Annotated in this window: 153 protein-coding genes, 4 tRNA genes and 2 pseudogenes; 48 read left to right on the forward strand and 111 right to left on the reverse strand. The window is 53.8% G+C overall.

The features are described from left to right. Positions 1-207: 207 nt before the first annotated feature. The 7 genes from ppiA to QWJ20_RS19625 all read right to left on the reverse strand — a co-directional run bounded on the left by ppiA (position 208) and on the right by QWJ20_RS19625 (position 7,654). Entirely contained in the window at positions 208-780 is a 573-nt protein-coding gene (gene ppiA, locus QWJ20_RS19595; RefSeq protein ID WP_039484588.1) for a peptidylprolyl isomerase A, read from the reverse strand. Between the two features lie 236 nt (positions 781-1,016). After that, positions 1,017-1,793, reverse strand: coding sequence for an ABC transporter ATP-binding protein (locus tag QWJ20_RS19600; RefSeq protein ID WP_170310727.1), 777 nt, complete (start codon positions 1,791-1,793; stop codon positions 1,017-1,019). Between the two features lie 44 nt (positions 1,794-1,837). Next, the gene (locus QWJ20_RS19605; protein WP_080728066.1) at positions 1,838-2,725 is read right to left on the reverse strand and encodes an ABC transporter ATP-binding protein; all 888 of its coding nucleotides are present in this window, start codon (positions 2,723-2,725) and stop codon (positions 1,838-1,840) included. After that, positions 2,697-3,578 (reverse strand): ABC transporter permease, encoded by an 882-nt coding sequence (locus tag QWJ20_RS19610; protein ID WP_095701977.1) that lies wholly within the window; start codon positions 3,576-3,578, stop codon positions 2,697-2,699. Before QWJ20_RS19610 ends, QWJ20_RS19605 begins: the two co-directional genes overlap by 29 nt. A 38-nt stretch (positions 3,579-3,616) precedes the next feature. Next, positions 3,617-4,657 (reverse strand): ABC transporter permease, encoded by a 1,041-nt coding sequence (locus QWJ20_RS19615; protein WP_039484597.1) that lies wholly within the window; start codon positions 4,655-4,657, stop codon positions 3,617-3,619. Positions 4,658-4,789: 132 nt separating this feature from the next. After that, the gene (locus QWJ20_RS19620; RefSeq protein ID WP_039484600.1) at positions 4,790-6,400 is read right to left on the reverse strand and encodes an ABC transporter substrate-binding protein; all 1,611 of its coding nucleotides are present in this window, start codon (positions 6,398-6,400) and stop codon (positions 4,790-4,792) included. Positions 6,401-6,499: 99 nt separating this feature from the next. Continuing rightward, complete coding sequence (locus QWJ20_RS19625; protein ID WP_095701978.1) at positions 6,500-7,654, reverse strand: mandelate racemase family protein; 1,155 nt, start codon at positions 7,652-7,654, stop codon at positions 6,500-6,502. Positions 7,655-8,290: 636 nt separating this feature from the next. Between QWJ20_RS19625 and nirB the strand changes: the two genes are divergently transcribed. The 8 genes from nirB (at position 8,291) to QWJ20_RS19665 (ending at position 17,842) form a co-directional block, all read left to right on the forward strand. Beyond that, positions 8,291-10,843, forward strand: coding sequence for a nitrite reductase large subunit NirB (gene nirB / locus QWJ20_RS19630; protein ID WP_224073020.1), 2,553 nt, complete (start codon positions 8,291-8,293; stop codon positions 10,841-10,843). Further along, on the forward strand, positions 10,840-11,208 hold the full coding sequence (gene nirD, locus QWJ20_RS19635) for a nitrite reductase small subunit NirD (RefSeq protein WP_039484605.1): 369 nt from the start codon (positions 10,840-10,842) through the stop codon (positions 11,206-11,208). The genes nirB and nirD overlap by 4 nt, the downstream gene beginning before the upstream one ends. A gap of 26 nt (positions 11,209-11,234) precedes the next feature. Then, complete coding sequence (cysG, locus tag QWJ20_RS19640) at positions 11,235-12,614, forward strand: siroheme synthase CysG (protein ID WP_433993284.1); 1,380 nt, start codon at positions 11,235-11,237, stop codon at positions 12,612-12,614. 518 nt (positions 12,615-13,132) lie between these two features. Then, positions 13,133-13,849 carry an ABC transporter permease gene (locus QWJ20_RS19645; protein ID WP_039484611.1) on the forward strand — a complete coding sequence of 239 codons (717 nt, stop codon included), beginning with the start codon at positions 13,133-13,135 and terminating at the stop codon, positions 13,847-13,849. Further along, a complete protein-coding gene (locus QWJ20_RS19650; RefSeq protein ID WP_224073018.1) occupies positions 13,849-14,583 on the forward strand; it encodes an ABC transporter permease in 735 nt (244 codons plus the stop codon). The genes QWJ20_RS19645 and QWJ20_RS19650 overlap by 1 nt, the downstream gene beginning before the upstream one ends. Continuing rightward, positions 14,580-15,344, forward strand: coding sequence for an ABC transporter ATP-binding protein (locus QWJ20_RS19655; RefSeq protein WP_095993023.1), 765 nt, complete (start codon positions 14,580-14,582; stop codon positions 15,342-15,344). The genes QWJ20_RS19650 and QWJ20_RS19655 overlap by 4 nt, the downstream gene beginning before the upstream one ends. A 76-nt stretch (positions 15,345-15,420) precedes the next feature. Beyond that, positions 15,421-16,290, forward strand: coding sequence for a transporter substrate-binding domain-containing protein (locus QWJ20_RS19660; protein WP_014701663.1), 870 nt, complete (start codon positions 15,421-15,423; stop codon positions 16,288-16,290). Between the two features lie 94 nt (positions 16,291-16,384). Then, positions 16,385-17,842 (forward strand): M20 family metallopeptidase, encoded by a 1,458-nt coding sequence (locus QWJ20_RS19665; RefSeq protein WP_433993285.1) that lies wholly within the window; start codon positions 16,385-16,387, stop codon positions 17,840-17,842. Positions 17,843-17,917: 75 nt separating this feature from the next. On the opposite strand, the gene trpS is transcribed toward QWJ20_RS19665, so the two are convergent. The 12 genes from trpS to pilM form a co-directional block, all read right to left on the reverse strand. After that, positions 17,918-18,922 (reverse strand): tryptophan--tRNA ligase, encoded by a 1,005-nt coding sequence (gene trpS, locus QWJ20_RS19670; protein ID WP_095993025.1) that lies wholly within the window; start codon positions 18,920-18,922, stop codon positions 17,918-17,920. Beyond that, complete coding sequence (locus QWJ20_RS19675; protein WP_039484623.1) at positions 18,919-19,623, reverse strand: phosphoglycolate phosphatase; 705 nt, start codon at positions 19,621-19,623, stop codon at positions 18,919-18,921. The genes trpS and QWJ20_RS19675 overlap by 4 nt, the downstream gene beginning before the upstream one ends. After that, positions 19,616-20,293 carry a ribulose-phosphate 3-epimerase gene (gene rpe, locus QWJ20_RS19680; RefSeq protein WP_010297113.1) on the reverse strand — a complete coding sequence of 226 codons (678 nt, stop codon included), beginning with the start codon at positions 20,291-20,293 and terminating at the stop codon, positions 19,616-19,618. The genes QWJ20_RS19675 and rpe overlap by 8 nt, the downstream gene beginning before the upstream one ends. Before the next feature lie 112 nt (positions 20,294-20,405). Then, positions 20,406-21,218 (reverse strand): adenine-specific DNA-methyltransferase, encoded by an 813-nt coding sequence (gene dam, locus QWJ20_RS19685; RefSeq protein ID WP_039484628.1) that lies wholly within the window; start codon positions 21,216-21,218, stop codon positions 20,406-20,408. 79 nt (positions 21,219-21,297) lie between these two features. Then, positions 21,298-22,314 carry an SPOR domain-containing protein gene (locus tag QWJ20_RS19690; RefSeq protein WP_433993286.1) on the reverse strand — a complete coding sequence of 339 codons (1,017 nt, stop codon included), beginning with the start codon at positions 22,312-22,314 and terminating at the stop codon, positions 21,298-21,300. A 183-nt stretch (positions 22,315-22,497) separates the two neighbouring features. Beyond that, positions 22,498-23,583, reverse strand: a complete 1,086-nt coding sequence (aroB, locus tag QWJ20_RS19695; protein ID WP_109412358.1) for a 3-dehydroquinate synthase — start codon at positions 23,581-23,583, stop codon at positions 22,498-22,500. Between the two features lie 51 nt (positions 23,584-23,634). Continuing rightward, positions 23,635-24,156 (reverse strand): shikimate kinase AroK, encoded by a 522-nt coding sequence (gene aroK, locus QWJ20_RS19700; protein WP_005969451.1) that lies wholly within the window; start codon positions 24,154-24,156, stop codon positions 23,635-23,637. Positions 24,157-24,507: 351 nt separating this feature from the next. Then, complete coding sequence (hofQ, locus tag QWJ20_RS19705) at positions 24,508-25,782, reverse strand: DNA uptake porin HofQ (RefSeq protein WP_433993287.1); 1,275 nt, start codon at positions 25,780-25,782, stop codon at positions 24,508-24,510. 100 nt (positions 25,783-25,882) lie between these two features. After that, entirely contained in the window at positions 25,883-26,260 is a 378-nt protein-coding gene (locus QWJ20_RS19710; RefSeq protein ID WP_433993288.1) for a HofP DNA utilization family protein, read from the reverse strand. Further along, complete coding sequence (locus tag QWJ20_RS19715; RefSeq protein WP_205555851.1) at positions 26,257-26,844, reverse strand: hypothetical protein; 588 nt, start codon at positions 26,842-26,844, stop codon at positions 26,257-26,259. Before QWJ20_RS19715 ends, QWJ20_RS19710 begins: the two co-directional genes overlap by 4 nt. Further along, positions 26,837-27,406: a PilN domain-containing protein gene (locus QWJ20_RS19720; protein ID WP_433993289.1), complete on the reverse strand. Its 570-nt coding sequence runs from the start codon at positions 27,404-27,406 to the stop codon at positions 26,837-26,839. Before QWJ20_RS19720 ends, QWJ20_RS19715 begins: the two co-directional genes overlap by 8 nt. Before the next feature lie 2 nt (positions 27,407-27,408). Beyond that, the gene (pilM, locus tag QWJ20_RS19725; protein ID WP_433993290.1) at positions 27,409-28,260 is read right to left on the reverse strand and encodes a type IV pilus biogenesis protein PilM; all 852 of its coding nucleotides are present in this window, start codon (positions 28,258-28,260) and stop codon (positions 27,409-27,411) included. 115 nt (positions 28,261-28,375) lie between these two features. Between pilM and mrcA the strand changes: the two genes are divergently transcribed. Further along, positions 28,376-30,931 carry a peptidoglycan glycosyltransferase/peptidoglycan DD-transpeptidase MrcA gene (gene mrcA, locus QWJ20_RS19730; protein WP_433993291.1) on the forward strand — a complete coding sequence of 852 codons (2,556 nt, stop codon included), beginning with the start codon at positions 28,376-28,378 and terminating at the stop codon, positions 30,929-30,931. A 101-nt stretch (positions 30,932-31,032) separates the two neighbouring features. Here the strand turns inward: mrcA and nudE are convergent, their stop codons facing one another. After that, on the reverse strand, positions 31,033-31,590 hold the full coding sequence (gene nudE / locus QWJ20_RS19735; protein WP_014916864.1) for an ADP compounds hydrolase NudE: 558 nt from the start codon (positions 31,588-31,590) through the stop codon (positions 31,033-31,035). A 437-nt stretch (positions 31,591-32,027) separates the two neighbouring features. Between nudE and QWJ20_RS19740 the strand changes: the two genes are divergently transcribed. The 5 genes from QWJ20_RS19740 (at position 32,028) to pckA (ending at position 38,214) form a co-directional block, all read left to right on the forward strand. Further along, complete coding sequence (locus tag QWJ20_RS19740; protein ID WP_433993292.1) at positions 32,028-34,175, forward strand: intracellular growth attenuator family protein; 2,148 nt, start codon at positions 32,028-32,030, stop codon at positions 34,173-34,175. A gap of 127 nt (positions 34,176-34,302) precedes the next feature. After that, positions 34,303-34,989: a GMP/IMP nucleotidase gene (gene yrfG, locus QWJ20_RS19745; RefSeq protein WP_433993293.1), complete on the forward strand. Its 687-nt coding sequence runs from the start codon at positions 34,303-34,305 to the stop codon at positions 34,987-34,989. A gap of 12 nt (positions 34,990-35,001) precedes the next feature. Then, positions 35,002-35,412 (forward strand): ribosome-associated heat shock protein Hsp15, encoded by a 411-nt coding sequence (gene hslR / locus QWJ20_RS19750; RefSeq protein ID WP_095993036.1) that lies wholly within the window; start codon positions 35,002-35,004, stop codon positions 35,410-35,412. Positions 35,413-35,527: 115 nt separating this feature from the next. Continuing rightward, positions 35,528-36,397: an Hsp33 family molecular chaperone HslO gene (gene hslO / locus QWJ20_RS19755; RefSeq protein WP_039484663.1), complete on the forward strand. Its 870-nt coding sequence runs from the start codon at positions 35,528-35,530 to the stop codon at positions 36,395-36,397. A 197-nt stretch (positions 36,398-36,594) separates the two neighbouring features. Continuing rightward, positions 36,595-38,214, forward strand: a complete 1,620-nt coding sequence (gene pckA, locus QWJ20_RS19760) for a phosphoenolpyruvate carboxykinase (ATP) (protein WP_095700797.1) — start codon at positions 36,595-36,597, stop codon at positions 38,212-38,214. A gap of 76 nt (positions 38,215-38,290) precedes the next feature. Here pckA and envZ read toward each other — a convergent pair whose 3' ends face one another. From envZ to QWJ20_RS19805, 9 genes are all read right to left on the reverse strand, one after another. After that, positions 38,291-39,652 (reverse strand): two-component system sensor histidine kinase EnvZ, encoded by a 1,362-nt coding sequence (envZ, locus tag QWJ20_RS19765; protein ID WP_249683880.1) that lies wholly within the window; start codon positions 39,650-39,652, stop codon positions 38,291-38,293. After that, positions 39,649-40,368 (reverse strand): osmolarity response regulator transcription factor OmpR, encoded by a 720-nt coding sequence (ompR, locus tag QWJ20_RS19770; protein WP_433993294.1) that lies wholly within the window; start codon positions 40,366-40,368, stop codon positions 39,649-39,651. Before ompR ends, envZ begins: the two co-directional genes overlap by 4 nt. A gap of 439 nt (positions 40,369-40,807) precedes the next feature. Beyond that, on the reverse strand, positions 40,808-41,968 hold the full coding sequence (locus QWJ20_RS19775; RefSeq protein ID WP_433993295.1) for an ABC transporter substrate-binding protein: 1,161 nt from the start codon (positions 41,966-41,968) through the stop codon (positions 40,808-40,810). After that, positions 41,961-43,211 carry an MFS transporter gene (locus QWJ20_RS19780; RefSeq protein WP_433993296.1) on the reverse strand — a complete coding sequence of 417 codons (1,251 nt, stop codon included), beginning with the start codon at positions 43,209-43,211 and terminating at the stop codon, positions 41,961-41,963. Before QWJ20_RS19780 ends, QWJ20_RS19775 begins: the two co-directional genes overlap by 8 nt. A 60-nt stretch (positions 43,212-43,271) precedes the next feature. Next, positions 43,272-44,441, reverse strand: coding sequence for an NAD/NADP octopine/nopaline dehydrogenase family protein (locus QWJ20_RS19785; protein WP_433993297.1), 1,170 nt, complete (start codon positions 44,439-44,441; stop codon positions 43,272-43,274). A 10-nt stretch (positions 44,442-44,451) separates the two neighbouring features. Further along, complete coding sequence (locus QWJ20_RS19790; protein ID WP_433993298.1) at positions 44,452-45,468, reverse strand: PLP-dependent cysteine synthase family protein; 1,017 nt, start codon at positions 45,466-45,468, stop codon at positions 44,452-44,454. A 13-nt stretch (positions 45,469-45,481) separates the two neighbouring features. Next, the gene (locus QWJ20_RS19795) at positions 45,482-46,885 is read right to left on the reverse strand and encodes a Y4yA family PLP-dependent enzyme (protein ID WP_433993299.1); all 1,404 of its coding nucleotides are present in this window, start codon (positions 46,883-46,885) and stop codon (positions 45,482-45,484) included. Between the two features lie 41 nt (positions 46,886-46,926). Continuing rightward, positions 46,927-49,122 carry a TonB-dependent receptor gene (locus QWJ20_RS19800; RefSeq protein WP_433993300.1) on the reverse strand — a complete coding sequence of 732 codons (2,196 nt, stop codon included), beginning with the start codon at positions 49,120-49,122 and terminating at the stop codon, positions 46,927-46,929. Positions 49,123-49,203: 81 nt separating this feature from the next. Then, positions 49,204-51,105, reverse strand: coding sequence for an IucA/IucC family protein (locus QWJ20_RS19805; protein ID WP_433993301.1), 1,902 nt, complete (start codon positions 51,103-51,105; stop codon positions 49,204-49,206). Positions 51,106-51,579: 474 nt separating this feature from the next. Here QWJ20_RS19805 and QWJ20_RS19810 point away from each other — a divergent pair, with 474 nt between their 5' ends. After that, positions 51,580-51,912 carry a hypothetical protein gene (locus tag QWJ20_RS19810; RefSeq protein ID WP_237027670.1) on the forward strand — a complete coding sequence of 111 codons (333 nt, stop codon included), beginning with the start codon at positions 51,580-51,582 and terminating at the stop codon, positions 51,910-51,912. A gap of 60 nt (positions 51,913-51,972) precedes the next feature. Here the strand turns inward: QWJ20_RS19810 and greB are convergent, their stop codons facing one another. Next, a complete protein-coding gene (gene greB / locus QWJ20_RS19815) occupies positions 51,973-52,449 on the reverse strand; it encodes a transcription elongation factor GreB (RefSeq protein WP_233968460.1) in 477 nt (158 codons plus the stop codon). A gap of 174 nt (positions 52,450-52,623) precedes the next feature. Between greB and QWJ20_RS19820 the strand changes: the two genes are divergently transcribed. Together QWJ20_RS19820 and QWJ20_RS19825 are read left to right on the forward strand one after the other, a co-directional pair. Next, entirely contained in the window at positions 52,624-54,339 is a 1,716-nt protein-coding gene (locus QWJ20_RS19820) for a lysophospholipid acyltransferase family protein (protein ID WP_127157752.1), read from the forward strand. Between the two features lie 335 nt (positions 54,340-54,674). Next, positions 54,675-56,342 carry a methyl-accepting chemotaxis protein gene (locus QWJ20_RS19825; protein WP_433993302.1) on the forward strand — a complete coding sequence of 556 codons (1,668 nt, stop codon included), beginning with the start codon at positions 54,675-54,677 and terminating at the stop codon, positions 56,340-56,342. Between the two features lie 65 nt (positions 56,343-56,407). Here the strand turns inward: QWJ20_RS19825 and QWJ20_RS19830 are convergent, their stop codons facing one another. Continuing rightward, the gene (locus tag QWJ20_RS19830; RefSeq protein ID WP_119889162.1) at positions 56,408-57,694 is read right to left on the reverse strand and encodes a citrate synthase; all 1,287 of its coding nucleotides are present in this window, start codon (positions 57,692-57,694) and stop codon (positions 56,408-56,410) included. 344 nt (positions 57,695-58,038) lie between these two features. On the opposite strand from QWJ20_RS19830, the gene QWJ20_RS19835 reads away from it, so the two are divergent. The 4 genes from QWJ20_RS19835 to kduI all read left to right on the forward strand — a co-directional run bounded on the left by QWJ20_RS19835 (position 58,039) and on the right by kduI (position 63,541). Next, positions 58,039-60,372, forward strand: a complete 2,334-nt coding sequence (locus QWJ20_RS19835; protein ID WP_433993303.1) for a Tex family protein — start codon at positions 58,039-58,041, stop codon at positions 60,370-60,372. A 223-nt stretch (positions 60,373-60,595) separates the two neighbouring features. Beyond that, the gene (locus QWJ20_RS19840; protein ID WP_039484681.1) at positions 60,596-61,384 is read left to right on the forward strand and encodes an IclR family transcriptional regulator; all 789 of its coding nucleotides are present in this window, start codon (positions 60,596-60,598) and stop codon (positions 61,382-61,384) included. 351 nt (positions 61,385-61,735) lie between these two features. Next, positions 61,736-62,692, forward strand: coding sequence for a 2-keto-3-deoxygluconate transporter (kdgT, locus tag QWJ20_RS19845; RefSeq protein WP_039484683.1), 957 nt, complete (start codon positions 61,736-61,738; stop codon positions 62,690-62,692). 12 nt (positions 62,693-62,704) lie between these two features. Beyond that, entirely contained in the window at positions 62,705-63,541 is an 837-nt protein-coding gene (gene kduI, locus QWJ20_RS19850; RefSeq protein ID WP_249716296.1) for a 5-dehydro-4-deoxy-D-glucuronate isomerase, read from the forward strand. A 173-nt stretch (positions 63,542-63,714) separates the two neighbouring features. On the opposite strand, the gene QWJ20_RS19855 is transcribed toward kduI, so the two are convergent. The 6 genes from QWJ20_RS19855 to bioH all read right to left on the reverse strand — a co-directional run bounded on the left by QWJ20_RS19855 (position 63,715) and on the right by bioH (position 72,215). Then, entirely contained in the window at positions 63,715-65,112 is a 1,398-nt protein-coding gene (locus QWJ20_RS19855) for an FtsX-like permease family protein (protein ID WP_433993304.1), read from the reverse strand. Next, positions 65,109-65,801: an ABC transporter ATP-binding protein gene (locus QWJ20_RS19860; protein ID WP_433993305.1), complete on the reverse strand. Its 693-nt coding sequence runs from the start codon at positions 65,799-65,801 to the stop codon at positions 65,109-65,111. The genes QWJ20_RS19855 and QWJ20_RS19860 overlap by 4 nt, the downstream gene beginning before the upstream one ends. An 8-nt stretch (positions 65,802-65,809) precedes the next feature. Further along, positions 65,810-66,289, reverse strand: coding sequence for a hypothetical protein (locus QWJ20_RS19865; protein WP_127157758.1), 480 nt, complete (start codon positions 66,287-66,289; stop codon positions 65,810-65,812). Between the two features lie 12 nt (positions 66,290-66,301). Continuing rightward, positions 66,302-68,047 carry an alkaline phosphatase gene (locus tag QWJ20_RS19870; RefSeq protein ID WP_127157759.1) on the reverse strand — a complete coding sequence of 582 codons (1,746 nt, stop codon included), beginning with the start codon at positions 68,045-68,047 and terminating at the stop codon, positions 66,302-66,304. 94 nt (positions 68,048-68,141) lie between these two features. After that, entirely contained in the window at positions 68,142-71,264 is a 3,123-nt protein-coding gene (acrD, locus tag QWJ20_RS19875) for a multidrug efflux RND transporter permease AcrD (RefSeq protein ID WP_433993306.1), read from the reverse strand. A gap of 183 nt (positions 71,265-71,447) precedes the next feature. Continuing rightward, positions 71,448-72,215 (reverse strand): pimeloyl-ACP methyl ester esterase BioH, encoded by a 768-nt coding sequence (gene bioH / locus QWJ20_RS19880; protein ID WP_262253980.1) that lies wholly within the window; start codon positions 72,213-72,215, stop codon positions 71,448-71,450. 100 nt (positions 72,216-72,315) lie between these two features. Here bioH and gntX point away from each other — a divergent pair, with 100 nt between their 5' ends. After that, positions 72,316-73,017 carry a DNA utilization protein GntX gene (gntX, locus tag QWJ20_RS19885; RefSeq protein ID WP_433993307.1) on the forward strand — a complete coding sequence of 234 codons (702 nt, stop codon included), beginning with the start codon at positions 72,316-72,318 and terminating at the stop codon, positions 73,015-73,017. 60 nt (positions 73,018-73,077) lie between these two features. Continuing rightward, complete coding sequence (nfuA, locus tag QWJ20_RS19890; protein WP_433993308.1) at positions 73,078-73,653, forward strand: Fe-S biogenesis protein NfuA; 576 nt, start codon at positions 73,078-73,080, stop codon at positions 73,651-73,653. Between the two features lie 69 nt (positions 73,654-73,722). On the opposite strand, the gene malQ is transcribed toward nfuA, so the two are convergent. The 5 genes from malQ to glpE all read right to left on the reverse strand — a co-directional run bounded on the left by malQ (position 73,723) and on the right by glpE (position 80,399). Beyond that, entirely contained in the window at positions 73,723-75,807 is a 2,085-nt protein-coding gene (gene malQ, locus QWJ20_RS19895; RefSeq protein ID WP_433993309.1) for a 4-alpha-glucanotransferase, read from the reverse strand. Between the two features lie 12 nt (positions 75,808-75,819). Further along, complete coding sequence (malP, locus tag QWJ20_RS19900; protein ID WP_433993310.1) at positions 75,820-78,348, reverse strand: maltodextrin phosphorylase; 2,529 nt, start codon at positions 78,346-78,348, stop codon at positions 75,820-75,822. 42 nt (positions 78,349-78,390) lie between these two features. Further along, on the reverse strand, positions 78,391-79,149 hold the full coding sequence (locus QWJ20_RS19905) for a DeoR/GlpR family transcriptional regulator (RefSeq protein ID WP_010299419.1): 759 nt from the start codon (positions 79,147-79,149) through the stop codon (positions 78,391-78,393). A gap of 24 nt (positions 79,150-79,173) precedes the next feature. Continuing rightward, positions 79,174-80,007: a rhomboid family intramembrane serine protease GlpG gene (glpG, locus tag QWJ20_RS19910; protein WP_174872062.1), complete on the reverse strand. Its 834-nt coding sequence runs from the start codon at positions 80,005-80,007 to the stop codon at positions 79,174-79,176. Positions 80,008-80,075: 68 nt separating this feature from the next. After that, positions 80,076-80,399 (reverse strand): thiosulfate sulfurtransferase GlpE, encoded by a 324-nt coding sequence (glpE, locus tag QWJ20_RS19915; RefSeq protein WP_249716306.1) that lies wholly within the window; start codon positions 80,397-80,399, stop codon positions 80,076-80,078. A gap of 338 nt (positions 80,400-80,737) precedes the next feature. Between glpE and glpD the strand changes: the two genes are divergently transcribed. After that, complete coding sequence (gene glpD, locus QWJ20_RS19920) at positions 80,738-82,237, forward strand: glycerol-3-phosphate dehydrogenase (RefSeq protein WP_010277863.1); 1,500 nt, start codon at positions 80,738-80,740, stop codon at positions 82,235-82,237. Positions 82,238-82,326: 89 nt separating this feature from the next. Here glpD and QWJ20_RS19925 read toward each other — a convergent pair. The 6 genes and pseudogenes from QWJ20_RS19925 to glgB all read right to left on the reverse strand — a co-directional run. After that, positions 82,327-82,410, reverse strand: a pseudogene (locus QWJ20_RS19925) (glycogen/starch/alpha-glucan phosphorylase); the annotation flags it as partial. 614 nt (positions 82,411-83,024) lie between these two features. Then, positions 83,025-85,472 carry a glycogen phosphorylase gene (gene glgP / locus QWJ20_RS19930; protein WP_119889206.1) on the reverse strand — a complete coding sequence of 816 codons (2,448 nt, stop codon included), beginning with the start codon at positions 85,470-85,472 and terminating at the stop codon, positions 83,025-83,027. Between the two features lie 75 nt (positions 85,473-85,547). After that, a complete protein-coding gene (gene glgA / locus QWJ20_RS19935; RefSeq protein ID WP_433993311.1) occupies positions 85,548-86,987 on the reverse strand; it encodes a glycogen synthase GlgA in 1,440 nt (479 codons plus the stop codon). A gap of 28 nt (positions 86,988-87,015) precedes the next feature. Continuing rightward, positions 87,016-88,293 carry a glucose-1-phosphate adenylyltransferase gene (gene glgC, locus QWJ20_RS19940; protein WP_014916899.1) on the reverse strand — a complete coding sequence of 426 codons (1,278 nt, stop codon included), beginning with the start codon at positions 88,291-88,293 and terminating at the stop codon, positions 87,016-87,018. A gap of 35 nt (positions 88,294-88,328) precedes the next feature. Further along, positions 88,329-90,305: a glycogen debranching protein GlgX gene (gene glgX, locus QWJ20_RS19945; protein ID WP_433993312.1), complete on the reverse strand. Its 1,977-nt coding sequence runs from the start codon at positions 90,303-90,305 to the stop codon at positions 88,329-88,331. Continuing rightward, on the reverse strand, positions 90,306-92,483 hold the full coding sequence (gene glgB, locus QWJ20_RS19950; protein ID WP_433993313.1) for a 1,4-alpha-glucan branching enzyme: 2,178 nt from the start codon (positions 92,481-92,483) through the stop codon (positions 90,306-90,308). Positions 92,484-92,870: 387 nt separating this feature from the next. Here glgB and QWJ20_RS19955 point away from each other — a divergent pair, with 387 nt between their 5' ends. Continuing rightward, the gene (locus QWJ20_RS19955; RefSeq protein WP_433993314.1) at positions 92,871-94,589 is read left to right on the forward strand and encodes a LytS/YhcK type 5TM receptor domain-containing protein; all 1,719 of its coding nucleotides are present in this window, start codon (positions 92,871-92,873) and stop codon (positions 94,587-94,589) included. Positions 94,590-94,673: 84 nt separating this feature from the next. Further along, the gene (locus tag QWJ20_RS19960; protein ID WP_433993315.1) at positions 94,674-95,165 is read left to right on the forward strand and encodes a hypothetical protein; all 492 of its coding nucleotides are present in this window, start codon (positions 94,674-94,676) and stop codon (positions 95,163-95,165) included. 173 nt (positions 95,166-95,338) lie between these two features. Here the strand turns inward: QWJ20_RS19960 and asd are convergent, their stop codons facing one another. Continuing rightward, entirely contained in the window at positions 95,339-96,442 is a 1,104-nt protein-coding gene (asd, locus tag QWJ20_RS19965) for an aspartate-semialdehyde dehydrogenase (protein ID WP_095700835.1), read from the reverse strand. Between the two features lie 299 nt (positions 96,443-96,741). On the opposite strand from asd, the gene QWJ20_RS19970 reads away from it, so the two are divergent. Next, entirely contained in the window at positions 96,742-97,335 is a 594-nt protein-coding gene (locus QWJ20_RS19970; protein ID WP_039484765.1) for a YhgN family NAAT transporter, read from the forward strand. A gap of 374 nt (positions 97,336-97,709) precedes the next feature. On the opposite strand, the gene QWJ20_RS19975 is transcribed toward QWJ20_RS19970, so the two are convergent. Further along, on the reverse strand, positions 97,710-99,086 hold the full coding sequence (locus QWJ20_RS19975; protein WP_039484767.1) for a GntP family permease: 1,377 nt from the start codon (positions 99,084-99,086) through the stop codon (positions 97,710-97,712). Between the two features lie 157 nt (positions 99,087-99,243). Between QWJ20_RS19975 and QWJ20_RS19980 the strand changes: the two genes are divergently transcribed. Further along, positions 99,244-99,756: a gluconokinase gene (locus QWJ20_RS19980; RefSeq protein ID WP_433993316.1), complete on the forward strand. Its 513-nt coding sequence runs from the start codon at positions 99,244-99,246 to the stop codon at positions 99,754-99,756. Between the two features lie 9 nt (positions 99,757-99,765). On the opposite strand, the gene gntR is transcribed toward QWJ20_RS19980, so the two are convergent. Both gntR and QWJ20_RS19990 read right to left on the reverse strand, forming a co-directional pair. Beyond that, positions 99,766-100,761 carry a gluconate operon transcriptional repressor GntR gene (gene gntR / locus QWJ20_RS19985; protein WP_174877456.1) on the reverse strand — a complete coding sequence of 332 codons (996 nt, stop codon included), beginning with the start codon at positions 100,759-100,761 and terminating at the stop codon, positions 99,766-99,768. A gap of 161 nt (positions 100,762-100,922) precedes the next feature. Continuing rightward, positions 100,923-101,618, reverse strand: coding sequence for a pirin family protein (locus QWJ20_RS19990; protein WP_433993317.1), 696 nt, complete (start codon positions 101,616-101,618; stop codon positions 100,923-100,925). A 336-nt stretch (positions 101,619-101,954) separates the two neighbouring features. Between QWJ20_RS19990 and bla the strand changes: the two genes are divergently transcribed. Continuing rightward, on the forward strand, positions 101,955-102,809 hold the full coding sequence (gene bla, locus QWJ20_RS19995) for a class A beta-lactamase (RefSeq protein ID WP_240346492.1): 855 nt from the start codon (positions 101,955-101,957) through the stop codon (positions 102,807-102,809). A 403-nt stretch (positions 102,810-103,212) separates the two neighbouring features. Here the strand turns inward: bla and glpC are convergent, their stop codons facing one another. Genes glpC through glpA form a run of 3 tightly spaced genes read right to left on the reverse strand, consistent with a single transcriptional unit; the run spans position 103,213 to position 107,343 of the window. After that, positions 103,213-104,424 (reverse strand): anaerobic glycerol-3-phosphate dehydrogenase subunit GlpC, encoded by a 1,212-nt coding sequence (gene glpC / locus QWJ20_RS20000; protein WP_040033204.1) that lies wholly within the window; start codon positions 104,422-104,424, stop codon positions 103,213-103,215. After that, positions 104,421-105,683 (reverse strand): glycerol-3-phosphate dehydrogenase subunit GlpB, encoded by a 1,263-nt coding sequence (glpB, locus tag QWJ20_RS20005; protein WP_433993318.1) that lies wholly within the window; start codon positions 105,681-105,683, stop codon positions 104,421-104,423. Before glpB ends, glpC begins: the two co-directional genes overlap by 4 nt. After that, positions 105,673-107,343 (reverse strand): anaerobic glycerol-3-phosphate dehydrogenase subunit A, encoded by a 1,671-nt coding sequence (glpA, locus tag QWJ20_RS20010; protein ID WP_433993319.1) that lies wholly within the window; start codon positions 107,341-107,343, stop codon positions 105,673-105,675. Before glpA ends, glpB begins: the two co-directional genes overlap by 11 nt. 311 nt (positions 107,344-107,654) lie before the next feature. Between glpA and glpT the strand changes: the two genes are divergently transcribed. Both glpT and glpQ read left to right on the forward strand, forming a co-directional pair. Further along, positions 107,655-109,004 carry a glycerol-3-phosphate transporter gene (glpT, locus tag QWJ20_RS20015; RefSeq protein WP_226301636.1) on the forward strand — a complete coding sequence of 450 codons (1,350 nt, stop codon included), beginning with the start codon at positions 107,655-107,657 and terminating at the stop codon, positions 109,002-109,004. A gap of 75 nt (positions 109,005-109,079) precedes the next feature. After that, positions 109,080-110,147, forward strand: coding sequence for a glycerophosphodiester phosphodiesterase (gene glpQ / locus QWJ20_RS20020; RefSeq protein ID WP_433993320.1), 1,068 nt, complete (start codon positions 109,080-109,082; stop codon positions 110,145-110,147). Between the two features lie 59 nt (positions 110,148-110,206). Here glpQ and yigL read toward each other — a convergent pair whose 3' ends face one another. Both yigL and pldB read right to left on the reverse strand, forming a co-directional pair. Beyond that, entirely contained in the window at positions 110,207-111,007 is an 801-nt protein-coding gene (gene yigL / locus QWJ20_RS20025; RefSeq protein WP_433993321.1) for a sugar/pyridoxal phosphate phosphatase YigL, read from the reverse strand. 102 nt (positions 111,008-111,109) lie between these two features. Then, positions 111,110-112,147 carry a lysophospholipase L2 gene (pldB, locus tag QWJ20_RS20030; protein ID WP_433993322.1) on the reverse strand — a complete coding sequence of 346 codons (1,038 nt, stop codon included), beginning with the start codon at positions 112,145-112,147 and terminating at the stop codon, positions 111,110-111,112. 89 nt (positions 112,148-112,236) lie between these two features. Between pldB and rhtB the strand changes: the two genes are divergently transcribed. Next, positions 112,237-112,857 (forward strand): homoserine/homoserine lactone efflux protein, encoded by a 621-nt coding sequence (gene rhtB / locus QWJ20_RS20035; RefSeq protein WP_039486731.1) that lies wholly within the window; start codon positions 112,237-112,239, stop codon positions 112,855-112,857. A gap of 90 nt (positions 112,858-112,947) precedes the next feature. On the opposite strand, the gene rhtC is transcribed toward rhtB, so the two are convergent. The 3 genes from rhtC to pldA form a co-directional block, all read right to left on the reverse strand. Then, entirely contained in the window at positions 112,948-113,571 is a 624-nt protein-coding gene (gene rhtC / locus QWJ20_RS20040; protein ID WP_095993082.1) for a threonine export protein RhtC, read from the reverse strand. Positions 113,572-113,614: 43 nt separating this feature from the next. Further along, positions 113,615-115,444, reverse strand: coding sequence for an ATP-dependent DNA helicase RecQ (gene recQ, locus QWJ20_RS20045; protein WP_174877465.1), 1,830 nt, complete (start codon positions 115,442-115,444; stop codon positions 113,615-113,617). A gap of 133 nt (positions 115,445-115,577) precedes the next feature. Then, positions 115,578-116,444: a phospholipase A gene (gene pldA / locus QWJ20_RS20050; protein ID WP_095700854.1), complete on the reverse strand. Its 867-nt coding sequence runs from the start codon at positions 116,442-116,444 to the stop codon at positions 115,578-115,580. A 251-nt stretch (positions 116,445-116,695) separates the two neighbouring features. On the opposite strand from pldA, the gene QWJ20_RS20055 reads away from it, so the two are divergent. Together QWJ20_RS20055 and rarD are read left to right on the forward strand one after the other, a co-directional pair. Continuing rightward, on the forward strand, positions 116,696-117,184 hold the full coding sequence (locus QWJ20_RS20055; protein ID WP_323636423.1) for a thioesterase family protein: 489 nt from the start codon (positions 116,696-116,698) through the stop codon (positions 117,182-117,184). A 98-nt stretch (positions 117,185-117,282) separates the two neighbouring features. Continuing rightward, entirely contained in the window at positions 117,283-118,212 is a 930-nt protein-coding gene (gene rarD / locus QWJ20_RS20060) for an EamA family transporter RarD (RefSeq protein ID WP_127157846.1), read from the forward strand. Here rarD and QWJ20_RS20065 read toward each other — a convergent pair. The 10 genes from QWJ20_RS20065 to lptM form a co-directional block, all read right to left on the reverse strand. Next, positions 118,178-119,236, reverse strand: coding sequence for an AbrB family transcriptional regulator (locus tag QWJ20_RS20065; protein WP_095700857.1), 1,059 nt, complete (start codon positions 119,234-119,236; stop codon positions 118,178-118,180). The genes rarD and QWJ20_RS20065 overlap by 35 nt on opposite strands. A gap of 209 nt (positions 119,237-119,445) precedes the next feature. Beyond that, positions 119,446-120,396 carry a magnesium/cobalt transporter CorA gene (gene corA / locus QWJ20_RS20070; RefSeq protein ID WP_095700858.1) on the reverse strand — a complete coding sequence of 317 codons (951 nt, stop codon included), beginning with the start codon at positions 120,394-120,396 and terminating at the stop codon, positions 119,446-119,448. Between the two features lie 166 nt (positions 120,397-120,562). Continuing rightward, a complete protein-coding gene (gene ysgD / locus QWJ20_RS20075) occupies positions 120,563-120,619 on the reverse strand; it encodes a YsgD/CorL family protein (RefSeq protein WP_349814568.1) in 57 nt (18 codons plus the stop codon). A 186-nt stretch (positions 120,620-120,805) separates the two neighbouring features. After that, entirely contained in the window at positions 120,806-121,552 is a 747-nt protein-coding gene (locus tag QWJ20_RS20080; protein WP_095700859.1) for a cyclase family protein, read from the reverse strand. 144 nt (positions 121,553-121,696) lie between these two features. After that, a complete protein-coding gene (gene uvrD / locus QWJ20_RS20085; protein WP_433993323.1) occupies positions 121,697-123,859 on the reverse strand; it encodes a DNA helicase II in 2,163 nt (720 codons plus the stop codon). Positions 123,860-123,939: 80 nt separating this feature from the next. After that, positions 123,940-124,656 carry a 5-amino-6-(5-phospho-D-ribitylamino)uracil phosphatase YigB gene (yigB, locus tag QWJ20_RS20090; RefSeq protein ID WP_433993324.1) on the reverse strand — a complete coding sequence of 239 codons (717 nt, stop codon included), beginning with the start codon at positions 124,654-124,656 and terminating at the stop codon, positions 123,940-123,942. Then, positions 124,656-125,591: a tyrosine recombinase XerC gene (xerC, locus tag QWJ20_RS20095; protein WP_433993325.1), complete on the reverse strand. Its 936-nt coding sequence runs from the start codon at positions 125,589-125,591 to the stop codon at positions 124,656-124,658. Before xerC ends, yigB begins: the two co-directional genes overlap by 1 nt. Next, complete coding sequence (locus tag QWJ20_RS20100) at positions 125,588-126,292, reverse strand: DUF484 domain-containing protein (protein ID WP_095993091.1); 705 nt, start codon at positions 126,290-126,292, stop codon at positions 125,588-125,590. Before QWJ20_RS20100 ends, xerC begins: the two co-directional genes overlap by 4 nt. Continuing rightward, the gene (dapF, locus tag QWJ20_RS20105) at positions 126,289-127,113 is read right to left on the reverse strand and encodes a diaminopimelate epimerase (RefSeq protein ID WP_433993326.1); all 825 of its coding nucleotides are present in this window, start codon (positions 127,111-127,113) and stop codon (positions 126,289-126,291) included. The genes QWJ20_RS20100 and dapF overlap by 4 nt, the downstream gene beginning before the upstream one ends. 64 nt (positions 127,114-127,177) lie before the next feature. Then, on the reverse strand, positions 127,178-127,363 hold the full coding sequence (gene lptM / locus QWJ20_RS20110; RefSeq protein ID WP_039486713.1) for an LPS translocon maturation chaperone LptM: 186 nt from the start codon (positions 127,361-127,363) through the stop codon (positions 127,178-127,180). A 59-nt stretch (positions 127,364-127,422) separates the two neighbouring features. Between lptM and cyaY the strand changes: the two genes are divergently transcribed. Beyond that, positions 127,423-127,743 carry an iron donor protein CyaY gene (gene cyaY, locus QWJ20_RS20115; protein WP_433993327.1) on the forward strand — a complete coding sequence of 107 codons (321 nt, stop codon included), beginning with the start codon at positions 127,423-127,425 and terminating at the stop codon, positions 127,741-127,743. Positions 127,744-127,777: 34 nt separating this feature from the next. On the opposite strand, the gene QWJ20_RS20120 is transcribed toward cyaY, so the two are convergent. Together QWJ20_RS20120 and QWJ20_RS20125 are read right to left on the reverse strand one after the other, a co-directional pair. Next, complete coding sequence (locus QWJ20_RS20120; protein ID WP_433993328.1) at positions 127,778-128,950, reverse strand: MFS transporter; 1,173 nt, start codon at positions 128,948-128,950, stop codon at positions 127,778-127,780. A gap of 161 nt (positions 128,951-129,111) precedes the next feature. Then, positions 129,112-131,670: a class I adenylate cyclase gene (locus QWJ20_RS20125; protein WP_109412288.1), complete on the reverse strand. Its 2,559-nt coding sequence runs from the start codon at positions 131,668-131,670 to the stop codon at positions 129,112-129,114. Between the two features lie 332 nt (positions 131,671-132,002). On the opposite strand from QWJ20_RS20125, the gene hemC reads away from it, so the two are divergent. From hemC to hemY, 4 genes are read left to right on the forward strand one after another with little or no spacing between them, the layout of a single operon-like run. Beyond that, complete coding sequence (hemC, locus tag QWJ20_RS20130) at positions 132,003-132,944, forward strand: hydroxymethylbilane synthase (protein WP_174868053.1); 942 nt, start codon at positions 132,003-132,005, stop codon at positions 132,942-132,944. Next, positions 132,941-133,681, forward strand: a complete 741-nt coding sequence (gene hemD, locus QWJ20_RS20135; protein WP_174867060.1) for a uroporphyrinogen-III synthase — start codon at positions 132,941-132,943, stop codon at positions 133,679-133,681. The genes hemC and hemD overlap by 4 nt, the downstream gene beginning before the upstream one ends. Positions 133,682-133,704: 23 nt before the next feature. Then, the gene (hemX, locus tag QWJ20_RS20140; protein WP_262253960.1) at positions 133,705-134,829 is read left to right on the forward strand and encodes a uroporphyrinogen-III C-methyltransferase; all 1,125 of its coding nucleotides are present in this window, start codon (positions 133,705-133,707) and stop codon (positions 134,827-134,829) included. A gap of 2 nt (positions 134,830-134,831) precedes the next feature. Next, positions 134,832-136,025 carry a protoheme IX biogenesis protein HemY gene (gene hemY / locus QWJ20_RS20145; RefSeq protein ID WP_039486704.1) on the forward strand — a complete coding sequence of 398 codons (1,194 nt, stop codon included), beginning with the start codon at positions 134,832-134,834 and terminating at the stop codon, positions 136,023-136,025. A gap of 683 nt (positions 136,026-136,708) precedes the next feature. Here the strand turns inward: hemY and QWJ20_RS20150 are convergent. The 6 genes from QWJ20_RS20150 to purB form a co-directional block, all read right to left on the reverse strand. Continuing rightward, positions 136,709-137,866, reverse strand: coding sequence for a M20 peptidase aminoacylase family protein (locus tag QWJ20_RS20150; protein ID WP_039325746.1), 1,158 nt, complete (start codon positions 137,864-137,866; stop codon positions 136,709-136,711). A 77-nt stretch (positions 137,867-137,943) separates the two neighbouring features. Next, entirely contained in the window at positions 137,944-138,705 is a 762-nt protein-coding gene (locus QWJ20_RS20155) for an amino acid ABC transporter ATP-binding protein (RefSeq protein ID WP_095700869.1), read from the reverse strand. 9 nt (positions 138,706-138,714) lie between these two features. Then, positions 138,715-139,386 carry an amino acid ABC transporter permease gene (locus QWJ20_RS20160; RefSeq protein WP_039486752.1) on the reverse strand — a complete coding sequence of 224 codons (672 nt, stop codon included), beginning with the start codon at positions 139,384-139,386 and terminating at the stop codon, positions 138,715-138,717. A 137-nt stretch (positions 139,387-139,523) separates the two neighbouring features. Beyond that, positions 139,524-140,315 carry an amino acid ABC transporter substrate-binding protein gene (locus QWJ20_RS20165; RefSeq protein WP_039486699.1) on the reverse strand — a complete coding sequence of 264 codons (792 nt, stop codon included), beginning with the start codon at positions 140,313-140,315 and terminating at the stop codon, positions 139,524-139,526. Next, positions 140,312-140,854 (reverse strand): GNAT family N-acetyltransferase, encoded by a 543-nt coding sequence (locus QWJ20_RS20170; RefSeq protein WP_433993329.1) that lies wholly within the window; start codon positions 140,852-140,854, stop codon positions 140,312-140,314. The genes QWJ20_RS20165 and QWJ20_RS20170 overlap by 4 nt, the downstream gene beginning before the upstream one ends. A gap of 9 nt (positions 140,855-140,863) precedes the next feature. After that, positions 140,864-142,228, reverse strand: coding sequence for an adenylosuccinate lyase (gene purB / locus QWJ20_RS20175; RefSeq protein WP_010294611.1), 1,365 nt, complete (start codon positions 142,226-142,228; stop codon positions 140,864-140,866). A gap of 247 nt (positions 142,229-142,475) precedes the next feature. Here purB and QWJ20_RS20180 point away from each other — a divergent pair, with 247 nt between their 5' ends. Further along, a complete protein-coding gene (locus tag QWJ20_RS20180; RefSeq protein WP_433993330.1) occupies positions 142,476-143,783 on the forward strand; it encodes a histidine-type phosphatase in 1,308 nt (435 codons plus the stop codon). Between the two features lie 124 nt (positions 143,784-143,907). Here QWJ20_RS20180 and QWJ20_RS20185 read toward each other — a convergent pair. The 18 genes from QWJ20_RS20185 to trxA form a co-directional block, all read right to left on the reverse strand. Further along, positions 143,908-143,984: transfer RNA gene (locus QWJ20_RS20185), tRNA-Pro, on the reverse strand. Between the two features lie 43 nt (positions 143,985-144,027). Beyond that, a tRNA-Leu gene (locus QWJ20_RS20190) sits at positions 144,028-144,114 on the reverse strand. Positions 144,115-144,156: 42 nt separating this feature from the next. Next, positions 144,157-144,232, reverse strand: a tRNA-His gene (locus QWJ20_RS20195). Positions 144,233-144,354: 122 nt separating this feature from the next. Beyond that, a tRNA-Arg gene (locus QWJ20_RS20200) sits at positions 144,355-144,431 on the reverse strand. 139 nt (positions 144,432-144,570) lie between these two features. Further along, positions 144,571-145,962, reverse strand: coding sequence for a bifunctional threonine/serine APC transporter ThrP (thrP, locus tag QWJ20_RS20205; protein ID WP_095700874.1), 1,392 nt, complete (start codon positions 145,960-145,962; stop codon positions 144,571-144,573). 306 nt (positions 145,963-146,268) lie between these two features. Continuing rightward, a complete protein-coding gene (gene wecG / locus QWJ20_RS20210; protein ID WP_275244117.1) occupies positions 146,269-147,018 on the reverse strand; it encodes a lipopolysaccharide N-acetylmannosaminouronosyltransferase in 750 nt (249 codons plus the stop codon). Further along, positions 147,015-148,403: an ECA oligosaccharide polymerase gene (gene wzyE, locus QWJ20_RS20215; RefSeq protein WP_039486694.1), complete on the reverse strand. Its 1,389-nt coding sequence runs from the start codon at positions 148,401-148,403 to the stop codon at positions 147,015-147,017. Before wzyE ends, wecG begins: the two co-directional genes overlap by 4 nt. Beyond that, entirely contained in the window at positions 148,400-149,485 is a 1,086-nt protein-coding gene (locus QWJ20_RS20220; RefSeq protein ID WP_433993331.1) for a TDP-N-acetylfucosamine:lipid II N-acetylfucosaminyltransferase, read from the reverse strand. The genes wzyE and QWJ20_RS20220 overlap by 4 nt, the downstream gene beginning before the upstream one ends. Next, positions 149,482-150,732 (reverse strand): lipid III flippase WzxE, encoded by a 1,251-nt coding sequence (gene wzxE / locus QWJ20_RS20225; RefSeq protein ID WP_433993332.1) that lies wholly within the window; start codon positions 150,730-150,732, stop codon positions 149,482-149,484. The genes QWJ20_RS20220 and wzxE overlap by 4 nt, the downstream gene beginning before the upstream one ends. A gap of 1 nt (position 150,733) precedes the next feature. After that, entirely contained in the window at positions 150,734-151,864 is a 1,131-nt protein-coding gene (gene rffA / locus QWJ20_RS20230; protein WP_039492900.1) for a dTDP-4-amino-4,6-dideoxygalactose transaminase, read from the reverse strand. A gap of 4 nt (positions 151,865-151,868) precedes the next feature. Then, positions 151,869-152,600, reverse strand: a complete 732-nt coding sequence (gene wecD, locus QWJ20_RS20235) for a dTDP-4-amino-4,6-dideoxy-D-galactose acyltransferase (protein WP_433993333.1) — start codon at positions 152,598-152,600, stop codon at positions 151,869-151,871. A gap of 67 nt (positions 152,601-152,667) precedes the next feature. Continuing rightward, the gene (gene rffG / locus QWJ20_RS20240) at positions 152,668-153,741 is read right to left on the reverse strand and encodes a dTDP-glucose 4,6-dehydratase (RefSeq protein WP_193438348.1); all 1,074 of its coding nucleotides are present in this window, start codon (positions 153,739-153,741) and stop codon (positions 152,668-152,670) included. Beyond that, positions 153,732-154,994, reverse strand: coding sequence for a UDP-N-acetyl-D-mannosamine dehydrogenase (gene wecC / locus QWJ20_RS20245; RefSeq protein WP_095993105.1), 1,263 nt, complete (start codon positions 154,992-154,994; stop codon positions 153,732-153,734). The genes rffG and wecC overlap by 10 nt, the downstream gene beginning before the upstream one ends. A 186-nt stretch (positions 154,995-155,180) precedes the next feature. Further along, entirely contained in the window at positions 155,181-156,311 is a 1,131-nt protein-coding gene (wecB, locus tag QWJ20_RS20250; protein WP_109412298.1) for a non-hydrolyzing UDP-N-acetylglucosamine 2-epimerase, read from the reverse strand. A gap of 56 nt (positions 156,312-156,367) precedes the next feature. Continuing rightward, entirely contained in the window at positions 156,368-157,414 is a 1,047-nt protein-coding gene (gene wzzE, locus QWJ20_RS20255; protein ID WP_433993334.1) for an ECA polysaccharide chain length modulation protein, read from the reverse strand. Between the two features lie 21 nt (positions 157,415-157,435). Then, positions 157,436-158,533 (reverse strand): UDP-N-acetylglucosamine--undecaprenyl-phosphate N-acetylglucosaminephosphotransferase, encoded by a 1,098-nt coding sequence (wecA, locus tag QWJ20_RS20260; protein ID WP_095700882.1) that lies wholly within the window; start codon positions 158,531-158,533, stop codon positions 157,436-157,438. A gap of 207 nt (positions 158,534-158,740) precedes the next feature. Continuing rightward, positions 158,741-160,000 (reverse strand): transcription termination factor Rho, encoded by a 1,260-nt coding sequence (gene rho / locus QWJ20_RS20265; protein ID WP_010283881.1) that lies wholly within the window; start codon positions 159,998-160,000, stop codon positions 158,741-158,743. A 494-nt stretch (positions 160,001-160,494) separates the two neighbouring features. Further along, positions 160,495-160,821 carry a thioredoxin TrxA gene (trxA, locus tag QWJ20_RS20270; protein WP_010283883.1) on the reverse strand — a complete coding sequence of 109 codons (327 nt, stop codon included), beginning with the start codon at positions 160,819-160,821 and terminating at the stop codon, positions 160,495-160,497. Positions 160,822-160,939: 118 nt separating this feature from the next. Here trxA and rhlB point away from each other — a divergent pair, with 118 nt between their 5' ends. Both rhlB and ppx read left to right on the forward strand, forming a co-directional pair. Further along, the gene (gene rhlB, locus QWJ20_RS20275; protein WP_095700883.1) at positions 160,940-162,229 is read left to right on the forward strand and encodes an ATP-dependent RNA helicase RhlB; all 1,290 of its coding nucleotides are present in this window, start codon (positions 160,940-160,942) and stop codon (positions 162,227-162,229) included. A gap of 6 nt (positions 162,230-162,235) precedes the next feature. Continuing rightward, the gene (gene ppx / locus QWJ20_RS20280) at positions 162,236-163,732 is read left to right on the forward strand and encodes an exopolyphosphatase (protein ID WP_433993335.1); all 1,497 of its coding nucleotides are present in this window, start codon (positions 162,236-162,238) and stop codon (positions 163,730-163,732) included. A gap of 22 nt (positions 163,733-163,754) precedes the next feature. Here ppx and rep read toward each other — a convergent pair whose 3' ends face one another. After that, positions 163,755-165,776, reverse strand: a complete 2,022-nt coding sequence (gene rep / locus QWJ20_RS20285; RefSeq protein WP_095993109.1) for a DNA helicase Rep — start codon at positions 165,774-165,776, stop codon at positions 163,755-163,757. A 160-nt stretch (positions 165,777-165,936) separates the two neighbouring features. Between rep and ppiC the strand changes: the two genes are divergently transcribed. Beyond that, the gene (gene ppiC / locus QWJ20_RS20290; protein WP_039486678.1) at positions 165,937-166,218 is read left to right on the forward strand and encodes a peptidylprolyl isomerase PpiC; all 282 of its coding nucleotides are present in this window, start codon (positions 165,937-165,939) and stop codon (positions 166,216-166,218) included. A gap of 109 nt (positions 166,219-166,327) precedes the next feature. On the opposite strand, the gene putA is transcribed toward ppiC, so the two are convergent. Both putA and QWJ20_RS20300 read right to left on the reverse strand, forming a co-directional pair. Beyond that, positions 166,328-170,299 (reverse strand): trifunctional transcriptional regulator/proline dehydrogenase/L-glutamate gamma-semialdehyde dehydrogenase, encoded by a 3,972-nt coding sequence (gene putA / locus QWJ20_RS20295; protein WP_433993336.1) that lies wholly within the window; start codon positions 170,297-170,299, stop codon positions 166,328-166,330. 376 nt (positions 170,300-170,675) lie between these two features. Next, positions 170,676-171,563 (reverse strand): LysR family transcriptional regulator, encoded by an 888-nt coding sequence (locus QWJ20_RS20300; RefSeq protein ID WP_226301654.1) that lies wholly within the window; start codon positions 171,561-171,563, stop codon positions 170,676-170,678. Between the two features lie 103 nt (positions 171,564-171,666). On the opposite strand from QWJ20_RS20300, the gene QWJ20_RS20305 reads away from it, so the two are divergent. Next, positions 171,667-172,329 (forward strand): NADPH-dependent F420 reductase, encoded by a 663-nt coding sequence (locus QWJ20_RS20305; RefSeq protein WP_249716466.1) that lies wholly within the window; start codon positions 171,667-171,669, stop codon positions 172,327-172,329. Between the two features lie 82 nt (positions 172,330-172,411). Here QWJ20_RS20305 and ilvC read toward each other — a convergent pair whose 3' ends face one another. Beyond that, on the reverse strand, positions 172,412-173,890 hold the full coding sequence (gene ilvC / locus QWJ20_RS20310) for a ketol-acid reductoisomerase (protein WP_039487964.1): 1,479 nt from the start codon (positions 173,888-173,890) through the stop codon (positions 172,412-172,414). Positions 173,891-174,057: 167 nt separating this feature from the next. On the opposite strand from ilvC, the gene ilvY reads away from it, so the two are divergent. Then, positions 174,058-174,948 (forward strand): HTH-type transcriptional activator IlvY, encoded by an 891-nt coding sequence (gene ilvY, locus QWJ20_RS20315; protein ID WP_240584015.1) that lies wholly within the window; start codon positions 174,058-174,060, stop codon positions 174,946-174,948. Further along, on the forward strand, positions 174,945-175,745 hold the full coding sequence (locus QWJ20_RS20320; protein ID WP_433993337.1) for a lysozyme inhibitor LprI family protein: 801 nt from the start codon (positions 174,945-174,947) through the stop codon (positions 175,743-175,745). The genes ilvY and QWJ20_RS20320 overlap by 4 nt, the downstream gene beginning before the upstream one ends. 18 nt (positions 175,746-175,763) lie before the next feature. On the opposite strand, the gene QWJ20_RS20325 is transcribed toward QWJ20_RS20320, so the two are convergent. The 11 genes from QWJ20_RS20325 to ilvL all read right to left on the reverse strand — a co-directional run bounded on the left by QWJ20_RS20325 (position 175,764) and on the right by ilvL (position 185,421). Further along, complete coding sequence (locus tag QWJ20_RS20325) at positions 175,764-176,507, reverse strand: DUF2461 domain-containing protein (RefSeq protein ID WP_433993338.1); 744 nt, start codon at positions 176,505-176,507, stop codon at positions 175,764-175,766. Positions 176,508-176,608: 101 nt separating this feature from the next. Further along, complete coding sequence (locus QWJ20_RS20330; protein ID WP_433993339.1) at positions 176,609-177,049, reverse strand: lysozyme inhibitor LprI family protein; 441 nt, start codon at positions 177,047-177,049, stop codon at positions 176,609-176,611. After that, positions 177,046-177,636, reverse strand: coding sequence for a calcium-binding protein (locus QWJ20_RS20335; protein WP_433993340.1), 591 nt, complete (start codon positions 177,634-177,636; stop codon positions 177,046-177,048). Before QWJ20_RS20335 ends, QWJ20_RS20330 begins: the two co-directional genes overlap by 4 nt. Positions 177,637-177,773: 137 nt before the next feature. Next, positions 177,774-178,253 carry an Hcp family type VI secretion system effector gene (locus QWJ20_RS20340; RefSeq protein WP_095700892.1) on the reverse strand — a complete coding sequence of 160 codons (480 nt, stop codon included), beginning with the start codon at positions 178,251-178,253 and terminating at the stop codon, positions 177,774-177,776. Between the two features lie 28 nt (positions 178,254-178,281). Further along, positions 178,282-178,491: a hypothetical protein gene (locus QWJ20_RS20345; RefSeq protein WP_433993341.1), complete on the reverse strand. Its 210-nt coding sequence runs from the start codon at positions 178,489-178,491 to the stop codon at positions 178,282-178,284. A 299-nt stretch (positions 178,492-178,790) separates the two neighbouring features. Further along, positions 178,791-180,335: a threonine ammonia-lyase, biosynthetic gene (ilvA, locus tag QWJ20_RS20350; RefSeq protein ID WP_095995315.1), complete on the reverse strand. Its 1,545-nt coding sequence runs from the start codon at positions 180,333-180,335 to the stop codon at positions 178,791-178,793. 5 nt (positions 180,336-180,340) lie between these two features. Beyond that, positions 180,341-182,191 carry a dihydroxy-acid dehydratase gene (gene ilvD / locus QWJ20_RS20355; RefSeq protein ID WP_039487959.1) on the reverse strand — a complete coding sequence of 617 codons (1,851 nt, stop codon included), beginning with the start codon at positions 182,189-182,191 and terminating at the stop codon, positions 180,341-180,343. A gap of 73 nt (positions 182,192-182,264) precedes the next feature. Continuing rightward, positions 182,265-183,191 carry a branched-chain amino acid transaminase gene (locus QWJ20_RS20360; RefSeq protein ID WP_095700894.1) on the reverse strand — a complete coding sequence of 309 codons (927 nt, stop codon included), beginning with the start codon at positions 183,189-183,191 and terminating at the stop codon, positions 182,265-182,267. A gap of 25 nt (positions 183,192-183,216) precedes the next feature. Beyond that, on the reverse strand, positions 183,217-183,477 hold the full coding sequence (gene ilvM / locus QWJ20_RS20365) for an acetolactate synthase 2 small subunit (protein WP_095700895.1): 261 nt from the start codon (positions 183,475-183,477) through the stop codon (positions 183,217-183,219). Between the two features lie 58 nt (positions 183,478-183,535). Next, positions 183,536-185,182, reverse strand: a complete 1,647-nt coding sequence (gene ilvG / locus QWJ20_RS20370) for an acetolactate synthase 2 catalytic subunit (protein WP_433993342.1) — start codon at positions 185,180-185,182, stop codon at positions 183,536-183,538. A 140-nt stretch (positions 185,183-185,322) separates the two neighbouring features. Beyond that, positions 185,323-185,421, reverse strand: coding sequence for an ilv operon leader peptide (ilvL, locus tag QWJ20_RS20375; RefSeq protein WP_071531109.1), 99 nt, complete (start codon positions 185,419-185,421; stop codon positions 185,323-185,325). Between the two features lie 407 nt (positions 185,422-185,828). Between ilvL and QWJ20_RS20380 the strand changes: the two genes are divergently transcribed. Continuing rightward, the gene (locus QWJ20_RS20380; RefSeq protein ID WP_233968503.1) at positions 185,829-187,355 is read left to right on the forward strand and encodes a YifB family Mg chelatase-like AAA ATPase; all 1,527 of its coding nucleotides are present in this window, start codon (positions 185,829-185,831) and stop codon (positions 187,353-187,355) included. 129 nt (positions 187,356-187,484) lie between these two features. Continuing rightward, a pseudogene (locus QWJ20_RS20385) lies at positions 187,485-187,989 on the forward strand (IS4 family transposase); the annotation flags it as partial.

The following is a 187,989-nucleotide window of genomic DNA, read 5'->3' on the forward strand; positions in this document are numbered from 1 at the left end:
TACGGTACGGTACTGATGAAGTGAGTTCAGGGACTGGCTAAAAAATTTATGGCAAACTTGTGAAGCAGGCATAGAGGCGTGACCTTACTTTTTGGTGGAACACTAAGTAGATCACAACCTTCTATGCCTGTCTTTATTTATGGGGAACCGTCAGCACATCAGTGGCCTTTTTCGTATTCTCGGTTCTTTACTTATCTATCTCGTCAATCAGGGCAGCACTTTCGCAGACTGAATCACGATGGGTGCGGTCGGCACATTCTGGTAAGGCCCGACATTCTTCGTTGGCACCTGAGAGATCTTATCCACGACGTCCATGCCCTTCACGACTTTACCGAACACGGCGTAGCCAAAATCACGCTGGCCGTGATCGAGGAACGCATTGTCCGCGATGTTGATAAAGAACTGGCTGGTTGCACTGTCTTTATCAGACGTGCGCGCCATCGCGATCGTGCCGCGCTGGTTACGTAAACCATTATCGGCTTCATTCTTAATCGGTGCGTTCGTCGCTTTTTGGCTCATTTCGCCAGAAAAGCCGCCGCCCTGCACCATAAAGCCAGGGATCACACGGTGAAATGTCGTCCCGTTATAAAAACCGTTGTTAACGTACTCGACGAAATTTTTTACCGAAACCGGTGCCTTTTGATTATCTAAAGACAGTTCGATATTGCCCGCAGACGTCGTCAACAGCACACGCGTAGTGGCGTCGGAAGCCGCAAAAGCGGGAGAAAATGCCGTCAGTGAAATAAGGGCTGCCGCAGCAACCAGAGTACGTTTGAACATGAGAATTCCTTTTTGAAGAGGCCGACTACAGAAAGCGTAATGATTGTAAGTATCCGCACTCTTCAACGCTACCCATTTACCTTTTTTTACGTATAAAAGTCTGTTCGTAACCAACTGTGAGCGAAAACCTGTGCGTAAGATAAAAAAAGGGCCGATTGCTCGGCCCTCATAATAATTATCGCGCAACGCACCTAGTCCATATTTACTTAGTCCATACGTACTTAGTCTATAAATAGCTAGCCCATGCGCTCCGAACGCACCGCCAGATCGCGGCTGTACTGACGGCTGGCGTCCACCAGCATGGAGGTATAAGCGTCCTTCGGCATATCGCTGGTCAGGTCATCGGTTTCCAACGTTTCCAGTATTTTACCGTATTGCATCACCGCCACTTTATGACACAGGTGGGAAATCACGCCCAAGTCATGCGTCACCATCAGGTAAGTCAGCTTTTCCTGCTGCTGCAACTCCGTTAGCAGATTGAGAATTTCCGCCTGCACCGACACATCCAGCGCCGACGTCGGCTCATCCAGCAGCAGAACTCTCGGCTCCAGAATCAGCGCTCGGGCAATCGCCACACGCTGACGCTGCCCCCCCGAAAGCTGGTGCGGATAACGGCGGCGGAAGTGCGTTCCCAGCCCCACTTTCTCCAGCAAGGTATCGATACGATCGTCACGATCGTCAAAGCGGTGGATCGACAGCGGCTCTTCCAGAATCGACTCCACGGTATGACGAGGATGCAGCGATCCGTACGGATCCTGAAACACCATCTGCACCCGACGACAGCGCGCCTGATCGATTCGGTGTGCCAGTTTCTTCCCATCAATATGCAGCGTGCCTTCCCAGTGATTAAACAGCCCGGCCAGACACTTCAGCACGGTGGTTTTACCGGAACCCGATTCCCCTACCAGACCAAAGATATCGCCATCGTTAACAGTGAGGTTCACATCGTACAATACCTGATTCGCCGTGCTGCCCTGCCCAAAAGAGAGATTCAGGTTATTCACTTCGATCATCGGCTTACGCTGACTCATTGCTTCAGTTGCCATGATTATCCCCTTTATCCATTGATCCAGGCTGGATCGCGATTCATCACCGGCAAACGCGGGCGTCGATGGTCGATATCCGGCAGCGAATTCAGCAACCCACGCGTGTACGGATGCTGCGCGTTGTCCAGATCGGCGGCGGCAATGGATTCCACGACGCGTCCGGCATACATCACCAACACCCGATCGCAGAAGCTGCGTACCAGATTGATGTCGTGGCTGATGAAAATCAGCCCCAGACCGCGCTCGCTGACCAGATCGTCCAGCATTGCCAGCACCTGCAGACGTACGGACACATCCAGCGCGGAGGTCGGTTCATCGGCAATCACGATTTCGGGTTCAGTAATCAGCATCATCGCAATCATGATGCGCTGCCCCTGCCCGCCCGAGATCTCATGAGGGTACAGATTGTATACGCGCTCTGGCTGACGAATACGCACCACGTCCAGCATCGCCATGACCTTTGCCTTTGCCTCGCGGTGCGACACCCGGTGGTGTGCCAGATAGGCTTCGGCAATCTGATCGCCAACGCATACCACTGGGTTCAGCGAATATTTAGGGTCCTGCATAATCATGGAAATGCGCTTGCCACGGATCTGACGCATCCGCGCCTCATCCGCTTTCAGCAGGTCGGTATCGCCGAAGCGCAGTTTGTCTGCCGTAATCCGCGCGCTGTGCGGATGTAGTTGCAGCAGCGCACGGCCGACCGTCGATTTACCGGAGCCGGATTCGCCGACAATGGCCAGCTTTTCACAGCCCAGCGTGAAGGAGACGCCGCGCACGGCATCCGTCACAGCACCACGATTCACGAAGCTTACCCGCAGATTTTCCACTTCCATCAGGGGCGAGCTTCCCGGCGCAGGTTGAGAAGACTTATTCAGTTCTGGGATCGAGGATGTCACGTAGGCCGTCTCCAAGGAAGTTGAACGCCAGGCTGTTAATCAAAATCGCCAGCCCCGGAATAGTTACTAACCACCAGCACTCCATCATGTAACGACGACCCGCAGAGATCATCGCGCCCCATTCAGGATCGGGCGGCTGTGCCCCCAACCCCAGAAAGCCCAGACCCGCCGCTGTCAGAATGATGCCCGCCATATTCATGGTGATACGAATAATCACCGACGGCAGACACAGCGGCACAATGTGGTGCAGCAGGATGCGGATAGAGGATGCGCCTTGCAGCTTCACGGCAGACACAAAGTCCGCGTGACGCAGCGACAGCGTCTCCGCCCTTGCCAGACGGGCAATCGGCGGCCAGGCCGTCAGCGTAATCGCAATCACCACATGCTCCAGACCCGGACCAAGCGCCGCAACGAACGCCAGCGCCAACACCAGACTAGGGAACGAAATGAAGATATCGGTGATACGCATCAGGATGGTATCGACGATACCGCCGTAATACCCGGCCACCACGCCCAGCGCCAGCCCGATGGGCCCCACGGTTACCGACACCAGCGCAACGATATACAGCGTGATGCGTGAACCATAGACCAGACGACTAAACACATCGCGCCCAAACTCATCGGTGCCAAAGTAATGCGCCGCACTCGGGGCCTGTAGCGCGTTAGCCAAATCCTGTACCAGCGGATCGTGCGTGGCGATCCACGGGGCGAAAATAGCGACCAGAATCAAAACCAGCACAATCGCAGAACCAATCGCGGTCAGCGGATTGCGCATCATCGTCAAGAGAAACCCGCCGATTCGCGCACCGCGTAGCCGCAGGCGGCTCACACGTTTTTCCGGCGGTGTCCGCATTACCGATTCACGGCTGACCGGCGGCTCAGAGGAAATATTCATGCGTTCGTCCTCGGATCAAAGATTTGATACAACATGTCCGACAGCAGGTTAAGCGTCACGAAGATCAACCCGACTAGCAGCACACATCCCATAACCGCGTTCATATCCCCCAGCAGCAGGCTGCCTGTCAGATAAGAGCCAAAGCCAGGCCATGAGAAGACCGTTTCGATCAGTACCGCCCCTTCCAGCAGCGAGCCATACGCCAGCGCCACCACCGTCAGAAGCTGAACCAGAATATTGCGAAACGCGTGCGCCCAGACAACGCGGAACTCAGACAGCCCTTTCACTCGCGCGGTAATGATGTATTCCTGCGAAAGCTGCGCCAGCATGAAGCTACGCGTCATACGGCTGATATAAGCCAGCGAGTGGAAACCAAGAATCGTGGCTGGCAACACCAGATGGTTCAGCGCGCTGCGGAATACATCCCACTCGCCTGCCAGTAGTGAATCCACCAGCAGCAGACCGGTACGGTTCTCCACCAGGCCGTCGTAGGCCATATCAACCCGTCCGGCACCGCCAACCCAGTTCAGCCAGGCATAGAACACCAGCAGCCCCATCATCCCGACCCAGAATATTGGCGTGGAATAACCGGCCAGACTGATAAAACGCACCACATAATCCGCCCACTTGCCGCGTCGCGCCGCAGCCAGCACGCCGAGTGGTATGCCCAGACCCGCACCGACAATAATCGCCATGGTGGCAAGTTCGATGGTGGCAGGGAAAACGCGGATAATGTCATCCATTACCGGTCGCCCGGTCAGGAGGGCATTGCCCAAATCCCCATGCATCAGAGAATTGAAGTAAATAAAGAACTGCACATACAGCGGCTTATCCAACCCCAGCTGTTGGTAAACCTGTTGATAGGTACTTTGGTCGGCGTCCTGTCCGACAATAGCCAGGACTGGATCGATTGGCATCACGCGGCCGATCACGAAGGTCAGGATTAATAACCCGAACAGCGTAACGACGACCTGAAACAGACGTTTTGCCAAACGACGCAGTACTCCACCCGGCTTGATCCAATCAGAGAAAACCATGTTCTTTCTCCTGATATCCCGGTGAGCGGCGACAGCAAACCACCACTCACGCGGTCATCTCTTTTTAACGTATCTGATCGGGATGATTAGCCGGGAACGTATCGGCTAATCATCCGGTTTAACGTGTGGACACTAGCGCTGCTTATACACCTCACGCAGATGCGTCGTAGAAGACGGATGCGGCACATAGCCTTTCACGTCCTTACGCAACACCACAGAATCGATCATCTGCGACACCGGAATGATGGCCGGGAACAGTTCTTCATAGCGATTCTGTACGTTGATATACATCTGCTTCTGTTTCTGAGGGTCTTTCTCCAACAGCGCCTGATCGATCATGTCGTTCAGAGGCTTGTCGTAGAAAGACGTGCGCCAGCCCTGGAAGTTGGTCAGTTTGGCTTCGTCGCTGTTATCCGGGTTATAGACAACAGAACGCAGGCTGGAGTGAGGATGCGGATCGACGCCGCCACCGCCGCGGCCAACCAGCATATCGAAGTTACGATCGCGCATTGCGCCGTAAACCTGATTACCGGTGCCGGAGATGATTTTGGCTTTGATGCCCGCCTGTGCCAGCGTGGACTGTACCGACGTCGCCAGATTCAGGAACGGCTGATCGGACAAGACACGCAGCGTGGTTTCAAATCCATTCGGGTAGCCCGCTTCAGCCAGCAGTGCCTTGGCGCGTGGCACGTCCAGCTTGTAGCCAGGATCCGGCAACGTCGCATCCATCCCTTTCTGGATAGGGCGCTGATGATAGAAACCATAGCCAGGCATTACCGTCTTATTGACGCCATCGTAATCAATCAGGTAACGAACCGCTTCGCGCACTTTCGGTTTAGCGAAGTATTCGTTTTTCAGGCTCATTGCAACGTAGTACAGCGTGCCTTTTTTCACCTCATCAACTACAACGTCTTTATCTTGTTTTAATGCATTGATATCCGGCACCGACATGCCAGAGGCAACGTCAATATCGCCTTTTTCAATCATCAGGCGCAGCGCCTGTGATTCAGTCATGTGACGGAAAATCACGCGGCGCATTTTCGCATCGCCCTGCCAGTTGTTCTCAACCTTGCTGATACGCAGCACGTCTTTCGCCTGCCACACGTCCAGCTTGAACGGGCCGGAACCGGCTTCGTTCGTGGTCAGCCAACCGTTACCCCAGTCGCCGTTTTTCTCATGCTGCATCACCGTTTTACTGTCCAGCACCGAGCCACTACCCAGCGTTGCCAGCGAGTAGAGCACCAGTTTTGGATCGTTCGGTTTTGGCAGTTCGATTTCAACGGTGTGAGCATCTTTGGCGCGGATCATTTTCTCCACGTTTTCCGCGGTGAAGCCGTAGGATTTCCACGTCGTGGCCTGTGCCATGTTGAGGTTAAGCAGACGCTTCATCGACCAGGCGAAGTCTTGCGCCGTTACGGGGTTACCGGAATGGAATTTGGCGTTATCCACCAGATTGAAGGTAATGACGTTCCCATCATCACTGACGCTCCAGCTTTTCGCCAGAGAAGGCTGGATGTTACTCAGGTTGGCGGGATCCAGCACCACCAGCGAGTCATAGAGGTTGACGATAATGCCCACCACTTCGTTACCGGTCATGGCGGCCGGATCGAGTGAGAGCATGTTGTTCATGTTCATCCCCACGATCAGCTGATCGTCAGGGGTTTTTGCCGATAGAATGGCCGGCGTGGCGGCCATGCAGAGTGAACCTAACAGCAGGGTACGGAGTATTGCTCGTGCTTTCATCATTATTCTCCAAGGTGTGGGAGCATGGAAGACGACAACTTTTTATTTTTTAGGTAAGGCTATCTTTCAGGTAGAACAAAAAACCATTAGAACAAAACGTTATTCTTTACTTAGGGTATGCTCCTCAATCCAGTCAAAATTAATATCTTCTCCCAGCCCTGGACGTTGCGGCAGATGCACAAAGCCCTCGTCGTCCATTGGATCGACAATCGAATTCAGATAAGCAGCAGGTTCGTCGTAATCGAGGAAAGGATGCAGCAGCCCGCGCTCATACCAGCGGCAGTTTTTGATAGCACCCACGACGTTGAGGTTTGGTGCACCGTTACCGTGAATTTCGCAGTCCATACCGAAGGATTCCGCCAGGCTCGCGACTTTCATACACGGCCAGAGACCGCCCACGCCTTGCACGCCCGCACGTAAAATGTCGCATGCACCTTCTTTAACCCAGTCAGCACGGCTGAAGTATTTGCCTGACAGACTTTCCGGCCCGATAACATCGATATCCAGGCTCTTGGTCAGCCAGCTGTAGGACGCCATGCTCTGTTCTTCCATCGGCTCTTCAAACCAGGTGAAATCGAGCTTTTGCAGTTCACGGCCGATGTACAGCGCATCGCTACGGCTGTACCAGTGGTAACCATCCAGCATCAGACAGATGTCTGGGCCGACTGCTTCACGTACTGCCGCACAGGCTTGTACGTCAATCTTCGGGCTAGGCGCGAATGACACCGGCGGCATCCAGGTATGCAACTTGATGGCTTTATAGCCGCGCTGCACCAGTTTTTCTGCAAACTGACCAAACTCATCCGGTGTAGATAAACCGCCTTCCAGCTCATCACCACACATGGTGCTGCCGTAAGCAGGGACTTTTTCACGATAGCCGCCGAGCAGTTTATGCACCGGCATATTCAGCACGCGACCTTGCAGATCCCACAGTGCGGATTCCACAATCGACAGCGCGCGGTCGGTCAGCTGGTTAGCGCTACCGCGTTGCCAGTGCACCAGATCCTGCCACAGGCGCTCACGGTCAAACGGGTTTTGCCCGATCAGCACTTTGCGGAAGAAAGCATTAACGATATGAGGACGAATCACTTCCGGCGGAGCGAAAGCGTAGCCTTTTTGCCCATCATCTGCCGTGATGGTTAACAGCGCCATCTTAGCCTGATTTTCAGGTCCCGGGTGTGAATGACCCGCACTGTCGGAAACCCGGCGTGTGGGATAAGTGAAGACGGTGACATCAATTGATTCTATTTTCACGTTGTTACCTGCCTTGATGTTTAACACAACTCATGTACACGATGACGAATGTAAGCCACATAAATAATTAAAGAATAACTTCACTAACTGTGTTGGTCCTGTCGATAAAAAACATCGCTATTTTTCTGGTACAGCCTCATAAGTCGATCAACGTCACAGAAAAAGAAATAGCGTGCTAATTAAAAAAAAATGCTGTTTTATTTTCAATTATTAAGGTTGCGACGCCGTTAGTCATTAGGCAATTTCTTCCATATGACGAAATTATGTCGCCGATAACTGTGCAATTGCACACAACCTTGTGAGCATTATCACCAGAACATTTCATATCCTTATTAAACAAATGGATAATCCCTTAGTTTTATTTTTAAGCGCTCAGGAACGTGAATGATTGACGAGGGGAACGATTACTCTGATAGCGGATTGGCCGCTAATCAGTCGGCTTCTGACCAAAAGCGTGCTATAGGTCTCATTTTTGCTAATCGCTAAAACCCCAACAAAAACCAAGGCTTAAGAAAAAATAAGTAAAATCATCAACATACTCATAAAGTAGTATATAAAAGACTATTTGATGTACATCAATAAGCGCCCAGTGTGGAGCGATAAGGTAACCTCAGAAGAAGCAATTTTGAGGCAAAAATGAACAAAGTCAGACTCGCTGTTATCGGTAACGGGATGGTTGGCCACCGTTTTATCGAAGAGTTGCTGGATAAGGCCCCGACATCCACCTACGATATTACCGTTTTTTGTGAAGAACCCCGCGTCGCCTACGATCGTGTCCACCTCTCTTCTTACTTCGCGCACCACACGGTAGAAGAGCTCTCTTTAGTACGCGAAGGCTACTACGAAAAAAATGGCGTTAAAGTCCTGCTCGGTGAACGCGCCATCACCATCAACCGCAGTGAAAAAGCCATTCACTCCAATTCCGGCCGTACCGTGTATTACGACAAGTTAATCATGGCAACCGGCTCCTATCCGTGGATCCCGTCAATCAAAGGATCAAACGGGCAAGACTGTTTCGTCTACCGCACCATTGAAGATCTGAACGCCATCGAAAACTGCGCACGCCGTAGCAAACGCGGCGCGGTGATCGGCGGGGGTCTATTAGGTCTGGAAGCGGCTGGCGCGCTGAAACACCTTGGCGTGGAAACGCACGTCATTGAGTTCGCCCCGGTGCTCATGGCCGAACAGCTGGATGCACAGGGCGGCGCCCTGCTGCAACGCAAGATTGAAAACATGGGTGTGCGTGTGCACACCAGCAAGAATACGCAGGCCATTCAGCATTCCGGTCTGGAAAACCGCAAGACGATGGTGTTTGCCGACGGCAGCACGCTGGAAGTCGACTTCATCGTGTTCTCGACCGGTATCCGCGCACAGGACAAACTGGCGCGTCAGTGTGCGCTGGAAATCGGCCCACGCGGCGGTATCGCGATTAACGACTGGTGCCAGACCTCCGACCCGGACGTCTACGCTATCGGCGAATGTGCCGCCTGGCATGGCCGACCATTTGGTCTGGTCGCACCCGGCTACAAGATGGCACAGGTTGCCGTCGATCACCTGTTAGGACATGAAAACCGCTTCCAAGGTGCCGACATGAGCGCCAAGCTCAAGCTGATGGGCGTCGATGTCGGCGGGATTGGCGACGCACACGGCCATACGCCGGGCTCTCGCAGCTACATGTGGCTGGATGAAAATAAAGAAACCTACAAACGTCTGATCGTCAGCGCCGATAATAAAACGCTGCTCGGTGCCGTACTGGTCGGCGACACGCGGGATTACGGCAACCTGCTGCAATTCATGCTGAACAAAATCCCGCTGCCGGATTCTCCTGAAGCGCTGATTCTTCCTGCGTCCGCTGGCAGTGCGAAACCGACGCTGGGTGTCGATGCTCTGCCGGAAAGTGCGCAAATCTGCTCCTGCTTCGATGTGTCCAAAGGCGACATCATCAAAGCGATTAACGGCGGCTGTCACACTGTCGCGGCGCTTAAGGAAACCACCAAAGCCGGTACGGGCTGCGGCGGCTGTATCCCGCTGCTTACGCAGGTGTTAAATTCAGAACTCAGCAAGCAGGGGATCGAAGTCAATAATCACCTGTGTGAGCACTTCGCCTATTCGCGTCAGGAGCTGTACCACCTGATCCAAATCGAAAAAATTAAAACGTTCGATCAACTGCTGGAGAAACACGGTTCAGGCTACGGCTGTGAGGTCTGTAAACCAACCGCCGCGTCCCTGCTGGCGTCCTGCTGGAACGAGTACGTGCTCAAACCGCAGCACACGCCATTGCAGGATTCCAACGATAACTTCCTCGGCAATATCCAGAAAGACGGCACTTACTCCGTGATCCCACGTTCCGCAGGCGGGGAAATCACGCCGGATGGCCTGATCGCCATTGGTCGCATCGCGAAGCAATATAACCTGTACACCAAAATGACCGGCTCTCAGCGCATGGCGCTATTCGGTGTACAGAAAGGCGACCTGCCTGACGTATGGGCTCAGCTCATCGAAGCCGGATTTGAAACCGGCCACGCTTATGCCAAGGCGTTACGTATGGCAAAAACCTGCGTCGGCAGCACCTGGTGCCGCTTTGGCGTCGGCGACAGCGTGGGCTTTGGCGTCGAGCTGGAAAACCGCTACAAAGGCATCCGCACACCGCACAAAATGAAATTTGGCGTCTCCGGCTGTACGCGGGAATGTGCAGAAGCACAGGGTAAAGACGTTGGGATTATCGCCACCGAAAAAGGCTGGAACCTCTATGTATGCGGCAACGGTGGGATGAAGCCGCGCCACGCCGACCTGCTGGCAGCCGACTTAGACCGCGAAACGGTAGTCCGCTATCTGGACCGCTTCATGATGTTCTACATCCGCACGGCCGATAAGCTCCAGCGTACGTCAGTCTGGCTGGATAATCTCGAAGGCGGTATCGACTATCTGCGTAATGTGATTGTGAAAGACAAACTGAGCATTAACGATCAGCTTGAAGCCGATATTGCACGGCTGCGGGAAGGTTACCTCTGCGAATGGCAGGCGACGCTGGAAGATCCAGACGCACAGAAACGCTTTGCCCACTTCATTAACAGCCCAGAGCGTGACCCTAATGTGCAGATGGTGGGTGAACGTCAACAACACCGTCCGGCGCGCCCTGCCGAGCGCATTCCGGTGAAACAGATTGAGTTAGAGGAGGAAAACGCATGAGCCAGTGGACGACCGTATGTAAGTTAGACGACATCCTGCCCGGCACTGGCGTTTGCGCCCTCGTCGAGCAGCAACAGGTTGCCGTGTTCCGCCCACGTAACGATGAGCAGGTTTACGCCATCAGTAATATCGACCCATTCGCGCAGGCTAGCGTATTAAGTCGCGGGATAGTGGGCGAGCATCAGGACGATCTTTGGGTCGCAAGCCCATTGAAAAAACAGCATTTCCGCCTTTATGATGGCTTCTGTCTGGAGGATGGAGCCTATTCTGTTGCAGCTTATGATACTCAGGTAACAAACGGTAATGTGCAAATATCCATCGCAGACCGTGACATCGCGGTTGATAATAGCCAACCATTACCCTAATAACCTGAGTTTTTAAGAGGCGTTACATGGATTACCTACCAATATTCTGTCAGTTGCACGATAAACCTTGTCTATTGGTAGGAGGAGGTGAAATAGCCGAGCGCAAAGCCCGGCTATTGCTGGATGCTGGCGCAGTGATTACCGTCAATGCGCTCGATTTTAACGATCAATTTCGGGCGTGGGAGCAGGATGCTCAATTAACGCTGGTACACGGCACTTTCGATCCCACGTTACTGGACGCGGTGTGGCTGGTGATTGCCGCTACCGACGATCAGGACGTCAATAACCATGTCTATGCCAGCGCCAGCGAGCGCCGGATTTTCTGTAACGTGGTGGATTCACCAGAACGCGCCAGCTTCATTATGCCGTCGATCATCGACCGTTCACCGCTGATGGTCGCGGTGTCTTCTGGCGGCGCTGCACCGGTATTGGCTCGGCTACTGCGGGAAAAACTGGAAAGTATTCTGCCGCAAAATCTCGGTAAGCTGGCGACATATGCAGGTGAATTGCGCAGTCGGGTCAAAAGCCGATTCCGCAATATGAGCGCGCGTCGTCGCTTCTGGGAAAAGCTCTTCGTACACGATCGGCTAGCGCAGGCGCTGGCAAACGACAATAGCCAGAGCGTTAACCAACTGACCGAACTGCTTTTCTCCGCGCCGCTTGATGACCGGGGCGAAGTGACACTGGTCGGCGCTGGGCCGGGCGACGCAGGGTTACTGACGTTAAAAGGCCTACAGCATCTCCAGCAGGCCGACATCGTCGTTTACGATCGACTGGTATCGAAAGAGATCCTCAACCTGTCACGCCGCGACGCCGAGCGAATCTTCGTCGGTAAAGAGTCTGGCTATCACAGCGTTCCTCAGGATCAAATCAATCAGTTGCTGGAAGAAAAGGCACGCGCCGGTCATCGGGTTGTCAGGCTGAAAGGCGGTGATCCCTTTATCTTCGGCCGTGGTGCCGAAGAGCTGGAGCACCTGCAACAGGCGGGCATACCGTTCTCCGTCGTCCCCGGTATTACGGCCGCGTCGGGCTGTTCAGCCTACAGCGGCATCCCGCTCACCCATCGCGACCACTCACAGGGCGTCAGGCTGATCACCGGACACGTCAAGCACGACACCAATCTGGATTGGTCCAGCCTCGCTGCGGAAAAACAAACGCTGGTGTTTTACATGGGTCTTCAGCAAGCTGAGCACATTCAAAGTAAGCTCATCGAGCAGCGGTTACCGGAAACCGTGCCTGTCGCGATTATCGAAAACGGCACCTCAACCAAACAGCGCGTGCTGAGTGGACAGCTCTCCCAGTTGGGCGAATTAGCACAGAAGGCCAGCAGCCCGAGTTTGATCATCATCGGCAACGTTGTCGGGCTGCGGGAAAAATTGAGCTGGTTCTCTGACCAGACAGCATAATCCTCTCCCTACTGCCCTACTCACCCGCTATCCGTTCTGCCGGATAGCGGTTATTGCACCATCATAATGCAACGCCCCGCCAAATAGCATAATAATGCACTATTTTGAACATACTCCCTTACAAAATGTCACTTTAATGCTTTACCGCAGGCCACATCTGCCTTATTTTGACTAAAACAAAACCCATTAATAAGCAGACTATATGAATAAATAATCAATAATCGTTTACGTAAAACGTGGCCCGACTATTGCTTAGCTTTCTAATAGATTCGCGGCACGACCTCTGAATCGTTCCTATCGAACCGATTTCATCGTCAAGCCATCGTGGTTTATCGAAACATGGTTTATCGAAACGCGGGTTATCGAAATTAGTGCCTCATAGAATGAGTCCATATCGAAAGGTGATACATCGCGTCATGACGTATTTCTACTCTCGTTCCTGAACGGAGTATGTAGTCCTCTCATCACAAAAACAGTTCTGTTCAGCAGAACAATAAGCAAGCAGTTTGGAGTCACTTGTGGAAGACGTTACTTTCTGGCAGCTCATCAGTTTTGGTGAACAGGGCTGGGGGAAATTATTACTCATCGGGGCAGGAATGACGCTCGCACTGGCGATCGGCGGCTTCCTGCTGGGGGCGGTTATCGGCACGATCGGTGCCTGGTCCAAAATTTGCGGCAATCGCCCCGTGCGCTATCTGGCCGATGGCTACACGACGCTTATCCGTGGCGTCCCCGATCTACTCATCATCTACCTGCTGTATTTCGGCGGCAGCTCTGCCTTAACTCTGCTCGCCAAACTGTTTGGCAGCAATGAGTTCTTTGGCTTTCCCGGCTTCCTCGCCGGGGTAATCGCCGTCGGCATTTCCTCCGGCGCGCAGCAGACGGAAGTCTACCGCGGAGCCTTCTACGCCGTGTCCAAAGGGGAAATTGAAGCTGCTAAAGCCTGCGGTATGCCAACGCTACTGCGCCTGCGCCGCATCATCATACCGCTCCTGCTGCGCCACGCGATCCCGCCACTCGGCAACGTGTGGCAGCTGGTGTTGAAAACCTCCGCGCTGGTTTCCGTTACTGGCGTCGCTGAACTATTGACGCAGGCGCAAACTGGCGCAGGCTCTACCGGCAAACCGTTTGATTTCTTCATGGCGGCCGCGCTGCTGTATCTGGTTATCTCAATCTGTTCCGGCTGGATTATGCGCCGTGCTGAGTCTCATTATTCCCGGGGTGTGAAACGCTGATGGATTTTCCTTTTCTGTACGAAACGTTTCTGGAGATTATTCCCGGTATCCCGTTAACCCTGCAACTGGCGGTCAGCTCGGTCTTTCTGGGCTTCTTTCTGGCGCTGGGCTTGGCATTGATGCAGTTATCATCCTTTGCTGTAATACGCGCCATTGCCCGGACCTACGTACTGTTTTTCCGCGGTACGCCGCTGCTGGTTCAGCTGTTCCTGATTTACTACGGGCTGGGGCAATTCACCTGGGTTCGGGAAAGTATACTTTGGCCATTCCTGCGGGAACCACACTGGTGCGCCCTGCTGTCGCTCAGCCTGTGTACCGGTGCCTATGCCAGTGAAATTATCCGTGGCGGATTGCAGTCCGTTCCGGTTGGTCAGATTGAATCGGCACGCGCCTGCGGCATGCCGTCATTCATGATTTTCAAGCGTATCGTTTTTCCACTGGCAATCCGTCAGGCACTCCCCGCGTACGGCAACGAGCTAATCTCGATGGTCAAATCGACCTCGCTGGCTTCCATCATCACGCTGATGGAAATCACCGGAATCGCAGCACGCCTCATCGCGGAAACCTACCGGGCGCTCGAAGTGTTCCTGGTCGCCGGTGCTATTTATCTGTTTATTAACCTTATTCTGACACGTTTACTGATGTGGACAGAATTTACGCTTACCCCTCATCTCCGTGCGCCGGGTGCGCAACCGGCAGCGAAAAAAATTAAGAAATTGGGAGATTTGCAATGACGACACCCGCCATTAGCCTGCGCAACATCCATAAAAGCTTCGGCTCTCTGGACGTCCTGAAAGGGATTTCGATTGAGGCCAATCAGGGGGAAGTCATCTCCATTCTGGGATCGTCCGGTTCCGGTAAATCGACGCTGCTGCGCTGTAGCAACCTGCTTGAGCTTCCCGATCAGGGCGAGATTATCGTCGGCGGAGAAGCGATTGAAATGAAGCCGAACCGCAAAGGGCAGAACCGCCCGTCGAACCTCAAACAGATCGACAGAATTCGTACTCAGTTGGGCATGGTGTTCCAGAATTTTAACCTCTGGTCACACAAGACCGTGCTGGAAAACATCATCGAAGCGCCCGTGCACGTCTTAAAGCGTCCACAGGCGGAGTGCGTGGAGCACGCCGAGCAGCTGTTAGAGAAAGTCGGTCTGGCGGATAAGCGTCACTACTATCCCGCGCATTTGTCCGGTGGACAGCAGCAGCGTGCCGCAATTGCCCGTGCGCTCGCGATGGAACCGAAAGTGATGCTGTTTGATGAGCCGACTTCCGCGCTCGACCCAGAGCTGGTCGGCGAAGTGCTGCGCGTCATGCGCACGCTGGCGGACGAAGGGATGACCATGCTGGTCGTGACCCACGAAATGGATTTTGCCCGCGAAGTCTCCAACCGCATTGTCTTCCTCCATCAGGGGGAAATTGAAGAACAGGGAACGCCGGAGCAAGTTTTCACTGCCAGCCAGTCAGCTCGCTTCCGGCAATTTATTGCCAGTTGGTAAACACAATCTCACCACTCTCGTTACAGTGGTGGGAAATAAACAAAATATAACGATATAACACGCCGGGAGAACACCAATGATCAAATCAAAACTCACTCTGCTCGCTTGCTCGCTGTGTATGGCAGGCACGCTGGCCGCCTCATTCACCGCCTCAGCGGAAGAGAAAAAATGGACGACCGTCCGCATCGCGACCGAAGGCGCTTACCACCCGTATAACTTCACCAAACCAGACGGTACTCTGGATGGTATGGAGATCGAGCTGTACAAAGTGCTGTGTAACAACATGCAGGTGAAATGCGAGATCATGGTTCAACCCTTCGCCAGCGCGATTCCTGCGCTGAACGCGGGTAAATATGATGCGATCATCGCAGGTATGTCCGCCACGGCAAAACGTCGTGAAGTGATCGATTTCAGCCAGCCGTACACGCAGGCAGGGCAGACTTTCGCCGTGCTGAAATCCAGCTCACTCGCCAAAGATTTCCCAGACGCTGGCGTGCGTTTCTCCATTGAACCCGCCGATGAAGCGAAAGCACTGGCAGAAGTTGAGAAGCTGAAACCGCTGCTGGAAGGCAAAACCATCGGCGTGCAGTCCGCCTCTATCGCCAGCGCCTTTTTGGATAAATACATGAAAGGCGTGATGAAAGTACGCGAATATAAAACCACGCAGGAACACGATCTGGATCTGAAAGCAGGCCGTGTGGATCTGGTCATCGCTTCCGCGCCTTATCTGAAAAGCACGACGGACAAACCGGGCAATGACAACATCGTGATGCCAGGACCACAGTTCATCGGCGGCATTCTGGGCAGCGGTTCTTCCGTTGGCCTGCGTAAAAGCGATCCTGAGCTGAAAGCCATGTTCGACAAGGCAATCGATCAGGCTAAACAAGACGGTACCATCAGAAAGCTGAGCGAAAAATGGTTCGGCATGGACACCACGCCGCTCTAAGCGTTACCCAATCGCTGAATCGCGTGTCATGGCTGACTGGTTGTGACACGCTCCTCGCCAATGCCATCAAAGAAATCAAACGAGCACACCACGCATGAATGCAACACACAATGAAGGAACGCTGCCGACCGTCAATCGCCAGACCGTGGAAGAGATCTGCGATCTGATTGCCGCCAAGCGGCAGCAGTTCTGTACGCTGAGCGACGGCATCTGGGATACGCCAGAGCTGAACTACGAAGAGCATCGTTCGGCGGCACAGCACGAAGCCATCCTGAAAGCAGAAGGCTTCCGTCTGACGAAAGGCATCGCCAGCATGCCGACCGCGCTGCTGGGAGAATTCGGCGAAGGTCTGCCGATTATCGCCATTCTGGGTGAATACGATGCGCTGCCGGGTCTGAGCCAGCAGGCGAACGTCGCTGAACCGAAGCCGCTGGAAAACGGTGGCAACGGCCACGGCTGCGGACATAACCTGCTCGGTACCGCAGCGCTACAGGCAGCGACGGCAGTGAAAGATTATCTGCAAAAGCACGCACTGGCTGGAACCGTCCGCTTTTACGGCTGCCCTGCGGAAGAAGGCGGATCGTCCAAAGGCTTTATGGTCAAGGAAGGCGTTTTTGACGACGTTGATATCGCCCTCTGCTGGCACCCGGCGACTTTCACCGGCGTTAACAGCCCAGTATCGCTGGCCTGTAACGAACTGAATTTTCACTTTAAAGGTCGTGCGGCTCATGCCGCCAGCAGCCCACATCTGGGACGCAGCGCGCTGGATGCCGTGGAGCTCATGAACGTTGGCGTGAACTACATGCGTGAGCACATGCCGTCCTCTGCCCGTATCCACTATGCGATTACCGACAGCGGCGGCCACGCCCCGAACGTCGTTCAGGCCAACGCCACCGTGCGTTACCTCGTACGGGCACGTCAGTTGCCGGAACTGCACCAGTTGGTCAAACGCGTGAAGAAAATTGCCGAAGGCGCGGCGCTGATGACGGAAACCGAAGTCAGCAGCGAAGTGATCAGCGGTGATGCCAATCTGTTGGCAAACCCGCCGCTGGAAGCGCGTATGCACGAACATCTGCTGGCGCTCGGCCCGATACCGTTCGATGACGAAGACCGCAAAATGGCTGCGATGTTCCAGACCGCGCTGAGCGCCGAAGACATCGCCGAATCCTACGCGCGTTTCGGCGTTAAACCGCAGCCAGGTTTAACGCTGCACGACGGAATTTATCCGCTGTATAGCCCGAATGACGCCTTCATCGGCTCTACCGACGTGGGAACGGTCAGTTGGGTTGTGCCAACCGTGCAGATTCGCAGCGCCACTTACGCCATCGGCACGCCAGCGCATTCATGGCAGTTGGTCGCACAGGGGAAAACCGGGGCCGCACACAAAGGCACGGAATACGCGGCGAAAGCAATGGCCTCACTGGCTATCGATCTGCTGGCCACGCCCGAACTGATTGCACAGGCGAAAGCCGACCATCAGGAAAGATTGCAGCAGACACCGTTTGAGAACCCGATTCCAGACGACGTGTTTGCACCTATCCCACAGGGATAAGAGGCCGATTCGAAGGGATTAGGTAAGCAGTAGCAGGACACCGTCAGGAGAGAGCCTCCTGACGGTAATTAAGCCTTACGGGCGGGTAACAAAACCGATAGCGTCGTAGACTTTCTTCAGCGTTTCCTGTGCGCGAGCACTCGCTTTATCAGCCCCTTCACGCATGATCTGTTGCAGGAAAGCCTCATCGTTACGGTAGCGATGATAACGTTCTTGCAGCTCAGACAGCATACCGGATACGGCATCCGCCACCGCGCCTTTCAGGTGACCATACATCTGGCCGTTAAATTCCTGCTCCAGCTCAGGGATGGGTTTTCCCGTGACGCCAGACAGAATATCCAACAGGTTGGATACCCCGGCTTTATTCGCCACGTCATAGCGAATGACGGGCGGCTCATCGGAATCCGTCATCGCGCGTTTGATCTTCTTCACCACCGCTTTCGGATCTTCCAGCAGCCCGATAACGTTATTGCGGTTATCGTCAGACTTGGACATCTTCTTGGTCGGTTCCAGCAGCGACATCACGCGGGCACCCGATTTCGGAATGAACGGTTCTGGCACTTTGAAAATGTCGCCATACAGGCTGTTGAAGCGCTGCCCGACGTCACGGCTCAATTCCAAATGCTGTTTCTGATCTTCACCCACGGGAACCTGATTCGTTTGGTACAACAGGATATCCGCCGCCATCAGCACCGGATAACTAAACAGACCGGCGTTGATGTTCTCTTCATAACGTGCGGATTTATCCTTGAACTGCGTCATGCGGCTCAGTTCGCCGAAATACGCGTAGCAGTTCAGTATCCAGCTCAGTTGGCTGTGCTCAGGCACGTGCGACTGAACAAAAATGGTGCTCTTCTTCGGATCGATGCCACAGGCCAGATACAGCGCCAGCGTATCCAGCGTCGCTTTTCTCAGCGCCTGCGGATCCTGACGTACCGTGATGGCATGCAAATCCACAATGCAATAGATGCAGTCGTAATCGTCCTGCATGTTGACCCACTGACGTAACGCCCCCATGTAGTTACCAATGGTCAATTCACCAGACGGCTGCGCACCGCTAAATACAATGGGCTTGCTCATACTAAGGGTTCCTGATTGTGTGAAGAAGAATGCCCGATCAGGGGCAAAATATCGGCAAAACGATCCAGAACGACATCCGGCTGACTCAGCTCGATCGCTTCACCATAGTTATAACCATACGTCATGCCGACACTGCGGCAGCTCGCCGCCTGTGCCGCCTGAATATCATTGCGGGAATCGCCGACGAACAGGAGTTCGCTGGCACGCAGCCCCAGCTTACCGAGCACCAGATAGAGCGGCGCAGGATGCGGCTTTTTCACAATGACGTCATCGCCACCGATGATCAGCGAAAAATAGTCGCCAATCCCTAATCCTGCCAGCAGCGGCGCAACGAACGGCGTTGGTTTATTGGTCACCACCGCCATCGGAACGCCCTGCTGCGCCAACTGCGCCAGCGTCTCTTTTACCTGTGGAAACAGCGTACTGCCGCTATCCACGGTCTGCGCATAATAGCTATCGAACCGCTCACGGGTTTCCTGCAAGCGTGCGGCAGTTGGCTCAACGCCAGCCCAGCGCAGCGCCCGTTCAACCATCACGTCCGCACCGTTACCGATCCAGGTTGCGACGCGAGCTTCGCCCGCAGCAGGCAACGACTGCGCCACTAAGGCCTGATCGATAGCCGCCGCCAGACCCGGAGCACTGTGAATCAATGTCCCGTCCAAATCAAAAGCTAATCCGCGAACTGCGGTTAATTCAGTCATGTGTCGTCCTTGAAATTTCACTACGCATTTGATCAATGACGGCACGGTAATCTGGATGACCAAAAATAGCCGATCCCGCCACAAACATATCTGCGCCCGCTTCAGCAATTGCGCCGATATTTTCTACTTTTACGCCGCCATCGACTTCCAGTCGAATGTCATAACCGCTGTCGTCGATCAAGCGACGAACCTGACGCAGTTTATCCAGCGTGCTGGGAATAAAGGACTGGCCGCCAAATCCAGGGTTAACCGACATCAGCAGAATGATGTCCAGCTTATCCATGACGTAATCGAGATAGCTCAGCGGTGTCGCCGGGTTAAACACCAGCCCGGCTTTGCAGCCGTGATCTTTGATCAGTTGCAGTGAACGATCGAGATGATCCGTAGCTTCGGGATGAAAGGTAATGAAACTGGCTCCCGCATTGGCGAAATCCGGGATGATACGATCGACCGGTTTCACCATCAGGTGAACGTCAATCGGCGCGGTAATGCCGTAATCGCGCAGGGATTTCAGGACCAGCGGACCAATCGTCAAATTTGGCACATAGTGGTTATCCATGACATCAAAATGGACCACATCAGCCCCGGCAGCCAATACGTTAGCGGTATCTTCACCAAGACGGGCAAAATCAGCCGACAGAATGGACGGCGCGATTAAAAACGGTTTCATTCATTTCTCCAAACGATAAAGTCTGAATGCCTGCGGGTAACCTATTCCCGGCTAATGACGCTTCTCAGACGGCATTAACCGATTCACCGCGCTCTGTGTACCCCAAACGGTATTACCGATATAGGGCTAATAACTCGTTTACTTTACTACGCCCTAAAATATTACGGCTAATCGTTCTGCGCGCTTTAACAACATACAGCACAGCTTCCTGATACCACTCACGAGTCAGTAACGTGTCATGATTGGAGATCAGTACCGGAATCTGGCTTTCTGCTGACAAACGGCGTGCCAATTGCGCCAAACTCTGCTGGTCGGCACGACTGAAATTATTGGTGTGATAGGCCGTAAAATTCGCGGTCGCAGACAGCGGCGCATAAGGCGGATCGCAATAAATGACCGATCCCTTCTCTGCTTTTTCCAGCGTGTCCTGATAATGCTCACAGACGAAAGTGGCATTTTTCGCTTTGAAAGCGAACCAGCGAATTTCTTCTTCAGGAAAATAGGGCTTCTTGTAGCGCCCGAAAGGAACATTGAATTCACCGCGCATGTTGTAACGGCACAGGCCGTTATAGCAGTGGCGATTCAAATAGAGAAACAGCAGCGCGCGCCGATAGGCATCGCTGCAAAGGTTAAATTCTTCACGCAGCAGATAAAACGTCTCTGACGTGTTGACCTCATCCGTAAAAAGTTTACGGGCGTCGGCAACAAACTCATCTGTATTCGATTTAACGATATTGTAGAGATTAATCAGGTCGCTATTAATATCAGCCAGTATGTAGCGATCGTATTCCGTATTCAGAAATACGGAACCCGCGCCAACAAAGGGCTCAATGAGACAGTCTCCTGCGGGTAAATAGCGACGAATTTCTTCTACCAGCGGATATTTACCACCAGCCCATTTTAAAAAAGCGCGGTTCTTCTTCATGCCGTCGTTAGTTACTCATACGTTTCAGAGCCGCGGATTGTACTCTGTGTCAGACAGCACATCAGGGCTAAAATTGGTGTTACTTATTCAAGTCCTGCTTCACCTGGCGGATCGGCTTAACCCATGGTTTTTTCGCTTGTACCTCTGCGGGCAACGCGGCAATCGCCTGTTTCGCTTCCGCAGAAGAAGCATAGACTCCGGTCACTAACACATACCAGGATTTTCCGTCTCGTTTCGTTTCATACACCCACGAATGGGCGAGATTATGTTGTTTTGCGTAGGCTTTCAGCGTATCCGAGCGTGACGCGCTGCTCAATTGCAACGTAAAACTGCTGGCAGGCGCATTCTGTACGGAGACGTTCTGTCCGGCCGCCGCAGGCGCTGCTTTGGCGTTAGCCGCAGGTTTACTTGCTACTGGCGCTTTTGGCGCGCTGTTCGCAGCAGGCTTAGCGTTGCTAGCGTGTGCAGGCGTCGTATTGTGCGTATTTTTAGCGGATGTCGCCGCAGGCGTTTTCCCCGTTGGGGCGACCGTCGCAGGCGCCGTTGGCAGCGTCGAGTTTCCTGCCGCACCCTGAGAGAATTCGCTAACGCGCCCTTGCTGTTGCGACAGCGCATCGGTGATATTGCCCGGCAGCTCAATACGCTGCTGGCCTGCCACTGGCGGTTGAATCTGTGCATCCGTCGGCGTACCAGAAATCGGTGGAGCACTTAATGTCTGAGGCGACGTCGGCGTTTGAGAAGACGCCTGCCCTGGCATTTGACCATGACTGGCCTCGCCGGAAACGGCCGCAGGGTTTTCACTCGGTGAGGAAGGCTGCGCGCTCTGGGTCATTGCAGACGAGGAAGAGAGATCGATATTTCGCTCACCACCCGCTTGATTCTGCGTCTGTGATGTCTGTGGCTGAGAAGGTGCCTGCAAAGCCGATCCAATACCCACGATCAGCAACACCAGCACCACGATCCCGATGCCAATCATCAGGTGCTGTCTGGAAAGCGCGATCTTAGGTACCGCGAAATTGCTGCTTTTCTGCTGACGAGTAGGTCGACGGTCACTGGTATCAGGCTTCAGTTCATCTTCCGGCTTGAACTCATCCATTTAACATCTCCCCACTAAAAAGCTCGAATTCGCCACGCGGTCGCCAAGGCGAATCATTGAATCGTAACGCATTGTATTTTATTAACCATAACCCATCAGGGCTTGTCTGTCGTTAATACTTATCTTTCATAACGGATAGTCTTTCATAGCGGATTGTCTTTCATAACCCGATAGCATTACGCATCAGGCAAGACAATCAGCTATCGAAGCCAACACCATGTCATGCGCGACGCCGCCACGAACTTCTGATTGACCAATCGCCGTTGGCAGCACCAAGCGTAACTCACCCGCCAGCACTTTCTTATCGCGCATCATATGAGGAAGATAGGATTCAGGTGTCATTTGCGTCGGGCCGTTCACCGGCAGGCCAGCGCGAATCAGCAGAGACTTGACTCGCTCGACATCCTCAGCGGAGAACTGCCCAAGGCGACGTGCCGTATGCGCAGCCATCACCATGCCTGCTGCAACCGCTTCGCCGTGAAGCCAGTTACCGTAGCCCATTTCTGCTTCAATGGCATGCCCGTAAGTATGGCCCAAGTTGAGCAGCGCACGCATACCACTTTCACGTTCATCTGCTGCAACCACCGCCGCTTTAATCTCACAGCAGCGACGAATGCAGTAAGCCAGCGCGTCATGCTCTAGCGCACGCACGGCTTCAATGTTTTCTTCGAGCCAAATAAAGAAATCGCGATCCAGAATAATGCCGTACTTGATCACTTCCGCCAGCCCGGATGACAATTCCCGTGCAGGTAAAGATTTCAGGCAGTCCAGATCGATCACGACCGATACGGGCTGGTAGAACGCCCCGATCATGTTTTTACCCAACGGGTGGTTGACGGCGGTTTTACCACCGACGGAGGAATCTACTTGCGATAACAGCGTTGTCGGCACCTGAATAAACCGGACGCCACGCTGATAACTGGCCGCGGCAAAACCGGCTAAATCGCCGATGACACCGCCACCCAAGGCAACAATCGTCGTATCACGACCATGCGGTTTCGCCAACAGCGCGGTAAAAACCTGATCCAATACGGTCAACGATTTGTGCTGCTCGCCGTCAGGTAAGATAACCTGATCGACATGCACGCCACTGTTTTCCAACACACCACGAACGCGGTCAAGGTACAGAGGAGCCAACGTCTGGTTCGTCACCAGCATGGCCTGCTCCCCCGCTTTCAACGGCATAAAAGAAGCCGAATCATCAAATAATCCAGCGGCTATCGTAATGGGGTAACTACGTTCCCCTAGTGTTACGGTAATTCTTTCCATGCGCGTTAAACAACCCGTTCAGGATCCGCTCAATGCGGATAAGGTATGCTCTTAGTTACTTTCCAGCATATTGATAATCTGGTTAGCAACAACCTTGGCACTTTGCTCGTCAGTCCGAATGGTAACGTCAGCGATTTCTTCATAAAGCGGGTTCCGCTCTTTCGCCAGCGCTTCCAATACTTCACGTGGAGGGGTTTCAACCTGAAGTAACGGACGCTTCTTATCACGCTGCGTGCGGGCCAGCTGTTTCTCGATTGTCGTTTCCAAATAAACGACAACGCCGCGCGCGGAAAGACGATTGCGCGTCTCACGTGATTTGACTGAGCCACCGCCTGTCGCCAGTACGATGCCTTGCTTTTCCGTCAATTCATTAATGACTTTCTCTTCACGATCGCGGAAGCCTTCTTCGCCTTCCACATCGAATACCCAGCCCACATCAGCCCCAGTGCGTCGCTCAATTTCTTGATCGGAGTCGAAAAACTCCATATTGAGTTGCTGAGCTAACTGACGGCCAATAGTGCTTTTGCCGGCACCCATAGGCCCAACCAGAAAGATATTGCGTTTCTCTGCCATGTTTTTTGGTATTACTAAGACAATTCGTTAATGATAACCCGCCCCGCCAATCAACCCAGCGGCGGGACCTAAACTGAAACCTCATGAGCGATAGTGCGAGAATCAGACAAAAAATTATCTCAAGACTCAGGGTAGTTTGGCAACCGAATAAAATGTCACACCGACCACAGGTGGTCAATGTAGTATGTTTTATCGACATTTTCGGTGGAACAACACTTCAGTGCTCAATTCGCTAACCCTTGTAAGCTAAATCCGCCGCAGCGTCAAACTCATAAGCGCCGAACGTGACAAAATATTGCACCCGATCCGAAAAAAAAATACCGTACGACATCAGAGCCCGCCTGGGTTTACTCACGATGACGCGGGTATCAGCGTCGGCGTAATGAAAATGACCAATTCTCGTCGCGTATGCTGCTGAGTATGGTTTCTGAACAGATGACCAAATACGGGAACCTCACCTAATATTGGTACCTGTCTGTCACTATTCTTTTTTTGCTGCTGGAAAATGCCGCCTAAAACGATGGTTTCTCCATCAGCGACTGTCACTTGGGTTTGGATTTCCTGTTTATCGATCGCTAATGCTTCGCCATTATCGCCCTGCTTAATCGTCTGCCCCGGCATGTTTTGGCTGATTTTCAGGTTCAGCGTAATCCGTCCGGCTCGCAGAATGTCCGGCGTGACTTCCATCCCTAATACCGCCTCCTTGAACTCGATAGACGTCGATCCACTGGCGCCGCTGGAGACCTGATACGGAATTTCCGTACCTTGTTTAATACTGGCGGTCTGCTGGTGAGCGGTAAACAAACGAGGGCTGGCGATAATTTCGACCTGGCTTTCCTGTTCCAGCGCCATTAACTCCAGATCCAGCAAGCGACCATTCAAGCGCGCCAAATGGAATCCGGCATTGATCGCGGGCGTATCGACTGGCAGGCCAACGTTAAAATTATTCAGCCTGAGCGCCTTGTTCGCCGCGTCCCCTTCTCCCAGTCCCCAGTTCACGCCCAGCGCCTGCAAGTGCTCGCTGCTGATGGTGACGATATGCGCCGCCAGCTGTACCTGCGCTAACGGCAGATCAAGTTCTTTCACCCACGGTTCGAGCTGTGCCAGAGCTTCTTCCGTATCGCGAATCAGTAAGGTGTTCGTCCGTTTATCCACGGTTACGCTGCCACGCGTAGACAGCAACGTTCCACGCTGAACCTGAACGCTGGCCGCCACTTCCGTCGCGTCAGCATATTGCAATGCAACAGAGATATTATGCAGCGGCAATTTCTGCGCCTGTTCCGCTGCATGTTCGTCCCGTTCTTTCTGCAAGGACTCAAGGTGCCCGGCAGGGAAAACCATCAGCACGTTGCCGTTACGCTCGACGCTAAGCTTCCCCATGCGTAGAACGATATCCAGTGCCTGCTGCCAGGGAATATCTGCCAGCCTCAGGCTAAGATTTCCCGTCACACCCGGTGCGATCACCACATTGAGCTGTTGGTGATCGGCTAACGCCTGTAGCACCCGAGGTATCGGTGAATCTTCAAACGCCATCGATACCGAACTTTCCGCACTGGCCTGAAACGGCGCGGCGAGAAGAAGCAACCCACTCCACGCCACGACCCGACATAACATCCTCATATTCATAACCTTCCTTGTTATCGAGATACGCTGTTGCCAACGTTGTTTTCAAAGAACAATTGTCTAACGACTGCGTTCAAAATACCTGTCGTCAGGCAGACTTCACCTATTCCACTGGCTTAGTGATAAACGGAGAAGCCAGCAGCAGGTTCTCTGGCAGGCCGTCACAGCCTGCCTCATGCGCTGTCGGGACAAGTTTGGCCCCTGATTTATCCAGTTGACTGACTAGCCAATTCCCTGGGGGAATCGTTTCGCCGCGTGTCAGCCTGATCCAGCCAACCTCCGGCTGCGCGAGCCAACCAGTCCAACGGTCACCAGAGCCAATCACGCCTTTTAGCTGCCACGCTGGCAATGTCGCTGAAGGCAGACAACGCGCCGCAGCCAGAGGCTGAAAAGGGTCGATACGTTCTGCGAGTTTTTCTGCCTGCACGCTATGGGGTACGAAGAACAGCATCAATGCGATACAACGTGTTATGTGGCTCATGGCACCGCCTCTGGCCTGATTAGCGATAGCTCAACCTGTAATCGTGGTATTTCTGATGACTGCTCCGTTGGAGCAGCGTCAGGCTTTATGGTCAGTTGCGTTATTCGCAGCACATAAGGTAGCGCCGTCAGCTCATGAAGCACCTGCAACACGCCCGTATAATTCGCGCTAAATGCCAGTTGCCAACGTTCCTGATGGGGTGCTCCCACGTGAGGCGGAGCGGGCTGCCAGGATAGAAGCGAAGCCCCCGCCAGCGACAGAGGCTCAGCGATAAGCTGTGCCAGTCTGTCGGGCTGAAAGGGCTCGTCTTGCGCGGTTTTCTCCGCTAATTGCGTGCGTAGCATCGACAGTAACGGCATCGCATCGAGTTTTTGCTGGAGTTCCCCTACATCCAGACGCACCTGAACGGTTTGCTCTTCTATGCCAATCACCGCCTGCCGTACTTCACCGATGAGGAACCAGCCTGCTAGCAGCCCAGCAGCGGCGACAAACGCCAATTGAAGCGCTAGCTGCTGCCAGAGCGGTTTATTCACTAGCCCAGGCCGATTCAGTACAACGTGAGTCACGATAGCTTGATTAATCATGGTCTTCCCCCGGTGAGGAAATACCCGTATCACGCCAGTTGGCCTGAAAGGAAAAGCGCAGCCGGGTATTCACACTGCGCTCTCGGGACGTATGCAGTAGCTGTACACGCTCAACGGAAACATGGCGTGATAACGCGTGCTGTAGCGTAATGATATCGTGATAGTTTTCACTCACGCCGGACAGCAGCAGATGCGAGCCACGGTCGGCGATTTCCGTCAGCCATAGACGTGTGGGCATCATGCCAGCAAGTTGATCTAACAGATGGAGATTACGACGATTGTCATGCTCGACTATCGCCTCAGCGCGTTCCTGTTCCAGATAGCGACGCAGCGCTTCTCGCGCCTGATGCGTTTGTTGATACCGTGCCGTCAGTTGCTGCTGTTGGGCCAGCACCGCATTGAGTTCATCCTGCGCACATTGCTGTCTGTGTTGCCAAAACAGATAGCTCGCGGCGATAAGGCATAGCATCAACCCCATCTGTAGCCACAGCAGCCCTAACCAACGACGAGCCCGCTGGCGCATCTGGGTTTTGCGCCAGGGTAAAAGATTAATCAGCAGCATAGTCAGGCATCCTCAGGACGCAATGCCAACCCACCCGCAATCGCAAAAGCCGAGGGGAAACTCGGCAACGGCGGCTGCATGTGGTTAAACACCGTTAACGGCGACCACGGCTGTAATACGTCGGTCTGCTGGCTGGGTAAATCGGGCGATACGCTAGAGTAATAAGCTATGCCATACACATCATGCTGATAGCGAGTGCTTACAACCGATAAGATATCAGCCTCGTCATTCAGCTCATCAAGATGTATCACGCCCGAGTGAAAAGCGTGGTTCAACGGGGCAACCCACAGCCAGCCATCCAACAGCCGATGCAAAAGCAGACGGTTAGCTTCAAGCCCAGCCCGCTGCGCCATCGCCCGAAGCGCACAGGTTGAAACCTCAAGCACATCGGGATGTAGCCCCGCGCTATTCAGACATGCCAGCCATTTATCGACCTCCTGTCGGCGCGCGGCTGTCACCAGCAGCGAACCCTGCCTCTGCGGGTCTTCCCGATAGTCTATCGCCAGCGATTCGCTGCTGATAGGCAGCTTACGAGCCGCCATAGTTTCGATGTAGAGGCTACGCTCTGGCTCATGTAAACGCTGGTCAGGCATCGGTAAATGCTGCTGTAAAATCAACTGAGCAGGAAACCCCACCCGTAGCGAAATGTGTCCAGGCAGTAAACGTCGCCATGTTCGCAAGGTCTCACAAAGCGCGTCAGTATGGTGTAGACTACCCGTGCGCAAGGTGTCGTCTGGTAGCGGATATTGCCACCAGTGACGAAGCTGCCAGCCATCGCGGCGGCGCTGAACCGCCAGCGCACGCATGAAGCCGTTTTGTATATCTACTCCAACCCGCCAGATGTGATAAGCCATGTTCAACCCGATTTCCTTATCCCTTAAAAGAACGTATCCACAGTGCTGGCTTACCTTTATACTAGCGCCCGATTGTTTATAAACTGTCCAAACGCTACTGAATGGAAAATCCCAGGTGAAGTTCGTAAAGTATCTATTCATCCTTGCAGTCTCTTGCATTCTGCTGGGAGCTGCCTCGATATACGGTTTGTACCGTTATATCGAACCCCAACTGCCCGATGTCGCCGCACTGAAAGATGTTCGGCTGCAAACGCCGATGCAGGTCTACAGCGCCGATGGCGAACTGATCGCTCAGTTTGGTGAAAAGCGCCGTATCCCGGTCAAGCTGGACCAGGTTCCCCCTGAGTTGGTACACGCTTTTATCGCGACCGAAGACAGCCGCTTCTATGATCACCACGGTGTCGATCCCGTCGGGATCATCCGCGCCGCGTCTATCGCGCTCACATCGGGTCACGCCTCTCAAGGGGCGAGTACCATTACGCAACAGCTCGCCAGGAACTTCTTCCTGAGCCCGGAACGCACCCTGATTCGTAAGATCAAGGAAGTGTTTTTGGCTATCCGTATTGAGCAGTTGCTGACCAAGGATGAAATCCTTGAGCTCTATATGAACAAGATTTACCTCGGCTATCGCGCTTATGGCGTTGGCGCGGCGGCACAGGTTTACTTTGGCCGCCCTGTTGACCAGTTGACGCTGAGCGAAATGGCGATGATCGCCGGTCTGCCGAAGGCACCATCGACGTTCAACCCGCTCTATTCCTACGACCGTGCCGTTGCCCGTCGCAACGTCGTCCTTGCACGTATGAAGGATGAAAACTACATCACGCAGTCGCAATACGATGCCGCGCGTAACGAAAAGCTGGTCGCGAATTACCACGCACCGGATATTTCGTTCTCCGCCCCGTATGTCGCAGAAATGGCGCGACAGGAGATGTTCAAACGCTACGGCGAAGATGCTTATAACGACGGTTATAAGGTCTACACGACGGTGACCAAAAAATTGCAAACCGCCGCACAGGATGCGCTGCGTAATAACATCCTCGCCTATGACATGCGCCACGGTTACCGCGGCCCGAGCAAAGTGCTGTGGAAAGTCGGCGAAGGCGTCTGGGATCAGGCGAAGATGATTGCCGCTCTGAAAGCGTTGCCGGTCTACGGCCCGCTGTCTCCGGCCATCGTTACCAGCACCACGGCTGACAACGCGATTGCGCTCATGTCTGACGGCAGCAACATTGCTCTACCAATGGCGGGCATGCGCTGGGCACGTGCATACCGTTCCGATACGCAGCAAGGGCCAACACCGAAGCGCGTCACGGACGTGGTACAGGCAGGCCAGCAGATCTGGGTGCGTAAAGTGAACGATGACTGGTGGCTGGCACAGGTGCCGGACGTCAACTCTGCCATCGTCTCGCTTAACCCGAAAAACGGGGCGATAGAAGCGCTGGTTGGCGGTTTTGACTTTAACCAAAGCAAATTCAACCGTGCGACGCAGGCACTGCGTCAGATTGGTTCCAACATCAAACCGTTCCTGTATACCGCTGCGATGGACAAAGGTTTAACGCTGGCAACGATTCTGAACGACGTACCGATCACCCGTTGGGATGCTGGTGCAGGATCTGACTGGCGGCCGAAAAACTCACCGGCAACCTACGATGGTCCGATCCGTTTGCGTCAGGGGCTGGGTCAATCCAAAAACGTGGTAATGGTGCGTGCCATGCGTGCGATGGGCGTGGACTATGCGGCGGATTACCTGCAACGCTTCGGTTTCCCGGCGCAGAATATCGTCCATACCGAATCGCTGGCGCTGGGTGCCGCCTCGTTTACGCCGCTACAGGTCGTACGTGGCTATGCCGTCATGGCAAACGGCGGCTATCTGGTCGATCCTTATCTGATTAGCAAGATAGAGAGCGAGGCGGGTGGTACGGTGTTTACCGCGACGCCAAAAGTGGTCTGCGATACCTGCAATCTCCCGCTGGTCTACGGTGAAACGCCACGTTCTCCAGTGTTAGCGACCACTAACGTTGAAGACGTTGCCACATCAAACGAAGCACCGCCGGTAGGCCTGCCGCAGCCAGAACTGGAACCTGTTACGCCAGAGGCCGCACAGCAAAACACCGCTCAGCCTTACGCACCGCATGTGATCAACACGCCGTTGGCGTTCCTGATTAAAGACGCGCTAAACAGCAACGTCTTTGGCGAGCCGGGCTGGATGGGAACAGGCTGGCGCGCGGGTCGTGATTTGAAACGTCGTGATATCGGCGGTAAAACCGGTACAACGAACAGTTCCAAAGACGCTTGGTTCTCCGGCTATGGCCCGAATCTGGTGACTTCAGTCTGGATCGGCTTCGACGATCACCGTCGCGATCTGGGTGCCAGCAGCGCATCGGGTGCTATCAAAGATCAGATCTCTGGTTATGAAGGCGGTGCGAAATCAGCACAGCCTGCGTGGGATGATTTCATGAAAGCCGCGCTGGATGGCGTACCGGAACAACCGCTGACGCCGCCAGCAGGCATCGTCAGTGTGGTGATTGACCGCAGCAGCGGCAAGCTATCCAACGGTGGTGGGAACAGCCGTTCCGAATACTTCATTGACGGAACGCAGCCGAAAGAATACGAAGTGCATGAAGTCGGAACCACGCTGATGGATAACGGACAAAGCGAAGAATTATTCTAGCCAGCGTTCGATAGCATCAGACAAGGCAAAGAAGGCGCAGGAAACTGCGCCTTCTTTTTTTGCTATGTTGGCTTATGAAAAACAGGTTGGTTTATTAAAAATTAGCGGGGTGTACGACGCAGCCAGTCGTGGGCCAGAAACAGCGCGCTGACATTACGCGCTTCGCGGAAATCAGGCTCTTGCAGCAGCGACATCATGTTATCTATCGGCCAGCGGACTTGCGGCATCGGCTCCGGCTCATCGCCTTCCAGACTCTGCGGATACAACCCACGCGCCACCACGATATTCATTTGGCTGGAAAAATAGGAGGGCGCCATCGTTAACGTCGCCAGCAATTCCAGCTTTTCCGCCCCAAAACCGACTTCTTCCATCAGCTCGCGGTTAGCGGCTTCAAAGACCGTTTCGCCGGGATCGATCAGCCCTTTGGGAAACCCCAGTTCGTATTCCTCAATGCCGACGGCGTATTCGCGGATCAACAGCAATTCATCATCAATGATCGGGACAATCATCACCGCTTGTCGGCCGCTTGGGCGCATCCGTTCATAAACCCGCCGTACCCCATTGCTAAATTCAAGATCGACGGATTCCACATTGAACAGGCGCGAATGCGCTACCGTTTCTACCTTGAGGATTTTAGGTTTTTTCAGGTTATGACTCATTGATGCCCCCCAGAGAGTTACGACCAGAACGGCACCTTAGCCCAACGTGCATGAAAGACGGCGTTTATCGCAACCTGAACATGGCATGCTGTTGAATAAGAAGAGATCGTAAATATTCTTTTTTGATTCTGTTCACATTGTGCGTTAACAGCCGCCTCCGCTGCAACTATCGTGACGATGAATTTACGTGTGGGCAACATGAAGGATACATCCTGTATGAGAAACCACCAGAAAAAGTCAATAACTTAAAAAAAATAGGAATATCCTCATTCAAGCGGCATTTTTTGCTTGTTACTATCATCACCTTATGCGATTAATTCCATTCACAATTACGTTATTAATCTAAGAAAACAATGCCATACGGGTTATCATCGATTGTATAATTTTGTTAAACTCCGACGAGAACAAGGAGCATCGAGTTTTGGAATGGAGATGACATGAGCACAATATTTACCCTATTGGCGATATTGCTTGCCTGTCTGATCGTTGTCGGAGGTCTTGTTGCCTACCGTATGCGTCACCGCTTCTTATCCGCTCCGCCGTTACCCGTTTCGCAATCGCTTCCGCGACGGTTGACTGAAGATGAACGGATCGCCATTGAGCGTTATCTGGCTCAGGAAAACAGTCAACAAACCACGCCGCTTGATACCCCCAATGAGCAGCCCAAACTGCCGCGTTCCCTGGAAAGTAATCGGGTTTACCCCATCACCCATACGATTACACGCTACGGTCTGAGCACTGATGCTCAGAATAAGTGGCGCTACTATATCGATACGCAAGAAGTTCATTTGCCGCCCAGTTGGGAACCGTTCATTACCGAAAATAACACCGTCGAACTGATTAAGACGCGCTCAATCCCGCTGGTCATTTCCCTGAATGGACACTCGCTAACCGAGTGTCTCGACGATCGTCCACTCGCTCCACTGCCGAGCGAAGTCCCTGTCCCGAACGCCTCCATCCGTCAGGAAGGCAGTGAGCATGCCGAGCTGGTCACCATCCGTAAGGAAACACGTGAAGAGCACGCCATGCATCACTCTAGGGGCTTGAAGGAAACGGCCGTCCTCTGCGTGTCTTTTCTGCTTTTGTTCATCAGCCTGAATAGCCCTATCGCCCTGCTCCCCTGGCTGATCGGGACTGCATCATTATTAGCAGGCTGGAGTCTATGGCAGCTTTTCCGCTCGCCGTCCGCTCAGGAACTGCGGGATGTGCACTGCCTTCACGGTACGCCGCAAGGGCTGGGGCTGTTTGGCGAATCCAATCAGGGGCCGCTTGGCAATATCTCGCTCGGTAATATCGATCTGATTTACCCACCGCACTGGCAGCCCTATATCACGCAGGATCTCGGGCGAAAAACGGATGTCGATATCTATCTCAACCGACAGGTGATCCGTCAGGGAGAGCACCTGTCGCTGCATGATGAAGTGAAATATTTCCCGCTACAGCGCTGGGGAAGGAATCTACTGCTGGCCGCGGGTTCACTACTCAGCCTGATTTTGCTCGTCACTAACGTGCCGCTTGAACTGCCGCTAAAACTCAGTCTGGCCTGGCTTCAGGGCGCGCAGCGCATTCAGGTCACGCAGGTCAGCGATCTGGAAACCGCTCAGCTCCGTATTGGCGATTCGCTGGCTGTCCGTGGCAACGGTATGTGCTACGTGCCCGCAGGCATTCATCCCGTCTCCGCACCGTCGTCGTATGCGTTCAGCCCTTTTGACTGTTCCGCCATTTACTGGAATAAAGCCGCGCCGCTGCCATTACCGGAATCCGAGACGATTGAAAAAGCCTCTGCCCTGCTGAAATCCGTCAACAGCCAACTTCATCCGCAAGCAGACAAAGAAGGTCAAGTTAACTCTCAGTTAGCGTCGACGATCCAGAAATCAGGGCTGATTCTGATGAAAAACTTCGCTGAAGTTGTCCTGAGAACACAAGATTTGTGTCGGCAGGAAAACGATTGCTCCCGTCTGAAAAATGCGCTGGTGAATCTAAGCGACGTCAAGAACTGGAATACGCTGGTAAAAGACGCCAATTCCGGCACGCTGAAAGGCATGAATGTGGTGCTGCCTGCCGTCAGCGCAGAAACGCTGGAATCCTTGGTCAACAGTTCTACCGATCAATTCTTCTATCAGGAAATCAATAACGCGGCAGATTCGCTGAACAGCCCGCCGCCCGGTGGATTCCTGATTCGCAGCGACGAAGGCCGACAGTTCGTTAACCACCCGCTTCCTCCGATGCCGCTGAATGAATATCGTCCATCAGATCAGTGGCAGGAACTCCAACGGCTTTCCGCGATGCTATTGCATACGCCGTTTAATGCCACGGGCGTTATCACGCAGCTCAATAAGGATGCCAACGGAACCCAGCACATCAGCCTGCACAGCGAGCCTGACGTCATTACCGTCTGGCGCTATCTCGGCAGTTGTCTGCTGCTGCTGCTCTTTTCCGCAACGTTTATCGTTAATGCGGTTTTGACCGGGATTAAGATGCGTAAAAGCCAGAAGCGAGTGACCGATATTCAGCGCTATTACGCCTCACGGTTCAATATGATGACGAATTTGTTCCCGGACAATCGCCCACAGCTCCCCCGCTAACGGCATCGTGCCCGCTCTGCGGTTATGCTAACCTAGCGGCATCAGTTTCCCGTCACTACTGTCACAATTGCATTGCGCGCCTTCTGCTGCATCATCCCTATAGCACGGCGCGACATCTGGAGTCGTTATGAATCCCCACGTTAACTGGCACGACATTGACACCGTGATACTGGATATGGATGGCACGCTGCTCGATCTGGCGTTTGACAGCTATTTCTGGCTTCAACTGGTGCCGCAGTCGCTCAGTGAAAAACGTCGCATCAGCCTTGAACAGGCGCAGCAGCTTATCGAACAGGAGTACCAGGCCGTTCAGCACACGCTCAACTGGTACTGTTTCGATTACTGGTCAGAACGTCTCGATCTGGATATCTATCAAATGACGACGGATATCGGTACGCGAGCCCGATTGCGCGATGACACAACGCCGTTTTTAGCGGCGCTGCGCGAATGCGGTAAAGAGACGATTCTGCTGACCAACGCCCATCCACACAGTCTGGCGGTAAAAATCGAACACACCGGGCTGGATCAGCACCTTGATTTATTACTTTCCACCCATACTTATGGGTATCCGAAAGAGAATCAGCGCTTGTGGCAGGCCGTACAGCAGCAGACTGGCTTCAACCCCGCCAGAACGTTATTTGTGGATGACAGCGAACCGATTCTGGATGCCGCGAAAACATTCGGTATCCATTACTGTCTGGGCGTGCGTAATCCCGATTCCAGCCAGCAGGAAAAGGCATTCCTGCAACATCCGTCAATGAACGACTACCTTGCGCTGCTACCGGCTCTGCGTCACTCCATTAACGCAGGGTAATCAGGGGGATTTATGGTGAAAGCTACCGAGCAGGCCGACGATGCCGTTCGTCTGGACAAATGGCTTTGGGCCGCCCGTTTCTATAAAACCCGGGCGATGGCTCGCGAGATGATCGACGGCGGCAAAGTGCACTATAACGGGCAACGCGGCAAACCGAGCAAACAGGTCGAACTGAATGCCGAGATCAAACTGCGTCAGGGCAATGATGAACGCACCGTTATAATTTTGGCCGTCAGCGGCCAGCGCAGAAGCGCAACAGAGGCGCAGGCGCTGTATCAGGAAACGGCCGCAAGCATTGAGAAACGAGAAAAGCTGTCGCAGGCGCGGAAAATGAATGCGCTGACGATGCCACACCCCGATCGCCGCCCTGACAAAAAAGAGCGACGCGATCTGATTAAATTTAAATACAGCGATCAGGAATAACGCTCCGCCCTTCATTTGTTGGTCATCAAACTGCTGACAATAGAGAGAAGGCTCAGCGATTGCCGCACCACTCATCGCAACACAACTCATCTCTGCACAACGACGAGAAAATATTATGGCTCACGACCAACTACATCGTTATCTGTTTGAAAATTATGCCGTTCGTGGCGAGTTGGTGACAGTTAACGAAACGTATCAACGTATTTTGACCAACCACGACTACCCAGCGGCGGTACAAACGCTGCTGGGTGAAATGCTGGTTGCCACCAGCCTGTTGACGGCCACGCTGAAATTCAGCGGCGATATCACCGTTCAGCTTCAGGGAGATGGCCCACTGAAACTGGCGGTGATTAACGGTAATCACCAGCAGCAGATGCGCGGCGTTGCCCGTCTGCAAGGGGATATCGCACCGGGGAGTTCGCTGAAAGAGATGGTTGGTAATGGCTATCTGGTCATTACCATTACACCGACTGACGGCGAGCGTTATCAGGGCGTCGTCGGCTTAGAAGGTGAAACCGTTGCCGAATGTCTGGAGAGCTATTTCCAGCAGTCCGAACAGTTGCCGACGCGGTTGTTTATCCGTACGGGTCAACACGACGGGAAACAGGCAGCCGCTGGTATGCTGCTCCAGGTATTGCCCGCACAGGACGCCGATCGTAATGATTTTGATCATCTGGCACAGCTCACCACGACGGTCAAAGCCGACGAGCTGTTTACCCTGCCTGCCACCGAGGTGCTGTACCGCCTTTACCATCAGGAAGAGGTAACCGTGTATGAGCCGCAGGATGTCGAATTCCGCTGTCACTGTTCGCGCGATCGTTGCGCAGATGCATTAATGACGCTGTCCGATCAGGAAGTGAATGAGATGATCGAGCAGGACGGTGAAATCGATATGCACTGTGATTATTGTGGTACACACTACCTGTTTAATTCGCTGGACATTCGCGCCATACGGCACGATTCATCAGGAAATCTGTTGCATTAATCTTTCTAACGGGTACGACAGTACCCGTTTTCTTTTGCTTATTTTCCCACTTATAAACCGCCGTGATTATTTTTCACACACCCTAAATAAGCAAAGTTATTAATGAATTTATTTAATTTTATGATTGCTATCGCGGTTAAAATAAGCTCACTCCCTACAATGTTTAGTAGTACGACTATAACTTGAGGAGTAGCAACATGCAGATCAACGGTATTACCCCGCAAGCCCTGACGGCTTATGGAATCCATGATGTCCGCGATATTGTCTACAATCCCAGCTATGAACTGCTTTTTGAAGAAGAACGCTCCCCTACCCTACAAGGCTATGAACGCGGCATCGAAACCCAACTGGGTGCGGTAGCCGTCGATACCGGCATCTTTACTGGCCGTTCCCCGAAAGATAAATACATCGTGCGCGATGACGTGACCCGCGACACCGTGTGGTGGTCCGATCAAGGTAAAGGTAAGAACGATAACCAACCCTTGAGTCAGGAAACCTGGACGCACCTGAAGCAGCTCGTTACCACACAGCTGTCCGGCAAGCGGTTGTTCATCATCGATGCCTTCTGCGGTGCTAACCCAGACAGCCGTCTCAGCGTGCGTTTCGTGACGGAAGTGGCCTGGCAGGCGCATTTCGTCAAAAACATGTTTATCCGCCCGAGCGATGAAGAACTGGAAGGCTTTGAGCCAGATTTCATCGTGATGAACGGCGCAAAATGTACCAATCCAAACTGGCAGGAACAGGGGCTGAACTCCGAGAACTTTGTCGCGTTCAACCTGACGGAGCGCATCCAACTGATTGGCGGCACCTGGTACGGCGGCGAGATGAAGAAAGGCATGTTCTCCATCATGAACTACCTGCTGCCGCTGAAAGGCATCGCGTCCATGCACTGCTCGGCAAACGTCGGCGAAAAAGGTGATGTGGCGGTCTTCTTTGGCCTGTCCGGCACGGGAAAAACCACGCTGTCCACCGATCCGAAACGCCAGCTAATTGGCGATGACGAGCACGGCTGGGACGACGACGGCGTCTTCAACTTTGAAGGCGGCTGCTATGCCAAAACCATCAAGCTGTCTAAGGAAGCAGAACCGGATATCTACGGTGCTATCAAACGCGATGCGCTGCTGGAGAATGTCACCGTGCTGGCAGACGGCACCGTGGACTTCAACGACGGTTCCAAAACTGAGAACACCCGCGTCTCTTATCCGATCTACCACATTCAGAATATCGTTAAGCCAGTCTCTAAAGCGGGCCATGCAACGAAAGTGATCTTCCTGACGGCGGACGCGTTCGGCGTGTTGCCACCGGTTTCTCGCCTGACGTCCGATCAGACCCAGTATCACTTCCTGTCCGGCTTTACCGCCAAACTGGCGGGAACCGAGCGCGGCGTGACGGAACCGACGCCGACCTTCTCCGCTTGCTTCGGCGCGGCATTCCTGATGCTGCACCCGACGCAGTACGCTGAAGTGCTGGTGAAACGCATGAAGGCGGCTGGCGCACAGGCCTATCTGGTGAACACCGGCTGGAACGGCAGCGGCAAACGTATCTCCATTAAGGATACGCGCGGGATTATTGACGCCATTCTGAACGGCAGTATTGATGATGCAGAAATGCAGACGCTGCCTGTCTTCGATTTGGCGATTCCGACCTCGCTGCCCGGCGTCAATCCTGACATTCTCGACCCGCGTGATACCTATGCGAGCGTCGAACAATGGCAGGAAAAAGCAGACGATTTGGCACAGCGCTTTATCACCAATTTCGATAAATACACCGATGCTCCGGCAGGCGCAGCACTGGTGAAAGCAGGACCAAAGCGGTAAACGCTGAAGAGAATCCATCACGAAAAAGGCGCGGAATCCGCGCCTTTCTTATTCATGCCAGTACTGCCCAAAATACTTATGACTCTTTCGCGATGCCCGCATCCGCTACCGCGATGTCCGAGAGCAGCGGCAGATACGCGCGGACGCAGAGCCCACCGCGTTCGCTGCTGCCGACATCCAGCACACCATTGTGCGCATCGATAATACGCTGCACAATCGCCAGTCCCAGCCCTGTACCACTCGTGGTTCGCGCACTATCGCCACGCACAAACGGCTGGAACAGGTGCTGTAACTGATCGGGCGCGATGCCTTCTCCGTCATCTTCTACCTGAAACCAGACGCGCTGTAGCTCACGCCCGGTACTGACTTTTATCCAACCGTTCCCGTAACGCGCCGCATTCACAACCAAATTCAGCGCCGCACGTTTGATCGAAAGGGAGCTAATGCGCACCAGCAGTTCGCCAGTAGCAAAATCGCTGTCGATCTGGCGTTCATAACCGCTTTCCGATGCCACCACTTCGCCCATAATCGCGTTCAGGTCGGCCACTTCCGTCTGCATTTCCTGACCGGTACGCAGGTAGTCAAGGAACTGCTCAATAATCGCATTACACTCTTCAATGTCCTTATTGATCGACTCCGCCAGATAGTCATCTTCCTTGCCCATCATTTCGGTCGCAAGACGAATTCGCGTCAGCGGCGTACGCAGATCGTGGCTGACGCCCGCCATCAGCAGCGTGCGGTCATCGGCCAGCAGCTTCACGCCGGAAGCCATCTGGTTAAAGGCGCGCGTCACGGAACGCACTTCGGAAGCACCGTACTCACGCAGCGGCGGCGGAATAATGCCCTTCCCGACCTGCAAAGCCGCATGCTCCAGCTCAACCAAGGGTCGGTTCTGCACCCGAATAAATAGCCACGCACCGCCAATCACCAGCAACATAATCGCCAGCGTATAGCGGAAGAGCGGCGAAAAATCGCCCTGATGAATTTCGGTGAGGGGAACGCGCACCCAGATATCCGGTGACAGCCAGGTTTTCAGCCACACCACTGGCGTGTTTTTACTGACTTCAACCCGTACATCCGTCGGGCCGCCCAGCTGTTGCGCCATCTGGTCACTCAAAAACTTGTAGTGCTGGGCCCAACGCAGGCCGCTTTCCTCCGCCGCTGCATTGGTGTACAGCGATATACCCAATTCGCGGTAAATCTCACGTCGGAACGCAGGCGGCACCTCAAGCGTGGAGCCATCTTCCAGTTGCAGACTGTCCGTCATCAGCATTCTTACTTCGTATGCCAGCACTTTATTGAACTGCTGCAAACTCGGCAGAATAGCGAAGTTGAGCACCACCAGATAGGTGGTGACCAAACTGACAAACAATAACGTGACAATCAGTAGCAACGTCCGTGCAAATGAGCTGCGCGGAGAAAAGCGCCATTGCATCATGCCTTATTGCCGTCCGGGACAAACACGTAGCCAAGACCCCACACGGTCTGGATATAGCGCGGGTGCGCCGGATCCTCTTCCACCATGCGGCGCAGACGAGAAATTTGTACGTCGATGGAACGCTCCATCGCGCTGTATTCACGACCACGGGCCAGGTTCATCAGCTTATCGCGAGACAGCGGTTCACGCGGGTGGCTCACCAGCGCCTTAAGCACGGCAAACTCGCCGCTGGTTAACGGCATCGGTTCATCATCACGGAACATTTCGCGCGTGCCCAGATTCAGCTTGAATTTGCCAAACGCGATAATGGCTTCTTCCTGCGATGGCGCGCCCGGCAGTTCATTCGCCTGACGACGCAGCACCGCACGGATGCGAGCCAGCAGTTCACGCGGGTTGAAAGGTTTAGGAATATAATCGTCCGCGCCGATTTCCAGCCCGACGATACGATCAACTTCTTCCCCTTTTGCCGTCACCATAATGATCGGCATCGGATTGCTCTGGCTGCGCAAGCGACGGCAGATGGACAGCCCATCTTCGCCAGGCAGCATCAGATCCAGCACCATAAGGTGAAAGGATTCACGGGTCAGTAAACGGTCCATCTGTTCAGCATTGGCTACGCTACGTACCTGAAAACCCTGCTCAGTCAGATAACGTTCTAACAGCGCACGTAAGCGCATGTCGTCATCTACAACCAGAATTTTATAGTTTTCTTGCATTCTCTTTCTCCAAAGGCGTAATAGCGCCGACGATGCTATTGTTCAGAAACATACGAATTACTGACAGTCGTTTCTGGTATACATTCTAGGCAAAATTGTTACAAAGCATATTAAAATTCGTGTAATCAATCATTTCCTGTGCTCTCAGGCATGAAATGATCGGCGATTAATGACGATTGCGGTTAGCGAGAATTGTCGTTTACGAAGATTATAGTAACGCCGCCGCCAATAAAAAGGCGCGGTGGCAGCAAAAGCGGGAGAAAAACGAGCAGAGAAGACGTTGCCGCCGGCATTCCACGTTCGACATATCGACATTTTCAGAGGGAAGCAGGAAAGGCGTAAGAGCAATCTGGTAGGTCACACTTCAAACACGCTCTACCTCCTGACGTAACGGTCTCGTGTCGCTCCGGCATAAGTACCGGAGCCGACGGTGAGTGACTTACTGCGCAAGACTGACGAAATAGCCCGACTGGTAATCAACCGGCAGGAACTGCTGGTGAAGCTGGCGGAAGGTGTCATCCGCGTTGAGATCGCGGAATAAGTCCGGGTGGAACCACTCGGCCAGTTGCTGAATGGCGATAAAGTCATACGGGCCGTTGTAAAACTGATGCCAGATGGCATGAAACGCACGCTGCTGCTTGGCGATGCTGTTGGTGTAGGCGGGACGACCCAGAAACCATTCGAGACGCTTACGCCCTTCCGTCATATCCTGCCCCGGCCCCAGACCAATCCAGCGTCCGCCGGGTACGAAGGCCTCAAAGTTGCCGCTGGTGATCACCACAATTTCCGGATTTTCCACAATCACCTGTTCAGGGTGCATCTGCATAAAAGTGCTCGGCGCATTCTTCGCCGCGACGTTATCGCCACCGGCCAGTTGCACGAATTTCCCAAAGTTATCTGGGCCGAACGTCAGGCAGCATTCATCGGTATAGCCACCCAGTCGCTCAATAAAAACGCGCGGTGAACGCGGTTTTTTCGCCGCCAGCACGTCGGAAACGCGCTTTAGCTGCGCCTCACGGAATGCGAGAAATGCTTCGGCACGCGCTTCCTGATTAAACAGCTTGCCGAACAGACGCATGGTCGGCGCGGTGTTTTCCAGCGGGTGATAGCGAAAATCGACATACACAATCGGAATGCCGACGCTGTCCAGTATCCGGTCATAACCCGCATCGACAATCGACCGCTGCGCCTCAATGTTCATAATGATGACGTCCGGCCTCAGCGACACCGCCTGCTCCACGTCAAACGTGCCCTTTTCCGTGCCGTCAAACGTTGGGATTTTCGTCAGTTGAGGAAAACGATCGCGATACTGGTGCCATGTTGCCGGATCGGACTGAATCAGATCGCGCTTCCAGGCAACAATCCTTTTCGCCGGATCTTCGCGATCGAGCATCGCGACCAGATACAGCTGACGCCCCTCTCCCAACATGACGCGCTGCACCGGCGTGTTGACTCTCACCTCGCGCCCCAACACGTCCTTGATGACAGTGGAAGTTTGCGCGATTTGCTCAGCCTGCCCCACCAGCGGCGACAGGCCGACCATCAACAGCGCACTCAGCAATAACCGACGGCAATGTTGCCGCGTCCAACGATTACACATTTTCAATATTTCCCTTCGTCGAGAGAGAGTCATGTTTTTCCGCCTGTATCCGCAGGCGTCGTAGCAGCATCAGCGAGACCAGAAAGGTCACCAGATACGCAGCACCAACGCAGAAGAACAGCGAACGTAGTCCGGGGGAATAGAGAACCAATCCCCCCAAAGAAATGCCCAGAATCGAGGCAAACTGGCTGACGCTTTGCGCCACGCCGAGTATGTAACCCTGCTGCCCAGCCCCCGCAGCACGGGAAATCAGCGCCATCAGAACGGGCGTTGTCGCCCCCAGCAGCACGCCCCACAGGAAATACAGCGGGATGAAAATCGCAATATTCAGAATCGTGGCGGCCGTCAATGTCACGATGGCGCAGGCCAGCATGACCACACACAGGCGGCTCAGCGTTTGCGACAGCGAGAGGTTTTCAAAATAGCGCGCCCACAGCGACGCGGAAACAATCACGCCGGTCGCCTGCAAGCCATAGCACAGTCCGATAACCCACTTATCCACCTGAAAGACGCCGTCCAGATAGAGGGAAAACGGCGTTTGCGGGATCATACGGCTGGTCAGCAGCAGGCCGGAAATCAGCAGTAAACCGGGGATCGGCGACAACGCCCAGAGCCGCCTGCGGGGAAGTGCTTTCGCCTGCGCGTCCGCTGGCGGAGCAGCAGGAGCCTCGGGGGCAACATGCGGCAGGAACAGCGCCACGGTAATGCCACACAGCGCGCACAGGATCGCCGCACTCAGGTTGATCCAAAAGAAGTTCAGGTAATCGAGGATCAGCCCGCCGACAATCGCTCCCAGCAGCGATCCTACGTTGGTGGATACCTGAAGCCAGGCGAACAGACGTGTGCGCTGTAGCGGACTGACCACCGCGACGCCATACGCCTGCGCGGGCGCAATATAGCCCGCACAGGCACCCTGAATAAAACGTAGGGCGACTATCGTCCAGATGTCGTTTGCCCACGCCAGCCCGAGCTGGGTTAACGCCAGCCCAAACAGCGCGCGGATCATCATGGCTTTGTTGCCCAGCCGGTCGCCCATCCGTCCCCAGAAGGCGCTGGTCAGCATAATGCCCAGCATCGGCCCGACGTACACGGCAATCCCCGCGATACTCAGTTCCGCGCCGGATGACATACTTTCCAGATGCAGCGGCCAAAACGGTCCGCTCATCTCCATCGCTCCCATCGCGACCAACTGTACGACAAACATAAAGTGGATGATGAACGCAACCTGTCCGCTCAATCGCATGCGTCAGCTCCTTCTGATTCCACGGCGTCACCCGGCCTCATTCCCGCTACGGTCATCACGTCAATTCATCTCATCCGTCAGCCAGTGCGGCGGGAAATAGTCGGGACGATCCTGCGTGGAGGTTCCCATGTAATCGCTGCACCACCGGTAGACTTCCTCAATGTACGGCACGCTAACGGCCAGATTCTCCGCAATCGTCACCAGCAGGCTCAGGCCGTAGGCGATATCCTCCTGAAACACCCGATGCTGCGTATCAAACACATACCCGCCAGCGCCATACTTTTGCAACGGCAGACCGATGCCGTGATAAGCCTGATTGGTGCGTAGCACGGAGAGCATCGTGTGCGCATCAGCAATCTGATTGCCATAGGCATCGATAATCTCCTGCTTGAGCGGCAGCACGGAATCCAGCCGCACGCCAAGCCGCGTCTCCAGCGCGGCGCACAGTTGCTGGTTCTCTTCATCCATGCGTTCCAAATAATAGGCGCCGAGTTCCGGGCAATCATTCCACCAGCATAGCGGCTGCGAGAGCGGTCGGGCGTGCCACTGCCCGTAGGGGCCGATCAGGCCATAAATCACCGCACTGTGCATAATCGGGTTACCCGGCGTCAGCGTGATTTCCAGATAATCCGGCAATAGCACCACGGGCGCAGAATAGAGCCGTTGCAGCAGCACCATCAGCGCCTGCTGGCTCGCAGCGGTTTCGCGCCGGTGTGTGGCGACATACAGCGTGGCCTTTTCGCCGCCCATTTTGATCGACTGACCCGGCAGCAAATCAAACGCAATGTGCGCGACGTCCTTCATTCCCCAAATCACCGCGTTTGGACGCGCGGCCAGCTCACGTTCGGCCAGCCAGTCAAAGCCGCAAAAACCGGGGATCGCCCCAACGTACACTGGCTTGTTGGCAGGCAGATGGGGAACGATCCGCGCCAGAAGGTCGGCGCGGAAGTTGGCGGGAACGGTGATGATAACGACATCCGCATCGCGGCAGGCTTCCGCCGGGTCGCAGGTGACACAGTCCGGCGTGGCCGTCAGCGTCTCGCCATTCGGCAGCAGCGCGTGTAGCCGTTTACCGTGCTGCTGATAGGCTTCCGGCAGACGAGGATGGCTGCCCAGCAGTGTCACCTTGACGTCCGGCAGTTGTTTAAACAGCACCGTGGTGAGATGGCCGGTCTTGCCGGCCCCGCAAATCACCACGTTAAGCGGCTGCCCGCTTAGCGTTTCGATCATCCTTGACTCCTTAGCTTGCCTGCTCCAGAGAGATCGCGTTGCCCAGCCAGCGATCCAGATCGTGCCACACGCCGCTATCAATCAGGTTACGCGCCGCCAGCCACTCTTCGTTAAACACCGTGTGCAGGTATTTCTCACCGCCGTCGGCAATGGCCAGCACGACGTTGCCGCCGATGCGATCCTGATAGATCAGCTCCAGCGCTTTATAGATCACCCCGCCCGTCGAGCCGCCGACCAGCAGACCGTAGTGCCGTGCGATATAGCGTGCCGTTTCAAATGCCTGCGTATCCGAAACCTGCTCGCCGCAGTCGATGCAGCTGTAATCCAGCACCAGTCCTACGGTATCCCCCGCGGGTGTCCCAGTGCCGGATTGATAGTAAGGCTTGCCGGGGTGGCCGAAGACGATAGAGCCCACCGGTTCAACGGCAATGGTCGTGATATCCGGGTTATGGACTTTCAGGCCGTGCGAAATGCCAGTCATCGATCCGCCGGTGCCCACGCAGCCGACAAACGCGTCAATCTTGCCAATCTGGCTGAACAGCTCGCGGACAAAATCGGCATAGCCGCCCGCATTCGCCGCGTTGTCCGACTGGTTCATAAACACCGCGCCGGGTATTTCCTGCGCCAGCTGTGCCGCCATGCGCTGGCGCTCCACCACCGCGACTTCATCTTCGCCGTAGTCGCCGGAGACGTAGCGAATTTCCGCGCCGAGTGCGCGCATGATGGCAATTTTGTCCTGTGCCGCGTGATGATCGACCACGGCGACAAAGCGCAGGCCGTATTCAATCGACGCCAGCGCCAGCCCGATACCGGTATTCCCCGATGACGACTCGACAATGGTGCCGCCGGGGCGGATTTTGCCTGACTTCAGTCCGGCGACAATCATGTTTCGCGCCATGCGATCTTTCATGCTGCCGCCGGGATTGTTCTTCTCTACTTTTAAAAATAAACGCGTATCCCCATAGGGAACCGGAATTTGTATAACGGGCGTATTACCAATCAAATCAGTTACTTTATTCAGGATCATGGTTCTGCTCCATTCAGTTATCACTGGAAAAAATCAGCTCACCTTTCTTACCTTTAAACGCACACAGGCGCGCAGGCAGCGGATGCCGATGAAACGCGTTTTCCAGCAGGTCCATCTGGTATCCCGCCGTATTCGCGTAAATCAGTAAGTCGCCAGGCTGCGGCACGGTTCGAAAATGAATCAATCGGTTCGTAATGACATCGTCGTCCAAACAGCTGTGTCCGGCGATCCAGGCTTTGCCCGGCACCAGAGGCGTGTCTTTTTTGACGGAAAAAACATGCAGAGGATCAATCAAAAACTCAGAGTTAAACCAGGTTTCGCATGCGCTAAAACTGCTACCTTCCACAAACACGACGTGATTGCCATCCGGCTGGCGGCGCGTGCGCGTGACACGAAACACCGTAATCGCACTTTGGTCAGCGAGGCTGCGTCCCGGCTCTATCGCCAGAATCAGGCCGTGCTGCTTGAGCACATCCAACACGCGATCCTGTCCGATTGAGGCGGAAAGGAATGCCTCAAGATAGTCGACTGCCGAACGCTCGCCGCCATATGGGTAAAACGAGGTCGGCACCTGACCGTGGCGGTAATTCGCCCCATTCTGCTGCGCTAAATAATCCTGATAGCGTGAAGCTGGAAGATATTGAATCGGCAATCCCCCGCCGATATCCATAATCGCGGGCTGTAATCCCTTTGACCGCGCCCGTTCCAACAACGGCAGTACCTCAGCGAATGCCGCCACGCGAGTATCGGGCTCATAGCCGCCGAGATGGAAATGGAAGCCTTCCAGATGAAGCGCATCCTGTCTGGTGCTCAACGCCTCCAGACAGATAGCGACCTCATCGGTCAGCATGCCAAACCGGCTGGTCTGAGCGAACGACGGGCGATAGCGCAGCAGAACCCGCACGGGATCCGTCACGCGCAGCAAATCCGCCAGCGCGAGCACCTCGTCAAACTCTTCCGGCGAATCCAGCACGATAAGGGCGCGATGATGAACCAGCGCCGTCAGGAACTCGCGCGTTTTGGCCGGGCCAGTGGCGCACAGCCGCGCGCCGTCACAGCCTGCCCGCAGCGCATCTTTCAGCTCCTGTAAGCTGGAAACATCCACGCCGACGCCCGCGTTAACCGCCGCCTGAACCAAACCCGGCGACTTGTTCACCTTCGCGCCGTAGTACAGGCGGCAGTCCACGTCGTGACGCTGCAACACTGTCCGCAATGCCGCGATATTGTTGGCCACGGTGTGCGGCCAGACAATATTCAGCGGCGACCCATACTGCTCAACCAACCATGACAACCTTTGCGGCGAGTTGAAAAGAAACTGCTCAATCTCACCGTCCAGATAAGGCGTCAGTCTCTCAGGCCAGTGGGCCTGCGCGACAGGGAGGGAAGACACTGCGGCAAAGCTAAACAGGTTGCTCATCGCTATCTCCTTAACGTTCGGTTCCTGAAAAACGCATATCCTTAGAAATCAACCGCGACGGACAGCATCAGCGTCCGCGGCGTTCCTTGCGATACCGTGCTGAACGACGTCACGCCAGACCAGTAATTGCGGTCAAAGGCATTAAGCACATCGGCACGGAACGTGGTGGGCGCGTTATAAATTCGTGTCTTGTAACGCGCGCCGAAATCAACGGTGGTCCAGGAAGGAATCGACTGGGTATTGATGGTGTTGACGTTCTGCTTCCCGTTATGAGTAACGTTGGCGTTGAGCGTCAGATCGCGCAGGAACGGCAGATCATATTCCACTCCGGCGTTCGCCTGAAAACGCGACGTGCCCGGCGCGCGCTTGCCTTGTGCCCCCGGCGTCACACTTTTAGTCAACTCGGCATCCAGCAGCATCACGCCGCCGGTCAGGCGCAGATCTTCCAGCGGTGAACCAACGACATCCAGCTCGATACCCCGATTGCGCTGTTCGTTAGCGGTAACGAACTCACTCCCCGTACCGTTAACCAGCGCGCCACTCGGCTTGGTGATCTGGAAAACGCTCAGCGTGGAGATCGTCCCCAGTGCGTCCACTTTCACCCCAGCTTCGTACTGCTTGCTCTTATACGGCGCAAGCACCTGACCCGGATTGCTCGCTGTGTCTGGCGCGATATCGCCTTTGCTCAGCCCCTCAATGTAGTTGGCATAGAGCGAGACGTGCTGCCAGGGTTTAACAATCACTCCGAGCATCGGGGTGATTGCGCTCTTGTCATAAGAAGAGCGCGCCCCGCCATCCGGCGCAGCGAAGTTATCCGAGTTGATCTGCTGATAACGCAGCCCGCCCGTCACTTGCAGCGCATCGTTCCAGAAGCCGAGCGTATCCGCCAGTGCTATACCTGACAGCGCGGTGGAAGAGCGTTTATACACGCTTGGTGGAGCGGCGATATTCTGGGCAGGTGAAGAAACCGGATTATAAATATTCGAATTAATGGTCGCTCCCGGCACATTAGCGCTAGCCTGACGATCGCGATAGTAGCTGGTCTGTGCCGACAGCTTGTGCGTCACCGAACCCGTTTCCACATCCGCGCGAACACCGGTCGCGAAATTGTAACGGCTGGTAGTAAAGCGATAATTCCTCACGGCGGAACTCACATCGCCATTATTATTCGTCACCTGCGGCACCTGCTCCGACAGTCGGCTTACGTGTGCGCTGGAGCCGCCCAAATCGGTAAACCAGGTGACGTTATCCGCCAAATCGTATTCGGTATGCAGCAGCACCGACTGGTCTTTGGAATGCCAGAAGCCCCACGGCTGGGAAATGTTAGTATTGCCATCCGGTGCGTCAGGCACGGTCACGCCGGGCGCAAACGAGTAGGGCCGCGACGGCGCACGCGTTTTCAGGTGCTGACTGATGAGATCTAACGTGGCGCGGAAGCGTTCTGACGAGAAATCCAGCCCAAGTGCACCGACCTGCGTACGTTTGTCGCTGCCGTCCCACACCGTATCGCCGTAGCCGTAATTGCCGTTAAAACGCACGCCGAGCAGATTGTTATTATCCAGCGCATAGACGCGGGAAATATCCGCATGCTGTGTGAGTTGAGAATCAGACTGCCAGCTGGTGGTTAGGCGGGTCAGATTGCCGACGGTGGTCGGACGTTTGGTGACGGCGTTAATCACGCCCCCCACACTGCTGTTCGGCGACAGCCCATACAGCAGCGCCGACGGCCCTTTCAGCACTTCCACTCGCTCGATGTAGTCAGTCATCAGCTGATAGTTGGGCGCAACACCGTAGACGCCGTTCATGGCAATGTCGCTCAGGTTCCCTTCGTTGAGTGGAAAACCGCGGATGTAGTAGGAATCCAGCAGACCGCCCTGAGAACTGCTCACCCGCACCGATGCGTCATGCGCGACCACCTGCCCCAGCGTCTGTGCCTGTTTATTTTCAATAAACGATGAGGTCATGTTGCTGACGTTAAACGGCGTATCCATCACGTCTTTTTTGCCCAGCAGCCCGGTGCTGGACGACCGCGCCGACATGCCGCCCGCGACCAGCCCCTGTACGGCTTCCGCGTCTTTAGCTTCCACCACGATCGTGGAATCATCGCGCTCGCCCGTTGCAGCCTGCGCGGGTATCGCGATGCCGCTTAGCACAGCCGTGACGGCGACGGCCAACACGGAGGGAATAGGAAAACGAGTCTTCCCGGTAGGTGGAGTGAAGTTCTTCCTGGCGTTCATCAACAAAGTTATCCATCTCAAAATGAGGAGTGAAAAAGATGCTCCCGTTTTCAGCCTGTGAGTCGGGAGCATCGCCATACATCACGATCCGATGCGGGTTTCTCCCCCTTCCGTGAGGAAGGGATTGCTCAGACCGTGCTGAATCCGGTAGTCGCGATATTCCTGGATGTGCATGCGCAGCAGCGAACGCGTATACCAGGGCTGGGTCAAAAACATGTCGCGTTCGGTCTGCCACAGCTCGCCATCAACGCGCGACTTCACCGCGTCAAACGCCGCGGCAGTTTCTTCTTTCATCACCTGCCACAGCCGGGCATCGGCAAAGCCGTATTCAGCGCTGAGCGCCAGAGCTAGCTCGTGCAAGTGGCTGACAAAGCAGGCATCGACGACAAACATCCGCACTGGCTCGATGTCGTCTTCAAATACCGTGGGCAGAATGCCGGGCCAGACGTAGGGTTGCAGATGATGGCCGCGCTGACGCAGCAGCGGCGCGTAGGTGCGCCCGTCGCCGAAATCACGGATTAATAATCCCTGCGCGACACCTTCCGGAGAAAAGAGGATCTGGCTGTTCTGCTGATGCGCTTCCAGCCCAATGCCGTACAGCAGATAGATAGCGATAACAGGTCGGGTTACGGCGCGGACGTATTGGCGGAACCACGCTTCGGGGCCAAGCCCGGACAGCGTCACCAGCTCGGTGAACAGCGGCTGGTCGCGGTGAGGCAGCGCCGTAAACAGCGTCGCGACGGTCACGGGCAGCGCGCCATCGGTGCGTTCATAAATTCGAGCATCGCGGAACACGACGGAGAGGTGTTTTCCCGGCGCGTCATCCTGATGAATCGCGTGCTTGTAGTGGAACGCCGTCTCTTCGCGGAAAAACTCCAGCCGCTGTTCGAACCCGCCTTCTTGCGCCAGAATCGCTGCGATAATGGTGCTGATACGTGGCCCCATGTGGATGGATTTCGCCTGTAGGCTGCGCATTTCGCTGGTCATCCAGATGGCGACGGGCAGTTTGATGAAAGGGGAAGCTGGCGGTTCAACGGGCAAAACGGTACGGAACGACATACCCGGCAGCGTGATGAGATCGGGGCCGTCGGTAAGCAGAATCCCTTCGGCAATTTCATCCGCATAGTGGGATTTCACCCAGTTTTCCAGATGCCAGCTGTGGATGGGCAGCGGGAGCCACTGCGTCTCATCCAGCCCTTGCTGATTCAGGCGCTGCTTCCAGTCCTGCCAGAGCGCAGGGAATGCCTGAGCAAACCACGCATGAAAATCATCGACGTGCAGCATGGATTCTACATACGCCATATCGCGGCGCAGTGCGGTGATACGCAGCGGCACGCGGGCGTTAAATTCGGGTGACAGCTGCTGGACGTCTTGGTCACTCAGGCCGGGGCGGGATTTCCAGGTCGGATAGTAAGGATGCCCTTCCAGCGATCCCCACTGATCGAGAAACATGGCGGCATCGCGAATACTTAACTGCCGACGCAGCCACGACGTGAAAGCGTTCTGCCCATCTTGCTGCATGGCATCAGCCACTTCAGCACGCCACTGGCACCGATAGCGCCGGGCGTTGGTATCATTACGAATGCTGTTACCGACATCTTTTTTCAGGCCACTGATGCCGCTCTCGTCAGGCTGAAAATCGAAATTGTCGCGAAGTAAATCAATCAATCGCTCGTGGCTGGTGACGGGAAAAGACGTCCCATCGGAATGAATGAGATAAATATTTCCATTATTAATATAGGTGTTTGCTGGTGCGGGAGAAATATCATCAAATTTCAATATACCTTTGCCACCCTGCAAAATTAGCGTTGCTTCTCTGGAATTACCCTTAATAAACCTCAGGTCATTTTTATTCAAAATCCCTTCAGCGAAAAAGCAGCGAACCAATCGCCTTAGCGCATTTTTATTTGAATAATCAGAGAGAAAATCATCTACATCCTGATGTATATCCCTGTGTTTAACATCGTCAGCCTTGATATTCATAACCACTCCTCATACCGATAAAACAAGTAAAAACCGATTGCAGTAACGTATAAAAGGGTGTCATTAGGTCTCGGGTTAACACGTCCCGAGACTTAATAAAAATGTCGTGATAGATGGATTTAAAAATAATGAACGGAAAACTAGCATATCAACCATAGAAATGTAAATAGATATCATTCCTATTTGCAACCAATTAGTTACATTTTAATAAAATCTCAATTAATCAATTAACTAACAGAAAAAAAGCAGCATGGGACACGCTAAAACCTATCTCTTTATGCCTGGTAATGCGCCCCACCGCTTTCAACAAGCCGTCTGCTGGGGTGCCGATGCCGTGATAGTTGATTGAGAAGATGCTGTTCATCCTGATGAAAAAACCAGGCCAGAGAGAATATTATCCAGTGGAATAAAAATGACACGCCCGTCTCTGAAATAAATTGCAAAATATATATACATTTAAACAAACTTGGTTAAATGGAATTCAGTGAAGATATTGAGTTTCTGAATAGACTCAATAATAAAGATAAATTAAGAAATAGCGAAAAATACAAACATAAAATAGTCACATGGGGAATTGTATTACCTAAAATAGAATCCAAAGAAATGCTGAATGACACGCGGGAGATGATAAATCGTAATAGATTAGAAAACGTGAACATTATTGCGATTATTGAAACCGCGCGGGGTTGCATCATGCGGAAGAGATTTGTGCAGCAGGCATTCGCGACGGACCGTAGCAAAATAGAAATAACTAAGCCCGTTTATCTTGATAGACGCGAGACGGAGATGCTTCCCAAAAAAAGATGAGGTGGCCCGGTATGTCGCACACATGCAAATTCCCTCTACATGCCACTACCGGGCCGCTTATTACTTAACGTACTCAATCGAATTAACAAACCACTCACGCGGGCCGTCTGGCGTGTTCACGATGAACTCCTCATCAACCGCTTTTTTCAGCATGGCGCGCGCCATCGGGGAATCGATCGAGATATAGTCTTTATTGTCGCCGTAGATCTCGTCCGGGCCGACAATCCGCAAACGCTTCGTCTCCCCTTGTTCATTCTCGATCTCAACCCAGGCGCCAAAGAATACGCTGCCATCCTGCTGCGGCGAGTAATCAACGATTTTCAATTCCGTCAGGCATTTTCTCAGGTAGCGTACACGACGATCGATCTGGCGCAATAAACGCTTGTTATAGGTGTAGTCCGCATTTTCTGAGCGATCCCCCAGACTGGCTGCCCAGGAGACAATTTTCGTAATTTCCGGGCGCTTTACATTCCAGAGATGCTCATGCTCTGCCCTCAGTTTTTCATACCCCTCGCGGGTAATCAGATTGGTTTTCAAGTCAGTAACCCCGTTAGGCTCTTAGTGCGTACAACACGCTTCGATATCCCTCGCCCGAAAAAATCGCGCGTTCATTACACAGATTTACAGTTTTGGCTAATAATCTATCAACAGACATAAATATGTCATTTCTATCCCGTACTTTTAGCCACGGAGAGCTACGGAGAACGATTTATGTTTAGCTTAGACGCCATTCTGCAAGATCTTGTCCCGCATCGCCATACGCCACCCTGGCAGAAAACGGTTTTGCGTTCTCTGCTATTTGAAAATGAAATGCAGCAATTTGCGCGGCGTTACCCGCATTTGAAGGGATTGGATCTGGTCGAACAGATTCTTGACTACTTCAACTTTAATTGTGAAATGGTCGAAGGGGATTTAGAAAATATCCCCAGTCAGGGACCGGTGGTGTTGGTTGCCAACCACCCCATAGGTTCACTGGACGGTCTGGCGCTATTGCGCACCGTCGCCAGCGTCAGGCCCGACGTCCGCATCGTCGCCAGCCAGCTACTCTCTTATGTCGCCCCGCTCAAAAATCTGTTTTTTTCCGTCGATAACTTCAATAACCGTACCAAACGCCAGCAAATCAGTGCCATCCAGCAGCATCTGGAAGGCGACGGCGCGATCATCGTTTTCCCGGCGGGCGAGGTTTCACGCGCCAGCCTGCAAGGTATTCGCGACGGTCACTGGCACAATGGATTTATCCGCATGGCGAGCAAAGCCCGCGCGCCCGTGGTTCCAATTCATATCGGCGGACGCAACAGTGCGCTGTTCTATCTCTCTTCCATGGTTTATCGCCCGCTCTCCACCCTCTTGCTGGTGAGAGAAATGTTTGGTCAGCGCGACCAAACCCTCAAGCTGCGTATCGGTGCCAGAATTCCCTATGCGTCCTGGAGTCAGGGCGAATGGAACGCCAACGATCTGGCGGCTCGTTTCCGGCGTCACGTTTATCGACTGGGACAAGGAAAGCCCGGCTGTTTTACCGGTGAAAAACCCATTGCGCTGGCCGAAGATCGCGTGCTGCTGAAGCGCGCGCTGTCAGAGTGTGAAACGCTGGGCACCACGCCGGATGGCAAGATTGTCTATCTGTATCGTCGCGGTGAAGAAGATTACGTGCCGCTGTTGCGCGAACTCGGACGCCTGCGCGAAATCGCCTTCCGGGCCGTGGGCGAAGGATCCGGCCAACGTCGCGATCTGGACAGCTATGACGATGACTATCTGCACCTGATCCTGTGGGATGACCGCGAACTGGAGATTGTCGGTGCCTATCGCTTTGTCTCGACGGCCAGTTTGATCGCCGAAAAAGGGAAAAGCGGCCTCTACAGCCACAGTTTGTTCCAGTACGGCGACGAAATGGATCCGATACTGGCATCCGGCATTGAGCTGGGACGCAGTTTCATTCAGCCTAAATACTGGGGTAAACGCGGATTGGATTATCTCTGGCTGGGCATTGGTGCCTATCTGGCGCGCTATCCAGAACACCGCTACCTGTTCGGTCCGGTGTCGCTTTCCGGCACCTTGCCGCCGCATGCACGTGATTTGCTGGTTGCGTTTTATCGTCTGCATTTCACGCCCGATCAGCCGCTGGCTACGTCGCGTCGCCCTTATCCGGCCTCGCTGCCTGACGTGCTGAAACAGTTTGAAGGAACGGACTACCAGCAAGATCTCACGCGGTTGAAAAGCATGCTCAGCAACATGGGTTGTGCGATCCCCACGCTCTACAAGCAGTATTCGGAGTTGTGTGAGCCGGGAGGCGTGCGGTTTATCGACTTCGGTATCGATCCCGATTTCAACAACTGCATCGACGGTCTGGTGCTGGTCGACCTGCAACAGCTGAAAGAGTCACGCTATCAGCGCTATATCGCCCCTTTTGTCGGCGATAAAGCGTCTTGATTGATCGGTGCGTTAGCCTCTAAAGGGGTTAACGCACCACTCTCCCATGTTTTTCTCATTATTCCCATTAGCCAACGCCATACCCGCACGCATTTTGTCTCTCAGATCACACATTTCATACGAAATCCCATTCGCCGTAATTTACGTGATCAACTGAACGCTTTTCTTGCCGATATTAAAGATATTCTTATCTATATGCTTTTGAACGCGGGAGTTACCGATGTATCCCGAAAATGCGAAATATAGCTATAATGCCTCGTCATTACTTGCATCGATTACGATAGCAAGCCCCCTCCGCTGTGCCTTCATAGCATGTCAAAAAATTAAGGATGTTTATGAATATGCTGAACAGAATCAAACTCGGCAAGATGCTGGGTATGGGATTTTCTCTGGTTATTATCATCAGCCTGATGGTGGCATTCTTCGGACGACTCCAACTGGTTGGATTGGGTAACGACATCAACCGGCTTTCCGGCACCACGTTGGCGAATATGTTATTGATTCAGGAAGTTAAAGCCGGCTTTGACGCCAATGCTCGCCTGATCCGTAACATGGCACTCAGCACCGACCCTGCACAAATCAAGCAGGAAAAGCAGTTCGTCGACGAGCAAATCGCCCGCAATACCGCCAACCTGAAAAAGCTGGGACAACAGCTGGATACCGAAGGCACCAGCGCGCTGCTGAAACAGTTTCAGGACACCCGTCCGCCCTACCTTGCCGCCTTTTTGAAAGCGATGGAATTGGTGCAATCCACCGATCCACAGCAGCGTCTACAGGGTAACGCCATTATTCTCAATGAGATGCAGACGGCACAAAACGCGCTGTTCAAGGTGCTGGACGCGATGATGGCCTCGCAGCAGCAGGATACCAACGAGATTGTCAGCGGGGCGCAGCAGGATGCGCAGTCCGGCAGCGTTATCATGCTGATTATCGCGCTTGTCGCCGCCGTCATGGCCGCTGCCGTGGCCTGGCTGATTACCCGCACGCTGAAAAACCAGCTAGGTGGCGAACCGCTCTACGCCACCCACGTTGCCCGTCAGGTGGCCGATGGCGATCTGGCCGTCGATATCAACATCAAGCCGAACGACCACAGCAGCCTGTTAGCCACCATGCGTCATATGAGCCATAACCTGGGTGATATCGTCGAACAGGTGCGGCAGAGCAGCGAAGCCATCGCTTCCGGCTCCAGCCAAATCGCCGCAGGCAGTGAAAACCTGAGCCAGCGTACGGAAGAACAGGCCGCCAGCCTGCAACAAACGGCCGCCTCAATGGAGCAGATGAGTCAGGCGATTCGTCAGAATGCACATACCGTGCGTAGCGCCACTCAACTTGCCAGCCAGGCCAGCGAAACGGCAACCAAGGGCGGCGATGCCATCAGCGATATGGTCATTACGATGAAAGAGATCTCCACCAGTTCACACAAAATCCGCGACATTATCAGCGTCATTGATGGCATCGCTTTCCAGACCAATATTCTGGCGCTGAATGCGGCGGTCGAAGCCGCACGCGCGGGTGAACAAGGTCGTGGTTTCGCCGTGGTGGCTGGGGAAGTACGCTCGCTGGCACAGCGCTCCGCCTCCGCCGCGAAAGAAATCGCAGTCCTGATCAACACCAGCGTCGAAAAAGTGGAAGCGGGGAATCGTCTGGTGGAAGACACCGGTAGCACCATTGATGAGCTGGTGCGTCAGGCGCGCAGCGTGGCAGATTTAATCAGTGAGATCGGGACAACAACGCAGGAGCAGGAATCCGGTATTTCGCAAATTCATGATGCCGTGAACCAGCTCGATCAGGTTACTCAACAGAACGCGACACTGGTGGAAGAATCCGCCAATGCGGCAACCAGCCTGCGCGAACAGTCCTCTCATCTGGTTACGCTCATGAACCATTTCCATCTGCGCGGCACGCCAGCAGTCCGCGCAGCGCCGATGGCGAAGAAAGCCCAACCGACTCGTTTAGCGCTCGCGCCAGTCGGCAACGCACAGGATAACTGGGAAAAATTCTAGGCTTATCCTGCCCGCTATCGCCATGATGCCTATGCCGCGACATAGGCATCATGGTGACAATCACCTCAGTCTTTCAGCGCGGAAACATAGTCCCGACGCGGCTGCCCGGTATAAATCTGGCGCGGACGGTAGATGCTGATTTCATCCTGCTTATGCATCTCATCCCAATGCGCAATCCAGCCGATCGTTCTGCCGACGGTGGAAATAACCGTAAACATTGACGGCGGCAGCCCCATCGCTTTGAGAATGACCGAGGTATAGAAATCGACGCTTGGGTAGAGTTTATTCTCCAGAAAATAGGCGTCGGTCATGGCGATGTGTTCCAGCTCCATCGCCACCTGCAACAGGCTGTCTTCCGTGCCAAGTTCATTGAGCACTTCGTAACAGGTTTTACGCAGAATCGCCGCGCGTGGGTCAAAATGCTGGTAGACCGAGTTACCGAATCCCATCAGGCGGAATGAATCGCAGCGGTCTTTCGCGCGTCGTACAAATTCAGGGACGCGATCGACCGTTTTAATCTCTTCCAGCATGCGCATACAGGCTTCGTTCGCCCCGCCGTGCAGCGGCCCCCACATCGATGCCAGCCCAGCCGCAATGCAGGCAAACGGGTTCGCACCGGAGGAACCTGATGCTCTGACCGCCATCGTAGACGGGCACTGACCATGATCGGCATGCAGAATCAGGATGCGGTTCATCGCTCGTTCCAGCACCGGATTCACTTCATATTTCTCCGCTGGAATCGAAAACAGCATGTGCAGGAAGTTACCGGTATAGGAGAGCGAATTACGGGGATACACGGACGGCTGTTCGATGGAATATTTGTAGCACATCGCCGCCAGCGTCGGCATTTTCGACAACAGCCGCACGGCCGCCAGCTCGCGGTGTTCCGCGTTATGGATATCCAATACATCGTGATAGAACGCGGCCAGCGCCCCCACCACCGCGCACATCAGTGCCATCGGGTGGGAATCGCGACGAAAACCACTGAACATGCGGGAAATTTGCTCATGAACCAGCGTATGGCGGGTGATGTTGTCGGCAAATTTCGCATACGCTTCCGCCGAAGGCGCTTCGCCATGCAGCAGGATGTAACAGACTTCAGTAAAGTCACACTGCTCGGCGAGCTGTTCGACAGGGAAACCCCGATGCAGCAGCACGCTATTCACCGCATCAATATAGGTAATTGCCGACTCGCACCCTGCCGTATTGGCAAAACCGGGGTCATAGCTGCACAGCCCGTGCTCAGCGAGTGGGCGAATATCCACCGCCGTTTTCCCCAGTACGCCGGAACGCATATCCAGCGTGATATCCGCCTGCCCTTCTGCCGTCAACGTGGACGTTCTGACTGTCATGAACCTTTCTCCTGCCCGAATAATGATGTTGTTCTCGTCCGCTCTTACGGGCTTCTGGATAGGACATCCCGTGCGGCACTCAATTTACAGCGCTCAATTTAAAGCAACACAAAGCCAACGTATGTCATACGCTAAATTCGTGAGTGGGTTGCAAGAATCTGAAGGAATATTGATGTAGGTAAATTTTGTTGCACTGAACAACGCGAGATCATCCGCGTTTTCCAGACGGCAGCGGCTGGCATTTTGCACGCTCAATCCGTATAACTGTCCTCACTGGTTTACTCCACTACTTTTATTCCACTACCTTTTATTCCACTAATTTGACGACGACTGATATCAGACCTATGAATGATTCATTAAGCCAACTTATCGCCAGCGAATTGCAGGCGCGTACGGAGCAGGTAGACGCCGCAGTCCGCCTGCTGGACGAAGGAAACACCGTCCCTTTTATCGCCCGTTACCGTAAAGAAGTGACCGGCGGGCTGGATGACACTCAACTGCGCCAGCTCGAAACGCGCCTCGGTTACCTGCGTGAACTGGAAGACCGACGCCAGACTATTCTGAAATCCATCGACGATCAGGGGAAATTAACCCCACAACTCGCCACCGCCATAAAAGGCACGCTGAGCAAAACCGAACTGGAAGATCTCTACCTGCCGTATAAACCTAAGCGCCGCACGCGCGGGCAGATCGCGATTGAAGCCGGTCTGGAACCGCTGGCCGATGGCCTGTGGCAAGACCCAAGCCAGGAGCCGGAGCTGACGGCACAGGCTTATGTCGATGCCGAGAAAGGCGTAGCGGACGTGAAAGCCGCATTGGACGGCGCACGTTACATCCTGATGGAGCGCTTTGCCGAAGATGCCACGCTGCTGGCAAAAGTGCGTAACTACCTGTGGAAAAACGCCCATCTGGTTTCCCGCGTCGTGGAAGGGAAAGAGGAAGAAGGCGCGAAGTTCCGCGATTATTTCGATCATCACGAACCGATTGCTCAGGTGCCTTCACACCGCGCACTGGCGATGTTCCGTGGCCGTAACGAAGGCGTACTGCAACTGGCGTTGAACGCCGATCCACAGCATGAAGAAGCGCCGCGTGAGAGCTACTGCGAACAGATTATTATCGACCACCTGAACCTGCGTTTGGGGAATGCCGCAGCAGACAGCTGGCTGCGCGCCGTCATTAGCTGGACGTGGCGCATTAAAGTGCTGCTGCACCTTGAAACCGAGCTGATGGGCAGCGTGCGTGAGAAAGCGGAAGACGAAGCGATTAACGTCTTCGCCCGCAACATGCACGACCTGCTGATGGCCGCGCCTGCGGGTATGCGTGCCACAATGGGTCTCGATCCCGGCTTGCGTACTGGCGTAAAAGTCGCGGTGGTGGATGCCACCGGCAAGCTGGTCGCGACCGATACGATTTATCCGCATACCGGCCAGGCTGCGAAGGCCGCTCCAATTGTTGCCGCACTGTGCCTCAAATATCAGGTTGAGCTGGTAGCGATTGGCAACGGTACTGCCTCACGTGAGACCGAACGTTTCTTCCTCGACACGCAGAAACAGTTCCCAGCGATCAACGCGCAGAAAGTGATCGTCAGCGAAGCTGGCGCGTCGGTGTACTCGGCCTCCGAGCTAGCGGCGCTGGAATTCCCCGATCTGGATGTGTCGCTGCGCGGCGCAGTCTCTATCGCCCGTCGTTTGCAGGATCCGCTGGCTGAACTGGTGAAGATCGACCCGAAATCCATCGGCGTGGGTCAGTATCAGCATGACGTAAGCCAAAGCCTGCTAGCGAAGAAACTGGATGCTGTGGTCGAAGACTGCGTTAACGCCGTTGGCGTTGATCTGAACACCGCGTCCGTGGCGCTGTTAACGCGTGTCGCCGGACTGACGCGCATGATGGCGCAAAATATTGTGACCTGGCGTGATGAGAATGGCCGCTTCCACAACCGCGAACAGCTGCTGAAAGTCAGCCGTTTGGGGCCAAAAGCCTTTGAACAGTGTGCAGGCTTCCTGCGCATCAACCACGGCAACAACCCACTGGATGCCTCTACCGTTCACCCGGAAGCCTATCCGATCGTAGAGCGCATTCTGGCCGCGACCGAGCAGGCGTTGCAGGAGCTCATGGGGAACCCCAATGCGCTGCGTAACCTGAAACCTTCGGATTTCACCGATGAGCGTTTCGGCGTGCCGACGGTGACCGACATCATCAAAGAGCTGGAAAAACCGGGCCGCGATCCACGCCCTGAGTTCAAAACCGCCAGCTTCGCCGATGGCGTGGAAACCTTAAACGATCTCCTGCCGGGCATGATTCTGGAAGGCGCCGTCACCAACGTCACTAACTTTGGTGCGTTTGTGGATATCGGCGTCCATCAGGACGGTTTGGTACACATTTCATCACTGGCCGACCATTTCGTCGACGATCCGCACAAGGTCGTAAAAGCGGGCGATATCGTCAAAGTGAAAGTAATGGAAGTGGATCTGCAACGTAAGCGTATCGCGCTGACCATGCGCCTTGATGAACAGCCGGGCGAGACGGCATCACGCCGTGGCGGTGGCAATGCGCGTAGCGATAGCAATGCCTCATCTCGTCAGCCAGCCGGTAAATCACGTCCTCGTCCCGCTAGCGCCCCTGTCGCTGGCAACAGCGCGATGGGCGATGCGCTGGCCGCTGCCTTTAAAAAGCGCTAACCGCCGTTCTGTCATTTAAATCAGCCTGACTCCCATTTATGGGGTCAGGCATCTTTCCTGCCAAAATACCGCCATTTTGTTTCCCTAATAAAACTACGTTTCATTTATATTGAAATATTCAACCACTTCGCGATTATTTTGTGATCTGCATCTAGGTAAATAAATTACCGTTGCGTTATTATTGTTCTATATAGGAAACCATAGTTTTATATATAGAACATCCATGAATATATTCCAACAGCTCGAACACAGTAAAGCGCCAGCAGCCGTCCGTTTAGTGATGATTATTGACTACATCGCCAAACATGACGAAGCCAGCTTCACTGAGATTTGCACTGATTTGTCTATACCCAAAAGCAGCGTACATCATCTACTGGAAGTGCTGGTGGTTACGCAATTGTTACGTCAGCGCGCTGACGGTCGTTATGTTTTGGGGTTGAGACTGTTTGAGCTTGGCGGTTTGGTAATAAAGAATATTGATCTGCGTAAAGACACGATTAACTTTATGCATGAATTAGTCAAAGAGACAGAGTTGACCTGCCATCTTGGTATTATGGACGGCGATAACGGCTTCTTCCTGAGTAAAGTCGAATCGCCCAAGGCCATCGTAAAAACATCCTGGGAAGGTAAGAAAATTGTATTTAACCGTATGTCTCTGGGAAAAGTGCTCGTCGCCTGGCTACCGCAGGAAAGAATTGAATCACTGATTGCCGATTGCACCTTTGAGTATTTGACTCCTCGGACAATTACCAACAAAGAAGATTTTCTACAGCACCTGAAGACCGTCAAGGAACAGGGCTGGGCAATAGACGACGGCGAAGATATAGAAGAGATTTGCTGCATGGCCGCGCCGATCTTTAACCAAAATGGTGAAGTCATCGCCGCTATTGGCGTTAACGGTATGCAGTCGCAATATGCTAATGGAAAAAAAGAAAAGCATCTGGCAAGCCTGATTAAAACCAGCAAAGCGATTACCGCTCATATTAACAGCCGGAATATTGATATTAGATAATATATTTAGTGAAAATAATCCTAGTGGATTTCACTTTATGATTTATTGAAATTCATCATAGTCGCGTAAATAGCGTGACGGATATGTCACGACATAATGACCTGTAAACGCTAATTAAGCATTACGGGAAGGCCAACTATAACTAAAAAAACATTAAAGAAGTCATCATTAAGATGACGAAAATTATTAATTATCAATTTTATAATGGGGACAACCATCTTCAATAGTTAATGAAATCGGGTAATAACCCCTTGGGTTTTATTCCCCCCTATTTATTACTTTATACCAATACTCCATCTGCTTTCACTGAAAGCGGGCTGAACATGCTTTTATCTTTTAATGAGGTCTTTTATGAAAATCAAACAAGCTATTGATAAAATCCCTGGGGGATTAATGCTGGTGCCGCTCTTTTTGGGCGCATTGTGTAATACCTTTACGCCAGGGGCCGGGAAATTCTTAGGTTCTTTCAGTAACGGCTTGATTACGGGCACAATCCCTATTCTGGCAGTCTGGTTTTTCTGCATGGGCGCATCCATTGAATTTAAAGCAACAGGAACGATGCTGAGAAAATCAGGCGTTCTGGTGGTTACCAAAATCGCCACCGCCTGGATTGTGGCGCTGATCGCTGGCACATTCTTGCCGGGTGACGGTATCCAAAACGGGATGCTGGCTGGGATCTCCGTGCTGGCGCTGGTCGCGGCAATGGACATGACTAACGGCGGTTTGTACGCTGCACTGATGAACCAATACGGTTCGAAAGAAGAAGCGGGCGCGTTCGTACTGATGTCTCTGGAATCCGGTCCGTTGATGACCATGGTCATTCTGGGTGCCAGCGGTATCGCGACCTTTGAACCTCAGTTATTTGTCGGTGCCGTACTGCCCTTCCTGATTGGTTTTGCATTGGGCAACCTGGACCCGGACTTGAGAAAGCTGTTCGGTAATTCAGTACAAACGCTGATTCCTTTCTTTGCCTTTGCGCTGGGTAACACCATTAATTTATCCGTGATCCTCCAGACGGGTTTCGCAGGTATCTTCCTCGGCCTGTTGGTGATTGTTGTTACGGGTATCCCGTTGATTCTGGCGGATAAATTTATCGGCGGTGGTAATGGAACCGCAGGCGTGGCCGCATCCAGTAGTGCTGGTGCCGCCGTCGCCACTCCTCTGTTGATCGCGAATATGGCTCCGGAATTCGCTCCGGTCGCTCAACAGGCAACAGCGTTAGTCGCCACCAGTGTGATCGTGACATCAGTACTGGTACCCATCCTTACGGCAGTATGGGCAAAACGCTTTTCACCTAAAACCGCATAAGAAGGTAGCAAAATGGACGTACGACAAAGTGTACACAGTGAACATGCGAAAACGCTTGATACCACTGAGCTGAGAAAGAAATTTCTTATTGAGCAGATATTTACGCCAAACCAATACACCATGACCTACAGCCACATCGACCGTATCGTGGTGGGCGGGATCATGCCGGTGGATGGCGAGATAACGTTTGATGACGGCATCGGCAAACAATTTGGCGTGAACTATTTTCTTGAGCGTCGCGAGCTGGGGCTTATCAACATCGGCGGCCCGGCAAAAATCGTTATCGACGGCACAAGCTACGAAGTTGGCAATGAGGAAGCGCTCTATGTCGGAAAGGGCACGAAAGCCTTAGCGTTCAGCAGCCTGGACAAAGCCAAGCCAGCGAAACTGTATTATAACAGCGCACCAGCACATGCCGTTTTCCCAACACGCATCATTACGCAGGATCAGGCGATCAAGGCACCACTGGGTGATGTCAAAACCTGTAACAAGCGGACGATTTGCAAATATCTGGTGCCGGAAGTGGTGGACACCTGCCAGCTGAGCATGGGATTAACGCGTCTGGCGGAAGGCAGCAACTGGAATTCAATGCCGACGCATACCCATGAGCGCAGAATGGAAGTGTACTTCTATTTTGATATGGCGGAAGACACCATTATTTTCCATATGATGGGTGAACCACATGAAACGCGCCATCTGGTGATGCATAACGAGCAGGCAGTGATCTCCCCGAGTTGGTCGATTCACACCGGTGTCGGCACCAAAAACTACGCCTTCATTTGGGGCATGATCGGCGAAAACCTGACGTTTGACGATATGGACCATATCGCGATGTTGGATTTGCGCTAATCCCCTCTGGCGTCACGCCAAGAGAGTAAAATGCAGCAGGGTGAACCACGTTCACCCTGCTTTTTTATGTCACGACGGTAAGACAGCGAAGGACAGCATCGGACGCAGAAACTACACGTCTGATGCTAATAGAGCTAGCGTAGCGACTTGCTCACCACGCTCATTCGCCACACTTACTCGCCACGCAGTGCCGTTGCAGGAGATTGACGGTAAGACAGCATGGCGGGGATGGTAAGAACCACGGCGGCGACCAGCAACAGGAGCAGGACGAAGTGGATGTCTTCCCATTCCAGCGTCACCGGCAGGACAAAGCCGCTTTTCTCGCTCATGACCACCGCAATCGCACGTGCGGCAAGGTAGCCCAGACCAACACCCAGCAGCACACCGACGCTCACCAACGACATCAACCCGCTCCAAATCAGCGTGAAAATACCGTAGCGCGGTGCGCCAAAGGCACGGAGTGCGCCGATCTGTTTCTGCCGCTGCCGCAGGTGGATAACCGCCACCATCGCCACCGCGACGCCCACGAGTCCCTGCGTGCCCAGCGAGATATAGGTCAACAGCTCACGAATATCGCCCAACATCGAGTAGAGCTTCACCAGCACTTCGCCGGGGAACACTGCCAACGTCGTGTTGCTGCGATACAGCGAACGAAGTTGATAGGCACCCGCGATCGTTTTTGGCTTAACGACGATAGCGGGCAAACCAGCCTGATGCGCGTGGCCGTGTGCTTCGGCTTCGCCGTGTTCATCAGCGTGTGACGCCGTTACCGGTTGAGCGGCATCCGCATGATGGTCACCGCCTTCCGCTGGATGCACGTCATTGTGATGCTCATCGGTATGCAGCTCACCTTCCGCCTGCGTGGTTTCATCATGCGAATGGCCATCATGTTCACCTTCGTGCTCATGTTCGCCATGCTCATCACCGTCGTGATCATCGCCCGCAGCATGCGGTGGATGGATACCGTGTACTCGCCACACCGCGTTCACTGGCACCAGAATCGCTTTATCCCATGCGCTGCCGTCAGCAGGTAAAACACCGACAACGGTGTAGATGACGTCATCGTGCGCGTGCGCCCCTTCCGTCCCCACCTGACCGTGAATCGGGCTAAATGTACTCCCCACCGTCAGCCCCGTTTGCGCCCCTACCACGGCTTCAAAGCCGTCGTTGAACACGCGCCCGGCGGTAAGCTGCCGCTTGCCGTTATCCGTGGCCAGCGGCGGTGTGGTGCCGATAATCGGCATCCCCTGATAGAAATCACCAAACGCAACCGGTGCCGCCCAGGCAACCAGCGGGTTCTTTTCCAGATCGGTCAGCACCTGCGCAGGAATCAGCGTCAATGCCGACGGTTGCAGGAACACGGACGACAGCACCAGCTGGGTTTCGCTCCCCGGCGCACCGATCACCAGATCGAAACGGTCAGCCGCTTTGGCACTGCCCATGCGCAGCGCCCTTTCCTGCAAACTCACCGAAATACTTAACGCTGTCGCCACGGCGATCAGCAACACCACGACCAGCACACCCGGCCAGAGCCGACGCCAGTCGACCCAGATAAGACGCCAAGGAATCATGCGCGATCCTCCTGATACAGCGTGTCCGCCACGAGGCGTCCTTTTTCCAGTTGAATACAGCGCGACATCTGTGAAGCCAGACGTGCATCGTGCGTAATCGCGATAAGCGTCGCGCGACTATCGCGCGCCAGCGTCACCAGCAGGTCGGCGATCTGCTCGCCGCTCTGCGCGTCCAGACTGGCCGTTGGCTCATCGGCGATGATGATGTCAGGCTTGCTGAGCAACGCTCTTGCGACCGCCACCCGCTGCTTCTCGCCGCGTGATAGCACTTCAATCGGACGTTTCGCGGTATCCAGCCCCACCTGTGCCAGCAAATCTGCCGCCCGCTGCCTGAGCGCCGCAGGTATCCGCCAGTGGTGAAACTGCGCAGGCAGTAAGACGTTCTCTATCGCACTCAGGCCGGGGAACAGGTGGAAATCCTGCATCACCAACCCGATATGCTGCGCCCGCCAGCGGTCGCGCTCCGCTTCATTCATCTGCCAGATGTCCTGCTTTTCCCACTGCACACAGCCCGTTCCGCTGTGATCCATTCCGGTAATAGCATTCACCAGCGTGGTCTTACCGGAGCCGGAAGGCCCCATCACCGCAACCCGCTCGCCAGAACGAATAGACAGCGTGGGAATATCCAGCACGGCCTCGGACGTATCGGGGAAGGTTACACTCAGGTGTTGAATCAATAACTCAGCCATCAGCGCTCCTAAAGGGTATCGAACGTGGCTTCACGCAGTCGCAGCAGGCTGACAAAACCCGTTTCAGGGTCGGTCCACGATCCGTGTTCCAGCACGCCTTCCACCTCAATCATGGTGTTGTTCTGTACGAAGGTCTGACGTTTGGCGAGGTAAACGACGAGGATATCCTCAGGCCAGTCCGCATCAGACGAACAGAAGGGGCACAGCGCCATTGGCATTTTGGTTAAGACAAAGAATTGTGACTCCGCCTTGAGCGGCGGTGCCATGAAGCCGCGCATCTTGACCCGTTTGCCGGAGAGCGTTTTGACTTCATTGGAGAATTCCAGACCCAGCACGCCGTAAGAGGCATACAGCTTGTCGAAGGAGAGTTCAGACTGCGCGGCTTTCACCGGGGCGATACCTCCGATGAGGAAGATCACCAGCACCGCGCGCAGCCAAGAGAATAAAAGCGGGGTCGCCCCCGCTTTGCTGCATTTCGCATTATTCATAGCGTCGTAGGATTACTTTTTGTCCTGCGGTTTCACCGCCAGTGCATCAACAATCACCCGGAACAGATCGGTATTTTCCATGTAACCACGGATACGTTCTGCACCTGGGCCGCTCGCCTGAATCACCATATCGTCAACGGCATGAACACCCGTATCGGAAGAGCGTGGCAGGATCCCTTCACGGAATACCGCGCCCGGCACGTTCTCGTAGGCTTTGTTGGCAACGTATTGATCTTTTTCGTTCTTGATAGCAGGCACGAACTGGCCATCCAGCTTCGGACGGAACGTTTCGTAATAGTCTGGGTAGTTGTTGAAGAACACGGCCAGACGTTTGGAGACGTTCAGGTCATCCGGGTAGCCGTCTTTGTTGGCATCCTTATAGTTCGGATAGCCCGCATCTTCATACACACCAACCTTCTCACGCATCTCGGTGCCCGGTTTGCTGTCATCAATGGTACCGATGATAGACAGGCCGTGCGTATGGTCGCCCGTCACGATGATCATCGTGTCTGGGTTTTTCTCGGCAAATTTCTTGGCGATAGCGACAGACTGATCCAGCATGATGGTGTTAGTGAAGGCGCGTTCCCAATCCAGCGGGTGAGACGCTTTGTCGATCAGCGCAGATTCCACCATCAGGAAGAAGCCGTCTTGGTTTTTGGACAGTACATCCAGCGCCGCCTGCGTCATGTCGGTCAGGTCAGGCTGGTTCGGGAATTTCTTGGCAACGTCATTTTTCAGGAAGCGACGATCCATCACGCCATCCATGTTACCAGTGTGGAACAGCCCCAGCAGTTTGGTAGCCTGCGCAGCATTTTTCTTCAGTGAATCTGCATCGGTGACCAGTGAATAGCCCGCCTGCTGGAATTTCTCAACGTAGTTGGTTTCGTCTTTACGCTTAGAACCCGGCGTGCTTTTCGGCAGGAAGTAGGCAGAACCGCCGCCCAACATGACCGTAGGCTGCACGTTGTAGAACATCTCAACGATTTCAGCTTTATCCGCACGACGACGCGTGTGAGAGACGACTGCCGCTGGCGTCGCGTCCTGAAGTTCAGCATCGCTGACTACGCCGACAGACATTTTGGTAGAACGGGTTAACAGCTCACCCAGCGTTTCCTGCTTCGGGTGATCCAGTGAACTTTTGCTACGGCTGACGTACACACCCAGCGCGTTCACACCGGATTTGTGACCGGTCATGTAAGCACTCATGGTGTTGGCGCTATCGGCCGCAATGGAGTCGGTACTGGACGTACCGGCAAACGCCATGTATTGCAGGTCATCAATCGCCAGACGACCATCCGCTTTCCCTTCCGTCACCCCTTTAGACAGGATGCGCGCGCCAGTACGGTGCGCAACGGACAGGCCATCGCCGATGAACAGAATCACGTTTTTGGCTTTACGCGTGCCAGCCGCTGAATAAACTTCCCAGTTCACCAGCGTCTTCTTGCCTTTGGCTTCCGCTTCTACCACATACTTGCCGGCTTCCGGCAAGTTCACGTCTCGCAGCCAGATCGTGGACGCGTTGCCGCCGTCTTCACGCTCAACAAACGATGCCGTTTTGCCCAGCACCTGCTGGTAATCCTTACCGTTGATCAGAATGCGAATATCTTCCGGCTTAAGTACTTCATCAAACTCGACTTTAAAATCGAATTTTCCGCCTGCCAGCATCGTGGCGCGGTCAATGGGATAAATGGCCTGAGCCTGCACCATTCCCGGCAGAGCAGCAGAAATCAGTAAAGGCAGTAACCAGCGAGCTTTCATTGTTATGTCCTTGGTTGCGTCATTGAGCTGGACATAACGTAGTTACCTTTTTTTACAGTTTGATGAATTTCCCCATAAATTATTGCATCTGTATCTAATCCTGTTGCGGTGCCTTCTCCTTCAGCGGAAAACGGCGACGCACGACGACAAAGAACAGCGGTACGAAGAAGATGGCGAGGAAGGTGGCGGCTAGCATACCGCCGATCACGCCCGTTCCCACCGCATGCTGGCTGGCCGAGCCTGCGCCGCTGCTGGTCGCCATCGGCAGAACACCGAAAATAAACGCCAGCGATGTCATCAAGATCGGCCGTAGTCGCTGACGGGAAGCTTCCAGCGTGGCCTCAACCAAATCCTTCCCTTTCTGGTTCATTTCGTTGGCGAATTCCACTATCAGGATGGCGTTCTTCGCCGATAGCCCGACCACCGTCAGTAGCCCAACCTGAAAATAGACATCGTTTTCCAGACCGCGCGCCCAGGTTGCCACCAGCGCACCCAGCACGCCCATCGGCACCACCAGCATGACGGAGAACGGCACAGTCCAGCTTTCATACAGCGCAGCCAGACACAGGAACACCACCAGCAGCGAAATGGCATACAGCGCCGGTGCCTGCGCCCCGCTCAATCGCTCCTGCAACGACATGCCCGTCCATTGCACCCCAAAGCCTTCCGGTAGTTGCGCCACCAGCGATTCCATGACATTCATCGCCGTCCCGGTACTAACGCCCGGCGTCGCTTCACCGACAATCTCCAGCGAGGAATAACCGTTGTAACGCTCAAGGCGCGGCGATCCGGTTTCCCAGACGGTTTGCGCAAACGCGCTGAACGGCACCATGCCGCCACGGTTGTTGCGCACATACCATTTACTGACATCGTCCGGCAGCATGCGGAACTTCGCCGCCGCCTGAACGTAGACTTTCTTCACCCTGCCACGGTCAAGGAAGTCATTCACATAGGTCGAGCCCCAGCCCGTTTTCAGCGTGCTGTTAATATCATCCACCGATACGCCCAGCGCCTGCGCTTTGCGCTGATCGATATGAATCCGCAGCTGTGAGCTGTCATCCAGACCGTTGTGGCGCACGCGCGTCAGTTCGGGATTGCTGTCGGCCATGTTTAACAGCCGATCCCGCGCCGCCATCAGCGCATCGTGACCCAGTCCACCGCGATCCTGTAGCTGCATACCGAAACCCGCAGCACTCCCCAGCCCGTTAATCGATGGCGGGCTACTGGCGAACACGCGCGCTTCCTGAATCTTGCGAAACGCTTTGGTCGCGCGTTCAATAACGGCAAACGAACTGCTCTCCGGCGTGGTGCGTTCATCCCAGTCTTTAAGGCGCACGAACAGCCGCGCTACGTTTTGCCCGTTTCCGCCCGGCCCTGAGCCAATGGTGGAAAACACGGACGTCACGGTGTCTTTTTCCTGCGTGAGATAGTACTGCTCGATCTTGTTGACCACCTGTAAGGTCTGCTGCTGCGTCGAGCCCGGCGGGAGCTGCACTTGTGTCGTGAACACACCGCGATCTTCCTGCGGCAGAAACGAGGTCGGCAGCCGGAAAAACAGGAAAGCCATAATCCCGATGATGCCCATATACAGCAGCAGCCAGCGCCCGCTGCTGATTAATATCTTGCCAACGCCGCGTTCATACTTCAGCGACATGCGGGTAAAACTTCGGTTAAACCAGCCGAAGAACCCTTTACGGCCATGGTGTTGACCCTTGGCGAGCGGCTTGAGCAGCGTCGCGCACAGCGCGGGCGTCAGCGTCATCGCCACCAGCACCGACAAGATCATTGAGGTCACAATCGTGATGGAGAACTGACGGTAAATCGCTCCCGTGGTGCCACCAAAGAAGGCCATTGGCACAAACACGGCGGACAGCACCAGCGCGATCCCGACCAGCGCGCCCTGCACCTGACCCATCGATTTCCGCGTCGCCTCGCGTGGCGAGAGCCCTTCCTCGCTCATCACTCGCTCTACGTTTTCCACCACTACAATGGCATCATCGACCAGCAGGCCAATCGCCAGCACCATCGCGAACATCGTCAACGTATTCAGGCTAAAACCGAAGGCATACAGCACGGCAAATGTGCCGAGCAACACCACCGGCACCGCAATCGTAGGAATCAGCGTGGCACGGAAATTCTGCAAAAACAGGTACATCACCAGAAAGACCAGCAGCACCGCTTCAAACAGGGTTTTCACCACATCGGTAATCGAGGCTTTTACAAAGGGGGAGGTTTCGAAGGCGATTTTAGCTTCTAGCCCGTGCGGGAAGTATTGCGACAGCTCTTCGATACGTTCTCTGACGCGCTTATCGGTTTCCAGCTCATTCGCACCGGACGCCAGCGTCACCCCCAGACCGGAGGCGGACTGACCGTTGAAACGACTGAGAAAATCGTAGCGTTCGGCACCAAGCTCAACTTCTGCGACATTGCCGAGCGTCACGGCGGAGCCATCTTGATTGACGCGCAGCGTGATATCGCGAAACTGCTGCGGCGTCTCTAACAGCGATTGTGCGTTGATCGTCGCGTTCAGAGCCTGATTATCCACCGACGGCACGCCGCCGACCTGACCCACCGATACCTGGCTGTTCTGCGATTCGATGGCCCGTACCACGTCGCTGGTGGTCAGCGCATAATCCATCAGTTTGGCCGGATCCAGCCAGATGCGCATCGCATACTGTGACCCATAGGCAGAAACCTCGCCCACGCCACTGATGCGGCTGATCGGTTCCTGAATATTCGTCGCGACATAATCAGCGATATCCTGCTTATCCATGCTGCCATCGGTAGAAACAAACGCGACCATCAGGATATTGGTATCGCCCGTTTTACTGACGGTGACGCCCTGCTGCTGGACATCCTGTGGCAGCTTGCGGATAGCGGATTGAAGTTGGTTTTGCACCTGCTGACGGGCTTCATCGGGGTCAGTGCCTGCCTCGAAGGTCAGCATGACTCTGGCTTGCCCGATATTGCTGCTGTCCGAGGACATGTACATCAGGTTATCCAGCCCCGTCATGCTCTGCTCGATAACCTGTGTGACGGTATTTTCCAGCGTCTGCGCCGACGCGCCGGGGTAGCTCGCGGTGATCCGCACGCTGGGCGGGGCCAGATCGGGATACTGTTCCAGCGGCAATGACTTGATAGCCAACATACCGCACAGGCTGAGAAGGATAGCCAGCACCCACGCAAAAATGGGACGGTCGACAAAAAAGTTCGCCATCTCTCCAACACTCCTCAGCCATATTTTGACGTGGCTGCTTCACGAGCAGCCTACTTATATTCGATCGAAATCGGATTCATTTAACCCAGAGAAAAACCCTGCGCACAGAGTGCCGAATTACCTTAACTGTCGACGTCGGCTAAATCGTGGAGAAATTGAGGAGAAAATGTAAATTATCGTCGGCTAGGCCTGAGCGAACGCGATCACCTGCTCGGTAAAAGCATCAGGGTGCGAGATAAATGGTGCATGCGCAGCCTTTGGAATCACCACCGAGGTTGAATTCGGCCACGGGTCATCCAGCAATCCGGCAACCTTGCGCGGCACCAGCCCGTCTAACGCACCATAAAGCCGCAGGAATGGCACGGCCAGGTCGGCTAACGGCTGGCGTAAATCCGCTTCACGCAAAATCGCCAGCCCGCCGTTTAATACCTCGACTGACGGCATCGGCTGTTCCAGCACCACACTTTTTAACAGTCGGGCATCCTGCCGTGCGCTCTCCGTTCCCAGCGTTTGCAGTGCCAGAAACCGCTCGACCGTACGCTGAAAATCCTCACTGAGCTGCTGTTGAAACCCCAGCAAGACGTCCGGCTTGATTCCCGGCCAGCCGTCCTGTGCACTGAAACAGGGAGATGACGCCACGGTAATAAGCTTTTCAACCCGCGTAGGGGCGCTCAACGCAATCTGGCTGGCAACCAGTCCACCCAGCGACCACCCTAGCCAGACGGCGCGTTCCGGTGCCTGCGCCAGCACGTAGTCCGCCATGTCACTCAACGACATCGGCCCGAATCCCTGACTTCTGCCATAGCCCGGCAGATCGACCAAGTGCAGACGAAAATGCGGGGCGAATCGCGCGATAATGCTTTGCCATACCTGCGCATTCAATCCCCACCCGTGCAGCAACACAAGATCCGTGTTTCCTGCGCCTTCAGTCTGCCAATACAACGCTGCCATCAGTTATCTTCCTTCCTCAGGAAACCCCTTCACGTTTGCATGGGGTCAATATATTTCAGGGAAAACCCGTATTTAGGGAAAACGCTCGTTAAGGAAAACAATGTTAACCATCTCCGCACGCTGCTGGCTATGCTTATTGCCACTTCATCACAGCCAGCAGGGAATTTGCTCGTACTGCCAGCGCCATTTGCCGCGCTTGCCCACCTGTTGCCCGCGCTGTGGCTTGCCCTCCGGCGACACCACGCATCCGTGCGGGCGCTGCCTGCAAAACCCGCAGCCCTGGCAATCGATGACCTTCATCAGCGACTACGCGCCGCCGTTCAACACGCTGCTGAAGCATTTTAAGTTCCACGGTAAAACCGAGCTGGCAGCGGTACTCGCCCGACAGCTGTTACTGCGCTGGCAGATGGCCTACCGCGAGCGAAAGCTCACCGGACGGGTTCCCCTGTTCCGCCCTGAGCGACTGTTCACCGTTCCCCTGCACCGGAACCGCCAGTGGCGACGTGGCTTCAACCAGACCGAGCTGCTCGCTCGACCTCTCGCCCGCTGGCTGAACTGTGCTTACGAGCCACGCGAATTGCAGCGCACCCGACGCACGCCGCTACAGCAAACGCTCAGCGCCAGCGCGCGACGGCGAAATCTGCGGGGTGCATTTTCCTGTGATGTCTCGCTGTCTGGGCAGCAGGTGGTTTTACTGGATGATGTGGTCACGACGGGCAGTACCGCCGCTGAAATCAGCAGGCTGCTGCTGGCTCAAGGTGCAGCGGGCGTTCAGGTCTGGTGTTTGTGCCGAACCTTGTAGTCAGGGGGAGGATGGGCGTATTATAACCGATAAGTGCAGTCAACTATCGAGCTTACTCTTATGATCCGTATTACCGATGCTGCTCAGGAGCATTTCCTGAAACTGTTGGCAAAACAGGAAGAAGGCACAGAGATTCGCGTATTTGTTATCAATCCAGGTACGCCAAACGCCGAGTGTGGCGTGTCGTATTGCCCGCCGGATGCCGTAGAAGCCAGCGATACCGTACTGAAGTTTGAAAAGATTTCCGCTTACGTGGACGAACTCAGCGCACCTTATTTGGAAGACGCTGAAATCGACTTCGTGACCGACCAGTTAGGTTCTCAGCTCACGCTGAAAGCGCCAAACGCCAAAATGCGTAAAGTGGACGATAACGCCCCGCTGATGGAACGCGTCGAGTATGTGCTGCAATCGCAGATCAACCCACAGCTGGCGGGCCACGGCGGCCGCGTGACGCTGATGGAAATTACCGATGACAGTCTGGCGATTCTGCAATTTGGCGGCGGCTGTAACGGTTGTTCTATGGTTGACGTCACGCTGAAAGAAGGGATCGAGAAAGAGCTGCTGCAAACATTCCCTGAGCTGAAAGGTGTGAGAGATCTCACCGAACACCAGCGCGGCGAGCACTCCTACTATTAATCAACTTCCCTGCTGATTAATCTTTGCTTTTCCTCCCCGACTCAGGGGAGGAAGAGTATTGTTCTGTCGTTAGGCTTTCTGATCTTTCATCGGCGCGCCACGACGCAAATCCATATCCCGAACCAGTCGTTCAAGGCAGCGGTCAGCGAAGATCGACTCCAGCGGACGCGTGAGCTTGCGTCGCCAGTTGGGGTATTCGCGGTTGGTGCCCGGCACATTGACCGGTGTCGCCATGTCTAGCCAGTCTTCCAGTTGGAATCCCACCAGCGCACTTGCGCTATCGGCGACATAGCGGTGAACGCCACGGCTTAGCGGTGCGCCCATTGTGGTCAGCGCGGAGTTGCGGCCAACCCGCTGCGGCAATAGCCCGAATTCGTGCAACGCGTTGAGCAGCCCCTGTTTCGCTTTCTCACGCTGCTGCATTTGTTCTTGCAGTAGCGCCTCCGTCGGGTACAGCCCCAATTCCCGCCCCAGCGATAAATCCACGGTTTGCCAGTAGCCGCGCAGCGTCGGCAGATCGTGCGTGGTAATGGTTGTCATGGCCTGACGCGGGTAATCTTCCGGTGCACGGAAGTGGTTTTCTTCGTCCTTTTCAAAGAACAGCACTTTGTAAGAATAGATACCGTAATCATGCAGCTTACTGACAATTTCCGGCGGCACCGTGCCTAAATCCTCACCGATAATCAGGCAGCGATGACGCTGACTTTCCAGCGCCAGCACCGCCAGCAGATCGTCGACCGGATAATGCACGTAAGCCCCGTTGCCCGCCGACTCCGCCTTGGGTATCCACCACAGGCGCAAAAGCGCCATCACGTGATCGATACGCAGCGCGCCACAGTGCGCCATGTTGCTGCGCAGGACGTCGATAAACGGTTGATAGCCACGAAGCTGAAGCATGGTAGGGTTCATCGGTGCAAGCTGCCAGTCTTGTCCCTGCGGCCCGAGCGGATCCGGCGGTGCACCGATAGAGGCATCAAGGCAATAGAGCTGCCGTTCATCCCAGGTTTCCGCGCCGCCCTGTGCAACGCCAACGGCTAAGTCGCGATACAGACCGAGCGGCAGGCCAAGCTGTTTACTGTGCGCGTAGCACTCCGCTAATTGCTCATGTGCGACCCATTGCAGCCAGCTGTAGAATGTAATCTCGTCACTGTTTTCACGGCGGAATGACTTCACGGTTTCGCTGTGTACATCATGATAGCTGGCAGGCCATTGGTGCCAGTCCGCGTAATTCTCACCCTGTTTTTTCAGGTAAGCCTGCAATGCATCAAACGTCGCCTGAAGTTGCAGACTCTGCCCACCGCTCACGACAAACTGGCGAAAGGCGCTAATGCGCGGGTCCAGCGCACTACGCGTCGTAAAGTAGCGGAAAGCCAGCCGCAAGGCCGTCAGCTTAAGCGCCGTCACCGGTTCATAATCGACCCAGCGCCCTGCCCGCAGCGAAGTAACCGCACTTTGCGTATCCTCACGGTGCCACCAGTCCTGCGCTTCACCGCTCTGCTGGAAATCATCGATCCGATTCACATCGATATAAATAATGTTCAGCCAGTGTCGGGAGGAAGGACTGTAAGGACTGGCGGCCTCTGGTAACGCGGGATACAACGAATGCAGCGGATTCAGTCCCACAAAGGCACCGCCGCGTCGGGCGATTTGCTCAATCAGTTGGCGAAGATCGCCAAAATCCCCGACGCCCCAGTTGTTCTGCGAGCGCAAGGTATAAAGCTGGACGGTCACGCCCCACCAGCGTTTTCCCTGTAGTAAGGATTCGGGTTCATAGCAGCGGTGCGGCGCGACAATAATCCGGCAGCTCCAGCGCTGGTCGGCCTGCGTCAGCGTCAGGTAGTGATAACCCAGCGGCAGCACGCCCGGCAGAGCCAGCGTTGAACCGCCCGTTATCTGACCTTGAATTTGACCGCCGTTTTCATACATCAGCGTCCAGAGGTATTCACCGTGACCAGCAAGCTCGATGACCGCATCCCGGCCTTGCAAAAAGACCCGAACAGGTGGCAAGGGTGCATTATCGCTATCAGAAACGTCCATCATTGCCTGAATCTGGTTTCTGATTGCGGCCGCAACAATGTGCTCTTTGCCATACGCATCGGTATAGCTTTCCGCGATGCCTGTCTGCTGGCTTGCCAGTTTATCCACCTTGAACACCCTCTCCTTTTCCTAACGATGCGCCTGCCAAATGCGCGTCTGGTAATCATGAATCGCCCGGTCCGAACTGAACATCCCCATTCTGGCGGTATTCAGCACACAGCGGCGCGTCCATTCATCCGGCTCACGGTAAAGCGCATCAACACGCTGCTGCACCTCACAATACGGTGCAAAATCGGCCATTAACATATAGGGATCGCCCAGCTTCAGCAGGCTATCCAACAGCGGGGCAAACGCATTTTTATCCCCCTGACTGAACGCACCGCTCGCTAGCTCGTTCAGCACTTCACGCAGCAGCGGCGTCACAGCAAGATAGTCAGACGGCTCATAGCCCTGCGCCTGTAGCGCTTTTACCTGTTCGACGGTGTGACCGAAAATGAACAGATTGTCTTCACCGACCTGCTGCGCCATTTCGACATTCGCCCCGTCCAGCGTGCCGACGGTCAGCGCGCCGTTCAGTGCCAGCTTCATATTGCCCGTGCCGGATGCTTCTTTACCTGCCGTCGAAATCTGTTCAGACACATCTGCGGCAGGAATCATCCGTTCAGCCAGCGAGACGCGATAATCCGGCGGGAAGACAACCTTCAGGCGATCGTTAACGCGGCGATCCTGATTAATAACCGCAGCGACCCGGTTAATGGCATAAATGATGTTTTTCGCTAATACATAGCCCGGCGCCGCTTTGGCACCGAACAAAAAGACGTGCGGCACTATATCCAGATGCGGATTGTCACGCAATTGACGATATAGCGCGAGGATATGAAGCAAATTTAAGTGTTGACGTTTGTATTCATGCAATCGCTTGATTTGCACATCAAACAGCGCGTGTGGATCGATCACGATGTCGTACTGCTGGCGGAGATAGGTCGCCAACTGCGTTTTATTATCAGCCTTGATTTGTCGATAACGCTCACGAAAACCAGCATCGTCAGCATAAGGCTCCAGCCCTTGTAGCGCGGGCAGATCATTCACCCACGGCGTGTGCAGCGTGTCGTCGATCAGCGCAGACAGCGCCGGATTACACTGCTTTAGCCAGCGGCGTGGCGTAATACCGTTGGTGACGTTATGGAATTTGGTCGGCCACAGCTGGTGATATTCCGGGAACAGATCTTTCACCACCAGTTCCGAATGCAGCGCCGCCACGCCGTTGACCGCAAAGCAGCTCACGACGCACAGGTTTGCCATGCGAATCTGGCGCTGGTGGCGAATCGCGAGCTTCGCCCATACCTGCCGATCGCCAGGCCATTGCTGCTCGACTTGCGCCTTAAACTGCGTATCAATTTGCCGAATGATAGACAGGTGGCGCGGAAGCAGGCGACCCAACAGCCGTTCATCCCAGCGCTCAAGCGCTTCCGGCATCAGCGTGTGGTTGGTATAGGCAAAGGTGCGTCCGGTTATCGACCAGGCTTCATCCCACGGTATCTGATGCTCATCCATCAGCAGTCGCATCAGTTCGGGGATCGCCAGCGTCGGGTGAGTATCATTAAGCTGGATAACTTCGTAATCCGGTAACGTGGACAGCGCGCGCCCCGCCTTAAGATGGCGGCGCAGAATGTCGGCCACCGAACAGGCGCAGTGGAAATACTGCTGCATCAGGCGCAGGCGTTTGCCCGCCGCGTGATTGTCATTCGGATACAGCACGCTGGTCAGGCTGGCGGCGGAAATCCCCGCCTGTGCCGCCCGCAGATAGTGCCCTTCATTGAATAGCGTCAGATCAAACGGATCGCGATGCGTCGCACGCCACAAACGCAGCGGCTGCGCTGCGCCGTTGTGATAGCCAATCACCGGCAGGTCACAGGCTTCACCTCTGAAAACGGTATCCGGTAGCCAGCGCAAGGTTCCGTCAGTTTGAGGTTGCAGACGCCCGCCAAACCCGACATCCACCGCCAGCTCCGCGCGCGGTAAAAACCACGGGTAGGTGTCGCGCTGCCAGTCATCGGCCGTTTCCTGCTGCTTTTCCTGCGCAAAATGCTGACGGAACAGGCCGTATTGGTAGTTGAGGCCGTAACCCGTTGCAGGCTGCCCCACCGTTGCCATCGAATCCAGAAAGCAGGACGCCAGCCGACCTAATCCACCATTGCCTAACCCCGGATCGGTTTCCTGCTCCAGAATATCGCTCAGGTTCAGCCCCTGTTCGGCCAGCACGGCGGCTACCGCATCATACCAGCCCAGATTCAGCAGGTTGTTGCCCGTCAGACGACCGGGCAGAAACTCCATCGACAGGTAGTTCACATGACGCTGAGGCGTATTGGTATGGGCAACAGGAGATGTTGGCGAAGCGGAGTGCATCAGCAGTTGTTCAGACAGCGCAAGGCTGACGGCGCGCCAGCACTGCACTGGCGTCATCGCTTTCAGGGACTCGACGCCACCGAGCCGCTGTTGGCGGCGCAGCGCGGCGGTAAATTCTGATGCATCAAAGGCGATGGCGGGATGAGCGGAGGAAACGGGCTGCGTTAAAGCTTCTGGCTTTTTTGCAGCCGCTGAACGTTTTGACGATCCTGATACTTTTGCAGAATCCGACTTTCTTGAAGAATCTGACATCGTGCCTCCTCCTTTGTCCATCATGGAAAAGGCACATCGGGTTCAACACAACTCCAACTGTACCTTATGTTGTTCAATGATTTTCAGTACGCTGGGTGGTGGTGACTGATCGGTAAAAAGATAGTCGATCAAATCCATGTTGCCCAAATTCACCATCGCATTACGACCAAATTTGGAATGGTCAGTCACCAGCATGACGCAGCGAGAATTTTCAATAATCGCCCGTTTTGTGCGCACTTCATGGTAATCAAACTCCAGTAATGACCCATCCATGTCAATACCACTGATGCCCAAAATGCCGAAATCCAGACGGAACTGAGAGATAAAATCCAGCGTCGCCTCACCCATGATACCGCCATCGCGGGTACGCACTTCGCCACCGGCCAAGATCAGGCGAAAATCCTCTTTTGCCGTCAGCAGCGTTGCCACATTCAGGTTATTGGTGACGACGCGCAGATCCTTATGCTGCATCAACGCATAGGCCACCGCTTCGGGCGTGGTGCCGATATCGATAAACAAGGTCGCGCCGTCTGGAATTTGGCTCGCCACCCGACGGGCAATGCGCGCTTTTTCATCCGACCACATCATTTTACGGTCATGATAGGCCGTGTTAACCGAGCTGGACGGCAATGCCGCACCGCCGTGATGGCGATGGATTTTATTCTGCTCGGCCAGCTCGTTCAGATCGCGACGAATGGTCTGCGGGCTCACCGCAAAATGCTCCACTAGCTCTTCAGTACTGACATAGCCCTGCTGGCGCACCAGCTCAATAATGGCGTCATGCCGTTGTGTCTGCTTCACATTTATCCCCTAAGACGCCCCGATTTACCGAGGGTTTGTTTTATTATACGTGTCCCAAAAGGCCATCAATAGCCCGACAACCAGACCAGCCACATGCGCCGCATTCGCGATCGACATGCCTAAAATATCGAAATATCCGGCGACCAGCCACAGTAAAGCGAAGGCCATCAAACTGCGCGGCATAGATAAATAACCGTCAGGCTCTCGTTCCCCTCGCAGCCAGACATAGCCCATCAGGGCATAAACCACGCCAGACAGGCCACCAAAATGGGTGCCGCTAAACCAGGACTGCGCCCAGCCGCTCACCAGCGCGGAAACCAGCGTGATGACCAGCAATTTTCCGGTTCCCAGCACTTTCTCAACCGGGCCGCCCAGATACCACCACCACATGAGATTGAACAAAATGTGCAGCAGGGAAAAGTGCAACAAAACATGACTGAACCAGCGCCATACCTCGATCTGTTGCCCCTCAGCCGGGAACGCCAGCCATACCATCACGCTCTCATAGCCCGAAATTTGCATCAGGATGAACACCGCGATCGTCACGACCATCAGGGATAGCGTCAGCGGGCCTGCCTTTTGCTTCAGCGTTTGCAGGTAAGAGTAGCGTTGGTATTGAATGCCGGTATCCATCGATCCCGTTTGCCAACTGGCCGCCAGATAGCGCGGGTTTGTCGGGTCGCGCAGAAAAATCTCTAGCTCTCCCTGAACCTTGCTCAGTTGGGTTTCATCCTCCAGCCACAGTTCAGCTTCATGCCCCTGAGGCCGCATTTCCAGATGGACCTGCTGCGTACGCATGTAATCAACAAATGCCTGAGCCAGACGCGGGTTGGAGAGAGCAATAACGCGAATCATCATAGCGGGAAGCGCCAGTGAGTAAGTTGAGTTAGGAGCATGATAATAAAGGTTCTTTAATCGTCATGCGATCAGGCTTGCGCCTGCGTGTCTTGCGGGTAGCGGTTTTGCCAGGCCTCAAAGCCACCATCGATACTGTACACCGAATCAAACCCCAGGCTAATCAGGTACTGTGCGGCATTGCGGCTGCTAATGCCGTGGTAGCAAATCACCATGACTGGTGCTTCGAGGTCAGCGCCGCGCACAAAGTCAGATAGCGTCTCGTTCGTCAGGTGCGTCGCGCCGGGAACATGCGCTGCGGAAAAGCTCTGTGGATCGCGAATATCAACAACAACGCCCCCTTCCTGCCAGCGGGAATGGGCTTGCTCAATACTGATAGCTTCAAATTGTTCCATCGAAAGTGACAACCTTGTTAATAATGGACAGGATGTTAGTAACCACTGACGTCATGGCAACCCGAGGCGTCATTGTAACCCGCCTTCAACGGCATAAAACCCATGTGATTATAAGGCTATTTATAAAAACAGTGCTTCACTAATGTGGAGAGTAACGACAAAACAGCACAATTCCAGCCCAATATCCCTGCTTTTAATGTGACAACTATCATCATATTGTTAGGTTCGTCACGCATAAATGTTTTTATTTGGTTAACCGTTGGCTGATTTGTTTGTTTTCGATTATCATAATGCTCGAAAACGAACATTTTGATTTATTCGAGGGTGGAGGAAGAAACGTGGAAACCAAAGATCTAATCGTTATCGGCGGCGGAATTAACGGTGCAGGCATCGCCGCAGATGCGGCTGGGCGAGGGTTATCAGTCCTGTTGTTGGAAGCGCAGGATCTTGCCTGTGCCACGTCCTCCGCCAGTTCCAAGCTGATTCACGGTGGCCTGCGTTACCTTGAGCACTATGAGTTTCGTTTGGTCAGCGAAGCGCTGTCTGAGCGCGAAACGCTGCTGAAAATGGCCCCGCACATTATTTTCCCTATGCGCTTTCGTTTGCCCCATCAGCCGCACCTGCGTCCGGCCTGGATGATCCGTATCGGCCTGTTCATGTACGACAACATCGGCAAACGCGTCAGCCTGCCTGCCAGTAAAGGACTGAAATTCGGTGCAGATTCTGTGCTTAAGCCTGAATTGAAGCAGGGCTTTGAATATTCTGACTGCTGGGTGGACGATGCGCGTCTGGTGGTGTTAAACGCGCAGGAAGTGACAAAACGCGGCGGAGAAGTCCGTACCCGCACCAAAGTCACCCGCGCTCGCCGTGAACAAGGCGTGTGGATTGTGGATGCGGTTGATTCACTGACCGGAGAAACCTTCACCTGGCGCGCCAAAGGTCTGGTGAACGCCACGGGCCCGTGGGTGAAAGAATTCTTTGATGACGGTCTACAGCTGAAATCGCCTTACGGCATCCGTTTGATCAAAGGCAGCCACATCGTGGTGCCAAAAGTTCACAACCAGCCGCAGGCGTATATTCTGCAAAACAAAGATCACCGTATTGTGTTCGTGATCCCGTGGCAGGATGACTACTCAATCATCGGTACAACCGACGTGGAGTACAAAGGTAATCCGCACGATGTGAAGATCGATGATAACGAAGTCGCCTACCTGCTGGACGTGTATAACGACCATTTCAAACAGCAGCTTACGCGTGACGATATCGTCTGGACTTACTCTGGCGTGCGTCCGCTGTGTGATGACGAGTCCGATTCTCCGCAGGCGATTACCCGTGACTACACGCTGTCGGTCGATGATGATAACGGTCAGGCTCCACTGCTTTCCGTGTTTGGCGGCAAGCTGACAACATACCGTAAGCTGGCAGAGCACGCGCTGGACAAGCTGCACAAATACTACCCGCAAGCGGGTAAAGCCTGGACGAAAGGTGCGGTACTGCCGGGTGGTGATATCGCGGGCACGCGTGATGACTACGCCGCCGCGCTGCGTCGCCGCTTCAATCTGCCTGAATCACTGACGCGCCGTTACAGCCGCACCTACGGTTCAAACAGCGAACTGATTCTGGCAAACGTGAAAGGCCTCAGCGACCTGGGTGAAGATTTTGGTCATGACCTGTATGAAGCGGAACTGCGCTATCTGGTCGAAAAAGAATGGGCCGTTATGCTTGATGACGTCATCTGGCGCCGCACCAAACTGGGTATGCGCTTCGATGACGCACAAAAACAACGCATCAGCGACTGGCTGGCAAACCATTACCAGCAGATAGCAAAAGCGGGCTAATCCGCAGTTATCACAAGCGCCTTTTAGTGCAAACACAAAAGCGCCGTAGGTTTTTGCCTACGGCGCTTTTTCATATCATCAACGCACAATCACAACCGTATCGGCTTAATATTCCAGATATCTTCTGCGTATTCGCCGATGGTGCGGTCAGACGAGAAATAGCCCATGTTGGCAGCAGCGCAACGGGGAATATCAAGCACGCCAATGCAGCTTGATGTTGTCTCAATATATCAGGATGATACAGTATCAATATTGGCGTTAATGTTATGAGTAATACAATTAAGGATGATGATGAACCAGGATACATCGTTAAAAGAAGGTAATAATAGGGTAAAGATAAACAAGTCATCTATTATTTATATTTTTTTATCACCAACGTTTCTTTGGTGTTTTTTATCATTCTTATATGCTTTTTTTTGCGGTGATCGATATAGTGATACGAATTTTTTTAATAGCTGGGATTTTGCGGCAGGGATTATTATATCCAGTTACATCATACTTGTTGGGATTGTTTCTATTTTCTTACATTTCATAATGAAAAAGTATTTTATGGTCACGATGGCGAGCTTTATTTTTTTATTTATCATTACAGCCATAGATTTGGATTACATAGATTCATTTTTATTTTTTATCATTCTGCTCACTATTCCAATCTTTGGCTCATTGACTTTGAGATATCTGCATAAAAAAATACATGCATCATGAGGACTAACGATAATAAACAGGCGCTCATTGAACGCCTGTTGTCTTTTTAAAAATTAACCGTCAATGGAGAGGTCTTCTCTCATCACAACCGTATCGGCTTAATATTCCAGATATCCTCTGCATATTCGCCGATGGTGCGGTCAGATGAGAAATAGCCCATGTTGGCAATATTCTGGACGGCACAGCGCGCCCATTCGTCCTTTTTCTCATACAGTTCATCAACTCGATCCTGTGTATCCACATAGCTGCGATAGTCTGCCAGTAGCTGGTAGTAATCGCCAAAATTCACTAGTGAATCAAACAGATCGCTGTAACGCCGGCTATCATCAGGACTGAAGACGCCCGTGGTGATTTGCGTCAGCACGCGGTGTAATTCTTCATCCTGATCGTAATATTGCCGTGGGTTGTAGCCGCTCTGACGCAGCGCTTCAACCTGATCGGCCGTGTTGCCGAAGATGAACATGTTCTCTTCGCCAATATGTTCCAGCATTTCGACATTCGCCCCATCCAACGTGCCGATCGTCAGCGCACCGTTCAGGGCAAACTTCATATTACTGGTGCCGGATGCTTCCGTGCCCGCCAGCGAGATCTGTTCAGAGAGATCCGCCGCTGGGATGATCATCTGTGCCAGACTCACGCTGTAGTTCGGGATGAAGACCACTTTCAGCCGATCGTGCAGCGTCGGATCGTTGTTGATCACCTTCGCGACGTCGTTGATCAAGTTAATAATATGCTTCGCCATGTAATAGGCTGATGCAGCTTTGCCCGCAAAAATGACGACTCGCGGCACACGCTCGATCTCGGGGTCATCCTTAATGCGATTATAGAGTGTGATGACGTGCAGCACGTTCAGCAGTTGCCGCTTGTATTCGTGAATACGCTTAATCTGCACATCAAACAGCGATTCCGGGTTAACCACAATATTCAGGTTTTCCGCCATATAGGTCGCTAAACGCACTTTGTTCTTCAGCTTCACCTTACTGATTTTCTGTACAAATGCCGGATAATCGATGTGCTGTTTCAGTTCGCTCAATTGGCTCAGATCCGTACGCCAGGTCTGCCCAATGGTGTCATCCAGCAGCTTGGAGAGCGACGGGTTAGCGAGCGCCAGCCAGCGCCGCGGCGTCACACCGTTGGTTTTATTGCAGAACCGATTAGGGAAGAGACGGGCGAAATCAGCAAACAGAGACTGCACCATCAGATCCGAATGCAGCTCCGATACGCCGTTCACCTTATGGCTGGCAACTACAGCCAGCCACGCCATGCGTATTTTACGCCCGTTGTTTTCATCAATGATGGAAACCCGCGCCAACAGTTCGTTGTCATCGGGGACTTCTTTCTGGACGTACTCCAGAAAATGTTCGTTAATTTCGAAAATCAATTGCAGATGGCGCGGCAGGATTTTACCCAGCATATCAACCGGCCAGGTTTCCAGCGCTTCCTGCATCAGCGTATGGTTGGTGTAGGAAAAGACTTTCCTCACCACGGTCCACGCCTCTATCCATTTGAATTTATGCTCATCAATCAGCAAACGCATCAGCTCAGGGATAGCCAGCACCGGATGCGTATCGTTCAAGTGGATGGCGAACTTCTCCGCCAAATTGTTGTACGTTTTATGCATCATCCAGTGGCGGTTGAGAATGTCCTGCACCGTGGCAGAAACCAGGAAGTATTCCTGACGCAAACGCAGCTCACGGCCTGAATAGGTGGAATCATCGGGATACAGCACACGCGACACGTTTTCCGAGTGGTTTTTATCTTCTACCGCCGCAAAGTAGTCGCCCTGATTGAATTTACCCAGATTGATTTCGTTACTGGCCTGAGCGCCCCACAGACGCAAAGTATTGGTGGCATCGGTATCAAAACCGGGAATGATTTGGTCGTAGGCGCACGCAATAACTTCTTCCGTTTCCAGCCAGCGCATTTTGCTGCCTTCCTGCTGGATTCGGCCGCCGAAGCGCACTTTGTAGCGCGTGCTATGGCGCGGGAACTCCCACGCATTACCGTATTCCAGCCAGTAGTCCGGCGATTCCGCCTGCCTGCCGTTAACGATATTCTGTTTGAACATACCGTATTCGTAGCGAATACCGTAGCCGCGCCCCGGCAGCGCCATCGTCGCCAGCGAATCCAGGAAACAGGCAGCCAGCCGCCCCAGACCGCCGTTCCCTAAGCCGGGATCGTTTTCTTCCTGTAGCAGATCGTCCAGTTCCAGCCCCATGCCATCCAGCGCGGCTTTCAGATCGTCATACAATCCCATCGCCAGCAGCGCGTTCGACAACGTCCGCCCCAGCAAAAATTCCATCGACAGGTAATAGACCTGCCGCACATCCTGCGAAAGCTGTGCCCGGTTCGAGCGCAGCCAGCGCTCCACCATCCGGTCACGCACGGCCAGCAGCGTGGCGTTCAGCCAGTCATGTTTATTCGCAATGGAAGGATCTTTCCCTACGCTAAACATGAGCTTATAAGCAATAGAGTGTTTCAGCGCTTCCACACTGAGCGTTGGTGAAGTATAGATAAACGGCGAGTTCATAATATTCATTCCCAAGTGAGTGTTACCCTACCCTGTCGTTTTCAGATTGCACGAGGATGACGCGCAGTGGGAAAACTAGTGGGTATACAAGCGTTGATATAGCGCACCATAAGCCTGAGCAGAAACCTGCCAACCAAAATCCATCGCCATCGCCTGACGCTGCACATAGCGCCATAGCGTGGGTCGGGACCACAACACAAACACACGACGAATCGCGCGGGATAGCGATCCCACACTGCAATCGTTAAAGACGAACCCACTTGCCAGCCCATCCGCCAGATTCTCCAGCGAACAGTCCGATACCGTATCCGCCAGCCCGCCCGTTCGGCGCACCAGCGGCAACGTGCCATATTTCAGGCCGTAGAGCTGCGTTAACCCGCAAGGCTCAAATCGGCTTGGCACCATGATGACATCCGCGCCGCCAATAATGCGGTGCGAGAAGGACTCGTGATAGCCAATCTGTACGCCAACCTGACCGTGATATTCCGCCGCCGCCGCCAGAAAGCCCTCCTGCAAATCCGCATCCCCAGCACCCAGCACCACCAGTTGTCCGCCCTGTTCCAGCAGATCCGGCACCGCACTTAGTGCGATATCGAGCCCTTTCTGGCTGGTCAGGCGACTGACAATGGCAAAAACCGGTGCCTTGTCGTCTACCTTCAGGCCCATCGCCGTTTGCAGATGCCGCTTGTTTGCGGCTTTGTCCGCTAAAGCATCTCGGGAGTAATGGCTGGTGAGCAGAGGATCGTGCGCCGGATTCCAAATCGTTTCGTCTACACCATTGAGAATGCCGGACAGCCGTCCTTCTTCTTCGCGCGTTTTCAGCAAGCCTTCCATGCCGTAGCCATAAGCTGGCAGCGTAATCTCATGCGCGTAGGTTGGGCTCACAGTCGTAATATGGTCAGCGTAGTACAATCCCGCCTTGAGGTAGGAAATCTGGCCGTAAAACTCCAACCCGTACACCTGAAAGAACTCGCTCGGCAGGTGGAGATTCATCATATGCCGAGCATCAAACAGCCCCTGATAGGCCAGATTGTGAACGGTAAAGACCGATTTCGCCGGATAGTTGCGCGCCGCCATATAGGCGCAGGTCAGCCCCGCGTGCCAGTCATGGGCATGCACAACATCAGGTCGCCAATACTGATCCAGCCCGCCTGCCATTTCGCATCCCATCCACCCCAGCAGCGCAAACCGCAGGTAGTTGTCGGCATATGCATAAAGCGCCGGGTCGTGATAAGGGCTGCCCGCGCGTTCATACAGCTCAGGCACGTCAATCAAATAAATACCGACGCCGTTAAAGTGGCCGAACAGCAGCGTGACGTGTCCCGCGAAGGTATCCAGCTCACGCACGACCTGTAGGCTGGCGATGCCTTTTTTCAGATCGGGGAAGGCAGGCAGGATGACACGGGCATCCATCCCCGCCGCAATCTGCGCGCCGGGCAACGCACCAGCCACATCCGCCAGTCCACCGGTTTTCAATAATGGAAATAGCTCCGAACAAACATGTAAGACCCGCATTATTACTCCCGTTTTGTTCCGATGGTGTTTACAGCTTTTCCAACATTGATCGCGTGACCAGCACGATCCCCTCTTCCGAACGGTAAAAACGGCGGCTATCCTCTTCCGCGTTTTCACCAATCACCATGCCTTCCGGCAAGTGGCAGGCGCGATCGATCACACAACGGCGTAAACGGCAGGAGCGCCCCACGTTGACATCCGGCAGGATCACCGTCGAATCGATACTGCAAAACGAATTCACCCGCACGCGCGGGAACAGCACGGAATGCGTGACGACAGAACCGGAGACGATGCAGCCCCCGGATACCAGCGAGTTCATCGTCATACCGTGACTGCCGGAACGGTCTTGGACAAATTTGGCGGGCGGCAGCGATTCAATCGCAGAACGAATCGGCCAGTGCCGATCGTACACATCCAACTCCGGCGTAACGGACGCCAGATCGAGATTGGCGCGCCAGTAGGCTTCCAGCGTGCCGACATCCCGCCAATACTGGTGTTCATCTTCGCCCGACGTGACGCACGACAGCGTAAAAGGATGCGCCCAGGCCAGACGCTGCGAGACAATCTTCGGAATCAAGTCCTGCCCAAAGTCGTGGGCAGAATCCGTCGCGTTACGATCCGCTTCCAGTAATTGATAAAGATAGTCCGCATTAAAAACATAGATCCCCATGCTCGCGAGCGCCATATCGGGGTTATCTGGCATCGGCGTCGGGTTATCCGGCTTTTCGGAAAAATCGAGGATGCGATGCTGTTTGTCCACGCTCATGACGCCAAAGGCGCTGGCCTCTTCTATCGGCACGGGCAAGCAGGCGACCGTACATTCCGCGCCCTTCTCCACGTGATCGATCAGCATACGTGAGTAGTCCATCTTGTAGATGTGATCGCCCGCGAGGATCACCACATACTCCGCACGGTAGCGCCGAATAATGTCGAGATTCTGACAAACCGCATCTGCCGTTCCCCGATACCAGTGATCGGTCGAATGGCGCTGCTGCGCAGGAAGCAAATCGACAAATTCGTTCATTTCCGCATTCAGAAATGACCAACCGCGCTGAATGTGCTGTACCAGCGTATGCGACTGATATTGCGTAATCACGCCAATACGGCGGATGCCGGAATTCAGGCAGTTAGAGAGCGCGAAATCAATAATGCGAAATTTGCCGCCAAAATGGACGGCGGGCTTGGCGCGCAACGCCGTCAGCCCTTTCAGTCGCGTTCCACGGCCTCCGGCCAAAATTAATGCCACGGATTTCAAAGGGAGCTGTCTTGCCAACATCAGAGGGTCATGCTTGTCGTTATTCACCATGGCTATCTCCTGATTATTCTTTTAATGGCTTGCGCTTAGGCGGTTTGTTTTATCAAGACGCCTACCGCCTGCGCTTGTCCGTGCCAAACTCCACCCTCAGGTGGATTCGTCTCATCAAACGGCGGTGAAACCTGCCAGTGGCCTTCTGGCAAAATGAACGCTCCGGCATGCAGGCTGGCGTTAAACAACACGAGCCAACGACCAGAAAGTAAAATCTGTAGCTGATGCTCCCCTTGCTCCCACTGTTGCGGCGTCAAAGGCTGCCCTTCTCGGTTCAGCCACTGCACCGCGCCATCCCCTTCTTGCCACCACGTTTCCTGCTGTAATGCCGGAATCGTGCGGCGTAACTGGATCAATCCGGCGACAAATTCACGCAGTGCGCTATTCGCGTTTTCCCAGTGTAGCCAGGTCAATTCGTTGTCCTGACAGTAGGCGTTGTTGTTGCCTTGCTGACTGTGTCCCAGTTCATCGCCCGCCAGCAGCATCGGCGTTCCCTGCGACAGAATCAGCGTCGCCAGCAGCGCCTTCTGGCTGGCCAGTCGGCGTTGAAAGATGTCATCGTCCGCTTCCAGCCCTTCCGTACCGTGGTTATTGCTGAAATTGCTGCCTGTTCCGTCGCGGTTACCCTCGCCATTGGCGTCGTTGTGCTTGTGGTTGAAACTCACCAGATCGCGCAGCGTAAAGCCGTCATGGGCCGTCAGTTTGTTGATGGAGGCGTAAGGCAGGCGGTCGCGCTGCTGGAAGATGTCGCTGGAGGCAGCAAAACGGCGGGCAAATGTGCCAAGAGAAATGTCACCATGCAGCCAAAAGCGGCGCATGTCGTCACGGTAGCGGTCGCTCCACTCGGCAAACGGTGTCGGGAACTGACCGAGCTGATAACCACCGTGTCCGATGTCCCACGGTTCGGCGATCAGCTTGCAGCCCTGTAAGCGGCTATCATTTTTCATGGCGGACAGCAGCGGCGCGTCGGCGGTAAAATCCGGGGTACGCCCCAGCACCGTTGCCAGATCGAAGCGGAAACCATCAACGTGGCAGACCTCGCGCCAGAAGCGCAGGCAGTCCATCACCCAGTCCATCACCGCCGGATGATTCAGGCGCAGCACATTGCCGCAGCCGGTCCAGTTATGGTATTCGCCGTTGTCACCCAGCCAGTAGTAGCTACGGTTGTCGATGCCGCGTTGGCACAGCGTGGGGCCTTCGACGTCCAGTTCAGCACTGTGGTTGAACACCACATCCAGAATGACCTCGATACCCGCGTGATGCAGTGCTTTCACCGCATCGCGAAATTCATTCAGCGCATCGTCACCCGCCGCCAGACTGTTATCGACGGCAAACGGCAGCAGCACGTTGTAGCCCCAGTAATTACGCAGCCCCAACTGCTGAAGCCGGGGTTCATCCGCATGCTGCTGCACCGGAAGCAGTTCCAGCGCCGTCACGCCCAGCGATGTCAGATAATCAATCATCACCGGATGGCCTAACGCCGCATAGCTACCGCGAATGTCTTCGGGAATATCGGGGTGCAGCTGCGTCAGCCCGCGAACGTGCGCCTCATAAATCACCGTCTGATTCCAGGGTGTGTGCGGATGCTGGTCATCCTGCCAGTCGTAATCCTCAGCCGTAACGACGCACTTCGCCATGATGCCAGCGCTATCGCGCTCATCTCGTTGGTCGATCCCGCCTTGCAGGCAAGCGTCATCCACCACCCAGCCATCGAGCTGGCGGGCGCACGGATCCAACAGCAGTTTATGCGGATTGAAGCGCAAACCCTGCGACGGTTCGAACGGCCCATCGACCCGGAAACCGTAGCGTAGCCCCGGCTGTGCATCAGGGAGATAGCCATGCCAGATATCACCGCTGCGTGCGGTCAGTTCGATGCGCTGTTCCTGCTGACGTTCATCAAACACGCACAGCTCAACCCGCTCGGCATCTGCCGAAAACAGAGCGAAATTCACGCCCTGTCCATCAAAACTGGCCCCCAGCGGCGTCGGCTTGCCCGTCTGCAATTCCGCCATTTATGTCTCCTTCACCAGATACAGCGTGGCAAGCGGCGGAATGGTCAGAACCAGAGAATGCTGGCGCTGGTGGCTGGCCTGCTCCTCGCTGTAAATCGTCCCGACATTGCCCGAATCACTCCCGTTGTAGTGAACCGAATCGGTGTTGATCGCTTCTCGCCAGCCGCCAGGCTGGTTAATGCCAATCCGATAGCCATAGCGCGGCACCGGCGTGAAGTTGCTGACGACCAGCACTTCATTGCCTTGTTCATCACGCCGGACAAAGGCAAAGACCGAGTTTTCCCGGTCGTCCACCACCAGCCATTCAAAGCCCTGCGGCTGAAAATCCAGCTGATACAGCGACGGCTGCTGGCGATAGTAGTGGTTGAGATCGCGCACCAGTGTCTGCACGCCGCGGTGCCAGCCTTCCGGCTCATCCAGCAGATGCCAGTCCAGACTGGCGTCGTGGTTCCACTCACGCCCTTGCGCAAATTCGCCGCCCATAAACAGCAGCTTCTTGCCGGGATATGCCCACATAAAGCCGTAATACGCGCGCAAATTGGCAAATTTCTGCCAGACATCGCCGGGCATGCGATCCAGCAACGAGTGCTTGCCGTGCACCACTTCATCGTGAGACAGCGGCAGCACGAAATTCTCGCTATAGGCGTACAACATGCCGAATGTCAGCAAATCGTGATGGTATTTGCGGTGAACCGGATCGAGTTGCATATAGGTCAACGTGTCGTGCATCCAGCCCATATTCCACTTGTAGTGAAATCCTAAACCGTTGCAGTCCGGCGGCAGCGTGACGCCCGGATAATCGGTGGACTCTTCGGCCAGCGTGATCGCCGCCGGAGCCGCATGACCCAACATGTGGTTGGTGTAGCGTAGAAACGAGATGGCTTCGAGGTTCTCTTTGCCGCCGTAATGGTTCGGCACCCACTGGCCTTCGCTGCGGCTGTAGTCGCGGTAAATCATAGAAGCCACGGCGTCTACCCGCAGGCCATCGATGCCATAGCGCTCCATCCAGAACAGCGCATTGCCCGCCAGATAGTTACGCACTTCATGGCGGCCATAGTTATAAATCAGCGTATTCCAGTCCTGATGATAGCCTTCGCGCGGATCGGCATATTCATACAGCGCGGTGCCGTCAAACTGCGCCAAACCGTATTCGTCGCCGGGAAAATGCCCCGGCACCCAGTCCAGCAGGACATTGATACCCGCCTCATGGAGCGCATCAACAAAGGCTCTGAATTCCGACGCAGTGCCGAAACGGCGCGTTGGCGCATACAGCCCGAGCGGTTGATAACCCCAGCTACCATCGAACGGATGTTCGTTAATTGGCATCAACTCCACATGCGTAAAGCCCATGTACTGCACATAATCAATCAGCTGATTCGCCAGTTCCTGATAGCTCAGCCAGAAATTGTTATCCGTATGCCGCCGCCAGGAACCGAGGTGAACTTCATAAATGGAAATCGGTGAACGCAGATCGTTCGCCTCACGCCGAGCGTCGCTGGTCGGGACTTTCTCGGGCAACGGTGTAATCAGCGATGCGGTATCCGGGCGCATCTGCGCTTCAAACGCATACGGATCGGCCTTCAGCCGAACGCTACCGTGGCTGTCGATCATTTCATATTTGTAGAGCTGCCCCGCTTTCACATCGGGCAGAAACAGTTCCCAAATACCGTTTTCCTGTCGCAGCCGCATCGGGTGACGTCGGCCATCCCAGAAGTTGAACTGCCCTACCACGGAAACGCGCTGAGCATTCGGTGCCCAGACGGCAAAGCGCGTGCCTTCAACACCGTCCAGCGTTTCCAGATGTGCGCCTAACCGCTCGTAAGGCCGCAGGTGGGTGCCTTCAGCCAAAAGCCAAATATCCATATCCTGCAACAGCGGGCCAAAGCGGTAGGGATCTTCAATCACCCAGGTTTCTTCACGCCAGGTCACGGCCAATTGATAGTGAAAAGCACTTTTCCGACGCGGCACCAGACCACAAAAAAAACCGCGTTCGTCTACACGATCCAGCTCGACGATTTTTCGTCCATTGCTGGCATCCACAACCCAGACTGCCTGCGCATCCGGCAGCAGTGCCCGAACTTCAAGACCTTTGGAGGAATGATGCATACCTAACAGCGAAAACGGGTCGGCATAATGCCCGGAAATAAGTGAATTAATCGCCTCAGAAAACGCTGACATGGTATCCATCCTCTGATTAACCATTTGAATTAAATAAATAAGTAATATAAAAAACGCATTACGCTGCGCTTATATTCTCCCGTTACTTATTTTTAACAAAAAACCAATAAAAATAACGGGTTATTAGCTTGCTAATGAATAACGGCGACGTGTAAAAATAATGAATACTATGAAAGAGTTCTTGAACCACGCCCCCTAATTCAGCGTAGTCAAAGAACGGAGAAATATCCGAGAACGGATGAAATTTTTCCGTTTATATTTATATGAATAAGTTATGACAGAGGATGATTAGCATCTTTTGTTCAAAGATCGATTCGTCCGCGAGCAAAAAGCAGTACAATTTGGCGATTATGTATGTTGCAAATTGTGTGTGAAGAGACCCCGCCCATGGTTAGCCAGGTTGATCTGATTCTTTCCCTTTTACAGCAGATGTGCGTTTATCTGGTCATCGCCTATCTGCTCAGTAAAACACCGCTTTTTATCCCGCTGATGCAGGTCACCATCCGTCTGCCGCACAAGCTGGTCTGCTATCTGGTTTTTTCCGTGTTTTGCATTATGGGAACCTATTTCGGCCTGCATATAGACGATTCTATTGCCAATACCCGCGCGACGGGCGCCGTGCTCGGCGGCATGCTGGGCGGCCCTTCTGTCGGTTTCCTCGTCGGGTTAACGGGCGGATTACACCGCTATTCGATGGGCGGCATGACCGCGCTGGCCTGTATGCTGTCGACGATTGCCGAAGGCCTGCTCGGCGGGCTCTTACACCGCTATCTGGCACGCCGCAACCGCATCGACCTGCTGTTTCAGCCCCTCGTCGTCGGCCTGACCGCGCTGGTCGCGGAGATACTGCAAATGGCGATTATCCTGCTGGTCGCCCGTCCGTTTGATAACGCGGTTGAACTGGTTCGAGATATCGCCTTACCAATGATGATCACCAACACCATCGGCGCCGCCATGTTCATGCGCATTCTGCTCGACAGACGCGCCATTTTTGAAAAATACACTTCCGCGTTTTCCGCCAAGGCGCTGCAAATCGCTGCCCGAGCGGAAGGGGCGCTGCGTCAGGGATTTAACCCGCAAAACAGTATGCGCGTTGCCCGTATTTTGTATGAAGAGTTAGGTGTGGGTGCCGTAGCCATTACCGATCGCGACAAGTTGCTGGCCTTCATCGGAGTGGGCGACGACCACCACAACGTCGGCGCGCCTATCACGTCATCACACACCCGTCGGGCGATAGACAACAATCAGGTGGTATACGCCGACGGCAACGAGGTGTCTTATACCTGTTCGGTCTCATCACACTGCAAACTCGGTTCCACGCTGGTGATCCCGCTGCGTGGCGAAGATCAGCGCGTTGTCGGCACGATCAAGCTTTATGAGCCCAAGAATAAGCTATTTTCCAGCATTAACCGCACGCTGGGGGAAGGGATCGCCCACCTGCTTTCCGCACAGATTCTGACGGGCCGTTTTGAACAGCAGAAACAGCTGTTAGCCCAGTCGGAGATCAAGCTGCTACATGCGCAGGTCAACCCGCATTTTCTGTTTAACGCGCTGAATACGCTGTCCGCCGTGATCCGACGCAACCCCGATCACGCTCGCCAGCTAGTGCTGTCTCTGTCGACGTTTTTCCGTAAAAACCTCAAGCGCAGCAACGATGAGGTATCACTTAATGACGAGCTGGAACACGTTAACGCCTACCTCGAAATCGAAAAGGCGCGCTTTGCCGATCACCTGACCGTAGACATTTCGCTGCCGGAAGCGCTGCGCGAGGCGAGATTACCCGCATTTTCCCTGCAACCGATTGTCGAAAATGCGATTAAGCACGGTATCTCGCAGATGATTGAAAACGGACACATCCACATCAGCGGACGCCTGCACGCCAACACGCTGGAACTGTCCGTAGAGGATAACGCTGGCACCTATCAGCCCCGCAGCGGTGGCGATGGGCTAGGCATGAATCTGGTCGACCGTCGCATCAAAGCACGCTACGGCAACCGCTATGGCATCACGGTGGTCAGCGAAGCGGATAAATTCACTCGGGTCGAAGTGCGCGTCCCACTGATCTCACCCCGTCAGGCATTGGAGCAGTTGGATAGCGTGGTGTGATGGGGAAATAAAGGCGTTGCGGATTAGGTAGCCGACATACCGTGACGGCAGAGAAAAATCAGTTTATCAATACAAGGAAGCGTTATGACCGATACCGCACTTTATGCCGCATTTGAACAGGCAGTGCCCGGATTTTCAGCACAAGATATCATTACGCCAGCATTAGATAAGTCGCATGGCGAATATGCACAGGTCTATTGGCTGGATGATTTATTGGGGGAGGATTTTCTTTGTTATATCGAATGGAAAGAATTTGATCTTCAGGCTCTGGAGGCTTTACTCCCTATTAAGCAAGCAGGGATCGCGTTATCTATAGACAGTTTGTTTGACGAACAGGGTTTCCCAATCGGAGACATCACTCCTGAAGAGTTCTTTTATGATGCATCCGGTTTTTACCTGCCAGTGTTACAGCAACAGTTACAACAAGCCGAATTGCAGTTGCTTGAAGTTGGATTACTTCAGAACGGCGAAGTCTATTTACATGAAAATCCACGTTTTATCTGCACTACGACGGCTAAAGATAACGTGGATCAGCTAAACCAGTGTCTGCAACAAAGAGGTCTGGTACTTTGCTGAAAATATCAGTGAATGATACCCGTCATACGGCAAGCCGCTTATGCGCTGGCCGTTCTGAAATATCCGGCCCGTTGCGGTTCTCGAAGACATACGCGTGAAGCAATACGAGTAGAAATATGGCGCAACACCAACCGATGTTGCGCCAGAAAAGCAGCAGAACTATAGCAAGATAACTACAGCAGGATGCGCAGCATACGGCGCAGCGGTTCAGCGGCTCCCCACAGCAGCTGATCGCCGACCGTGAAGGCGGACAGGTATTCCGGCCCCATGTTCAGCTTACGCAGACGACCCACCGGCGTGGAGAGCGTGCCCGTTACCGCAGCAGGCGTCAGCTCACGCATGGTGATGTCGCGATCGTTCGGCACCACTTTCACCCAATCATTGTGGGTTGCCAGCAGCTGCTCGATTTCCGGCAGCGCCACGTCTTTTTTCAGTTTGATGGTGAACGCTTGGCTGTGGCAGCGCAGTGCGCCGACGCGTACGCAGAGGCCGTCAACAGGAATGACGCTGCTGGTGCTAAGAATCTTGTTAGTTTCCGCCTGACCTTTCCACTCTTCGCGGCTCTGGCCGTTATCCAGCTGTTTGTCGATCCACGGAATCAGGCTACCTGCCAACGGTACGCCGAAGTTATCAGTCGGCAGCGAACCGCTACGGGTCAACGCGGTCACTTTACGTTCGATATCCAGAATCGCAGAGGCCGGATCCTGTAGCTCTTTCGCCACTTCACCGTGCAGCGAACCCATCTGGGCCAGCAGTTCACGCATGTGACGCGCACCGCCACCAGAAGCAGCCTGATACGTCGCAGCAGAAACCCACTCCACCAGATTGTTCGCAAACAGGCCGCCCAATGACATCAGCATCAGGCTGACGGTACAGTTGCCGCCGGCAAAGGTTTTGATGCCTTTATCCAGACCCTGCTGAATCACCCCGTGGTTCACTGGATCCAGAATAATAATCGCGTCATCTTTCATACGCAGTGAGGATGCGGCATCGATCCAATAACCCTGCCAGCCACTTTCACGCAGCTTTGGGTAAACTTCATTGGTATAATCGCCGCCCTGACAGGTAATGATGATGTCCAGCGCGCGCAGTGCTTCGATATTATAAGCATCCTGCAACACGCCTTTATGACCGCCCAACGCCGGAGCAGGTTCGCCGTGCTGAGAAGTCGAAAAGAATACCGGGTGAATCACATCAAAGTCGCGTTCTTCCACCATGCGCTGCATGAGAACCGAGCCGACCATACCGCGCCAGCCAATAAAACCAACATTTTTCATGGTAACTGTCCTGCTTTGGGGGTAACAAAAAGAATTCTGGCTAACGTCGATAGCGCTTAGTGATTGCTGGCTCGGTGATCTCCCGCAGAGGTCGCGCGCGCGTCGTGTCGTAAACCTGTAAATAATCGTGTCATTCAACCTTACAAAATGTACATAAAGTCGCAAGTGAATTTATTCGATAGTACGCCCTTTTTCAGCAGTCATTCTAATATCATCAACCTGACGCAGGATAATCACGTTGGTCAGCCGGTAAAGATGGCCCAGGTCAGGAAACAAGGTTTCGGGAGTAAAAAACCAAAATGACAGAAATGATCTCCGCAACAGTGCTGCTGTTGCTCATTATGGATCCACTCGGCAACCTGCCGATTTTCATGTCCGTACTCAAACACCTCGACCCCAAACGCCGACGTGTGGTGTTGATCCGTGAAATGCTGATCGCACTCGGGCTGATGCTGATTTTCCTGTTCGCTGGCGAACACATTCTGGCGTTCCTGAATCTGCGCACCGAAACTGTGTCGATCTCCGGCGGTATCGTGCTATTCCTCATCGCGATTCGTATGATTTTCCCTTCGCAGGAAGGCAATAGCAGCGGCCTACCTGCCGGAGAGGAACCGTTTCTGGTGCCCATGGCGATTCCACTGGTCGCGGGGCCGTCGATCCTCGCAGCGCTGATGCTGCTTTCCCACCAGTATCCCAATCAGTTACCTCACCTGACGCTGGCGCTGTTTATCGCCTGGACAATTTCGTTCATCATCCTGCTGATGTCTGATTTGTTCTTGCGTTTGCTGGGTGAGAAAGGCGTGAGTGCGCTGGAGAAATTGATGGGCCTGATTCTGGTGATGCTATCGACGCAGATGTTCCTCGACGGCATACGTGCGTATATGAAGCTATAACCGCGCGTTGCCCCCTGTGTCTTATACATAAATGCGCAAATTATTATGGGGGTTGACGTTATCTGGCGTAAAAATTATGCAGCGGTGGGCATGACCACCGAGTGAGCGGCAGGGACGCCGCGAAAGACTGTGCCGCGCCGGGAGCGCGTCACAGTCGGCTCGAAAAGTGGTCATGAACGCCGATGGCACCGCTAGCGGCATAATTTAGCCAAAAGCCAGGGGGTCATGGGGCGAGCGGCGTTTGAGCCGCCCCATGTCGGGCGCGTGCTACGAAATAGCATGAAAATAACGACATTATCGCGCACGAAACCGTCTCTCAGTCGGCATGAAAATGTGACTAAAAGCCCCCCGCCACAAGGAGGGGGCTAAACACATCAGAGAAGAATACTCCCCACTAACGCGATCAGGAACGCGATGGTGCCGAGCAGCGTTTCCATCACCGTCCAGGTTTTCAGGGTCGTCTTCTCATCCATTTCGAGGAAACGGCCAACCAGCCAGAAGCCTGAGTCGTTCACATGCGACAGTACGGTCGCACCGCCCGCAATCGCTACCACGATAAAACAGAGATCGAACTGGCTGAGGCCAGGCGTCGCCGCTACCGCCGGTGCCATCAGCGCCGCCGTGGTCGTCAGTGCTACCGTTGCAGACCCCTGCGCCACACGCAGTGCAGCAGACACCACGAACGCTGCCACAATCACCGGCATACCGGTATCCGCCAGCGCCCCAGACAGCGCATTGCCGATACCGCTGGAACGCAGAACGCCACCGAACATCCCGCCCGCACCGGTGACCAGAATAATCGAACAAACCGGACCCAGCGCGCCTTCACAGATCTTCTCAAGGTGTCGACGGCTATGCTGGCCGCTAAACATAATCATGGCGAACAAGACCGTAATCAGCAGCGCAATCGGCGTTTTCCCTAACATACGCAGGAACTGCACCAGGCCGCTATCGCCGCTGATGACGCCCATTACCGTCAGGGTATTCAATCCGGTATCGAGGAAAATCAGAATCAGCGGCAGCAACAGCACCCACATCACCACGCCAAACGCTGGCGGCGTATGCTTCTCATCCGCTTTGACTTCGGTCAGGAAGGTAGACGGCAACGGCAAATGGAATTTCTTACCTGCCCACAGGCCGAACAGATAACCGCCCAGATACCAGGTAGGGTAAGCAATCACGGCACCAACCAGTACCAGCAGGCCAATGTTGGCACCCAGCAGTTCACTGGCAGCAACCGGACCAGGATGCGGTGGCAGCAAGGCGTGCATAACAGCAAACGCGCCCGCAGCAGGGAACGCATAGGTCAGCGTTGAGCCGCCAAAACGTTTCGCCACGCTGAAAATAATCGGCAGCATCACGATCAGCCCGGCATCGAAAAAGATCGGGAAGCCGAACAGCAGAGAGGCAAGACCCAGTGCGAAAGGCGCACGTTTCTCACCAAATTTATTGATTAGCGTATCCGCCAACACATTTGCGCCACCGGTCACTTCCAGAAGGCGACCAATCATTGCCCCCAGGCCAACCAGCAAGGCAACAGATGCCAGCGTACTGCCGAAACCGCTGAGCAGCGTAGGAACGAGTTTCTCAAAAGGGGTTTTCGTCGCTAGCGCCGTGATCAGGCTCACCAACGTCAACGCCAAAAACGCGTGGACGCGGAAGCGCATAATCAGTACCAGTAACAGCGCGACCGCACCTGCGGCGATGGTTAATAGCACACTGGCGCTATAGGCGGATGTTATTTCTGTCATCGTTAATAATCTCTTTAGGCACCCGGTCTGGATTGGCTGATTGTTTGTGAGGTGTATCACACCATCATTTGATACCGGTAACATGATACGGGTAACATGTTAAAATCAGGAACTATCAAACACCATTTAATTTACATTTTGAGATAGAGATCAAATTATGTCAGGTCGAAGCATTATTCTGATGGGCGTATCAGGCAGTGGAAAATCCTCAGTTGGCGCTGAACTTGGCCGCGCCATTCAGGCAAAATTTATTGACGGCGACGATCTGCATCCGCGCGCCAATATCCAGAAAATGGCCAGCGGTACGCCGTTGAATGACGATGACCGCGCACCGTGGCTGGAGCGTCTCAGCGATGTTGCCTACAGCCTGGCGCACAAAAACGAGACCGGCATCATCGTTTGTTCCGCGCTGAAAAAGCGTTACCGCGACCGCCTGCGCGAAGGCAACGAAAAGATGGTGTTTATCTATTTGAAAGGCAGCTTTGAGCTAATTCTGGAGCGTCACAAAGCCAGAGCAGGTCACTTCATGCCGACAGACCTACTGAAAAGCCAGTTCGATGCGCTGGAAGAACCGGGTAGCGATGAGCCGGATGTCCTGAAAGTCGATATTGACGGCACCCGGGAAGAGGTCGTGCAGCGCTGCGTTGACGCACTACGCGCGGTAGGCTAACACAGCGGCTTAGAGGCTTTCGCCGTCCAGCACGGTAAAGCCGACATCGACTCTATCCTGCGTAACTGGCTCGCCCCGCAGACGAGCCAGCAGTTGTTCGGTGCCGACGCGCCCCATGTGTTCACGCGGCGTCAGTACGCTAGCCAGCTTCGGCACCATCGCCTGCCCAATGTCGTGCCCGTGGAAACCGGCTACGCCAATGTCATCCGGCACGCGTAGCCCCTGTCGCTGACATTCGAACATCGCACCGACGGCTAAGTCGTCATTGGTGCAAAATACGCTATCAACCTGCGGGTATTCTGCCTGCGTCTGTCGCAGCAGTTCGCCACCGAGCGAATAGGAAGACGCCTGCTCGCTCATCACGCAATAGCTCTTAAGCCCACTTTCCCACATCGCTTGCTCGTAGCCCTGACTGCGCATAATCGTACGCTCATCCTGACGCGCGCCGAGATAGACGATATGACGATGCCCCAAGGCGACCATACGCAGCGTCATCTGCCGGGCAGCTTCAACGTTATCAAAGCCGACAGCCATATCCAGACAGGGCGAGACGGAATCCATCAGCTCGACGACCGGAATGCCGGCAACGTCCAGCATCTGGCGCGTTCGCGGTGTGTGGGTTCGTTCTGCCAGAATAAGCCCATCGATGTGATACGACAGCAGTGACGTCAGACGCTGTTCTTCTCTGTCAGGATGATAGCCATAGTGCGCCAGCATGGTCTGGTAGCCATGCGCTTCCGCCGTGCGTTCAATCCCGCGCAAGACTTCGGCGAAAACCTGATTGGTTAATGACGGCAGCAGCACGCCAATCGCCCGGCTGGTGGAGCTGGCGAGCATATTCGGCGCGAGGTTGGGGATATAGCCCAGCTCATCCAATGCAATAGCGATCTTTTCCTGCAACGCGGCGGATACCTGAGCGGGATTACGCAAATAACGGCTTACCGTCATTTTGGTAATTCCAACGCGGTCAGCAACGTCCTGGAGAACGGGTCTTTTTTTCTTCATCGTCGACTAAAATGCCTGAAAAACAGTAATCTAAGTCTAACAAAAAAAGCATAAAGAAAGTAAAGGCAAAGGGGCAGAATCTGCATGATGACGTCAGGTCGTGACAAATAAAAAGCCCGCGTCCTTTCCTACGCGGGCTTCTTCACTTTTCTCACTCGCCGTTATACTGGCGGCAGATCAAACAGCAGGATTTCGCTGTCCTCACTGGCGTGTACGGAGATCGCCGTTTCGTCCCACACGGCAAACGCATCGCTGGCTTCCGCTTTCTGGCCGTTAATCTCTACCGTACCGCGCACCACCTGAACCCAAACGCGGCGACCGGCCTGAATCTGGTACACCGATTGCTCCTGCGCTTTCAGCGCCCAGCGCCACAGCGTCATGTCCTGAAAGACTTTCAGCGAGCCTTCACGCGCATCCGGGGACAGCACCAGCTGACGCCCTTGCTGCACATCAAAGCGCTTCTGCTCGTAGCGCGGCGTCAGCCCGGTTTTTTCCGGGATAATCCAGATTTGATACAGGTGCAGCTGTTCATCCTTGCTGGCATTGTATTCAGAGTGACGAATGCCCGTGCCCGCGCTCATAATCTGGAACTCGCCCGCTGGCACCTGCTCTTTATTTCCCATGCTGTCCTGATGCTCAACCGCACCGGACAATACATAGGTCAGAATTTCCATATCTTTATGCGGATGCGTGCCAAAGCCCTGACCGCCTTCGATATAATCTTCATTAATAACGCGCAGTGCCGAAAATCCCATGAAATCAGGATCGTAATAATCGGCGAATGAGAACGTGTGCCAGCTGTCGAGCCAGCCGTGATTCGCATGTCCGCGATCTTGCGCTTGACGTAAATAGATCATGTTATTTCCTCCCGCGTTTTTGATAAGGAAAGTGTAACGGGCGGCGATAAATAAGATAGCGCAAAAAACTCACCGCTCTGTTCGAAAAATCAGAACAGGGTGAAGGGCAAAAAAGGAAGGCAAAAAATTCATCGCGTGTCAGCCTGAGACCACATGAACGCACAGGAAAAATGGACAATACCCACCCAGACCTGAAATTTGACATTGTCGCCGTTAGCCATTTATTTTGACGGGTGTCTGAATAACGTGATACCGAACACCGAACGTCCTCTACGCTTCGCTTCCATTCGATTTGTCTTTCACCCCAAAAACTAAAATCCAAGGGAAAGTATTAATATGCAACATTTCCGTATAGCGCTTATTCCTTTCTTCGCTGCATTTTGTTTGCCAGCGTTTGCCCATCCCGACACGCTGGATACCGTAAAAGATGCTGAAAATAAGCTTAAGGCGCGGGTGGGTTACACTGAGTTGGATCTCACCAACGGAATGATCTTGGAAGGTTATCGCCCCGAAGAACGTTTTCCAATGATGAGTACTTTTAAAGTGCTGCTATGTAGTGCGGTATTATCACGTGTTGACTCTGGGAAAGAACAGCTCGATCGTCGCATACACTTCCATCAAAGTGACCTCGTTACATATTCGCCTGTCACTGAAAAGCATCTTACGGATGGTATGACCGTTGGAGAATTGTGCGATGCGGCTATCACCATGAGTGATAACACCGCGGCTAATTTACTTCTGTCAACCATCGGGGGACCGCAGGAGTTAACCATTTTTTTGCGCAAGACAGGTGATCATGTTACTCGTCTCGACCGTTGGGAAACAGCATTGAATGAAGCCTTACCGGGTGACGAACGTGACACAACGACGCCTAAAGCGATGGCAGAAACACTGCATAAGCTATTAACTGGAAAGATACTTACTGTCGCCTCTCAGCAGCAATTAATGGACTGGATGGAGGCGGATAAAGTCGCAGGACCACTTTTGCGTTCGGCACTTCCGGCAGGCTGGTTTATTGCGGATAAATCTGGCGCGGGTGAACGTGGTTCTCGCGGAATCATCGCTGCACTGGGACCAGATGGTAAACCTTCCCGTATAGTAATTATCTACTTAACGGGGAGTCAGGCCACCATAGAGGAACGAAATAAGCAGATCGCAGAGATAGGGACTTCACTGATTAAGCACTGGTAACAATCAACGCTGGGTTCTGCTTCCAATGCCCCATCGTTCGGATAAACGTGGGCGTTTTTGCAAGAAGTCGTGATGAGCGGGAAAACCATCAACATGCACTCTTGTTGGCCATAACATAGCGTTGCAGCGCAACCACCACGCCTTCTTTGTCATTAGGCAAAAAAAAAGCCAGCACCCGAGCTGGCTAAATAATACTGGAAGCAATGTGAGCAATGTCGTGCCTTCACAGGGAAGCCGGATCGTCATGAACACCATCAATAACTAACACAGGCGCATGACATCGTTCCCCGGAACGCACAGCAATAATAATCATTATCATTCGCACTTGTAAAGTGCTTTTTGCGATAAATTCTTATTCTCAATACGGACTGAAAAACAGCCCGTTTTGATCCCCTTCTGTTTGTTACTCTGGCTGCGCCAATGCTCTTGCCAGCAGGGTGATCGGGTGTTCACACCGTTTGCTGGTCGACATCTCAATCTGCCATTTACAGGTTTCGCAGTCCGTCACCACGATATCGACGCCGCTCTCTTCAATCTGCTGGAACAGCGGTGCGCCAATGCCTTGCGACGTGGCGTAATTCTCTTTCTTGAAGCCGTAGGTGCCCGCAATGCCGCAGCACTGGGAATCCAGCATCACCAGCTCAAGACCGGGGATGCGTTGCAGCAGCGCCAGGGTATACGCCGTCCAGCCCATTCGTTCCAGGTGACAAGGCGTGTGATACGCTACCCGCAGCGGCAATTTACCCAGCGGCAGCGTGCGCCCTTCTTCTTCCAGCAGGCGGTAGAGCTGGCGCGTCACCAGTTCGACGCCGTCGCGCACGTGGCCGTTATCCACGCCCAGCAAATGCGGATACTCATCTCGCAGCGTGAACGTACAGCTGGAGGACGTCGCGACCACCGGCAGGGATTTCTGATTGATCGCTTCATCCAGCGATTTGATATTGGCATGTGCCTGCTTTCTGGCCTTGTCGTGAAAACCATTGGCGATCAGCGGCACGCCGCAGCACTTCTCTTTATTCAGCAACTGGACGCCAATGCCCATCGCGTTGAAGACCTGAACCAGATCTTTACCCAGCTGTGGATGGTTGTAGTTCACATAGCAGCCGTGGAAGTAAGCGATCTGCTCATCATAAGCCTGCTGCTTTGCTGCCTGCTGGCGATACCAGCGCCGGAAGGTGCCGAATGAATATTTCGGCAACTGGCGGCGATGATCGATTTTCAACGCTTTATCCAGCAGCTGGCGCACTGGCTTCAGGCTGGTCGCCGTATTGACCAGCGGTGCAAACGGCGTGGCTATCGACCCCATGAGATCGGTATGGCTCAGAATCGCATCGCGCAGCGTCGGCTTGTGGGTGCTGTGCGTCCCCTTTGCACGCTGAATAATGTCGCCAATTTTGACATCCGACGGGCACGCGACTTCACAACGTTTGCAGTTGGTGCAGTATTTCAGCGCATCATCATACAGCGCCGGATCTTTACGTCGCAGGCGTTCGCCATCCGGCCCTGCCTGTTTAGGGCCGGGATAAAGCGGATTCACGCGCGAAACCGGGCAGTACGTGGTACAGACCGTACACTTGATGCAATCTTCAAAACTGTTATCGCTAAGCAGGCTCATGGATTGCCCTCCTTCAAAATCTGTTCGGCAACATGAAGGGCACTGAGCAAGGAAACCCCCGCTCCACATCCCTGCACAATCGGGTCGAAGCCTTCCAACACCGCGCCAATCGCGTACAGGTTGTTGACCGTTTCGCCCCCAATGCGCGGATGCAGATGTTCATCGACAATCGCGCCAAATTGCATATAAGGCTGCGGCGCAAACACATCCTGCTGGCTCCAACCCTCGCGCTGGTCAGCGAATCGAACGTCCAGCCCAAAGACCGGTTCGGTCACCCGATCAAACTGCGTCACCAATCCGTTACTGAAAAAGCTGCCGCTCGCCAGCACCGCGTGCTTCGCTCGCAGCGGAATATCACGATGATGGTGGCTATGAATCGCAATCTCCTGCGGCGACAGCGAGGCGCGCACCGCGCGATCGCCCGGCATCACCATGCCACCCAGTTGGCGAAAGCGCTGCGACAGCGCCTGATGCAGGCGTAATCCGAGCAATGACGGCGGCAATGTCGGCAACAGCAGCACCGGTTTACCTAACGCATCAGCGAGTTCATTGATGATTTCAGGGCTGTCCAATCCCAGACAGGCCGGCATGATGATGGCATCGTTACCGTTAGCCAGAAGCGACAATTCCTCCAGCAGCGCCGAGCGATTTTCCGGTCGGTCGAGCACGCGGGCGATATTGACCGCGCGGAATTCACTGGGGTTCTGACGCAACCGATCCAGCACGGGCAGTTTGAGCTCATCACTGCGTGCCGCGATCCCCTGCGCCTGAAGCGTACCGGCCACAATACGGGACTGAAAATCCAGAAAACCTTCGATTCCCGCAATCAGCGGATTATCGCCAACGCGGGAATCCGGCAGACCACGCGTTACGCCATCGACCGGGCTCAGCCAGCAGGCGCGAAACTTACCTAACGGCGTCATACGCCAATGGTTCTGCTGATGATTGCCCTGCAAGGTGATATTGCTGCGTGCCAGCAGCGCTTCGACCTGTGGCAACAGTGCCGAAACTGCAGCCGCGCCCATGCGAGAATAAGGATGATGAGGAGCCTGACGCGCCAATTCATCCAGCGCATCGAGCGGCTGGCTCACAGGCTGTCCGTCGGGGAGATGGGAGAGCAAGTCCAGCGCGCCGGAAGAAAAATGCAGCGCATTCTGCCCCGCGCTGACAATCGCGCAGCGTTTCCCCTGCTCCGCCAGACGGATACCGCAGGTCAATCCTGCCAGTCCGCCGCCGATAATCACAACGTCATAGCGCATGACGATCCTCCTGACTGTCGCTGGCTGTCAGGCCGCACAATCCCTGATAAATCCAGCTGGTAAACTCGCTTTCGCGCAGCGCATTGCCCCACGCAATTGGGCGAATGCCTTTCCAGCGTTCGTTCAAAAATTGGCTGAGCTGCGTGAGCGACTGCTCCGGCGTCGCGGTGCCCAGACGGCACAGCAGACCCGCCGCCCGACAGGCGCACAGTTCACCCTGACAGGTGCCCATACCCACGCGAGTACGCCGACGTAAATCAATCAGGTTATTCACCTGCAGTGATTCCACGGCGTAGCGCACTTCCCCCGCCGTCACCGCCTCGCATTCGCACACCAGACTGCGGTCCAGACGCTCACCGGACAGCATTCTCCCAGCACGTTCACCGTGGCGATAAATCGCCGAACCGCGCAGCGGTGCAGAGAGCGGTTTTGCCGCAGGATAAGCAGACAGGGCGTGGGGGGCGGATTTCACTTCCTCCAGCGATTCAGAACCGGGCAGCGGCGTCTGTGCCGTCGAGCAGGCCACGTCATGACCCAGCTTTTTGCAAATAGCGTCAGTCACCCACTCCGCCATCAGGCGGTAGGTCATCAGCTTGCCGCCAGTGATGGTAATAAACCCTTCCAGCCCGTCGCGGTTGGCATGGTCGAGCAGCACGATGCCACGGCTCACGCTACGGCCGCTCGGGTCGCTATCGCTGGCAACCAGCGGTCGGACGCCGGCATAGGCGCGGAGAATGCGCGTGCTCGCCAGCTTCGGTGCTAGCATCGAGCCTTCCCGCATCAGCGTTTCCACCTCGGCAGGCGTTACCAGCATATTGTCGATTTGATCGTAATCGATATGGGTTGAGGTGGTGCCAATCAGCGAAATGGTATCGCCCGGCACCAGAATGTCAGCATCCGCCGGTTTACGGCAGCGGTTGATCACCATGTTGTTGATGCGGTGCCCAAGAATCAACAGCGCGCCTTTTGCTGGGAACATGCGCACGCGCAGATCGGCATATTCCGCAATGTGTTGCCCCCAGATACCGCCCGCATTGACCACCACCTGTGCATAGATTTCTGTTTCTACACCTTTTTTATGGTCGAAAACGCGCACGCCGGTAATACGGTCGCCCTGACGAATCAGCCCGATGACCTCATGATAGGTCAGCACTTCCGCGCCGTGCTCGCAGGCGTCAATCATGTTGGCCGCCGTCAGACGGAAAGGATCGACCGAACCATCCGGCACGCGTACCGCGCCAATCAGTGTCGGGTTTGCGGCGGGTTCCAGCAGTAGTGCTTCCTGAGGATCCAACGCCTGCGCGCGAATCCCCGCCTGCTGGCAGGCGGTAATAAACTGCGCCTGCCAGCCGAGATCGTCTTCTGGCAAGGTGATAAACAGACCGTCGGTAGGTTCAATACAGTGGCGAGCAATCCGCCGGAGAATCTGGTTTTCTTCAATACATTCGCGGGCAGACTCGCCATCGGTTACCGCATAGCGGGCGCCGCTGTGTAATAAGCCGTGATTACGCCCGGTCGCTCCGGTCGCAATATCATAACGTTCAAGCAGCAGGCAGCGCAGTCCGCGCAGAGCACAGTCCCGTGCCGTTCCCGCTCCCGTCGCACCACCGCCGATGACAACCACGTCAGTTTCACGCCAGTTCCCCGTATTTTGCATCATGTTCTCGCTCCAGGCGGATGGTATACATGTTGCTATTGGGACACAAAAAGAAGGGTTAATGTTTGATAAAGAGCAAAAACGAACACTAAACGAAAACAAGAAGGGGTTTAAAAACAATAAGTGTGATTTGGGTCACTAAAACCGCACTGTGTAATTTTTCGATTCTGTTAACATGAGCGCAAAAATCGTCACAGTTTCATAAAAGTGTAACATCAGCGTCATGAATCACACTCATTTGCACGCTACCCCCTTACAATAACGTTCGTAATAGAACAAAAAAGCTCTCGTTTTTTTTCGCATTGGAGATATCTATGCTGAGTATTTTTAGGCCCGCCGCCCACCAGCCGCGCGTGTCGCAAGAACACGTCGATCCGCTCTATCGCCGCCTGCGCTGGCAGATTTTCATGGGGATCTTTTTTGGCTACGCCGCCTACTATCTGGTGCGTAAAAACTTCGCACTTGCCATGCCTTATCTGATTGACCAGGGCTTCTCACGCGGTGACCTCGGTTTTGCGCTGTCGGGCATCTCCATTGCCTACGGTTTTTCCAAATTCATCATGGGATCGATATCCGACCGTTCTAACCCGCGCGTGTTCCTGCCTGCGGGTCTGATTCTGTCAGGTGCGGTCATGCTGTTCATGGGCTTCGTGCCGTGGGCAACATCCAGCATTGCGATTATGTTCGTCCTGCTGTTCCTGTGCGGATGGTTCCAGGGTATGGGCTGGCCACCGTGCGGACGTACGATGGTTCACTGGTGGTCACAGAAAGAACGTGGTGGCATCGTGTCCGTATGGAACTGTGCTCACAACGTCGGCGGTGGTATTCCTCCTCTGCTGTTCCTGCTGGGTATGGCCTGGTTCAACGACTGGAAAGCCGCACTCTATATGCCGGCCTTCGCCGCCATTCTGATTGCCATGATCGCTTTTGCACTGATGCGCGACACGCCACAATCCTGTGGTCTGCCACCGATTGAAGAGTACAAAAACGATTATCCGGTTGATTACAATGAAAAAGCAGAAGAAGAACTGACGGCTAAGCAGATCTTCATGCAGTACGTTTTCCCGAACAAACTGCTGTGGTACATCGCGATCGCCAACGTCTTCGTTTACCTGCTGCGTTACGGTATCCTCGACTGGTCACCGACCTACCTGAAGGAAGTTAAACACTTCGCACTGGATAAGTCTTCCTGGGCCTATTTCTTCTACGAATACGCAGGTATTCCGGGCACGCTGCTGTGCGGCTGGATGTCCGACAAGGTCTTCAAAGGCAACCGTGGTGCAACGGGCGTGTTCTTCATGACGCTGGTGACAATAGCAACCATCGTTTACTGGATGAACCCAGCCGGCAACCCGGGTGTGGACATGGCCTGTATGATCGTTATCGGCTTCCTGATTTACGGCCCGGTCATGCTGATTGGTCTGCATGCACTGGAACTGGCACCGAAAAAAGCAGCGGGTACCGCAGCGGGCTTCACCGGCCTGTTCGGTTACCTCGGTGGCTCCGTTGCCGCTAGCGCCATCGTCGGCTACACCGTTGACTTCTTCGGTTGGGACGGCGGCTTCATGGTGATGATCGGCGGCAGTATTCTGGCTGTACTTCTGCTGATTGTTGTTATGCTGAATGAGAAAAAGCATAAAGCCGAGTTAGCCAACCGCGCCTAACCCGCTCTTGTAAGCATCCCTCTGGCGGCGTCCTGATGACGCCGCCTTTCTCTCAACAGAAAGAGGTTTGATCGCATGAACGTTACCGTAACATCCCTACTCTCCGCCCTCGCGCTCTCCGTTTCCTTTAGTGTTTCCGCTTCCTCAACCGACAAAATCGTTATTGCCCACCGCGGTGCCAGCGGTTATCTGCCCGAGCATACGCTTCCGGCGAAGGCGATGGCCTACGCTCAGGGTGCCGATTATCTGGAACAGGATCTGGTACTCACCAAAGATAACGCGCTCATTGTCCTGCACGATCACTATCTGGATCGCGTGACCGACGTGGCAGAACGTTTTCCACAACGCGCCCGTAAAGATGGACGCTTTTACGCTATCGACTTCACGCTAAAAGAGATCAAGTCGCTACAATTCACCGAAGGATTCGACATCAAAGACGGCAAGCAGGTACAGAGCTACCCGAACCGTTTTCCGATGTGGAAATCCGACTTCCGTATTCATACCTTTCAGGAAGAAATTGAATTTATTCAGGGTCTGAACCACTCAACCGGCAAGAACATCGGACTCTACCCCGAAATCAAAGCGCCGTGGTTTCACCATCAAGAAGGGAAAGACATCGCGCGCGAAACGCTGACCGTGCTGAAGCAGTATGGCTATACGAAGAAGAGCGATAAGGTTTTCCTGCAATCGTTTGATGTCGCCGAGCTAAAGCGCATCAAAACCGAATTGCAGCCGCAGATGAAGATGGATCTGAACCTGATTCAGCTGATTGCCAATACCAACTGGCACGAAACCTACGAGAAGCAGGTCGATGGGACGTGGGTGAATTACAACTACGACTGGATGCAAAAGCCCGGCGCTATGCAGCAAATTGCGACCTATGCCGACGGCATCGGCCCGGACTATCACATGCTCGTCCAGAAAGGCTCGACGCTTGACCACATCACCTTTACCGACATGGTGAAGGAAGCCCACCAGCATAAACTTCAGGTACACCCGTTTACGGCAAGAGCCGACAGGCTACCGGCGTACGCCAACGATATCGAGCAGCTCTACGACATTCTCTACTATCAGGCGAATGTTGACGGCCTGTTCACTGACTTTCCCGACAAAGCGGTCGATTTCCTGAAAAAACCGCGCTGAGATTCAGCATTGCCATCGGGCACGATGTGCCCGATGATGCCCTGACTCAATCATATCGATTACTTCAGAAACAGCTCACGCAGGTAATTCGGCACGGCGCTGTCCGCGTTAGACCCAATCACTTCGCGATCCGGCAGCATATCTTTCAGGCGCTGATGCGCGTTCTGCATGACGCAGCCTTTACCCGCCATCGACAGCATTTCGTAGTCGTTCATGCCATCACCAAACGCCACACATTCTTTGAGCGAGAAGCCGATAATCTTCGCCACCTGTTCCAGCGCATGGCCTTTAGACACGCCGCCCGCCATCACTTCCAGACAGGTAAGCGTCGAAAAGCTCACGTTGACGCGGTCGCCCCAGCGCGCGTTAAGCGCTTCTTCCAGCGGTAACAGCTGTTCATGGGAATCACAGGTAAAGAACACCTTGCTGACGCCATCAGTTTCGAGCAGTGCAGGCTCGAACAGCTTGTATTTAAAGATCGACTCTTTGAAGAAACGCTCTTCTTCCGCGCGCGGACGGTTCATAAACCACTCATCATCGCGGTAAACGTGTGTCAGCATATCGGGGTTATTGTGTACAACGCTGTAAAGGTCGCGGGCGATGTCCTGATTCAGGTTGTGGCTGAAAATCAGCTCGCCCTGCGAGTTGTGTACGCGCGCACCATTCGAGGTAATCATAAACGCGTTGATACCGAGATTATCGCGGATCTGCGCGACATCCATGTGATGCCGTCCGGTAGCAAACACAAAGTGAATCCCTTTCTCCGTCAGCAGCCTGAGGGTTTCTTTCGCATACGGGGACAACGAGTGGTCAGGTGACAGCAGTGTGCCATCTAAATCGGAAGCAACGACATGGTACATAGCGATGAGATCTCACTTCTGGTGTGTTGTGGCGGCACGTGCCGCAAAAAATTAACGAGGTTGCTGGCAGCGTCCGTTGAACGACGTGCCAACAGTCTAAAATTAATGATAACGCGCAAAGTGCGCAAAAATCAGCGCAAATGCCTGAGCGCGGAGGTTATCCGTTTCAAAGAGAATTTCATGCCGCGCACCGGGGATAACCTGCAAAACGCCGCTTGAATTGGCGTTACCGTTCTGTGTCAGTGTCTGGCAAAACGCATTCTGGCTGCGGTTATCCACCACGCGTTCCTCTCCCGCCTGTAGCAGCAGAAGCGGCGTAGTGATGGCGTTGGCCTGTGCCAGTAGCTGTTTCCCCGCCTGTATCGCCTCCCGCACCCAATGATAGGTAGGGCCGCCGATGCGCAAATCCGGTGAATCCGCATAAAATCGAATGCTGCGCTGGTAGCGCTCACGGCTGTGCGTCAACACATTCATCCGATAGGGTAACGGACGCCACTGTCCGGTGCCGATGGCGTAGTAATCGCGTATTGCTGGGCGACGCTCCGCCCAATCAACAATCCAGCCCGCAACGCAATGGGGAAGCGGCAAACGAATACCAAACATCGGCGCACACAGCGCGACGGCATCAAACGTCTCAGGTTGGCGAATCAGAAGCTGCGCCAGAATCGCGCCCCCCATTGAATGCGCTAAAGCAAACCGGCGGGTATAGTGCTTCGGGCCAATATGCTGCTGACACAGCGTTTCGGCATCATCAACATAATCACTGAAGCGCACGACGTGTCCACGGTGTCCGTCTTGCAGCACCCGACCCGATCGCCCTTGCCCACGGTGATCCATGATGAGCACATCATAGCCGCGATGAAAGAGGTCATAAGCGACTTCGCTATATTTGACATAGCTTTCGATACGGCCTGAAAAGACAACGACGATCTTGTCGTGCTGGGGCGCGGTAAAGCGAACAAACCGGATCGGTACATCATCAACGCCAGAGAATTCGCCCTCTTCGCGCTGACGCCAGAAATCCAGTAATTCTCCGGTAGCAAAAGCGGCAAACTGCGCTTCTCGCGTTAACAGACCTGCCGCTAACGATTCAGGCGTTAACAATTCAGCTGTTACAAACGTATTGTGGCGTTGAATCATCACACCTCTCCGGTGGAGCAGGTAAAGAACATGACAAGCGATGAAGCATAGGCGTATTGTGACATAAAAATTTTCCAGGGGCATGCTTCATGACATTGGATTGGTGGTTAACCTACTTACTCACAACGCTTATTCTCAGCCTGTCGCCCGGCTCTGGTGCCATCAACACCATGAGCACCGGAATTAGCCACGGCTATCGCGGTGCGGCGGCCTCGATCTGTGGTTTACAGGTCGGGCTGGCGATTCATATCGTGCTGGTCGGCATTGGGTTAGGCGCGTTGCTTAACCAATCTGTACTGGCTTTCGATGTGCTGAAATGGCTGGGCGCAGCGTATCTGATTTGGCTGGGGATTCAGCAATGGCGCGCCGCAGGCGCACTGGACCTTCAGGCAATCGCCAGCGCGATGCCGCGTCGTCGGCTCTTTAAACGCGCGGTGCTGGTGAATCTAACCAACCCAAAAAGCATCGTGTTTCTGGCAGCGCTGTTCCCGCAGTTCATTATTCCCCACCAGCCACAGGCCGCACAGTATCTGGTGTTGGGCATCACCACCGTGGTGGTCGATATCATCGTGATGATTGGCTACGCCACGCTGGCCACGCGTATCGCCGGATGGCTGAAAGGCCCACGGCAGATGAAGACGCTCAACCGGATATTTGGTTCACTGTTCGTGCTGGTTGGCGCATTACTCGCTACGGCGAGAAAGGCCTGATGACGGCAGCGCGCCGAATCAGACTACGGCGCGCTGCTTTCTTTTTTCTCTAAAGAAAATGATCTTAGAGGGATATTCTCACAGGGAAGATTAGCGAGAGAAAATCAGGTGCAGGCCGAACCCAGTAAACAGCACGCCCGCCACGCCATCCACCCATTTCGCCAGACGCTGATAGCCACGACGCATTGTCGGTAGGGCGAAAACCATCGCGACCAGACTGAACCAGAGCAGCGTTTCAATTGAGATCAGCGCGAACAAGCCCCAACGCGCACCACTGCCAACGCTGTCGCCGACAAACAGCGAGAACACGCTGCCGAAATAGATCAGCGCCTTCGGATTAGCCAGATTCGTCAATAATCCACGCATGAAGGTTTTACCGCGCTGAGGCAGTACCACCGCCTTCTCCTGCGTGGTTTCCAGCTGTGCTTTATTTCGTGCGGAGCACAGCATCTGCCAGCCCATCCAGCACAGGTACAACCCGCCGCCGACGGTAACGGCTGTATGCAGCCAGGCCATTTTTTGCAACAGCAGATGCAGCCCCAGCAACGCGATAGCTGCCCAGACCATAACGCCCAGAGAAATACCTAACACGCCCATCATCGCTTCACGGCGGGAACGGCTGGCCGCAGTCTGTGAAACGAAAAAGAAATCCGGTCCCGGGCTCATCAGCGCAATGAAATGCACCAGCGCCACCGTCATAAATAGCATCAGCATGTTGGTTTTCCTGTTTTTTAAATGCAGTCAGACAAGACGAGCATCACTCGTCATCATTATTATCGACATGATCGCGAATCATGTTCATGAAAGGCGCACCGAAACGTTCGAGTTTACGGTGTCCAACCCCGTTGATATTCAGCAGCTCACCCGCAGTGATCGGCATCATTTCAGCCATCTCCAGCAGCGTGGCATCGCTGAACACCACGTAAGGCGGAATATTGTCTTCATCCGCGATGGATTTACGCAGTTTGCGCAATTTGGCAAACAGCTTGCGGTCGTAATTTCCACCGTAAGATTTTTGATTGGCGCGCGGTTTCAAGTTAATCACACGCGGCACGGCCAGCTGTAGCGGCATCTCTCCCCGCAACACTGGACGCGCAGATTCGGTAAGTTGTACGGCGGAATGCATTGTGATGTTCTGGTTCAGCAAGCCCAGATGAATCAACTGGCGCAGTACGCTGACCCAATGCTCCTGCGATTTATCTTTACCAATACCGTAAACCGGCAGTTTGTCATGGCCGAAGTCACGGATACGCTGATTATTCGCCCCGCGCAGCACCTCGACGATATAGCCTAAACCAAAGCGCTGCCCAACGCGGTATACGCAGGAGAGCGCTTTTTGCGCTTCTACCAGCCCGTCATAGCGCTTCGGCGGATCGAGACAAATATCGCAGTTGCCGCAGGACTCTTGGCGTCCTTCTCCGAAATAGTTCAGCAGCACCAGACGGCGGCAGGTCTGCGCTTCGGCAAACGCGCCCATCGCATTGAGTTTATGACGTTCGATATCCAACTGCGGCCCAGCCGGCTTTTCTTCCAGACAGCGGCGCAGCCACGCCATATCCGCCGGATCGTAGAACAGCGCAGCTTCGGCAGCGAGACCGTCACGCCCAGCGCGCCCCGTTTCCTGATAGTAGGATTCGATGTTGCGCGGAATATCAAAATGCACCACGAACCGCACGTTAGGCTTGTTGATGCCCATACCAAATGCAACGGTCGCGACCACCACCTGAAGATCGTCACGCAGGAACGCTTCCTGCACCTGTGCACGCCGTTCGTTATCCAATCCAGCGTGATAAGCCCCTGCGCTCAACCCACGCGCCTGCAAACGCGCGCTAATGTCCTCCACGCGGGAACGGCTATTGCAGTAGATGATGCCGCTTTTTCCACGCTGCGCCTGCACAAACATCCAGAGCTGGTCGAGCGGTTTGAACTTCTCCACCAGCGTGTAGCGAATATTCGGGCGGTCAAAGCTGCTGATCTGAATCAGCGGCGACTGGAGATCCAACAGACGAACGATGTCGTTCCGCGTGGCTTCGTCGGCGGTAGCGGTCAGCGCAATAAAAGGAAGATGAGGGAAACGCTGTTTAATCTGCCCCAGCGCCCGGTATTCAGGGCGGAAATCGTGCCCCCATTGGGAAATACAGTGCGCTTCATCCACCGCGATCAGGGCGATCTGCCAGTGGGCAAGATGATCGAGGAAGCTGTCCGTCGTCAGGCGTTCAGGCGCAATATAAAGCAGCTTGATCTGACCGGTACGACAACCCGCCATCACTTCAAGCTGCTGCTCGCGCGTCTGCGTCGAATTAAGACAGGCAGCAGAAACACCGTAGGCCTGAAGCTGATCGACCTGATCTTTCATCAGTGAAATCAACGGAGACACCACCAGCGTCAGCCCGTCCATCACCAGCGCAGGGATTTGATAGCACAGCGATTTGCCGCCGCCTGTCGGCATGATAACCAGACAGTCCTGCCCACTGAGCGTCGCGCTGATAATTTCCTGCTGACCCGGTCGGAATTGCTGGTAGCCGAACGTGTCCCGCAGAACCTGAACCGCCAGCGCTTCCTTATTCAATACTTCCGCCGTAGACACGCCTTCCCCAATTCAATGAAATCAAACAAGCGCTATTTTCAGCGCCGTTAGGTAAAACTGCAATCGTTAGTTTGGTAAAACGACAGGGGTTAAAGCGGTAATCACTAAAACCCCAGTCGCGAAAAGATGGTCGTTAGAACATGTCGTTCAGCGTGACGCCAACGCCAAAGCGGGTCTGACGGTGGTTGTAATCAATCAGGGATTCGCCGTAACCGCTAAACACCTTGGTGTAGAAACGGACATGACGAGTCAGCGGGTAGCTCCAGCCCAGTTCACCGCCGCCGTAGCCGCTGTTCCAGTTATAGCGCCCTTCTGCGCTAAACACGCTGTCGCCCCACACATAGCCGACGCGTAAGCGGTAATGGCCCATGTATTTGGTGATATCTGGATTGTCATCCTGACTGTCGGAGAAACGCACCCACGGCTTCACATCAACCTGCCAGTTGCCGTTCTGCGCCATCAGGCGGGCATAAGCACGGTTCCAACTGCGCGACGTCGGTTCGGAACGGCCGTTAGACTGGTGATTAAAGCCCATTTCCACATCCCGCAGCGTCCAGCCCGCGAAGGTGTAGTTCGTTGCCCAGCCCAAAAAGACCTGTGGCTCATAGTTGGTTTCACGGAACGGAGAAGACTCGCTCTTGTTAGACAACTGCCACCATGAGCGCTGCGTATAGGAAGCCCCCAGCAACGAGTTATCACCCAGAATGCCACGCCAGATCGGGAACCCCAGACTCAACTGGTAATGCACTTCATCTTTACGTGCTTCATCGCCCCAGTTATAGCTCTGTATCGCCGTTTTATTGATGTTGCTGCTATAGGTATACAGTATGTAGTTGCTCTCGTAAGGATAGAGAACAAACGGGGTGTTGTGCTCTTCCAACAGGCTGGCAATAATGCTGCCACGTACCGCAGGTTGATTTGGCGCAGGCGCGTTTGTTGCGTCTTCGGCATGAGCCTGTGCCGTCAGTAATGCTGCCAGTACGAGTACTATTTTACGCATTCATTTTCTCCGACATTTTTTATACGACGTTCGTTTTAACCGACGCTCGTTTTAACCAATTAGTGATGAGTATTTCCCCACTCAAGCCGGCCATTCTACACAGTTCAACGACGTTTGAATTATCGTTCTCCCGTTTCTTGGCCTTTTCTGGAAAGAAACAAAATCAATGCATAAAATAAACATTCGCATAACGTAAACACATCAAATCAACCACATTTAATATGTGTCTCTTATCCGAGCGGGAAACAACTATGGCTGACGTACCATCATTTCAGGGAACCACATTAACCAGAGAGACCGTGCGCCAGCTCGTTGGCGAGATTTTCATTTACAAGATGCCATTCAACATCGAATTAGGTCTTGAATTACAGCAGTTTGAAGCTGACAAAGCCGTCTTGACGTTCGTCCGACAAGATAAGCTCATCGGCAATGCGGCACAAAAAATTCTGCATGGCGGCGTGATTGCCGCTGGGCTGGACGTTGCCGCCGGGCTGGTCTGCGTCGGTAATACGCTGCTGCGCCACGAGACAATCAGCGATCAGGAATTTCACCATCGGCTCGCACACATGGGAACGATTGATATGCGAGTAGATTATCTACGTCCGGGCTATGGCGAACGCTTCACCATTACCAGCACGCTGCTACGTGGCGGCAATAAAATCGCCGTCGCACGCGCCGAATTGCATAACGAACAGGGTTCACATCTCGCCAGCGCCACCGCAACCTATATTGTCGGGTAACCTTTACGTTAGAAAAAATTGTCATTAACACTTTACGTGAAAGCGCTCACAGTTTTGGGTAGACTTAGCGTTTTCCCGCCGTCCTTATCGAGTCACCCATGAACGCGCAACAAACCCGTGAGGGGATCTTTTTCGCCCTCGCCGCGTATTTTATTTGGGGAATTGCTCCCGTTTACTTCAAGCTACTTGAGCACGTTCCACCCAATGAAATACTGACGCACCGTATTATCTGGTCATTCTTCTTTATGCTGATCCTGCTGACGGTCGGTCGGAAATGGCGTCAGGTGAGCCTTGCCTGCCGCAACGTCAAGCATCTGTTTCTGTTGGCATTAACGGCGGTGCTTATCGGCGGGAACTGGCTGTTGTACATCTGGGCGGTCAATAATCATCACATGCTGGAAGCCAGTCTGGGGTATTTCATCAACCCGCTGGTTAACGTCATGCTGGGTATGATCTTTCTGGGCGAACGCTTTCGCCGTCTGCAATGGCTGGCCGTGTTGCTCGCCGTGACGGGCGTACTGGTTCAGCTGTGGACATTCGGCTCGCTGCCGGTTATCGCGCTCGGGCTGGCATTCAGCTTCGCGTTATACGGTCTGCTGCGTAAGAAAATTGGTATCGACGGACAAACCGGCATGCTGATCGAAACGCTGTGGCTGCTTCCGGTTGCGGTCATTTATCTGTTTTTTATTGCCGACACGCCAAGCAGCCATCTGACAGCCAACCCCTGGTCGCTGAACCTGCTGCTGATCTCGGCAGGCATCGTCACCACCGTGCCGTTGCTGTTTTTCACCTCAGCGGCGATGCGCCTGCGCCTGTCAACGCTCGGCTTCTTCCAGTATCTCGGCCCGACCATCATGTTCATGTTGGCGGTGGTGTTCTACGGTGAAACGTTCAGCAGCGACAAACTGATTACTTTTGCCTTCATCTGGGGCGCGTTGGGGCTGTTCATTCTGGATGCACTTTATACGCAGCGTAAGCTACGGCGCACGCCAGTTACAGTTTCCCAGCCTCAACACGACGGGAAATAAAGCGCGATAAGATCGGGCTGAACAGCAGCGTCGAAAACAGCCGCAGCGTCTGCATGGCGATGACAAATGCCATATCGACCCGACTGCCTGCGGCAATAATCGCAATCGAATCCAGCCCGCCGGGGCTGGTCGCCAGAAAGGCGGTCAGCATATCCACCGGCATCATTTTCGTCACCATCCACGCCATTCCGCCGCACAACAGCATCAACCCAACTATCGACGCCATCATGTGCGGCAGCGTGCGTATCGCCAGTAAAAAGATGGGGCGGGTAAAACAGAGTCCCACGCTCCAGCCAATAAAAGCATAGGCCAACGCCAGCAGCCATTCCGGCGTTTGCAGTTGCAAGGTGCCACTGGCATGCAGCATTGAGCCGATAATCATCGGCCCCAACAGCGCCCCAGATGGAATGCGCAGGCGTCTTCCCAGCCAGGCGCTGCCAAATGCCACGCCGAGCGTTGCCAGAAAGCGCCAATCCAATGCGGGAAACCAGACCAGCATCGCACTATTTTCCGCCGCTTCGTCACCCAAACTCAGGCGTGCCACGAACGCCGCCGACGCCGTGACCATCAGCACACGTAAATATTGCATGAAGGCGACCAGTCGTACGTCTGCACCGAATTCCCCAGACATCGCGACCATCGCCGACGCACCGCCCGGCGATGCCCCCCAAGTTCCGGTCGTGCCGGGCAGCTCGCTAAATTTGACCAGCAGCCAACCGGATAGCCCGCTGGCAGCCAGCGTCGCCAGCAGAATGAACAGCACCAGCGGCCATTCGCTCATCAACGGTTTCAGGATAGAAAATGACAGGCTTTGTGCGACCAGACAGCCTAGAACAGCATTGCTGCCCGCAAAGCAGACGGGCGGAATGCGAATTGTCGCACCGTTTAACCCCATGACGACGCCGACCATCATCGGCCCCAGCAACAGCGCGGCGGGAACGTGGTAAATCTGTAGCCCAAACCCAAGGGATAATGAAACCGACAGCAGCATTCCCCATTGCATCCAAGGAGACATCCCTTTCATGCACACGACCTGTTTTTAATTATAAAAAGTAAGAGTAGAAAGTAATAATCGAAAGTAAGAATAGAAAGACTGTCCGCCATTCTAAACAAGATGGCCGGAGAATGAACAGGCGCAGAAGAATAAACAGGAATAGCGAGTTGGGGAACGATAAAAGGAAGGAATATTGACGCGCCTGACGGGTCAATCCCATCAGACGCATTCGGACAGATTTAGAGCCAGTTCTTACGTTTGAAGTAGAGGTACGGCGCCAGTCCAGCGAGAATCATCAGCACAATCGCGCCCGGATAACCAAACGACCACTTCAATTCCGGCATAAATTCAAAGTTCATCCCGTAGCTGGACGCCACCAGCGTCGGTGGCAGGAACACCACGGAAACGACCGAGAAGATCTTGATAATCCGGCTCTGTTCGATGTTGATGAAGCCCATCGCCGCCTGCATCAGGAAGTTAACCTTCTGGAACAGGGATTCGTTGTGCGGCAGCAGAGATTCGATATCGCGTAAGATTTCACGCGCCTGTTCCAACTGGCCGGATGGCAGGCGGGCTTTACGCACCAGGAAATTCAGCGCACGTTGGGTATCCATCAGACACAGGCGAACTTTCCAGCCCACGTCTTCCTGTTCCGCCAGCGTGGACAACGCGTCGTCGTACTCTTCGCCCTGACGCCCTTCCATAATGATGCGGCTCAGCGATTCCAGATCGCTGTAGATGTTCTCGATTTCGTCCGCCAGTTGCTCAATTTTAGTTTCAAAGAGGTCGAGCAGCAGTTCGTAAGCATTCCCGTCTACCAGCGTTTGGTTACGGGCACGCATGCGGTACAGGCGGAACGCAGGGAGTTCACGCTCGCGCAAGGTGTACAAGCGACCATCGCGAATGGTAAACGCCACCGTCGAGTTACCCGCGTGATCGTCAGCATCTTCAAAAAAGAAAAAGGAGTGAATGTGCAGGCCGTCTTCATCTTCAAAAAAACGTGCCGATGCTTCAATGTCTTCCAGTTCAGGACGGGTGGCCAGGCTTTGTCCCAGCTCGGTTTGTACTTTTTCACGCTCATCGTCTTCCGGCTCGATCAAATCGACCCAAATTGACGTGGTGAGATCATCGGAGTCATCCAGTTCCAGACGAGATAAACGGCAATTATCCAGTTTAAATGCGCTCAGCATGGGCCATAGCTCCCCTTTCAGTAGCAGAGATGGACAACGCGATTGAAGCACAGAAACAGAGGTGAGGTGTCACCAGCAGGTTTCAGTCCGTTCGACGGATCTGACTCGTAGCGACAAAAACAGCATCGCTGACAACCACGAAGGGTATCAGCAGAGGAAGATAACCTTAGAAGTTGTACCTAATGAACAGGTTAGTGAGCCAGTATCGACTGGGTGTGTCCAAGGCGTTAGTCCTCCGAGAATAATGATGCGCGCATGTTACGCTGAGATGAAAAAGACTTCAACTTTAAAACCGCGGCTGAAACACGCTGTAAAATATTGGTCAAATGGATAAGGTTTATCCAATAAATTCGGCGCGGAAAGTGGTAAAAAACGCAGTCCTCAGAGTAAAAAGAACTGCGTTTATCTGTCAGGCGTTGTCGGGTAAATAGGCGATGGCACGGACGGGGAAGCCGGGTGCACCGGCGAAATTAGGGTAGCTGACGTGAATATAAGCGCCGGTAGACGGTAGCTGATGCAGGTTATTCAGTACTTCGACCTGCCAGGCATTTTGGTTCAGCACGAAGAACTCGCCGATAAGCCCGTTATTGCGACGGAAATCAGCGGCGGAATCCGTATCCAGCGTCTCGTGCCCGACCGCGCTAATCCCGCGTTCTTCAAACAGGAACGTCAGCGCCTCAAGCGACCACCCCGGCGTATGGCTGTTGCCTTCTTCATCTTTATTGGCGAAGGCGTCAATATCGGGCCAGCGCGTACTCCAGCCGCTGGCAAACGCGACAAAGCTGCCTGACGGAATTTCTCCATGCTCGCGCTCAAACGTCAGAATGTCATCAACCGACAGGCGGTAATCGGGATCGTGTGCGACGGCGTCTTGTTTGTGGAGCACCACCAGCGGCAGCAACAGCTCTTTATTATCAATACGATCCAGATAGCGTTTACCCGCGACAAAATGCCCCGGCGCATCAATGTGCGTCCCCGTCTGCGTCGCAAACGTCACCGCCTGCGCATAAAACCCGTGATCTTCGACGTTGAATAAGGTCTTGCGCTGCAACACGCCTTCAAACGCGCTAAAAATAGGAATCGACTCCGTCACCGTATGCGTGAGGTCGACCCATTTCTTCTTCTGTAGTTCGGCAATAATCTGGTCTAGCGTCATGGGCATGCTCCGTTTTTATTGTGATACCACACATCCATGGATACGCGGCAGGCCACCTAGCATTGTCGAAAATGACGATAAAGACTAAGACAGGGTTTTTATAAGTTATATAACCCCGTCATACACCAAGTCGCCTCGTGACGATCACACCGTTTCCAGCCGAGCATAAGCGGCAACCAGCCATTTAATGCCCTGCCCTGGAAACGCGACCTGAAGGCGGGCGTGATCGCCACTGCCTTCCAGATTCACGATCGTGCCTTCGCCGAATTTCGCATGGCGAACCCGCTGCCCTAATTTGTAGCCGCTGTCGTTTTGCGTTATCGGCGTGCCGAGGCGCTGATGATTAACCGGACGGGAGACGCTGGCGCGTAATCGCACTTCTTCAACACACTCTTCCGGCAGTTCGCCGACGAAACGGGAAGGCCGGTGATAGGCTTCTTTGCCGTATAAACGGCGGGATTCCGCGTAGGTGATCGTCAGCTTTTCCATCGCGCGCGTGACGCCGACATAAGCCAGACGACGCTCTTCTTCCAGGCGCCCGCCTTCATCCAGCGACATCTGGCTAGGGAACATGCCTTCTTCCATGCCGACGATAAACACCTGTGGGAATTCCAGCCCTTTCGCCGAGTGCAGCGTCATAAGCTGCACCGCATCCTGATTGGCGTCCGCCTGACCTTCGCCTGCTTCCAGCGCGGCATGTGACAGGAAAGCCTGAAGCGGCATCAAATCCTGATCTTCTTCCTGATAGCTGAACTGGCGCGTTGCCGTCACCAGTTCTTCCAGGTTTTCTACTCGCGCCTGCCCTTTCTCGCCTTTTTCCTGTTCGTACATGCTCCACAGGCCGGAATCCTTAATCGCCCGGTCGGTTTGAATATGCAGCGGCAGCTCAGAGGTTTCATAGGCCAGCGCATCGATCAGTTCGATAAAGCGTTGCAGCGATGCCGCCGCACGCCCAGCCAGCACTTTCTCCTGCAACAGCACTCGCGTGGATTGCCACAGCGTCAGCTGACGATCGCGCGCCGTCTGGCGCACCACATCCAGCGTGCGATCGCCGATGCCGCGCGTCGGCGTATTCACCACACGTTCGAACGCCGCATCATCGTTACGATTAGAGATCAGGCGCAGATAAGACAGCGCATCTTTAATCTCCTGACGTTCGAAGAAGCGCATGCCGCCATAGATGCGGTACGGCATACTCTGCTGCAACAGCGCTTCTTCCAGTACGCGCGACTGGGCGTTGCTCCGATACAGAATGGCGTTATCGCTCAGCGCCCCGCCATTTTCCTGCCAGGCTTTAATCCGGTTGACGACGTAACGTGCCTCATCCAGTTCGTTGAACGCGCAATACAGCGAGATGGGTTCACCTTCTGCGCCATCGGTCCACAGATTCTTGCCGAGTCGCCCGCCGTTGTGGGCAATCAGCGCATTCGCTGCTTTCAGGATATTGCTGGTCGAACGATAGTTCTGCTCCAGGCGGATCGTTTCTGCGCCGGCGAAATCTTTCAGGAACAGCTGAATATTTTCGACCTGCGCCCCGCGCCAGCCGTAAATCGACTGATCGTCATCCCCAACGATCATCACCTTGGCGCTGTCGCCCGCCAGCATATGGATCCAGGCGTACTGAATGCGGTTGGTGTCCTGAAATTCGTCCACCAGAATATTGGTAAAACGTTCGCGATAGTGGTTCAGCACATGCGGCTTGTTCAGCCACAGTTCATGCGCACGCAGCAGCAGCTCGGCGAAATCCACCAGCCCGGCGCGATCGCACGCTTCCTGATAGGCCTGATACACGCGCTGCCACGTTTGTTCGATAGGGTTGCCGTAGCTTTCAATGTGCTGCGGGCGCAGGCCTTCATCTTTCTTCCCGTTGATGAACCACATCGCCTGACGCGGCGGCCACTGTTTTTCATCCAGATTGAGCGCCCGAATCAGGCGTTTCAGCAGACGCAGCTGATCTTCGCTGTCCAGAATCTGGAAATCCTGCGGCAGATTGGCATCCATATGGTGCGCACGCAGCAGGCGGTGTGCCAGCCCGTGGAAAGTGCCAATCCACATGCCACCCTGGCTGGTGCCGATCAGGTGGTCGATACGATGGCGCATCTCCGCCGCCGCTTTGTTGGTGAACGTCACCGCCATGATGGAGTACGGCGAACAGTTTTCGACGGACAAGAGCCAGGCAATGCGATGAACCAGTACCCGCGTTTTGCCGCTGCCTGCCCCCGCCAGCACCAATAAATTGCTGCGCGGCGCGGCTACCGCGTCACGCTGTTTGTCGTTGAGGCCATCGAGCAGTTCAGAAACGTCCATAGGTACGGGTTATCCGGTGGCGGGAAACGCCGCATAAGCAAGGCATTTCCACTGGTGATTTATACAGATTAATGCCGTGATTATAGCAATGCCGACAGCGATGCCAACCGCGAAATTTCAATATGCGGCAGCAGTCGGGCGTCACCAATCTGCGTCAGGCAGCCTTCACGCAGGTTAATCCAGCAGGCCTGCATACCGCAGCGGATCGACCCTGCCACATCGGTCGTGAGATCGTCACCGACGTGCAGAATCTCATGCACAGGCAAGTTGAGCTTTTGCGCCGCCAGATGGTACATGTCACCAAACGGCTTGGCACGGCCGTGCGGGCCAGCGCGCAGGATGAAGGAAAAATAGCGATCGAGGCCAAAGCGGTGCGGCTCAGCGTTACCGTTGGTGATGGCGGCCAGCGGTACTTTCTCCGCTAACGCCGCTAACGTCTGGTGCGTTTCTTCGGTAATCGTAATTTGGCTGCGCCAGTGGGCAAAGTTTTCCATTGCCGCTGTTGCGCCATCCTTAGCCTCTGCCGCACTCAGGCCGCGCTCTAACATCGCCAGTTCAGCCGCACGGCGACGCCATTCAGTCACGTCGTGATAGATGTCCGGTTCGCGCTCAAGCAAAGTCTGGCGTAAGTTCTGAAAGTCATCGGCCTGAAAATCACGAAGCGCCGGATGATACTGTTGCAGAAAGTGGATTGACTCTTGCCCCGTGCGCCGAATGACGTCCGCGTTATCGTACAGCGTGTCATCCAGATCGAACGTGATTGCCCGGATCGGGCCAAGAGGTCGGTAAAAATGCATCAGGGTTTCCCTCGTTTGGCGCGTGGATGCGCGGCATCGTACACGGAGGCTAAATGTTGAAAATCAAGATGGGTGTAAATCTGCGTCGTGGTCAGGTTAGCGTGACCAAGCAGCTCTTGTACCGCCCGTAAATCACCGCTGGATTCCAGCATGTGCGTCGCAAAGGAGTGGCGCAATTTATGCGGATGAACATGGCTATTCACGCCCTGCTTAACCCCCCATTCAGCAAAACGCTTCTGCACGTTACGCATCGAAATGCGTCGTCCCTGATTGGAGATAAACACGGCATCATCCTGTGGGCCAAACAGCTCGCGCAGCGCCAGCCAGCGTTCCAGCCAGATTACCGCCGTTTTTCCTATCGGCAATTTGCGCTCTTTGCTGCCTTTCCCCATGACCCAGACTTCACCGCTGGCCAAATCAATATGCTGATAATCCATACCAACCAGCTCCGCCAGACGCAGCCCCGCACCGTACATCACTTCTAGCATCGTGCGGTCGCGCACCGCAAGGGGATCGTCCCAATCGATCTCCAGCAGCCGATTCACCTCATCCACGTCCATATTCTTTGGCAATGGGCGTCCGGCGCGTGGCGTGGATACCCCTTTAGCGGGGTTCGCCGCCAGCACACCGCGTGACACCATCCAGTCGAGAAAACTGCGCAGAGCCGATAAACGTAGCGCCAGACTGCTGGAATGTAGCCCATCGCGCTTACTACGGGACACCACGGAACGCACGCCAGAAGCATCCAGCTTGCGCCAGTCAGCCACACCCGCAGCGGAGAGTATCGTGATAACCGCCGACAGTTGGCGTAAATAGCTGGTCTGCGTCAGCGGGCTTAGCTGACGCTCTACTTTTAGGTAGCGCAGGAACGCATCAACATCGGTTTGTAACGGCGAAGAGGAAGGCGTTTCCGATGGCGCGGGCTGTCGGCTCATACCCGTTCAACCCAGCGCGCCAGCATCGCTGGCAGCATCATGGCCATTTGCTGAAGCAGCACCGTTCCCATGCCATCCTGATAATGATGGCTGTCGCGGCTGCTGAAAATCAGCACGCCCAAATCGTGATGATTTCCCATCAGCGATAGCGCGACCGACCCAACCTGTCTGGCCTGCGGCAGCAGAAGCAACAGCTCCGGCCCGTTCAGGCTGCCAAGATAGTGGTTACTTTGTCCGAAGCGCTGAATGCGCAGCGGCTCAAAGGTGGAGCGGTTTAGCCCAAGGTGGGTAAAACCAGAAGGCGCACCAAGGCGCCATTTATCGCTAAACAGACGAACCGTTGCCCCCGCCAGACCAAGCTGACGCGCCCAGCGCTGCAAGCGTTCCAACATGTCCGTCAGGCTGTCCGCCGACGCCAATTCAGTTTGTAACCCAAGCAGGCGATTGAACAGCACTTCGTTCGCCCCCGCCTGCTCCATCAACAGCGTGATTTCTTCCTCAAGCTGAGTAATGTGGTTACGCTGACGTGCCAGCTGCCATTCTACCAGCGACACGGTTCCCCTGACGGGGTGAGGAATGCGCATCTGCTCGACGGGACGCGCATTGCGGATAAAAAAATCAGGATTCTGTTGCAGGAACTGCAAAACCATCTCGTCACTGAGTGCGATCTCGCGCTCTGCCTGTTCCTCGACATTCTTCATAAATGAATAAATCCATCGTAGACATGCGTTGCAGGCCCGGTCATGAATAACGGATGTCCCGGCCCATCCCACTGGATATCCAACTCCCCGCCCGGCAGAGATACGCGAACGTTCGCGGACAATAATCCCTGCTGGATCCCTACCGCCACGGCAGCACACGCGCCGCTACCGCACGCCTGTGTTTCTCCCGCACCGCGTTCGTACACCCGCAGACGGACAGTGTGGCTATCAACAATTTGCATAAAACCGATGTTGGCACGCTCGGGAAAACGCTCGTGGCTTTCCAGCAGCGGCCCCAGCGTTTCCACCTTCGCCGTGTCCACATCCTCAACCTGAATCACACAGTGCGGGTTGCCCATCGACACCACACCACACAGCACCGTGTGCTCTTCGGCACGCATGATGTAGGTTTTCTCCGCTTTGACCGCGCGGAAAGGCACCTGTTGCGGCTCGAAATTCGGTTCGCCCATGTTGACGCGCACCAGTTCGTCATCGGTCACCGACAGCACCATCCGGCCTGTCTGCGTACTGACGGCAATATCACGCTTGTTGGTCAACCCTTTCAGGCGAACAAAGCGAGCAAAGCAGCGCGCGCCATTGCCGCACTGCGCCACTTCGCTGCCATCCGCGTTAAAAATGCGGTAATGAAAATCCAGTTCAGGATCGTAGGGTGGCTCGACGACCAGCAGTTGGTCAAACCCTACACCACAGTGTCGATCCGCCAAACGGCGAATCAATTCGGGTGAAAAATAAACGTTTTGCGTAACGGCATCAACAACCATGAAATCGTTGCCTAACCCGTGCATCTTAGCGAACTGCATTATCCTGACTCCCCCGCTTGCTTAACCGGGCGCGTGACCTGTTATTGATTACTGTCGTCACGCATTAAGGACGCATTGACGTTTTCTTTTGCGGCGGCTGGTTCTCATTTTGCTGAGTCGTTGACGCACCGGATTTACCATCGGTAGGCATATAAAGCGGCCCTTTCAGACCACAGCCGAATAAACTCACTACTGATAACACCAGAAAAAACTGGCGAAACACGTTTTTCATCACGTTAAGACCTGTCATTAATACTCGTATGCTCTCTATAATCGCAGGTGGATCATGAAAATCAATAGGAATCGAAAATGAACGATAGCGAGTTCCACCAATTAGCCGACGAACTCATGCTTCAGTTGGAAGAAACGCTGGATCAGTTTGAGGGTGATGCCGACATCGATTACGAAACCAACGGCGGCGTGATGACGCTGAGTTTTGAAAATGGCAGCAAAATCGTGATTAATCGGCAGGAGCCGCTGCACCAAATCTGGCTGGCGACCAAAGCAGGCGGTTACCATTTCAACCTTCAGGAAGAACGTTGGGTATGCGCTCGCAGCGGTGAAGATTTTATCGCGCTGCTGTCAGCAGCCTGCTCGGATCAGGCCGGGGAAACCGTTCACTTCGGGTAACAGCCTTTTCAACGGGCTCGCGGCGCGCCACACATCAGCGCCGTCCCAGAATTATCAGCCCCAGAACCAGCAACAACAGCATGCCGATACCTACCATATTGACCATCGGCCAGCCGCTGGTCAGCGCCATCAGGCTGCCAGCAGACAGCGACGCCAGCGCGTTAGGCACGTAAATCACCAACGAGTTAATCCCCTGCAAACGCGATTTATGCACTGAATGGGTAAACGCGTTCAGCATGAATGTCCCGCCGTTGAACATAAACGCCCACCCGATACCGAACAGCATCAGCGCAAACAGGAAGTGCCAGAACGTCAAACCGCTCAGCGCGACCGCCACCCCGACGACGTTACATACCATGCCAATCACCACGACCTGAATTGGCGTCAGTCGTTTCGCCAACAGCACTAACAGCAGCGCAGGCGCATACATGGCCACAAAATGCCATTGCAAAACCGTCGCACTGTGGCTGACGGAAAAGTGGTGTTGGTGCATTGCCAGCGGCACGGAGTTCATCAATAGCGTCATCACCACAAATCCGACGGAACAGCTTGCCGTTCCCAATACAAACGCCCGGCTTTTCAGAATCGCCGCCAGCGGTTCACTACGCTGGGCGCTGGGCGTGGTAACGGACATTGGAGGCAGTTTAAGGCCAAGCAACAGCAGAGACGTGATAACACAGATGAAGGCCGCCGCGATAAAGCTGCCGAGAAACGGGTACGATGCCCAAATCTGAGAAGACTGGCTCGCCGCGAACGGGCCGAGAAAACCGCCCAAGATACCGCCGCTGATCACCCATGAGATCGCACGATTTTTCTGCTGATTATCGGTAAATATCTCAGCCGCAGCGAAGCGATAATACTGATTGAAGGCGCAGGACATCCCCAGCACAAACGTTGAAAACACAAAGAGGGAGAAGCTGTGTAGCAGAATCGCCAGCGCCGCCAACAGCGCGCCCGCCAGCCCGATCAGCGTGCCGATGATGAACGCATTGCGCCTGCCATATTTTGTCATCAGCGACGAAACGGTATAGATCATCAGCGCCGCACCGCACACCGTCGCGGTAATCGGTAGCGTGGTCAACAGCGGAACGGGCGTCATCGATACGCCAACCAGTGTGGAACACAGCGTCATCAGGGAAATAATACTGCCGGTCAGCCCTTGTCCGAGCGCCAGCAGTATCAGGTTTCGGCGTTGCAACGAGTCCATCAATACATCCCTTTCTGAATACGCTGAAAGCCGAGTACATACCCGTCATACTTCAAGTTGCATGTGCGTTGGCTTCACCCCTTCGGGGTCAGCGCAAGCGCTGTTCAAAAACGCCTTGCCGTTTTTGTCCTGAAACTCGAATTATTTAGGGTATAGAGTGGTTATAGAATCTGTAACCGCTGCTTCATCGTCATCACCTCATCATCCACCACAGGCGTAATGCACAGATGAGAAAGTGCGCTGCTGCGGAACGGGATCACCTGCGTGCGGCCGTCCAGCTGTACGATTTGGTAGAACTGCGGCAGGTTGAAATTGATAAAGCTGGAACCGTAGGTAAAGCGATCGTGCGAAGACGAATAGAAGCGGCTGACATCGCGCACCAGCTCTTCTTTACTGCCTTCACAATGGTGATACACCTCAACGCGATTCGACTCATCCAGAATATAGATATTAAAGCCCTGATTTTCTGTCAGATCTTCAAAGAAGAACTGGATGATCCCTTCGCTGGCGACGCCATCGACCACTGGCGGTAAATGCACGTGGTTGGTTTCAACCTGAACTGGCTGGCCTTGCAGTTTGTTGTTGGAAATCGCGCCATAAAACTCGACCGCATTTTCCAGCTTCTGCACCGATACACTCAGCCGCTCGAAGAACAAGCCCCAGGTTTGTCCTGCCACTTTCACCGCTTTGAAGCGCCCTGGCTCCTGCTGACGCGTACTGGTCAAGCGCAGCTCAATGCATTCGGACACCAGTTGCTGCACACGGGTACGAATCAGCCCGCGCAGGTGCTGGCTGTAGCAGAAGACTTCCAGCGATTCCGGCAGCGCCGCATCCTGATGCATTTTGCCCAGAATGGTTTTCAGCGCTTCCAACACCGCCTGTTCGCCGCTGAAATGCAGCGTACGGACTTCGTTCCACGAGTTGCGGTACAGCAGGTCGATACTGCCAACCAGACACTGCTGCTGCTGGCCGAAGCTAAAGACATCCAGATGACGGAAATCGAAATGCACCACCTGATTGCGGAAGGCCGCCGTCGGATCGTGTTCCAGATTGACGATAATCGCCAAATGACGAATTTCACACGGGCTGTACAGCGCCTTCGGCGTGGGGGCAGGCAGACGCAGCGGGAAGTGGCTGGCTACGTCGTCCACCAGCGCTTGCAGGCGCGTGATGTCACACAGCTCGTTGCCTTTAATGTGCAGGCGCGTGCTCGGCGTCAGCAGGCCGTTAAAATATGCCCACGCCACCAGTTTGTTCAGATAGCGGTTATATTCCAGCGGCTGATGACTGACGATCGCATCCATCGACGGTGCCTGATTGTACAGGTACCAGCCGGAACGGTTCGCACGACCCGCAGGAACATAGATAAAGGTTAAATTCGGCTCTGACAAATCGGGCGAAATTTGTGGGTTCAGCAGGGTAACTTTACCCGGCAGCGCTTCAAACGCAGCGTACAGTTTACGGGTCAACACACCGATATCCTGTGGGCTGGCGCTGACGCTCAGATTATTGCGGCGGGCGAAGCGAATCAGGTTGCGATAGGTCTGCATCATCGCATCCAACAGCTCATTATGTGCTTCGCGTACCTGTTCGATTTTCCAGTTAGCGCGGTTATCCAGCATAGCAAGATGCTCGTCGCTCCATCCCCATTCTTGCACCAGCTGGCTCAGAATCTGGCGACGCCAGCCGACACAGGCTTTTTCTCTGGAGAGTTTTTCACAGACTTTTAAGTAGAAACATCGACGCGCCAGATCGAGGCGCGTGGGATCGTTGATCGCCGTCAGGTAGTGCGTCACGCGATCCAGCATCATGCAGTAAGGATCAAGACCGAAAGAGACGATCTCACCGTCATGCAGGCGTTTTTTAATTTCTTTCGACAGCAGGCTGGTATCCGGGTATTCCCAGGAATAGGCTTCCAACAGCAGTGTTTTCAGTACGGCTTTATAGGGGGAATCGATGCTTTTATAGAGCTGCCAGAGACTCGCGCCGAAATACTCTTCCGCCGACAGCGTGCTTAAGCCGCCCAAATCCATCCACTCGTTCGGTGCCAGCGCGCCCTGCGAGTACAGCGACAGCACATATTCGTCGTAGTGAGATTCTTCCTCGACCGGCACCATATTCCACAGAATACGTTTACCCGCCATACGCACGGCGGTACGGTAGAATTCATCGAGTAATAGAATGTGCTGCATGGTGCCGCAGTCTTCACCGCTCAGGCTACCGCTTTCATTGTGGCGGAAACGGCTTTCATCCATCAGGAAGAAGCTGACCTCAGCGCCCTGCGCCGCAGCCCACTGCTCAAGCAGCGTACATTTCTTCTGTAGGAGTTGGCGTTCTTCGCTATCCAGCCAGGATTGGTGGCACACCCAGATATCGAGATCGGAGCTACAGCTCTGCCCGATAGACGAGGTGCTTCCCATTGAATAGATGCCCGTGATCGGCAGTTCGCCCTGTGGATGAGAACAGTCAAACGGACCCCAGCGCAACGCGATGCCATCGAGGTACTGTTGCTGCTTTTCATCAGGCGTGTGAGTGCAGATACCGTGAGGCACCTTGCCTTCAAGGTAGCCTGGCATCAACGGGTGATGATGATGTAATAAAATGGGCAGAAGACTGTAAACCTGCTGAAAAGCGGGTTTCATTGCTCCCAGAGCACGGTCAACACGCAGTTGGTTGATCGCATCCAGTCTTTGCTTCAAAGTCTCGATGTAGAAGTACAAGACGTTTCGCCTGATTTATCCCAGTGCCTAGAAAAACCCCGTGTTCCAAATCCGCATGATGAAATTAGAAGAATGTTTAGCGAATTATTGCTGGAAACGTGATCAATTTAACACCTTGCTGATTGGGCGTAAAGAAAGTAAAGAAAGTTAGACTTACCTATCTTGCTTTATTACGAATTTACCTACCCGACTGCATCAGCACGGCTTCTTTACTCGACTTGCGGCACCCGAATTTCAGACCGTTTTAAAAGGCGCGCCGCTAATGCCCACAACCTGACACCAACGCACCATCAATGATACGATGGCGGAAAATGATAAAAACGGTATCAAGCATGTTAGCCAATATTATTAGAATTGCCACCCGACAAAGCCCGCTCGCCCTATGGCAAGCACGATATGTTCAGCAGTGTTTAAACCACCTCTACCCGGATTTACACGTGGAGCTGGTGCCGATGGTAACCCGCGGCGACATCATTCTGGATACGCCACTGGCAAAGGTCGGCGGTAAAGGATTGTTTGTTAAAGAACTGGAATTGGCGCTGCTTGAAGGGCGCGCTGATATCGCCGTCCACTCCATGAAAGATGTGCCCGTCGAATTCCCAGACGGCCTCGGCCTGACCACCATTTGCGAACGCGACGACCCGCGCGACGCTTTTGTTTCCAATCATTACGACAGCCTCGATCAATTACCGGAAGGCAGCTGTGTCGGCACCTCTAGCCTGCGCCGCCAGTGCCAGCTACGCGCCCGACGTCCCGATCTGGTGATTCGAGATTTACGCGGCAATGTCGGCACCCGCCTGTCAAAACTGGATAACGGTGACTATGACGCCATTATTCTTGCTGTCGCCGGCCTAAAACGCCTCGGACTTGAAGAACGCATCCGCTGTGCGTTAAGCCCAGAAGAATCTCTGCCTGCCGTCGGACAAGGTGCTATCGGCATCGAATGCCGTTTGGATGACGAACATGTCCGCCAACTCCTCGCTCCGCTCAATCACGCCGCTACCGCTGCCCGCGTATGGGCTGAACGCGCCATGAATGTACGCCTTGAAGGCGGCTGTCAGGTGCCGATTGGCAGCTATGCCGAACTGGAAGGCGACACGCTGTGGCTGCGTGCGCTGGTTGGCGCGCCGGACGGCAGCCAAATGATCGTCGGTGAACGTAAAGGAAGCGTCTCCGATGCCGAACAAATCGGCATTGCACTGGCTGAAGAGCTGTTAGCAAAAGGAGCCAGCGCCATCCTTCAAGCCGTTTATCAAGGGTCAAGCTCATCATGACTATTCTGGTTACCCGTCCGTCACCAACTGGCGAACAACTGGTGACCCGTTTAAGAAAGCTCGGCTATAACGCCTGGCACAGCCCGCTGATCGAGTTTTCACCCGGACGAGAACTCGCCAGCCTGCCTTCACTATTACAGGCACTGAGCGCCGACGATTTGGTGTTTGCGCTCTCACAACACGCCATTCATTACGCCGATCCGATGCTGGCACGTTCGGATATCAGCTGGCCTGCCCATCTCGCTTATTACGCTATCGGCCGCACCACCGCGCTGGCGCTGCATAAAATCAGCGCACACCCGGTAACGTATCCGCCTGAGCGCGAAACCAGCGAAACGCTCCTACAACTTCCTGACTTGCAAGATGTTTCCGGTAAACGCGCGCTATTGCTGCGCGGCAACGGCGGCAGGGAACTGCTGGGAGAAACGCTAACCGAACGCGGCGCACAGGTGACCTACTGTGAATGTTATCAGCGCAGAGACGTTCACTATGACGGGCTAGAGCAAAGCCGCCATTGGCAACAAATAGGCATCGACAAACTGGTGATTACCAGCGGAGAAATGCTACAACGGATCTATACTTTAGTACCTGATTACTATCGGGCTTCCTGGTTACTCGGCTGCCAGCTGATCGTCGTCAGCGAACGGCTGGCAGAACAAGCTCGTCAGCTTGGCTGGCGTGATATCCGAGTGGCCGATAACGCCGATAACGATGCGCTCGTGCGCGCACTACAATAAACCTGATCATGGGATGTACCATTATGACGGAACACAATACCCCCACAGCTCCATCCGACGAGGTTGCTGAACGGGTTGAACCCGCGCATCAGCAGCAGGATCCTGCACCGCAGCCCAAACGTAGCGGTGCTGTGCTCGGGGCGATCGCGATTGTGATTGCGCTGGCAATAGGCGCGGGCTTGTACTACCACGGCCACCAGCAGGCGCAGAAAGAAACCGCTGCGCTGCAACGTCTGGAAGCGCAGTTCAACACATTGCAGCAACAGCATAAGCAAGAGCAGCAGCAGTGGCTGGACGCTCAACAGCAGCAAAGCAAAGTACAAGACACGGCCGCACAGCGTCTTGAGGCACTAACGCGTCAGTCGGACGAGCTGCGCGATAAGCTGGCGGCGCTTTCTAGCCATGACACCAATACCTGGCTGATCGCTCAGGCAGATTTTCTGGTGAAACTGGCAGGACGCAAGCTGTGGAGTGACAAAGACGTCACCACCGCAGGCGCATTGCTGAAAAGCGCGGACGCTAGCCTGGCGGAAATGAACGATCCCAGCCTGATAGAAATCCGCCGTGCGCTGACCAACGATATCGGTGCACTGGCAGGCGTGAGTCAGGTCGATTTTGACGGCATCATCCTTAAAGTAAATCAGCTCACCGATCAGCTGGATAACTTACAGCTCGCCGACAACAACACTGATGAAGCGCCGATGGACGCCAACAGCACAGAGCTGTCCGCTTCCTTGAGCGAGTGGCGACAAAATCTAAGCAAGAGCTGGCACAATTTCCTGGCTGATTTTATCACCATTCGCCGCCGCGACAGCGCTGCCGAACCGCTGCTGGCACCGAATCAGGATGTGTATCTGCGCGAGAATATCCGTTCACGTCTGCTGGTTGCCGCACAGGCGATTCCTCGCCACCAGAATGAAGTGTACAAACAGTCGCTGGAAACGGCAGCAACCTGGGTTCGCGCCTACTTTGATACCACCGACCCCACGACGCAGGCCTTTTTAGATCAGCTCGATGCCTTAAGCCAGCAGTCGGTTTCACTGGATGTCCCAACGGAGCTACAAAGTCAGGCGCTGTTGGAAAAACTGATGCAAACGCGCGTTCGTAACCTACTGGCTCAGGCGCCAGCCACACAGCAAGGGGAATGAGCATGCTAAAAGTCTTATTGCTGTTCCTGATCCTGATCGCCGGCATCGTGATCGGCCCGATCGTCGCAGGTCACCAAGGCTACGTCCTGATCCAAACGGATAACTACGATATTCAAACCAGCGTGACCGGCCTGGTCATTATGCTGGTACTGTTCTTTCTCGCCTTTTTGGCGGTGGAATGGGTGCTCCGCCGGATCTTTCGTACCGGATCCCGCACGCGCGGCTGGTTCCTCGGCCGCAAACGCACCCGCGCCAGAAAACAGACCAAAGCCGCGCTGCTCAAGCTGGCCGAGGGCGATTATTTACAGGTAGAAAAGCTACTGACGCGCAATGCCGATCATGCCGAGCAGCCCGTGGTTAACTACCTGCTGGCAGCCGAAGCCGCCCAGCAGCGCGGTGACGAGTTCCGCACCAAGCAATATCTGGAGCGTGCCGCCGAGGTTGCAGATACCGATCAGCTTCCGGTAGATATTACGCGCGTGCGTATTCAGCTTGCGCGTAATGAAGATCATGCTGCACGTCACGGCGTGGACAAACTGCTGGAGGTTGCGCCCCGCCATCCTGAGGTACTGCGTTTAGCGGAGCAGGCCTTCCTGCGTACTCACGCCTACAGCGCGCTGCTGGATATTCTGCCTGCGATGCGCAAGATCAATCTGTACCCTGAAGAACGTTTGCTGGATCTACAGCAGCAGGCCTATATCGGCCTGATGAATCAGGCGATGGCGGATGGTGGCAGCGAAGGGTTGAAATCATGGTGGAATAATCAGAGCCGCAAAGTACGTCATGAAATCCCACTCCAGGTCGCGATGGTTGAGCATTTGATCGAGTGTGACGATCATGATACTGCTCAGAAGATCATTCTCGACGGCCTCAAACGCCAATATGACGAACGCTTGATCCTGCTGATGCCACGCCTCAAAGCTGGTAATCCAGAACAGCTGGAAAAAGTGCTGCACCAGTACATCAAGCAGCAAGGCGCTACTGCGCTGTTGAGCAGTACGTTAGGTCAGTTGCTGATGAAACACGGCGAATGGCAGCAGGCCAGCGATGCTTTCCGCACCGCATTGGAATTACGGCCGGACGCTTATGATTATGCTTGGCGCGCCGATGCACTAGATCGGTTGCATCTGCCGGATGAAGCGGCCCAAATGCGGCGCGAAGGGCTGTTACTCACGCTACAGCAGCCTGCCAGCTAATCACTACGTTATCCCTTTCATAAGGCTCCTTTTTGGAGCCTTATTCTTTTGTATGACCCGTCCTGAATGGCCCAACAGAAGGCGGTTACCGGACATTTTCCTCAGACGAAAAAAAACGCTTACCGATAAACGGTAAGCGTTGAAAATATCAGGTCTGTCAGACAACAGAATGGTGCCTCACTCAACGTTATGTCCGGAAGGCCCGATGGAGATTTGCATCTTCATCTGGAGTTGGACGATAGGCACCTCAAATTGGCTCTGCGTCATTCCCAGGATTATGAAGCCGAAGCAAGCATAGAAGGTGGAATGAGCATCTACCCGCTTATTTAAGCACAAATTATGCCAACATGCATAATTTTATTATCACCAGCTCATGAAATCGCGATAACCAGCTAATAATAAATAATATTTTTATTTATCGACTAGGAGAAGACCTAAGACACGTTAGGCGGCAAAAACGAGATCGCGCTCACAAAACCTGTCGCCATTCAGAGACGAATTTATCGAATAAAATATTAATCATTATTAATCAATGAATTAAATGTCTCTTTTTTGCGACAGCAGACCCCCTCAAGTGTCGTGTTTTTCCGACAGTCCCATTAAAGCTGTTGATTCAATTTAAAAAAGGGGAAATATCCGCGCCGGGAAACCGACGCGGACAGGATTGGCTTAATGAGAGGAGATTAACGGGAGGACAGCTGTTCTAAACTCTGCTTCGCTACCTGATACAGATAGTGCGCGGTCGGGAACAGCGCGCTGTCATCAACGCGGAATTTTGGGTGGTGCAGCGCATACGGTCCGCCGGAGCCGACCATCATGAACGTACCCGGCAATTTCTGCTGATAGAACGCGAAATCTTCACCAATCGGGCTGGCTTCCACGCGGCGCGCTTCAAACCCTTCGTCACTCGCCACATTCAGCGCAAACTCAACCCACTCCGGCGTGTTGATCACCGACGGTGGCCCTGCATGCCACAGGAACTCAATTTCTGCGCCAAAGGTGCTGGCGATACCTGCAACAATCTGACGGAAACGCTGTTCAATCAAATCACGCGCGGCCTGATTGAACGTTCTGACCGTACCTTCAACATAGGCAGTGTCCGGGATAACGTTCCAGGTGCTGCCGCTATGTACCTGGGTAATCGACACCACCGCGTTATTATCGGACGATACCGTGCGGCTGATGATGGTCTGTACGGCAGAAATCAGCTGGCCCAGAATGATAATCGGATCGTTACCTTCATGCGGCTTCGCAGCGTGACAGCCTTTCGCTGCGATCTTGATCTCAAAGCGATCAACGCCCGCCGTTAATGCACCGTCTTTCCCACCGATGACGCCAACAGGCAGCGTCGGATCGTTGTGAATGCCAAAAATCGCTACCGCATTGTCCAACGCGCCAACGGCGATAACTTCCGGCGCGCCCAGCCCGGTCTCTTCAGCGGCCTGGAACAAAATTCGCACTGTGCCTTTCAGCTCCGGCTCGATTTTCTTCAGCAGAATCGCCGCGCCCAGCGCAGCGGAAGAGTGAAAATCATGACCGCAGGCGTGCATCACGCCTTTGTTGAGTGACGTAAATTCTACGCCGGATTCTTCTTCAATCGGCAGGGCATCAATATCAGAACGAACCACGACCAGTGGACCATCCTGTAAGCCGCCGACTTCCGCGACCAGCCCGGTTTTCAGCGGCAGGTCGAGGACACGAATGCCCTCTTTTTCCAATACCGCACGAATCTTCTTCGTGGTCTCGAACTCCTGATTCGACAGTTCAGGATTGCGGTGTAAATCGTGGCGAAATGCCTGAATAAACTGAGCCAGAGGCTCGTGCTGAGGTGCTGTTCTCATGAATACTTGCTCCACATTATCGTGCCCTGCCTAACAGGGCTGCCTTGTTCAGGCGTGCAGGTGTGTCTACGTATGCGTTAAATATCGTACTCAAGCGGCTCAGGCAGCTTGGTCAACTGACGCAGGAAACGCTGGGTTTGCGGGTTATCCGAGAAGCTAATCACCTGCTCCGCCGGACCTTCCTCAACGATATGACCGTCTGCCATGAAGATCACTCGGTCTGCCACTTCTTTCGCAAACTGCATTTCATGGGTGACAATCACCATCGTGGTGTCGTTTTTCGCCAGCTTCTGAATCACCTGAAGCACTTCGTGTACCCTTTCTGGGTCAAGCGCCGAGGTCGGTTCATCAAACAAAATCGCCTTCGGATCCACCGCCAGCGCCCGCGCAATACTCACGCGCTGCTGCTGCCCGCCGGATAGCGTCACCGGATACTGTGCCGCCTGCGGCAGCAAACCGACCTGCTCCAGCAAAGCCAGACCGATTTCATTCGCCTGCTGCTTCGGCATTTTTTTCACGACAATCAGCGCTTCCGTCACGTTTTCCAGAGCCGTCTTGTTCTTAAACAGGTTGTAACTTTGGAACACCATCGCCGTCTGACGGCGCAGCGCATAGGCCTCTTTAGCGGAGTAACGACGCGTATCCAGCGTTTGTTCGCCAATTTCAATCGTGCCCGACTCTGGCGTTTCCAGCAGGTTCAGACAGCGCAGCAGCGTGGATTTACCTGAACCAGATGGACCGATAATCGCCACGACTTCGCCTTTCGCGATATCCAGACTAATGTTGTCCAACACCACCTGATCGCCAAAGCGTTTAGAAAGATTCTTTACACTGATCATGTCAGCCCCTTATCGCTGTAGCGAGTGATTCAGTTTCTTCTCCAGCTGTTTTTGCAGCCAGGCGTAAACAACAATCACCATCCAGTAAATCAGACCCACAACCAGGAAGGTCTCAAAGAAACGCAGAGATTCAGCGGCAATCATTTTGCCTTCCGCGAACAGTTCGGAGACACCCAGCGCAAAGGCCACCGAGGTATCTTTAATCAGGGAGATGAAAGTGTTCCCCGTCGCGGGCAGCGCATTCAGCATGGCCTGAGGCAACACGATGCGGCGATAAACCTGTGCTTTACTCATGCCAATGGATAGGCCCGCTTCCGTCTGACCGAAATCCACCGAGGCCAAGCCCGCACGGAAAATCTCAGCCATATAGGCGGATGTTTTCAGGCTAAAGCCGATAATCGCGGCCGTCATTGCATCCAGATTGGATAAACCGGGGAATAGCTGCGGCAGGCCGAAGTAGATAATAAACAGCTGAACCAGCGACGGAATGCCGCGGAACAGCGAGATATACAGTTCGACGATTTTTACGACCACGACGATCTTGCTTTCACGGACTAACGCCAGAAGAAGGCCGAGCACCATAGCAAAAAACATCGAAACCACGGCGAGGAACAGCGTGGTTGGCAAATACATTAATACCTGGGGAAAGACCTTTAGCAGGTAGGCAAGATCGATATTCATGAGTAATACCATTAATGCTTCCACCGGCCATATTGCGCCGGTGGAACGGGTTATAACTATTTGCTACATAACGAACCATCTAGCTACATAACAAATCATCTGGCTACGTAACGGCTCGCCAGAATGACGGCGTGAGGTTATTTAGCCGGTGATACCGTGATGTCTTCACCAAAATATTTTTCGGAGAACGCTTTCAGGCGTCCATCTGCACGCATTTTCGTCAATTCTGCATCGAACTGTTTACGCAATGCATCACCTTTCTCGTCCTTATGGAACGGGAAGCTCACTTCTTCAATCACCAGCGGCTCGCCGACCAGCTTGAACGGCAGGTTACGCTTATTGATTTCTGCCAACAGAATCGGACGTGAATTCACGTAGCCTTCAACGCGTTTAGACAGCGCATCGTTCATCGCGCCATCGCGTGTTTCATAGGTACGAATATTCACGCTGCCGTCGGCAAACGCTTTTTTCAGGTTGTTGACGTGGTTAGAACCCAGAACCCCAGCAACCGTCTTCCCTTTCAGGTCGGCCAGTGTATTAATGTCCGCATTGTCTTTGTGCGTCACAATCTGGCTGCCGTAGAAGCTGTACGGCTGGGCGAAGTTGTATTTTTCCTGACGCGCCGGCGTAATGGCTACCACGTTCGCCACAGTATCCAGTTTTCTCGCTTCCAGTTGCCCCATCAGGCCGCTGAAATCGGCGGTGACCCACTCAACTTTGTAGTTCAGGTCTTTCGCGATAGCTTCCGTGACTTCAACGTCAAACCCGACCAGCTTGTTATCCTGCTTGAAGCCACTTGGATAACTTTGGCCTGTTGAACCCACTTTCAATACTTTTTCCTGTTCAGAGCCGCTCTTCCCAGAATCACAGCCAGCCACAAGAAAGGCGGTCGTCAGCGCCAGAACAGACAACGTTACTTTTTTCATCATTTTACTGCCTCTCTTTTTAATTTTTTATCTTTCCACTGGTCATACAATTGGTTATCAAGGATTTTTTCCATCCAGATTGTCAGGTGTCCTTTTCCCAGATTCGTCTGCCCGACTTCCTTGAAACCATAATTTCTGTACATCTCAATCAGCCACGGATGGTTTTGCGCGGTACCAAGCGACACGGCAGGCGCTTTGAGCTGGTTAATCAGAATTTCTTCCTCTAGCCAGCTCATCATTTGCTTACCCAGCCCCTGTTTTTTATAGCCAGGGTGCGTCGCAAACCAGCCCAGATGAGGTAGACCGAACGGGCCCGGCTCCGGCCCCCACGGATAGCGGATGGTAAATGACGACACCATCTCACCGTCTTTTTCCATCACATAAACGCCGTGTGAGGCAATATGCGTACGCACCATGTCGATATCCGCATGGGCGGCGGAAAAGTTGATACCCAGTTGGCGAATCGGCTCAAATGCCGCTAGCGCCAGTCCCAGATAGGTTTCATCGTCCGCAAGCGTAGCCTGACGAAATACGATACTCATGATGTCACCTTATGCTGGCAGAAGGCCGGAGTTATCCGCATAGCGAATCACGTCATCAACTTTCTGCGGCGCACTGCCAACGTAGTTAGCTGGATTCAGCCACTCGTCCAGATCGGCGGCGGTCACCTGTTCAGAAAGCACCGGGTGAGCCAACAGTACCGATTTAAAGGACTGATTCTGCTCAAATGCCTGCATTGAGCATTCGTAAACCAGATGGTGAGCAGTCTGCTTGCCGAGACGTTTACCAATCTCAAACATCACTTTCTCAGACAGCAGCAGGCCATTTTGCAGATCGAGGTTCGCCAGCATCTGCTTCTCGTTGACGGACATGCCACGCAGGATGCCAAGCGCGTTCTGAAGCTGAGCAGACAGATAGATATTGATTTCCGGCAGCGCAATCCATTCCGCACGCCAGCTCATCGCATCACGCTCATGCTCAACTTTCATAGATTCATGAATCAGCGCAGCGCTTTTGAACAGCGGAGCCGTCAGGCTCGCCAACCCTTCCAACGCGGCAGGATTGCGTTTATGCGGCATCGTCGTAGAACCGATTTTCCCTTCAGAGAACGGCTCTTCGATTTCGTTAATCTCGGTGCGCATCAGGTTGTACAGCTCATTACCGATTTTGCCCAGCGTACCGCTGATCAGAACCGTAACGGATGCATATTCGGAGAAGCGATCGCGGGCAGACTGCCAGCCGATATTCGGCGTATTCAGCCCCAGCTTATCCAGCGTCAGACGCTCGATTTCCGGCCCTTTCTCGCCAAAAGAGGCATAGGTGCAGATGGCACCGTTGATGTTGCCGACTAGAACACGTTCTTTGATTTCACCCAGACGTTCGAGGTGACGGATAAACTCATCCAGCCAGACGGCCAGCTTGAAGCCAAACGTGGTGGGCAGCGCCTGCATACCGTGGGTACGACCGGCCATCAGCGTATGCTGGTGTTTCTTTGCCAGACGTTTCAGTTCAACGGCCAGCAGTTGTGTATCTCTGACGACAATATCAAAAGATTGTTTCAGCTGTAACACTGTCGCCGTATCAACGATGTCCTGCGTGGTCACGCCGTAGTGAATAAACTCACCCGCGGCACCGCACTGTTTCTGAATCGCGGCAATCGTCGGCATCAGAGAGTGCTTCATGCGCGCGGCATCTTTTGCAATCTCTTCAACGTTAAGCGCGCTTGCGTCAGCGTTTTCTGCAATGGTTTTTGCCGCATCCAGCGGAATGACACCCAGTTCACCCTCGGCAAGCGCCAGGGCGACTTCTACTTCGACCTGTTTAGTCAGTCGGTTATGCTCGGACCAGACGCCGCGCATTTCAGGCGTGCCAAAATTATTCCCTATAAGAAGAAAATCAATAAGATGTGATGCCATAGTTAACTCGTTAGTGTTGGATTTATCAGGCGGGATTTATATCGTCTTTTTAATTTTTAAAAATATAACATGCGGAAATTATGCGCTTTATACCTTTGGGATCTATCTTAGATCAAAAAGTTTGATTGCAAACTATGCATGTAGAAATGTTCGCTAACACTCTCCCTTCTGCTGGAAAACCCATTTGTCACTTTCCTCTTCCTACAATGAAACTCCTTATCCGTATGACCGCTGCCGAAGGATTATCATGCTTTCCCACACGACATTACGTACTCCCCGTAGCTTATTGATTACCATGATCATTATTTCAGCCTTTTCTACTCAGGCTCAGGCGCAGGATCGCTATCTTCTGGAAAAGGTGGTTGAAGTCAGCCGTCATGGCGTACGTCCTCCAACAGAATCTAACACGACCGCACTGGAATCCGGCACGGCACGACAGTGGCCTCAGTGGGTCACGCGGGAAGGTGAGTTAACCGGACATGGCTATGCCGCCACCGTATTAAAAGGCCGCTACGAGGGTGAGTATTATCGCCAACAGCATCTGTTCGCGTCAGGTTGCCCGACGGAACAGCAGATTTATGTGCTCGCGAGTCCGCTACAACGCACTCGCGCAACCGCCCAAGCCTACATGGATGGCATGTTTCCGGGCTGCGGCGTTGCGACGCATGCCGTTGAGGATGAAAAGCAGGATCCGCTGTTCCACGGGGATAAGATGGGCATTGGCACGCTTGACCCCGAACGGGCAAAGGCTGCGGTGCTGGAAGCCATGGGCGGTGATTTGAATATCGCCTATGAGCGTCTTAAGCCCAGCATAGAGCTGTTGAAGCAGGTCGTATGCGAAGCGGATAAGCCGTGCCCGGTGTTTGATAAACCGTGGGCGCTAAAACAGGATAAAGACGGTTCGACTTCTATCAGCGGCCTGAATACGCTGGCGAATATGAGCGAGGTTTTCCTGCTGGAGTACAGCGAGAATCTGCCGCAGGCACAGGTCGCTTTTGGTCACGTCAGCAACACACAGGATCTCATCCCGTTGATGGCCCCGATGACCGCTAAATACGACTTCACCAATGATGTTCCCTATATCGCACAGCGCGGCGGTTCGCTATTCATGCAGCAAATCGCACAGGCTCTGGCGCAAGGGACGCAGGAAGCGCAGGACACATCACAAGGTGAGCCACCAGCCGTCCCTTACTTGCTGTATGTCGCTCACGACACCAATATCGCCTATCTACGCACGCTATTGCAGTTTCATTGGCAGCTACCCGGCGATACCGCGGATAATATTCCGCCCGCAGGCAGTCTGGTATTCGAACGCTGGCGTGATACCACCACTCAGCAGCGTTTCTTACGTATCTATTTCCAGACGCAGTCGCTGGATCAAATCCGTTCACTGACGCCGCTTGACGATCGGCAGCCGTTACTGAAAGAGGAATTGACCTCTCAGGGCTGCCAGCAGACGGAAAAAGGCACGCTGTGTCCTTTTGATATCGCACTGAAATCAATGCGAGAAAGTATCGATAGCAGCGCGCTGGCACCCGTGCATTACGCGCCGTAACACGCGATATCGCAGAGAACAACAACGTCTTGTCGGGTTAATAAATCCGACAAGGCTTTCGCCAGAGAAGGAAAAATACAAACGAAAAAAAAAGCACATCTTTCGATGTGCTTTTCTTTTTAATTGGTCGGCGAGAGAGGATTCGAACCTCCGACCCACTGGTCCCAAACCAGTTGCGCTACCAAGCTGCGCTACTCGCCGAATGTACTGCTTTTTTTGAACATCACTGATGTTCTTGTTTGTGTGGTGCGAAGAGAGGGACTTGAACCCTCACGTCCGTAAGAACACTAACACCTGAAGCTAGCGCGTCTACCAATTCCGCCACCTTCGCATAACTCACAAACAGTCAATCAACTACTCTAGTTGCAAAATCTGGGGTGGCTAATGGGACTCGAACCCACGACAACTGGAATCACAATCCAGGGCTCTACCAACTGAGCTATAGCCACCATCACCACACTTTACATCAACTACTTATTACGCGGTACTTCCTTTTCACGGGATACTTTCTTTACGAAAAAAAGTGTACCACCGCAGCTCTTGCACACAACATACTTCATACAGAATATAATGGTGCGCCCGACAGGATTCGAACCTGAGACCTCTGCCTCCGGAGGGCAGCGCTCTATCCAGCTGAGCTACGGGCGCTTAGCGCCGTTGCGGGGCGGGATATTACGGGCTTAGCGACTGGCTGTCTAGTGCTTTTTTATCGAAATGATGCGTTTGATTATGATTTGCTCATTCCAAGCTAAATAACACACAGTTCCGCCCTTCCCGCCCCCAAATACTAAGATTTACCCTCTGTCAGCGACGTTTTTTTGCCCAATCCCAACGCGAAATAACACAGGCTAACCACGGCTAAAAAGGCGACACCGACCAATAAAGACATCCGCGTATCGATATTGATGTACATTCCCACCAGCACACACAGCAAAAATGCCATCGTCAGGTAGTTTACCCACGGGAACAACACCGATTTAAACGGATGTGTGGCCAGCGCAGCACGATGCTGTTCACGAAAACGCAACTGGCTGATTAACACCACAAACCACGGCACCATACCCGGCAGCACGCTGGCGCTATAAACATACACAAACACTTTTTCTGGGTTAGGAATGATGTAGTTCAACACCGAGCCAGCCATCAGGCAAAGAATAGAAATCATGACGCCTGCCGCAGGTACGCCGCTGGCCGTCACTTTACCTAACCAGGCAGGAAGCTGGCGGTTGTTGGCAAGCGAATACAGCATACGTCCACAGCTATACATGCCACTGTTGCAGCCGGACAGCGCGGCAGTCAGCACCACAAAGTTGATGATCCCTGCCGCTGCGGTGATACCAATCTTCGCAAATGTCATCACAAACGGACTGCCGGACGTGCCGATTTCATTCCAGGGGAAAATCGTGACGATAACGAAGATCGCGCCCACATAGAAAATCAGGATGCGCCACAGAATGTTGTTGATCGCGCGCTTCAGCGTCACCTGCGGATTTTTCGCCTCGCCCGCCGTAATGCCGACCAGCTCCACGCCCTGATAAGACGCCACCACCAGACAGAGTGCGAACAGCAGACCTTTCCAGCCTCCCGCGAGGAAACCACCGTGTTCGGTCAGGTTACTGAATCCGGTCGCCTGACCGTGGTTACCAAAGCCGAAGAAGATAATGCCGACACCGACGACGATCATCACGACGATAGTGGTAATTTTTATCATCGCGAACCAGAATTCGATTTCGCCATAAAGTCTTACCGCAGCAAGGTTTGCGCCCGCGACCAGCGCAACAGCGGCAATAGCCGGTAACCATTGCGGCAAATCGGGGAACCAATACTGGACATACACACCAATGGCGGTAATTTCCGAAATCCCGACCGCCATCCACATAAACCAGTAGCCCCATGCAGTGAGATAACCGAAAAAGGGACTCATGTATTTATGCGCGTAGACGGCAAAGGATCCCGCAACCGGCTCTAGAAACAGCATTTCGCCCATTGAACGCATGATGAAGAAAACGAAGATCCCAGCGACAATATAGGCCAGCAATACTGACGGCCCTGCCCACTTCAGCGCGCTAGCCGCGCCCATAAACAGCCCGACGCCGATCGTGCCACCCAGCGCAATCAGCTCAATATGCCGGGCTTCCAACCCCCGATGGAGTTTTTCCTGCTTTACATCTTCTGCCATATATCCTCTGTCTTTATGTTGTGCTTATCCCGGCTGCTGCCGGTTATTGTTCTTATTTCAGAAATACTGCCGACTACCGATGAGGAAGAACGTACCCTTGCCCCAAATTAGCGGCATGAAAATACCGTAATGTGGGTTTGAATAACACATCAGGGATGACGAATACGCCAAAGATAGAATTCTGTATTTCTGATTGGCTGGCAAACAGACAATTAAAATCGAATAGGAATAAGAAGTCAGATTTATATACTGCAGGGAAAGATAACGGAGAAAAGTTGGCGCGTTTAACGCGCCAATTCAATGAAGCTACAGACGACCGCTGTAGTGATAGGCGACATATTTCAACAGCTTAAACTGCCGAAAAATACGGCTCGGCTGGGACAGCAAACGATACAGCCATTCCAAACCTAAGTTTTGCCACACGAGCGGGGCGCGCTTCACATGTCCGGTAAAGACGTCATACGTTCCCCCAACGCCCATATACAGCGCATCGGGATAGTGGTGACGACAGTCGCGCATCAGAATTTCCTGTCGTGGCGAGCCCATCGCGACGGTAACAATCTGCGCGCCGCTGGCGCGGATACGTTCGAACAGGGCATCGCGCTGCTCTGGCGTAAAATAGCCATCCTGACTGCCGACAATATTCACGTTCCACTGCGCCCGCAGCTTCGCTTCCGTTTGTGCCAGCACGTCAGGTTTGCCGCCCACCAGAAAAACCGGCGTTCCCTCCTCGCCCGCTCGTTCCATTAGCGCTTCCCACAGGTCAGCCCCCGCAACTCGCGTGACATCAGCCTGCGGGTATTTGCGTCGAATGGAGCGCACGATGCTGATGCCGTCCGCATACTTGTACTCTGCGCGATCGAGCAACGCCCGCAGCGCCACGTCTTTTTCCGCCGTTAGCACTTTCTCTGCGTTAATCGCGACGAGCGTGCCCGTTTCAACCCGCTCGCTCGCAAACAGGTAATCAACAAACTGCGCCATATTGCGAAAACCGTGAATAGGCAAACCACGAATGGTATACAGAGGAATGGTCTCTGTGGTTTTTAACGCTGTCATACCTGCTCCTTTATCACAGGATCCACGGTGTTGGGTGTCGGCGCGAGCGGCGTGGCACGCATACGCATCAGACGCTGCCGGATGAGTCCGGCGCTTTCCAGCAGCCAATAGAGCAGTTTGGCAACCAGCAGACACAGACCAAATACCAGACAGAAAAACACCACACGTGAAACAAAAGAATCGACGCCTTCACGCGTCAGCACAATAATATTGAACACCGCCCCGAAACAGAACGCCTGCAAAATAGCGGATTTATAGCGATTGCTGTCGTTCTTCCCTAACTCGTACACCCAGTCGAACCATTTGATAACCAGCCCTACCGCAATCGCGCCGAGCGGGATAAACAGCACGCCGCCCATCACCACCAGCGAGCCCAACAGCGTGGGGGAAATCGCCAGTCCAGAGCGATTATTCAACACTTCCCAGGTGAAATAGTTCGCACTGTTTAACACCAGATTCGGACGATCCGGCCATAGCCAGGAAGGAATAAAGACGTAGAAATCACGGGCAATCGGTGCCAGCCCCTGGAATTCAATCTTGTCGTAGTTCTGCCACAGCAGCGCCAGATTTTCCCAAGGCGAGAAGGTGTCACGGGTTAAATAGAGGAACGTATAAAAGGCGTAATCACCGCTGACATCCAGCCCATAACGCTTCAGCGCCAGCCAGAACATCCCGACAATCCCGAACGCACCAGCCGCAACCAGCATCCAGAGCGTAATCCAGCCGCGCACAATGCCAATAAACAGAAATAGAGCGAAGGCGATAATCACATTCGCGCGTGTTCCGCCCACAATCACATACGTCAGCATCCCAAACGCGACCGTTCCGATGAGGAACATTATCCACGCACGCTGCGTCTGCCGCAGGAAATACACCACCAGCATCGCCGGAATGAAGAAGTAGAAGAAGCGTTTCAACGCGACGCCGGACACATCGCTGGAGAATATCTGGCTGTAAGAATTTAGCTTAAACAACAAGAAGCCATTGTTGAGGAAGAAAATACCGACGGTGGCGACCGCAATCAACGCCAGCAGCAGCCAGGTCAGATTGGCTTCAACCCGGTTCACCGTCAGGAGTGGCTTACGCGGCGCGGAAGCTTTCTGGCGTAACCGCGTCTTATAGCTGACGTAATAGATTGCATAGAACGCCGTTGCAGACAGCATCGCCTGAAGCAGGAACTGGACGGGAACCACTTCAACGCCAAAGCGGAATACCAGTACGCAGGTAAACGGAAAACCAAAATAGAACGTTAATAAATAGAGCAGGGAAAACAGCACGTTAAAATTAAAACGCACCCGCCGAAACTCCATCCAGGTCAGACTCAGGATAAAGATGACTGAAATCAGGTAGACGGCAAACAGCCCACCAAATTGCCCCAGCGTCATGTTGGTTCTCCCGCCGCCAACGCCAGCACATCGCGCCAGCCTTGCAGATAATTGGGATTAAAGAACGCAATCTGGTGCTTATCGACTGATGCCAATTGGCGCTGCGCTTCACGCACCAGCGCTTCATCCAACTCGTCACCGTAAAACAGCACGGGCAGCCCTTGTTCCGTCAGATCCTGCCAGAACGGATTTTGTCGGCTGATCACAAACGGCACGCCAAACTGAATCAGCAGACATAACGTCCCGATTCCCTGCTGGCGATCGAAAATAAAATAGCCCAAATCGCAGGTGCGCAGCATGTTGAGATAATCATCAAATGCCAGTTGGTCTTTTAGCAGTTGGAAATTTTTCACGCCAAACAGCGCCAAACCGTCCTTTTCCACCTGCGCGATGTAGGACCCGTTATTCGCAGGGTAGCCCATCGGCACAATGACCCGCACATTTTTCCCGAACTGCTTGTGAATCGCCCGCAGCGCTTCCTGATGGCGATTAGTGCGATCACCAGAATTGCCGACCAGAATCGTCATCGGCCCTGCCAGCGGTTTATCCACTTGTATGCCCGTTAGCGCCGGATTCATTCGCGTTGGGAAGTACAGCAATGACGTCGGCACGCGAGGTGAACGCTGCTGATACCACGCCAGATCGCCACGCGTGGCAAACACGTGTCCGACACGCTTTTGCGCCATACGCCGCAGCAGATAAAACAGGCGATACTTCAGGCTACTCGCCTCTTCATACAAATCCGCGCCCCAAACGTGCCAGTAAACCTGCTCGGATTTGATTTTTCCGCTCAGCAACGCCAGCCACAGCGTGGGATTAAACTGCCCATGCAGGAAAAAGCGCATCTTGCGGTTCGCTTTGGCTCTGGCGATGACTGCCTCAGCCAGCGTTTTCTTATCCACGCAGGTTTCGATACGCAGCGCGGGGAAGTCCGCCGATGAAATGCCGTCGTGAGAAGCCACGATAAAATGCCGAATCTGCTGTTCGGGGAGTTCCGTCGCCAGTACGTCGTTAAAAAAACGTAAAACGGTCTGGTTATGATGCGGGATGTCAGATCCCAATACATGAATCAGTGTCGTCATGCTCGCCTACGGTAAATAATGAATACGCAACAACAAAGCAAAAAATAGACCAGGTAGGTTGCCATATAGGCCTGCGCCGCACCTTGTGCGCCATAAAGCGGAATCAGCCAGTGGGAAAACCCGGTCAGCAGGAGAAACTGGCTCACTTCCGTGAGCAGATAAAAGCGCAGCGCCGCTTTCGCAATGACCAGATAGCCAAAGACGTAAGCGCCCACTTTCATTACATCGCCTACCAATTGCCAAACGAAGAGATCTCGCATTGCCGTGAACTCGCTGGAGAACAGCAGCCAGATGGCAAAATCTCGCAGCAGCCACACACAAAAGCTGACGCCTGCCACGACGGGCAGCACAAACTTCAGCGAGCGGACAATCTCCTGCGATAGCGCGACTTTATCCGTCAGACGCGAGAGCGTCGGCAACAGATACACGGTAAAGGAGGCGGTAATGAATTGCAGGTAAGCATCGGAAATACTGCTGACGCCCTGCCAAATGCCCACTTCATCCCAGCTGTAATGTGCCGCCAGCAGGTTACGCATCATGATGTACGCAACGGGCAGCGTCACCGCGGTCATCAACGCCATCAGCGTAAATTTGCCCAACTGCCCGGCAATCACGCGATCCCACGCGGGTTTTAGCGATGTCAGCGACAGCGGAGTACGCCGATATAGCATGATGCCTGCTGGAATCACCAGCAGCGCGGGCACCAGCGCCAGCCCTGCCAGTGCGCCAACATAGCCGCCCAGTTGCAGGCAGAGCCAAAAGGCCGCCAGCCCGATCAAGCTGCCGCCGATCACAGCCAGCGCGTTGCCTATCGCATCCCGATAGCCCTTGAGAATCGCCAGAAACAGATTGGCATAGGCGATACCCATTTGGATAAACGCCAGCGCACGCACTACGTCGCGATAGTCATCATGCCCAAACAGCAGAGTGGCGATAGGCGTTGCCGCGGAAAGAAAGAGAATCGCCAGCAGCGTGGAGAACCCCAGCACCAGCGTGACTGACGTACCGAGCAGCGGCCTGAGCCGTTCCGGCTGTTGCTGGTACTCCGCCACATATTTAGTGACGCCGTTGAAGATCCCCGCACCAGCTAACACGCCTAGAACCGTAATAAGCTGACGGAAATTCCCTGCCATCCCCACACCGCTAGGGCCAAAAGCGACCGCCAGCAGTTTGACGACAACCAGCCCCGCGCCGATTTTTATCAGCGTGGAGCCTGCCGTCCATATCGATGCTTTCGCCAACGACATATCAGGAGAAGAAGCTCAGAATGGTATTAATCACCGTCCGCTGATTGACGTCTGACAGGTTGTAGAACAGCGGTAAACGCACCAGCCGCTCGCTTTCCTGCGTGGTGTAGCGGTCTTCACCGGAGAAACGACCGAAGTTCAGACCAGCCGGGCAACTGTGCAGCGGGATATAATGAAAGACCGTCATGATTTCGGCTTCTTTCATGTAATTGATAAACGCACTGCGGTCGTCCTGATCGCGCAGTTTGATATAAAACATGTGCGCGTTATGAATCCCATTGGCAGGCACGGTCGGCAGGGTAATACGCCCGGCATCGGCCAGCGATTTGAATGCCGCGTAGTAGTTCTGCCACAGTTTCAGGCGACGCTCGTTGATCGGCCGTGCCGCTTCCAACTGTCCCCAAAGATAGGCAGCCTGAATATCCGCCATCAGGTAGCTTGAACCGATATCACGCCAGGTGTATTTGTCCACCTGCCCACGGAAGAACTGGCTGCGGTTGGTGCCTTTTTCACGGATGATTTCCGCACGCTCCACCAGCCTTGCGTCATTAATCAGCGTGGCTCCGCCCTCACCGCCCGAGGTGTAGTTCTTGGTTTCGTGAAAACTGAAGCAGCCAATATGGCCGATAGAGCCCAGAACGCGGCCTTTGTAGCTCGACATCACGCCCTGCGCGGCATCTTCCACGACATATAAATCGTATTTCTTCGCCAGAGCCATAATCGCGTCCATCTCGCAGGCCACGCCCGCGTAGTGAACCGGCACGATAATGCGCGTCTTTTCCGTAATGGCGGCTTCGATCTTCGTTTCGTCAATGTTCATGGTATCCGGGCGGATATCGACAAACACGATCTTCGCACCGCGCAGCACAAAGGCGTTGGCGGTAGAAACGAAGGTATAGCTCGGCATGATCACTTCATCGCCGGGCTTAACGTCCAGCAATATCGCAGCCATTTCCAGCGAAGCGGTGCAGGAAGGCGTGAGCAGGACTTTTTTGCTACCGGAATAATGTTCCAGCCATTGCTGACAACGACGGGTAAAGCCACCATCGCCGCACAATTTGCCGCTGCTCATGGCAGCCTGCATATAATCCAGTTCCGTACCGACAATCGGTGGCGCGTTAAATGGAATCATGTGATCACCTGTATAACCAATACGCCGTGCTCTCAATCATGGCACCACGGCGAAGATAAAGACGAAGCGCCGCCACGTTGCTAACCTGTGTCGCGACCCGAAGACATATCAACTCTTGCTGTCGGCACCACGCTTCCGCCAGCGCCATCAGCTGTGAACCGATGCCACGTACCGTAACGCCCGGCCAAACGCCCAGCAGCCCGATACGGGCATCCGCGTCATTCACTCTGCGTAACGTGACCCATCCTTGTGGGTTGCCAGCGGCATCTTCCACCAGCAAACAGCAGTGGTCGAACGTACCGCGCACGGCATTTTCAATCCACTGCGCATAGAAACGCCCGCTATCTTCCGGTTGATACCACGGAGAACGGAAACGGCTCAGCGCAAAAACACGTGACGCCGCGTCTCTCAGTGCAGGGATATCGTCGAGTGTGGCTTCGCGCCAGCGCGGTAGCGGCGTAACAACCGTAGTCCGTTGCAGCGGCAGACTGAGATCGACCTCGCCCTCCACCAATCGAAACCCAAGATCGGCAAGCGCATCTGCCAGCACCAGATTGTCCGCTGCGATTTTAGCCTGCGTCAGCGTAAATGCGTTCAGCGCATCGAGCGTCAACACAGGCGCAGATGGCGAAAAGTTCAGCTTACCGCTGTCAATCTGGAAGAATTCACTCTCCCAGCCCAGCGGTTCAACCGTGGCGCGAATCTCTCCCTTTCCAATTGATATCGGATGGTTCATCGTTTCGCTCCTTTCTTTTCCGCCATCTGGTTTTCCAACTTCCGGTTTGCCAACGTCTGGCACGGGTTTAGTCGTTCAACCCTAAACGCTCGCCGGTATAAGAACCATCCTGCACGCTGCGCCACCATTTTTCGTTATTCAGATACCAGCTGACGGTTTTTCTCATGCCCGTCTCAAACGTTTCTTCTGGACGCCAGCCCAGCTCACGTTCAATTTTCCCGGCATCGATCGCGTAACGCATGTCGTGACCTGGGCGGTCTTTCACGTAGGTGATGAGATCGCGGTAATGCGCTACGCCAGCAGGCTTATTCGGCGCCAGCTCTTCCAGCAGTGCACAAATGGTCTGCACGACTTCAATGTTTTTGCGCTCGTTGTGACCACCGATGTTGTACGTTTCGCCGATTTCGCCTTCCGTCACCACTTTGTACAGTGCGCGAGCGTGGTCTTCGACAAACAGCCAGTCACGGATTTGCGCACCGTCACCGTAAACCGGTAACGGTTTGCCCGCGACCGCATTCAGGATTACCAGCGGAATCAGCTTCTCTGGGAAATGGTAAGGACCGTAGTTATTCGAGCAGTTGGTAATAACCGTCGGGAACCCGTAGGTGCGCAGCCAGGCGCGAACAAGGTGGTCGCTGGAGGCTTTCGATGCGGAATAAGGGCTGCTTGGCGCATAAGGCGTGGTTTCTGTAAACAGATCGTCCGTCCCGTGCAGGTCACCAAACACTTCATCGGTAGAGATATGGTGAAAACGGAACGCACGCTTGTCCGCATCAGCTAAGTTCTGCCAATAGTGACGTGCCGCTTCCAGCATTGTATAGGTGCCGACAATATTGGTTTCGATAAATGCTGCCGGGCCATCGATAGAGCGATCGACGTGGCTTTCTGCCGCCAAGTGCATCACCAGCGCAGGCTGGTAAGCCGTAAAGACACGGTCCAGTTCAGCACGATCGCAGATATCAACCTGCTCGAACGCGAAGCGTGAGCTATCAGCGACGGGTGCCAGCGAAGACAGGTTGCCCGCATAAGTCAGTTTATCGACAACAACAACGCTGTCCTGCGTTTCCGTCAGAATGTGTCTGACCAACGCCGAACCAATAAACCCTGCGCCACCGGTAATTAAAATACGTTTCAACGCCATACTCCTTTGGTATCAATAACCCACTGTTGTTTTACATCATCTGGGTTAATCGCTTTAAACTGACGGTGATCGACCAGCATGACCAGCACATCGGCTTCTTTTAATGCACTGCTGGTATCGACCAGTTTTACCTGTCCGGCCAACACGGACGGCAGGTGTTTAACATTCGGTTCGACGGCTAACGTCACGCCGGTGTTCCACTGTGCAATCATGGACGTAATCCCTACCGCTGGGCTTTCACGCAGATCGTCAATATCAGGCTTGAACGCCAGCCCAAAGCAAGCCACTGTGACTTCGCTGGCACGTTTATCCGTTTGCGCCAGATAATCCGCCACGGCCGCTTTTACGCGATCCACCACCCAGAGCGGCTTGCCATCATTCACCAGCCTCGCGGTATGAATTAACCGAGCCTGCTGCGGATTCTGCGCCACGATAAACCAAGGGTCGACCGCAATACAGTGCCCGCCGACGCCAGGGCCGGGTTGCAGGATATTGACGCGGGGATGGCGGTTTGCCAATCGGATAAGTTCCCATACGTTAATGTTTTGTTCGGCACAAATCAGCGAGAGCTCATTGGCGAACGCAATATTGACGTCGCGGAAGCTGTTTTCCGTCAGCTTGCACATTTCGGCGGTGCGAGAGTTAGTAACCACACACTCACCTTCGAGGAAGATTTTGTACAGTTCGCTCGCACGAGCAGAGCACACTGGGGTCATGCCGCCAATGACGCGATCGTTTTTAATCAGCTCGACCACGACCTGCCCCGGCAGCACACGTTCAGGACAATAGGCAATGTTGATATCCGCCGTTTCTCCAACCTGCTGCGGAAACGTCAAATCCGCGCGCGCATCGGCCAGCCACTCGGCCATTTGCTCGGTTGCACCCACGGGGGATGTCGATTCTAAAATCACCAGATCGCCTTTCTTCAGCACGGGCGCGATGGACGCCGCAGCCGCCTGAACGTAGGCCAGATCCGGTTCGTGATCGCCTTTGAAGGGGGTAGGAACGGCGATCAGGAAAGCATCGGCTGGCACAGGCTTTGTCAGCGCCTGGAGGTAACCATTTTCCACTGCCACTTTGACCAACGCATCCAGATCGGGCTCGACGATATGGATTTCGCCGCGATTGATGGTTTCGACCGCCAGTTTGTTCACATCGATACCGATGACTTTTTTCTGGCGCGACGCAAACGCCGCGGCGGTGGGTAAACCGATGTAGCCTAAACCGATTACGGAAATGGTAGTAAAGCTCATAGTGTCACCATAATTATTTCTCGGATACTGATAGATGCATTGAGCGGTGATAATGGATAGATCGTAAAGACGCTGTGAATACATCCCTGTACGCTCGGCTTGCGCCATCCTTGGCGCAAACGCTTTACTCTTCTATTCCATTATCACCGTTTGCATTCTGTAAATCGGGCCGCCGCGGGACGACGTTTAAAATCGCTCCTGGCGATTTTTTAAAGCATCAACGATGCGTTGGCAGGCTTGACCATCACCATAAGGATTGTGGGCACGGCTCATTGCCTGATATGCCTCTTCATCCGTCAACAGCATAGATACCGCATCGACAATGCTGGTTACTTCTGTCCCTACCAGCTTAACCGTACCGGCTTCAACCGCCTCTGGCCGTTCTGTCGTATCACGCATCACCAATACAGGCTTGCCTAACGACGGCGCTTCTTCCTGAATGCCGCCAGAGTCGGTCAAAATCATGTAAGACCGATTCATCAGATACACGAAAGGCAGATAGTCCTGCGGCGCAATCAGCATCACATTATCAATGCCGCTCAGAATGCGATTCACCGGTTCACTGACGTTAGGGTTCAGATGGACCGGATACACAATTTGTACTTCGGGGTGTCGACGGGCGATGTCGGCCAGCGCGCTGCAAATGCGCTCGAAGCCGCCGCCAAAACTTTCGCGGCGGTGTCCGGTAACCAGAATCAGCTTCTTGTTATCGTCTAAAAAGGCATATTTCTCGTCGAGGCTGCGGCGTAACGCTGCGTCCCCGAGAATACGATCGCGCACCCAGAACAGCGCATCAATCACCGTATTACCCGTCACAAAAATATGCCGATCAGACAGATGCTCACGCAGTAAATTTTGGCGGGAATTTTCCGTTGGGGCGAAATGGTACATCGCCAAATGTCCGGTCAGTTTACGGTTAGCTTCTTCCGGCCAGGGCGAGTACAGATTGCCAGTACGCAATCCCGCTTCTACATGGCCGACGGGGATACGCTGATAAAAAGCCGCCAGACTGGTTGCCAACGTCGTGGTGGTATCGCCGTGCACCAATACCAGATCGGGTTTGAACTCCGCCATAACGGGTTCAAGTCCCGATAAAATCCGACAGGATATCTCACTGAGTCCCTGTCCCGGTCGCATAATATCCAGATCGTAATCCGGCGTAATGTCGAACAAACGCAGCACCTGATCCAGCATCTCCCGGTGCTGGGCTGTTACGCAAATTCTCGATTCAAAGGCTCCATCCTGAGCCAGGGCATGAACCAGCGGCGCCATTTTTATGGCTTCCGGCCGGGTGCCGAAAACAGTCAATACTTTCACATTGAATCTCTTTAATCAGGTTAGACGCTGACGCTCACTGAGCATCAGCAAGCTGGTTAGCGCGGACGACGAGCCAAGGCAACACCCGCCCCAACGAGCGCACCAATCGCACCCCACATTACCATCAGGAATGCCCGGCGCGGGCTGTCGCGCTTCACCGGTTCTTCCGGCGTACGCAAATAACGATATGTCTGGAAACTGCCCTCAAGCGTTGGGCCGACGTTCAGCGTCGCCAACATCGCGCGATTTTGATCGTAATCCAGTTCATAGTGCGGGCCGCTGGTCTGCAACGTTTCCAGTCGGGCTTGAAGCATCGGCCTGCCAAGCAGGAACATTTCTGATGCGGGGATTTCGTCTGCTGGCGTATCCGTCTGGCTACGGCTAATACCTTGCTGTTGTGCGATTTTCAGCGCCAGTTCAAGGCTGCGGATTTCGCGATCGTAAATCGCTTTCGCTACCGCTTCCTGACGCTTGATCTGCGACTTCATGAAAATGGTTCTGGCAGCCCAAGCACCCTTGATCTCTTCATTCAGGTGGCTGGCTGCACGCTGGCTGGCAAAAACCACATACTGACGAAGCAACGTATTGGAATCCGCAGAGGTTTCCGCCACCAGCTTCACAGAATCATTGGTTTTTTTCCCACTGTCGCGCGGCGTAAACTGAATGTTGTTAACCAGTTCATCCAGCAGAGCCGCATCAGCTTTTCCATCACCTTCCAGACGCTGCTTATAATAGTCAGTCTGTAACCAGAAATCGCGGCGGGTATCATAGGCCGCTAATTGCATAATGAATTCGTCATAAGCATCAGCCGAAATAGACGGTTGCTCTGGCTGAGGCGTGGAAAAAGAGCGGGCGTCGAGATTACGCAGGAATTGCTGCTGCGAATAATACCCGCCCAGCATATTGACCGTCGGCTTGTCAGTAATCGCTGTCGCGCTCCACTCCTGTTTAACAAGATAGGAATAGCCTAATGCCACAATGGCAAAAAGCAGGCCGATCGCTATCGGCCATACCTTTCCACGCCACAGCAGGCGAAATAAACCACGGATATCCAATTCGTTATCAATCAACGCATTCCCGGTAGACAAGTTCTCTGATTTCATTACTTCCCCAAAATTATTTGGTCAGGATGACTGCTTTTGCTCATCAGAATGCCGCATACGGCGTTTGATTCGCTTGATAAAACGGGCGACCCGCCATGCTCGTTTCAGGCAGTAGCCATACAGTAGAAATGCAAGCAAGAATAATGCCAACATGAACCATTCGGGTATGAAAAAGAAATATTCTCCCAACACGCCGACCGCTGCCAACAAGGCGGCAGCAAGCGTAATCAGCACAAACGCCTGACGGGAAGAAAAGCCAGCTCGCATCATTAAATGATGGATATGCTGTCGGTCAGGCGAGAACGGGCTCATCCCTTTGCGTAAGCGCCGATACATAATGGCGATCATATCGATCAGCGGGATAGCGATGATCCACAGTGCCGTAACCGGGTTAATCGGGTGCTGCGGGCCTTGCGTCGTTTGAATCAGGAGCCAGATAGCCGTGAAGCCAATCATCGTGCTACCCGCATCGCCCATGAAGACCTTGTAGCGAGACCCAAACACGCCGAGGTTAAGCAGAATATAAGGCAACGTCGCCGCAATCATGGCGAAACACCACAATGCCAGATTCGTGTGGCCACTCAGGTACAGCAAAATACCCATCGCCCCAAATGAGACGCTGGACAATCCGCCGAGCAATCCATCGATCCCGTCGACCATATTGAACGCATTGATCGCCGCCCAAACCGCAAACAGCGTGACCAGATAGCCAAACGGCCCCAGCCCCATTTGCCATGGGCCGAAAATGTATCCCAGGTTGTGTATCGTCAAGCCAGCAAAAGCCATCATCACCACGGCGACAAACGCCTGCACAACGGCACGAATTTTCACGCTGATATCAAAACGATCGTCCAGCATGCCGATAAACACCAGCACACCCGCGCACATCAGATAAAGACGGAAATTGGGGATATATTGATCGGTAATAAAGTAGGTAAAACAGATACCCGCATACACGGAAATACCGCCAACCAGAGGCACAAGACCCCGATGGCGTTTACGGTAGTTGGGACGATCGACAAGCCCTATTTTACCCGCGATGCTGCGAGCAAAAAAAAGAAAGCCCAGAGAAAACAAGAAAATAAATAGTAGTTCGGTACTCATAGTGAGTAAGTTCACCGTTAACAGCTCCGCTGTAGCTGCTCAGTATAGACTCGGTTTACGCCTTATATCCTATCGCCCACCCTGATCGCCAGTACAAATTGACGTGATAACCGCTACTTCCCAGTAGAAAGCCCCTTCACATCTGACCAATTGGGGGATAAAAAAACGCCACGACCCAGCGTGGCGTTCCCCGAGTTATCCGTAATGGATGAACGCCCGGATTTATGAACGTTTCATCATATCGAAGAATTCATCGTTGGTTTTCGTCATAGCCAACTTGTTGATGAGGAATTCCATCGCGTCGATCTCACCCATTGGGTGGATGATCTTGCGTAGAATCCACATCTTCTGCAATTCTTCAGAGGTAGTAAGAAGTTCTTCTTTACGCGTACCGGAACGGTTGTAATCAATCGCCGGGAACACGCGTTTTTCTGCGATTTTACGCGCCAGGTGCAGTTCCATATTACCTGTACCTTTAAATTCTTCGTAAATCACTTCGTCCATCTTAGAACCGGTATCAACCAGCGCGGTGGCGATGATTGTCAGGCTACCGCCTTCCTCAACGTTACGCGCCGCACCGAAGAAACGCTTCGGACGATGCAGGGCGTTGGCATCCACACCACCCGTCAACACTTTGCCCGAAGCCGGAACCACGGTGTTGTAGGCACGCGCCAGACGAGTAATGGAGTCCAGCAGGATGATAACGTCTTTCTTATGCTCAACCAGACGCTTCGCTTTTTCGATCACCATTTCGGCAACCTGAACGTGACGGGAAGCAGGTTCGTCAAACGTTGACGCAACAACTTCGCCTTTCACCAGACGCTGCATCTCGGTAACTTCTTCCGGACGTTCGTCAATCAGCAGCACCATCAGCACGCAGTCAGGATGGTTGTAAGCGATGCTCTGCGCGATGTTCTGCAGCAGCATGGTTTTACCCGCTTTTGGCGGTGCAACGATCAGACCACGTTGGCCACGGCCGATCGGCGAAGCCAGATCCAGCACACGCGCCGTCAGATCTTCTGTCGAACCGTTACCACGTTCCATACGCAGACGAGAGTTTGCGTGCAGCGGCGTTAAGTTTTCGAACAGGATCTTGTTGCGGGCGTTTTCAGGTTTGTCGTAGTTAACTTCGTTAACTTTCAGCAGCGCAAAGTAGCGTTCACCCTCTTTCGGCGGACGAATCTTGCCAGAAATGGTGTCACCAGTGCGAAGGTTAAAACGGCGGATTTGGCTGGGAGAAACGTAGATATCATCGGGGCCTGCGAGGTAGGAGCTGTCTGCGGAGCGGAGAAAGCCGAAGCCATCCTGCAATATCTCCAGCACACCATCGCCGAAAATATCCTCGCCGCTTTTGGCATGCTGTTTCAGAATAGCGAAGATAATATCCTGTTTGCGCATGCGGGCCTGGTTTTCCAGTCCCATATTTTCGCCAAGAGTAATTAACTCAGAAACTGGCGTATTCTTTAATTCGGTAAGATTCATAGTGGTGGGTTCTTTAACTCGGGGTAAATCTCGAACTATAACGTGAATGGTATGGCAGGATCATCCGTGCCTCTATAACAGCCTTCGACCACCGGATTCCTGTCTGGTTTCACACCTGAAGCGCATTAAATCCGCGCAAAACAACATCCGCATAAACGATATCCGCATAAATCAACGGCAGGAGATCGAAGACACATAAAACCAATTATTGTAAAACTAGCAGACTGCCCAAATCGGATCACAAACGTGTTGTAAAACAATCGTCTTGTAGAACAATTACCTTGTAAAACAACGATTTTTTCGATTTCGACACAGAATAATGCTTTAGACTCTAACTTTCAGGCTTAAGCCTAAGGGCTTAAACATAGGCAAGTACGATATGCAGTGATGAAGAATCTAACATGCTTCCCGACGAGCGGCAAGCAGTCAATATGAGAATTGCATATTGCCCAATTGCGCCCGCCGGCGACACCCTTTTTAGGGTATCAAGCTAATTACAGATTTGCCGTCAGGAACTCTTTCAGTTGCCCTTTGGACAGCGCGCCGACTTTCGTCGCAGCGACTTCGCCGTTTTTAAACAGCAGCAGAGTAGGGATACCACGAATACCATATTTCGGCGCAGTAGCCGGATTTTCATCAATGTTCAGCTTGGTAACCGTCAGTTTACCTTCAAACTCTTCGGCAATTTCATCCAGAATAGGAGCGATCATTTTGCAAGGACCACACCACTCAGCCCAGAAATCAACCAAGATAGCGCCCTCAGCTTGCAATACTTTCGTGCCGAAGCTGTCATCAGTCAGGTGAATTATTTTATCGCTCATATTTTACTCCGCAGGATTATTTCTACCTTGTTGGTGTAGCATTAACCAACAACGGCTTGACTTTATTTCACCGGATACGCTTTCGTAAAGCAATAGTTAGCTGATATTCTACCACACTATGAGCAAAACACACTTAACTGAACAGAAGTTTTCCGACTTCGCCCTGCACCCGCAGGTTATTGAAGCTCTTGAAAGTAAAGGGTTTCATAACTGTACGCCTATTCAGGCGTTAGCTCTGCCATTGGCTCTGTCAGGGCGTGATGTTGCGGGTCAGGCGCAAACCGGTACCGGCAAGACGCTGGCTTTTCTTGCGTCTACTTTCCATTATCTGCTTTCACACCCTGCAAATGCAGAGCGTCAGACCAACCAGCCACGTGCTTTAATTATGGCACCAACCCGTGAACTGGCTGTCCAGATTCACTCTGATGCAGAAGCGCTGTCTCATGCAACTGGGCTAAAATTAGGTTTAGCCTACGGTGGCGACGGCTACGACAAACAGCTTAAAGTGCTGGAAAGCGGCGTTGATATTCTGATCGGCACCACCGGTCGCCTGATCGACTACGCCAAACAGAACCATATCAATCTCGGCGCGATTCAGGTTGTCGTGCTGGACGAAGCCGATCGCATGTACGATCTTGGCTTCATCAAAGACATTCGCTGGCTATTCCGCCGCATGCCCGCAGCGGCACAGCGCCTGAACATGCTCTTTTCCGCTACGCTCTCCTACCGGGTGCGTGAACTCGCGTTTGAACAGATGAATAACGCCGAGTATGTGGAAGTCGAACCGGAACAGAAAACCGGCCACCGTATTACAGAAGAACTGTTTTATCCGTCCAACGAAGAAAAAATGCGCCTGCTCCAAACGCTGCTGGAAGAAGAGTGGCCGGACCGCTGCATTATTTTCGCGAATACCAAGCATCGCTGCGAAGACGTCTGGGGCCATCTGGCTGCCGACGGCCATCGCGTTGGGCTGCTGACGGGCGACGTCGCGCAGAAAAAACGTCTGCGTATTCTGGAAGAATTTACCCAGGGTAATCTGGATATTCTGGTAGCAACGGACGTTGCAGCACGCGGTTTGCATATTCCTTCTGTGACCCACGTTTTCAACTACGATCTGCCGGATGACTGCGAAGACTACGTTCACCGTATTGGTCGTACGGGCCGTGCGGGACAAAGCGGATTCTCTATCAGCCTGGCCTGTGAAGAGTACGCGCTGAATCTCCCGGCTATCGAAACCTATATCGGTCACGGTATTCCGGTCAGCAAATACAACAGTGACGCGCTGATGAGCGATTTACCTGCGCCGAAGCGTTTAACGCGTCCACCGCGTTCCAATAATGGCCCGCGCCGACACAATGCGCCGCGCCGCAGCGGAGCGCCCCGTAATAACCGTAAACGAGCGGAATAACCGTCGATGCTGAGCTCTTCTTCACTTTACGCTGCCATCGATCTCGGCTCGAACAGCTTCCATATGCTGGTCACCCGGGAAACCGCAGGCAGCATTCAGACGCTGGCGAAAATAAAGCGTAAAGTCCGCCTTGCGGCAGGGCTGGATAAGCAGAATCGGCTCTCGCAAGAAGCGATGCAGCGTGGCTGGCAGTGTCTACAACTGTTCTCCGAACGGTTGCAGGACATTCCGCAGGATCAGGTGCGCGTCGTCGCTACTGCAACCTTGCGGCTGGCAACGAACGCTGATGAGTTTCTGCAACGGGCTCAGGAAATTCTGGGCTTGCCGATTCAGGTTATCAGCGGTGAAGAAGAAGCACGCTTGATTTATCAAGGCGTGGCACATACGACAGGCGGCCCGGATGCGCGTCTGGTCGTGGATATTGGCGGTGGCAGTACCGAACTGGCAACGGGAATCGGCGCAAAAACGACCCAGTTGATCAGCCTCCCGATGGGATGCGTAACGTGGCTGGATCGCTATTTCAGCGACCGCACTCTGGAAGCCGGTAACTTTGAACGCGCTGAACAGGCGGCACGTGAAATGCTGCGTCCTGTCGCGGCTTCTCTGCGCGAACAGGGCTGGCAAATCTGCGTCGGTGCTTCCGGCACAGTTCAGGCGCTACAAGAAATTATGGTCGCGCAGGGAATGGATGAATACATTACTCTGCCGAAGCTCAGACAGCTTAAAGAGCATGCGATTCAGTGCGATAAGCTGGAAGAATTGGAGATTGATGGCCTGACACTGGAACGCGCGCTGGTTTTCCCCAGCGGATTAGCCATTCTGCTGGCGATCTTCCAAGAGCTCGACATCAAAACGATGACACTGGCCGGAGGCGCGCTGCGTGAAGGGCTGGTCTATGGCATGCTGCATCTGCCCGTTGATCAGGATATTCGTCACCGCACGTTAGCGACGCTGCAACGCCGTTATCTGCTGGATACCGAACAGGCTAAACGCGTCAGTGCGTTGGCGGACAACTTTCTACAACAGGTTGCCCGTGACTGGCAGTTAGATAGCCGATGTCGCGAGTTACTGCGCAGCGCCTGTCTGGTACACGAAATTGGTTTGAGCATCGATTTTCGCCAATCGCCCCAGCATGCAGCCTATTTGATTCGTCATAGCGATCTCCCCGGCTTTACACCCGCTCAGAAGAAGTTGTTAGCCACACTCCTGCAAAACCAGATTAACCCTGTCGATTTAATGCCGCTCAGTCAGCAAAATGCGCTGCCGGTCAATCAGGCACAGCGCCTTTGCCGCCTGTTGCGTCTGGCGATTATTTTTGCCAGCCGCCGCCGCGATGACACGCTGCCAGCAGTACGGTTACGCGTAGAAGGCGAAGCATTGCGTTTGATTCTGCCCGCTGGCTGGCTGGCTCAGCACCCGTTACGGACAGAAATGCTGGAACAGGAAAGCCGCTGGCAGAGCTACGTACACTGGCCGCTGATGCTGGAAGAAACCCCAGCTTAACGAGCACATAGGGGAGCGCGCTTTACTCCCCTTTTGCTTTCGCCAACATCGCCCGGATACTGGCGACGTTCGTCTGACCTTTCTGCATACGCTCTTGTGCGCTAACCACTTTTCTTTCCGTTTCCCACACCACATCATCCTGCGGCAGTTCAAGCAGGAAACGACTCGGCTCGGGGCGCACCAACTCGCCATACTGGCGGCGTTCTTTGCACAATGTGAAGAACAGTTCGCGCTGAGCACGCGTAATCCCCACGTAGGCCAGACGGCGCTCTTCGTCGACATTATCTTCGTCAATGCTGCTTTGGTGCGGCAACAGACCTTCTTCCATCCCAACCAAAAAGACGTACGGGAATTCGAGTCCTTTGGACGCATGCAACGTCATTAGCTGGACCTGATCCAGCTCCTCTTCACTCTCTCCACGTTCCATCATGTCCCGCAGCGTGAAACGCGTTACCACCTGCGTCAGCGTCATCGGTTCATCCAGATCGGACCCTTCCAGCATTTCCGTCATCCAGCTGAATAGCTGATTGACGTTCTTCATTCGCATTTCTGCGGCTTTTGGGCTCGGCGAGGTTTCATACAGCCAGCTTTCGTAGTCCAGCCCATGAATCAGGTCCCGCACGGCGGCGACCGGTTCACGCTCTGCCAGACGGGCGATTTCCGCTAGCCACTGCGTAAACCGCTGTAGGGATTCCAGCCCACGACCGGTCAGCGACTGGCTCAGCCCGAGATCAAAACTCGCGCTGAACAGGCCTTTATTGCGCTGCCCTGCCCACTCGCCTAGCTTCTTCATCGTCGCCGGGCCAATCTCACGCTTAGGCGTGTTCACAATGCGTAAGAACGCGCTGTCGTCTTCTGGGTTGGTCAGTACGCGTAAGTAGGCCAGTAAATCTTTGATTTCAGGTCGAGAGAAAAACGACGTGCCACCGGAGATACGATATGGAATACGGTTCTGCATCAGCATCTTTTCAAACAGACGCGATTGATGGTTGCCACGATACAAAATGGCATAGTCGCCGTACTGGGTCTTTTTAATAAAGTGATGGGCAATCAGCTCACCAACGACCCGCTCCGCTTCGTGGTCTTCGTTGTTGGCGGTAATCACTTTGAGTTCATCACCGTAACCCAGCTCCGAGAACAGACGCTTTTCAAAGACGTGCGGGTTATTGGCGATAAGAATATTGGCGGCTTTCAGAATACGCCCGGACGAGCGGTAGTTTTGTTCCAGCTTGATCACGTCAAGCGCGGGGAAATCCTGCTGTAGCAACACCAGATTCTGCGGTCGCGCGCCGCGCCAGGAGTAAATAGACTGATCGTCATCGCCTACGACGGTAAAACGCGCGCGGGTGCCAACCAGCAGCTTAACCAGCTCATACTGGCTGGTGTTGGTGTCCTGATATTCATCCACCAGCAGGTAGCGTAAGCGGTTCTGCCAACGTTCACGCACCTCAACATTCCGCTTCAGCAACAGTGTAGGCAGCAAAATCAGATCGTCGAAGTCCAGCACGTTACAGGCGCGCAGGTGGTCGTGGTAGAGCGAGTAGCAATGCACAAACAGCTTGTCGCGTTCGGAGCGAGCGGTTGCTGCCGCACCGGCAGGATCGATCAGATCATTTTTCCAGTTTGAGATCGTCGAGATCAGCTGTTGCAGCAGCACTTTATCGTTTTCCAGCCACTGCTCCGTCAGCTCTTTCAGCAGCGCCATCTGGTCCTGATCGTCAAACAGGGAGAAATTGGATTTCATGCCCAACGCGACGTATTCACGTTTGATGATCTCCAGCCCCAACGTATGGAAGGTTGCGATCATCAGCCCACGCGTTTCTTTACGCCCCAGCGTTTGCGCCACGCGCTCTTTCATCTCTCGCGCCGCTTTGTTGGTAAACGTCACGGCGGCAATGTGCTTAGCCTGATAGCCACACTGGCGAATAAGGTGCGCGATTTTGTTGGTGATAACGCGGGTCTTGCCTGAACCTGCGCCCGCCAGCACCAGACAAGGTCCGGTGACAAATTCGACGGCGTGTTGTTGGCTGGGGTTTAAGCGCATAACGATCTTGCTCACTCATAAAACGGAAGGCGATTGTAGCAGAAAGCCGTATCGATCTTGACCAAGGATTTGTTATTAAGGAAAGCACATCGCAGTCCACATCTTGCGTTGCAAATGTTACATTGCGCGCCGGAATCTCTTTTGCAAAAAAGGTAATAACATGGCAAATACCGCAGCAGCCCTACACATCCTGGTAGACACTGAGCAGGAAGCTAATGACATTCTTGCGCAACTGGAAAAAGGTGCAGACTTCCAGAAACTGGCACAGAAGCACTCGACCTGCCCGTCAAAACGCAACGGCGGCGATTTAGGTGAGTTTCGTAAAGGTGACATGGTGCCAGCTTTCGATAAGGCCGTGTTTTCCTGCGAATTGCTGAAACCATTTGGTCCGGTGAAAACCCAGTTTGGTTACCATGTGGTCAAGGTGTTGTACCGCAATTAAGCTGTACCGCAACTAAGTCGCGTCGCAATTAAGTCGCCACACCGACGCCCCGAACATAAAAAGCGCGCCGACCTTCTGGTTTGGCGCGTTTTTTCTATTAACCTCCTGACTAGCCTATTGTCATCAGGCTGGCATTGCCGCCCGCGGCGGCGGTATTGATACTCAGAGAACGCTCGGTCAACAGGCGCTCCAACTGAACGTGGGTATCGCCCTGCACATAGCCTAACGGCTGGATAATCGGGCCATCGCGCTCTGCAAGCGCTTCACTCAGTTGCCGTAACCGATCGGCATCCCCATGATAAATGACGCCATGAAAAGACACCTCGTGCCGCTGCCAGTCAGGCGTGAACTGAATATGCGACTGCACGCCTGCGGGTAAGCTGCCATAGAGCCTTTTCTCGTGATCACCTTCCGGCCACAGCAGTTTCCCGCCCGTCGCCAGCACCGCCGCCGTCTGAATCAAGCGATCTTCCTCATTATCTGCCAGACACAGAATCCGTTCACGCGGCAGCAGCGTATAGGAATTACTTTCCCCTGTCGGGCCGGGCAGCAGTCGCGTTGTCCCGCTGACGCTATATTCTCTATAGCGCTGGCATAACGTCGCCAGCCCGTGACGCTCCCCAGCAATCGCCCAGTCTTCCAGCGCCTGTAGTCCCGCCAACAGCGACGATCGGGCAGATGCATCCAGCGCCTGCTCACGGTTCTGCTGTGCGAATTCTGCCGCAAGCGCGCCGTCCGGCCGATGTGTCAGCAAGCGGTAAAGATAAAGCGGCCCGCCCGCCTTTGGTCCGGTTCCCGACAAGCCTTCCCCGCCAAACGGTTGAACACCGACAACGGCACCGACCATATTGCGGTTCACATATTGATTACCCACCTTCGCCTTACCCGTCACGCGCAGGATAGTTTCATCAATGCGGGTATGCACACCCAGCGTCAGGCCATACCCCGCCGCGTTGATCTGCTCAGTTACAGTATCCAACTGCTGGCTTTGGTAGCGAACTACGTGTAAAACTGGACCAAAAACTTCTTTTTTCAGCTCGTCTATTTTGCCCAGTTCGATCAGAGTCGGTTTCACAAACGTCCCGTGCCGCCACGTCTCCTCATCCTGCGGATACGCAGCCTGAAATACGGTATGGCCTTTCGCCCGCATTGTCTGAATATGCCGTTCCACGTTCTCTTTCGCTTCAGCGTCAATCAGCGGGCCGATGTCGGTCGATAACCGTTCAGGATTCCCCATTCGACACTCCGCCATCGCGCCACGCAGCATAGCCAGAGTGCGATCCGCGATATCCTCTTGCAGGCACAGCAGGCGCAGCGCCGAGCAACGCTGTCCGGCGCTGTCGAACGCGGAGGCAATAACGTCATTCACCACCTGCTCCGTCAGCGCAGACGAATCGACAATCATCGCATTCAGGCCGCCCGTTTCGGCAATCAGCGGCGTCAAACGCCCCTGTGGATCGAGCCTGCCCGCAATGCTGCGTTGCAGGGTTTTGGCAACGGCCGTCGACCCGGTAAACACCACGCCGCGTACTCGTTCATCGTTCACCAACGCCGCACCAATCGTTTCTCCCTGTCCGGGCAGCAATTGCAGCACACTCTGAGGAATGCCCGCCTCATGTAAAATACGCACCGCCTGTGCCGCGATCAGCGGCGTCTGTTCAGCCGGTTTCGCCAGGACGCTGTTGCCTGCCGCCAGTGCGGCAGAAATTTGACCGGTGAAGATCGCCAGCGGGAAATTCCACGGGCTAATGCAAACCACCGGCCCCAGCGGACGATGCGTATCGTTAGTGAACGTGTCCCGAATCTGAGCCGCGTAATAGCGTAAGAAGTCCACCGCTTCGCGCACTTCCGCAATCGCGTTACTGAAGGATTTACCCGCTTCCCGCACCAGCAGCCCCAGCAGACTTTGCAACTGCCCTTCCATCAGCGAAGCGGCCTGATTCAATATCGCGGCCCGCTCTGCGGGTGGCGTCGCAAACCAAATGGTGCCAGCATGTACCGCCGCGTCTACCGCCACCTCAACATCCGCCACCGAGGCATCGAGAACGTAACCCACCACATCGTGCACATCTGCGGGATTCACGACAGGTCTTTCTTCACTCGCCTCGCTCTCCCCCTCAATCATTGGCGCGGCATACCACGGCTGTGATGCATGATTCAGCAACGCGCTGGAGAGCGAAGCCAGCCGGTGCTCGTTCGAGAGATCCAGTCCGCTCGAATTTTGCCGTTCCTGCCCATATAGCTGACGCGGCAGAGGAATCTTGGGATGCGGTGCGCCCATGATCCATTCCACTTTTGCCAGCGCCTCTACGCCACGAATCGGATCGGCAATCAGCGTTTCCAGTGCCATTGAGGTATCCGCAATGCGGTTAACAAACGAGGTATTCGCGCCGTTTTCCAACAAGCGTCGCACCAGATAAGCCAGCAGCGTTTCATGGGTTCCGACCGGGGCATAAATGCGACACGGGCGGTTCAGCTTGCCGTCAGCCGCTGCGCCCACCACCTGATCGTAGAGCGGTTCGCCCATGCCGTGCAGGCACTGGAACTCATACTGACCGGGATAATAATTGTTGCCCGCCATGTGGTAGATCGCGCTTACCGTCTGCGCGTTGTGCGTGGCAAACTGCGGGTAAATCAGATTCGGTAAGGCCAACAGCTTGCGGGCGCACGCCAGATACGCCACATCGGTATAGACCTTACGCGTGTAGACCGGGTAGCCTTCCAGCCCGTCAACCTGCGCACGCTTGATCTCACTGTCCCAGTACGCCCCTTTCACCAGACGAATCATCAGTCGCCGACGGCTGCGCTGTGCCAGCTCAATCAGTGCATCAATCACATAGGGGCAGCGTTTCTGATAAGCCTGAATGACAAACCCAACGCCATTCCACCCCGCCAACTGCGGATCCATGCAGAGTTTTTCCAGCAGATCGAGTGAGATCTCCAGTCGATCGGCTTCCTCCGCGTCAATATTGATCCCGATATCGTACTGACGCGCCAGCAGCGTCAGCATCAACAAACGCGGATAAAGTTCTTCCATCACCCGGTCATACTGCGACCGGCTATAGCGGGAATGCAGCGCCGACAGCTTGATGGAAATGCCCGGCCCTTCGTAAATCCCGCGCCCGTTCGAGGCCTTGCCGATAGCATGAATCGCCTGCTGATAGGCCGTCAGATACGCGGCAGCATCGTGTTCCGTCAGCGCCGCTTCACCTAACATATCGTAAGAGTAACGGAAGCCTTTATTCTCCCGTTCACGGGCATTCGCCAGCGCTTCACCGATGGTTTCCCCAGTGACAAACTGCTCCCCCATCAGCCGCATAGCCATATCGACACCTTTGCGGACAAGCGGCTCACCGCTTTTCCCGATGATGCGGTTCAGCGAATTCGAGAGGTTCACTTCGTTGTGAGTCGTCACCAGCTTTCCGGTAAACAGCAGCCCCCAGGTTGCAGCATTCACAAAGAGTGACGGGCTTTGGCCAAGATGTGCCTGCCAGTTTCCCCGACTGATCTTGTCGCGGATCAGCGCATCGCGCGTAGATTTATCAGGAATGCGCAGCAGCGCTTCGGCTAAGCACATCAGCGCCACCCCTTCCTGAGAAGAAAGTGAGAATTCCTGTAGCAGCCCTTGCACAATGCCCGCACGCCCATTTCCGGCTTTCTGACCGCGTAATTTCTCTGCCAGTTGATAAGCCAGCTTCTGCGTTAACTGCGACATTTCATCGGTAAGTCTTGCCTGTTCGAGTAAGATAGGTACCAGTTCACTTTCGGGGCGGCGGTAAACAGAAGTAATGGCGGCGCGGATAACGGACTGCGGAAGAATATGCTCGGCGAAATCAAGAAAGGGTAGGTAGGCTTCTTCTTCTTCCTGAGATTGCGGCATAATATCTTCCGCTTCAATGTGGCTGACATTCGCCCATTGCGGTGTTTCAGGAGTGTCGAGGCCGCTTTCGAGGCGTTCGAGGTAATGGAAAATAGCCTGTTTGATCAGCCAGTGCGGTGTACGATCAATACGCTGTGCTGCCGTCTTGATACGTTCGCGCGTTTCCTCATCGAGTTTTACACCCATCGTGGTAGAACCCATAGAGTCCACTCCTGTCATGAGAAGATGCACATCGGGATAACGTCAATATTAGCCATGTTGCAACCTTGTGCAACCTTGTGCAACCTTGTGCAACCTTGTGCAACCTTGTTAACAAATAGATCCGTTGCAGCCCATCATTACCTTCAGATCCCGTTCCAACCCGAGTGATGACTATAAAACGCAGCGTCGCCGCGACAGCAGCACAAAAAAGAATGTGAGGAATTGAATGGTAAGTTGAATGACAATAAGCAACCCGCGCTGGTTAGTGCCAGTCAGCTAAGCAACCGATCGGCATGACATCTCATACGATGGCCTTTTTACTCCATATTCTGAAGCTCTTAGCGGATTTTTTCGCTCATTACAGGGCATACTGCCACTATCCGAAATTCGTTCTGAGCGCATCAACAAACGTTTTCACTTTGACCGTTGTGCGCCTCACAGAAGGCACCATGACGTGCACGGGACGCACCGGCCCGTCATAATCAGATAACACCTGAATCAGACGCCCGCTCTGAATTTCCTTGCGCAGTACCGCTTCTGGCCCAAGGGTAACGCCATACCCTTCTATCGCGGCATGCAATAACGCATTCCAGTCGTTGGCGTACAGTCTGCCCTTCGGCCTGACTTCTTCCGTCTTCCCCTCTTTTTGAAAAACCCATCGGCAAGGCGCAAGGACGGATTTTACACCATAAATCAGGCACGTATGGTGTGCGAGGCTTGATGGCGTATCAGGCAGGCCAGCCCGTGCCACGTAATCTGGCGATGCACATGCTATTAGCGAATAGGGCTGAAGCGGCCAGGCAACCATCGTACTATCGGCCAATTCTCCGATACGGATAATCACCTCAAACCCTTCCTCAATGGGGTCAACCTGACGATCGTTTAACGTTAATGCGATCTGCGTATCGGGGTAGCGTTCGAGATAACGGGTGATAAACGGTGCAAGCAAATGCGATCCCCAGGTCACCGGAGCGTTGACCTGAATAATACCCGAAGGCGTCGTTTGCATTTCCCGGGCAATATCATCCGCCGCCTGCAATTCAGCAAGAACGACTTTGCAGCGTTCGTAATAGCGCTGACCGACATCCGTCAGGCTCTGACGACGGGTAGTGCGGTTGAGTAACCGAGAACCAAGCCGAGCCTCAAGCCACGCCACATACTTTGCGACCATCTGTGGCGAAAGGGTGAGCGCATCCGCGGCGGCAGCAAAAGATCCCAGCTCCACAGTTTTGACAAAAATGTTCATACTGGTAAACCGATCCATGATTCCCTCATTTTTGTTGTTTATCCCTCTCAGATAACACACTTTATCTTCAAAAAGTAGAGGATTAACCTTTTCGTCTCAAAACCATTGAAGGTGAAAAAAGATGAAAATTGGCATTATTGGCGCGGGTTTTGTCGGACGGGCGATCGCTAAACTGGCGATCCAAGCGGGGCATCAAACCATGCTCAGCAATTCGCGTGACCCCAAAACGCTTTTCAGCCTACGGCCTATGATCGGCTGCGATATTGGAACACCCACACAAGCCGCAGCATTTGGCGATATTGTCGTTATCGCGGTTCCGCTCTCCGCTATCGGCAATCTCCCTACACAGGCATTGCAGGGTAAATTTGCGATTGATGCCGTCAACTACTACCCAGAACGAGACGGAAGCGTCATCACTCTTGATGCGCAGCAAACAACGACCAGCGAACTCCTTGCCGATACGTTACCCGGTGCAAAAATCATCAAAGCATTTAACGCGATTACCATGACGCATCTGGAAAGCCACGGTTTACCCGCGGGTCATCCCGAGCGACGAGCGCTACCGCTTGCGGGTGATGATCCTCAAGGAAAAACGATTGTGGCTGAGCTTTATGACGCGTTCGGATTTGATGGGGTAGACGCAGGGGCCTTGTCTGAAGGCTGGCGTTTTGAAAGAAACATGCCGTCTTACTGCATACGGATGACGAAAGCAGAATTAACCACGGCGCTGGCGCTTGCCTCACGCAACACACTGCCTGTACAGGATCTAGATAACGCGAGATGAGGGATAACCGCAGATAAAAAAATGCTGCTCCCCAAGGGAGCAGCATAGCAATCATCGTGTTTCGGTAAGCGTCAAAATAACATTAACCCGCAACAGCGATACGCTTCATGTCTTTCATGTAACCGCGCAGCGTGTGGCCTACGGTTTCGATTGGGTGGTTACGGATGGCTTCGTTAACATCACGCAGCTGCGCGTTGTCCACTTCGGTACCCGCTACCGCTTTACCCAGGTCGCCCGGCTGCAGGGATGCCATGAACGCATCTTTCAGCAATGGTACGGCAGCGTTAGCAAACAGGTAGTTACCGTATTCTGCGGTATCGGAGATAACCACGTTCATTTCATACAGACGCTTACGCGCGATGGTGTTGGCGATCAGCGGCAGCTCATGCAGTGATTCGTAGTAAGCCGATTCTTCGATGATGCCAGAGCTCACCATGGTTTCAAACGCCAGCTCAACGCCCGCTTTCACCATCGCAACCATCAGCACGCCGTTATCAAAGTATTCTTGCTCAGCGATTTTACCGTCGAACTGCGGTGCGTTTTCGAATGCCGTTTGGCCAGTCTCTTCACGCCAGGTCAGCAGTTTCACGTCATCGTTCGCCCAGTCAGCCATCATACCGCTGGAGAATTCGCCGGAGATGATGTCATCCATGTGTTTCTGGAACAGTGGCGCCATGATGCCTTTCAGCTGCTCAGACAGTGCGTAAGCACGCAGTTTCGCTGGGTTAGACAAGCGATCCATCATCAGCGTAATCCCGCCCTGCTTCAGCGCTTCAGTGATGGTTTCCCAGCCGAACTGAATCAGTTTTTCTGCATAAGCGGGATCGGTACCTTCAGCAACCAGCTTGTCGAAGCTCAGCAAAGAACCCGCCTGCAACATACCGCACAGAATGGTCTGCTCACCCATCAGGTCAGATTTCACTTCTGCAACGAAAGAAGATTGCAGAACGCCAGCACGGTGACCACCCGTTGCCGCAGCCCAAGCTTTAGCAATGGCCATGCCTTCGCCTTTCGGATCGTTTTCCGGGTGAACCGCGATCAGCGTGGGTACGCCGAAACCACGTTTGTATTCTTCACGTACTTCCGTACCTGGGCACTTCGGCGCCACCATCACGACGGTGATGTCTTTACGAATTTGCTCGCCCACTTCAACGATGTTGAAACCGTGAGAGTAGCCCAGCGCTGCGCCCTGTTTCATCAGCGGTTGTACCGCCTGAACCACTGCAGAGTGCTGTTTGTCCGGCGTCAGGTTAACCACCAGGTCAGCCTGCGGGATCAGATCTTCGTAGGTGCCAACGGTGAAGCCGTTTTCGGTCGCTTTGCGCCATGATGCGCGTTTTTCGGCAATCGCTTCAGCACGCAGGGCGTAAGCGATATCCAGACCAGAATCGCGCATGTTCAGACCCTGGTTCAGACCCTGAGCACCACAGCCGACGATCACCACTTTTTTCCCTTTCAGGTAGCTCGCCTCATCGGCAAATTCATCACGCCCCATGAAGCGGCACTTGCCCAATTGATCCAGCTGCTGACGCAGGTTTAATGTGTTGAAATAGTTAGCCATGTCGTGCTCCGTATACAGTTTTGTTTATCTGTTATTCGAGAAAGGATTCCCGTCAGATGGGAATTCACTATGACCCCATCATATGACAGGAATTGCGTTGCTTAAATTGATATATTAACAACGTCACATTGCACTATCTGCAAGATAAAAAACGGGGCCTGTATCGCATGGATTTACGTGATCTCAAATTATTCCTGCACCTTGCGGAAAGCCGACACTTTGGCCGTACCGCAAAGGCGATGCACATCAGCCCGTCCACGTTATCGCGGCAAATTCAACGGCTGGAAGAGGATTTAGGGCAGACGCTGTTCCTGCGAGATAACCGCACCGTGCAGCTCACCGATGCCGGAGAGCACCTGAAGCAGTTCGCCCAGCAAACGTTGCTGCAATACCAGCAGCTACGCCACACGATAGACCAGCACGGGCCGTCATTAAGCGGCGAGCTGCGGATCTTCTGTTCCGTCACCGCCGCCTACAGCCACCTGCCGCCGATTCTGGATCGCTTTCGGGCGCTGCACCCGCTGGTAGAAATTAAACTGACGACGGGTGATGCCGCCGATGCGGTTGAGAAAATTCAGTCGAATGATGGGGATTTGGGGATAGCCGGACGCCCGGAAGCGCTCCCAGCCAGCGTTGACTTCATGCCGCTCGATAAACTGCCTCTGGCGTTGATTATCCCGGCACTTCCCTGCCCCGTGCAGTCGCTGGTACGGCAGGCAGACCCAGACTGGTCGCAGATTCCGTTCATCCTGCCGGAGCACGGCCCGGTGCGTAAGCGCATCGATCTGTGGTTCCGACGCAACCACATCACCAACCCGCAAATTTACGCCACCATCTCCGGGCATGAAGCGATGGTATCGATGGTCGCGCTAGGCTGCGGCATCGCGCTGATTCCAAACGTCGTACTGGAGAACAGCCCGGAACCGGTACGCAACCGCGTCTCCGTCTTTGTCGAGCAGGTAATGGAGCCGCTTGAACTCGGCGTGTGCGTACAGAAAAAACGGCTTAGCGAACCGCTGATTGCCGCCTTTTGGGACATATTACAGGACACCCCATGAAGATAGCCTTCACTGCCCTCATCGCCGCAGGGGTGACGTTGGTTTCCCTCAGCCATAATGCGCAAGCCGCCAGCTTCTCCTGCGACAAAGCCGCTTCAGTTCAGGAAAAGCTGATTTGTGCCAGCCCATTGCTCGGGCAGCTCGATGAAGAACTGGCACAGGTCTGGAAGACCTCCCGCACGTTCCTGACGGCGTACGACAACAGCGCACCGTGGGAAAAAACGCTCAACCAGTTTCAGCGCAGCTGGCTGACCACACGCGACCAGTGCAAAGACGAAGACTGTTTGCGCCAACGCTATCAGCAGCAGTTAAACCGGCTGCGCTATCTGAATGACATCGCGCAGCACGCACTCCCTTCGCCAATTACCCCCGTGAAGAACACGTCCTGCTTCAACGGTTCATTCAGCTATGAGTATGTGATGTCGGGGCTTTCCACCGAGGAGTACCGCGATCTGGGGGAGTATTTTCGGGAAATGTACGACCAGAAAGCGCCCTACCACGCCGTCAGCCTGACGATGACCAACCAACGTGGCAAGATTGAAGGCGGTGCATCCATTGCATTCCGCTACGGTAACAAGCTGGATGATTCCACCTTCACCGCTCGTCAGATGAGCGATGTACAGGCGATTGGCAAAGGCGAAAGCAGTTTCGGCCAGCAGGTGAAAATACTGCTCACCTGCATTGACGATGACCATCTGCAAATCGCCACTTTCGGCAGCAATCGGGAAGAAGGTTACCTGTTTAACTATTTGTTAGAGCGCGATAAAACGCCACTGGAGCCGCAGAAAACGCCGTAGTGTTGGCTAACTCTGACTCTAGCGTTCAAACCACTTATCCGCCGAAAATGCCCGCGTATCGGACTCCGTTTCCTGCGCGGCTTTCTTCATGGTTTCGACGTTCATCAGGTAATGATAGAGCGGTTCAAGCTGGGTAAAACCCTGTGACAGAATCGTCACCAGCTCGCCGGAAAACAGCGCGTCCATATCTTGTCGGGTATCTATCGCGGCAAACGACTTACGGTTATACCAGTCTGCCAGTTCCGGTTCCTGACCTTTAATCAACGGGCGTTTGTAGCTTTCGCCTTCCAGCGTGAAGGTCTTTCCCAGACAGCTTGCCACTTCAAGAAACTGCGATGGATTACCGCGCAGCGTCTGACGGAACAGGTCCATCGTATTACGCGTCGCGCTGTAATAGCCCAGCCCGTAACGCCAGGTATCCGGCGTGATTTCAAAGAAATACACCGGCGCGTCCGTCCAGTCTTTGCGGGTACGTTTGAAAGTGAGCCACATTTGGCTGCGATAGCGGGATTTATCGTGAGAAAAGCGCGTGTCGCGGTGAATACGGGAGAGCGTTTTGCCGATGGCAGGACGCGTTTCAAAATGGTCGTCAATCTGCAACATGGTCAGACTGAGCTCATCCACCAGCGTGCGGAACGGCGCAACCAGTTGCTCATCGTAAACCGCACGATGCTCGTCAAACCACGCTTTATCGTTGTACTGACGCACCTGCTGAAGAAATGTTAAACCCGCTTGAGAAAAACCCGTGAACTGCGTTGCCATAAAGAAATGCCATCCCTGTTGCTGTCAGATGACATTAAAGATAACGCCGCCGACGGCGAAACACCATCGGCGGTGTAACACACTTATCCAAGGGATAAGTATTAAGGGATATTGAGCTCACCGTCTAGCGACTCGATCCGCCTGTAGTTTTCTACCGCCTCGCAAAGACTTTTACCAGAAAAATAAATAGGGCTATCTTTAATATACGGGTGTACTTTATACGCACAACGATGGACAACATAATTTTTCCACGCGGCTTGATCTGTTTTGAAAAGCTTAACGGCATCTTCCTCATCCTCCATAGTTATAAGTTTGGAGAGAAATTCTATTGCTTCTTTATTTTTTTGTTCTAGTTTTTCTGTCGAATCAGCAAGCATCCGGTCAATACAAATATCCACTTCATGATAGCTTTCCCCTTTCATTATATCTTTACATAACGTTTTCTCCATTAATTCCAGTTTACTCCAATAAATCTCACCAAATGCAGGGGATATACCATTCATAGAAAATAACATCAACATACAGAAGTAGATATTTTTCATTTTCTCATCCTTAAATAACCTGCTCGATTTCTTCCTGCCTCATAGTCTAGCAAATCTTTCGTACTCTCTATTTTCTTTATTAACAGATCGATATCATTTTTTGCTGCAACAGGAATAGTCGTCTCCCCAGCAAACCCTTGATAGGCAAGATCTATCAGAATATCTCTGATAGCGGGGTGAAGTTCATCCCAATTCACCCTATCAGGTACATTAGCGGAATAACGTGCATATCGTTTTTTCGCTATTTCTATATACCCAACATAAACCATATTAAATAGAGCTATTTGTTGCTGATGTGTAATCATGCCAATTTTTTCTTTATATTCTTTCACGAAAGTTTCGGCAGCACCTGCTTTTAACCCTGCCCCCTTCGCTATCAAATTCGCTTTTTCACTACCAATACCAATTCTGAGCATATCCGAATAGATTTCACCCTTGGTTCTCTCCCCCATATCATAGCCTCGCCCCAGCGTCACACCAGACTTAGCCTTTCTTGGCCAGTGAATGACTCGGCTAAAAAAAGGGCTATTGGGAACATCATCCCCTTCGCCATCAAAGGTTATTTGTCCTTGAGGTACTCTTAGCATTGAGTAAATTCCTTTTATTAATACGCAGCGCCAATGTACAAAATTATTTAGTATCTTTTTCGGTTAGTGATGAATCAATAAAAACAGCCACAAATAACATAATTATAAATAGCTGCATATTTTATTACTAAGTCAAACTAAATACCACTATCATTCCAGATGCTATAACCTGATGTTCCCGCAACTTTGTGATCCCATGATATAGAACCATACTTCAATAAAATTTTCTCATATGGCATTACGTCATTGTCATTAATCGAATGCGGATAACTACAAGAAATGTCAACAATCCGGGCATCTGTTAATTTAATGACATAAAACAACTCTAATTGCCCGGCGGAATTTATCCTATACAAAAAGAAATTTGCACTTAACTTTTCATTGGAAGAGGTAGAAACACCAAGCAACGGTGACGATTTATCGATAAGTTTAATTATTTCAACGGGGTGACAGGATAGATTATCAGCATGACTCATTGAGTGATTTAAACTTAACACCTGAATTTGATCTTCATGACCAATTTGGCTTCTATTACCAATTGACTGCAATGTTGAACAACCAGAAGAAATTAACCCCTGTTTATCACCCGTCAACTCTAAATAGATAATACTCGACATTTTTAGCAGCCTCTAAGAGTTAATATTTTTAATGCACTGATGGTGTATCGAGCTTGAGTGAAAGTTTTCGCCCATCGGACGTCTTCATTTCCACAAGATTACTTTGAGTCACTTGCATCAGAGAAAGGCATAGCTTCATCATCAATGCGAGTATTTCTTCAGGAGGTAACGAACTATTAATAAGGTTATTCTTTAATTGTTCATTTAACTGAATGGCAAGTTTTTCTTTATTTTTCACACTCGGTCTCCATGTGTTATTCCACTTTTCACCAAACTAACCTAGAAAATAATTATTATCAATAATTAAAGAAATTAGAAAAATGAAAAATTAATTTAAAAATAATAATAACGAACTGCGATTAGATTTATTCAACAACGCCTTGAGACACCTGCTGAAGAAACGTTAAACCCGTTTGAGAAAAACCCGTGAACTGCGTTGCCATAAAGAAATGCCATCCCTGTTGCTGTCAGATGACATTAAAGATAACGCCGCTGACGGCGAAACACCATCGGCGGCGTTAGGGGAACACTCAGCGCTTAACCCGCTAAAAAGAAGCGGAACGCGGGGTTATTGGTTTCGTCGTGGCATTCATAGCCTAGCGCCTGTAGGTGCTGTTCGAATTCCCGATCGCCTGCATCCAACTCGAACGCGGCCAGCACGCGGCCAAAATCCGTGCCGTGGCTGCGGTAATGGAACAGTGAAATATTCCAGTGCGCCCCCAGCGTTTGCAGGAATTTCAGCAATGCGCCCGGCGACTCTGGGAACTCAAAGCTGTACAGCCGCTCCTGGAGCGGTTTGGAAGGGCGTCCGCCGACCATATAACGAACGTGCAGCTTCGCCATTTCATCATCGGACAAATCCACCACTTCATAACCGTCTGCGGACAGCTCGGCGATAATTTCCTGCCGCTCCGCATAGCCACGCGTCAGACGCACACCGACAAAAATGCAGGCGTCTTTGGCATCCGCATAGCGGTAGTTGAACTCGGTAACGGAACGACCGCCCAGCAGTTGGCAAAACTTCAGGAAGCTGCCCTGTTTCTCGGGGATCGTCACGGCCAGCAAGGCTTCGCGCTGTTCACCCAGCTCGCAGCGTTCGGAAACGTAGCGTAGCCCGTGGAAGTTGACGTTCGCGCCAGACAGAATATGCGCCAGACGTTCACCCTGAATCTGATGCTGTTGGATGTATTTCTTCATCCCCGCCAACGCCAGCGCGCCGGACGGTTCAGCAATTGCACGGACATCCTCAAACAGATCTTTCACTGCGGCACAGATGGCATCGCTGTCGACGGTAATCACGTCATCTAGATATTCCCGGCACAGGCGGAACGTTTCATCGCCAATGCGCTTCACCGCCACGCCTTCGGCAAACAGCCCGACACGCGGCAGATCGACCGGCTGCCCGGCATCCAGCGCCGCACGCAGACAGGCGGAATCTTCCGCTTCTACGCCGATCACCTGAATCTGCGGCATCAACTGTTTGATCAGTACGGCAACACCGGCCGCCAAACCACCACCGCCGACTGGCACAAACACGCGATCCAGATGCGCATCCTGCTGTAGTAATTCCATCGCCAGCGTGCCCTGCCCCGCAATCACAGCAGGGTGATCGAACGGCGGCAGAAAGGTCATATGCTGCTGTTGTGACAGCTCAATCGCCTTCGCCTTGGCCTCATCAAAGTTGGCACCGTGTAGCAGCACTTCGCCGCCAAAACCACGCACTGCATCCACCTTGATATCAGCTGTCGCCACTGGCATCACAATCAGTGATTTAATCCCCAGCTTGCTGGAAGAGAGCGCAACACCTTGCGCATGGTTACCAGCAGATGCCGTCACCACGCCGTGGGATTTTTGCTCATCACTCAGGCCTGCCATCATCGCGTACGCGCCGCGCAGCTTGAAGCTGTGCACCGCGTGTCTGTCTTCACGTTTTACCAGAATGACATTACCCAGCCGCGAAGAGATCTTTTCCATCTTCTCCAGCGGTGTGACCTGCGTGATTTCATACACCGGCGATCGCAAGATCGCCCGCAGGTACTCCGCGCCTCCCGGCGCGGCAGGAAGAGGTTGTGACACAGCCATCAGCATTAGCCTCCCAGCTTGCTTTTATCCCGCACAGCGCCTTTATCTGCGCTGGTTGCCAGCATGGCATACGCACGCAGCGCAAAAGATACCTGGCGTTCACGGTTATGTGGCGTCCAGGCCTGCTCGCCTCTCGCCTCTTCCGCTTCGCGGCGGCTTGCCAGCTCATTCTCCGCAACGTCCAGCACAATGCTGCGGTTTGGGATATCAATGGCAATCATGTCGCCATCTTGTACCAGACCAATGGTGCCACCACTTGCGGCTTCAGGAGACGCGTGGCCAATAGACAGCCCCGACGTACCACCAGAGAAGCGTCCGTCAGTGATCAGTGCACAGCTTTTACCCAAGCCCATCGATTTCAGATAGGTGGTCGGGTACAGCATTTCCTGCATGCCCGGCCCGCCTTTCGGCCCTTCGTAACGGATAACCACTACATCGCCCGCGACGACTTTTCCGCCCAGAATCGCTTCTACCGCGTCATCCTGGCTTTCATAGACTTTTGCCGGGCCACGGAAAATCAGGCTATCTTTATCAACGCCTGCGGTTTTCACGATGCAGCCATCTAGCGCAATGTTGCCGTACAGCACCGCCAACCCGCCATCCTGACTGTAAGCATATTCACGCGAGCGAATACAGCCTTCCTGACGATCGGTATCCAGTGAATCCCAGCGACAATCCTGAGAAAACGCTTTGGTCGTACGGATACCCGCTGGTCCTGCAGAATACATACGCTTCACGCTTTCATCTTTCGTCAGCATTACGTCGTAGGCTTCCAGCGTTTCCGGCAGCGTTTTGCCCAACACGTTGTTGACTTCACGGTTCAGCAGACCGGCTCTGTCCAGCTCGCCCAAAATACCGATCACCCCACCAGCACGGTGTACGTCTTCCATATGGTATTTCTGACCGCTAGGCGCAACTTTACACAGGTGTGGCACCTTACGTGAAAGGCGGTCGATATCCGACATGGTGAAATCAATTTCACCTTCCTGCGCTGCGGCCAGCAGATGCAATACGGTATTAGTGGAACCGCCCATGGCGATATCCAGAATCATGGCGTTTTCAAACGCGGCTTTATTCGCGATGTTGCGCGGCAATACGCTTGCATCATCCTGCTCGTAATAACGCTTCGCCAGACCTACGATGCGCGTGCCCGCGTTCAGGAACAGATCCTTACGGTCAGCATGCGTTGCAAGCAATGAACCATTGGCTGGCTGAGAGAGTCCCAGGGCTTCGGTCAGGCAGTTCATGGAGTTCGCCGTGAACATCCCTGAACAAGAGCCGCAGGTCGGGCAGGCGGAACGTTCAATTTGCTCACTGTCGGCATCGCTGACGTTAGGGTTTGCACCCTGAATCATGGCATCGATGAGATCGAGCTTGATAATTTGGTTAGAAAGCTTGGTTTTCCCTGCTTCCATCGGGCCACCAGAAACAAAAATTACCGGAATATTCAGGCGCAGCGACGCCATTAACATCCCCGGGGTGATTTTGTCGCAGTTGGAAATACACACCATGGCATCCGCACAGTGGGCATTGACCATGTATTCCACGGAGTCGGCGATCAGTTCACGGGAAGGCAGAGAATAGAGCATGCCGCCGTGTCCCATCGCGATGCCGTCATCAACGGCAATGGTGTTAAATTCTTTCGCGACGCCGCCGGAAGCTTCGATCTGCTCGGCAACCAGTTTACCCAGATCGCGCAAGTGCACATGGCCAGGCACGAATTGGGTGAAGGAGTTGACCACCGCGATAATCGGTTTACCAAAATCGTCGTCGGTCATCCCGGTGGCGCGCCACAAGGCTCGGGCACCGGCCATATTACGGCCGTGAGTGGTTGTGGCTGAACGGTACTTAGGCATACTCTTTTACTCCAAAAATTACGAATTTGGCGATGACGGAACGCGTCACCGCCTGACTGTCTGTCTTGACTGCTTACTGATTGATCGGATCCAACCAGCCCCATTTATCTTCGGTTTCACCCGTAAAGAGGCCAAAGAACGCCTGCTGCAAGGCTTTGGTGACCGGGCCGCGTTTACCAACACCGACCTGAATGCCGTCGACGCTGCGCACTGGGGTAATTTCTGCCGCAGTACCGGACATGAAGACTTCATCGGCCAGATACAGTGACTCGCGGGACAGCACCTGCTCACGCACTTCATATCCCGCATCTTTCGCCAGCTTGATGATGGCGTCACGCGTAATGCCCGGCAGCGCCGAAGAGGTAAACGGCGGCGTGAAGATAATACCGTCTTTCACTTCAAACAGGTTCTCGCCCGCACCTTCAGAAACATAGCCGTGGACATCCAATGCGATCCCTTCCTGATAGCCGTGGCGACGTGCTTCGCTACCCACCAGCAGAGAGGACAGATAGTTGCCACCCGCTTTCGCGGCGGTTGGAATGGTATTCGCCGCCACACGATTCCAGGACGACACCATCGCATCAATACCGGCTTCCAGCGCCTCTTCACCCAGATACGCGCCCCATGGGAAGGCCGCGATGATGACGTCGGTTTGATAACCGTCTGGCGGGTTAACGCCCATGCCCACATCACCAATGAACACCAGTGGACGAATATACGCGCTGGTCAGGTTATTTTTACGCAGCGTTTCACGGCAGGCTTCCATCAGCTCATCCACGCTTTGCGCGACGGGCATACGGTAAATTTTTGCCGAATCACGCAGGCGCTGCATGTGCTCACGGTGACGGAAAACCACTGGGCCCTTATGTGAATTGTAGCAACGAACGCCTTCAAAGACAGAGGTGCCATAATGCAGGGCATGCGACATGACGTGTACTTTTGCTTCAGCCCATGGAACCATCTCGCCATTGAACCAAATGTAGTCCGCTTTTTTTGTCATTCTTCTTTTTCCTTACTCTTTTGCGTTAGGCGCTGATCTGCTGTGATGTCGTCATCGGTTGAATGTCAACGCAGGAAATATCCAACAGCTTGCTCAATTGCGTTGACAATAAATCCACCGAACGATGGCTGGCAACGGTCAGTTCAATATTAATGTGATCGGCATTGGTGGTTTGCACCATATTCATCGCGCAAACTTTGAAACCGCGATGGCGGGTAACACGCAATACACGCTCCAGAACCTCGGGACGAAAGCGCGCCTGAATCGAAAGTTGATGGTGTGTCATTCTGTTGTCTCCAGCACTTATTCTGTGTAAGTCGGCCATTATTTGGTTTTATCGAGCCTTACTTGGTTTTATCAAGCATCGTTTCGTTACCCGCACCCGGCGGAACCAGCGGCCAAACGTTTTCGTATTCATCAATCGATACGTGCAATAAATAGGGTCCTTCGCTGTTAAACAGGGCATCCAGCGCGACATCAATTTGATCTTTACGGGTGATGCGCTGGCCTGGGATATCAAATGCGCTTGCCAGCGTCAGGAAATCAGGGTTATCGGAGAGATCGGTTTCACTGTAGCGTTCATCAAAGAATAACTGCTGCCACTGACGCACCATGCCTAACCGTTGGTTATCCAGCAACACGATCTTTAACGGCAGCCGTTTTCGTTTGATGGTGCCCAATTCCTGAACGTTCATCATGAAAGAGCCGTCGCCGGAAATGCAGATAACCATGTCGTCCGGGCGCGCAACCTGTGCGCCTACCGCAGCGGGTACACCGAAGCCCATCGTGCCGAGGCCGCTGGAGGTGATGAAATTCTCAGGACGGCTGAACGTCATATGCTGTGCGGCCCACATCTGGTGCTGGCCCACATCGGTCGTGACCACAGTATCCGCATCCATTCGTTCGGAGATCGTTTTCAGCAGCGCAGGCGCATAAATCGCCTGGCCAGGATGATCATAACGCCACGGGTATTCCGCCTTCATCATGGTCGCCTGCTCGCGCCACGCGCTGACGCTCAGCGACTGTTGCAGCGCGGGTAATATCGCGTTCAGATCGCCTTGCAATGCAACATTAGCATGACGCAATTTGCTCAATTCCGCTGGGTCGATATCCATATGAATAACACTGGCGTGAGGCGCGAAGGCGTTCAGTTTGCCGGTCACGCGGTCATCAAAACGCGCCCCGACCGCGATTAACAAATCACACTCCTGCACAATCAGGTTCGCCGCCTTCGTGCCGTGCATACCAATCATACCGAGGTAATAGGGATGATTGGCATCCACGGCACCCAGCCCTTTAAGGGTAGAAACGGAAGGGATATCCGTTACGCTCAGGAATTCACGCAGTGCCGGAACCGCATTCGCCATGCCGACCCCACCGCCAACGTACAGCACCGGTTTTTGCGCTTTTGCCAGCAGAGCGTACGCCTGCGCAATATCTTGATCGGGGAAATCGACATCGTTAACAACAGGCGCAAAGTTTGGAGTGAAATCCCCCACCGCCAGCTGAATGTCTTTAGGAATATCGACCAGAACAGGGCCAGGACGGCCACTGTTGGCAATCGCAAACGCTTCTGCCATCACTTCCGGCAGTGATTCGAGAGACTCAACCAGAAAACTGTGTTTCGTACAGGCCAGAGACAGCCCCAGCACGTCGATCTCCTGGAAAGCATCGGTGCCAATCAGTGCCGACCCAACCTGTCCGGTGATCGCGACCACAGGCACAGAATCCAGCAGAGCATCGGCCAAACCGGTGATCAGGTTCGTTGCTCCAGGGCCAGATGTCGCAATGCAGACGCCCACGTTGCCCGTGGAGCGAGCATAACCAATCGCCGCCATCACCGCGCCTTGCTCGTGGCGACACAGCAGGTGTTTAACGCCGCCGTCATAAAGTGCATCGTAGACTGGCATTATCGCGCCCCCTGGATAACCAAAAACGGTTTCCACTCCCTGCGCTCGCAACGCTTGAACCACCCACTGTGCTCCATTCATAGTTATTTCCCCGACATCTTATGGGAATAACAGAATTTTATGCTGATGTTCATTTTCTGTTCCTTTCCGTTATAGATTACGCCCAACAAAAAACCCCCGACCTTTCGGTGCGGGGGTTTTCTTGAATTAGGCCTTGATTTCTAAGCCATTCTTCGTCCAAGTGCAGCCCCGCACGGTGGGATAATAATCACCACCACGCTAATCACGACTAGGCTAATCACTAGGGATAGGGCTTTCATAATAGGTTGTTCATTAATCTTCTGTCGAACGAATGCCTACAGAGTTATCACAGTCAGACATGGACTGACAACCATTTTTTTTCATTGCCACCCGTAAGAATTACCTATGATACGGGAAAAAATACAACGTAATCATAAGGTAGAAGCGCATCAAATTATTTTCTCCTGTTGGCGTAAAAATGAGCGTTGTATGAGAAACGTGGCAGATGCAAACGGGCGTCGTCGATCGTCGGATAACGTTAAGCAATCGGTTCACCTTAGATAATTGCGACACATCGCGCACAAATTTTACTCATTACTGAAACAGTGAATTATTTCATGACATCGCCGCGCAGACTGGCAAAGACGGTCTCTACTTCTTCTCGCTTGCCGGACATGATGCAAACCATCAGCAGAGGGGAAATAGCATGTCATTGGCAGTTACCTATACTCGGGCAATGATTGGTGTACAAGCGCCGGGCGTTTATATCGAAGTTCACATCAGCAGCGGGCTACCGGCCCTAACGCTGGTCGGCTTACCAGAAACCACCGTCAAGGAAGCGCGCGATCGCGTGCGCAGCGCACTCATCAATTGCGGATTTACGTTTCCAGCAAAGCGCATCACGGTCAATCTCGCCCCCGCAGACCTGCCAAAGGAAGGGGGACGCTACGATCTGCCGATTGCTCTGGCGATTCTGGCGGCCTCAGAACAAATCGATGGTGAAAAACTAAGTCGCTACGAGTTTCTTGGCGAACTTGGCCTGTCTGGCACCTTACGTGGCGTCAATGGCGCGATTCCCGCTGCATTGGAAGCCATAAAGTCAGGCCGCCAGCTTATCCTGCCAGATGACAATAAACGGGAGATGACGTTGATACCGCAGGGTGAAGCGCTGATGGCCGGGCATTTGTTGGACGTGTGTGCTTTTCTCAGCGGAGAAGAGGAATTGCTCAGTTGCTCCGACATGACACCGGTTCCACAGATCGGGGAAGATACGCTCGACTTGAAGGATATCATCGGTCAGGAGCAAGCTAAACGCGCACTGGAAATAGCGGCGGCAGGCGGTCACAACCTACTCTTGCTAGGACCACCGGGAACAGGGAAAACCATGCTGGCGAGTCGATTAGGCAATCTGATGCCGCCATTAAGCGATGAAGAAGCGCTGGAAAGCGCCGCCATCAATAGCCTAATCAACATTGATGCCACCATGACGCGCTGGCGAGAAAGACCATTTAGAGCACCTCATCATAGCTCTTCCATGGCGGCGCTCGTGGGCGGAGGGTCACTGCCCAAACCCGGAGAAATCTCGCTCGCCCACAACGGCGTACTGTTTCTGGATGAATTACCGGAGTTTGAGCGACGCGTACTGGACTCACTACGAGAGCCTCTGGAGTCCGGTGAAATTATCATTTCCCGCACTCGGGCCAAAGTGTGCTACCCAGCACGGGTGCAGCTGGTCGCCGCAATGAATCCTAGCCCGTCAGGCCACTATCAGGGCATTCATAACCGATTACCCGCACAGCAAATACTGCGCTATCTCAGCAAACTCTCTGGTCCCTTTTTGGATCGCTTTGACCTTTCTATCGAAGTCCCTTTGCTACCACCAGGGGTTTTATCTCAGCAGCATTATCAAGGCGAAAGCAGCGCGACAATTCGTGAGCGCGTGCTGACCGCACGGCAGATACAGCTGAAGCGGGCAAATAAAATCAACGCACTGCTCACGTCACGCGAAATAGAAAAACACTGCGGATTGGAGATGGCTGATGCGACCTATTTGGAAGAAGTGATGAACAAACTTGGCTTATCCGTACGTGCGTGGCACAGGATATTGAAAGTTGCGCGCACGATCGCTGACCTCGGCGATCGGGACAACATAGAGAGAAAACACCTTGCCGAAGCGCTGAGCTATCGCTGTATGGATCGATTGCTCATCCAGCTCCACAAAAGCCTTGAATAGCGAGAGTACAACGTTTATTCGCCACAAAAGGAAATGGGGCTAACGCCCTGACGGTTCCCCATAAATAAAGACAGGCATAGAAGGTTGTGATCTACTTAGTGTTCCACCAAAAAGTAAGGTCACGCCTCTATGCCTGCTTCACAAGTTTGCCATAAATTTTTTAGCCAGTCCCTGAACTCACTTCATCAGTACCGTAAAAATGCTCTGCTCGATATGACCGTCGCACTGACGCGTGGCGCATYGCTCTCTCTTACCAGCATCGGCAGGTATCTGCCAGGACCGGCACGGGTTAAGCACAAGATTAAGCGTGTTGACCGRCATCTCAACAGTAACCTGATGTTTAGCGATGTCCCCGCTGTTTATCAGAAGCTTGTATCCCGCCTCACCAGCAGCCTTTCATTATGCGTTATTGCCGTGGACTGGAGCGGYTATCCGTCATCGGAGCTCAGCGTTTTGCGGGCGAGTCTACTGTGCGATGGAAGAGCTATCCCTCTGATGAGTAAAGTCATTTCCTCTCAATACCAGAACAACGCTACCGTTCAGAACGACTTTCTCGATCAGATGGCTGCCGCCATCGGCAAAGATAAGCAGGTCATTGTTGTGACTGATGCAGGCTTTCGCAGCAGTTGGTTTC

The organism is Pectobacterium sp. S5, assembly GCF_051707265.1.
Lineage (GTDB): Bacteria > Pseudomonadota > Gammaproteobacteria > Enterobacterales > Enterobacteriaceae > Pectobacterium > Pectobacterium polare.

What these genes read in the sequence shown, in the direction of transcription:
- QWJ20_RS20180 (WP_433993330.1), top strand. Translation starts at nt 142,476, where the DNA reads ATGCTTTCCCACACGACATTACGTACTCCCCGTAGCTTATTGATTACC.
- QWJ20_RS20325 (WP_433993338.1), bottom strand. Translation starts at nt 176,507, where the DNA reads ATGGCAACGCAGTTCACGGGTTTTTCTCAAGCGGGTTTAACATTTCTT.
- QWJ20_RS19820 (WP_127157752.1), top strand. Translation starts at nt 52,624, where the DNA reads ATGTTTAGCTTAGACGCCATTCTGCAAGATCTTGTCCCGCATCGCCAT.
- aroK (WP_005969451.1), bottom strand. Translation starts at nt 24,156, where the DNA reads ATGGCAGAGAAACGCAATATCTTTCTGGTTGGGCCTATGGGTGCCGGC.
- QWJ20_RS19970 (WP_039484765.1), top strand. Translation starts at nt 96,742, where the DNA reads ATGACAGAAATGATCTCCGCAACAGTGCTGCTGTTGCTCATTATGGAT.
- cyaY (WP_433993327.1), top strand. Translation starts at nt 127,423, where the DNA reads ATGAACGATAGCGAGTTCCACCAATTAGCCGACGAACTCATGCTTCAG.
- ppiA (WP_039484588.1), bottom strand. Translation starts at nt 780, where the DNA reads ATGTTCAAACGTACTCTGGTTGCTGCGGCAGCCCTTATTTCACTGACG.
- glpB (WP_433993318.1), bottom strand. Translation starts at nt 105,683, where the DNA reads ATGCGCTATGACGTTGTGATTATCGGCGGCGGACTGGCAGGATTGACC.
- ppx (WP_433993335.1), top strand. Translation starts at nt 162,236, where the DNA reads ATGCTGAGCTCTTCTTCACTTTACGCTGCCATCGATCTCGGCTCGAAC.
- dapF (WP_433993326.1), bottom strand. Translation starts at nt 127,113, where the DNA reads ATGCAGTTCGCTAAGATGCACGGGTTAGGCAACGATTTCATGGTTGTT.
- pldB (WP_433993322.1), bottom strand. Translation starts at nt 112,147, where the DNA reads ATGATTCAACGCCACAATACGTTTGTAACAGCTGAATTGTTAACGCCT.
- QWJ20_RS19800 (WP_433993300.1), bottom strand. Translation starts at nt 49,122, where the DNA reads ATGAACGCCAGGAAGAACTTCACTCCACCTACCGGGAAGACTCGTTTT.
- QWJ20_RS19865 (WP_127157758.1), bottom strand. Translation starts at nt 66,289, where the DNA reads ATGAATAATGCGAAATGCAGCAAAGCGGGGGCGACCCCGCTTTTATTC.
- dam (WP_039484628.1), bottom strand. Translation starts at nt 21,218, where the DNA reads ATGAAGAAGAACCGCGCTTTTTTAAAATGGGCTGGTGGTAAATATCCG.
- malP (WP_433993310.1), bottom strand. Translation starts at nt 78,348, where the DNA reads ATGTCAGATTCTTCAAGAAAGTCGGATTCTGCAAAAGTATCAGGATCG.
- QWJ20_RS20080 (WP_095700859.1), bottom strand. Translation starts at nt 121,552, where the DNA reads ATGACGCTAGACCAGATTATTGCCGAACTACAGAAGAAGAAATGGGTC.
- ilvA (WP_095995315.1), bottom strand. Translation starts at nt 180,335, where the DNA reads ATGGCTGTGTCACAACCTCTTCCTGCCGCGCCGGGAGGCGCGGAGTAC.
- QWJ20_RS20360 (WP_095700894.1), bottom strand. Translation starts at nt 183,191, where the DNA reads ATGACAAAAAAAGCGGACTACATTTGGTTCAATGGCGAGATGGTTCCA.
- QWJ20_RS20065 (WP_095700857.1), bottom strand. Translation starts at nt 119,236, where the DNA reads ATGAAAGGGATGTCTCCTTGGATGCAATGGGGAATGCTGCTGTCGGTT.
- QWJ20_RS19835 (WP_433993303.1), top strand. Translation starts at nt 58,039, where the DNA reads ATGAATGATTCATTAAGCCAACTTATCGCCAGCGAATTGCAGGCGCGT.
- glgB (WP_433993313.1), bottom strand. Translation starts at nt 92,483, where the DNA reads ATGTCAGCGTTTTCTGAGGCGATTAATTCACTTATTTCCGGGCATTAT.
- nirB (WP_224073020.1), top strand. Translation starts at nt 8,291, where the DNA reads ATGAACAAAGTCAGACTCGCTGTTATCGGTAACGGGATGGTTGGCCAC.
- QWJ20_RS20305 (WP_249716466.1), top strand. Translation starts at nt 171,667, where the DNA reads ATGAAAATTGGCATTATTGGCGCGGGTTTTGTCGGACGGGCGATCGCT.
- QWJ20_RS20150 (WP_039325746.1), bottom strand. Translation starts at nt 137,866, where the DNA reads ATGAGAACAGCACCTCAGCACGAGCCTCTGGCTCAGTTTATTCAGGCA.
- rhtC (WP_095993082.1), bottom strand. Translation starts at nt 113,571, where the DNA reads ATGCTGATGCTATTTATGACGGTGGCGCTGGTGCATTTCATTGCGCTG.
- aroB (WP_109412358.1), bottom strand. Translation starts at nt 23,583, where the DNA reads ATGGAAAGAATTACCGTAACACTAGGGGAACGTAGTTACCCCATTACG.
- gntR (WP_174877456.1), bottom strand. Translation starts at nt 100,761, where the DNA reads ATGAAGAAAAAAAGACCCGTTCTCCAGGACGTTGCTGACCGCGTTGGA.
- QWJ20_RS19860 (WP_433993305.1), bottom strand. Translation starts at nt 65,801, where the DNA reads ATGGCTGAGTTATTGATTCAACACCTGAGTGTAACCTTCCCCGATACG.
- glpE (WP_249716306.1), bottom strand. Translation starts at nt 80,399, where the DNA reads ATGGAACAATTTGAAGCTATCAGTATTGAGCAAGCCCATTCCCGCTGG.
- cysG (WP_433993284.1), top strand. Translation starts at nt 11,235, where the DNA reads ATGGATTACCTACCAATATTCTGTCAGTTGCACGATAAACCTTGTCTA.
- QWJ20_RS19615 (WP_039484597.1), bottom strand. Translation starts at nt 4,657, where the DNA reads ATGGTTTTCTCTGATTGGATCAAGCCGGGTGGAGTACTGCGTCGTTTG.
- QWJ20_RS19720 (WP_433993289.1), bottom strand. Translation starts at nt 27,406, where the DNA reads ATGCTGCTGATTAATCTTTTACCCTGGCGCAAAACCCAGATGCGCCAG.
- QWJ20_RS20170 (WP_433993329.1), bottom strand. Translation starts at nt 140,854, where the DNA reads ATGAGTATCGTATTTCGTCAGGCTACGCTTGCGGACGATGAAACCTAT.
- nudE (WP_014916864.1), bottom strand. Translation starts at nt 31,590, where the DNA reads ATGAGTCATAACCTGAAAAAACCTAAAATCCTCAAGGTAGAAACGGTA.
- QWJ20_RS20330 (WP_433993339.1), bottom strand. Translation starts at nt 177,049, where the DNA reads ATGAAAAATATCTACTTCTGTATGTTGATGTTATTTTCTATGAATGGT.
- uvrD (WP_433993323.1), bottom strand. Translation starts at nt 123,859, where the DNA reads ATGGACGTTTCTGAACTGCTCGATGGCCTCAACGACAAACAGCGTGAC.
- QWJ20_RS20335 (WP_433993340.1), bottom strand. Translation starts at nt 177,636, where the DNA reads ATGCTAAGAGTACCTCAAGGACAAATAACCTTTGATGGCGAAGGGGAT.
- QWJ20_RS19790 (WP_433993298.1), bottom strand. Translation starts at nt 45,468, where the DNA reads ATGATCCTGAATAAAGTAACTGATTTGATTGGTAATACGCCCGTTATA.
- trxA (WP_010283883.1), bottom strand. Translation starts at nt 160,821, where the DNA reads ATGAGCGATAAAATAATTCACCTGACTGATGACAGCTTCGGCACGAAA.
- QWJ20_RS19600 (WP_170310727.1), bottom strand. Translation starts at nt 1,793, where the DNA reads ATGATCGAAGTGAATAACCTGAATCTCTCTTTTGGGCAGGGCAGCACG.
- acrD (WP_433993306.1), bottom strand. Translation starts at nt 71,264, where the DNA reads ATGGCGAACTTTTTTGTCGACCGTCCCATTTTTGCGTGGGTGCTGGCT.
- glgA (WP_433993311.1), bottom strand. Translation starts at nt 86,987, where the DNA reads ATGCGGGTCTTACATGTTTGTTCGGAGCTATTTCCATTATTGAAAACC.
- QWJ20_RS19690 (WP_433993286.1), bottom strand. Translation starts at nt 22,314, where the DNA reads ATGGATGAGTTCAAGCCGGAAGATGAACTGAAGCCTGATACCAGTGAC.
- QWJ20_RS20340 (WP_095700892.1), bottom strand. Translation starts at nt 178,253, where the DNA reads ATGTCGAGTATTATCTATTTAGAGTTGACGGGTGATAAACAGGGGTTA.
- rpe (WP_010297113.1), bottom strand. Translation starts at nt 20,293, where the DNA reads ATGAAACCGTTTTTAATCGCGCCGTCCATTCTGTCGGCTGATTTTGCC.
- glpQ (WP_433993320.1), top strand. Translation starts at nt 109,080, where the DNA reads ATGAACGTTACCGTAACATCCCTACTCTCCGCCCTCGCGCTCTCCGTT.
- QWJ20_RS19665 (WP_433993285.1), top strand. Translation starts at nt 16,385, where the DNA reads ATGAATGCAACACACAATGAAGGAACGCTGCCGACCGTCAATCGCCAG.
- ilvG (WP_433993342.1), bottom strand. Translation starts at nt 185,182, where the DNA reads ATGAATGGAGCACAGTGGGTGGTTCAAGCGTTGCGAGCGCAGGGAGTG.
- nfuA (WP_433993308.1), top strand. Translation starts at nt 73,078, where the DNA reads ATGATCCGTATTACCGATGCTGCTCAGGAGCATTTCCTGAAACTGTTG.
- wecD (WP_433993333.1), bottom strand. Translation starts at nt 152,600, where the DNA reads ATGAACCATCCGATATCAATTGGAAAGGGAGAGATTCGCGCCACGGTT.
- QWJ20_RS19610 (WP_095701977.1), bottom strand. Translation starts at nt 3,578, where the DNA reads ATGCGGACACCGCCGGAAAAACGTGTGAGCCGCCTGCGGCTACGCGGT.
- glgX (WP_433993312.1), bottom strand. Translation starts at nt 90,305, where the DNA reads ATGGCGGAATTGCAGACGGGCAAGCCGACGCCGCTGGGGGCCAGTTTT.
- wecG (WP_275244117.1), bottom strand. Translation starts at nt 147,018, where the DNA reads ATGACAGCGTTAAAAACCACAGAGACCATTCCTCTGTATACCATTCGT.
- pckA (WP_095700797.1), top strand. Translation starts at nt 36,595, where the DNA reads ATGCAGATCAACGGTATTACCCCGCAAGCCCTGACGGCTTATGGAATC.
- QWJ20_RS20055 (WP_323636423.1), top strand. Translation starts at nt 116,696, where the DNA reads ATGGCTGACGTACCATCATTTCAGGGAACCACATTAACCAGAGAGACC.
- QWJ20_RS20380 (WP_233968503.1), top strand. Translation starts at nt 185,829, where the DNA reads ATGTCATTGGCAGTTACCTATACTCGGGCAATGATTGGTGTACAAGCG.
- hslR (WP_095993036.1), top strand. Translation starts at nt 35,002, where the DNA reads ATGGTGAAAGCTACCGAGCAGGCCGACGATGCCGTTCGTCTGGACAAA.
- QWJ20_RS19805 (WP_433993301.1), bottom strand. Translation starts at nt 51,105, where the DNA reads ATGAATATCAAGGCTGACGATGTTAAACACAGGGATATACATCAGGAT.
- QWJ20_RS19830 (WP_119889162.1), bottom strand. Translation starts at nt 57,694, where the DNA reads ATGACAGTCAGAACGTCCACGTTGACGGCAGAAGGGCAGGCGGATATC.
- QWJ20_RS19975 (WP_039484767.1), bottom strand. Translation starts at nt 99,086, where the DNA reads ATGACAGAAATAACATCCGCCTATAGCGCCAGTGTGCTATTAACCATC.
- QWJ20_RS19650 (WP_224073018.1), top strand. Translation starts at nt 13,849, where the DNA reads ATGGATTTTCCTTTTCTGTACGAAACGTTTCTGGAGATTATTCCCGGT.
- QWJ20_RS19855 (WP_433993304.1), bottom strand. Translation starts at nt 65,112, where the DNA reads ATGATTCCTTGGCGTCTTATCTGGGTCGACTGGCGTCGGCTCTGGCCG.
- wzyE (WP_039486694.1), bottom strand. Translation starts at nt 148,403, where the DNA reads ATGACGCTGGGGCAATTTGGTGGGCTGTTTGCCGTCTACCTGATTTCA.
- wecC (WP_095993105.1), bottom strand. Translation starts at nt 154,994, where the DNA reads ATGAGCTTTACTACCATTTCCGTAATCGGTTTAGGCTACATCGGTTTA.
- QWJ20_RS19775 (WP_433993295.1), bottom strand. Translation starts at nt 41,968, where the DNA reads ATGTGTAATCGTTGGACGCGGCAACATTGCCGTCGGTTATTGCTGAGT.
- QWJ20_RS20220 (WP_433993331.1), bottom strand. Translation starts at nt 149,485, where the DNA reads ATGACGACACTGATTCATGTATTGGGATCTGACATCCCGCATCATAAC.
- asd (WP_095700835.1), bottom strand. Translation starts at nt 96,442, where the DNA reads ATGAAAAATGTTGGTTTTATTGGCTGGCGCGGTATGGTCGGCTCGGTT.
- hemD (WP_174867060.1), top strand. Translation starts at nt 132,941, where the DNA reads ATGACTATTCTGGTTACCCGTCCGTCACCAACTGGCGAACAACTGGTG.
- QWJ20_RS19825 (WP_433993302.1), top strand. Translation starts at nt 54,675, where the DNA reads ATGAATATGCTGAACAGAATCAAACTCGGCAAGATGCTGGGTATGGGA.
- xerC (WP_433993325.1), bottom strand. Translation starts at nt 125,591, where the DNA reads ATGAGCCGACAGCCCGCGCCATCGGAAACGCCTTCCTCTTCGCCGTTA.
- QWJ20_RS19740 (WP_433993292.1), top strand. Translation starts at nt 32,028, where the DNA reads ATGAGCACAATATTTACCCTATTGGCGATATTGCTTGCCTGTCTGATC.
- QWJ20_RS19660 (WP_014701663.1), top strand. Translation starts at nt 15,421, where the DNA reads ATGATCAAATCAAAACTCACTCTGCTCGCTTGCTCGCTGTGTATGGCA.
- ilvL (WP_071531109.1), bottom strand. Translation starts at nt 185,421, where the DNA reads ATGAAAGCCCTATCCCTAGTGATTAGCCTAGTCGTGATTAGCGTGGTG.
- QWJ20_RS20320 (WP_433993337.1), top strand. Translation starts at nt 174,945, where the DNA reads ATGAAGATAGCCTTCACTGCCCTCATCGCCGCAGGGGTGACGTTGGTT.
- rhlB (WP_095700883.1), top strand. Translation starts at nt 160,940, where the DNA reads ATGAGCAAAACACACTTAACTGAACAGAAGTTTTCCGACTTCGCCCTG.
- ppiC (WP_039486678.1), top strand. Translation starts at nt 165,937, where the DNA reads ATGGCAAATACCGCAGCAGCCCTACACATCCTGGTAGACACTGAGCAG.
- hemC (WP_174868053.1), top strand. Translation starts at nt 132,003, where the DNA reads ATGTTAGCCAATATTATTAGAATTGCCACCCGACAAAGCCCGCTCGCC.
- rep (WP_095993109.1), bottom strand. Translation starts at nt 165,776, where the DNA reads ATGCGCTTAAACCCCAGCCAACAACACGCCGTCGAATTTGTCACCGGA.
- ilvM (WP_095700895.1), bottom strand. Translation starts at nt 183,477, where the DNA reads ATGACACACCATCAACTTTCGATTCAGGCGCGCTTTCGTCCCGAGGTT.
- QWJ20_RS19780 (WP_433993296.1), bottom strand. Translation starts at nt 43,211, where the DNA reads ATGCGATTGAGCGGACAGGTTGCGTTCATCATCCACTTTATGTTTGTC.
- QWJ20_RS20120 (WP_433993328.1), bottom strand. Translation starts at nt 128,950, where the DNA reads ATGGACTCGTTGCAACGCCGAAACCTGATACTGCTGGCGCTCGGACAA.
- QWJ20_RS19715 (WP_205555851.1), bottom strand. Translation starts at nt 26,844, where the DNA reads ATGATTAATCAAGCTATCGTGACTCACGTTGTACTGAATCGGCCTGGG.
- ilvD (WP_039487959.1), bottom strand. Translation starts at nt 182,191, where the DNA reads ATGCCTAAGTACCGTTCAGCCACAACCACTCACGGCCGTAATATGGCC.
- QWJ20_RS20155 (WP_095700869.1), bottom strand. Translation starts at nt 138,705, where the DNA reads ATGATCAGTGTAAAGAATCTTTCTAAACGCTTTGGCGATCAGGTGGTG.
- hemX (WP_262253960.1), top strand. Translation starts at nt 133,705, where the DNA reads ATGACGGAACACAATACCCCCACAGCTCCATCCGACGAGGTTGCTGAA.
- putA (WP_433993336.1), bottom strand. Translation starts at nt 170,299, where the DNA reads ATGGGTTCTACCACGATGGGTGTAAAACTCGATGAGGAAACGCGCGAA.
- QWJ20_RS19840 (WP_039484681.1), top strand. Translation starts at nt 60,596, where the DNA reads ATGAATATATTCCAACAGCTCGAACACAGTAAAGCGCCAGCAGCCGTC.
- trpS (WP_095993025.1), bottom strand. Translation starts at nt 18,922, where the DNA reads ATGAGCAAGCCCATTGTATTTAGCGGTGCGCAGCCGTCTGGTGAATTG.
- rffG (WP_193438348.1), bottom strand. Translation starts at nt 153,741, where the DNA reads ATGGCGTTGAAACGTATTTTAATTACCGGTGGCGCAGGGTTTATTGGT.
- QWJ20_RS19785 (WP_433993297.1), bottom strand. Translation starts at nt 44,441, where the DNA reads ATGATCGAAACGCTAAGCGGGCAGCCGCTTAACGTGGTGATTTGCGGG.
- rhtB (WP_039486731.1), top strand. Translation starts at nt 112,237, where the DNA reads ATGACATTGGATTGGTGGTTAACCTACTTACTCACAACGCTTATTCTC.
- QWJ20_RS20165 (WP_039486699.1), bottom strand. Translation starts at nt 140,315, where the DNA reads ATGATGAAAAAAGTAACGTTGTCTGTTCTGGCGCTGACGACCGCCTTT.
- QWJ20_RS20300 (WP_226301654.1), bottom strand. Translation starts at nt 171,563, where the DNA reads ATGGATCGGTTTACCAGTATGAACATTTTTGTCAAAACTGTGGAGCTG.
- QWJ20_RS20160 (WP_039486752.1), bottom strand. Translation starts at nt 139,386, where the DNA reads ATGAATATCGATCTTGCCTACCTGCTAAAGGTCTTTCCCCAGGTATTA.
- pldA (WP_095700854.1), bottom strand. Translation starts at nt 116,444, where the DNA reads ATGCGTAAAATAGTACTCGTACTGGCAGCATTACTGACGGCACAGGCT.
- glpT (WP_226301636.1), top strand. Translation starts at nt 107,655, where the DNA reads ATGCTGAGTATTTTTAGGCCCGCCGCCCACCAGCCGCGCGTGTCGCAA.
- QWJ20_RS19960 (WP_433993315.1), top strand. Translation starts at nt 94,674, where the DNA reads ATGACCGATACCGCACTTTATGCCGCATTTGAACAGGCAGTGCCCGGA.
- QWJ20_RS19810 (WP_237027670.1), top strand. Translation starts at nt 51,580, where the DNA reads ATGGAATTCAGTGAAGATATTGAGTTTCTGAATAGACTCAATAATAAA.
- QWJ20_RS19655 (WP_095993023.1), top strand. Translation starts at nt 14,580, where the DNA reads ATGACGACACCCGCCATTAGCCTGCGCAACATCCATAAAAGCTTCGGC.
- yrfG (WP_433993293.1), top strand. Translation starts at nt 34,303, where the DNA reads ATGAATCCCCACGTTAACTGGCACGACATTGACACCGTGATACTGGAT.
- QWJ20_RS19990 (WP_433993317.1), bottom strand. Translation starts at nt 101,618, where the DNA reads ATGATCTATTTACGTCAAGCGCAAGATCGCGGACATGCGAATCACGGC.
- QWJ20_RS19955 (WP_433993314.1), top strand. Translation starts at nt 92,871, where the DNA reads ATGGTTAGCCAGGTTGATCTGATTCTTTCCCTTTTACAGCAGATGTGC.
- QWJ20_RS19675 (WP_039484623.1), bottom strand. Translation starts at nt 19,623, where the DNA reads ATGACTGAATTAACCGCAGTTCGCGGATTAGCTTTTGATTTGGACGGG.
- glpA (WP_433993319.1), bottom strand. Translation starts at nt 107,343, where the DNA reads ATGATGCAAAATACGGGGAACTGGCGTGAAACTGACGTGGTTGTCATC.
- pilM (WP_433993290.1), bottom strand. Translation starts at nt 28,260, where the DNA reads ATGGCTTATCACATCTGGCGGGTTGGAGTAGATATACAAAACGGCTTC.
- ilvC (WP_039487964.1), bottom strand. Translation starts at nt 173,890, where the DNA reads ATGGCTAACTATTTCAACACATTAAACCTGCGTCAGCAGCTGGATCAA.
- wzzE (WP_433993334.1), bottom strand. Translation starts at nt 157,414, where the DNA reads ATGAAATCAGAGAACTTGTCTACCGGGAATGCGTTGATTGATAACGAA.
- QWJ20_RS20100 (WP_095993091.1), bottom strand. Translation starts at nt 126,292, where the DNA reads ATGAAGAATGTCGAGGAACAGGCAGAGCGCGAGATCGCACTCAGTGAC.
- QWJ20_RS19870 (WP_127157759.1), bottom strand. Translation starts at nt 68,047, where the DNA reads ATGAAAGCTCGCTGGTTACTGCCTTTACTGATTTCTGCTGCTCTGCCG.
- QWJ20_RS19710 (WP_433993288.1), bottom strand. Translation starts at nt 26,260, where the DNA reads ATGAGCCACATAACACGTTGTATCGCATTGATGCTGTTCTTCGTACCC.
- yigB (WP_433993324.1), bottom strand. Translation starts at nt 124,656, where the DNA reads ATGCATTTTTACCGACCTCTTGGCCCGATCCGGGCAATCACGTTCGAT.
- lptM (WP_039486713.1), bottom strand. Translation starts at nt 127,363, where the DNA reads ATGACAGGTCTTAACGTGATGAAAAACGTGTTTCGCCAGTTTTTTCTG.
- yigL (WP_433993321.1), bottom strand. Translation starts at nt 111,007, where the DNA reads ATGTACCATGTCGTTGCTTCCGATTTAGATGGCACACTGCTGTCACCT.
- kdgT (WP_039484683.1), top strand. Translation starts at nt 61,736, where the DNA reads ATGAAAATCAAACAAGCTATTGATAAAATCCCTGGGGGATTAATGCTG.
- hslO (WP_039484663.1), top strand. Translation starts at nt 35,528, where the DNA reads ATGGCTCACGACCAACTACATCGTTATCTGTTTGAAAATTATGCCGTT.
- wzxE (WP_433993332.1), bottom strand. Translation starts at nt 150,732, where the DNA reads ATGTCGTTGGCGAAAGCATCGATATGGACGGCAGGCTCCACGCTGATA.
- ompR (WP_433993294.1), bottom strand. Translation starts at nt 40,368, where the DNA reads ATGCAAGAAAACTATAAAATTCTGGTTGTAGATGACGACATGCGCTTA.
- envZ (WP_249683880.1), bottom strand. Translation starts at nt 39,652, where the DNA reads ATGATGCAATGGCGCTTTTCTCCGCGCAGCTCATTTGCACGGACGTTG.
- corA (WP_095700858.1), bottom strand. Translation starts at nt 120,396, where the DNA reads ATGCTGAGCGCATTTAAACTGGATAATTGCCGTTTATCTCGTCTGGAA.
- rho (WP_010283881.1), bottom strand. Translation starts at nt 160,000, where the DNA reads ATGAATCTTACCGAATTAAAGAATACGCCAGTTTCTGAGTTAATTACT.
- glpG (WP_174872062.1), bottom strand. Translation starts at nt 80,007, where the DNA reads ATGATGATTCGCGTTATTGCTCTCTCCAACCCGCGTCTGGCTCAGGCA.
- QWJ20_RS19795 (WP_433993299.1), bottom strand. Translation starts at nt 46,885, where the DNA reads ATGAGCAACCTGTTTAGCTTTGCCGCAGTGTCTTCCCTCCCTGTCGCG.
- QWJ20_RS19620 (WP_039484600.1), bottom strand. Translation starts at nt 6,400, where the DNA reads ATGAAAGCACGAGCAATACTCCGTACCCTGCTGTTAGGTTCACTCTGC.
- thrP (WP_095700874.1), bottom strand. Translation starts at nt 145,962, where the DNA reads ATGGCAGAAGATGTAAAGCAGGAAAAACTCCATCGGGGGTTGGAAGCC.
- rarD (WP_127157846.1), top strand. Translation starts at nt 117,283, where the DNA reads ATGAACGCGCAACAAACCCGTGAGGGGATCTTTTTCGCCCTCGCCGCG.
- kduI (WP_249716296.1), top strand. Translation starts at nt 62,705, where the DNA reads ATGGACGTACGACAAAGTGTACACAGTGAACATGCGAAAACGCTTGAT.
- glgP (WP_119889206.1), bottom strand. Translation starts at nt 85,472, where the DNA reads ATGAACTCGCCGTTTATCTATACTTCACCAACGCTCAGTGTGGAAGCG.
- hofQ (WP_433993287.1), bottom strand. Translation starts at nt 25,782, where the DNA reads ATGAATATGAGGATGTTATGTCGGGTCGTGGCGTGGAGTGGGTTGCTT.
- glgC (WP_014916899.1), bottom strand. Translation starts at nt 88,293, where the DNA reads ATGGTGAATAACGACAAGCATGACCCTCTGATGTTGGCAAGACAGCTC.
- gntX (WP_433993307.1), top strand. Translation starts at nt 72,316, where the DNA reads ATGTTAACCATCTCCGCACGCTGCTGGCTATGCTTATTGCCACTTCAT.
- rffA (WP_039492900.1), bottom strand. Translation starts at nt 151,864, where the DNA reads ATGATTCCATTTAACGCGCCACCGATTGTCGGTACGGAACTGGATTAT.
- hemY (WP_039486704.1), top strand. Translation starts at nt 134,832, where the DNA reads ATGCTAAAAGTCTTATTGCTGTTCCTGATCCTGATCGCCGGCATCGTG.
- glpC (WP_040033204.1), bottom strand. Translation starts at nt 104,424, where the DNA reads ATGAGCCTGCTTAGCGATAACAGTTTTGAAGATTGCATCAAGTGTACG.
- ilvY (WP_240584015.1), top strand. Translation starts at nt 174,058, where the DNA reads ATGGATTTACGTGATCTCAAATTATTCCTGCACCTTGCGGAAAGCCGA.
- nirD (WP_039484605.1), top strand. Translation starts at nt 10,840, where the DNA reads ATGAGCCAGTGGACGACCGTATGTAAGTTAGACGACATCCTGCCCGGC.
- QWJ20_RS19980 (WP_433993316.1), top strand. Translation starts at nt 99,244, where the DNA reads ATGTCAGGTCGAAGCATTATTCTGATGGGCGTATCAGGCAGTGGAAAA.
- bla (WP_240346492.1), top strand. Translation starts at nt 101,955, where the DNA reads ATGCAACATTTCCGTATAGCGCTTATTCCTTTCTTCGCTGCATTTTGT.
- bioH (WP_262253980.1), bottom strand. Translation starts at nt 72,215, where the DNA reads ATGGCAGCGTTGTATTGGCAGACTGAAGGCGCAGGAAACACGGATCTT.
- purB (WP_010294611.1), bottom strand. Translation starts at nt 142,228, where the DNA reads ATGGCATCACATCTTATTGATTTTCTTCTTATAGGGAATAATTTTGGC.